Here is a 230,686-nt window from a genome sequence, read left to right as displayed (position 1 = left end):
CCTTTTAAGTTTGCTTCTGTAGGAGCAACACCACCTGTTGGCATAATACTTGTCCATGGTTGTGGACCTTTAATACCTTTTACAAATTGTGGCCCGTAAATATCACCAGGGAATAGTTTTACTATTTCGCAACCTAACTCTTCAGCTCTTGCTATTTCGGTTAATGTTCCACAACCTGGAGACCATAATACTTTTTTACGGTTACAAGCTATAGCAATATCTTCTCTTAAAACAGGTGTTACTATAAAGTTTGCGCCTAAAGACATGTATAAAGTTGCCTGTCCTGCATCGGTAACAGAACCTACACCCATAATCATACCTGGTAATTCTTTAATAGCGTATTTTGTTAATTCGCCAAAAACTTCGTGAGCAAAATCACCACGTGCCGTAAACTCCATTAAGCGAGCGCCACCATCGTAACATGCTTTTAATACTTTTTTACTTAACTCGATATCACTATGAAAAAATAAAGGAATCATCCCTGTATCTTTCATGGCTTGAGCTACTTCTAATCTTGAAAATTGTGCCATTTTATTGTTTTTAAATTTTAATTCCAGTTTAATATTTTTTTGAAATCATACGCCTCTGGATTGGGTAGATATTTTTTTGCTTTTTCATAATCTTTCTCTTGAATAAAGAATAGATTATTTATAAATAATTGTGCCATATCGGAATTGATATCAACTAACCTTGGAGGAATTTTTCCATTTTCATCTTCAAAATCTTTTAAAAATAACGGGGTTACATCTCCTCTTGAATTTGCACTTACTATACAACCTGAAATTCCTTGATCGTATAATTTTTTAACACCTATTCCTAGCAAAGTACATAAAGTTAAATCGAATGCAATTGGGTTACAACATCTTAATTCGTAACCAAGTTCAACGGGTCTTGTTTTAATATCAAGCCCTAATTCCTTCAATTTTACTTGTAATAAGTAGTTAAAAATGTGCGACTTACTTACGTTTCCTAATTCTGGATGTCCGTGAGCATCATAGGTAAAGTTGATACCAGAATTTATTATTTCATCTTCTTCCATAAAATGAAAAACGCCTTCACTTACCAATGCTACACCATACTCAACACCTTTAATTTTACATTTTACGATAGAAGAAATAATCATATTGATAATCTTCTCGAATGTAATGGTAGTTTTGTTGAACATTTCCGGAATAATCATCATTTGAAAATGACACGCTGAAGCAATGCCAAAAGCTAAATGTCCAGCTGAACGCCCCATAGCTGCCAATACAAACCAGTTTTCACTTGTACGAGCATCTTCATAAACTGTATTACCAATACGAACACCTTCATCTTTTGCCGTATGAAACCCGAATGTTGGATTTCTATCTGGCAACGGTAAATCATTATCTATGGTTTTTGGAACGTGAATGTGAGATACATCTAAGCTTTGAGACTGAAGGTATTTTGTTAATCTATTGGCTGTTGATGCGGTATCATCACCTCCAATAGTTACAAGTAATTTAACATTGTTTTTTTTGAAAAAAACGGCTTTAAAATCGCTATCTTTTGGTTTGAATCTACTCATAATCAGCGTAGAACCACCACGACTAAAAATACGATCGGCATGATGAAAATCGAAAATTTTTACTTCAGGATTATCTGAAAGCAAGCCTTTATAGCCATGATGAACACCTATAACCTTAAAGCCATCTTTCATAAACGTTTTAGCAACTGTACTAATAACAGTATTTATACCTGGAGCAGGACCACCACCACAAATTATGGCTATCGATTTTTTCATGAATTAAAGATGATTTAAAGGTTAAAAAAACCTGCAAGGTTTTAAATCTTGCAGGTTCTAAAAATTTATTATCTAGCAACTCTACCAGAAGCATCACCACCCATAAGTTTGGTTACTTCATCAACAGTTACTAAGTTAGCATCACCTTTAATGGTGTGTTTTAAACACGATGCCGCTACAGCAAAATCTAATGCATTTTGGTCGTTATCTGGGTAAGTTAATAATCCGTAGATTAATCCACCCATAAAAGAATCGCCACCACCCACGCGGTCAACGATATCGGTAATTTGGTATTGACGTGTTTGTAACATTTGTTTTCCATCGTATAAAACACCGGCCCAAGTATTGTGAGATGCCGAAATAGAACCTCTTAAAGTTGTAATAACTTTTTTAGCTCTTGGGAATTTTTTCATCATTTGTTGACAAACAGATAAGAATGCTTCAGCTTTCACATCGTGACCATGTGTTTGAACTGCTGCTCCTGCTGGCTTAATACCAAAGTGCATTTCAGCATCTTCTTCATTTCCTAAAACCACATCACAATACGATGTTAGTTCAGTCATGATTTCTTCTCTTTTTGCAGCGTCGCAATATTTCCAAAGCTTCGCACGGTAGTTTAAATCGGTTGAAATAGTAACGCCTAATTTGCTAGCAGCTTTTACAGCCTCTAAACATACATCGGCAGAACTTTGAGAAATAGCAGGTGTAATACCCGTCCAGTGAAACCACTCAACGCCTTTAAAAACTTCTTCCCAGTTAATCATACCAGATTGGATAGTAGACATTGAAGAATATGCTCTATCGTAAACTACTTTACTACCTCTAGAAACTGCACCAGTTTCTAAGAAATAAATACCAAGGCGTTCACCACCCCATACAATTTTATCTACACCAACACCTCTTTTGCGCATTTCCATCATAGCACATTCACCAATATCATTTTTAGGTAAACGTGTTACAAAATCTACAGAAATACCATAATTTGCTAATGATACTGCTACGTTAGACTCTCCACCACCATAAACAACATCAAAGTTGTCTGCTTGAGAAAATCTTAAAAATCCTTGAGGTGCTAAACGAAGCATAATCTCACCAAATGTTACTACTCTACTCATTTTGTTACAATTTATTGATTTAGTTAAATTTAATTCTGCTTAAACGTTTAAGCAATGGTTTATTAGTAAATATAAGAAAACATTAAATAGAATTCTAGATTTAAATTATAAAACTAAAATGTTATATTTGCTTAAACGTTTAAGCAAATATATAAAAAAATGACAAACAAAAAAAAAACTACTATAAAAGACATTGCTAGCGTTTTAAATATTTCTCCTGCTGCTGTTTCTAAAGCTTTACATGATGATTCAAGAATAAGTACTAAGACTAAAGATGCTGTAAAAAAGGTAGCTAAAGAGTTAAATTACCAACCAAACCACTTGGCAAGTGCGCTTAGAAAAGGTAAAAGTAACTTGGTTGGTGTTATTGTTCCTAGAACGAACAGTAACTTCTTTTCATCTGTTATTCAAAATATTGAAGAAGTTTTAAATAAGGAAGGTTACAACATCATCATCACCCAATCAAACGAATCGTATAAAAAAGAATGTAATAACATTGATACGCTTTTGTTTACGCAAGTTGACGGTATTATTGCTTCTATGGCTAATGAAACTATAAAGCTAGATTATTTTGAAAAGATAAAATCGAAAGGCATTCCTTTAATTTTGTTTGATAGAGGTGAAAACGATTTGAATGTTGACTATATTGGCATTAATGATTATGATAGTAGCCACATGATTGTTGAACATTTAATTGAACAAGGTTGCAAACGCATAGCGCATATAGGTGGTTACAAACATACGCGCATTTTTAATAACCGTATTAGAGGGTATGTTGATGCCATAAAAAAGCACAACTTGCCTTTAGATAACGAATTGCTTTTAGAAAGTAGCCTAACTACCGAAGATGGTAGAGAAAAAATGATACAATTATTAGCTTTAAAAAATAAACCTGATGCTGTTTATATAGCGGGCGATTATGCTGCACTTGGTGCTTTACAAGTTTTAAACGAACAAAATATTCAAATACCTAAAGATATTGCTTTGGTTGGTTTTGGAAACGAATCGTTTACCGCCATGGTAACGCCAACCTTAACTAGTATAGAGCAACATAGTGCTGAAATTGGTAAGCAAGCTGCTTTAACGTTTTTAGAACGCGTAAAAGAACCTTTTGTAAAGCAAATACTAAATAAAGTTATTCTTGATGCTGAATTAATAATTAGAGATTCTTCAAATAAAAAGTAATTATGATTATTTAATAAAATCTTCACGAATAGGACTAAAAACATCAATTAAAATACCACTTTTTTTACAAATTGTTCCGTGCATTACATTTGGTGGTATATAAAGTGCATCGCCTTCCTTTACTAATTTTATTTCATCACCAACAGTAAATTCAAATTCACCACCTGCAACATATGTAACTTGTGAGTGATAATGATTATGCATTGCACCTACACCACCAGCTTCAAAGTGAACATTTACAAGCATAATATTATCATCATAAGCCATAATTTTTCGTTTTATACCTCCGCCTAAATCTTCCCATTCAATATCATCACTTAATAAAAACACATTGCTTGCTCCAAAACTTTTCATAATACCTGTTTGTTTAAATTACACTTATTAATTTTAGCAAATTTATTGTTTTAATTATGAAAAATAAAAAAACAAAATTGAGAAATCTAAAACAACTACTCTAATTAAATATATATTAGATAAAATTTATAAAAAAAAATATTTAATATTTGGTTTGCAACAAAAAGTTAGGACAAAAAAATAAGATTGTTTCTTATAAAACAAATATCTTGAAACATAAAGAAAAGTATTTACAGTACTGAATTTAAATAGTAAACAATTTCTTAAACAAAAAAAATCAGCTAATATGATTCTTTAGAGAACAAACGGTTGCAAAAACATTTAAATAAAAAGAATTAGAACTTGAAATATTTTAAAAATACGTTCATATTATCTCTAAAAACGGTTTAAGGTTTATCAATTCATAGCTAGTTATCGACATATATGTTCAATAGAAAATTTGCAAAGTATTAAAAGTAATCCGAAGTAGTTATTACAGATGGTTTGTTCGAAAACCTTCAAAGCGAATATTGGAACTTAGCTACTTTACAAATTTAATAAAAAAGGACTTTGAGACCTGTTAAAAGCATTATGGTATTACTAGAATTTCAGAACAACTAAAGCGCAACAACAACTGGGATAGCAAACATAAAAATAAGTTTAAAATCACTACGAATTCCAATCATAGTTATCTAATCTATATAAACCTATTGAATAGTAATACAGTAAACCAAAATGTTGACTTTATTAAAATCTCACCTATTACTATTTTAACTAATAATGCAGTTTAAATAGTTTTTACAAAAAATATTTATCCATAATTAATTTATTGTGTTTTTTAATAATACAATAACAAATATCAACATTTTATTTTCAAAAAGCTATATGACAAAAGTCATAGATGTACTTCTATTTATGTTTGAAATTTGCTGTATAATTTAAAAACAACAAAAAATGAATATAAGTATAAGAAGAAGCATATTAGGTTTAGCTGCTTTTTTTATAGTAACACTAAATGTAATACAAGCGCAAGAATTTAATTTAATAAATGGAGAATCAAAACTAACTGTTTTAGGAACATCTAGTTTACATGATTGGCATGTAACTGCAGAAAAACAAAGCGGGAAAATTAGCTTTAAAAATATTGAAACTGGTCAAATAGAAAAATGTTCAATAGAAATAGTTGCCGAAAGTTTAAAGAGTGGAAAATCTGCAATGGATAAAAACACATACAAAGCTTTAAACACTAGTAGTTACAAAAACATTTCATTTCAATTAGCTGAAATTAAAAGCACAACCAGTAAAGGTAATGGTGTTTATGCCATAAGTTCAACAGGCGATTTAACCATATCTGGAACAAAAAAACGCGTGTCTTTAGATTTTACAATTACAATATCAGATTCTAAAGTAAAACTGGTAGGAGAGAAAAAAATTAAAATGACCGATTTTAAAATTGAACCTCCAAAAGCACTACTTGGTACTATAACAACAGGTGATGATATCACAATTAAATTTTCAATAATTTTTAAATAAACAACCAATTTATAACCCTTAATTAAAACAAATAATCATGAAATCAAATTTAAAAAATGCCATATTATTAGGAATTCTATTGATAGGATTCAATGTAATTAATGCTCAAAGCAGAGATTTAGACAATTACAGAAAACCAGACCAACGCGGTGTAAACGTTTTTGAAACACCAAAAGACACAGTTTCAACTTTTGATGAAGTAAAAGTGCGTATTGGTGGTGCATCAACCATTCAATATCAAGCCCTAGACCATGAAAACTCTGGTGTAGTGCCATTAAAAGAAATTGGTGCTAACTTTAACTTAGCAACTGCCAATTTAGATTTAGATGTTGTACTATATGATGGTGTTAGAATGCATTTACGTACCTATTTATCATCTCGTCACCACCCAGAACCATACGTAAAAGGTGGTTATATCCAAATTGATAAATTAGATTTTATTAGTGAAGGTTTTGCTGAAAATTTAATGAAACATGTAACTATTAAAATAGGACACATGGAAAACAACTATGGTGATGCACACTTTAGAAGAAGTGATAATGCTGAAACTATTTACAACCCATTTGTTGGCAACTTAATTATGGATGCTTTTACAACTGAAGTTGGAGCAGAATTATATTACCAATGTGATAGTGGTTTTTTAGGAATGGTAGGTATAGCAAATGGTAAATTAAACCAATCTATCAATAAATCAGGTGAATATACTGGTGGCGCATCATTCTTAGCTAAATTAGGTTATGACAAACAACTTAATGATGATTTTAGATTCAGATTAACTGGTTCTCTTTACAATACAGGTTATGTGCCAAGTTCATATTTATACAGTGCAGATAGAACTGGTTCTAGATACTATGGTGTAATGATTCCTGCTACTGCTACTGCAGATGATTTTAGATCTGGACGTTACAACCCTAATTTAAAAAATAGCATAACAGCTATCATGTTCAATCCATTTTTAAAATACCAAGGCTTAGAATTTTTTGGAACAATTGAAAATGCAAAAGGTAATGCAACTGGTGCTACTGAAAGAACTGCTAAACAATTTGCTGGTGAACTTGTTTACAGATTTGGAAACAATGAAAACTTTTATATTGGGGCTCGTTACAATAAAGTAGATTCTGAAGAAGCAAGTGGTGAAAACATCGAAATTACAAGAACACAACTTGGTGCAGGTTGGTTTATGACAAAAAATATTTTAATGAAATTAGAATATGTAAACCAAAAATATGATGGCTATTCTGCAACTAGTGCATTAGATGGTGGTAAATTTAATGGCTTAATGGCAGAAGCAGCAATAAGTTTCTAACCAAAAAAGTAGATTAATAGTATTTAACAAGTCTCAAAAAATATTAAATTTACATATCTTTTGAGGCTTGTTTATTTTATATAGAATATTTTAAAGTGTTGATTATGAAAAAGTTACTTTTTTTAGTTTCAATTTTTATAGCTTTTGCTTTTACAAATAGAGATTCTAATATTAAAAGCACTTCAGTTATTTTAACGTCAGAAAGTTCATTGTTGGTTCGAGGTACTACTAATGTAAACACCTTTTCTTGTGCATTCAACATTAATAAATTTAAAAACCCCATTCAAGTAACTTATAAAATTGAAGATGCGAAGATGGTGTTCAATAAAACAGCTTTAATTTTAGATAATAATTGTTTTGATTGTGGCGGAAAAGCCATAAATAACGATTTTCAAAGTATTTTAAAATCAGATAAATATCCACAAATAACATTGCTATTAAAAGAAATAAATAATTTTGAAGCTAGCAATGTACAAGCATTAATTGACATACAAATTGCAGGTGTTACAAATACTTATAAAGTACCTATTAAGTTTAAAAAAAACAAAAGCATGTTAATTACTGGCGATTTAAGTTTAAGCTTAACAGAATTTAACATACAACCACCAAAAAAGTTTTTGGGTCTTGTTACAGTAAATGATAAAATTGATATTTATTTTCAATTAGCAGTAAAAGAAAATTAGCTGTTTATTTTTCTTTCTTTTGAAGTTTCGAAGTATTATCGAGTTTATTTACAACAATTTTAGGGTTACCATATAAGTAAATGCTACTATTTCCTGAAGCTTCAATAGTAACACTATCAGTGACTTCTAAATAAGCATCGCTTGAAAGTTCATTTAAAGTAGTACACACTTTAGTAGTAAAGTTTTTACCGTTAAACATAGAAAAATTATCGGTTCTTAAAGCTAAGTCGTTTGTTTCGCCTTCAATGTTTGCTGTTGCACGCAAATATAAATCTACGGTTGTTATTGGTGCATAAATTAAGCCATCTATTTTGCAATTATCACTCAAGTTTAATTTAGCATCTTCGCAAGTTAGGTTAAGTTTTACTTTTGATTTTTCCTTGCCTTGAAACTCAAATTGATTTGTTTTTATAGTTAAACCAGCTTTTGATGCGCCTTGGGTTATTAGGATAGCATTTGGTAATTCCATTGTGGCGAGTGATAGTATTTCACCTTTATCGGTAGTTTTAATGTTGTTTAGACTTTCATCATAATTTACGGTAATATTTAACCGTTTTTTTGAAGTTATTCTAGCAACTTTATCAAATGTTAAAACACCATTTATTACATCAAACTTAATTACATCATGTAGGTTTTCATCTGTTTCAATGGTAACCGATGGGGTTTGATTGTAAATTATTTCAACCTCAAAATCTTCATCAACAATTATGGTGTGAAACGGATCAATTTCAGTTTGTATAATGGTTACGTTTTTGTTGCCTTTTATTTTTTCAAGCGTTTGCGCTTCAGAATAAAAGCAAAATATTAAGGATGCTAAAAAAGTAATGATTTGTTTGTGCATGGCAGCAAAATATTGTGTTATAAACAAATATAAACAAAAAACCATCTTAAACTTACGTTGTAGATGGTTTTAAAATGGTTGGTTTAAGGTGTTTTATTGTTTTTTTACACTACCTGAAGAAGATTCGTTTTTATTTATAGTTTCTGGGTTTCCTTTGTACTTAATGTCGCCACCACTTGAAGCACTAGCTGTTAATTCTTTTACGGTATTTATGGTTATATCTGCACCACTTGTTGCTTTAACATGACTAGATTCTGCTACCAATTCTGCTGCTTTAATGTCGCTACCACTTGTTGCTTCGGCAGTTAGTTTGTTAGTTTTTCCAGATAGTTTTAAATCGCTTCCACTTGTAGATTTGCAATTTATGCTGCTTGTGTTTACCGCTAATGTCATATCGCTTCCACTTGTGGTTTCTAACTCTAAATGGTTTGCGGTAATGGTGTTTGTAGAATAAACGTCGCTTCCGCTTGTAGCTTTTATGGCATCAACACTTTTAAAGCTTACCATTACTTTTTTCGATTTGCTTTTACCTATACTTTGTTTTGTGTGAATTTTTAAAACGCCATCTACAACTTCGGTTACAATAAGTTCTTGTAAATTATCGTCGGCTTCAACGCTTATGCTTTCGGTGTTACTTTGTGTAAGGTAAACATCTAAACCTTCGGTTGCTTTTATGGCTGTAAATGGTTTAGTTATGGTTCTGTTTTCAATGGTTACATTACCACTTCCTTTTACTCCAGAATTTATATTCATATCGAAGTTACAGGAAAACAAGCTTAAACTTATTAGGGTTGCTACAATAATTTTTGCTAATGTTGTCATAATTGTTCGTTTTTTGATTGATGATTTATAATTCAAATATCTAATTTTTATGTTTTGATTAGTAACTTAAATACCTGAACCGTTGTTTTTTAATGCTGAATTGTTAATTTTCAGATTTTACGTTTACGCCGTTCTTATTTATGTTTAGTTTCACATCTTCAGATTCGGCTTTAATACCGTTATTGTCAATTTTTATGGTATTATTATCACTTTTAATTTCAATGCCATTTTCGTCTATAATTACGTTTGGTGAATCAATATTTATTTCAAATTCATCATCTTCACAGTCATCACACTTTACGCCATCTTCAGTAATATTTAAATATTTGTTTACGTGGTTTGAATGTAACTCATGCCCTAAATAATGGGTTGTATTATCACCTAATTTAACTACACTACCTTCTGGAAGCTGTAGGGTAACTTCAATTTCTTGATCACTAAATTTATTTTTAGCAAGTGTTGATAGATAAGGGTTTAAAATCAATTCGTTATTTTCAAAAGTATAGCCGTAAAGTATGTTTTTGGCTCGCGCTATGGCTTTTTCGTAGTTTCTACCATCGGCACTTTTTTCAATACTTATGGTTGCAATAGTATCGGTAGTTGGTTTAATGATAATTCTAATATCCGAACTATAAATGATTTTTTCACCTTTATCATTATTTGCTATTTTAAATGAATGATTTCTGTAGTATCGGTTATTAAATAAATCGTCATCACCCATTTTAATTTTCAAAGTATCGGAAGCTGTAAAGGGTATTTCTTGTTTCTCAATTACACGCTCAGTATAGGCATGCTCGCTAGCTTCATTTATACCAATTACAATCAAACCAATTATTGAAAACAACCACAGACCTAAAAGTGTGAATTTTGCTATATTACCTATAGATTTTAAGTTGGTGATTAAAATTTTTAAACCCAAATAAAATAGAAAGAAAAACGGAATAGCTACAGCAAAAAAGAACAATAAAGACGCAACCCAAATAGGCGTATTGCCTGCATTTACAATATTTGCCATGTCAACACCTGGAATATGAACAATATCGGTAACGCCTAATGAAAATAAGCAGATAATTAAACCAATTAAAGCTGATGCGCCAACAAAAATTAATATGATTCCAATAAATTTTGCAAACACTTTAAAGAAAAACATAATAACGTCTGCAATGGTATCAAAAAAGGTTTTTGAACTCGATTTTATAGAGTTACTTTGCTTTTTTAAATCTACTTTTTTAGCGGCTTCTGTTACGTTTTTTGCAACATCTGAAACGGTTTCAGATACAGTGTCAAACCCATCTTTTATTTTTTTTTCAATGTTACTAATATTAACAGGTTCGCCCGTCATCATTATTTTTTCGGCAGTTGTTTTTGCTTCAGGTACTAAAACCCAAAACAAAATATAAATAAATATAAATGTACCACCAGAACCAACGGTAAGCAATACCCAAAGTAAGCGAACCCAAACGGCATCAATACCTAAATAATGCCCTAAACCAGATGCTACACCACCAATGTACGAGTTGTCGGTATCTCTAAATAGTTTTTTTGAAACTGTCGATTTTCGTTCGTAAGCACTTTGTGGCTCGTCTTCAAATATTTCATCATCAACCAAATAGTCTTCTGGTTGTCCCATGATGGATATAACTTCGTCTACTTCTTTAATTCTAATTACTTGTCGGTCGTTTTGCACACGCTCATTAAAAAGTTCGGCAATACGCGCTTCAATATCTGCAATAATTTCAGTACGACCTTGAGAGTCTGTAAATGAACGTTTTATAGCCTCAAGATAACGTTGCAGTTTTAAATAAGCATCTTCATCAATGTGAAAGAAGGTTCCTGCTAAATTTATGTTGACTGTTTTATTCATTTTAATGTTGTTTTTTTGTGTTGGTTACTAAGTTCACAGCGTTTTGCAATTCGCTCCACGTGGTGTTCAATTCGTTTAAAAATAATTTTCCGGTTTCAGTTAATCCATAATATTTTCTTGGTGGTCCAGAAGTACTTTCTTCCCATCTGTAATTTAAAAGTCCGGCATTTTTTAATCTAGTAAGTAGTGGGTAAATGGTTCCTTCAACTACTAGCAGTTTTGCGTCTTTTAAGGTGTCTAAAATTTCTGCTACGTATGCATCGTCGTCCTTTAATACCGATAATATGCAGAATTCTAAAACCCCTTTACGCATCTGTGCTTTTGTGTTCTCTATCTTCATGTTCTAAAGCGATTTAATTTTGTGAAACTGTTCATTTTTTGATTGATTTTTGATGATTTTTATTGATGAAATTTTAATTTTTTTTTTGCGTTACCCTATCGGGTCGGGTTTTTCGTTACAAGTCCTCGCTCGTACCTCGCTGTGGGCTTTCCACTGCAATCCCTAACGCGGGCGTATTTGCTATTTACTTTAAAAAATTAATAGTAAAAGGGTATTTGTAATGTTCACCATCTCTAGCCTTTAAACTGGCATTAACAATTAATACAAGTTCAATTATAAAAGCAATAACAGCCAACACACCCAAAGCACCACCTATATATAAAAGTGCCGATGGTTTTCCTATGTTAATATGAAAATCACTAAACCCGTTAAAATCTATAAAGTCGAAATCACTAAATATGTTAAAAATAAAAAAAGGGATAGAAATAGTTCCAATAATAATAGCATAAAGCAACATGCTTATTTGAAAGTTAATAGCCTGTTTTCCGTGTTCGTCTACAAACACACTTTTCTCTTTATTAGCAACCCACAATACAATAGGTCCAATAAAATTTCCAAACGGAATTAAAAACCTACTAAAGGTTGATAAATGAATAAATGTTGCGATGTTTTTTTGATGATTGTCTAGCATGATTTTAAAACATATAATAGTTTCTTATGCAAATATATGTCTTAAAACAGGTATTATGTAACGCATAGTACCATAATTTAACATAAAATTAACATTTTAAAATGAAGAATATTTTCATAACTTAGTAAAAAAATAAATTATTATAAATGAATATAACTCCCAGAAAACTAAATACTTTCACCATTTTTAAACTGCCTTCAGCGTATTTGTGTGGTGTTCGTACCCAATATATTGATACTAATAAATGTGTTGTTACGGTAAAACATAGGTGGATAAATCAAAACCCTTTTAATTCCATGTTTTGGGCAGTTCAAGGTATGGCGGCAGAGTTTACTACAGGCGCTTTAATGATGTTAAAAATTAAAGAATCGGGTAAAAAAATATCCATGTTAGTTACATCAAACACAGCAACATTTACAAAAAAAGCAACAGGCAGAATTGCATTTACGTGTAATGATGGAAAATTAATAGACGAAGCATTAAAAAAAGCCATTGAAACGGGCGAAGGGCAAATTGTTAAAATGACTTCTATTGGAGTAAATGAAGAAGGAGTAGAAGTTTCAACCTTTGTTTTTGAGTGGAGTATAAAAGCTAAGAGTTAAGTTGTTTGTCGTAAAGTCGTATAGTTTATTTACAACTTAACAACAAAAAATGTAACAAATTATTAAACAATGCTACAAATAAGCAAAACAACAAAAAACAATAAAAAATGACAGCGCACGAAATAGACTATAGAATTTATGGTGAAGAAATGCAATACGTAGAAATTGAACTAGACCCACAAGAAGGCGTTGTTGCCGAAGCGGGTAGTTTTATGATGATGGACGATGGCATTAAAATGGAAACTATTTTTGGCGATGGTTCGCAAAACGATTCTGGATTTTTAGGAAAAATTTTAGGCGCAGGAAAACGTATTCTTACAGGTGAAAGTTTGTTTATGACGGCGTTTTATAATAACCTAACTGGTAAACGAAATGTTAGTTTTGCATCACCTTATCCCGGAAAAATAATCCCTATAGACTTAACCGAATTTAGAGGTAAATTCATTTGCCAAAAAGATGCGTTTTTATGCGCTGCGAAGGGTGTAAGTGTTGGTATTGAGTTTTCAAAAAAATTAGGTCGTGGACTTTTTGGTGGTGAAGGTTTTATTATGCAAAAACTAGAAGGCGATGGTATGGCATTTGTGCATGCTGGTGGTACCATGGCTAAAAAAGTATTACAGCGTGGTGAAACGTTGCGTGTAGATACTGGTTGTATTGTTGGTTTCACTCAAGATATTGATTACGATATTGAATTTGTAGGCGGTATTAAAAATACCATTTTTGGTGGTGAAGGTTTGTTTTTTGCCAAACTTCAAGGTCCAGGAACGGTTTATATACAATCATTACCATTTAGCAGGTTGGCTGGTCGTGTGTTAGCTTCTGCACCTCAAGGTGGCGGAAAAGATAAAGGTGAAGGTAGTTTGTTGGGCGGTTTAGGTAATCTTTTAGATGGTGATAATAGGTTTTAAAAAATCTTAGAAATAGAAATAAAAAAAGCTTGGAGTTTATCCAAGCTTTTTCATTTAATATTTTACAAATTTTATACTTTCCAAGTTATTATTGGTTTTCATATTAACTTTAAGAATATAAACACCATCGGTTAAAAGTGATAAGTTTATTTTGGTAGATGTTGGCGATGTTATACTTAAAACTTCTTGACCAATCGTGTTGAATATTTTAAAACTTTCAACAGAGTTTAATAAATTTTCAGCATGTAATTCAAGTGTTTTTGTGTTTGAATTGTATGTTGATACTATGTTTTTATTATCAAAAAGTGTTGTTCCTAATAAATTACTTTCTTTAAATACTATTGAAAATTGATTGCTTTTTGTTGCTGAATTTAAAACTAGTTGCGCTTCAGTTGTTCTTAAATTATAATAGGTGCTTTGGATGTTATCAACTAAATATATATTTAAATATTCCGGAATATTTTCCATATTGCTCAATGAAAATTTATACAAACCAGCATCGGATATTTTAATTTCAAGCGGTAAAATGTCATCAATATTAATTTGTGGTAAGGCTTGAATTACTAATTTTTCGTCATTTAATAACCAATAAACATCATTCTTGAAATCTTCATTTGTTTTTGCATCATAACCTATATCGTAATTATAGGACGCATTACTATCCCAACCAAGTCCAATGGTTTTAATATAGTTGTTAGGATCTGTAAATGAAAACCAAATTTTAGGTCTTTCATCTGTTAAGGTGCTTGTTTGCTTGCTTTTATTACTTCCTTTATAAAAAACAGTTTCATTTAATGATTCTCTAGCAAAATAACGTTGACTATTTTGAAATAGCAAAGAACCAGAATTTAGAATAGTTGTAAAAAAACCTTGTCCAATATTAATATATCGGGTAGGGAGTGATTTTCCGGTTACTCCTAAACCGCTTGTAAGTCCTGAAGCATCTGCAATGGCGGGTAAAGACATTAACAGGTTGTAAGTAGCATAACCACCTTCATAATTTGATAAGTAATGGCTATTATTGCTAGGGAAAGATTCCCAGAAATATAAAGTGCCACTTGTAGTAAGTAAATTATCAAGAATAAACCTGTTGGCATCTAAAGCTGAAGGGTATGGATTACCAACTAAAATTTCTGTAAATGCGGTTACTGGTATTGAATAGTTACCATTATTTGGTGTTCCTCTAAATATAAATTCTTGCTCTGAAGTTACAGCACCAGAACCTTTCATAGAATAACCAATACCAGGTAATAAATTTGAACTAGTCGAAATTTTTGTCCAAGCATTATAATTTCCAATTGGTCCGTTAAAAGTATAAAGCCATCTGTTGCTTAGTGTAATAGGCGTTGTTGATGTGTTTCCGTTAAGACCGCTAGTAAAATTAATGCTGCTGCCATTTGCGTCTTCTAAATAGCCAATTCTCCAAAAGCCACTTCTATTTACTGGTGCGCTCCAATAGTTATAATTAAATAAATTAGAAGTGCCTTGTTGCCTAATTTTTAAGTTTCCTGTACCTGTATTTAAAGAAACACCTGTGTGGTTTTGTATAAGTTGTGCTTCGCCTAACAAATCTATAGTGCCATTGTTAACTACTTTATTTTCAGTTTCAAGTACAAAGCCATTGGTAATATTTAATGTAGCACCTGCTTCAACTTCAACTTCTCTAACGCGGGCATTATAAATTAATGTACTAGTTGTTCCTGCTTTTACTGTAAATTTTAAGCAAGCGTTTGTTGTGTTTGGTGCATTTCCAGTTCCAGCACCATTAAAGAAATTGGAACCATCCCAAACAATTTCGTCTACATAGCGAAGTGTAAAATAGCGGTTGTTTTGAAGCAAAACACCGGTGGCGGTAGCTGTATTGCCAACAATTGTTAAATTGTAAATATCACTTGGCGAAGAAAAATCGTAATTATTATCAACTACCAATTGTAATGGTGAACAACTTGGTTTTCCAGTTAAATTCATACTACTTATATCAAAAGATACAGTAACAGTTCCAAGATTCCCTTGCCTGCTAACACGCCATTTTGAGTTTAATTGTTGGGTGTAATTTGTTGTGTTTGTGCTAAAATTATATGTAGGATTTTGTGATTCTTCACCCCAAAATAAAAACCTATTGCTGCCAGTTGTACTAGGGGTGTTTATTCTTACTATACCAGTTCCTTGAGAATCAAAATGGCTTGTGCCATCACTTGCTTGTCCAATACCTGCTACATGGTGGTCAAAGTTTCCATTTCCAATATCGTCTTGTACGTATATATCATTGCTAGATAGCGATTGATTGTATTTTGAAGAAAGATAGTTGTTTACAATAATTCTTTCAGCAGTATTCAATGTTTTTCTGTATACAATAATTTCAGACATGTAACCGCCAAAGCCTCTATTGTCGCCAATATGGGTTGCTCCTATAGTAAATGGAGAATTATAATCTGGAATTACAGCCGATGATTCACTTCCTGTAGTAACTAATGTTTCGCCGTTGTAAACACTTACTCTCGATGCTGTTGGTAGAGAGCCATTATACAGGGTGCTTATTATGTAATCTGTATTTGTATTGTAAGAAGTAGGTGAAGTAGAAAATCGGTTATTATTGTTATCAATATCAACATAGAAGTAATCAGAACTAAAAAAAAATAGCATGTAAGACTGATTAACTCCAACATTATTTCTTTTTGAAATTATGGCTCTAGCGCTTCCAGAGTTTGTGGGTCTAATAACACTAAAAATTGATAATCCGTTAGTATTATCTAAGTTAGGAGCATCAGAACCACTTAAAAAATCATTTTGCCCTGCAGTTTGACTAAAATCAAATTGTATAGCAGGATACCCATTAATTAAAGAACTAGTAAATAGAGGTTGTTGGTTTATATTTGATTGATAGGTATTATTTAAATTTCCTGAAGAATCATTCCAAAAACTTATAGGCTGTCCGTTTACTGTAGAGGAAGTGCCACTATTTGCTTTTAACCATAATACATTATCTGTTGAGTTACCTACTCCACCAGGACCAGTTTGTGCATTGGTATTGTTAAGAAAAATAAAAATAAGAAATATTGAAAATGTTTTAGAGATATTCATAGTGTGAGAGACAATGAAAGTTGAGAGATAATTTTAGTAAACAATTCGTGTAGTTAGACCAGAATTTTATAATATGGTCACATTACATAAAATTTAACTAATGAAAATTTTGAATAGATTCATAATAATTGAAGATTGAGAGATTAGCATTAAATATTTACAATGTAAAAATACATAAATTATATTAAGCTGAAAAAATATCGATTAACAAGTGTTACTAAAATGTATAAACCTGTTACTAAAACAAATAAAAATTTGTAATAAAGCATTAAAAAATTAATTTTTTAATGCTTGTTAAATAAAAAAGGGTTTAATTACCAAAACGTTAATTTTATTTAAAATTCAAGAATGCTTGATAATTTTTATTAAATTTATAAACTAAAAAAGAGTAAAGCCTATTAGAAAAATCTACATTTATAACCTAAACCCTAGTAAATTATGGCAAGAGCAATGCTTGATTATACAAAAACTGTACTTAATAAAGTTAGTTTTGATGTTACATTGTTTTGCAAAGAAGTGCAAAAGGCAGTACAAAGGCTACTACCACATGAGTTGGAAGATCTCAAACAATTTATCCTTTCTCTTGTACAGCAAAACCCAGAATTAAATCAAAGTTTGATTTATTTAAAATCTTAAAAATATAGGCGACCTTTTGGTCGCTTTTTTTATAGCCAATAAGTCTGTTTTTTTAATGCTATAATAAAAACAGCATAGTTTTTAATTTATAAAACTTATTTAGAAATTAACGGACTAATAATTTTTACATCCTGAAATGCAATTGCACCGCGTACTACACCAGATATTACATCTTGCAATGCTTCAATAATTTGCATTTTCAATTCACTTTTATGGTAAATTAAACTTACTTCTCTGGCTGGAGATGGTTCATTAAAAAAGTGAAGATTTGCTTTTTCTTTATCATTAATATCTAAAGTATGTAAATAGGGTAAAAGCGTCATGCCTAAACCTTCATTTGATAATTTTATTAAGGTTTCAATACTACCACTTTCTATCTGAAATTTATCATCTATATTGTCTTTAAAAGCTTTACAAATATTGAGAACACCATCTCTAAAACAATGGCCATCTTCAAGAAGTAGCATGTCATTTATATCCAAATCTTCAACGGCAATTTTTTTGTTGGAATGTAGGCGGTGTCCATTAGGGATATAGCTTACAAAAGGTTCAAAATATAAAACACGTTCTTTAATATTTTCGTCTTCTAAGGGTGTTGCAGCAATTGCGGCATCTAAATGACCATCTTTTAAGCGTTCAATAATTTCGTCTGTAGTTAATTCTTCTATTTTAAGTTTAATTTTGGGGTATTTTTTAATGAAATTCTTCAAAAACATGGGCAATAATGTGGGCATAACAGTAGGTATAATACCTAGTTTAAATTCGCCACCAATAAAGCCTTTTTGTTGATCTACAATATCTTGTATTCTATACGATTCGTTTACAATATTTCTAGCTTGGGTTACTATTTTTTTACCAACATCGGTTAATTCTATGGGCTTTTTACTTCTATCAAAAATTTGAATATCTAATTCCTCTTCCAATTTTTGTATTTGCATACTTAATGTAGGTTGTGTAACAAAGCATTTTTCGGCAGCTTTAGTAAAGTTTTGGTTTTCGGCAACTGCCAAAACATAGTATAATTGTGTAATTGTCATGCATATCAATTTAGACTATAAAAGTATAAAAACTATCAATAAAACTTATTAAAATAGCGGCTAATTATAGGTTAAATTTGTAGTATAATTAAAACAAAGTAAATTTATGACATTTAATAGTATAGGATTAGATATTAAAAAAACAAAAGAGTTGGCAACCGATTTAAATAATTTATTAGCTAATTTTCAAATATATTACCAAAATTTAAGAGGAATTCATTGGAATATTAAAGGAAAACGCTTTTTTGACTTACATGTGAAGTTTGAAGAATTATATACCGATGCTAATACAAAAGTAGATTTAATTGCAGAACGTGTGTTAACACTGGGTGAAACACCGCATCATACCTTTAAAGATTACATTGAAAATGCTCAAGTACCTATTGGAAAAAATATATCGCAAGATGAAAAGGCGGTAACCTTAATTGTAGATTCTTTATCAGAATTGTTAAAAATAGAACGCGCAATTCTTAATAAATCGGGCGAAGCTAATGATGAAGGTACAAATTCAATGATGAGTGATTTTATTACAGAGCAAGAAAAAACAGTTTGGATGATGAAAGCTTGGTTAAGCGAAACGGTTTAACTATCTGAATTGATTAATAGCAGTAAAGACCTTCGTTTTTTGAAGGTCTTTTTTTATAATAAACCTCTTGCTTTTATTTCCAAGTATTTATTAATTGTATTAATTGTTAAATGCTCTGGTGCCGTTAAAATACTTTGAATACCGTGTTTTTGAAGTTCGTTTACTATTAACTTCTTCTCGTAAATAAATTTTTCTGCAATAGTTTTTTCAAAAATATCATAAGTGTTTATGGCTGTTGTTTTGGTAAGTTTTTGTAGTTCGGTGTTTTCAAAAAATATAACAACTAGCAAATGATTCTTTGCAATAGCTTTTAAATAGGGTAGTTGTCTGTACAAGGCATCCAACGTTTCAAAATTAGTGTACAATAGTAATAAACTACGCTGGTTTAAATTTCGTTTTACATCTATGTACAATCTTGAAAAATCCGATTCTACAAAATCTGTATTCAAATTATACAGTGTTTCAAGAATGGTATTCATTTGCGATGGTCTGCGTTCTGCAACCACACGATTTTCAACTTTTCTAGAGAAAGAAAAAATACCCGCTTTGTCTTGCTTTTTTAAAGCAACGTTGCTAATTACTAATGATGCGTTAATGGCATAATCCAACAAACTTAAACCTTCAAACGGCATTTTCATAACGCGCCCTTTATCTATTACGCTATAAACGGGTTGCGAGCGTTCATCTTGGTATTGGTTTACCATCAGTCGGTTGCTTTTGGCAGTTGCTTTCCAGTTAATGTTTCGCAAATCATCACCTTGAACATAATCTTTAATTTGCTCAAATTCCATAGTATGACCAATACGACGAATCTTCTTTAAACCGTATTCAAAAATCTTGTTTGAAAACGCTAACAGCATGTACTTTTTTAATTGTAAAAATGATGGATAGTTTGGCACCATGGCATCTTTTCCAAATTGAAAGCGTCTGGAAATTAAGTTGATTGGGCTGGTAGCGTAAAGGTTCAAATTGCCAAAATAATATTCGCCACGTTCTAATGGACGTAGGGTATATGTTATTTTTTTACTATCTAATTTTTCTAACTTGGTGTCAATTTCAAAATCACGTTTTTGGTATTGAAACGGTAACTCATCAATTAGTTTAATTGTACTTGTAAAATTGTAGTTGTTTTGTAATGAAATTTCAATAGGATTATCATCGCCATTACTCAATTTTTCAGGTAAAATGCGTGTTGCGGTAATGCCTTTTTGTTTGAAAAGTAGAATAAAATCAACAACTATCAAACTCAAAAAAACAAAAAACAACATTTGAGCAATTACAAATAAACCTGAAAATAAATAAGATAGAATGAATAGAAATACAAGGAAACCAACGCCTATAAAAAAGCGTGCGTTCAAATAGATATTTTTAAAAAAACGTTTCATATTTTTTTTTGCCACAAATGGTTTTTATAAATATTTGTGTATTTGTGGTGCTATTTTTTTATCTAGGTATTTCTATAGTTTCTAATATTTGTTCTATCACTTTTTCAACGGTAAAACCTTCCATTTCACGCTCTGGCGTTAATACCAAACGGTGTTTTAAAACCGCTTTAGTACAACGTTTAATATCTTCAGGCGTTACAAAATCTCTACCTTGAATAGCGGCGTTAGATTTGGCGGCGTTTAATATCGCAATTGATGCTCTTGGTGATGCACCCAAATATAAATTGGCGTTGGTTCTAGTATTAGCAATTATAGACGCGATATACGTAATTAAATGATTTTCAACAACTATTTGCTTTATTAAGCCTTGGTAATATGCAATTTGTTGCGCGTTTAAAACAGGTATTACCGCATTAAAATCTAAACTATCTTGACGCTGATGATTATCCATTAATATTTGAATTTCATTTTCAAGCGTTGGATAATCAACATCAATTTTAAACAGAAAACGGTCTAATTGTGCTTCTGGTAGTCTATAAGTACCTTCTTGTTCAATAGGGTTTTGAGTAGCAAATACTAAAAATGGCGCATCCATAATGTATTTGGTGCCATCCATTGTAATTTGGCGTTCTGCCATAACTTCAAACAAAGCAGCTTGCGTTTTTGCAGGTGCACGGTTTATTTCATCAATTAAAATAATATTTGAAAAAATGGGTCCTTTTTTATATTCAAACTCGTTGGTTTTTATGTTAAAAACAGACGTTCCTAAAATATCACTTGGCATTAAATCGGGTGTAAACTGAATTCTGCTAAAATTTACCGCCAATGATTTTGCTAATAATTTCGCCGTTATGGTTTTTGCAACCCCTGGAACACCTTCAATTAACGCGTGCCCGTTTGAAAGTAGCGAAATAATAAGCAGTTCAATCATTTCATTTTGACCTACTATTATTTTTCCTATTTCTTTTTTGATGGCTTCAACGTGGTCTTGAAGTGGTTTTAAATCGAGTCTGCTTTCAAAATTTATATCTTGATTTTCAATTGGTTGTTCGTCCATTATATATTGTTTTTCGTGAATGTTTCTATGAGTTTGTTAAGTTGAATTAAGTCGGTTTCGGTATGTGTGTTTTTCGATTTTAAAAACACAATATAATCTATTAAGGCTTTGGTATCTTCTTTTTTATTAGATGATTTTATAGCTAATTTAGAAATGAAGTTTTCACTTAATTCATTTGTGTTTAGGTAATATTTTGAGCGTATTTGTTCTAAAAAATATTGAATTTTATTGTTTATGATGTTTGTAAAATCGCCATGTTGATAATACAAATCGCCAATAGTTTTTGTAAAATCTAGGGTGGCATTTTTTAAAGGTTCAACTACAGGAATAATACGTTGTGTGCGTTTTCCTTTAAAAATTACAAATAAAATTAATGAAACTAATGTAATGTAAAATGCCCATTTTAAGGCTTTACTTTGAAGCACAAACCGCAAAGGGCTTGTAATTACTTTTCTACCACTTTTATAATAGTTGTCCCAAATAATTTCATGCTTTGGTAAAAATGATAAAACGGTTGCCGCATATACATCATTACCATTTAGCATGTGGTAATTACTAAATGCAAATGGGTTTGTATGCATATAAAACGCACCGTTTTTGTTTCCGAAAGGCACTTTTATAAAGTTTATATTAGTATCAGGAAAGGTGTCTTTAGTTATAGTTTCGGTTTTTTCAACTTTTGTTGTACCCAAGGCAACCGCATTAAGTGTATCTATACTTATAAAAAAACTGTTTTCAATAACGTCTTTAAAAGTGCGTTGGTTAGGTTTTAAACCTGGACTTATAAAACCGTTTAAAGATGGCTTTTTGAAAAAGTTGTTGTAATCACTTCCAATACGAATGTTTAGCGTATCACTCAAATTGCCATACATGTAATTGGTACTTATAAATACAGAGTTGCCATTTTCAACATATTTAAGTAGTGTTTCAGTGTCTTGTTTATCAAACGAAATACCGTTGTTTATAAAAATGCTAACTGTTTTTTTATTGGTATCAAAATCTTTTAAACTCTCAAAAACTGTTTTTGTTGAAACTGAAATAGGTTTGTTTGAAATGGTTTTTAATTCATTAAAAAGTACATAACTACCCAAAGGAATTTTATCGGTAGCTGTGTAAGAATCGCGCCAGTTTAAGGCTTTTGGTTTTGAAACTTCGGCAATCATCATCAACACAATAATCGCTCCAATGGCATATAATGCTATTCTAGATCGTTTATCCATGCTGTAATGTGTTTAGTTTTTCGAAATCGGACTTATTTTTTTCAAAAACAATTTCATCTATAGGAAATTCACCATACCAAACATAATCGTATATATAGGAAATACGCTTGAAAGCAGATTTGGTATTTTCGTCTTTAATTTCATTAATGTAATCGCTATTGGTTTTGTCGTAATGCCATTCAATACTATTTTTATTGGTAAGCAGTTTTAACGATTTTAAGTATAAATAGCGGGTTGCCAAACGGTAATTGTTTTCCTTTAAAGCATCGGTAATTAAAGTGTCGAAATTAATGTCTTTTATGTTTTCTTCAACATATTTAAAGGTGTCAATATCTTTTGTTTCGGTTTTAAATACCGAATTTATAGGCGATTGCATTAAAAACTTGATTACTAAATATAGTGAAGCAACTGCCAAAAAGCCATATACTATGTATTCTAAAGTTTCATAATTAATAAAATCGATATCAATACCAAAAACGTCGTTTAACCAGCCAAAAAAGGTTTGTAAAATGCGTTGCAGTAGGTTAATACCACCTGTATCGTTTATGTTATAGTTAAAATCATCACCGGCATAACGTTTTTTTATAGCTTCTTTAAAGTAGGTAACTTTTATGTTTGAAGAATCTTTTTGAATAGTATCTTGTGCAAAGCCATAGGTATTGCTAAAAAACAACCCAAACGTAAACAGTGCTATTTGAAACTTATTTTTATTCATTAACACCAATTTGTTCAATTTTGTTTCTTAAAAATACATTGTTTTTTTGCTCGTAAATGTTGTAATACAAAACACCATAAGCTATTTGAGATAAAGCTTGCGAAAATAAAAATGACAATAAAAACATAGCAAACCCCAAAGTAAAAATAACATTAGCAAATACACTTGTTGCTAAATCTACATTGCTTTCAAGTGAAAAATAAACATATATGCTAATTATAAAACCAGGTATTGAAATGATAAGCATTGTTAGCATCAAATTTAATATGCCTATTACAAAGCCAAATAAAATTAATTTCCAAAAGCTTAAAAAGGTAAATTGCCATCCTTCGGAAAGCGCTAGACCAAGACTTTTATTATCGGTAAAAATAGACATGAATGATAAACCAAAAAAAGCAGTTACCAAAAAGCTTAGTCCGTATTGTATTAGTATGCCCAGCAAAGGGATAAAAGCAAAAATGATTGAGACAATTAAATAACCAATATAAATACCGATACCTAAAAATATAAATAGAATAATAGTGCCTATATTATTTTTTATTTTTTGCCAAACGTTTTTGGGTGCTACATTGCCTTCACTATTTACATATTCTGCCATGTATGAACTTGAAAAGCTATAATTTATTAGGGCAGAAATAAACAATATTAGTACTAAAACAACAGCACCAACTATTAAGTAAATGGTATGGTCGCCATCGTTGTTCATACCAAATCTAAAATCTCTACTAGCTAAACCCATAAAGCCAGTTACTAATAAATATGATGCTACAACAAGTAAAATGATGCTTATCACATTATAGCGTAAATACAAACTGATATATTTTTTAAAGTTGTATTTTAAAAATAGGAAATAGGTGTTTATGGTTTCGCCAAAATCGTTTCTGTTGCGAAGTTCTATATAGGGTTTATTCATTTTTTTAAATCAGATTGGTAAGCGTTGTTCAATTTTATGGGGTAAATAACGTAATAAAATAGTATTAAAAATAGCGAGCAAGCAATAATGCCATACGATAAAAACCAAGGCATTTGTTCGCCATAGCGTGTTATAAAACCTTCAATAAAACCTGCTATAATAAAAAACGGAATGGTGCTAACAACTATTTTTAAACCATCTTTTGCACCTTTAGTAAATGCTACACGCCTTGAATAGGTTTTAGGAAATAAAAAGCTATTACCCATAACCAAACCTGCACAACCAGCTATTACAATTACCGAAATTTCAATAGTGCCATGCAGCCAAATAGTTGAAGTTTTTTCTAAAATACCGTAGTTGTAAAAAAAGGTGATAAATGCACCTAACATAATGCCATTACTAAAAAGTATATACACCGTACCAACACTAAAAAGTACGCCAAATGCAAATGCAATAATAGCAACACGTATATTATTTATGGTAATACCTAAAAACGACCCTATATTACTACCACTTTTGTAAACTGCCATAGGTTCGCCTTTTTCAATATTTTCAATAGTCATATTTACGTAAGCATCACCTAAAATTAAACGCACAAACGAATCGTCGTTTAAAGTAGAAACTACACCAATACTAACAGCAACCATAAATATTAAAAAGGTGTATAGTAAGGTTTTTTGATAGCTTCGGAAAAATAACGGAAATTCATATTTCCAAAAGGATACTATTTTGTTTTTCGATTCTCTTTTGGTAATGTAAATTTTTTGATGCGCTTCTGAAGCCAACGAATTTAAATACAATAAGGTCTTACTTTCTGGGTAATACGTTTGTGCATAAGCAAGGTCGTTGGTTAAATGAATGTAGTAAGAAGCTAAGTCGTCCGGATTTATTTTAGCATTATTATGTAATGCATTTTCAAAAACCAGCCATTTTTCCTTATTTTGCTTCACGAAAGATGCCTCGCGCATAAATTTATTTTAATTAAAAACGAATATACATTTCCATGAGCAATTTAGCAATTAACACAGCACAAAATGTTAATTTGGATTACAAATTAATTGGTTTAGGCGAAAGGTTTGTTGCATTCTTAATTGATGCGCTTATTTTACTAACCTACATGACCATTATGGAAAGCCTAGTAGGTTTGTCTGAAATATTTGGTACAGATGATTGGACTAAACGTGGGGTTTTGGGTTTAATAACCTTGCCAGCACTTTTTTATTCGGTTTTGTGTCATATTATTTTTGGCGGACAAACCATTGGTAAAATGATACTTAAAATTAAAGTGGTGCGTTTAGATGGCGCACCAACACAATGGTACAATTTACTAGTTAGATGGATGTTACGCATTATAGATATTTGGTTGTTTTTTGCATCTATAGGCGTGTTAAGTATTTTATTATCAGATAAAAAACAACGTGTTGGTGATGCAGCAGCAGGAACTGTGGTAATTAGTGTAAAAAAGAAACATAAAATAACAAGTACTATTTTAGAAGATTTGGAAGCAGATTACCAACCAGTTTTTAATAACGTTACGTTGTTAACTGATAAAGATGTGCGTATTATAAAAGAAGCTTTTATCATTTCAAAAAAGAATAACGACTATAAAACCCTTACCCTTTTAAGAACCAAAGTGGCTAGCGTGCTAAATGTAGAATCTAGTTTGTATGATGTTGATTTTTTAAACACCGTTTTAAAGGATTATAATTATTATACTCAGAATATGTGAGTTAAATAGCTGGAAAGTTGAAAGTAATAAAGTTGAAAAGTTATTTTGCCTAATGCCTAATGCCTAATGCCTAAAAAATGTTTTTTCAAATTGTAGAAATACTAGGAACCTTTGCTTTTGCCATTTCTGGTGTGTTAGTAGCATTAGAAAAACGCATGGATCCTTTTGGAGTGCTTATTATTGCTTTTGTAACTTCGGTAGGAGGCGGAACACTTCGCGATGTGCTTATTGGGCAAACGCCAGTAACTTGGATGGAGAATATGATTTATGTTTACGCAATTTTAGCAGCTACTATTTTTTCAATCATATTTAGAAAACGACTTAATTATTTAAGAATATCCTTGTTTTTGTTTGATACCATAGGAATAGGTTTATATACTGTTGTTGGTATAGAGAAAGGTTTGTTTATGCATTTACACCCTATTATATGCATTGCATTAGGTACTATAACAGCGTGTTTTGGTGGCGTAATAAGAGATATACTTTGTAACGAAATTCCGGTTATTTTTAGAAAAGAAGTTTATGCAACAGCATGTATTTTGGGAGGAGCAACCTATTTTTTACTTCGCAAATTACCTATAGATAATAATATTGTGTTTGTAATATCTGGTTTGGTGGTTATTACGGTTCGTTTAATAGCTGTTGTTTTTAAAATTACACTACCTAGTTTGTATAAAGATGATGTAGCAAAGTAATAAAAAGGATGAAAGTTACTTTTGCTTAAAGCCTTTACTCAATAATTTCAACATCCCTAATATATACATTTTGTACAGGCCAGTCTGAACTATCGGTTTCAACAGCAGCAATTTTATCAACAACATCCATACCTTTTGTAACTTTTCCAAAAATGGTATAATAACCATCCAAAAAGTGTGCGCCACCTTGTTGTTGTACTATAAAAAACTCGTAAGGCGATGCTAGTTTGTGTGGGTTATCAATATCGCTACTAGGCATTGATATAACTCCTCTGTCATGCTTAAAACCACGCTTGGTATCAGGTGGTAATAAATATTTGCCTATATAACCACGTTTTTTAGCTGTTTTTTTATCGTCACCACTTCCTCCTTGTATGATAAAGTTATTAATGACTCTGTAAAACTGAGTGCCGTTATAATATTTTTGTTTGGTTAAAAATATAAAGTTAGAGCGGTGAAACTTAGTTTCATTAAACAATAAAATATCAATGTTTCCAAAATCGGTAGTAATACGTACTTTATTCTCCTTGTGTTTTTTGTCATATTGTAAAAAGAATTCCATAGCGTTTTTAGAGTTTAGCTTTGGGTACGCTCTTTTTTCAACATCGGTAGTGTCTTCATCACCTGTTACAACTTCATTTTTTTCAACCGTTGTTATTTCTTTTTTAGGAATTGTTTTCTTTTTACTTTGCTTATCTTCACAATTGAAAAACAAAATAAAACCACATAAAACTAAGATAACGCGCATACAGAATGAATTTTGATGATTTTTTAATTTTAACTTCAAAAATAAAAAATATACCGCTACCAGCCCAAGCATCGCAATTTAAAATGGTGCCTCCATTTCGGCAAGAGTTATTAAAACAGCAAGCCGAAGCCATTAAAACAGCTAAAAGCGCAGGTGTAGTAGCCTTATTTTACCCAAATAACAACCAGGAAACACACTTGGTTTTAATTTTACGGAAAACGTATAAAGGTGTACATTCAGCACAAATAGGGTTTCCAGGTGGCAAGTTAGAACCTCAAGATACCTCTATTGAAGCCGCAGCAATACGAGAAACGTTTGAAGAAGTTGGTGTGCCGTCAAAAAACATTAAAGTACTTCGTGCTTTAAGTGAAGTTTATATACCACCAAGTAATTTTTATGTGTATCCGTTTATTGCCATTTCAAAAGAAACACCACAGTTTATAAAGCAAGATGATGAGGTTGAAGCCATTATTGAAGTAGCTTTAACCCACTTTTTAGATGATGCTAGTATTATAACTCAATACGTAAAAACATCGTATAGTATTGAGGTTGAGGTGCCTGCATTTAAACTTAACAACCATGTGGTTTGGGGTGCAACAGCTATGATGCTTAGCGAGATAAAAGACTTGTTAAAACAACTTATGTAGTTTATAGATTTACTACATTTGTAATAACTAACCAATTTGACGTGTGATTTATGGGATTGTTTAAAAAAAATCCATTTGGCCATATACTTATTGTTAAAAAGTGGCTTATTAGAATTCTAGGAACGCTAACGCATAGGCGCTTTCGTGGGTTTAATGAACTACAAATTGAAGGCTCAGAAATTATTAAAAACCTACCAGATAAAAACGTACTTTTTATTTCAAACCATCAAACGTATTTTGCCGATGTAGTGGCAATGTTTCATGTGTTTAACGCTAGTTTAAGTGGGCGTACAGATTCTATAAAAAACGTTGGTTATTTATGGAATCCAAAACTTAATATTTATTATGTAGCCGCAAAAGAAACCATGAAAGCGGGCTTGCTGCCAAAAATATTAGCCTATGTAGGGTCTATAAGTATTGAGCGCACGTGGCGCGCAGAAGGGCAAGATGTAAACCGCCAAGTAAAAATGAGTGATATTTCAAACATAGGAAAGGCACTTGATGATGGTTGGGTAATTACCTTTCCACAAGGTACAACAACACCTTTCAAACCTATTAGAAAAGGAACCGCACATATTATTAAACGCTACAAACCTGTTGTAGTACCTATTGTTATAGATGGTTTTCGTAGGTCGTTCGATAAAAAAGGCTTGCGTATTAAAAAGAAAAACATACTTCAAACCATGGAAATAAAAGAACCATTGGTTATAGATTATGATAATGAAAGTACCGATGATATTGTAAAACGCATCGAGTATGCTATCGAGCAGCATCCATCATTTTTAAAAGTAATTCCACAAAAAGAAATTGAGGAACAAGAAGCACTTAATAAACTGCGCGAGTGGTAAATTTATTCCTGTGAGTTCGTTAAATTATGATACTTTTTTTTGCGACATTTTAAATCTATACAATCAAAATCAGCAATTAAGCAATAGTTTACTACCTCGCTACAACTTCTTGAAAAAAGACTTATTTTTATTCAAAAGCCTATTAAAACAAGCATGTTTGTCCTACAATTAGTAGGTAATTATGGTTTGTTTTTTTAGAACTACCACCTTAAATATTTGAATAACACGCAACGTTTATACATAGTATATGATTCAGAAAGGACATGAAGCAGAACGCTTATCAGTACGCGATAATTATAGAAACTGGAAAAAATGGGGACCATATTTAGCTGAAAGACAATGGGGAACTGTAAGAGAAGATTATAGCGAATATGGCGAATCATGGGAGTTTATAGACCATGAAAAAGCACGTAGTAATGCCTACCGTTGGGGCGAAGAGGGTATTGGTGGGTTTTGCGACTCGCGCGAAATACTATGTTTAGCACCAGCCTTTTGGAATGGTAAAGACCCTATTTTAAAAGAACGTTTATTTGGGCTTACCAATAACCAAGGCAACCATGGTGAAGATGTGAAAGAACTCTATTTTCACCAAGTATCAACTCCAACGCACTCATATTGCAAGTACTTATATAAATATCCACAAAACGAATTTCCGTATTCCGATTTAGTTAATAGCAACCGCAGAAGCAGATACGAATCTGAATACGAACTGTTAGATACCGAAGCCTTTAAAGACAATGCGTATTTTGATTGTTTTATTGAATACGCTAAAGCTGACATAGACGATATTTTAATGAAGATTACCATAGTGAATAGAGGCGCTAAAGAAGCTAGTATTCACGTTTTGCCTCACCTTTGGTTTCGTAATTTCTGGAAACACAACAAAAAGCATACACGCCCTAGCATGAAAGCAATTTCAAATGATTGTGTGCAAGCAAGAAGCACCCGAAACGGACGCTATTATTTGTACCATGAAAATGGTAAACAACTTTTTTGTGAAAATGAAACCAATAACAAACGTATTTATAACATTCCAAATGATGTTGATTATGTTAAAGATGGTATTAACGACCATGTAATACACAATAAACCAACCATTAACCCAGAGTTAAACGGTACAAAGTTTGCCGTTTGGCATAAGCTAACACTTAAAGCGGGTGAAGAAAAAACCGTGAAAATGCGTTTAAGTAAAAGCAAACTTAAAGATGCATGGACAGATTTTGATACTGTTTTTAACGAAAGAATTACAGAGTGTGAAGCATTTTACAACGAAACTATAAAAAAACAGATACCCGAAAACCAACAGCATATTGTTAAAAGTGCTTTTTCGGGTTTGTTATGGACCAAGCAGTTTTACTATTACGATGTGTTTAAATGGTTGTTTGGCGGTCCTGGTGAAGCAAAACCCAACCGTACCAATATGCGCAATTACAGTTGGCAACACCTTACCAACAGGCACGTAATTTCTATGCCCGATAAATGGGAATATCCATGGTATGCCGCATGGGATTTAGCATTTCATATGGCGTCGTTTGTAGAAATAGACCCAAACTTTGCTAAAAACCAATTGCTACTGGTATTAAAAGAAAATTACATGCACCCTAACGGGCAAATACCTGCGTATGAATGGAATTTTAGCGATGTAAACCCACCTGTACACTCTTGGGCTGTATGGCATGTGTATGAAAAAGACAAGCAATTAAAAGGCAAACCAGATACGGTATTTTTAGAAAAAGCCTTCCAAAAACTACTAATAAATTTCACATGGTGGGTTAACCAAAAAGACAAAAATGGTACCGATTTATTTGAAGGTGGCTTTTTAGGTTTAGATAATATAGGCGTGTTCGATAGAAACCACATGCCACCTGGTATTGCCAGAATGCAACAGGCAGATGCTACTAGCTGGATGGCTATGTTTTCATTAAACATGCTGCGTATGGCACTAGAACTTGCCAAAGCAGATAATATGTATGAAGAAGTAGCTGCAAAGTTTTTTAGGCACTTTTTAAACATAGCTTGGGCTATGCACCACATAGGTAAAAAAGATATTTCGTTGTGGGATGATGAAGATAACTTCTACTATGATGTAGTTGAAATGGCAAACGGCGCTACCAACTTATTACGTGTACGCTCATTAGTAGGTGTAATTCCTATGTTTGCTGTAGAAATTATGCATAAAGATTTGTTTGAAGAATTAAAAGACTTCCGTTTACGGGCAAATGAAATTATACGCACACGTCCAGACTTAGCATCGTTAATTACCAATTTAGATGAAGCCAATAAAGATGGCAATTATTTGTTCTCTATTATGCGTGGGTTTAGGTTGGAGCATTTATTAAAGCGTTTGTTAGATGAAGATGAATTCTTATCTGATTATGGCATACGTTCACTATCCAAATACCATGAAAAACATCCGTTTGTATTTGAACATCATGGGCATCATCAAATTCAGTACGAACCTGGTGAAAGTCGTTCAAGTATGTTTGGCGGTAATTCCAACTGGCGTGGGCCTATTTGGATGCCAATTAATTACATGATTATCCAATCGTTACGAAAGTATTACACGTTTTATGGCGACAGCTATGTTTATGAATTTCCAACAGGTTCAGGTAATAAACTTAATTTAAAACAAATAGCAAATGCTCTTACCAAACGCTTAATAAAGTTGTTTGAAGCCAATAGTGATGGCAAGTTTCAATACCATGCAGATGCTCCAGATAATCAGTATGCAGTAAATGAACACTTTAAAAATCTGCATCTATTTTACGAGTTTTTTGATGGTGACACAGGAGAAGGTTTAGGCGCATCGCACCAAACAGGCTGGACAGCATTAATAGCTAACCTTATTTTAGAAATGGATGGTGATTAATTGAGAAATAATAATTAATAGTTATAGTACTAGAAGACTTAGGATTTGTGTAAATTTAAAGCAGACTTGTTAACTTAAACGTTTGGTTATTAAATTAGTTACTTTAAAAACGCCTATTGAAATGAATAAATTAATACTTCTTACTGCAATAGTATTTACTTTTACAATCTCATGTTCAAATTCAAATAGAACAAAAAACACGAACAATGCAAGCAATCAAACTGTAGTTAAAATGGATAGCACAAAACCTAACACTAATTTGATTACTCAAAAAATCACACCTTATTTGTGGGTAGAGAAAGATGCCAAAGCAGTTGCAGATTATTACTTATCTATTTTTAAAGATGGTAAGTTGAAAGATTTCCGCAAATTTGATACTGATGAAAGTGGAAATAATGCAGGTATAGAAACCGCAGTAATTGAAATAGCAGGAATGGAGTTTAGTATTTTAGCCGCTGGCCCATTATTCAAATTTAATGAAGCAGTTTCTTTTGTTATTAACACCAAAGACCAAGCAGAAACTGATTATTATTGGGAAGCACTAACTGCCAATGGCGGCGAAGAAGGTTCCTGTGGATGGTGTAAAGATAAATATGGCTTGTCTTGGCAAGTTGTACCTATTGAATATTACGAGTTAATTCATAGTAATAATCCAAAGGTTAGAGAAAAGGCCATGAAAAACACATTGAAACAGAAAAAATTGATACTTTCTGAACTTAAATAAGTAGCCCTTTGGTTATGTAATAATATAAAATTGCTTTGTTGCAATCAAATAACCTAATACAAATATGATTACAACAAAAGTATTAGCATAGTAATCTTTAAAATTGAAGTTCTAAATAATATGTTCTTCGGTTGTATTTGCTTTATATCTAACTATTTAATTTTTTACTATAAATTATTTATACATTTGGTAATTGTAGTTTTAACACTTAATAGTTGTATGCGTTATGGGGCATCGTTTGCATCACACCAATATTGATATTGCTAAAACAGTAGTTCTGGTTCTAGCATTTTTTATTAATGAAACCTTGTGTTCACAAAATATTCCGTCGTTTTCAGGCGCAGAGGGTTTTGGAGCTGTTACTGTAGGTGGTAGAGGCGGTGACGTTTACCATGTAACAAACCTTAACGATTCAGGACCAGGAAGTTTTAGAGCAGGATGTCAAGCTTCTGGTGCGCGTACAATAGTTTTTGATGTGTCGGGTATTATTAATTTAACAAGTGAGGTTCAAATTATTAATCCATACATTACAATAGCAGGGCAAACAGCTCCAGGTGATGGTGTAATAATAGCAGGAGCAACCGTAAACATGACGGGTAGGGTAAACGATATATTAATTAGATATATGCGTTTTCGTAGAAGTTATGATAAATCGGGTCCAGCACCTATACCAAATCAACCAAGTGCAGGACAATGTTTGGTAGGTATGAGTGTGTCTAAAAATATTATGATAGACCATGTGTCTTCAAGTTGGGGAACCGATGAAAATATGTCTATGTATCGTTGCCAATTAGATGGAGGCAAACTTATTCCTACCAAAAATATAACAGTACAATGGAGTATTATTTCAGAAGCTCTTAACCCAGAAAATCATGGGTTTGCCAATACATGGGGCGGACAAGGCGCTAACCATCACCATAACCTTATGGCTTGTAATGTAGGTAGAAACCCGAGTATTTCTTTTTCGCATTTTATGGATTTTCGTAATAACGTCATCTTTAATTGGCGCGATAGAAGTATGGATGGTGCAGGTAAAGAGGCACACATGAATGTTATTAATAATTACTATAAACCCGGTCCAGCAACTGGCTATAACTATAATTGGTCTTTGCCAGCTCCAGAATTGAAAGTTCGTATTGTATTGCCAGAAGTACGCACATGGGATACTGCACTAGCTTTAGGTTTAAATAATAAGTCGCGGTATTCAGGACCCGGAGTTATTGGTTGGTGGTATATAGATGGTAACGTTATGGAAGGGCATCCAACAATAACCAATAATAATTGGGAAGGTACATCTTTAGTTGATGGTAAGTATTATAAAGGTGTACAATGGAGCTCCATTGTTGAACCATATCCTGGTATTGGTCCAGCTATAGGTGAAGCACATCCTGAATGGCAAGGGCAATATATGTCCGATCATTTAGAGTGGGTTAAAGTTAACCAACCACATACGCGTGTATCGTTTCCTGAAGACCCACTAGACCCTTATGATGGTTCTGGCGGAACAACATTTGTAATACCAGATTTACCAATTATTGCTACACAAACAGCTTCAGATTCGTATACATCTGTACTTGCAGGTGCAGGTGCAACACTACCAATTCGAGATGCTGTAGATGTTAGAATAGTTAATGTAACAGCTACAGGTAATGCTACAGCGGGGTCTAGAAGTAATGGTATTATAAATCACCCCGATGAAGTTGGTGGTTATCCCGTAATAGCACAGATACAACGACCTTTAAACTGGGACACAGATTTAGATGGTATGCCCGATGCTTGGGAGCTTGAAAGAAACCTAAACCCTAATGATGCTACCGATAGAAACCATGATTATGATAATGATGGTTACACCAATTTAGAGGAATACTTAAATGATATTGGAGCTTTTAAAGCGGTACAAGATATTGTTTGGGATGGTGATGTTGATAGCCGCTATGCAAAGATACAAAATTGGGATTTAGCATTTCAACCTTCTAGGTTTGATACTGCTATTATTAATAATGCTACGGTATTGGTTGATGCTATCGATCAACATGCGGGTACTTTAAAGTTAAATAATTGTGCAACTTTAAACATAATAACAGGTTGGTTAAAAGTAGCTAATACTCTAGAAACCGATGCCTGTTCGCAAACGAATGTAGATACTAACGGTACTTTAAATGTTGATGTGGTAACCAACAACGGTACGTTTGTTTTAAATGGTGATGCGGTACTTACGGTGGGTAATACCTTTGTAAACTATGGTACTTTAGATGTATCAGATTGGAACGGGTCTGGAATTAATAATTTTGTTAATTATGGAACTGTAATTGGCGATATAAACAAAACACTAAGCAGTAACAGTTTTGATAAGCAAAATGGAAACAATGGCATTTTGTATCCAATACCAGTGCAAGATGTTTTAAATATTTCATTAGATAAAAACACACAAGGCAAAGTGAATGTTACTGTTTTTGATTTAACAGGAAAAGCAGTTAAAGCATTTGAGGTTTTAAATAATAATTTTAATATCAATGTATCAAACTTAACACAAGGAATGTATTTAGTGAAAATAGTAACTAATAATGTAAGTTTGGTTAAACGAATTATTAAAAATTAACCATTAGCAATCAACCGTATTACTCACTTTTTACAAGCTTCCCGCTTTTATTGTAGTAGTTTTTACCTGTTGTTACTCCTAATACTTTAAACTCCTCAATATAGAGTTCACCTGTTTCGTAATACGTGGCATATTTACCGCTGTCAATGTTTTTATATTTTACCTTGCCATTGGGGTGGTATAGAATGAAATCTTTAGAGAAACCAGTTTTGTACATCGTACCTTCAGAGCGCAAAGTACCATCAGGGTAGTAAGTTTTCCAAATGCCTGTAGGTAAAGCATCTTTAAAACTACCTTCTTCTTTAAGTTGCCCATTTTCGTAATACCATTTCCAATCGCCATCATTATAGCCGCGGTATTTTTGTCCAACAACCTCGGGTTTCCCGTTAGGGTAGTTTTTTGTGTAAGGTACTTTGCCTTCGTTTGTGGCATAAGCACGGTAATTCGATTTTGGGTCGTAAAATTTAATATCATCAAAGGCATTGGGGTAAACCATAGTATTTTCATAATTGCCATTAAAATCATAACATTCCCATTCGCCAATGGCTTTACCTCTTAAGAAAACGCCTTTTTTTAGTAGCTTACCATTTGTATAGTAGTATTCCCATACACCATGCATTAAACCATCAATTATTTCGCCTTTTTCTTTTAAAACACCATTTTTATCAAAATAGCTAAAGCTTCCAAAGGGTTTATCTTTCATGTAAGTACCCATTTGGTCTTTGGTGCCATCTTCACGGTACCACGTCCATGTTTCGTATTTTAAGTTGTTTATAAACGTACCTGTAGCGCTGGTTTTTCCGTTAGGGTGAAAGTATTCAACCGTTTTCATGTTAGGGGCTTTACGGTTGTAGCTCTCTTTTAACGATATGCTACCATCTTCACGATAGTACACCCAATCGCCTGTTTTTTGGTCTTTTTTGTATTTGCCTTCTGCTTTTAGTTGCCCGTTTGCGTAAAATTCGGGTTGTTGTGCTAATGCTATGTAGTTGCAAAGTAATAAAACTATTATTAAGTAGTTGCGCTGTAAAATACCCATAATATATGTTGTTGAGTTAAGTAACAAAAATAGAAATTAGCCAAGTGTTGTGCCATACGATACTTGTCGTATTTTTGGAAATTTTGGAGTTTTTGGAGATTCTGTATTTTTAACATTAGGTAACCTTATCCACGCTTTATCTACGCCTTTGCTACGGAGTATCTACGGAGTATCTATGATTTTGTTCGGGTTTTGTTCGGCTACGGTTTGGGTGTATTTTTTTTAGATGGGGTTTTACCCGAACAATGCTAGCGGTAAATTAATATAATGCTAAAAGGATGTATATGTTTGTAAGTAAATATTTATTATATTCGTAGAGTTCAATAATTAGAATAATTACTCAAATTGTAGATAAAATAACACAAATCAAAATCAGAAAAAAATGAAAAAATTAAGTTTAATTTTAATAGCATTAATAATAGGTGCGATTGCCATCAATTGTGATAGTGACCCTTGTGATGAAGGGTATACTCAAATTGATAATGGAGTATGTGTACCCGACTATGTTGTAGGAATAGAAAAGAGCGTTGAATTAGGAAATGTTTTTTACCATCCAAAATATGGTGCAATAACCTATAAAGATGGTAATTGGTATAATAATGAAAACTTAATTCTTAAAAATATAAATAATTAGATATTATGAAGCATTTTTTTATTGTGCTTGTAGTCCTTTCGTTTTCTTTAGCCAATGCTCAATTTTATGAAGGAACAATTTATTTAAAAGATTCAACTGAAATAAAAGGTTTAATAAAAGCCAAAACATTTGGTGGGTTAAAATACAAAGAAAGCGAAAGTTCAGATATAAAAGAATTTGAAGACAATCAATTAAGCGGTTATGATATTAAAGAAGACGGAACAATTGATAAGTACAGATTTAAAGATGTACAGGGTGTTTCCCGAAAAATGAAAATAGTGAGGTTAGGTAAAATTAACCTATATAGCATTTTTGTTTCAAATTCAAGCACTGCAATGGGAATGGGATTGCCTACTTCGTCAGGTAACGTTTATTTTCTAGAAAAAAATAATATTACAATAAGAACAGGGGTAAAATTTAAAAATGGAAAATTACACTTAATTGAAGATTGCCCTATGTTAATAGACAAAATTGAAAAGAAAGAATTTAATAAAAGAGAGATTATCAAAATTATTGAATATTACAATAAAAGCTGTATTTGAAAAAGTGTTATTTATAACAATGTCTATAAGTATTTTTTTGTTCTAGACTGCTAGCCTTAATCCTGTGGATGATTCTATAACGAAACTACAGTCAAACAGTTGTAAAATACAAGAAGACAGTGAAACATTAAAAATTAGCAATACAGATAACAGATAAATAAAATATTTAAACATGAAAAAAATATTGCTTTTAATTTTATTAATTAAATCTAATGTTTAGTGCGTATTTGGTCACTCTGATTTTCCTTCGAAAATCCTCACACACAAAACCGCACTATTATTAGATGTAACCGTTGTAAAACATTTGACCAAATAAACAAAATGAAGAAATACAAATTAAACATTCTCACTTTTTTACTTTTAATTCCAAGTTTTGCAATTGGACAAATACCAAAAGGACATTTTTTAGATGCTGACAAAACAGCTGAAAGAGGATATAAAGTAAAACCATTCAAACAAGAAAAAGAAGGAATTTATCATTATGCAGTATTAACAGAATTACCATTTGAAAACAACTGCGAATCTGGACTCTCAGAAAAAGAGCAAATTGCTTGTTCTGAAAAGAATTTAAGAAACCTTATTTACCCTAAACTTACTTCAAAACTTAATTTCAAAGGAAATGTATATGTTTATTTAACTATAACAGAAGATGCACAAATTACTGATCTTACTGTAAATTCATATCCAAATTCAGAATCAACAAATGATTTAATTGAGGAAGCTATTAAAACGGTGGAATTTAAACCAGGTAAATTTGAAAACGAAATTGTAAAATCAAGACTTTGGACTTCTTTTACATTTCCTTCATCATCAAAAGAACTTTTTTCGGAATCTTTTGAAAAGATGGAACAAGATGAAAATCCTGAATATAAAAACTATGAAAATTTGATTTTTGATGCATGTAACTACATTTTTTCAAACCCTATATATCCCAATGGAACTGAATTTATAGCTGCAAACAAAATTATTGGATTTTGGAAAAATAGAGATACTGGGCTAAACATACCAATAGGTAGTGATTTCTACAAAGTATTAACTAACCAAAATCAACAACAGTATTTATACATGATTGCTATGATGAATTATTCACTTGATCAAAAAATAAATTATAATAGAATTTTAGAATGCAAACCAAAAGAAGGGCAAAAATATAGTGAACAAGAAGATGTTAAAGAAGTTCAACTTGGCGGAGCTAAAATTTTATTAGAATTTATAGGTAACGAAAAGAACAACGTTCCAATGTCTTCTAAAACAGAAAAATATTATAAAGCTTACGAAAAGAACAAATTAGACAAAGAATTATTTGAATAAGAAACGAGGTACAACAATGGTTATAAGTAATTGATGTAATATCTTACTTTAAATAAATCCTCGGAGGTTTTTTATTCGGTACGTATTTGCTAAATTAGGTGCTTAAAACACGCAACAAGCCATTTACATTATAGATTTGCTACCTTAAAAAAAAGCAAGAACTATGGAGAATTATTTGCCTTGGATTACACTAATATCTTACGTAGTAATTCTTTTGTTAATTGACTTTTTCGTCTTGCACAAAAAGAACCGTATTACTTCAGTTAAGAGAGCTATTTTTGAAACTATTTTCTTTGTAGCAAATGCATTAATATTTGCCTCTTTTATTTATTGGTTTTATAACAATAGTCTTGTTGATAATATAAACAACCTTAAACCAATACAAGCAGTAGTAAAATACTTAACAGGGTATATTATTGAATTATCTTTAAGTGTTGATAATCTATTTGTTATTGCAATAATCTTTACATCATTTAAAATACCAATACAATACCAACACAAATTGCTTTTTCTAGGTATTCTTGGAGCAATAATATTTCGTGCTATTTTAATTAGTGTTGGAATAATTTTGATTAAAAAAATTCATGGAATGAACATTGTTTTTGGTTTATTTTTATTGTTTACTGCTCTGAAAATGCTAAAAAAAGAAGCTGAACATAAAGAAGTTGAAGAACCGAAAGGTATAGCTAAAATATTTCGATTTAGTAAGGAATTAGACGGTGGGAAATATATAACAAAAGTTAATGGAAAAAGAGTGTTTACGGCACTTTTTGGAGCTTTAATAACAATAGAATTTACCGATTTACTTTTTGCTTTAGATAGTATTCCTGCAATTTTTGCGGTTACAACAGACCCATTTATTGTTTATAGCTCTAATATATTCGCAATAATGGGTTTAAGGTCGCTTTATTTTTTTCTTGCTAATATGTTAGATAAATTTATTTATTTAAAATATAGCGTATTTTCAATTTTAGTCTTTGTTTCACTAAAATTAATAACAGCAAATTGGATTGATATTCCTGAATGGTTTTCGTTACTTTTTATTGGAATTTCTTTAGCAATAGGAATTTACATATCAACATTTAAAATAAATAAGGAATAAAAGTAGTTGCCGCCACTGTGACGTTAATGATTAGCAGATTGCTTTACTGCGTTCGCAATGACTTAACTAACGTCATTACGAGGAAGGAACGACCGAAGTAAACTCATGATTGGAGTTGTGATTAAAAAGATTGCTTCGTTCCTCGCAATGACGTAAACGATAAACATACCGTCATTGCGAACGCAGTTAAGCAATCTCATGAAGGGAGTTCCAATTATACAGATTGCTTCGTACCTCGCAAAGGCGTAAAAGACAAAACTATTATATGAATAAATCATATGTATATTTTATGACCAATAAGAATAACACTGTTATTTATATAGGCGTAACTGCTAATTTATTAAAAAGAGTATATCAGCATAAAACAAAAGCCTACAAAGGTTTTACAGCTAAATATAATTGTGATAAGTTGGTTTACTTTGAAGATTTTTCAGATATTAACCAAGCAATTACTAGAGAAAAACAGCTAAAAGCAGGCAATAGAAAAAACAAAGAAGATTTAATAATAAATACTAATCCAGAATGGAATGATTTGTCTGACGGTTGGTTGTTTTATTTTGATTAACGTCATTACGAGGAAGGAACGACCGAAGTAAACTTATGAAAGTATTTGTCATTGCGAGGCACAAAGCAATCTCATGATAAGAACTATCAATTAAAAGATTGCTTCGTGCCTCGCAAAGACGTGCTTATTAAACAGATAACTTTACTGCGTTCTCAATGACTTAACTAACGTCATTACTAGGAAGGAACGACCGAAGTAAACTCATGATAGGAGTTTCGATTAAACAGATTGCTTCGTTCCTCGCAATGACTTTAATGATGAACAGATTGCTTCACTGCGTTCTCAATGAAGTTATTATTAATCGGTTTTTATAATTTTTAAGGTTACTGGTTCGGTTAAATTAATTTTTAAGAAATACATTCCAGTAGGTTTATCAGTTATATCTAATTTAAAGTTTCTTCCGTATAGCTCATGCTTCTGGGTTGAAACTAATGCGCCATTAATGTTATATAATTCGCTAGTAACTGTATTAATAGCAACTGGTAAATTTACATTAAAAATACCTTTTGATGGGTTTGGATACAAATTTATAGCCTTTGTTTCTCTTTGAGATACGTTTAGCGGTTGCCCAGCATTAACCAATTGAATATTAGGTGATGGAGGTGTATCCATGTCGCCGCCAAAATAAAACCCAAGGTTAGGTGGTTGGTTGTAAGAATTGTTTTGCCATGCAACAGCTGTTCTGTAGTTAGGGTCGTGCATTAATGTGTACATTCTTTGCGTTGTACTATAAGGTGAAACAAATACAATTAATCCTGTATTGTCCGAACGTCTGAAGATAACTTCTTCTCGCCAATCGCCTAATATATCAGCCATCAAGCAAGGGTTTGATTTAGTACTATTATTAGATGAAATAGGTGCAATATTATACAATGTGGCAACCCTGTCGGTTCCAGAGCCATTCCATTTGGTAATTACGGTTCTGTCAACTATTTCACGTTGTACATCACCGTCCCACCAAATACCAAAATTATATGAATCGCCGTTACCTGCCGTTTGTGGTATTGAGGTAGATATAAGCTGACCTGTACAACTGCGAAGACCAGACCCATCAGAACCCCATATTTCCATGCCTTTATAATTTTTATCTACATCGGCAGCCATACATCTTCCAATGTCACCACTCGACCAATTTGCCCATTGTATGACACCAGTTTCAGCATTTCTTAAAGATATGCCAGGTATTGTTGTGCCATTAGCATGCTCTTGACAGCTAAAATACTCCAAACCAGTAATATCAGGATTTATATCTGCCAAATGAGCAGCATCGCCATGGCCAAACGTGGTAGAGTAAAGGCCATTACCGTATTCATCAACCGCCATACCACCATAGGTTATTTCGTCTCTGCCGTCGCCATCTACATCACCAACCGCTAGGTTATGGTTTCCTTGCCCATGATAAGCAGTTGCTACACCATTAGGGCTACTATCCCAAGCCCAATCTTTTGTTAAAGTACCATTACTAAAATGCCATGCTTCAAGTTTTGTGCGTTCATAAATACCTCGCCCAATTACTATACTTGGGTTTACACCATCCAGATAGGCAACTGCCCACATGCATTTGGTAGCCCTGTGCCCAAGTTGAGAAAGGTTTTGCCCTGGTAAGCCCCAATGTGCTATTGGGTCTAAAGCAATGTAATAATCCCATGCCATTTCTGCGCCAGTTTCACCATTAAATATTGATATATAATCGGGACCTTGGGTTCTAAACCAAAAAGGGCCATTTTGTGCTGCAGAAGAACGGTAATTGGTTTGTCCGTCGCCATCTCTGTCGCCAATATTATTACCAACACCGTCAATCATACCATCTGAAGTTCTGGTAGCAACTTCTGCTTTTCCATCATTATCAAAATCGTAAACCAAAAAGTTTACCTCTACGGCGTGTAGTAAATTAGGGCCTAAATCTATAGCCCACATAAAGGTACCATCAAGTTCATAAGCTTCAAGGTAATGGTTGTGGGGTGATGTTGGCGATTCGTCATTTGATAGTCTTTTTATAACAATTTCGTATTCACCGTCACCATCCAAATCGCCTATCGAGGCATCATTTAAATTATGGGTAGTATAACCACCGTTTACTGCTCTTACTGGTATTGTAAAGTACTCTAGCTCTTTAAGACTTTTAGCAGGTGATAGTGGTTGCTCGGTGCCATCAATTATTGCGGCTACTCGGTAGGTGTAATTAGTATTGGTAGCATCAACATAATTTGAAACATTAAGATTAGAAGCAATTAATGTTGTGCCACGATATAGATTATAAGTGGCATTCTGTTTGTATTCTATCCCAGTTATTCGCCAGCTTATTAGTACAGAATTATTACCTGTTCGCATGGCAATTAATCCCCTGTCAAGGTTTTCCATGTAACGTTGCCCAAAAAGTGAGCAACTCCAAAGAGCTATGAAACTAATTAAAGATAGGTTTGTACGTACCTTATTTTTAAATAATTTTTTAACTTCAAAAAGAGTGGCAAACAATATGTTTTTTATGGTTGTCTTCATTTTTATAGGTGGTTTAGTTGGTTGTTTTTAAGCTTATATTTGCAGGTTCAAATGCTGCATTTAGTCAATCTAAACAAATATATTTTTAATATCTATGATAACTATCCTGCTCTTACATGTTTAAAAACGGGCTTGTGTGTAATAATTTGGTAAACTAGGTGAGAGTTTTAGGAACATTAGATAGGGTATAAGTTAAAGCATGCGTTTTAAATGAGATAAAGGTTGAAGTTGTGTTTAAAACAATATAAAAACTAATGAAATTCCCTTTTTTATCAGTAAAAAAATATACGCATATAAGTATTTTCTATATCTTCATGGTTTAGTAGTTTAATACTTACAACCATGTTTTTTAAATCTAAATCGATGTCTGAATTGAATTATTATTGGATGTAAAGGAACAATCTTATAATTAGGAATTACAATTAAGTAGATTAGTCATTTTGTTAGCAAAGAAGTAAATCAATTGTCAATTACCAATTGTTCATTATATTAGCCTAAATAACCTTTTGCAATCAAATACATAAGGCTAGGTGAAAACCAAAAACCAAAATCTAAACATATTATTTACCAATATTAAAAAACTGAAATTACCTTGAATATTTGGAAGTGTATTTTACTTTGTCTTATCCTTTTTACGTCTTGCAAAAAAAAGGAATTAGCCTTAAAACCAGTATCATATGCTGAATTTGAGCAATTTGTAAACGAAACAGGATATGTTACCGATGCTGATGCATATGGATGGTCTATAGTACAAGTTGACGTGTATAATTATAAAAAAGTAGATAATGCAAATTGGAAAAAACCTGATGGCATTAATGGCGTTTCTTCAAAAAAACTTCCAGTTACTCAAGTAAGTTATAATGACGCAAAAGCTTACTGCAAATGGGCTAAAAAAAGACTTCCTACTTATAACGAATATTGGGAAGTTGTAAAGCATGATAACCGCATTATTGTTTCGGAAAACAAATTTCCCATTTCTGAAATTGATAAAGTAAATATTGTGGGTAATGTATGGGATATTACAGAAACTAAAGTGAATAACTTGGTAAGACTTGCTGGTGGCTCGCTTTTTTGCTCTGAAAAAACGTGTCATGGCACCATAGAAGATAGAGAATTATTTGTTGATAAAGAAACTGGAAATATACATATTGGGTTTTCGGTTATTGAATTGTAAGTAAAGCGTAATATAACAACCACTAATTAATGCAGAATGAGAAAACTAATTGCTGCAATAAATACAACACTTGATGGTGTATGCGACCATACCGCAGGACTACCCGATGCCGAATTACACCAGCATTATGCCGAATTAATACGTAATGCAGATGTAATACTGTATGGCAGAATAACTTATAACCTTATGGGGTTTTGGGAAACACTATTAAAAAAACCTTCGGGCGAAAAAGTAATGGATAATTTTGCCATAGCTATGAACAACATTCCTAAAATAGTGTTTTCGCATACACTTGAAAACCTAACTTGGAATACTGCTAAACTTGCAAACAAACCTCTTGAGGAAACAGTTTTAGAACTTAAACAACAATCAGGTAAAAACATTTTGGTAGGCAGTAGAAGTTTAATAATACAATTAATGAAACTTAATTTAATTGATGAATACCAACTGTGTGTGCATCCTGTTGTTGCAGGAGGTGGTTTGCCTTTGTTTGAAAACCTAACCAACAGAACCATTCTCAAATTAATAAAAACCAAAACCTTTAGAGGTGGTGCGGTAACGCTTTATTATAAACCTTGTAAGTAATTAAAAAACCAAAACACGCACATGGAACAGAATCTTAATAACCAAATATATAGTTCTAGGTTGCTAAAAGCACCATTGGCAAAAGTTTATAAAGCTTTTGAAACTCCAGAACATTTAACTAAATGGTGGGGGCCAGAAGGTTTTACAAACACCTTTCATGAGTTTGATTTGCGTCCTAATGGTACATGGAAACTTACCATGCATGGACCCGATAAAGGACATTATGAAAACGAAGCTGTGTTTACCATAGTAGAACCCATGCGGTTAATTGCATGGCGCAGGGTAAGTAAACCACTGTTTAATATGGAAGTAACTTTTGAAAGCATCAGTGCTTTAGAAACCAAAATAGCTTTTAGAATGCTGTTTGATACAGCCGAAGAATGCAATAAAATTAAAGCGTTTGCAATTCCTAAAAACGAAGAAAATTTTGATAGACTTGAAAAAGAGCTTAGTAATGTATTGGTGTAAAGTGCATATATAACTTCAATGCGTTACTCATTTCAATTAATAGTCTTATTTTATTAATAGCTAAGTCATTTAACATCTTTTTAATACGTTGGTAACTTGTATTTAAAGGTAATGTTACAACTTTGTTGTTTTATAATACCCTATGCTGATAATTGTACATGATGTATCTATACTAGCAGTAAAGCCTTTAACTACTTGGTTTTTAAGTAGGTTTATTTTCTCCCTAAAAATTAAAACAAACAAAAACAGTGTAATAGCATGAAGAAACGAGCTGTTGATATTGTTGTGATTTCCGATGTGCATTTAGGTACCTATGGTTGTCGCGCCAAAGAGCTTCATAAATACTTAAAATCTATAAAGCCAGAACGCGTTATTTTAAATGGTGATATTATAGATGTTTGGCAATTTAGTAAACGGTACTGGCCAAAGTCGCACATGAAAATAATAAAACTCATTACCACATGGATTACAAATGGCGTACAAGTAAATTACATAACCGGCAACCATGATGAGATGCTGCGAAAGTTTGTAGGCTTTAAAATGGGTACTTTTAGTATTTCAAACAAAGAGCTGCTAACCATAGATGGTAAAAAAACATGGATATTTCATGGCGATGTGTTTGATGTAACTATGCAACATTCTAAATCTATAGCCAAACTAGGCGCGGTGGGTTACGATTCGTTAATACTACTTAATAGTGCCATTAACTTTTTGGCATCAAAGTTTGGAAAAGGGCCAATATCAATGTCTAAAAAAATAAAGAATAGTGTAAAGTCTGCCGTAAAGTTTATCAATAACTTCGAAAAAATAGCATCTGATATAGCTATTGAAAACGATTACGATTATGTAATATGTGGGCACATCCATCAACCTGAAATAAAACGCATAGAAACCGAAGCGGGTGCAGTAACCTATATGAATTCGGGTGATTGGGTTGAAAACTTAACAGCCTTAGAGTATGTAGAAGGTAACTGGCAATTGTTTAATTTTAAAGAACACTTTTTAGTTGAAGAAGATACAGATGTAGATACCAATGATGAAGATGTTTTAGAAACAAAAGCACTTTTTCAAATGATGATGAAGGAGTTTCAAACCGATGTAAAACAACCCAAAGCAACCCTATAATAGTATGAAAGTACTTTACGCTATACAAGGCACGGGTAACGGGCATTTAAGTCGTGCACGCGATATTATACCCATACTTCAAAAAAAAGATATAGAGTTAGATATTTTGGTAAGTGGCACAGAGGCCGATATAAACATACCATATCCCATAACCTACCAACTAAAAGGGTTAAGTTTTGTGTTTGGTAAAAAGGGTGGTGTTGATTTTTGGAAAACGTATTTTAAAGCAAAGTCTATGCGACTTCATAAAGAGATAAACACGCTGCCTATTGAAAAATATGATTTAGTAATTAATGACTTTGAACCTGTTTCAGCTTGGGCATGTAAACTAAAAAAGAAACCCTGCGTAAGCTTAAGTCATCAAGCAGCTGTATTAGCTTCAAATGCACCAAAACCTAAAAAAAAGGATGCTTTAGGAAAACTCATTCTTAAAAAATACGCACCAACTACCAAGCAATATGGGTTTCATTTTAAAGCATATCAAGATAATGTGTTTACACCTGTAATACGGCATGATATTCGAACAGTAGTTTGTGAAATAGGTACACATTATACCGTGTATCTACCATCGTATGATGATGAAAAGATTATAAAAATACTATCAAAAATACCAGAAGTATCATGGCAAGTGTTTTCTAAACATACTAAAAAAAGTAGTGTTATTGGAAACATAAGCCTTCATTCGATAACCAACGAAGCCTTTGTAAAAAGTATGGCAACTAGCAAGGGTATTTTGTGTGGTGGTGGTTTTGAAACACCAGCAGAAGCCTTATTTATGGGTAAAAAGCTGATGGTTATACCTATGAAAGGGCAGTATGAACAGCAATGTAATGCGGCAGCTTTAAAAGAAATGGGCGTTCCTGTAATAAAAGCATTGAAAAAGAAATATATAAAAGATATTATAAATTGGATAGCAGATGATACTATTGTAACAGTTGATTATCCAGATAGTACAGAACAAATTATAGATAAGTTATTACAGGAACATCTATAATGCAAAACCATGATATGGATTTTACCAATCCCCAACAAAACATCAATTTAACATCTCAAGATTTCGGAACAGACTTTGTATTTGGTGTATCAACGGCAGCTTATCAAATAGAAGGTGCTCATGCCATACATGATAAAGGAGCTTCAATATGGGATTATTTCACGTCAAAAAAAGGCAACATACTAAACAATCAACACGGGCAAATAGCTTGCGATTTTTATAATAAGTTTGAAGAAGATATTCTGCTTATGAAATCGATGAACATAAAACATTTTAGGTTTTCCTTAGCATGGTCGCGCATTATGCCAAACGGCACCGGAACGGTAAGTGCTGATGGCATTTATTTTTACAATCGCGTTATAAACTGCTGTTTAAAATGTGGTATTACGCCTTGGGTAACCCTATATCATTGGGATTTGCCACAAGCCCTACAGGAAAAAGGTGGTTGGGTAAATAGAGCTATAATGCATTGGTTTGAAGACTATGCCAAGGTATGTGCTACTCATTTTGGCGACCGAGTAAAGCATTGGATGGTTTTAAATGAACCTATGGTGTTTACGGGCGCGGGTTACTTTTTAGGTGTGCATGCGCCAGGAAATAAAGGTTTAAAAAACTTTTTACCCGCAGTACACCATGCCGTAATGTGTCAAGCCATAGGTGGCAAAGTATTACGTGCCTTAGTGCAAAATGCTACAATAGGCACAACGTTTTCCTGTTCACAGGTTACACCTTTTAGAAATACACCTAAAGATGTGTTGGCAACAAAAAAAGCCGATGCCTTATTAAACAGATTATTTTTAGAGCCATCATTAGGTTTAGGATATCCTACCAAATACGTGCCTGTTTTAAAGCGTATTGAAGCATATGTAAAATCAGACGACCTTGAAAATGCAGTGTTTGATTTCGATTTTATTGGTGTTCAGAATTATACGCGCGAAGTAATAACACATAGCTATTTTGTACCATATTTAAAGGCGAAAATAGTAAAAGCCTCCAAGCGAAACGTTAAAACAACGCTTATGGATTGGGAAGTATATCCACCAAGTATTTATAATATGATACATAAGTTTAATCAATATAAAGGTGTTAAAAAAGTAATTATTACTGAAAATGGTGCTGCTTTTACTGATGAACTTATAAATGGTGAAGTTAATGATACAGAACGACTAGAGTACATACAATCGTGTTTAGAACAAGTACATAAAGCCAAAAGTGATGGGCTAAATGTAGAAGGCTATTTTGCATGGACATTTACTGATAATTTTGAGTGGGCAGAAGGATATCATCCAAGGTTTGGATTGGTATATACTAATTTTTATACACAACAGCGTATTGTAAAAGCATCAGGGAAATGGTATAAACAGTTTTTAGGGTATAATACCATTGTTTAAACCAGTTGAATTAAAATGAATTTATAAGGTTTGTTGTAAGTATTTAAATAGTAAAAGGCTACCAATTGTATTAGTAGCCTTTTATTTGTAAATAGTAATTCTTTTTATTATTTAATTTCTTTTACTACAATTTTACCAATTAAGTTAACATCAGTTCCTTGAGTTTTTTCAAGCTCTAGATTAACGTCTGTTGATGGTTTGAATAAAAAGTTTGTAGTAGACATGTTATATGATATATCTGAACCACCTTGTCCAAAATAGATTTCTGTACCTAGGTATGCACTATTTGTGGCATCTTTCATTTTATATGTATGGCCACCAGTTGCATTGTAGATATAAAAAGCAACTGTAACTTCGTACATTTTATTAGCATGTAGTGTGATTGAAGAACCGTTCATAACAACACCATTAACATAAGTTGAAGCTGGGAACATTGATGTTAGTGTTTGTGCGCCTAAAGTACTAGAGTTTCCAAGATAAGCATAAGCATATTCTGGAGCCGTTGAACTACCGCCAGTAGCACTAATTACTCCACCGGAAATATCAATACCTGTACCCGCTGTATATGTACCTGCAGGACCTTGAGGACCCATTGGACCAGTTGCACCATCTAAACCGTCATTGCCAGCAGGACCTTGAGGACCCATTGGACCTGTTGCACCGTCTAAACCATCAGCACCGTCTAAACCATCAGCACCATCTAAACCAGCAGGACCTTGAGGACCCATTGGACCAGTTGCACCATCTAAACCGTCATTGCCAGCAGGACCTTGAGGGCCCATTGGACCTGTTGCACCATCTAAACCGTCATTACCAGCAGGACCTTGCGGACCCATTGGACCTGTTGCACCGTCTAAACCATCAGCACCATCTAAACCTGCAGGACCTTGCGGACCCATTGGGCCTGTTGCACCGTCTAAACCATCAGCACCATCTAAACCTGCAGGACCTTGCGGACCCATTGGGCCTGTTGCACCATCTAAACCGTCATTACCAGCAGGACCTTGCGGACCCATTGGACCTGTAGCACCATCTAAACCGTCAGCACCATCTAAACCTGCTAGACCTTGAGGACCCATTGGGCCTGTTGCACCGTCTAAACCGTCATTACCAGCAGGACCTTGCGGACCCATTGGACCAGTTGCACCATCTAAACCGTCAACACCTGCTGGACCTTGAGGGCCAGGTGTAGAGCTGCCAGATGTTTTTGCATACAATGCATAAGGAACACTTAGCATTTGGCTTGTTCCTGTAATTGTATAACTACTTCCTCCTGTTGGATCTGTTTCTATTTTAAGAAAAAAGTTATCCGATCCCCAATCAATAGTTGAGAAGTCACCAGAAACTGGAGTTCCTGTTCCTATTTCTAAAGTAACTAATCCGTTTGTATTGGTACTGGTGTTTTGTGTTTCCACGTAAACAGCAGTTCCAGACGCCGACGTTTGTAATATGCTTATTTGCATACCAACGGCTTGGTTTGCTACAAGATTATTGTTAGTGTCTCTAATAATTGCTTGATAACTTATCTTACTTGGGGTTTGAGCAATACTTACAGCTGTAATTAATAAAGCTGCTATTAGGGTGTATAGTTTTTTCATATTCTTAATTTTTAATGATTTTAAATGATTTTAATTCTTTACTACTTTGGTTTACTTTAAGGATGTAAGTACCTGTTTCTAGATGTTGCATACTTATTTGTGTAGTTTCTGCAAGTTCTTGTCCTTTTGAAATAGTTTTACCTTGTATATCATACATTACATAAGTAAGACCTTTTAAGTTAGCGTCTTTTAGTTTAAGAATGATGTAGTCGGTAGTTGGATTTGGATAGGTGGCTAACTTTAAAGTTAATCCTGTAAATTCAGGATTACTTAAAGAAAATAATTCAATACTTTGTTGAATACCTTGTGTTAAAGTTCCATTGCTACCTGAGTTGGTTGTGTAAACTAATTGCCCAACCGAATAGCTTGATGTACCGCCACTACCTGTGGCTTCTCCTCCCGATGTAGAAAGGCTTTCTTGTGAAAAAATTGAGTGCGTAGCACAGAGTAATAATGCTACAAATGTGGTCTTTACCATATAGATTTGTTTTGTAGGATTTTTTTAATTTACTATGGAGAGAAGCTTGAAAAAGAAAGAAATTCCTCATTAATAATTCAAATATATACATTTTAACTGATAAAAAATACATTTAATCTGTTTTTTTTGTAAAATTATTTTCACTATTTTGTAAGTATTTGAAAAACAGTATTTTGAAGATTATTCTTTTATTTTTATTTTTTTGTAAGCTAATTCATTATTTATTTAAAATAATTAAAATCATACAGTAGTTCTGTTTTCTATATCATTAATAGTTAATTGTGAGTTTTGGTCGAGATATTTAGTAGCGATGTTTTCTATAAGTGTTTTTTAAAAGAAGATTAAGAATCTTTTTATTTAATCAGTCATCAAAACGTTAATAACTACTAACAATTCCTTTTTAAAACCAACGCTTAAATTCCTATTTTGCACCACCAAAATAATAAAGAAATTAAGTGAAAGTCTGTATTGCCGAAAAACCAAGTGTAGCCCGAGAAATAGCCCAAGTATTAGGTGCTAATACTAAACATGATGGGTATTTTGAAGGTAATGGCTATGCAGTAACTTATACCTTTGGGCATTTATGTACTTTAAAAGAACCTAACGATTATAAACCATATTGGAAAAGCTGGGATTTAAACAATTTACCCATGTTGCCTGAAAAGTTTGAAACCAAAGTGGTAGCAAATTCTGGTATACAAAAGCAGTTTAAAATAGTGAAAAGTTTATTTGATAAAGCTGAGGTGGTTATAAACTGTGGTGATGCTGGTCAGGAAGGTGAACTTATTCAACGTTGGGTGATGAATGAGGCAAACTATAAAGGCGAAGTAAAACGCTTATGGATTTCATCATTAACTACCGAAGCCATTAAAGAAGGTTTTGAGAATTTAAAACCAGCCACAAACTACGATAATTTATATTACGCAGGGTTTTCAAGAGCCATTGGCGATTGGTTGTTAGGTATGAACGCTACCCGATTATACACAGTAAAACATGGTGGTTACAAACAGGTTTTGTCTATTGGTAGGGTGCAAACACCTACATTAGCAATGGTGGTAAACCGTTTTAAAGAGATTGAAAACTTTAAACCGCAACCGTATTGGGAATTGCAAACCATGTATCGAGAAACACTTTTTAGCTATGAAGAAGGCCGTTTTTTAAATAAGGAAGATGGTGAGTTTTTAGCAAATAAAGTAAAAGAAAGTGATTTTGAAATTGTATCTATTGAGAAGAAAAAGGGCAATGAATATGCACCTAAACTATTCGATTTAACGGGTTTACAGGTATATTGCAATACCAAATTTGGCTTTTCAGCTGAAGAAACACTTAAAATAGCACAAACGCTTTATGAGCAAAAAGTAGTAACCTACCCCAGAGTAGATACCACGTTTTTACCAAATGATATTTACCCAAAAGTAAATGGCATACTTCAAAAACTAACAAATTATGGCGCTTTAACACAGCCACTTTTAGGTAAGAAAATTAAAAAATCGCCTAAAGTATTTAATGATAAAAAAGTAACCGATCACCATGCTATTATACCAACTGGTGTTCAAATAAATTTACAATACAACCAGCAACAGGTGTATGATATTATTGTAAAACGTTTTATTGCAGTGTTTTATGATGATTGTTCAGTGTCAAATACCACCGTTATTGGAAACGCTGCCAATGTAGCATTTAAAACTACAGGCAAAGAAATATTAAAAAAAGGTTGGCGTGTGGTTTTTGAAAGCTCAAACTCCAAAGAAAAAGAACCAGATATATTACCAACCTTTATAAAAGGTGAAAAAGGTCCACACGAACCGTCGTTTTTAGAAAAAGAAACCAAGCCACCTAATCAGTTTACAGAGGCTACTTTATTACGTGCTATGGAAACCGCAGGCAAACAGGTTGATGATGAGGAGTTACGCGATTTAATGAAAGAAAATGGCATTGGACGACCATCAACCCGAGCTAATATTATTGAAACCCTTTTTAAGCGTAAATACATTGTTCGTAATAAAAAACAGGTGTTACCAACACAAACAGGTATTCAATTAATTGATACGATTCAGAATGAATTATTAAAATCTGCAGAACTTACAGGTACTTGGGAAAAGCAATTAAAAGATATTGAAAAAGGGACATTTAGTGCTGCTGAGTTTATAAATAATATGAAGCAAATGGTTGATGCTTTGGTGTATGAAGTACGTAGTGAAACCACACGTGCCAACATATCGCACGCAATCAATGTGAAAAAGCGTGAAGCCAAAGCTGAAAAACTAAAAGCCGCAGGTATTTTGGCTGAAGTTTGCCCAAAATGTAAAAAAGCAACACTTATAAAAGGGAAATCGGCGTATGGTTGTGGTAATTATAAAGTAGGTTGCCATTTTGTATTACCTTTTGTTTTTGCTGATAAAAAAATATCGGAAAACCAGTATATGCGATTGCTTCAAAAAGGTAGTACGGTAAATTTAAAAGACTTTAAAACAGAAACAGGAACGGTTGAAGGTTTGTTGCGTTTTGATGCAGATTTTAAGCTGGTTTTAGAGCCAAAGCAGGTTGTTGCTAAAACCACAATTGATGAATTAACATGCCCTAAATGTAAAAAAGGTGCCGTTATAAAAGGAAATACTGCATATGGGTGTAGTAACTATAAACTTGGTTGTGATTTTAAAGTAACGTTTGAGTTAGTTCGAGAAAAAATAAACGAGCAAAAGCCAACTAAAGAATTGGTTTATAGTATATTAACTAAAGTGTTTAAATGATGCATAAGCATTATATAATCTATAAGCCTTACGGGTATTTAAGTCAGTTTGCAAGTAATGCTTCAAAACAACAATCAAAAAAATTTTTGGGTGATTTACATGAGTTTCCTGAAGGGATTATGGCTATTGGTCGTTTGGATGAAAAATCGGAAGGGTTGTTGTTGCTTACTACCGATGGTAAAATGAGTGATTTTATAAATAGCCAAAAAGTTGAAAAAGAATATTATGCTCAAGTAAATGGTGATATAACTGAAGAAGCTATTGAGCAACTAAAAACAGGAGTTGAAATTGGTTTTGAAGGTAAAAAATATCAAACCAAATCTTGTGAGGTGTTTAAACTGCAAGAAGCACCTAATTTGCCAATACGTTCAAAAAAAATACGTGATGATAGACATGGACCAACATCGTGGATATCAATCACTTTAAATGAAGGTAAATTTAGGCAGGTACGAAAAATGACATCGGCAGTTGGGTTTCCTACCTTGCGTTTGGTTCGGGTTCGGGTAGGAAGAATTTTTTTAAATACTATGGAAGTTGGTGATGTTATTGAGGTTTTTCGGTTAGAATGTTAGAGGGTTATAAAAATGAGGTTTGAAAAAAAACAGTTGAAGTAACTTTGGTTTTTTTGTTAATTGTTAATTGTTTTGCGTTAGGGATAGCAACGAAAAGCCCACAGCGAGGTACGAGCGAGGACTTGTAGTGTATAGCCCGACCCTTTTCGGGTAACGCCCAAATAAATTATATTTCTAACTTTTTTAATTCGTTGTAATTACGGTTTAGGCGTTTTAGTAGTAACCCGTAGGTTAACCAATAGATTAATAGCAAAATACCTATGGCTGCGGCTAGTAATAATATGGTTACTATAATAATGCCTGCGTAAATTTGAAATACACCGCCGTTTAATGATGCCGATTGTAGTTGTGCTGTAATGTTGGGGTCGTGTTTAAGCCCGTATGTTGCGCCTAAAAAAGTGCCTAAAACTAGAAATGCTAAATTGAAAACGACATATTGTTTTACGGTTTGTCTTGTTTTTAATATGTTTTCTATTAAGGTTTTAGAATTATCGGTTGCCGATATGTTTTTGTGGTTTTTGTAAAATTGATAAAAGAAATAGATTAACACAATGTAGCTAACTATGGTTAGTGGTATTAAAATGTGGTCTATATCTAGGTCGTTCATTTTATTGGATATGGGTGTGCCTTTTAGTAATACGGAAATAACCAACCAAAACGCAAATTCTAGTAGGCTGATGATGAATATCCATTTTACAATGTTTGATGATTTGGCATGAATCATCGAATAAATTTCTTTATATGTTAACTGTGGATACTTGGAGGTATCTTGTTTTTTCCAGTCTTTTTTTAATAGTTCTAACTCATCCATAGTTTTTAGGGGTTTAAAATGGTTTTAAGTTTTGTTTTAATTCGGTTCATTTTCACTCTGGCATTCACTTCACTTATACCTATGGTTTCGCTTATTTCGCTATAGTCTTTATCTTCTAAATATAAAAACACAAGGGCTTTTTCAATATCGTTTAATTGGTGTACTGCTTTGTAAAGTATTTTAAGTTGTTGTTCTTCGGTATCATCGTAGGCTTCAGCTTTCATCATAAATGCTACGCCTTCAAAATCTTGAGTTACAATGCTACGTTTCGATTTTCTATAAAGTGTTATGGCGGTATTTAAGCCTACACGATACATCCAAGTACTAAATTTTGCATCACCCCTAAATTTTGGGTACGCTTTCCATAGTTGAATGGTTATTTCTTGAAACAAATCGTTATGTGCATCATAATTATTAGTGTACAAACGGCACACTTTATGGATGATGTTTTGATGCGTTTCTAGCAATTCAACAAAACTATGTTCTAGTTCTTTATTCAATTTTTTGGTTTGGTTACTGTATAAGTAGCTAGTTGTTTTAAAATGTTACAACTTGGTAAAAATAATAATTTATAAATAGTATAAAATATTTGATACGCTATATCTTTGTATGATATTTTTTTGTATTTTATGAATATTCCTCAAACAAGTTTGCCTAGAATTGTAATAATTGGAGGCGGTTTTGCTGGTATAAATTTAGTAAAAAAACTAGGTAATAAACCAGTACAAGTTGTGCTGATAGACAAGCGTAACTACCACACATTTCAACCCTTATTGTATCAAGTATCATCGGCAGGTTTAGAGCCCGATTCTATAGCGTATCCGCTTCGTAAAATTTTAAAGCGTTATGATAATACGTATTTTAGAATGACGAAAGTGCGTGCTATTGATGCCGATGCTAAGGAAATTCAAACAGATATAGGTGTAATTAGTTTTGATTATTTGGTGATTGCTACTGGTACTAAAACTAATTATTTTGGCAATACACAAATAGAAGCTAATAGTATGCCTATGAAAAAAGTACCTCAAGCTTTAAACATTAGAAGTTTGATTTTGCAAAATTTTGAACAAGCTGCTATTACTAATGATAAAGTATTGCGCAAGGCATTGTTAAATTTTGTGATAGTAGGAGGTGGACCAACGGGTGTGGAACTTGCAGGTGCTATAGCAGAACTTAAAAACAATATTCTACCAAAAGATTATCGAGATTTAACACCTTCGGATATGCAAATTTATTTGTTAGAAGGTAGTCCACGCGTGTTACCAACAATGAGTGAACACGCCTCAAAAAAAGCAGCAAGATTTCTTACTAAGTTGGGAGTGCTTATTCATTTTAATACGTTTGTTAAAGATTATGATGGCAAAAAAGTTAAGACCAATTTAAGTCTTGAATTAGAGTCTGAAACCTTAATTTGGGCTGCCGGTGTAACAGGCGATTTGGTTAACGGACTAAAAGCAGAAGCACTAGTTGAAAGAGCGAACAGATATAAAGTAAATGCATATAATCAAGTGGAAGGTTACTCTAATATTTTTGCGTTAGGAGACATTGCTTTAATGGCTACTGAAGACTATCCAAAAGGGCATCCGCAAGTAGCGCAACCAGCCATACAACAGGCGCAACTTTTGGGTAAAAATATCATCAATTTAATCAACAATAAACCACTAAAAAAATTCAAATATATTGACAAAGGATCGATGGCAACTGTGGGAAGAAATAAGGCAGTTGTAGATTTAAAACATTACAAATTTGCTGGCTTTTTTGCGTGGTTTGTTTGGATGTTTGTACACCTTATGGCATTGGTTGGTTTTCGAAATAGAGTAGTGGTTTTCTTTAATTGGTGTTATAATTATATTAATTTTGATAAAGCTGCACGCCTTATTATACGTCCGTTTCATAAGTTAAACCATTAGTTTGTTTTGATTGTATTAATTAATTGATTATTAATTTAATAATTGGTATTAATAGATTTTATCTATAGTGAGTTTTTGAGCTTCAAAACAAGAAAAATAATGAAATTTTATTTGAAAAAGGCGCTTAAACAGTTCTTGAATAATTAAAGCTTGTGAAAACTTTTTTAAGCCAGTATTTTTCGAAATTATAAAATATATTCGTTTAAAAAAACTATATTTTCTAGGCAAGCAATTAACTTTTTTAAAGGAATAAAAGTTTAAGTAATTTCAAATTAATTGCAAAAAAGCTTAGCTAAAGTATGGGGTAAAAAAACGTTTATTTTGATTCAAAAAAAAGCAAGATAAAACATGCCTTTTTTTGTTTTTCACGAACCAGAAAGCGGTTGTTTTTTTTGGTTGTTTTTTAATATTAATTGATGTAAAAAGGGTAATAATTTTTCATCAAAAAACGGTTTTAATATGCTTTTTTTAGTCCGTATTTTTATTTGTTTTTTTTTTTTTTTTTTTTGTGAATTTTTCAATTCATCACCAAATTTTTACAGTTCGGTAATCAATAATTTTTAGCCAAAAAAGAATGCTACACTTTTGCTGAGTAAACAAACAATAACCAAAATCATGCAAAAATTAATTACACTTTTCATTGCTTTTTTAGGACTGAATTTAGTAGCGCAAACAACCATTAACGGAACGGTAGTGGACGAAAAAGGCATGCCAATTCAAGGTGCTAATATTTATTTAGATGGTACTTATGATGGTGGTACAACAAATGAAACTGGAGCATTTTTATTTAAAACAACCAACACAGGAAACCAAACTTTAGTGGTGTCTTACTTGTCTTTTGAAACATTTACTAAGATAGCCGATGTTGCAAATATGAAGAATTTAAAGATTGTTTTGCGAGAAGATGTTAGTTCTTTAGATGCCGTAGTGCTATCAGCAGGAACATTTCAAGCAGGAGATAATAGTAAGGTGAATGTTTTAAAACCTTTAGATGTTGTTACTACAGCAAGTGCTTTGGGCGATTTTGTTGGTGCGCTACAAACCCTGCCAGGAACAACTACGGTTGCGGAAGATGGTAGGTTGTTTGTGCGTGGTGGAGATGCTAATGAAACACAAATTTTTATTGATGGTATTCGTGTGTTTACACCGTACACACCAACAACCAATAATACCCCAACACGAGGAAGGTATTCACCATTTTTGTTTGATGGTATTACGTTTTCAACAGGTGGTTATTCGGCTGAATTTGGGCAAGCACTTTCAAGTGTGTTGTTATTAAATACGATTGATGAACCCGACCAAAATAAAACTGATATTGGCATTATGAGTGTTGGTGCGGCACTTGGAAAAACTAAAAAATGGAAAGAAAGTTCTATAAGTGCGAATGTGTCTTACATTAATTTAGCACCCTATAACGAGGTGTTTTCAAATAGAAATAATTGGATAAAACCTTTTGAAACCTTTTCAGGTGAAACGGTATTCCGAAAAAAAACAAATTCAGGGTTGTTCAAATTATATGCTGCTTTTGATACAACTAATTTTGAATTGACACAAGAAGATATTAACTATGTAGATGGTGTTCATTTTAAATTAAACAATAAAAACGGGTATGTAAACGGGTCGTATGAAAGTGAATTGAATGCTACATGGACACTTTTTGGAGGCGCTAGCTATACGTATGCAACTAATAATATGGCTATTATTGATAGCGATATTAAAGGTGCGGAAAACTCATTGCATGCTAAATTGAAGTTTAGAAATAGAATAAGCAACAGGTTTAAGCTTTATTTTGGTGCGGAATACTTCATTACTAATTTTAAAGAAAACTATAATGATGCGGTTGTAACCAATGCTAATTACGGTTTTGATAATAATATTGCGGCAGCATTTTCAGAAGCCGATATATTTATGTCAAAAAAGCTAGCTTTTAAAACTGGTTTACGTGCCGAATATAGTGCATTGTTTAAAGATTTCACACTAGCACCAAGGTTGTCTATGGCTTATAAAACATCGGGTAAAAGTCAGGTGTCTTTAGCTTATGGTAACTTTTATCAAAACCCATCAAGTGATGTTTTAAAATTTAATCAAAATTTAAAAGCCCAAAACACATCGCATTATATTTTTAATTATCAGTATAATGCAGACAGGAAATTATTTAGGCTAGAAGGCTATTATAAAGATTATAATAATTTGGTTAAGTATAATTCCGATGTTGCCAACTTTAATAGTGATTATAACAACAGCGGTTCAGGATTTGCTAAAGGTGTTGATGTATTCTGGCGAGATAGTAAAAGCATTAAAAATGTAGAATATTGGGTGAGTTATTCGTTGTTGGATACCGAACGCGATTATAAAAACTATCCAACCAAAGCGCAGCCTAGTTTTGCAAATAGACACAATATATCGGTAGTTGGGAAATATTGGATTGACGATTGGCGTAGTCAAGTTGGTTTTAGTTACGGTTTCGCATCAGGAAGAACGTACACAAACCCTAATAAATCTGGTTTTTTAAATGAAAAAACAAAGTCATACAATAACTTAAGTTTGAATTGGGCGTATTTAATTAGTCCGCAAAAAATACTATACGCATCTGTAAACAATGTTTTGGGGCATAAAAATATTAACGGCTATCAATACGCAAATACGCCTGATTTAAATGGTAATTTTAACAGACGTGCATTACAACCTGCAACAGATCAATTCTTTTTTGTAGGTTTCTTTTGGACGATAAGCGATGATAAGAAAAGCAATCAGTTGAATAATTTGTAAAGTGGCTTTAGTTAAAAACTAAAAGAAAAGCTTAATTTATAGCGAATGGTGCACTCAATTTAAACGTGGGAATAGTAACCTTAAAGTTTTTAGTAGTAGTGAAATTAACCATGTTATAATGCCCTTGCATTGCACCAAAAGGCGATGTAAGCAAGCAACCAGAAGAATATGTATATGATTCACCGGGTTTTAAAACAGGTTTTTTGCCTATAACACCTTCACCTGAAACAATTTCAATGTTGTTTAAAGCATCTAAAATTTCCCAATGGCGAGCGTTAAGTTGTACAGAATCTTTGCTTTGATTTTCAATAGTTACCGTATATCCAAAGGCGTATTGTATTTTATAATTTTTATAAAATGAGCCTTCATAGGTGGTTTCTACCGAAATTTTAATGCCTCTTGTAACTTGTTGAACCATGTGGTTTATTGAAATAAAAATTCAATTATGCTGCTAAAATACTAAATATTAAAGCGATTCGATGAATTTTAACGTCTTTGGTTAAAATATTAGTTAAAATGTGCAATTAATTCGAGATATTAACCGAGCTACCTTCGCCAATACCAATAATTTTATCGTAACGTGCGCCTAAATCTCTGTAATAAACAATTACTTTGTAGTTGTTTTCAGTTTGATAAAAATTTCCACTTATAGCACCTTCATCCAAACTACCATCTTTGTTAACTACAACATATTTATAGTTGTAAAAACCTTGTTTTAAAAGCATTGTGTTTGTAAAAACATTGTAAGTTTCATCATATTGAAGTTTGGTGCTTTCATCAATCACGTAGTTATTGAAATTTCCGTAAACATGAATGTCCTTATTTTTAAATGTTTCCTTCGGAATTAACGAAAAGTGAATCCAAACATAATCGGCTTCAATGCTTGGGTTTTCAGCATCTAAAGCAGTAATTACATAATTGCCATTTATATCGGGGTTGTAAGTGTAAGGTTTGCTTGCGCGTTCAACATTAGTAAATAAATAGTTGTGGTAAAGCTCTTGTAAATCTATCGCTCTAATACCTGTATTGGCTGCCCGAACATCTTTGTTTTCAAAAAACAAATATTCATTTCCGCCCCAAAAACTGGTTTCGGTATCATATTTATATATAAGTTGGTTGCCTAAGGTATATTGTGGTTTTAGGTTTTTAATAGCTGTTTTTAAATTGTTGTTTTGCACAATAACTGCTTTAACGTTTTGTGTTGGGTTGTTTAATTGTATGTTATTGGAAGTAATAATGATTTCAACACGCTGTTTTTCTTCAATAAATTTAACATCGCGAGATCGTTTTATATTCACGCCAACAGCAGTAGCATCTTCATAAATCATAAATTTTCTTGAAAAAACCAATTCGTCATTGCTGTTAAAAATACTAAGCATGTAGTTTCCTGATACTTTCAACCCTCTGGTTTGTTGGTTAGGAATGGTAAGTTGGTAGTGTGAATAAATTTGATAGGAGTTGAATGAGTTTTCATAAGTTCTAATACGTTGGTTGTCAAAACCATCCATGTATTCCGATTTCATTAAAACTGAAGGCGTCCAATCGTAATTATAATGTGTTATTTTATAATAATAATCGGCTTCATTACCGTTTAAAGCATCAAATTCTAAAATAACATATTCGCCAAGTTTTAAAATAGGTAATTGTGTTTCGGGTGTATTGCCTTTAAAATTAACGGTTTTAATATAGTTTGGAGGATTTACTTCGGAAATCTGGGAAAGGCAAAACAAAGGAAAAAGAAGAATAGGAATAAAAAATTTGCGATTTATTACTTGCATTTTTAATAGTTGTTTTTTGGTAAATATAGGCAAATTTAGTGCCGAAAAAATATATGCTATTTGCTAAAAAAAAACTAAGTATTATTATGTAAACTGTATTATTAATTTGTATTTTTGCCCCGATTTTTAGACAAATAATTTCAATATATAAAATATGTCAAACGACATTCGCATTAAAAAAGGTCTAGACATTAAACTTAAAGGTGAAGCTGAAAAAACCTTAGAAAAGGCAATTTTAAGCAACTTTTATACTTTAAGGCCTGATGATTTCCACGGCGTTATACCTAAATTAATTTCTAAAGTTGGATCGAAAGTAAAGGCAGGAGAACCTGTTTTTTACGATAAATCTAATGAAAACGTAAAGTTTGTTTCGCCAGTTTCTGGTGAAATAATTGAAATTGTACGAGGTGAAAAACGTAAAATTCTATCAATTAAATTACAAGCAGATAAAGAAGATGCTTATCATGATTATGGTAAGTTTAATCTGGATACCGCTAAACCAAATGAGATAAAAGCTCATTTGTTAGCTTCTGGTTGTTGGCCTTTTGTAAAACAACGACCGTATGATGTTATTGCAAACCCAGATAAAATGCCAAAAGCTATTTTTATTTCAGGTTATGCTAGCGCACCATTAGCAGCCGATTTAGATTTTACACTAAAAGGCAAAGAGGCTGAATTACAAGCGGCAATAACTGCATTAGGCAAGCTTACAGAAGGTAAAGTGCATGTTTCGGTTGGTAGTAAGTCAAATTCACCATTAGCAACATTAACTGGTGTAACTTTACACAAGGTATCTGGTCCGCATCCGTCGGGTAATGTAGGCACGCTAATTAATAAAGTAGATCCTGTAAATAAAGGCGAAGTTGTTTGGACGGTTGCTGCACAAGATTTAGTAATAATAGGCGAATTGCTTTTAACAGGTAAATTTAATGCAGAACGTATTGTAGCGTTGGCAGGTTCTTCAGTAGAAAGTCCAAGATATTTTGTTACTAAAATAGGTAGTGAAGTTGCTACCATGATATACGATAAAGGTATTGCGCAAAGAGCACATGTTCGTGTTATTTCTGGAAATATATTAAGTGGTAAACAAATAAAACCAGATGGAAATTTAGATTATTATAGCAATGTAATAACAGTAATACCAGAAGGTGATGATTATGAGTTATTTGGGTGGAATAAACCTGTATTTAATAAAATATCTACATCTAGAGCATTAACATTTTCATGGTTAAACCCTAATAAAAAATACGATTTAGATACCAATACAAATGGTGAGCACCGTGCGTTTGTGGTAACTGGTGGTTATGAAGAGGTATTTCCTTTAGATATTTATCCAATGCAAATTTTAAAAGCTTGTATGTATAAAGATTTAGATGAAATGGAGGCTTTAGGAATGTACGAAGTTGCACCTGAAGATTTCGCATTAACCGAATTTGTATGCGTATCAAAACAACCGCATCAAGAGATTATTAGAAAAGGATTAGATGTAATGCTTAAAGAAATAGGATAATGAGTTTAAAAAATAGATTGCATGTCTTAAAAAGAAAGTATAGAGGCTCTAAAATGGCGCCTGCGTTTAACGCAATTCATACTTTTTTATACTTGCCAAATGAGACCACACATAATGGTACTCATATTAAAGCTGCCGATGACTTGAAACGTACCATGAACACCGTTATTATGGCAATGGTACCGTGTTTAATTTTCGGAATGTTTAATGCAGGATATCAACATAACTTAGCGGTTGGTGATATTCAAGCAGTAACTTCAGGTTTCTTTAGTTCAGAATTTTGGACTTTAGATAATTTCTTTATTGGCTTCTGGAAAATAATTCCATTGGTTATTGTTTCTTACGGTGTAGGTTTAGGGATAGAGTTTTTATTCGCTATCATAAAAAAACACGAGGTTGAAGAAGGATATCTTGTAACAGGTATGTTAGTGCCATTAATTGTGCCAGTTGATATTCCACTATGGATGTTGGCAGTAGCTGTAGCTTTTGGTGTTGTAATAGGAAAAGAAGTTTTTGGTGGTACAGGAATGAATATTCTAAATCCGGCACTTACAATCAGAGCATTTTTATTCTTTGCATATCCAACATGGATGTCTGGAGATAAAGTTTGGGTTGAAGGTGCTGTACAAAGAACCAAAGATATAGCTGCAGGTGCAAATCTAGATGCTATTTCTGGCGAAACCATTTTAGGAACATTAGCACAAGGAAAACACGTTGCCTATTCAACATGGGATATGTTCTTAGGATTTATTCCTGGATCGGTTGGTGAAACCTCTACACTTTTAATCATATTAGGAGGCTTATTTTTAATATTCACCAAAATAGGAAGCTGGAGAATTATGTTGTCTTCTGCATTAGGAGCAATAGCAATGGGGTTAATATTTAACCAAATAGTTGATGCAGGTGTTATTACAGAAACTAGCAAATTTTACGGTTTAATGAGCACACCGTTTTGGGAACACCTAATTATTGGTGGTTTTGCTTTCGGTACTGTATTTATGGCTACCGATCCTGTAACCGCATCACAAACAAACAAAGGAAAATGGATTTACGGGTTTTTTGTAGGATTCATTTCTATTTTAATACGTGTATTTAATCCAGCATACCCAGAAGGTGTTATGTTAGCAATTTTATTAATGAATGTGTTTGCACCAACTATAGACCATTATGTGGTTCAAGGAAATGTGAAACAACGAATGAAACGTTTAAAAGCTAAAACTGCATAACCATGGAAAGTAGAACAGATAAAAATTCATATACAATACTATTTGCAGTTGCAATGGTGATAATTGTAGGAGCTTTATTAGCATTTACAGCGTCTTCATTAAAACCAAAAATTTCAGAAAACCAACGTATAGAAAAACAACAAAATATTCTATATGCTATGGGTGTAAATAATAATGATGAAAGTAGTGCGTCCTTCGTATCTACACAGGAAGCTGCAAGTTTATTTTCAAAATACATCAAAAAACAAATAGTTATTGATGGAGCAAACGTAACAGAAGATGATGAAGCTTATTTAATAGATGTTAAAAAAGAACAAGCTAAAGCAAAATCTGGAGGCGTTAGAAAATTACCTTTATTTATAGGTGAAAAAGACGGAAAAACATTTTATGTAGCACCAATTTACGGTAAAGGACTTTGGGATGCTATTTGGGGTTATGTATCTTTAGATGAAAATATGGTTATTCAAGGTGCTTATTTTGATCATAAAGGTGAAACACCTGGTTTAGGTGCAAACATAAAAGAACGTTTCTTTATGGACGATTTTATTGGCGAACATTTATTAGATGCTACAGGAAACTTTAAAGGTATAACCGTAGCTAAAGGAAATGCTGATCCAGTAAATGAAGATAAAACAGATAATGAGGTTGATGCCATTGCTGGTGCTACCATTACAGGAAATGGTGTTTCAGCAATGATTAAAGACGATTTGAAACTTTATAAACCTTATTTTGATAATTTAAAAAACAATTAATATTATGGGAATTTTATCAAAAAAAGACGCTAAGTTAATCTTAGACCCATTAGCAGATAACAACCCAATTACTATTCAAGTATTAGGTATTTGTTCTGCTTTGGCTATTACTGCACAATTAAAAGCGGCAATAGTAATGGCTGTTTCTGTAACAGCAGTAGTTGCCATAGGAAACTTAATTGTTTCATTAATGCGAAATATTATCCCTTCTAAAATTAGAATTATTGCGCAACTTGTTATTGTTGCAGCTTTAGTTATTATAGTAGACCAAGTGCTTAAAGCATATTCATATGAATTAAGTAAAACACTTTCAGTATTTGTGGGATTAATTATTACTAACTGTATCATCATGGGGCGTTTTGAAGCCTTTGCACTTGCAAATGGACCTTGGCGTTCATTTTTAGATGGTATTGGTAACGGTGCAGGTTATGGCTTAATACTTATTATAGTAGGTTTCTTTAGAGAATTATTAGGTTCAGGAAGCTTATTAGGTTTTAAAGTTTTAGGAGATCCAATTGAAAAAACAGGATTGTACGCTTTGGGTTATGAAAATAACGGATTTATGTTATTATCTCCTATGGCATTAATTGTTGTAGGTATTATAATCTGGGTACAACGTTCAAGAAACAAAGCATTAATAGAAGATTAATCAGTACACAGTTTACAGTTGCAGTAAACAGTAATTACTGTAAACTGAAACTGAAACTGAAAACTTAAAAGAATATGGAACATTTAGAATTGTTTTTAAAATCGATTTTTATAGATAACATGGTATTTGCTACATTCCTTGGGATGTGTTCTTACCTAGCCGTATCTAAAAAAGTAAACACCGCAGTGGGTTTAGGTGCTGCAGTAATATTTGTAATGTTTATTACGGTACCTTTAAACTGGTTACTAGATCATTATTTATTGCAACCTGGTGCTTTAGCATGGTTAGGTGCTGAATATGCAGAATACGATTTAAGTTTCTTATCATTCATCATGTTTATTGCAACTATTGCAACCATGGTACAATTGGTAGAAATAGTAGTTGAAAAATTTTCACCTTCATTATATAACTCACTAGGTATATTTTTACCACTTATTGCAGTAAACTGTGCTATTTTAGGAGGTTCGTTATTTATGCAATCACGTGAAATTCCAACTTTAGGATTAGCTACCGTTTATGGTGTGGGTTCTGGTATTGGTTGGTTTTTAGCAATTTTAGCTATTGCTGCCATTCGTGAAAAAATTAGATATTCAAATGTACCACCAGCCTTAAGAGGTTTAGGTATAACATTTATTATAACAGGTTTAATGGCTATTGGGTTTATGAGTTTTGGAGGTATGTTAACAGGTGGTGATGATGCTGGAAAAAAAGAAACTAAAACAGCCACTGTTGATAAAACAGACAAAGAAGATAAAGTGTTAGCTAACAACATAAAAGACAATAAGTAACATGATTTTAGCCGTAGGAACATTAGGAACAGTAATTGCAACCGTAACAGCCTTTTTAATAATTACATTGTTATTAGTTGCATTATTATTAGTTGTAAAGCAAAAATTATCACCATCAGGTCCTGTAAAGATTACCATTAATGGTGAAAAAGTAATTGAAGTTGCTTCAGGTGGTAGCTTACTATCAACTTTAGGTAACCAAAAAATATTCTTACCATCTGCTTGTGGTGGTGGTGGAACATGTATTCAATGTGAATGTCATGTGAATTCTGGTGGTGGTGAAGCATTACCAACTGAAACACCTCATTTCACTCGTAAAGAGTTACAACATGGTGCGCGTTTAGCATGTCAAGTTAAAGTAAAACAAGACATGAATATCACTATTCCAGAAGAAGTTTTTGGTATTAAAAAGTGGGAAGCTGTTGTTGTTAGAAATTATAACGTTGCATCATTTATTAAAGAGTTCGTAGTTGAAATCCCTGAAGATATGGGTTACAAAGCAGGAGGTTATATTCAAATAGAAATTCCGCCGTGTGAAGTAAAATATTCAGATATGGATATTACAGCGCATCCTGAAGAACATGAAACTCCAGACAAATTTAAAGCTGAATGGGATAAGTTTGGTTTATGGAGTTTAACCATGAAAAATGCTGAAACTGTTGAGCGTGCCTATTCTATGGCATCTTACCCAGCTGAAGGGCGTGAAATTATGCTAAACGTACGTATAGCAACACCACCTTGGGATAGAAATAAAAATGGTTGGATGGATGTAAATCCAGGTGTAGCATCATCATATATTTTCAATCAGAAAAAAGGAGATAAAGTAACTATATCAGGTCCTTATGGTGAGTTCTTTATTAACGAATCAGATTCTGAAATGCTTTATGTTGGTGGTGGAGCAGGTATGGCGCCAATGCGTTCGCACTTATACCACTTATTCAAAACCTTAAAAACCGGAAGAAAAGTAACGTATTGGTATGGAGGTCGTTCTAAACGTGAGTTGTTCTATTTAGATCATTTTAAACAATTAGAAGATAGTTTCCCTAACTTTAAATTCTATTTAGCATTATCAGAACCTTTACCAGAAGATAATTGGAAAGTAAAAGCTGATATCGATTCACCTGGTGATGGGTTTGTAGGTTTCATTCACAATTGTGTAATTGATAATTATTTAAGCAAACACGAATCGCCTGAAGATATAGAATTATATTTCTGTGGACCACCATTAATGAATAAAGCTGTTCAAAAAATGGGTGAAGATTTTGGAATTCCAGACGAGAACATTCGTTTTGATGACTTTGGAGGATAAGCCTAAAGTTAAATATAAAAAAAACCGGTACGAAAGTATCGGTTTTTTTTATGCTATTAATTCTTTTGTTTGATGTGTTGCCTTTTCGTTTTTATACTCAAATAATTTTGTGTAATCCATAATATTTGGAATGTTATCAAGATTACATAAATAGGTTATAACAGCAGTGAGTCCTTCAAATAATAGATCTTTATCTGTAGATTTTTTAGGTTTTTTATTTTTATGATGAAGTGGAAGTTTATAACCACAAGCTTTTAAAAAGGTAGCTTCAATTTCTAGTAGTTCTAATGGTGTATAGCCATTAAACTTTCTGCCAAATGCTTGGTGAAGGTTTCCAATATAATTTAATTTTAAAGCACCATGTTCATCAGATAGATGTTTCCAACTATCAGTATTGTCTAAAATATTTCCAACAGCACATTGTTTGCAGCATTCAGGATGTAATTCATTATTATAAAAGGCTCTGTATAGCTTTTTAATAGCATAATCTAGTCTTTGAGAAGTTTTCATCATTCAATAAATTTATTTCTAAGTTATTAAAAACTAGTTGCTTTTCCAATAAAAATTAGAACACTATACCAATAACAAATTGAAACATAAGTATTAATAAACCGGCAGAAATTAAGTTTATAATAATGCCAACACGAGCCATTTGACTTACTTTTATGTAACCACTTGCAAATACAATGGCGTTAGGTGGTGTTGCCATTGGTAACATAAAGGCACAACTGCTAGCGATGGTAACAGGTATTAAAAGGTGTAAAACAGGCACATTTAAACCTATAGCTATACCAGCAACTACTGGTGCCAAAACAGCCGTTAGTGCTACATTACTCATTAATTCGGTCATAAATAGCATTAATACAATTAGAAGTGATGCTGTAACAAAAACACTTATGTTACTTTTTGATATTTGTTCGGCAATTAAATTTACAATACCACTTTCAGACATGCCGTTTGCCAATGCTAAACCGCCTCCAAACAAAATTAATATTCCCCAAGCTAGTTTTTGAGTATCATTCCATTCTAATATAAAATCGCCTTTTTTTAAATTAAATGGAATAACGAATAATGCCAAGGCTCCAAAAATACTAATCATAGTATCTGATAATTCTAAATTAGGTATAAGAGAATTTATTAAACTTCTAAAAATCCAAAGAAATACAACAACACTAAATATTATTAAAACCTGTTTTTCCTTTGGAGACATCTTTCCTAGTTTTTTTAGTTCAGAATCTATTACATCTTTTGAGGCATTAAATTTAATACCAGAGTTAGGAAAAAACCATTTCACCATAATAAAATAAATGGTAGCAATTAGTATGATTGAAAAAGGTAACCCTACTAACATCCATTTAAAAAATGACACTTCAATATGGTATTCTTTTTCTAACAAGCCAATTAAAATTGAATTAGGCGGTGTGCCAATTACGGTTGCAATACCACCAGCATTAGCGGCAAAGGCAATACCAAGCATAACGCTAATGGCAAAATTTTGATCGCTTTTTGTGTAGCCATCAGCATCGTCAATAAGTAATTGTATAACCGACATAGCAATAGGAAGCATAAAAACGGTACAAGCTGTATTACTTATCCACATACTCATAAAACCAGTAGCAATCATAAAACCAAGTACAACTTTATTAGGAGTAGTACCTGTTTTTTTTATAATACTTAAAGCAATACGTTTGTGTAAATTCACTTTTTCTAGAGCTAGTGCTAAAACAAAGCCACCAAAAAATAGGAATACAATAGAACTTCCATAATTAGCACCAACAGCATCAATAGGCATAACTTTAAAAAGCGGAAATAATATTAAAGGAAGTAAAGCCGTAACCGATATAGAAACAGCTTCTGTAATCCACCAAAAAACCATCCATAATGCTGTAGCAATAACGGTATCCGCTTTGTTTGAAATAATATCGAAAGGTAATAGTTGAACAATAATGAATAAAAGTGGTCCTAAAAGAAGACCTATTATTTTTGAGGTTGGTTGTTTACTCATTTAAGTTTAAAATTGGTTTAGAATTTTTAAAGTTAAACAAATCTTACCTTCATTTAAGTATTCAACAATTAATTTATGCTTTAAATTTAGCTATTATTGTATTTTTGCAGCATGAGTAAAGCACTTACAGAACAAGAACTTCATAATTTAGCAATGAACCATGTTGGTAAAGATTTGGAACAACGTGGTTTTGAGTTTATTGCGATAAATAGTAAATTAAAAAAGCATCCTCAGTTTGTTTGTATGGATAAAAACAAACAGTACTATTTTGTAATTGTTAGAGCTGTTATTTTACCCGATAACCCTAATAATTATGACGTTATTTGGATGGAAACATTTAAAAAGCATGCCAGAGAAAATAATGCTAAAGTGCTTTATGCAGGTGTTGGTATTGGTAATATTGCTGGTGAAAAAGAGCCAATTTATTTAAATCAAGATTACTTGATGGAATATAATGGTATACAAGTTTTAGAAACTAATTTGAATTAATATGAAGCAAATTGCGTTATTTTTAACTTTTCTGGCATTTGTTTCTTGCAATAAAGAACAAGAAAACACCAAACTTACAGGTTTTGTTTTTGGTACTAGTTATTCTATAATTTACAATTCAGAAATTAATTATCAAGCACAATTTGATAGTTTGTTTTATGTTATAAATAAATCGATGTCAACTTATCAACCAAATTCAGATATATCTAAATTAAATAGAAATGAAGATAGTTTGGTAGATGCACATTTTATAAAAGTTTTTGAAGCTTCAAAAGAAATTTATAGCCTAACAGAAGGTGTTTTTGATCCTACAATTGGAGCCGTTGTAAATGCATGGGATTTTGGTCCAGAAGGAAAAATAATCAATTTAGATAGATTAAAAATTGATAGTTTAATGCTGTCGGTTGGTTTAGATAAAGTTAAACGCATCGATAATAAAATTATAAAACCTAAAGGCACTTTTTTAGATTTTAACGCTATAGCAAAAGGTTATGGTGTTGATGTTATTGGTGAGTTTTTAGAAAGTAAAAACATTAAAAACTATTTGGTTGAAATAGGTGGTGAAATACGAGCTAGAGGTCAAAATCTAGAAAAAAAATCACCTTGGAAAGTAGGTATAGAAATGCCTCATTTTGATGAAGAACAGTCAATTTTAGAAGCTATTGAAATACGTGATGAAGCTATGGCTACATCGGGCACTTATAGAAAGTTTAAAGTTGATAGTTTAGGTAATAGGTATGCACACATTATTGATACCAAAACGGGTTATCCTAGTAAAACCAATTTGCTAAGTATATCTGTAATTGCAGAAAATTGTATGATTGCCGATGCCTATGCAACTACTTTTAAAGCCATGGGTATTGAAAACGTAAAAACCTATTTAAAATCGCATCCAGAACTTAAAGTTTTTTTAATTTTTGAAAATGATAAAAAGGAATTAGAAACTATGAATTTAAACGGTTTCCCTGAAAAAGAATAGCGTTTTTTTTATATGGTTAGTGTGACTATTCAATAAACACAGTGTCATAAAGATGCTATTAATCAATAAAAAAGTTGGAGAGATTTATATATCAATTTAGCTTTTTTTGTTTATTATATTTTATAAACCACAGGAATAAGTTCTCCTTTAGCTAAACAGAATTTTTTTATAGCTTCCTCAGAAAGTGTCGCGGTATAATCAACAGCATCAACTTTAAAACCAATACTTCTTAATTTATCAAAATAATCACGTCCGTAAACACGAACATGGTCGTATTGTCCAAATACTTTAGCGCGTTCTTTTTTATTGGTTATAGTATTGTCTTCAAAGGTTGTTGCTCTATTTAAATCTTGCGGAATTTGAAAAATACCCATGCCGCCAACTTTCATTACTCTGTACAATTCTTGCATGGCTTTAGTGTCGTTTGGAATGTGCTCTAAAACATGATTGCAAAGAATTATGTCATAGGTATTATCTTTAAACGGAAGGTTGCAAATATCAGCTTTAACATCTGCAATAGGCGACAGCAAATCGGTTGTTGTATAATCTAAATTTTTTAAATTTTTGAAACGTTTTAAAAAGCATTGTTCAGGAGCAAAATGCAATACTTTTAAATTTTCAGAAAAGAACTTTGTTTCATTTTTTAAATATAACCAAAGCAATCTGTGACGTTCTAAACTTAAAGTTGAAGGCGAAAGTACATTGTTACGTTGTTTGCCATAGCCATAGGGTAAAAAACTTTTAAAGTTCTTGCCATCAATTGGATCGGTAAAATTTGTTCCTTTTAAAAAGAAAGCTAAAATAGGGCGAATAGCATAACTTAACCTAATAAGTAGCGGTCTAGGTACAAGGTTTAAAATTAATTTGAATAGTTTTTTCAATTGATTTAAACTTCTGCTTTTATAGGTGTACTTATTAAACTAGCTATACTATCCCAAAGGGAAAGTCTGTAACGTAACGCTTCTTTGGCAATGGCTAGAGTTTCTTCCCATTTGGTAGTATCGGTTCCGCAAAGTGCTTCAATCATTTTTAATGATAAAGGACCATGTTCATCACCATCTAATTCAATATGTCTTTTCAAATAGTAAGTTAATTTGCTATAAGAATTATCACTTGTTTTCGATTGGTTTATTATTTGAAAAAACATATCTGGAATCACATCTTCTCGTCCAAAAGTGAATGCTGAAGCTATAGCATGTGCTTTGTTAGTGTTTATAACATTAAAAGTAAATTGAATAAATTTTAATGTTTCAGGATGCAGGTTAACTTTTAAAGCGGCTTCATGTATAGAAAAGCCTGTTTGAATATAATTTATAAAATGTTGAATTTGGGTTGTGTCTGCATTTATTTGCTTCATGGCATCTAAATACATTTCAAAGTGGCTTTTTGGTTCGCCTAACTCATTAACATCACTTTCTTCACCTAAAACAATTTCATTTATAAAGCGTGCTGTTGATGGGTTTGCAACAGGCGTCCAAGGTAGAGAAGTAGTTGTTAAATGATTTTGAAGTGCTTTTAAAAGCGACATAAAATCCCATACAGCAAATACATGTTGCTTCATAAAGATTTTGATATCGTCAATAGATTGTAAAGCGCTATATAACTTATGGTTGTTGAGTTTGGTTCTTAAAGGTTCAAGTTCCTTTTCAATAAGCGTGATAGTATTCATTGAGATTATAGAACTAGTGATTTTTGTCTAAATTCATCTTCTTCATTTGAAGTAATTCCTAGTGCTTCATAAATATAGGCAAAGGTTGAAAGTAATTCTGGTTTACCATTTACAATGGCTACATCGTGCTCAAAATGTGCCGATGGTTTATTGTCTAAAGTTGTAATAGTCCATCCATCATTATGTTGTTTTATCCGATGTGTGCCCATATTTATCATGGGTTCAATGGCAACTACCATACCTTCAACAAATTTTTTGCCTCTACCACGTTTTCCGTAATTTGGCATTTCTGGGTCTTCGTGCATTTTTTTGCCTAAACCATGACCAACTAATTCACGTACTACACCATAACCATGGTCTTCGCAATATTTTTGAATAGCAAAACCAACATCACCAACGCGGTTATTTAGCTTAAATTCACGAATACCAACATATAATGATTCTTTGGTTACTTGAAGTAGTTTTTCAGTTTCGGGTGCAATGTTACCAACAGGAAAGGTGTATGCATGATCGCCATAAAAACCATTTTTTAAAGCGCCACAATCTATTGAAATTATATCGCCTTCTACCAAAGGTGTGCTATTTGGGATGCCATGTACTACTTGCGTATTAGGACTCATGCATAGGGTGTTAGGAAAACCATACAACCCTAAAAACCCAGGAATAGCACTGTGGTCTCGTATACAAGTCTCAGCAATTTTATCTAATTCTAAAGTTGTTACGCCTGGTTTTATAGCTTTTGCTACTTCGCCTAATGTTTTTGAGACTATTAAGGCGCTTTCGCGCATTAATTCAATCTCTTCTTTTGTTTTTACTACAATCATACTTAAAAAATATTGGCAAAGATACTTAAAATGTAAGTATTAGCTTTTTGTTATGAGGAATGATTTTTTTTTGGAACGTGTTATTTGAAGAAATTAAAAATACTTTTCTTTTTTTCTGGAATAGGAGGATTGGTATTGGTAAGTAGTTGATAAATTTCTCCCCAACCTAAAAAACCGCCAACATTTCTATCATCAATAAATAAATCGGCATGTATTTTTCTGCTTATTTCGTTATTGAAAGTTTCTTCTGGAAAGCTTTTGTTTACAGCATAAAAATGAATGCCGTTTTCTTCACAAAAACGAACAGCATCGTCTAATTTTGAACCATTTCTGTAAGTCCATAATATTAAACGATGCCCTTTTTCTTGAAGTTTTTTTAGCGTTTCAAAAGCAAACATCATTGGTTTACCTATTTGTGGATAGGCATCTTCAACAATAGTACCATCAAAATCAACAGCAATTATTAAGTGTTCGGTAAATTTCATTTAAATTATATAGACTTGAGTTTACTGCAAAAGTACAATAATTTATTTTCTGAATACTTAAATCTATACTAAAGCGTGTCGGGTCATGGCAGCAGGTTGTTCAACACCAATTAACTTTAAAATTGTTGGTGCAACATCACCTAAAACGCCATCTTTAATGGATTTTAATTCGTTGTCAATTAAAATTACAGGTACAGGGTTTGTAGTATGAGCTGTATTTGGTGTTCCATCTGGGTTTATCATGGTTTCACAGTTTCCGTGGTCGGCAATAAGTATGGTTGTGTAGCCATTTTCTAGTGCAGTAGTTACTACATCTTTAACGCAAACATCAACCGCTTCACAGGCTTTTATAGCAGCTTCCATTACGCCTGTATGCCCAACCATATCACCATTAGCAAAATTTAAGCATACAAAATCTACGTCGCCTTTTTGCAATTCAGGAATCAAAGCATCACGTAGTTCAAAAGCGCTCATTTCAGGTTGTAAATCGTAAGTAGCTACTTTTGGAGAGTTACGTAAAATACGGGTTTCTCCTTTAAAAGGTTCTTCACGACCACCAGAGAAAAAGAAAGTAACATGTGGATATTTTTCAGTTTCCGCAATACGAATTTGCGTTTTGTTATTGTTTTCTAAAACTTCACCTAAGGTTTCGGTTAAATTATCTTTATTGAAAATAACATTAACGTTTTTGTAGGTGTCATCATAATTTGTAAGTGTTACATAATGCAAATTCAATTTGTGCATGTTTTGCTCATGAAAATCGGTTTGCGATAAAGCTTCTGTTAACTCACGCCCTCTATCGGTTCTAAAATTGAAGAAAATAATAACATCATCTTCCTTTATTTTTGCTACTGGAATTCCTGCATTATCAACCATAATAATTGGTTTGATAAACTCATCTGTAACATCATTTTCATAATTATTTTGAACTGTTTTTGTAACATTTGTAGATTTTTCACCCACACTATTTACCAAAGCATCATAAGCCAACTTAACGCGTTCCCAACGTTTATCTCTATCCATAGCATAATAACGCCCGGTTACTGTTGCTAGTTTTGTGTTTGTGTTTTCAATATGCTCTTCTAAAGAAGTTAAAAAACCAAAACCAGATTTTGGATCTACATCGCGCCCATCGGTAAATGCATGAACGTAGGTGTTTTTTAGGCCAAAATCGTTGGCAGCATCAATTAATCCGAATAAATGATTGATGTGCGAGTGCACACCACCATCACTTAATAAGCCTAAGAAATGAACATCTTTGTTATTTGTTTTAGCATAATTAAAAGCATCAACCAAAACTTTCTCGGTATTTAGGGTTTTGTTTTCAACTGCCAAATTTACCTTAACTAAATCTTGGTATACAATTCTACCAGCACCTAAATTCATATGTCCAACTTCACTATTACCCATTTGTCCTTCTGGTAAACCTACGTGTAAACCATCAGTTCTTAAAGTGGCATAAGGATATTTTTTATACAAAGAATCTATAAAAGGTGTATTAGCATTGTCGATGGCAGAAACTTTTGGGTCAGGAGAATTTCCCCAACCATCAAGAATCATTAAGATAACTTTTTTGTTCATTTTTTTTAACATTTTTAACAGAAATCAAATATACTGAAGTTTGGATTAATACGATTGAAAATCTGTTTGAAAAACCGTTGAATGTATTGATTTTTATAAGAAGTTTAAAAAACAGTGAATCCGTTAAAAATTTGTGAATTAAACGTTAATAATGTGTTATAAATTATTTTTTGTGTAACAATTTGAAATTTTTGTCGTCTCTTTAGTATATCAAAAAACGAATTATTAATCAAATCAAAAATCTTTCATCATGAAAAAAACAATCATTTTTTCCGCAATCGCGTTATGTTTCTCTATGGGAACTATTAATGCAAAAACAGCCAACTTTAACGTTAAAAACCACAACGTAGTAAAAGTATTTAAAGTAAATTCATTTTGTGTTTCTATTGCTAAGGGCGATATTGAAACTGTAATAAAACTAATCTCTTTAGGTGAAGATGTAAATCAAAAATCTGAAGGAATGACGCCAGCAATGTATGCAGCTAAATACAACAGAACAGAAATTTTAGAACTTCTAATTGCAAGAGGTGCCGATTTAAAAGCAAAATCTGACAAAAAGATGACAGCCGCAGATTATGCTAAACTACACGGTGCTACAGATGCCCATGCAATTATTGAAGAAACATTAACAAAAAAGTAATTAGAAATATCTATAATTATTTTGAGCTAGTCACTCTTAAAAACCCTGAATTTCAGGGTTTTTTTATGTAAATATTTTAGGTGTATTTATAAGGCTTTATACATAATATAATGCAAACCTATATCTTTAATATTAAAAGGGTTTCCTATTTTGTTGTAACCATTTTTTTTATAAAAATTAGAAGCTTTTTCTCTGGCATTGCACCAAATAATTTTAATGTTTTTGTCTTTTAATAAACGTTCACCGTAAGTTAAAACCATAGCACCTATGCCTAAACCTTGATAATCATCTAAAACGGCCATACCTCTAAGCTGGTATTGTGAAGTTTCAGGTATTAAGTTTTGATTGTTTTTAAAAAAAGAACATACACCAATAAGCTTGTTTTCTTTAAATATGCCTAAATGAAATGTTGTTTCAAAATCGTCACCATCAAATACACAAGATTCTATTGGTTTTTCTTTTCTTAAAACAGGATGTCTAACTGTATAAGCTTCAGATGGTAAAATATATTTTATATGATAATTCAAAATGTTAGTCATATTTAATGATGCGTTTCAAACATAGTCAAATTTATTTTTTGATTAAAGAAACCTATTAAAATTATTTATCTTCACAAAAAAAAGTGATTATGTCTTTTACATTTAAAATAATTGAAAAAGAAGCCATAACTAGCGTTGTTTCTTTGGTAGAAAAACTTAACGATTTTAAAATTAGTTTAGAAGTTTTAAATAAGCGATTTGCAGAAATGATTACCCAAAACTATGAATGTGCAGGTATTTATGATGGTGAAAAATTAATAGGTGTTTGTGGATTATGGTTTTGTACTAGGCATTATTCGGGTAGAAGTATGGAAGCAGACCATGTTTTTATAGATGAAACATACCGAGGTAAGGGTTTGGGTAAGCAATTTTTTGAATGGATTTATAACTATGCTCAAGAAAAAAAGTGTGATGCGGTTGAGCTAAATACTTATGTTTCAAACCATGAGTCGCATAAATTTTACTACAACGAAGGTTTTAAAATTTTAGGTTTTCATTTTTTAAAAAAGTTATAGTTTTTATTGTAGTATAATAAACCGTTTTTATATATTTGCCATGGAATTGCGGGAGTAGCTCAGTTGGTAGAGCGTCAGCCTTCCAAGCTGAATGTCGCCGGTTCGAACCCGGTCTCCCGCTCAAAAAAGCTTCATAGAAATATGAAGCTTTTTTATTTTAAAAAGTTTAGTTCTGTGCCTGTTTCAACTTCATAAGGCGCTTTGTTATATTCGAAAATGCGTGCGGTTAATGTGCCTTTTAGAATTATGGAGTTTTCATTTACCTGCAGCCAACTACCTTCGCGCAAACCTATTACAGGAGGTGTGTTGTAATGATGGAATTCGTTTATTCTAGTTTCACGTGTTTCACCCATATGTGTACTATTTGTATCAGGGTCTAAGTAATGTGGATTGATATTAAATGGCACAAAAGCAAGCGCATTAAAACTTGGCGGATATACTATAGGCATATCATTTGTGGTTTTTATGGTAAGTCCACAAATATTACTTCCTGCGCTAGTTCCCAAGTACGGTGTGCCGTTTTTTACTGCGGTTTGGAGTGCTTCAATAAGGTTGTTTTTATATAATTGATAGGTTAAAACAAAGGTATTGCCGCCACCTGTAAATATGGCTTCAGCATTTTGTATGGCTTCAATTGGGTTTTCAAATTCGTGTATTCCTTTTACATTTTTATTAATTTTCGCAAAAGCTTCAGCTACTTTTGTGGTGTATTCAGTATGCGATATACCACTTGGTCTGGCATACGGAATAAATAAAATGGTATTAGCGTTTTTAAAAAAAATAGCTATTTCATCTAAAATATAATCTAAATATCCACTGCCATGTAATGTAGATGTGCTAGCAATTATAATGTTTTTCATATGTGTTTTTATTAGGTAAAATTAACCAATTACAGGTTTTAACAAAAGTTTAAAATAGTTTTTCATTTTATTTAAGAGTTTGTGTGCGTTATTTATAGAAATTAAACGAAGCCAATTTGAAGCATTTATTACTTTATATTTTATTACTGTTTTCGGTTGGTTCTATGTTAGGGCAAAATATAGAACGTGTTGAAATTAAAGGTGTTATTGTGTCGGAAGTTGGTGATGTTGAGAATGTGGCAATTTACAACACATCATCAAATAAAGGTATTGTTACAAATCAACAAGGCGAATTCAACATAGAAGTAGCCTTAAACGATGTTATTGAAATTACAGCATTGCAATTTAAAACGGTTTCGGTAACGGTTACCAGCAATATAATAAAATCTAAGCTTTTAAAAATATACTTATCCGAACAAATAAACCAATTAGATGCCGTTTTATTAACATCGGGCTTATCTGGAGTCTTAGCTTTAGATGTAAAAAATGCTAAAGAACGACCAGAAATTACTATAGATTTAGGAAATATAGGCGCTATGGAGTTTTTTGAAGAACGTGCTTTTGATAATCAGGTTATTACAGATGCTTTAAACGCTACAGTTAATAAAGGTATGCTATATAATGGTGTGAATTTGGGTGCAATAACTAAATTGTTATTTAAGCCAAAAAAGAAAAATCAAACAAATAATGAAATTATAGATACCAGAAAAAATATTAAATTAATAGATGTTTTTACCAGTAAACACTTAAGTGAAACCTATAATATTCCTTTAGAAGCTGTTGAAGCTTTTGTGGTTTTTGTTGAAGATAATGGGTTAAATCCAGAGCTTTTAAAAGAAGAAAATGAATTTTTGTTAATAGAATTTTTAGTGAAACAAAGCGAGTTATTTTTAAAAACAAAGTATGTTAAAAATTAAATATCTTGTTTTAATAATTGTGCTGCTTGGTGTTGAAATAGCCTTTTCACAATCCATAGAAATTTCAGGAAAAATAGAGAGCAAGGTGGGTGTAGAAAATATACATGTTATCAATAAAACGGCTCAGGTTTTTACAATTACAAACCAAAAAGGTGAGTTTAAAATCTCGGTAAGTTTGAATGATTCATTAACGTTTTCATCAATACAGCACCAAATTAAAACAGTTGTTATAGATAAAAACATGATGTTTTTTAGAACAATTAAAGTAACTTTAGAAGAACAAATTAATGAACTAGATGAAGTTTTAGTTGGTAAAGTGCTTACAGGAAATTTACTTTCAGATATAAAAAACACAAAAGGCGATCCACCAATAAATTTTTACGATGTAGGTATTCCTGGTTACACAGGAAAACCTGCAACCCAAACAGAAAGACGCTTAGATGAGGCCTCAAATTTTAGTCCAAAAGCAGGCGGTTCTTTAGGTGGGGCAGGTGGCTCAATATCTGCGGTAGCTTTAATAAATGCAATTTCAGGAAGAACAAAAATGCTAAAAGCCAGAGTTGCATTGGAAGAACGAGAAGTTTTAATACAAAGTATAATAGGCAGGTTGTCAAAAGATTTTTTTGCTTCCAATCCTTTGGAAGAAGACCTTAAAATGGACTTTTTTTACTTCTGTGCTGATGATGAAAACTTTATTAAATACTGTAAAAACGAAACCGATTTTAAAATATTAATTTTTTTAAGGCATAAGTATAAACAGTACATAGAAAATCGAGAAACAACAAAAAATTAATTGTTTTTTGGAATACTTTTTGAAAAGATTACTTTAGCACTAAATATACAAAAATGAAGTTTTTACAAAATATCATACTGGTTTGTTCGTTGTCTTTTTTCTCATTCACAGCATTACACGATTATTATGTAAGTGTAACACAAATTGACTATTCCAAAGAAAAACAATCTGTACAAATAACCTCAAGAATATTTCTTTCTGATATTGAAAGTGTGTTACGCCAACGATATGATAGGTCCATTTCTTTTGGTGAAGCACTAGAGCCAAAAAACATAGACACTTATATTCAACAATATTTAAGAGAAAAATTAACCATAAAAATTAATGGTGAAAAAGTTAATTTTGTTTTTATAGGAAAAGAATATGATTATGACATTATGAAATGTTATCTTGAAATACCAAAAGTAAAAAGCATAAAATCGTTCGAAATTAGCAATAAAGTTTTGTTTGATATTATTCAAGAACAGCAAAATATCATCAAAACAAACATAAACTCACAACAAAAAAGTGCTATTTTAATACCTGAAAATAGTAGTTTCTTCTCAAAATATAACTAAAAAAAAGTTAATTCATTTTATTATTCGCAATATTCTTTCGTTTTTTGTAAAATTGAATGAACAATTTTTACAAAAAACTGAAATTCTTCTATTATAACATAAAATCAAACAATGATAAAACTAAAGTATTATTTCTTATCAGTCCTTTTTATTTCCGTAGCAACTTTTGCACAAGAAAACACAAACCAAGAGCGTAAACCAGGACATACAAACACTAATAAATTTAGACAAATGTATGACTTACTGGCTACACCAAATATGTTTCGAACAGCGTCTGGAACTCCAGGACCAGCTTATTACCAGCAGCAAGCAGATTATAAAATGGATATTGTTTTAGACGATAAAAATATTAAGCTATCTGGTTTTGAAACAATTACTTATACTAATAATTCTCCAGATAATTTAACCTATTTATGGGTTCAATTAGACCAAAATAAACGTGCAAAAAATTCAAAAAGCCCGCTAATAGAAGAAAGCAATATTTCACAAGTTGCAACTCCAGAAAAATTTGTAAAAGACTATATGCAAGACCCTTTTGATGGTGGTTTTAATATTCAAGAAGTAAAAGATGCTAGTGGCAACCCGCTTAAATACACCATAAACAGTACCATGATGCGTGTAGAGATGCCTAAAGTATTAAAGTCTAAAGAAAATTTTTCATTCTCTATAAAATGGTGGTATAACATAAACGACCATATTACAGATAGAGCACGTTCTGGCTATGAGTTTTTTCCAAAAGATGGTAATAGAGCGTATGTTATAGCACAGTTTTTTCCAAGAATGGCGGTGTATAATGATGTTGAAGGTTGGCAAAACTCTCAATTTTGGGGACGTGATGAATTTGCATTACCTTTTGGTAACTATGAAGTAAATATTACTGTGCCAGCAGATCATATTTTAGATGGTACAGGTGAATTAGTAAATAGAAAAGATGTATTTACTAAAACCATGCTAGAGCGTTTTGAACAAGCTAAACAATCCTATAATAAACCTGTTTTAATTGTAACACAAGCTGAAGCTGAAGTTGCTGAAAAGGGATTTTTAGATAAAACCAAAACATGGAAACTAAAAGCCGAAAACGTTCGCGATTTTGCCTTCACTACTTCAAGAAAATACATTTGGGATATGATGGCTGTAAAAATTGGCGGTAAAGATGTTATGGCAGTTTCATTATACCCAAAAGAAGGAAATCCACTATGGGAAGAATGGTCTACCAGAGTTGTTGCAAGTACTTTAGAGTCGTATTCTAAGATGACTTTCGATTATCCTTATCACAAAGCCATTTCAGTTCATGCTCACAATCAAGGAATGGAATACCCAATGATTTGCTGGAATTATGGTCGTCCAAACGAAGATGGAACATATAGCGATCGTACAAAATACGGTATGATGGGTGTAATTGTTCACGAAGTTGGTCATAACTTTTTTCCAATGATTGTGAATAGTGATGAACGCCAATGGACCTGGATGGATGAAGGCTTAAACACGTTTGTACAATATGTAGCCGAACAAGAGTTTGGTGCAAAATACCCAAATGCTTTATCACCACAAGATAAAACATTTCCGTCCGATCGTGGTCCAGCGCGTATGATTGTACCATATATGGGAGGAAATCAAGATTTTATTGCACCTATTATGAGTAAAGGTCTTAACGTATATCAATTTGGAAATAATGCTTATGGGAAACCAGCTACAGCCTTAAATATTCTTAGAGAAACTGTTATGGGGCATGAGCTGTTCGATTACGCTTTTAAAGAATATTCACACCGCTGGATGTTTAAACACCCAACACCAGAAGATTTTTTTAGAACAATGGAAGATGCATCAGCAATAGATTTAGATTGGTATTGGAGAGGTTGGTTTTACACCACCGATTGGGTTGATATAGGTATAAAAGAAGTGAAAAAATACTATGTATCATCAAAACCAAATCAATACATTAAAGATTATCTAGCAAAAAATAACAGAAGTTTAAAAGATTTAAGACCATTAGTATTTATGGTTGAAGAAGGTAGTGATGAATTTAAAGAAGATCTTAAAAATGGTACACTTTTAGAAAAATCGAAGCCATTAAAAGATTATTTAATGGATAACTTTACCGAAGCAGAGCGTAAAAACATTAAAGAACCTAAATATTTTTACAACATTACATTTAATAAACCAGGCGGACTTGTAATGCCAATCATTGTAAAATACACGTACGCTGATGGAACTACAAAAACAGAAACCTATCCAGCCGAAATTTGGCGATTAAATGATAATGAAGTTACAAAAGCCATAGCTACAGATAAAGAAATTACAAGAATTGATGTAGATCCAGAATTAGAAACGGCAGATATTGATACATCAAATAATACTTGGCCAAAAACAGAAGCCAAAAACGATTTTGAAAAGTTTAAAGAAAAATCAAAAAAATAAAAATAAAAAAGCCAACATAACGTTGGCTTTTTTATTTTTTTTAACGCAACATTTTTAAAAGTATTCCAACAACTTACTATATTTGCAGTGTGATACTACAAACTACATTTTTATTTATCTCTGGTGCCGAAATAGCTTTTATACTATTCATCGTCATTATGGTTTTTGGTGCCGATAAATTGCCTGAAATAGCCCGAGGTTTAGGCAAAGGTATGCGTGTACTTAAAGATGCAACCAATGATATTAAGCACGAAATAACCAAAACCGCCGAGAAAAATGGTATCGACACTAGCATTGTTTCCGATGTAAAAAAAGAACTTGACAGCGTAAAAGATGATTTGGGCGATTTTACAGGCTCTATAAAACGAAACATGTAAATCATTTGGGCGTTACCACAAGTGTAGGCCTTTTACGTTACAATCTTTTTGCCTCATTGCGAAGAAAATCTAAAATTTTCTGTGGCAATCTCTTAATTTAAAGCAACTGCACCTTTTTATGGCAAAAAGGATTTTTACTTCAAATGCGAAACATTCACGATTTCATTAATTCAAAATATAATATAATGCATGAGTAATCCCTAACGCACCCATCAGCAAATAAAAAGCAATTCCAAAAATAAAGTTGTTAGCTATAGTTTCCTGCTAATAGTTAACCCATCTCTAATAGGTAATAAAACCGTTTCAATTCTTGGGTCTTCTTTTAAAAGTGTGTTGTAATCTAAAACCGCTTTGGTTGAAACATCTTTAGGGTCTAAAGGTTCTACCACTTTCCCGTGCCATAATACGTTGTCAGATAAAATAATACCACCAGGATTTAGTTTGTCAATAATTAAATGGAAATAATTAACGTAGTTAGGCTTATCAGCATCAATAAAAATTAAATCGAAAGTTTTATCCAGCTTCGGGATAATATCTAAAGCATCGCCCAAATGCTGGAAAATTTGATGCCCATATGCAGATTTATCAAAATATTTCCGTTGAAAATCTTCCAATTCTTCATTAATATCAATGGTGTGTATTTCACCATCTTTTTGTAAACCTTCAGCTAAACACAAGGTAGCGTAACCAGTAAATGTGCCTAATTCTAATATGGTTTTAGGTTGTTTTAATTTAGAAATCATACTCAAAACACGCCCTTGATACGAACCGCTAAGCATAATAGGCTGCAGTATTTTTTGATAAGTTTCTCGGGTAAGTTGTTGCAACAATTCTGGTTCTGCTTCAGAATGTGCCACTACATAATCGTCTAATTCTTCGGGTAAAAAATGCATAGAAAGTTTTAACTTTAATTTGATAGTTTGTTGTATAGTGTCAGGTCGAGCGCAGTCGATACCTATTTTTAATTTAAAATTCTATTAATCAACTTTTGCTTCGCTGTTTCATCATCACCACAAAGCCATTGTATTACATTATCTTGCCACATGGCATCGCGTTCGATTTCAGAAATGATACGTTGTTCAATTGCCAAATCTAGTATTTTTCCGGGGTAAGACGATTGTTTAGCACTTTCCATTTCGCCTAATGGATATGGATCGTCTAAACCCATTAAAACTTGTTTATAGCCTTGATTTTTAATAAGCAATTGTAAACTTCCAGTATCATGTACCAAGGTGTCAAAAAATATATTTTTATGCCCAACGGCTTTTCTAGGGTGGTGTTTACCTTCAAATAAATCGGGTCTGCCATCAAACCCTTGTATGCGTCTGCCTAAATTTATTTGTGCCAACTGTCCGCCATGTGCAAAACAAGTGCGCATATTTGGGTACTTTTCTTGATAGCCATTTAAAGTTAAAAAATGGTAAGCATCGGCACACTGTGCCAACATCCAAATAAGGTGAAAACGCCATGATGTATTTTCTAACTTTATAAATTTTTCACCATCATAGGGGTGAATTTCAACAGCCAAATTATATTTATTTGCAAGCTCAAAAATAGGCTCATTTTCAACATCAAAAACACAACGCCATGTACCAATTGAATCCATGTAATGGGTTGGTAAACAAAGTAATTGCAAGCCCAAAGTTTCTACGCAGCGTTCAATTTCCCAACAAGCACTGCGCACAAAACCAGGATGCACTACAAAACCACAGGTAAATTTACTCGGGTTGTCATGTTGCATGCGAGCATTAAAATCATTTTGAAACCGTAAAGCTTGCTTCATTTCCTCAACACGCAGCCCATTACCATAAAGTTGCGATAGGTTTAAAACAACTGCATGGTCTATATTGTAACGCGCCATCCATTCCAGTTTTTCATGAAGGAAAAAACTAGAGTCCGTTACCGGTCTGCTCCAATCTTTTTGAAGCATGAATTTACGGTCTTTATCAACCCAAAAAATACCTTTTTCACGCATAAAATCAGGTATTTCTTCAGGATAAGGCAGTAAGTGTGAATGACCATTAATACGAAGTTTACGTGTCATACAAACAGGTTTAAACCTTTTTTGGTGGTTCCATAACGTAGGTGCATTTTGTACACGTTCGTTTTTCTTCATCACCATAAAATTTATCGAAAATTTTAGGCATATCGGTTTCAATATTCCCTAATTTAAACTTCTTTCTATACAGTAAATTATTGCATTTTTCGCAGTACCATTCCAAAGCATCTTTCATCTTTTTTGAGCGCGGATACTCAATAACCAAACCAACGGTATTGGCAACACGTTGTGGCGAATGTGGTACTTTTGCAGGCAATAAATAAATATCACCTTCTTTTATTTGAATGTCTTTTGGCGTTTTGCCATTCATTATTTTTAATATCATATCACCTTCAACCTGATAGAAAAACTCGGGCGTTTCGTTATAATGGTAATCCTTTCTGTTGTTGGGTCCGCCAACTACCATCACAATAAATTCACCATCTTCCCAAACCACTTTGTTGCCAACAGGCGGTTTTAAAAGATGCCGATTTTCTTCAATCCAAGCTTTAAAATTTAAAGGAGAAACTAATTTGCTCATACATGTAATTTTTAGGGCGTGCCCCTATCGGGTCGGGCTTTTATTCATGCTTTATTATTTTAAACTAATGAATTCATGAACATAAATGTTTCGCTATATCTTTTTTGCTTTTAATGGCAAAAAAGGATGTCGCTACAATCCCTCACGCAGAATTAGTATAAAGTTACAAACTTTTTGTTCGACCACCATCAACAGGAACGTTAATTCCGTTTACATAACTAGCGGCTTCACTAGCCAAAAATGTAATAACGTTGGCAGTTTCTTCTGGCTTAGCAAAACGTTTTGCAGGACTGTAATTTTTCATTATTTCAGTCATTTCTTCAATAGTTGTGCCCTCGTGGTTGGCTTTAATCTTAATAATTTCAGCCAAACGTTCGGTATCGGTAAAACCAGGCAGCACATTGTTTACGGTAATGCCAAAAGCACCCAATTCCACCGATAAGGTTTTACTCCAGTTGCCAACGGCGCCTCTAATGGTGTTACTTACACCAAGCCCGGGAATAGGTTCTTTTACAGATGTAGAAATCACGTTAATAATTCTGCCAAAACCAGCTTCTTTCATAAACGGAATGGTTGCTTGTGCCAATACGTGGTTGCACTTTAAGTGCATGGTAAACGCTTGGTCAAATTCATCTAAACTAGCGTTTACAATATCGCCACTTCTGGGGCCGCCTGTATTGTTTACAAGAATATGGAATCCATGGTTTTCATCTATAAACTTGATTATTTTTTCCCGTAAATCTTTTGGGTTTGTAAAATCGGCTACAATAAAATGGTGGTTTTCACTGTTTGGTAATTCAGCTAAAACCTGCTTTAATTTATCTCGGTTTCGGGCAACCAAAGTAACGTTCACACCTTCGTTAGCCAAGGCTATGGCGGTTGCTTTTCCAATGCCTTGTGTGCTTCCGCACACCAAGGCGTTTTTGTTTTTTAGGTTTAAGTTCATAATATGTTAATTAATCTTATGTCCATCCTCTATTAAAAGTGTTTACTCTTATTCTATCCTCTTTTAAAATGTTGGAATATATAAAACCAGGAATTAGCAAAAGACCACCAGCTCCTAAGCTTGTATATAAACCACCATATTTAAGAATGAAAATAGGGAGGTAATATATTAAAATTGGAGTGCCAATTAAAAATACTATTCCTGCATTAATAAATGCAAGTTTAGATTCTTTTGCAAAAATATCATTTACCTTAAAACTATTTTTAATACCACAATTATCACAAATTAAAGTTTTTATCTTTCCTTCGTACATGGCAAATTCAACCCTAGTTTTATGATTAGAACTGAAGCTTATTTCATGTTTACATTTTGAACATTTAGCAAATAGTTTCATAGCTTTATTTCAACCCAGCAATTCTATCATCTTCAAGAATAGCTTCAGTTTCTTTTTTTACTTTTTCTAGGATGATTTTTAAATCGTCTTTTAAATTTAAAGTACCATCGTTAAGCATGTTTAAAATGGCTTTGTCTTGAGCCCTGCCTCGCAACATGGCTTCTTGGTATCCAATGTCTTCATTAAAAGTTACTAAGGAATATTTTGATGAATAATCATTTGGAAATTGTTTCTCCAAAGCCATTTCCAAATTACGTTTTTCCCTAAAAATAGCGTTGTTTACATGGCCTTTCATTTCATGAAAATTATCAATAGCTAAATCAGCAATGGCATTGGTATCTTTTTTTCGTGATGCTTCGTAGGTTTTAAAAACGGTTTCCCAATCGCCTTTATAAGTATCTAAAACCTTATCAAATTCCACGACATCTTCAAAAGACGCATTCATACCTTGCCCATAAAACGGTACAATGGCATGGGCAGCATCACCCATTAAAAGCGTGTTTCCTTTATAATGCCAAGGCGAACATTTTACAGTGCCAAGTGGCGATGTTGGGTTTTTGAAAAAATCGTCTATCACATTTGGCATCAATTCCAAAGCATCTTTAAAATATTTACTAAAGAATTCAATAACACGTTCTTTGGTAGTAAGGTTGTTGAAGTTGTATGCACCATCATCATAACTTAAAAAAAGCGTGACCGTGAAACTGCCATCTAAATTTGGGAGTGCAATAAGCATAAATGAATCTCTTCCCCAAATATGTAATGCATTTTTGTAGGTTTTGTAATCGCCATTTTCGGTAGGTAAAATGCTTAATTCTTTATAACCATGCGTTAAATAATCTTGCGAAAAACTGAATAAGAATTTTTTTCCTAAATAATAGCTTTGGCGCATGATGGAACCAGCGCCATCGGTAGCTATAATAACATCGGCATCTTCTATAAATTCGTTTTTGGTTTCATAATCATGAAAAAGCGCTGTGGTTTTTTCAAAGTTGACCGACTTACATTTTTTATTGAAATAAATAGAAACGTTTTGGTGTTTTTCGGCTTCATATAAAAGTAAAGCGTTTAATGCTCCGCGTGAAATGGAGTTGATATGTTCATGTTTACGACCACTGTAAGGTGCAAAAACGGTATTGCCCTCTATATCGTGAAGCATTCTACCATTCATAGGAATGCATAAAGCTTTTACTTTATCTTCAATGCCAACCAATTTCATGGCTTTGTTGCCTCTATCTGAAAATGCTAAATTTATGGAACGACCAGAATCTAAATTTACTTGACGTAAATCGGGACGTTTTTCGTAAACAGATACATTGTAACCACGTTGCCCCATACGTAGGGCTAGGAGTGAACCGCAAAGTCCCGCGCCAATAATGAGTATGTTTTGTTGTTTATTCATTTAAAATGCTTTTCAACCGTTCTACTAAATAATACACATCTTGAAACGAATTGTATAAGGGCACAGGGGCACAACGAATAACATTGGGTTCGCGCCAATCGGAAATAACGCCTGCATCGGTTAGTTTGTTGTGCAATGATTTATCGGCGTTTTTTACCGCTATTGAAAGTTGGCAACCGCGCTCTTCAAGATTGCTAGGGGTGATGATTTTGATGGTGTCTTCACCTAAATCTTTCAAAAGAAACTCTAAATAGCCCGTTAGTTTTTTTGATTTTTCAATCAATGTATCCATGCCAACTTCATTAAAAATGGCCAAAGACGCTTTTATGGCCGCCATGGATAAAATGGGCGGGTTGCTTAATTGCCAACCTTCGGCTCCTGCAAGCTGGTCGAATTCATCACGCATTTTAAAACGTGTTTCTTTATTATGGCTCCACCAACCTGTAAATCGGTTGAGTTTTTTGTTGTAGGCATGACGCTCATGTACAAAGCAACCTGCAATGCTACCTGGGCCAGCGTTTAAGTATTTGTAGGTGCACCATGCAGCAAAATCGGCACCCGAATTGTGTAAATTTAAAGCAACATTTCCGGCACCATGGGCACAATCAAACCCCACCATGCATCCACGATTGTGTGCTAATTGTGTGATGCGTTTTAAATCGAAATACCGCCCTGTATAATAGTTTACGGCACCAATCATAACCAATGCTATTTCGTTTCCTTGGGTTTCTAAAATAGCTTCTATATCGTTGTAATTGGCTAATTCTTCACCTTTTCGGGGTCTCCAAAGAATCAAGCCTTCTTTGTCATCAAAACCATGATGGCGTAATTGCGATTCTACAGCATATTTATCTGAAGGAAACGCATCGGCTTCCATTAAAATTTTATAGCGTGTTTTGGTTGGTTGGTAAAAAGATACCATTAAAAAATGTAGATTGGCCGTTAAGGTATTCATCACAACCACTTCAATAGGTTTTGCGCCCACCACTTTTGCCATCTGTTCTCCTAAAGATTCATGGTAGTTCAACCACGGGTTTTTTGCATCAAAATGCCCTTCAACACCTAAAGTTGCCCAATCTTCCAGTTCTTGATTTACATAGGCCTTGGTTTGTTTTGGTTGAAGCCCGAGTGAATTTCCAGTCATATAAATACAATCGTAACCATCTTTGTCTTTAGGTATGTGAAATTGATTTCGGTAGGATGATAAAGTGTCTTTTTTATCTTGCTCTAAAGCAAAATCGAGACCTAATTTATAGTTGAGCAAGGCGATTGTTTTTTCGGTTTCCAACAAAAATAAGAATTCTAAACTTAGAAATGAAGTTACGAATAAGACTTAATTTTTAGCTCTGAATTTTGTATATTTAGTAAAATAATTTAGACATGGGCAAGATAAAAGAATATACAAACGGAGAAACAACTGTAGTTTGGTAAGTTGAAAAGTGTATTCATTCGGCTATTTGTGCTAAAGGTTTGCCACAAGTGTTTCAACCTAGGGAACGGCCTTGGATAAAAATAGATGCCGCAAAAACAGATGCTATTATAGAAACTGTAAAGAAATGTCCATCGGGTGTTTTAAGCTTTTATATGAATAATGAAAAAGACAAAACAGCTGAAGTGCTGGAAACCAAGGTTGAGGTATTACAAAATGATCCGTTGTTAGTTTACGGCACTTTACACGTAACCCATAAAGATGGCAGAAAAGAAATTAAAAATAAAACAACGACATTTTGTAGATGTGGTACATCAAACAATAAACCTTATTGTGACGGTACACATACCAAAGAACAATTTATGGGGTAAAAAAAAGCGCTTCAACTAGTAGTGGAAGCGCTTTAGATATATAGAGACGCATAACGCGGAATATTCATTGTTTATATTATATACGTTTTTAGTAATTATTTTGGATGTTGATGTTAAAAAAAAAATCTGAAATTAATTCAAATCAACCTTTATATTGGTAAAATAAAGTTTCCAGTTTTCTTTAGGTTTTTTGTGTTCTAAAGCTAATTTTATACCATTAAAATCTTGATACTTTTCCCAAGTAGTCATCATGGTTGGTTCTGCACTATTACCTCTTCTAAAAACCCATTCTTTAACTATAAAGTTGTCGTCAAAATAAAAATCATAAGCATCACCAGGGGTATAACCACCTTCATTAGGGTATGTTAAGGTAATTTTATAAAGCAGTGTTTTGGTAATGGGTGAATTTTGTTTTATGGGTTCAGAAATTGTAGTTTCTTTATCCCAAACCAATTGATATGGTGCTAAAAGCCAAAATTTATCATTAATAAAACCTTTATCAGCTTTTATAGTTGTGCTATCTACCAATTTTCTATTAAATGAAATTGTATCTTTTTCTGAAATTAAGGTTACATTACCATTTTTAGGCGTCCACATCCATGAACGCTCAAAATGCGTAGAATCTTTATCAACATTAAAAGTAAAAATAATTTGAGAAACGTTTTTCCAATTTTCAAAGCCATTAGCATTTGCAATTTTTTCGGCTATTGAAAGTTGATTTTCCATAACCTTGCTTGCTTCTTTTTGTTTGCAAGAAACACCAACTATTAAAACGATTAGTATGGTTATTGCTTTTTTCATGAGTTGTTATTTTTAGTAAAGATAAAAACAACTTACCTAAATTGATTAAAGTTTAGTGTTTGTCTTTTAATAAATGAGGAAATTTTGCCTTAAACCTGTTTAATCGTGGTATTGAAACATTTTGAATATAACTGTTGTTTGGGTGAAGACGTTCGTAGTTTTGATGATATGCTTCAGCTATCCAAAACTTTTGAAACGGATATATTTCAGCAGCAATTGTAGTATTTAATTTTTTAGCCAATGCATCTTTCTTTTTTATAATGATTTGTTTCTGTTCATCATTTTGGTAAAAAATAATAGAACGGTATTGCGAACCAATATCATTTCCTTGCCCATTTATTTGGGTTGGATTTTGCGAACCAAAATAAACATCAACCAACGTTTCAAAACTCACAATGTTTGGGTTGTAAATAACTTCAACAGCTTCGGCATGTCCTGTTTTACCAGTGTTACTAGCTTCATAGGTTGGATTTTTTGTATGTCCACCAGAATAGCCGCTAATTACTTCATCTACACCATTAACGCTTTCAAAAATAGCTTCAACACACCAAAAGCAGCCACTAGCAAAATAAGCACGGGCTTTTCCATTTTTTATAGGAACTTCAACGGGTTGTGCATTGGTAACAGTTTCTTGGTTTTTGTTTGACTGTGCATTGTTTTGGCAACTAAGTAAAACTGAAAAAATTAAAGCTAGTGTAATAGATTTCATAGAATTTGTGTTTTTCTTTTTACTATAGACGTTTAAAATAGTAAAACCTTAATTTTTTTTGAAAATTTTTATAAAAAAAAAGCCTTCACAATTGTGAAGGCTTTTTAGTTTATGTTTTTGGCTTTTAGTTAAATTTAGCAAATAACTTTTCCATTTTTTCTTTTTGTTCTTCAGCTAATTGCGCATCCACTAAAATACGGCCACTGTGCTCATCAGTAATTACTTTTTTGCGAGCCGCAATTTCTACTTGAATTTGTGGTGGAATTGTAAAGAAAGAACCTCCAGAAGCACCTCTTTCAATTGGCACAACTGCTAAACCGTTTTTTACGTTTTTACGAATTCTGTTGTAAGCAGCAACTAAACGCTCTTCAATTTGCTCTTGATAATCTTGAGATTTTTGAATTAAAGCTTGCTCTTCTTTTTCAGTTTCAGCTAAAATAGCATCTAATTCACCTTTTTTGTGTTTTAAATGATTTTCACGCTCTTTTAAACGCTCTTTAGTTTCAGAAATAACTTCTTTTTTCTGTTCTATTTGCGCTTTAAATTCTTTAATATGTTTTTCGGCTAATTCAATTTCTAATTCTTGAAATTCAACTTCCTTAGTTAACGAATTAAATTCTCTGTTATTTCTAACATTTTTTTGTTGTTCGCTGTATTTTTTCATTAAAGATTTAGATTCTTCAATTTGATTCTTTTTAGAAATGATATCGTTATTGATAACCTCTAAATTTGAAACTAATTTTTCTAATCTTATATTTAAACCAGCAACTTCATCTTCTAAATCGCGAACTTCTAACGGAAGTTCTCCACGTACGTTTCTAATTTCGTCTATACGAGAATCTATAAGTTGTAAATCGTATAACGCTCTTAAACGCTCTTCAACAGTTAATTCTTTACTTTTAGCCATACTTTAAAAATACTTAACAGGATTGGTATTTGTCTTTGATAAAATGATTGCAAAATTAGTAATTTTTTTTGTAAGATAAGCTACTAAAAGATTTTTTGTGAATTGCTCACTTTCATAATGTCCAATATCTGCTAAAAGAATGCTGTTTTCGGCAGTAAAAAAGTCGTGATATTTTAAATCGGAAGTTATAAAAGCATCAGCACCAGTGCTTTTGGCGGCTTCAATAGCAAAACTGCCCGAACCACCTAGTACCGCAATTTTTTTAATTTTTTTATTTAAAAATGATGAATGCCTGATGCATTTTGTATTCATTTTGGTTTTTAAATAGCCTAAAAAGTCTAATTCAGTCATAGATTCTTCTAGTTCGCCAACCATTCCTATGCCAATATTCTGATTTTTATTCTCTAAAGTTATTATTTCATAAGCCACTTCCTCATACGAATGATTTTTAAAAAGTGTTTTAATAACTTGTTGTTCTAAATGCTTTGGAAAGGTGATTGTTATTTTTGTTTCAGCTTCAGTATGTGTTTTACCTTTTTCACCTACGGTTGGATTGCTGTTTTCATTGCCGTTATAGGTTCCAAAGCCTTCTACATTAAAGCTACAATTTGAGTAATTTCCAATACTTCCTGCTCCAGCATCAAATAAAGCAGTTCTTAGTTTTTCGGCTTCATCTTTTGGAACGTATGTGGTTAGTTTTTTTATAGTTTCGCTTTGTGGAATTAAAATATGTTTGTTTTTTAATTGTAATTGATTGCAAATCATATCATTTACACCTTGTAAAGCATTATCTAAAGCTGTGTGAATGCTATAAATAGCAATATCATGTTTTATGGCTTTCATAACTACGCGTTCTACATAGTTTTTGCCAGTTAACTTTTTTAAACCTTTAAAAATAATAGGGTGAAAGCTTACAATTAGGTTGCAGTTTTGTTGTATGGCTTCATCTATAACGGTTTCTAAAGTATCTAAAGTTACCAGAATTCCTGTTATTTGTGCTTGTTTATTGCCAACTAAAAGTCCAACATTATCAAAATCTTCAGCGTAGGCTAAAGGTGCAAGTTCTTCTAAATGGTTAATAACGTCTTGAACAATCATTGTATTTATTTGTTTGTATCAAAGATAAAATATTATACTTTCGTTACGATGAATTTAATTAGAAACATAGCATTTCCTTTTGTACCTGTATATTATGCAGTAAGCAGTTTGCGAAATACCTTGTATGATTTGGGAATAAAAAAATCTACTTCTTACAATTTTCCAATAATTTGTGTTGGAAATTTAAGTGTTGGTGGAACAGGAAAAACACCAATGATTGAGTATTTAATTAATTTATTGAAGGATGATTATAAGGTTGCAACTTTAAGTAGAGGTTATAAACGAAAAACAAAAGGGTTTCAATTGGCCGATGCGTTTTCTAGTGCTGAAAGTTTGGGAGATGAACCCTTCCAATTTTATAATAAGTTTAAAAAAGATGTTTTTGTATCTGTTGATGCTAATAGAACAAATGGTATTGAGCAGTTATTACTACTTGAAAATTCGCCAGAAGTTATTTTGTTAGATGATGCTTTTCAGCATAGAAAAGTAAAAGCAGGTTTAAATATTTTGCTTACTACATATGCTAATCCGTACGTTTCAGATTATGTGTTGCCCACAGGTAATTTACGAGAACCTAGAAGTGGCGCAAAACGTGCTAATATTATTGTTGTTACCAAATGTCCTGAAACGATAAGTGTTATTGAAAAACAATCGTTTTTAGAGAAAATTTCACCAACTAAAAATCAGCATGTTTTTTTTAGTTCTATAAGTTATTCAGAAGATGTTGTTTCAGAAGAAAATAAAAAAAGTATTAATGCTTTAACCAATTTCACATTAGTTACGGGTATTGCAAACGCAAAACCTCTAGTGAATTTTTTAAAGAATAAAAATTTACAATTTGAGCATTTAAACTTTAAAGATCATCATGAGTTTTCAGAACAAGATATTTCAGTTTTAGAAACAAAGGAATTTATTGTAACTACCGAAAAGGATTTTATGCGCTTAAAACAATACAATACTTTAAAAGCTAAATTGTTTTATTTAACAATAACAGTAACAATAGATGATAGCGTTATGTTTGATAGACTAATTAAAACGTTTGTAACAAGTTAACTAGTTGTGGATGTTCCGTTTTTTAAAGCTAATGCATTATAGAGTTTTTTCTCAAACTCTTCTTGTTTAAATGGTTTTGGAATAATATCTGTAAAACCAGCTTCTTCAAATTCGTGCATTTTATCTTCAATAGTTACGGCAGTAAGGGCGAAAATGATTTGCTCTTTATCAAACGATCTCACAATTTTTGTAGCTTCAATACCGCTAATTCCAGGCATGTGAATATCCATTAAAACAATGTCGTAATTGTTAGCTTTAATCATATCAACAGCATCTTCACCATTGTCCACAATATCACATTTTAAAGTCATTTTTGTTAAAATCTTTTTGGTAATCATTTGGTTGATTTTGTTATCTTCAACCACCAAAATTTTAACGTTTTTTAAATCTAAATCTTCGGTATTACCGCTAAAATAAGTTGTTTTAATTTCTTTTGCTTCTTCAATTGAAGTGTATTCTAAAGGAATTTCAAAATAGAAAGTTGTTCCTTTTTCAAGTTCACTTTTCACATAAATTTTTCCTTTTAAAATATCAATTAATCCTTTTACAATTGATAATCCTAAACCTGTACCGCCATATTTTCGATTAATTTGAATAGAGCCTTGAGAAAAACTTTCGAACATGTTGTCTTGTTTTTCTTGGCTAATACCAATACCGTTATCTTCAATTTCAAAACGTAGTGTATAAATTTTATTTACCGCTTCAATTTGGTAAACTCGTATCCAGATGTCTCCATCTTTTGTGAATTTGATAGAATTTCCTACTAAATTTATTAATATTTGAGATATTTTTAATTGATCGGCTATAAAGTTTTCTGGTAAATGTTTATCATATTCAAAATGAAGCTTCACATTATTATCTAAAGCAGAGTTATTTAAAGCTAAAACAATGTTGTTTATTTTCTTTTTTAAGTTAAAAGGTTCGGGTTCTATATCAACTTTATTGGCTTCAATTTTATTAATTTGAAGAATGTCATTTATAAAAGTTAATAGGTAATCGCCCGAAAATTTCAATGATTTTAAATGCTGAATTTGCTCTGGTTTTGGGTTTTCTTCTAGCAACATATTACTTAAACCAGTTACAGCATACAACGGCGTTCTTAATTCGTGTGTAACGGTAGAAAGGAAGTTTGCTTTAGTTTTTGAGGCTAATTCTGCTTTTTCTTTGGCTATAATAAGTTCTCCATTTTTTTTATGAAGCATATTATTTGTTTTAAGCCTAATGTTGTTGTTTTTGTAAAGTGATAAGGTTAATAAAGATAAAATAGTAATTAAGGCAACACTTAAAATGGAAATTAATGTGCTTAAACTATTGTCGTCTTCAGCTTTTTCAAGTTTTTGAAACATTTCGCTATTTTTCTCTAATGCATCGTTTAATTGGTATTGCATTTCTTCATCTTTAGATGAGTTGGCACGTTTTAAACTTGTTAAAGAATCTGAAAGTTGTACATAAGCATTTAAATATGATCTAGAAGATTTATAATCGCCCATAGTATTATAAACGTCACTTATGGTTAGATAACCTTGGTTTAAAATGTTTACAAATTTATTGTTTTTGGCAATTTTGATACCTTCAATAGCGTAGTTTAATGCTTTTTCATTATTGTTTAGTTTAGCGTGTACTAAACTTTGAGAAATTAAGGCATCACTTTCTGTTCTTAGTAAATCTTCTTTTTTTGCAATTGCTAAAGATTGTTCAATAATATCTCTAGCCTTAATGTAGTTTTTTAGATTTATATACGTTTTTGCTTCACATAAAATAACAGTTGCTAAATCGGCATTTAAAGATTCTTCTTCAAATTTTGTAGTTGCAGATTTATAATAATCTAAAGCTTGCGTATAATCTTTTTTGGCAGCATAAACATCGCCTAGTATTTTATATGATTTTCCTAAGTTAGCATTATCGTTTATAAGACGTTGTACTTCAATAGCTTTAGTAAGCGATTTTATAGCTTTGTCATTTTCATCTATTGTAAGTTGAAGTCTGCCTTTTATAGCATAAATAATACCAGTACTTTTTTTATTATCAGACTGTTTCGCTAAATTAAGAGCTTCATCAAGATTTTTTTGAGCCTTATAATAATTAAAATTCTCTAACTCGGTTTGTGCTTGAGAAATGTGATAGTTTATGCTATTTTGAAGCAATTCAGGATCATCGCCAATTGTTTTTTGGGCTGAAACCGTTAGGCTTAAAAGCATTATAACTATATATATGTAGTTTTTAATTTGGGACATTTAAAATAACATTATGGGCAAATATAATTATTTTATCGATAAAACACACTTTTTCTTCGATAAATTACATATTAAGTCAATAATTCTTTTAGAATAGCCTGTTTCGTTATCATACCAGCCTATTATTTTTACCATATTTCCTATTACAGAAGTCATACCAGAATCGAAAATACATGAATGTGTATTACCAACAATATCAATAGAAACAATAGGATCTTCAGTATATTCTATAATGCCTTTGTATTGATTTTCGGCAGCTTCTTTAAAAGCATTGTTTATGGTTTCAATAGAAACGTTCTTTTTTACATTAAACGTAATATCGGTTAACGAGCCATTAATAACTGGTACACGAATACCACAACCGCCAATAACATCGGATAATTCTGGAAAAATTTTTGTTAATGCTTTGGCAGCTCCAGTAGTAGTAGGCACTATGGATTGACTTGCTGCACGCGACCTACGTAAATCTCTGTGCGGTTGGTCGTGTAAACTTTGGTCTGTGGTGTAAGAATGAACCGTTGTAATATAGGCTTGATTAATGCCACAAAGTTTATTTATAACATCAATCATTGGTGCAGCATTGTTTGTAGTACACGATGCGTTGGAAATGATGGTTTCGGTGCCATCAATACTCACGTCGTTTACGCCCAAAACAATGGTTTTTATATCATCATCAAGTGGTGGAACACTTAATATAACACAATTAGCACCATTATCAATATGATTTTGTAAATCTTGTTTGGTTTTAAATTTTCCAGTAGCTTCAATAACAAAATCAACATTAAAAGGCATCCAATTAATGTCTTTTGGGTGTTTGTTATTTAAAAGTGCCACTTTTTTATCATTAACAATAATGTTGGCATTATCGTAGGAAACGGTTCCGTTAAAACCTCCATGAACACTATCATATTTAAGTAAATGGCTTAGTGTTTTTGCATCGGCTAAATCGTTAATAGCAACAATTTGAATGTCTTTATAATCTTGAAGAAGTCTAAAAACACGTCTGCCAATTCTACCAAAACCATTGATAGCTATATTCATCATACCTAATTAATGTGTTTTTGAGCTTTATATGAAGAACGAACTAAAGCACTACTTTCTACATGTCTAAATCCAAGCTCTAAACCTATAGTTTCATATTCCTTAAATTGGTCTGGTGTAATGAATTGCTTAACAGGCAAGTGTTTTTTGCTTGGTTGAAGGTATTGACCAATGGTAACTACATCAACATCATTCGCCTTTAGGTCGTGAAGTGTTTGAATAACTTCGTCTCGAGTTTCACCTAAACCAAGCATAATGCCCGATTTTGTTCGACGTTGACCTTGTTGCTTTAAATATTTTAAAACACCCATACTGCGGTCGTATTGTGCCTGTATACGTACCTCGCGGGTTAAACGTCTAACAGTTTCAATGTTATGCGATACAACTTCTGGTGCTACATCAACAATTCTATCGATATGTTGTTCAATACCTTGAAAATCTGGAATTAAAGTTTCTAAAGTAGTTTCTGGGTTCATTCTGCGTACTGCTTTTACGGTTTCAGCCCACATAATGCTTCCCATATCTTTTAAATCGTCTCTATCAACACTTGTTAAAACAGCGTGTTTGATATTCATTATTTTTATGGAACGCGCTACTTTTTCTGGTTCATCCCAATCTACGCTTTCTGGTCTGCCAGTTTTTACACCACAAAAACCGCAAGAACGTGTACAAACATTTCCTAAAATCATAAACGTTGCTGTACCTTCGCCCCAACATTCACCCATATTTGGGCAACTTCCAGAAGTACAAATGGTGTTAAGTTTGTATTTATCAACTAAACCTCTTAATTCGGTATATTTTTTTCCTGTTGGAAGTTTTACACGAAGCCATTTAGGTTTTCCAACACGTTCTTCGGGTAAAATATTTGAAACAGTTTCTAAATCCATGTCTTTAAAATAAAGCACAAAGATACGAAGTATTCTTTTAAAATTAAGTTATAAAGTTGCTAGATACCAGATGCTAAATCCTAATAAAAACAAGATACCTAACCAACTAAAAACATGCATTTTCATTGAAGGTTGCCATTCTTTTGGTGTGTGTTTACTTGATATTAGGATGTAGTTAATTATGGCATAAAATGGTGCTGTGATGAAGGATAAAATGGTTGCGACCTTAATAAGTAAGCCCATTTCTGAGGCAAAAAATAAAAATATAAAAATGGTTCCTACGGTTAATAAAGTAATCCAAAAGGAATAATTAAGCTTTGATGCGTTTTTAAAAAGCAAGGTAGTGGTTTTTGACATGGCTCTTGGTGAAGCATCTAGCGTTGTTAACGTAGTACTAAACATGGTTGTAAAGGCAGCTATACCAATAATTAGGTATGCCCAATTCCCTAAATTTTTGGTGTACATACTTATTAACTGACTTGAAAATACACTTGCCGAACTACTAAAAGCCTCGTTACTATGAAACATAACCAAAGCGCCTAAAAGCAGAAACCCAATACCAATTACAATGGTACTTAAGTAGCCAATATTAAAATCAAATAAAGCCGATTGTGGTGTGTATTGTTTGGTAGTTTCATTTTTTTCAATAGCCCAAAGCGATTGCCAAACGGAAACATCTAAAGGCGCAGGCATCCAACCCATAAAGGCTATTAAAAAAGCAATTTCAAGACTGTTACTTGGTAGTATTTGTTTAAAGGAAAGTGGTTGTGTGTTATTTGATAATGCCATACTTACGGCTACTATGGTGCTAATAGTTAGTGTAATGACTATAATTTTCATCAACCTGTCTAATAGTTTATATTTTCCTAAAACCAATAATAGTAAACAAATAATAAGGATAATAATGGTGTATATTTCGGTACTAGTAATAACTTTATTTCCAATAGTAAAACTACCTAAATCGCCAAAAAGGGTATAAGCTAAACCTGCAGTTACAATAGTTACACCAGTTTGAATGGTAAACATGGTAGCTAAATTTAAAGCATAGTAGGTTGCTAAAACACCTTTGCCTAATTTTTTGTAACCATCTAATAAACTTTCGCCAGTTGCAGTTGCATAACGCGGACCGAATTGAAAAAATGGATATTTAAACACGTTTACTAAAAGTAATGCCCAAACCAAGCCTAAACCAAAATCGGCGCCAGCACGTGTAGATTGTACTAAATGCGATACGCCAATGGCTGCACCCGCAAACAAAATACCTGGACCTAGGTTTTTTAGTTTAGTAATCATTTTACTGTTCCTGAATAATTTCTGCCAATAATTTTTTTGCCCGAAGCAACTTTACTTTTACGTTATTTATAGGTTCTTTAAGCTGAATGGAGATTTCTTTATAACTCAATTCTTGAAAGTAACGCAAATTGATTATTTCTTGATAATGCGGTTTTAACTTTTTTATATCGCGAAGTAATTTTGCTAAATGTTGCTCGGTAATAAGTTCATCTTCAGGTGAAGGCGATTCATCTAAAATTTGATATACCGATTTGTCATCATTTGAAATAACTTGCGAAATAGAGTTTTTTTCCTTCCGAAGTAAATCAATATGAATGTTTTTTGAAATGGTTATTAACCACGTTTTAAACTTGAAATTTTCATCAAAAGTTTCAATTCTATCAAAAGCTTTAGAAAATGTTTGGATAGTTATATCTTCTGCATCATTTTCGTTTTGAATGCGTTTTAGTTGAAAACCATACACATCATCCCAATAGGTGTCTAACAAAAAATTAAACGCTTTTTGGTCGTTTTCCTTGGCACGTTTAATAGCTTCTTTTATTTCCAATGATTGGGTTTTGAAATAAGATTATTTATAAAGATAGTTAATTGTGTAATAATTAGAAAAATTTCTAAAAACGGAAGTATTAAAACAAGGTCTTTTTCTCCTAATTTTTTTGCTGAAGCGCCAAAAATTGTGTAGTAAAGTATAATTCTTGTAGCAAACAAGGCTACAACAATTTGCCATTTAAATGTTGTAACAAGCAAGGTAGTAGCAAAAAGCCAAAACAGTAACTGCGAGCAATAAAGTAAAACCAATAAAATTTTATGCTTTAATTTATAATATTTCGCTGTTGAAATGTGGCGTCTTTTTTGTTTAATCCAGTTATTGAAAGTTGTTTTTGGTAGCGATTGTGTAAAACTATTTTCTGTTACGCAAATGGCTGTGTTGTTTTTGGTAGCAATTTGGTTTATAAACAAATCATCATCGCCCGAACGTATTTTTATATGATTTATAAATCCATTAGCTTTAAAAAATTCTTCTTTAGTATAAGCCAAATTTCTGCCAACACCCATATATGGTATGCCTGCTTTTGCAAATGAAAAATATTGAACCGCTGTAACTAAGGTTTCAAAGCGAATAAGCTTATTTAAAAACGATTTTTTAATTTTTGAATAGCCACCGTAGCCTAAAACAATGCTGTTTTCATTATTAAAACAAGAACTCATTTCTTGTATCCAATATTTTGAAAGGGGTTTACAATCTGCATCTGTAAACAAAAGATGATTGTATTTTGATGCTTTAATACCAAGGGTTAAAGCGTATTTTTTATTGCCCCAAAAGGCTTCAATATTTTTAACATCTACAATTTTTATGTTATTGTGTTCTGCTGCAAAGGCTTCTATAACATCAAGTGTATCATCGGTAGATGCATCATTAATTAAAACAACTTCAAAATTAGGGTATTTTTGAGCTAATACGGATGGTAAGAAGTTTTTAAGGTTTTCAGCTTCATTTTTTGCACAAATAATAACTGAAATATCAATGTTTTTTTGAGATTTTTTTTCTGGTTTTAAAAATGCAAATTTTCCAAAGAAAGCTATAAAAAACACAACTTGAATACCTACTGCAGTAATAAAACTGTAGAACACAAAATCAAGTAAACTCATAAAAAATTAAGAGTGTTGAGGTTCGTTACAATTTGAAAATTGGTCTGGAGTTTTTCCGCAAAAACCACAATTTTCCCCTGTTTTATTAAGCATTGGGTTTTGACTTGCACAAGTGCCAGAAAATTTTCCGTCTTTTTTGGCCCAAAGTTTTATTGCAATTCCTGCAATTCCTAATCCTAATAAAGCAAATGTTATTAAAAGAAGTTTCATGTGATAAATTAAATTTTGTGCAAATATAAGCTATTTACCCCAAAATATATAAAAGTTTGTTTGTATGTGTTTAAATATTAAAACAATAAAAAGCCTCGTTTATCTTGATAAACGAGGCTTTTTATTTAGGTGTTTTGTTATTAATTTATTGTAAATTTATTTCGGCTACCATATTGTTTAAAGATGCTCTGGTATTTCCGCCCTTAGGTTCTATTGTAATATTTAAAGCTAAGGCGTTTTCAGTATATGGTATTACTCTTAACTGTCTGTCAGCTTCAGTTAAAATACCTAAACTTACCATTTTGCCTTGTAATTCTGCCCAAATTTGGTAGCATTGTTCTTCTGGTAATTCTGGTAAAGAAACTACATCAATCATAGATGTTTTTTCTTTTGGGTTTATGTAAGCAACTGTTTTTAAATTTTTTGCACGGTTATTACCTTGCATTATGTACTTATAAGTATTTGGGTCGTTAAGTTCTAAAAATTGATCCATAACTTTATCTAACTTTTTATTGTTAGCTTCAATATCACTACGTAAATCGAAAATTTCATCAACCACAACTTGGTTTTCTTCGCTTAATTTTTGGTTTTGATAGTATAAATAGGAAGCACTAGCAAACATAAAGGCAGCAACACTAGCAGCGATACTAAATTTGTACCAAGATTTGTTATTTTTTGTAGTATTTAATTGTACAACTGGTGCTTCATCAAGTTCATCTAAAATAGAATTTAAGATGTTCTTTGGGGCTTCAACAGCATTACTTTTAGCAACTATTTCTAAATTGTATTGTAAAGTGTTGTAATAATTCTGTACTTCTGGATATTTTGAAATATAAGATTCAACCATCTCTGTTTCGGCAGCAGTGGTATCACCCAATAGATATTTTTCTAGTAGGCCAGAATTTAAAAAAGTAGTTATTTTCGCATTCATGACATTTTTAATTAAGGATTATAAATTTTTTTCAATTCACGCAATCCAATCTTTAATCTCGATTTTATAGTACCCAGTGGAATATCGAGTTCTTCACTGGCTTCTTGTTGTGTCATGCCCTCAAAAAAGAGTGCATTTATTACTATTTGATATTTCTCGTCCAAATTACCAAGGTGCTTTTGCATGTCCATCACATCCTGATTTAATTCGTCCGCAGATATTTTATATACGGTAGATTTTTCAATTTGGACTTCTTTACCATCTTTATTTTTTTGCGACCTAACTTTGTCAATAGCAGTATTATAGGCAATTCTATAAAGCCATGTAAATAATTTTGCTTTACTAGCATCGTATTTTTTAGCGTAGCGCCAAATTTTTATAAAGCTTTCTTGAAGTACATCTTGAGCCGTATCATCATCTGCTATAATTTTTTTTATAACACCGTAAAGGGCATCTGCATAGTTATCATACAGCAAAGTAATGGCTTTTTTATCGCCACGTTCCAGTAAGGTAACGATTTCTTTTTCTATAGATGAAATCAAGATGAATAGGTTTTAAATTGAAAACAAACTGTTTAATAATTCCAAAGTTAGAAATTTCTTTGGTATTATAAGATGTTTACTTCGGCTTCTATTGAAATTTCGAATAAACGTTCAATAGTACTTTGTATTAGTTTTGAAAGTTTTAAAATGTCTGAACCTTTGGCATTTCCATAGTTTACGAGTACTAAAGCTTGATTTTTATGAACACCATAATCGCCAAAACGTTTGCCTTTAAAGCCTGCTTTTTCAATAAGCCAACCTGCTGGTATTTTTACTTCGGTGTCCGAAACTGGGTAACTTGGCATATCTTCAAAATTTTGAAGTAGCTTGTTGTAATGTTCTTTTGAAACTAATGGATTTTTAAAGAAACTACCGCTATTGCCAATAACTTTTGGGTTTGGTAGTTTGCTTTCGCGAATATAAATTACTGCTTTTGAAATATCTTGAATGGTAGGGTTTTCAATTTGCATTTCTTGCAATTGAGAAGCAATTGTACCATAATTAATATGCAGTTGATGATTGCGTTTGGTAAGTTTGAATGTAACACTAGTAATTATGAATTGCCCTTTAGCTTCTTGTTTAAAAACCGAATTTCTATAATCAAAATGACATTCTTGTTTGTTGAAGGTTTTTTTGGCAGTGGTTTCGATAGACATGGCTTCACATGACTCAAAAATATCTTTCAGCTCAACACCATAAGCACCAATATTTTGGATAGGTGCAGTACCAACATTACCTGGAATTAATGATAAGTTTTCAATACCTCCAAAATTGTTATTAATACACCACATTACAAACTCGTGCCAAACTTCGCCTGCTTGGGCTTTAACATAAACATGGTCATTATCTTCACTAACAATCTCTATCCCTTTTAGGTTAATGTGGATAACCAAACCATCAAAATCTTTGGTGAGTAACATGTTGCTGCCACCACCTAAAATTAGTTTGTTAGGGTGGTTTTTTAATGCTAGCACCTTTTTTAATTCATCAATTGTAGAAACGCTAACAAAATGTTTTGCTTTAGCTTCAATACCAAAGGTGTTAAAAGGTTTAAGAGATATGTTTTGTTGAATAGTCACTATTGTTTTTGTTTTTGGAACGTGTTTTTTGCGTTAGGGATTGAAGTGGAAATCCTTTTTTGAGGCACGAAAAAAAGATTGCAACGTAAAGCCCGACCCTTGTGGTAACGCCCAAATAATATTTTTATTTTTGTTAATTGTTTAGTCTTTATAAACTTTTAAAGCTTCTTTTAAAATATGTACCGCTTTAATTAAGCTTTCTTTGTTAAGTACGTATGCAATACGCACTTGGTTTAAGCCCAAACCAGGTGTTGAATAAAACCCACCAGCAGGTGCAACCATAACAGTTTCACCATTTATATTGAATTTTTCCAAAAGCCATTGCGCAAAATCGTCGGAATTCTTTATTGGAAGCTCAACAATGCAATAAAAAGCGCCTTTTGGTTTTGCTACTTTTACACCATCAATTTTTTGTAATTCGGTAATAAGTGTGTTGCGTCTTTCTACATATTCTTCAATTACATCATCAAAATAACTTTGAGGTGTATCTAAAGCTGCTTCACTGGCAATTTGTGCGTATGTTGGCGGACTTAAGCGTGCTTGTGCAAACTTCAGTACGGTTTTTAAAACAGTTTTATTTTTTGAAACCAAACAGCCTACACGTGCGCCACACATACTGTATCGTTTTGATACAGAATCTATTACAACGGCGTGTTCGTCTAAACCATCAACTTGCATAATGGAGTAGTGGGTGTTGCCATCGTAAACAAACTCACGGTAAACTTCATCGGCAACTAAAAATAAATCGTGCTTAATACACAAGGCAGCCAATTTTTCTATTTCTTCTTTTGAATACAAATAACCTGTTGGATTGCCTGGGTTGCAAATTAGAATAGCCTTGGTTTTTGGTGTAATTAATTTTTCGAAGGTTTCTATGGATGGTAGTGCAAAATTATCATCAATAGTACAAACAGCAGGTACTACATTTACGCCAGACGATGTTGAAAATGCAATATAATTAGCATAAAAAGGTTCTGAAATAATAACTTCATCTCCCGGATCCATAATGCTACTAAATAAAAATAGTAAGCCTTCACTAGCACCTGTTGTTACAACAATATCGTTGTGAGATACTTTTATATCGTACTTGTTGTAGTAAGCTGCTAGTTTTTTTCTGTAGGCATCAGAACCTTCAGAACGCGAGTAAGAAAGAATTTCAACATCATTTTCTCTTACGGCTTTTAAGGCAACTTCGGGTGTTTTAATATCGGGTTGTCCAATATTTAAATAGTATATAGATTTTCCATCCTTAACTGCTTGTTCTGCATAAGGAACTAATTTTCTAATAGGAGATTCAGGCATTAAAAGCCCTTTTCTTGATATAGTTGGCATTTACTAAAAAAATTATAAGGCGCAAAGTTGAGAAAATTATCTTAAAGTTTATTTAAAATATAAACTAAATTAAGCATAGTATTGTAAAGATTTGTAAATTATAGACATGTAAACCCTAGTTGCTTACCATAATTTTAGCACTTATAATTTCTAATAAATAAAAATCAAATAAATGTAAATACATGAAAAGGTTTGTGTTTTTTGTAATAGTATTTTTTTTCTTGAATAATCCTGTGTTTTCTCAGGGAAAATTTACTGTTCAAAACAAGCATAAATCAGATAAAGTTAGGTTTGAACTTATTAATAATCTTATTATAATACCTGTTGAAATTAATGGTGTAACATTGTCTTTTTTATTAGATACAGGCGTTAGTAAGCCCATTATATTTAATTTTTTAAATGTTTCTGATACTTTGAAAATTAAAAATACCGAATCTATTTTTTTAAGAGGTTTGGGTGAAGGCGAGCAGGTTGAAGCTTTAAAATCAAGTAATAATATTCTTAAAATTGGTGATGCCATAAAGTTAAACCAAGAGCTTTATGCTATTTATGATGCTAATTTGAATTTAGCTCCAAAATTGGGGTTTCCTGTTCATGGTATTATAGGTAATGATATTTTTAAAGATTTAATAGTTGAAATTAATTACTCAAATAAGTATTTAAAGTTGACAGAGCCAGAAGTATATCGCTATAAGAAGTGTAAAAAATGTGAAACTTTTAATTTAGAATTTCATAACAGTAAACCTTACATTAATACAGAAGTAACTATTAAAAACAAAGAAATACCAGTAAAACTACTTATAGATTCTGGCGGCAGTGATGTGCTGTGGCTTTTTGAAAACGATTCATTAGGAATTAAATCTAGTGACATGTTTTTTAATGATTTTTTAGGTCATGGGTTAAGCGGAAGTATTTATGGAAAACGTACAACAATTGATGCACTTCATTTAAAAAGTTTTGTTTTAAAAAACGCCAATGTTGCATATCCAGATAGTACATCTGTGTTATTTGCTAGAATGGTTAAAGACCGTAATGGTAGTTTAGCAGGAAATGTTTTAAAACGATTTAATTTAATTTTCGATTATCAAAAAGCTAAAGTAACTCTAAATAAGAACTCATTTTTTAAAGAAAAATTTAGTTACAATAAAAGCGGAATTGAGCTAGCCCATGATGGTGTTAGGCTTATTAAAGAATTAGATATTAAAGCTTCAAACGGATCTAATTTGGAAAGAAATGATGATGTAGCAAATAATACTAAAGTAGTGCTTGAAACAACCTATAAATTTTCTTTAAAACCTGCATATATTATTGTAGAGTTAAGAGAAAATTCGCCTGCAGAAAAAGTAGGATTACAAAAAGGCGATATTATAGTAAGTATTAACAGTAAAGCATCTTATCAATTTACTTTACAGCAATTAATACAAGAATTTCATGAGGATAGTGGTAAACGCATTCGATTAATAGTAGATAGAAATGGAAATGAATTAACTTTTAATTTTAAATTAGAAAATCCATTAACAAAAAAGCCCTAAGTTACCTTAGAGCTTTAGTTATTAAATTGTTTGCATTTTATTGTTGAACAATACTTTTGTCTGTTTTTTCTAATACACTAGCACTTTTTGAGTCGATAACATCACCTTTTATTTTTAAGGCTACAGTTGGGGTGTCTGCGTTAGATATAACAGTAATTGTTTTTCTAATTGGCATCACTCTATTCGTATCGTATTTCACCTCAATCTCACCTGTTTTTCCTGGTAAAATTGGTCCTTCAGGTTTTTTAGGAATTGTACATCCGCAGCTTGAAGTAACATTGGAAATTACAAGAGGTGCAGTTCCTGTATTTGTAAATTCAAAAACACGTACACCGTTAGCACCTTTTTCAATAGTTCCGTAATCAATAGTGTCCGATTTAAACTCAATTTTTGCAACTTTCTCTTGTGCATTAACTGCAAAACTTGCTACTGTAATAAATAAAATTGTAAATATTTTTTTCATGGTTTTATTATTTTAATTTTCTATTCTTTTTTGTTGGTATTTCTATTAATAATAACCCTAAACTCAAACTTTCATAGGGTCAAACATACTCATTTTTTCTACAAACAGCAAAAATAATGGACGAAATGCATGTTTAGTGTCTTTTTTATGGTATAAATGTACATATTACTTTTCTATTATAATTCTTAAATTTTGTTAAAATAACTCATACAACCTTTTGTCAATCTGCTATAATGCCTTTCACAGAAAAAGAAATATAAGTACTTTTGCAAATCATTATTCAAAAACTATTCCAAAGTATGCAAATGCCTTCAAAATATGATGCAAGTCAGGTAGAAACTAAGTGGTACAACTACTGGATGAAACATAATTACTTTCATTCAACACCAGACCACAGAGAACCTTATACTATAGTAATTCCGCCACCAAACGTTACAGGCGTGTTGCACATGGGGCATATGTTGAACAATACCATTCAAGATGTATTAATTCGTCGTGCACGTTTACAAGGAAAAAATGCGTGTTGGGTACCAGGTACAGACCATGCTTCTATTGCTACCGAAGCAAAAGTTGTGGCAAAACTAAAGGAACAAGGTATTGATAAAAATAATTTGTCTCGTGAAGAATTTTTAAAACACGCATGGGATTGGACGCACGAATATGGTGGCGTTATTTTAGAACAACTTAAAAAATTAGGCTGTTCTTGCGATTGGGACAGAACCAAATTCACCATGGATGACGATATGAGTGAAGCGGTTATTAAGGTATTTGTCGATTTGTATAACAAAGGATTAATATACCGAGGTTATCGTATGGTAAATTGGGATCCAGAAGCGAAAACCACATTGTCTGATGAAGAAGTTATTTATGAAGAAAAACAAGGCAATCTTTACTATTTAAATTATAAAATTGAAGGAAGCAACGATACTTTAACCATCGCTACCACACGTCCTGAAACCATTTTTGGTGATACTGCTATTTGTATTAACCCAAATGATGAGCGCTTTACACATCTAAAAGGTAAAAAAGCCATCGTGCCTATTTGCAATCGTGTGATTCCTATTATTGAAGATGATTATGTAGATATGGAATTTGGTACAGGATGCTTAAAAGTAACGCCTGCACATGATGAAAACGATAAAGTTTTAGGCGATAAACACAAACTTGAAGTAATTGATATCTTTAATGAAGATGCCAGTTTAAACAGCTTTGGCTTACATTATCAAGGAAAAGACCGATTTGTAGTTCGTAAAGAAATTACACAAGAACTGGAAGAAAAAGGTTTTTTAGTAAAAACTGAAACACATATCAATAAAGTAGGAACTTCTGAAAGAACCAAAGCTGTTATTGAACCACGATTATCAGACCAATGGTTTTTGAAAATGGAAGAGCTTGTAAAACCAGCAATTGAAGCGGTTTTAGGTGAAGCTTCTGAAATTAAATTATTCCCTAAAAAGTTTGAAAACACCTATCGCCATTGGATGGAAAACATTCGCGATTGGAATATTTCACGCCAATTATTATGGGGACAACAAATTCCAGCGTACTATTACGGTGATGGAAAAGAAGATTTTGTAGTTGCAGAAACCATTGAAAAGGCACTGAAATTAGCACAAGAAAAGACTAAAACCCAACACCTAACAGCTAAAGACCTAAGACAAGATACCGACGCGTTAGATACGTGGTTTAGTTCATGGTTATGGCCAATGAGCGTGTTTGATGGCATCAGAAATCCAGAAAATGACGATATTAAATACTACTACCCAACCAACGATTTAGTTACTGGTCCAGATATTCTGTTCTTTTGGGTAGCACGTATGATTATTGCTGGCTACGAATATAAAGGTGAAAAACCATTCCAAAACGTGTATTTAACTGGTTTGGTTCGCGATAAGCAACGCCGAAAAATGAGTAAATCCTTAGGGAATTCACCTGATGCACTAAAATTAATTGAAGAATATAGTGCAGATGGCGTTCGTGTTGGCTTGCTTTTAAGTAGCGCCGCAGGAAACGATTTAATGTTTGATGAAGCACTTTGTCAACAAGGAAAAGGCTTTGGAAATAAAATTTGGAACGCCTACCGTTTGGTTGATGGTTGGGAGATTAACGATACCATTCCGCAACCAAATTCTAGTAAAACGGCTATTGCTTGGTACGAATCCAAATTCCAAAAAGCATTACTAGAAATTGAAGATCATTTTAGTAAATACCGTTTAAGCGACGCATTAATGGCAATTTATAAACTTATTTACGACGATTTTTGTGGTTGGTTGCTAGAAATGGTTAAACCAGCATACCAACAACCCATTGATGCTGTTACTTATAAATCGGTTATAGCAATTTTTGAAGATAACTTAAAAATTGTACATCCATTTATGCCATTTTTAACCGAAGATATTTGGCATTATATAGCAGAAAGAACGCCTGAAGAAGCATTAATTGTTGCCAAATGGCCAGAAGCAAAACCAGTAAATGAAGCTTTAATTACTGAGTTTGAATTTGCTTCGGAAGTTATTTCTGGTATTAGAAATATTAGAAAAGAAAAGAATATTGCTTTTAAAGATGCTATTGGTTTTTCAGTAATTAATAATGAAAAAGCAGGTACATCGTTTGATGGTATTATTTCTAAATTAGGAAACTTGGAAGCTGTAAATTATGTAAATGAAGCAGTTGAAGGTGCACTTACATTCAGAGTAAAATCTAACGAATATTTTATTCCTATGGAAGGCAGTATTGATGTAGAAGCTGAAATTAAAAAACTAACCGAAGAATTAAATTACACCGAAGGCTTTTTAAAATCGGTACAAAAGAAACTATCAAACGAGCGTTTTGTTACCGGTGCGCCAGAACAAGTGATTGCCAACGAGCGTAATAAAGAAGCCGATGCATTGGCTAAAATTGAAACCTTGAAGGCTAGTTTGGCTAGTTTAGAATAAGATTTTTAAGTTGGTTCGTTTAACGATTTCGGCTATGAGTAGTTGCGTTGTTTAGCGGTGAATTTAGCAAGTACACACCAAACTGAAAATACAGATGATTTTGCAAAACAAACAAAACTAACTATTGCGCCAAACGGTTGTTACTATTAGTATTAATTATCTACTAGTAGTTCCTTCGGTTTTTTGAGTTCATACTTTTTCATTTCTTTTCTTGTCAATTTTTTTGTTACTTGATAGTTGTCTTTGAATACGTATTGAACCATAATTGGATAGTTCAATTTGTTATTAACGCATATCAAATTTCCATTTACAAAATTGTAAAGGTTGAAAAGCCAATAATTGTGATTTTTGTGGTTTTGTAAAGTCATTGTTATAATTTCAAAATTTCCATCACCATTTAAATCTCTTTCTGTTGTATTTTCTCCGATTTTATCGTCAAATGAAACTTTTGTGAAACTTTTATTTTCATTTTGAAAAAAGTAAATAACTCTAACATTCAATGAAGCAAGGCCTAAACCCATATAATAACAAACAATTTTAAAGTCTTTTTTGCCATCTCCATTATAGTCTGCGACATAGAATGCGTCTGTTCCTTGAGTCGGAATTTCTTCAAAGTATTTTCTACTTTTTGATTTTGTATTTACTTCAATATTAGTTTTTCTTAAGTCTTCAGTATTGCCATTTATTATGACTTCCAAATCTGATTTATCATTGAAAAATGACTTTACAATTTTTGAATACTTCAAAAAGCTGTTTTCTTCTGTCATTTTAAATTCCAAACTTGAGGTTTTTGGTTTCTTATATTTTTCAAATGGATACTGTCCAAAAACGAAAATTGGAAACAAAAGAAATGTGTATTTTAAGAAGTTGGTCATCTAAATGTAGTTGGTAATAACATGATTTGAAATCGTTTTAATTATCTAATCCTAAACAAGATAGTGGTATTTTTGTACAAATCAAGTTATTTTTTTCTAAAAACTCTAGCAATCGTTTTGCCCAATTCATCTAGTTTTTCTAATGGTTCTAAAAGCGATGGGTTATTAAAGTCAACACTATTATTATTGACTTGGTTTTCCATAATAGGGCAAACTAAAATAAAGCTATTGGAAGCTAAGTAGCGGTTTAAATAAATTGAAATATTCTTTATGTTTTTTTGGTACGAAGGTTCGTCTTTTCTAGTAAGTATAAATATTAAATTATCATCTATTTTAATGTTACTCGATAAGGTTTTGGCGTTATTCCAACTATTAAAGGTTATAAAATCGGCATCAATTGGGTGTTCTTCATGTACATTTTGAATTACTTTTATGGTTTGTTCGGTACCATAAAAAATAAGTTTAGCACCTGTATTGTATGCAATATTCCAAACTTTTAAAAGCCAAAATGGAAAGCCTATTTCGTTTTCTACATTGTTAGGCATAATAATAATGTGTCTTTTTATGGTGGCAATAGGTTGTAACGATTTGTAAATAAAGCTAGTAGCGTTACATTTAGATAAAACACCTTCGGTTAAACTACCTAAAAACGATTCGGAAATATGTTTTTTTACATGCAACCCTAAAATTAAATCGGTTGCTTTTTGTTCTTTGGCTACGTTTAAAATACCGTTCATAATATTTAAATCATAGCGTAGTAATTTATTCAAATGCATATCGGTAGCCGAGGCAATATGTATGGCTTTGTCTAGTATTTTAATAGCACGTGTTTCGGCATCAACATCGGTAGAATCGTTTCTTAAAACATGCAATGCTAATAGCGAATTTTTGTGTTCAGTAGATTTAAAAATAGTACTTAAACTTATCAGTTCTTCAACGGTTTCAATATTATTAATAGCAACAACTATTTTTTCTTCATTACCTGTATTTTCTTTGTCTTTTGCAGTAAATTGTAATAATGATAGGTTTCGCGCACCTTTTTGTACCACAAATGTTGAAATGGTACAGGTTATTAAAATCATGATGATTGTGCCATTTAAAATACTTTCACCTAAAAGCCTAATAGGTTCGCCAGTTTCAGTTTCACCAATAATAATGTTATAGCCTACAGAAACGGTTGCTAAAGTAACAGCTGCATGGGCAATACTTAACCCAAAAATTAGGTGGCGTTCATCAGTAGAAAATTTAAAAGTTTTTTGAGTACTCCAAGCTGCAATAAACTTAGCTAGTGTAACTGCAATAGACATAACTATGGCTACCAAAATGGTTTCCATATCGGTAAAAAAGGCTCTAAAATCGAGCAACATACCAACACCTATAAGGAAAAACGGAATAAAAATGGCGTTTCCAACAAACTCAATACGATTCATTAATGGCGATGTAGCTGGAATTAATCTATTAAGCGCAAAACCTGATAGTAGTGCACCAATAATAGCTTCAATACCTGCTACTTCGGCTAAAAACGCACCCAAAAATAGCATTACTAAAACAAAAATATACTGCGAAATGTGGTCTTGGTAACGTTTTAAAAACCAGCGACCTATAATTGGGAATACATGTAATACAATAAACCCAAAAATAATAACAGATATGAATAGTTTAATCCAAAACACAGTGTTAGTTGTACCTTTTGTCATACCTACAATAATTGCAAGTACCAAAAGAGCCAACGTATCGGTAATCATAGTGCCGCCAACTACAATGTTTACAGCTCTGTTTTTTGCGACACCAAACCGTCCTAAAATAGGGTAGGCAATAAGTGTGTGCGATGCAAACATACTGGCGAGAAGAACCGATGTAATAACTGAAAATTTTAAAATATAAATGCCAACCAAAACACCAAAAATCATTGGAATTGAAAAGGTGTAAAGTCCAAACAACAAGCTTTTAAACTTGTTTTTCTTGAACTCGTTCATATCAATTTCTAAACCAGCGAGAAACATAATGTACAGCAAACCTGCCGTTCCCGATAAAATAATGCTACTATCGCGTAGTAGTAAATTAAAACCGTTTGGACCAATTAATGCGCCAGCAAGAATAAGTCCTAAAATATGAGGAATTCTTAACTTATTAAGAAGAATAGGAGCTAAAAGGATAATGATTAAAATAACAAGAAATTTTAATACCGGATTGGTAAATGGCAACGAGGTATCTAAAATGTTTAGCAATAACATAACCCTTATATTTTCTTAGCCAAATATAAGAAATGGATTGTTCTGTTTATTAAAATTAATTGCAAGTAAATTTTATTGAAAAAAACTTAAAAATGAACCCTAAAACTAACATTGGGTGTAATGCCTAAGGATTGATTTTCAACTTTAGCAATTTGATTATTACTATCTAAATTGTAATAGGTATTGATTACATTTTTTTTGTTTGAAATATTCCAAACGGAAGCACCAACGGTAGCTTTTGATGTATTTGAAATGTTAAATTGATAGGTTGCAGAACAATCGGCACGTAAGTAATCTTTCAAATTGGTGCTATTTGGGTTTGAATATGTTATTTCATTATCATTTGGGTCGTCATTTGTGTTAGGTAAGGTGGTTGGTTTTCCTGAATGCCAATTTAAGCCCAAAGCAAATTTAAAGTTGTTAATTGTATATGTGCTACCAAAAGTTACAGCATGCCTAATATCGGCGTTGTTAGGAAACGGTTTGCCATCATTCAAGGTGTTAAATGTATAATTGTTAGTGTTGTATGAATAGGAAATCCAGGTACTTACTGATTCATAAAATTGCTTGTTTAACAATACATCAATCCCTTTAATTTCATAACTACCTATGGCTTTTACAAACTGGTATTGGTTTTGAAATCCTTGACTTCGCGTTGTAATACCGTCTACTTTTTTAATGTATGTTTCGGCACTTATAAGTAATTTGTTTTTGTTATAATGAATACCAATTGAAGCTTGTTTGCTTTTTAAAACAGGAATGTCGTTGTTGTTCGATAAAATCCATCGGCGTTTTTCAATACCTAAAAAATCATTTTGTAAATCGATAATTTGTGTTGAAGTTTGACTTTTAAATTCGCCCAAAATTTCGAGTCGGAAATTATTTAAAAATCGCTGACTAAAACTCAATCGTGGTTCAATAAAAAGCATATTGAATTTTGGTATATGATTTAATCTTGCACCTAATTTTAAATTGGTTTTAGCTGTATTTGAAAGTAAATTTGCTTCGGTATATACAGCGTGACTTCTTATAACTTCTTTAATGTAACTTCTAAAAACAGGATTGTTAACATCTTCTAAATTGCTAATGCCAACTTCAGAAAATTGATAACCACTATTAATTTTAAGGTGATGATTGTGAGTGTAATTAATATCTAATTTGGCTGAACCATCATACACTTCGTTTTCTTGAATTAAACGAAGGTTGTTAGTTATATCATAGTTAGTTGCATCCAAATCGTAGTTTGAAAGCGCTATTTGCGATGTTGTTGAAAGTACTTCATTCCAATTTTTAGTATAGGTAATGCCTGTAGCCAGATTTTTTTGAGATAATTTGCTATTAAAAGCATCGTTTCTGTCATTTATAGTTGATTGTTCATCATAATCTAAACGATTATTTACATTTAAAAAATGAATTCGAATTTTGTCTGTTTTAGAAACATCATATAAAAACTTCAATGTTACATCGTAAAAATAAAATTGTTCGTTTTGTGAAATGGAATTTCTGTTGGCGTTCGTTAAATCGGAATCTTGAAAAATGCGTTTAAAATATTGGTCGTAGGTAGGTGTTAAAATTAAATCGGTTACAGAACGTCTGCTAGACAATTGTAATTCTGTTTTACGTGATAATGGTATTTTTGCAAACCCATCTGCATTTATCAAATTAAAACCTAAGCCAGCTTTAAATTCATTATCAATATTGTTTGGTAATTGCATGTCTATAATACTTGAAATACCATCGCCATATTTTGCACTTGTACCATTTTTATAAACATTAACACGTTTGGTAGTGTAGGGGTTAAATGCTGAAATTAAACCAAAAAAATGACCAGATTGATACATTTTTATACCATCCCAAAGTAGTAAGTTTTGGTCGTGTGTGCCACCACGAACGTTAATATTTGATACCGTTTCATCGGTACTTAAAATACCCGGAAGTGATTGAATGGTTTGTAAAACATCGGGTTCTATTAAACCTGGTAGAATACCAAATGCTTCGGGTTTTATAGTAAGTGAACCATCGTTTAGTTTGGTAATACCAGTAGTTAGGTAATTGCTAACTACAATTTCTTCAAGTCGTTGTGTTTGAAATGTGGTAGTTTCAGTAGTGTTTTCAATACGTTTTTTTATTACAATAAACCTATTATCTAGCAATTCAAAATCTAACTGTGTTTCAGTTTTAAGAAGTTTTAATGCTTCATCTAGAAATAAATCATCGTTGGGTAAAGAAGCGGTTTTGTTTTTAATAGTTTCGTCTACATAAGAAAAACGAACGTTATATTTTTCCTCAAGTACTTTTAAAATAGTAATAAGCGGTTGCTTTTCTTTTTGAATAGTTTGCGCTTTTAAGATGGCAACATTCAAAAAAAAGAGTAAACAACTAATAGAAAGATATCCGTTTCTACTCACGTTTTAAGATGATAGTGCTGTTTGATTTACTATACGTTACTTGTAAAGGTAAGGTAATTGCTTTTAAGGCAATATCTAAATTATTGTGAGCAAAACTACCTGTGAATAACTGATTTGAATCAATATTTAAAAGCGTAATATCTACATGGTATTGTCTTTCAAATTCGGCTATAACGGCTTTATAAGGTACACTTTTAAATGTACTTTCGTTATTTAACCACGAAGGTGTTGAGCGGTTTTCTTTTTCTTTAGCAATTGTTTTCCCATCAATAATTAAAAAACTGTCGCCAGGTTTTAATTTTGTTTCTTGAGAATTGTAATTAACCCCAACCAAACCTTCGTAGCAAATAACTTCAAAATAATTATCGCGTTGTTTTACATTAAACTGCGTTCCGTAAACGGTTACAGTTCCAGATGTTGTAATAACATTAAAAGTTGAACCTTTGGCAACTTTAAAAAAAGCTTCACCATTAAGTTGAACATCACGTTGTTTTTTCCAAGAATTTTTATTGAATACTAAACTCGATTTTGCATTTAATGAAACGTTTGAAGCATCGGGTAATTCAACGGTTGTTTTTTGAGCAAATTCTGTAGTAATTGTTGTGTTTAAAGTTGTTGTGTAATAATATAAACTAAAACAAATAGCTAGAATAGCTGCAACACGCATAAAGGGTTTAAACCAATGTGTTTGCGGTTGTTTTTTTGTTTTTATGGTTTGTAAAACAGTTTCTAATTCATTTGAAGTATCATAATCTTCAGCCTTAAAAGCTTGCAAACTGTTGTTTAACTTTACCAAATCATCATAGTCTTCAAGGTTTTTAAACGCTTCAAGTTCTAAATCATTTAGATTGTTATTTAACCATTTTGATATTAATGCTTCTCTGTTCATCATTTCTGTATTCAATTATATAACAGTTAACTTTATTTTTTTCCTACCCTAACTCTAAAAAAGTTTTAAAGTTTAAATGTTTGAAAGTAAAAAGTTTAGATTTCTAACCATCAAATTTTACAACTCCTTAATCTCTTTTCTCAACTTCTCCAAAGCACCATAAATACGTTTTTCAACCGCTTTGGTTGAAATTTCTAAAATATCAGCAATTTCCTTAAAACGTTTACCTTCCACACGGTTCATCATAAACGCTTCACGTTGCGCATCGGTTAAATTCGCAAGTGCTTGTTGTAGCTTAGCCATATATTCGGTTTCCTGCATTAAAAATTCAGGATTTTCATTAGTGTAGGTTTTTGGTTTGGTTTGTTGGTGTTTTAAAACCACTTTTTGATGCGCAGCTTCATTCAACATTAAATTATTGGCGGTAGTAAAAACAAAACTCTTAGCTTTATCAGGACTTACTTTTGCACAATTTTCCCATAATTTCACAAAAGCCTCTTGTACTTTATCTTTAGGGTTTAGTAAATCACCATACTTATAATATAAAAAGTTGTGTAAATCTTTGGCATATTTATTAAATATGGACGAAAATAAGCGTTCTTCACAGATGTTTTCGTTAAGTTGTTTCTCCATTGTTTTGGGTAGTTGGTTGGACTAAATTAAGGTTTTTAAAACTTTGAAACTTTTAAATTTTAAAACTTTTTTCAAAAACTAGGTAGGAATTTTTAAAGTTATCTTGTTTTATAATAAAAATGCTATGTCAAACCCAAAAAATCAAACACCATGAAAACTAAATTACAAACATTATTACTACTGTCTTTTTTTGCCCTATTGCTATTTACATCTTGTCAAGATGAAGTTATTGAAATTACGCAACCTACCGAAAGTGAAGCACTTGTGGCAACGTCTGAGCTAACAAGTATGATGAGTGCTACATCTGTAATGGATGGTTCTGCAGATAATATTATTGATAAAGCAAGTTGTTTGTCGGTTCAACTTCCTGTAACAGTTAAAGTAAACGGACAAGAAATTATTATTGCTTCTAAAGAAGATTATAAAACCATTGAAGCCATTTTTAATGAGTTTGAAGATGATGATGATGTTTTAAACATTGTATTTCCAATAACCGTTATTTTATCCGATCATACCGAAGTTACCGTGCAAAACAAAGAAGCTTTAGCAGTATTAGTAAAAGAATGCAAAGGCGAAGATGAAGACGATGATGATATTGAATGTATTGATTTTCAATATCCAATATCATTTTCAGTGTTTAATGCACAATTTCAAATTGTAAATGTTGTTAAAATTGAAAGTGATAGCCAATTGCACAAATTCATCAAACGTGTAAAAAATGCCGAAGTTATAGCAAGTATAAACTTTCCGTTAAATCTTGTTTTAGCAGATGGAACAGTAATAACAGTAAATAGCAATGCAGAATTAGCTGCTACCATAAAACAAGCTAAAGATTCTTGTGATGAAGATGATGATAACGATTACCACGATGACGATTTTACAAAAGAACGTCTAGATACGCTTTTAAAAATATGTCCTTGGGTAGTAAACGAATTTCAACGAAATACCATTAGTTTAAGCAATGCGTATCGAGAATATGTTATCACGTTTAAAGATGATAATATCGTTAAAGTTCGCACCAGAAATGGCGATATGCTAACAGGTACATGGTCATCACGCATAACAAAAAATGGTGCATTAATAAAATTAGAATTTGATACTCTAGTAGATTTTACTTTAGAATGGTTTGTTTACGAAATTGAATACGGAAAAATTAAGCTATTCACATCTAATGGCAATAAACTTATACTAAAGAAAAACTGCGATGTGGTTATAGATATTACCAAAGACCGTATTGAAAACTATTTACAAGAATGTTTCTGGAGAATTGAGCGTTTAAGTGTTGATGGTATAAATAACGAAAAAGATTATATAGGAACACCATTAAAATTCTTTGCAAACAATGTTGTAAAACTAAGAGTTAATGGCGAATATGTTTCAGGAACTTACGAAATAGGCGTAAGAAACATAGGCTTCATTTTACAAATAACCCTAGATGGTCGTCCAAATTTAAAACTAGAATGGTTAATAACCTTTTTAGAACCAGGTTTAATAAAACTAGAAAACGCAAACAATAAAATGGTGTTACAAAGACATTGTTTAGATGTAGATGACGATTTAAAATACATTGACGCTGTAATAATTAATGGCGATTGGAAAGTAGCAAAATATGATGATGGTTTGGTACACGTTCAAGACCCAACAATAAACTTTGCAGGTTATACCGTTAATTTTTTAATAACTGGAAGAATAAAAGTAACCGATCCAAACAATGGCGTAACAGCAGGCTCATGGTTAGCCTACAGAAACGACGGTTTGTTTTTAGGCTTACATTTTGCAAACCAAGCACCGTTTAACGAATTATCGTACAGATGGCGAATAAAATCAATAACCCCTAATAGAATTGAATTAAAAGATTTAAGTTCTACAGGAACTGTAGAAAGAATATTAGTCCTTGAAAAGAAAAGTTAAGTAAGCTTTTAATAAACAAAAGGAAACATTCGTTTTTGGTTGGTTAGGTTAAATTATTAAATAACGTTTCCTTTATAAAGGTTGTCAAATACAAATTTTGGCAACCTTTTTTTTATGGCGCTACCACAAGGGTCGGGATAGGAGTTTATCTAGAGCGCAGTCGAAAGGCTACAAGTCCTCGCTCGTACCTCGCTGTGGGCTTTCCACTACTATCCCTAGCGCAAACCACAACAAACCACAAAGTAAATTAACATCAAAAAGAAGCATCATTTTTATAAAAATCAAGGGTAATAATACGCTTCAAATCATTAACTTTGCACTTTTAAAATTTCAATAAAAATTATGTTCAATAATTTAAGCGATAAATTAGATAAAGCCTTACACGTACTAAAAGGGCACGGAAGTATCACCGAAGTAAACGTAGCCGAAACCTTAAAAGAAGTACGTCGCGCGTTACTAGATGCCGATGTTAACTTTAAAATAGCCAAAGATTTTACAACCACAGTAAAAGAAAAGGCACTTGGTCAAAACGTATTAACTACGTTACAACCAGGGCAATTAATGGTTAAAATCGTAAAAGACGAGCTTACCGAACTAATGGGTGGCGATGCAGAAGGCATTAACCTTTCAGGTAACCCAAGCGTTATTTTAATGTCTGGCTTACAAGGTTCTGGTAAAACAACCTTTTCTGGTAAATTGGCCAATTATCTAAAAACAAAAAAATCAAAAAAGCCATTATTAGTAGCTTGTGATGTTTATAGACCAGCGGCAATAGATCAACTTCATGTAGTTGGTAGTCAAATAGGTGTTGAGGTTTTTAGCGATAGAGGAAATTCAGATCCTGTTGCTATTTCAAAAGCAGGTATTGCACACGCTAAAGCAAATGGATATAATGTAGTAATTATAGATACCGCAGGTCGTTTAGCTGTTGATGAGGCAATGATGACCGAAATATCGAACATCCATAAAGCCATTCAACCACAAGAAACCTTGTTTGTTGTAGATTCTATGACAGGGCAAGATGCCGTAAATACAGCAAAAGCCTTCAACGATGTGTTGAATTTTGATGGGGTTATCCTTACAAAATTAGATGGTGATACACGAGGTGGAGCAGCTATTTCTATCAAATCGGTAGTCAATAAACCTATTAAGTTTATTGGTACGGGCGAGAAAATGGAAGCCATCGATGTGTTCTATCCATCACGTATGGCAGACCGTATTTTAGGAATGGGTGATGTTGTTTCGTTAGTTGAACGTGCACAAGAACAGTTTGATGAAGAGGAAGCACGTAAACTTCAAAAGAAAATTGCCAAAAACCAATTTGGGTTTGATGATTTCTTAAAACAAATTCAGCAAATTAAAAAAATGGGAAACATGAAAGACCTTATGGGTATGATTCCTGGTGCTGGAAAAATGTTGAAAGATGTTGATATTGATGATGATGCTTTTAAAGGTATAGAAGCTATCATTCATTCCATGACTCCTAAAGAACGAAGCAATCCAAACATTATAAACGCAAGTAGAAAAACTAGAATAGGTAAAGGTTCTGGTACATCTGTACAGCAAGTAAATCAGCTTTTAAAACAATTCGACCAAATGAGCAAAATGATGAAGATGATGCAAGGTGGTGGCGGTAAAAAGATGATGCAGATGATGAAAGGAATGAGATAGTTTTCAGTCGCAGTCACAGTTTTCAGTAGTAAAGATTATTGTTTATGGATTTCAAAAAACTTCTAGCTTATCAAAAATCATTTGAATTAGCGATGTTTATTTTTGAAATTTCAAAAAGTTTTCCAAAGGAAGAAACATATTCTTTAACTGATCAAATACGAAGAAGTTCTCGTTCTGTATCTGCGAATATTTCTGAAGCCTATAGAAAAAGACGTTATCCAAAACATTTTATTAGTAAGTTAACGGATGCTGATGGTGAAAACTCTGAAACGAATACTTGGTTGGATTTTGCTTTAGCCTGTAACTATATTTCAAATGAAGATTATTCTAAATGTTCAGATGAAGGTAAGGAGATAGGAAAATTAATAAATTACATGATTAATAATCCAGAGAAATTTGGAGTTAATATAGAAAACTAAAATGGCATATGTAAGTCGGTAGAGTGATAATCTGCGACTGCGACTGCGACTGAAAACTTATAAAGATGATAATTTTAGACGGTAAAAAAGTAAGCAACGATATAAAGGAAGAAATAGCAGAACACGTAAGTGCGCTAGTTTCAAAAGGAGAAAAAGTACCACATTTGGCTGCTATTTTGGTTGGAACCGATGGTGCAAGTATGACCTATGTAAACGCAAAAGTAAAAGCTTGCGAAAAGATAGGTTTCAATTCTACCTTAATAGATTTACCCGATTATACTTCAGAAGAAGAATTATTAGCAAAAATTAACGAACTAAACACGAATGATGATATTGATGGGTTTATAGTTCAGTTGCCATTGCCAAAACATATTGATGAACAAAAAGTGCTAATGGCTGTTCACCCAGATAAAGATGTTGATGGTTTTCATCCAACAAACGTTGGTAAAATGGCTTTAGATTTGCCAACATTTTTACCTGCAACACCATACGGAATTTTGGAATTGTTAGAACGCTACCAAGTAGAAACTTCTGGTAAAAACGTGGTAGTAATGGGAAGAAGCCATATTGTTGGTCGCCCAATGAGTATTTTAATGAGCCAAAAACGTAAAGCTGGTGATGCTACGGTTACGGTTGTTCATAGTCGTTCAAAAAACTTAGCCGAAATAACAAAAGCTGCAGATATTATTGTTGCTGCCATTGGTATTTCAGAGTTTTTAACTGGCGATATGGTTAAGGAAGATGTGGTAATTGTTGATGTTGGCATTACGCGTGTACCAGATGCTACCAAAGCAAATGGTTACAGATTGGCAGGCGATGTTCATTTTGAAAGTGTAAGCAAAAAAGCAAGTTATATTACGCCGGTTCCTGGTGGTGTTGGCCCTATGACGATAGCTATGTTGCTTAAAAACACATTATTAGCTAGAGAGCGACGTAAAAACTAGTAAGCCTATTTTCTTCGGTTTGATTTTTTTATTTTAGGAACAAATTCTTTGGTTGAAGAACTAATTAGCTTTTCTAGTTCTGTAAATTCTTGTTTAGTAAGTTCTCGGTATTCGCCAATAGGCATATCGAGTTTAATATTCATAATGCGAATACGTTTCAATGTTAATACTTCATAATTTAAGTATTCGCACATACGGCGTATTTGTCGGTTTAACCCTTGTGTTAAAATAATTTTGAATTCATAAGTACCCGTTTTTTCAACCTCACATTTTTTAGTGGTTTTCTTTAATTCTTCTAACGGAATACCACCTCGCATGCGTTCTAAAAAGGTTTGAGAAATAGGCTTATCAACTGTAACAATATATTCTTTTTCGTGATTATTACTGGCGCGAAGAATTTTGTTTACAATATCGCCATCATCAGTTAAAAGAATTAAACCTTCACTGGGTTTATCCAATCTTCCAATAGGAAAAATACGTTTGGGGTAATTAATAAAATCGATGATATTGTCTTTTTCAACGCTAGTATCGGTAGTGCAAACAATACCAACAGGTTTGTTAAACGCCAAATAAACAAAAGATGTTTTAGTGTTGGTTATGTCTTTTCCATCAACTTGAACGGAATCGTTAGGTGAAATTTTGGTGCCCATTTCTGGTATAACGCCGTTAATGGTTACCCTGCCAGCTTCAATAAGTTTATCGGCTTCTCTGCGCGAGCAATAGCCAACTTCACTTAAAAATTTATTGATGCGTTTTAATTCTACTTCCATTTAAATAAAAAATCAAAAACCATTTACAATCCATCAAGGATTATATTAATTATAATGGTTTAGTTGCTAAAAGCCCATTATGGGTTTCAAGGTTCAAAAGTACAACAAATCTAATCGTTTAAAAACTGTAAAATATGATTGTAAACTACGTCATTTTTTAAACCATGACCAAAGCCTACAGTTTTGATTAGTTTTGAATTTTTATAATGTTTTGAAATGTGTAGTGCATCTTTATATGAAATAATGCGGTCTTTTTTGTCGTGAATAATAAGTCCTTCGGCTGTAATGTGCTTTATGAAATTTTCAACAGTATAAAATTCAGGATAATACCCAAAATATTTTAGATAGTATTCATTTATGGCTTTAATAACTCTTTTGTTGTAACCCATTATTTTAACATAGTTATCAATAACTTCATCAAAATTTGAAGGCGCGCCAAGTAGAATTAATTTATCTGGAGAAAGTTTATGGTTATTAATAGCTAAGGCAGAAGCTGTACCGCCAATAGAATGCCCAATAACTATAGAAGGTTTAAACTGTTTGATAACCATGTTTATGCATTCTGAATACAATACAGCATTAAAAATTTTGCTTCCGGAATTGCCATGTGCTGGTGCATCTAAGGCTATGATATTATAATCTTCAATTTTTAAAATTTCGATTAAATCTTTCCATCTAAAAGCATTACTTTCCCAACCGTGAACCAGTAAAATAGTACTTTTTGTTCCGCTCCAGCTATATGTTTTTATAGCAACATCTTCATAAATAATGGTTTCTTGAGATGCAGTTTTTAGATAGTTGGTTTCTTCAATGTTTAATTTGCCTTTTCGTGGTGTTGAAAATATTTTAACAGCTTGTTTTGCAGCGTAGTTAGGTAAAGGGTAACTAATGAAGTTTATTAGGTTTCCAATAGTTTTTGTTAATGTTTGGTTCATTTATGCTTCTCTGTTTACTAAATCCATTGAAAAGGCAGGTGTGCAAATGGCAATATATTCGCAAACTTCGGTAAACGGATTTGAATATTGAACACGTGTGTTTCGGTTAATTTTTATAGATTGACCAGCTTCTAAAACAACGATTTCATTTTCAATAATAAATTGTTTTTTACCTTTTATAATGAAAGTGTATTCATCAAACTCAGGTGTTTGAAACGGTTCGCTCCAACCTGCTGGTGCTTTCATGTGGGCAATACTAATATCAGCATTATTGTTAGTTGGAATACCAAAATGTTCTTTTATTACTTTACCATCATCAGTTGGAACTACAAATGGATTGGTTTGTAAAATGTATTTTTTCTCTTTCATAATTTTTAATTAACCTTTTTTATTGTTAATTATTTTAGCGGCTTTTTTTTAATCATTCCACCTTTCAAATCTTTAACAATACCCATGATGATGAAGGCATTTCTATCAATTTTATCAATTTCAGTTTGTAGTTTGGCAAGTTCTAAACGGGTTACTATGGTGTAAATAATGTCTTTATCATAGCTATCGCCACTTTTTCCGTAACCACCTTTGCCAGCATAAATAGTACAAGCACGATGTAGTTTTTCGGTAAGCATTATCCGTAAATTTTCGTGCTTTGTAGAAATTATGGTTACGCCAACGTATTCTTCAACACCATCAACTACAAAATCGACTGTTTTTGCAGCTGCTAAATAGGTTAAAATGGCATAAAGTGCAATTTCAATAGAAAGAATATATGCGCCAACTGAAAATATTAAAATGTTGATTAATAATAGAATATCGCCTATTGTTAGTGATAATTTTCTGCTTAAATAGATGGCTAAAACCTCGGTGCCATCAATAACGCTGCCACCTCGCATGGACATGCCAATTCCTAATCCTAAAAAAAATCCACCAAAAACAGAAATTAGTAATTTGTCTTCGGTAACTGTAGGATACTCTACAAAATGTACCACAAAAGCCAAAAGCGCAATAGCGGCAATACTGCGAACAGCAAATTTAAAATTGATGGTTTTTGAAGCTAAAATTAAAAATGGTAAGTTAACAAGAATCAGAAAATAACTTAAATCTAAATTGGTTACGTTTTGAAGTAACAGTGAAATACCAGTAGCGCCACCATCAATAAAACGATTTGGTAATAAAAAACCTTTTAAACCAAAACCAGCTGAAAATACACCAATAATTATGAAGATGTATTCCTTTATAGCATGTGAAACTTCAACTTGAAATCTTCTAACTAAAGGCACTAACTGTTTTTTGCTAACAGGTTTATTTTGTGCTTTTGCTTGAAGACGTTTCCGCGCAATATCAACTAATATTTTTGATAAAAATGGATTCATTAATTGTTACAATTTGAAAAATAAAATAGGGGTTACTTTTTCAATACTTTAGTTAAAATCCCAAAAACACTTCTAATAAATGTAGCACTTGTAAGCACCTTTACAACAGGGTTCATAGCAGTACTTTTTCTGCCAGAAGTTGTTGAAGTTGTTTTTTTAGCTTCCGCTTTTTTAAGTGCTTCTTGTTCTTTTTTGGCTTTTTCTTTAGCTTCTTCGGCTTCAGCTTGTTCTATTTTTTTATTCAGAAGTTCATAAGCACTTTCTCTATCGATGGTTTCGTTGTATTTTTTAACCAGTTTTGATTTAGATAGTAAATCGTTTAATTCTACTTCTGTTAAAATATCCATTCTGCTCATTGGTGCACGCATCATGGTTGCGGCTAGTGGTGTTGGACGACCTTTTTCATCAAGTGCAGATACCAATGCTTCACCTGTTCCTAAAGATGTTAATACTTCAGTTGTGTCATAAAACTCAGAATCTGGGTAATTTTGTGCTGTTAGTTTAATAGCTTTTCTATCGTTTGCTGTAAAAGCACGTAAGGCATGTTGAATTTTTAAACCTAATTGACTTAAAACTGCTTCAGGCACATCGGTTGGATTTTGAGTTACAAAATACAAACCAACACCTTTACTGCGTATTAATTTTACAATGCTTTCAATTTGGTTTAATAACGCTTTTGAAGCTTCATTAAAAATTAAATGTGCTTCATCAATAAAAATTACAAGTTCTGGTCGTTCACTATCACCTTGTTCTGGGAATGTTGAATAAATTTCAGCTAACAAACTTAGCATAAAGGTTGAAAATAGTTTTGGTCTATCTTGAATATCGGTAAGTCTGATGATGTTTATATAACCTTTACCTTCGTTGTTTACGCGTAATAAATCATCTACATCAAAGGATGTTTCGCCAAAAAATAAATCGGCACCTTGTTGTTCTAATTCTACTACTTTTCGTAAAATAGAACCTGTTGATGCTGTTGAAATGCGCCCGTAAGCATCATCAAACTCAGCTTTTCCTTCTTGGGTTGCGTATTGTAATATTTTTTTGAAATCTTTTAAATCAAGAATTGGCAATTTATTATCATCACAATATTGAAAAATTACCGCTACAACACCCGATTGTGCTTCTGATAAATCTAAAATTCGAGATAATAATACAGGACCAAATTCACTTATTGTGGCTCTTAAGCGTACACCGTTTTGTTCAGATAGTGTTAAAACTTCAACAGGAAATCCTTTGCTTTCCCATGGAATACCAATTTTAGCATGGCGTTCATCAATTTTTGGGTGTCCAGCACTTGGTTGTGCCAATCCGCTTAAATCACCTTTTATGTCCATAAGTAATACAGGAATGCCTTTATCGCTTAAATTTTCGGCTAAAACTTGAAGAGATTTTGTTTTACCAGTACCAGTAGCACCAGCTATCAAACCATGTCTATTTAAGGTTTTTAATGGAATTTTAACTAAAGCATCTGTTATAGTTTCACCATCTAACATGGCAGCACCAACAGGTATATAATCGCCTTTACAAATATTGCCTTCGGTTATATGTTTAAAAAAAGTGTCCTTCGTATTCATGTATTGATTTTATTGTTTTTAAATGGTCACATGCTGTTCGCTATTAATCATTCCATTGAATGGTGAAATTTTGAAGATGCTTGTTTCATTTACTGTATTTTTTTATAAAAATAGGTATTTATATATCAAATTAAAAAAACATGCCTTATAAAACTTCCAACAAATAACAAGCAAACTCCTATCTTTGCAAACGATTATGAATAAAGACATACAAAATTTAGTAAATAAAGGAGTGTTGTTGCCTTTAATGGAAGAGTTTTACACCATACAAGGTGAAGGTTACCACAAAGGAACAGCAGCATATTTTGTGCGTATTGGTGGTTGTGATGTTGGTTGCCATTGGTGCGATGTAAAAGAAAGTTGGAATGCTAAGTTGCATCCACCAACCGAAATTTCAAAAATTGTTGAAAATGCTAAAAAATATAGTAATACCATAGTAATTACAGGTGGCGAACCATTAACTTGGAATATGTTGCCTTTAACAAGCCAGTTAAAAGCAGAAGGTTTACAAATACATATAGAAACTTCCGGTGCTTATAAGTTAACAGGTATTTGGGATTGGATATGTTTATCACCAAAAAAAATGAAACTACCTACTAAGGAAGTTTATGAAAAAGCCAATGAATTAAAAGTAATTGTTTATAATAACGACGATTTTCGCTTTGCAGAAGAACAAGCAGCCAAAGTAAACAAAGACTGTATTTTATATTTACAACCCGAGTGGAGCAAACGCGATAAAGTCATTCCAGAAATTGTAGCGTATGTAATGGCAAATCCAAAATGGAAAGTATCGCTACAAACACATAAGTATTTAAATATACCCTAGTTTTAATTCCATTCAAAATTATCTGTAAAACAAAAAAAGTTCCATTAGTACTTTAACTAATGGAACTTTTATATTTTCGCCTAAAGCCTAAAGCCTAAAGCCTAAAGCCTAAAGCCTAAAGCCTAAAGCCTTATTTCCCAACAGGAATAGCAACTCGAACAGTTCCCCAAGCTAAAAACATGGTATTATTATCAAAAGCAATAGAGAACGCTTCAACAGTATCACCTTTACTAGTTGGCGCTTTAATTCTTAAAACATCACTACTTTCTTTATATGAATATGCACCCCAAACATCCAAATCACTACTAAGTATTACGGTCCATTCTGTATCATTCGGAATGGTAAATAATGAATACGTTCCAGCCTTAACTTTTTTACCACCAAAGGTCATATCTTCAAAAAACTTAATTTCGGTAGCTTCATTAGCACCTGTTCTCCAAATTTTACCGTTTGGCGCAAGTTCACTTAGTGTACGTTCTTTAAGTTGTGGTCTACTATAAATAACCTTAATCATAGGTGTAGCATTTCTGTCTGTTCTATGGTAAGCTATATCCAACGGACTTTTATCTAAGTTAGAAAATTTTTGAGCCTGTGTATTAACCGTAAAAAGCATTAAAAAAGCAAAAGCAATGGTTGTTAAAAATGTTGTTTTTTTCATTATTTAAGTTTTAAAGTTTAGTAAAGTTTTAAAGGTAAGTCTAAAAAATCTTAAAGTTTTTGTAAAAGTAGTAATTAACTGTTAAAATTTTAATTTTTTGGGCGTTACCACAAGGGTCGGGCTTTACGTTACAAGTCCTCGCTCGTACCTCGCTGTGGGCTTTTCACTGCAATCCCTAACGCAAACTTTTACAAAAACTAAGAAACCAAGGTTTTACTTTGTATATGCGCCAGATGAATATGTTAATTCATAACTGTGTGTGTAAATTTCAAATAAAATGTTTACCCAAACCGTAAGAGAGTTAGAAAAAGACGGACTTATTTCCCGAAAAGTTTACCCTGTAGTTCCGCCAAGAGTTGAATACAGGTTAAGTAATAGAGGAAAATCATTCGAACAAATTTTAAGAAATTTGGATGCGTGGGGTTTAGAAGATTCTAAAAAACAATAGAATTATATTATTTTTTTGCGCTTTGCAATTCGTCCTCTAGGTTCATTGCCTTCATGAAGTACAATGTCAGAATGTAAAAATTGTGCAGCATCAGCAGAATCTTTTACTTTGGTTGCACTGCGTTTTATCATTTCTGTTTCAAACTTGGTTAGTATTGTATGCCTTAACCCATCTTCTTTCCATGTTGAAAAAGAATTACAACTTTTTGTTAACATTCTAGCTAAAGTTAATGCATCTAGCAATGCTTGGTTTGCACCTTGTCCTTTAAACGGACTCATAGGATGTGCAGCATCACCAATAAGTGTTATTGCACCTGCATTTTCTAATAATTCTGGCTTTAGTAATTCGCGGTCGTATACAGGATAGCCAGAAATTTGAGTTTCTAGTGTTGCTTCTATAATTTGTGGAATAGGCGCATGCCAAGGTGTTCTTTTATAGGCTTCATCTTTTAATGCTTTAGCACCTTTTAAACTTAATGCTTTAGCATCTTGTTCAGGCATTGGGAAGCTTAATTGCCACATTATAGAGTTGGTTGTAAAAGGCATCATGTAAATACGTTCATTACCGTTAGCAGTTTGAAATACTGTTGCAGAATCAAGTAAATCGCTATCAACACTTTTAATATTTTTTAAAGGGCAAATACCCAAAATAACGATACAATCTAAGTATCGTAAAGGCGTTTTGTACTCGCCAATTAGTTGTTTCCGTACTGTACTTCGAATGCCATCAGCACCAACTACCAAATCTGCTTTAGTGTTTTTTATTGTTCCATTAACATCAAAACGAAGTTCGATAGTTTTATCTTCATTTTGTTTAAAATCTATAAGTTGATGATTCCATTGTACTGTATTGTCAGTAATAAGTTGTTCAAGCAATGTTAGACGTAACGATTGTCGAGCAATATGTATATTTGTACGCTTGGGTGTTGTTTTTGTTTCTTTCTGCATCCATTTTCGCATGCCCCATTCTCCAATAATGGTTCCATCAGTTGTATGAACAACATGTCGATTAGAAACTATGCCTTCTTCTAAATTTAAAATTCCAAATCCTTCAATAGCTTTACTGGCTTGTTGCAACGTAAGTCCGTAACCTTGAGAGCGTACATCAAAACCATTGTCACGTTCATAAAGTGTAAATGGAATACCGCGGTGTAAACACGCAACAGCTAGAGCAATACCACCAATACCGCCGCCAATAATAGCAACATGCGGATAATGTTCTGTGTTGGGAATTGTAGGTGTTGTAGTAGGAACCAACCCAAAACCAGAACAGTTTGAGCAAACAACTAGATGTCCTTTTGGGCGAACAGGTACTTTTCCTTCAAGTTTAGAATTTTCAAAATTTTCTAATGCTTTTTGGTAGTTTAGCTTTACTTTTTTGCGTAGTCGTTGCCTTTTTTTACCTCGTCCGTGGCATTCATTGCAAATAGTCCAGCTAGTTTTTTTGTTTTTCACCTTTTTATTTATTCACTATAAATTAACTAGAGCATTTATTTTAGTACATGCCTTTTTTGTGAATGGAACGTATTATGTAAAAAGCACTAGTTTTTTAAAATAAATATACGTATTTGTATGAACGTAACAGAATGCTAATTTTCACAACAAATAATTGATGCTCTTAAATTCTACTTTGTTAATTCAAAATATTACTCATGAAAAATACTAGTTTTTCCTTGTTTTTTTCTGTAAAGTTTTATCATATAGATAACAAATCCTACTACAATTAAGCTTAAAAAGAAGTAAGTAGCTATTACGTAACCAATTCTGTATTTTGGTGGTTTACCTAAGTATTGGCTAATATCTTGCTTGGTGTTTATTTTAATTGAATTAAATAATTCTGCTTTAACATCGTCGTTAAAACTTTTATCACTAGCATAGAAAAACGTATATAAATTTTTGTTTAATAAGTAAAATTCAGCCTCGTAAGTTGGTGTTCCTATATCGTTAACAAACTTTAAATTATAGCCTGTAAAACCTTCTTTTTCAACAATTGATTTTGTTTTTACATAATAAGGTACTCTATAACGCATTCTAGCAACAACACGATTGTATTCATCTAGTAAACTAGCATAATCGTATGGTAATTTTGATAGGCTTTCCTTTTGGTCTTCATTTTCAAAAAGCACTTTTTGAACGATAAAGTTGTATGTATTGGTTTTAAATCTGATTTGGTGAATTTGAACACCGTCAACAAGTGTGTCCGATTCAACGAAATTTTTAGGAACATTCAAACTAACCAAATCGTCTAATTTGTGTGAGAACATCTCATTATTTTGAGAGTTTATGTTGCTAGTAATTAAAACGAAAAGTAATATATAAAGTTTTTTCATAATGGTATGATTTTTTAAATCTTTGATATAAAGTTAAGAAACTTATAACAAGTCTAAAGTATAAATTTTTTTAACTCTATTAACAAAATGTTAATCACATTTAATAAAATTTATTGTTATGGTTGGTTATTTAAAAAAAAACAAAATCTCAATAACTAGTTATTGGGATTTTGTTAATTAGATGTTGTTTTTTAATAAAAAAATTATTTTCTAATAATACGCACATTCATTTCCTCAACTTTTTTATCAGAAAGTAAAGAAGGCGCACCAAATAATAAATCGTCGCTAGTACCAGTTTTTGGGAATGCCATTACTTCGCGTATGGATGCTTTTTTCTCTAAAATCATCATCAAACGGTCTACACCCCAAGCAATTCCACCGTGTGGTGGCGCACCGTAATGGAATGCTTTATACATGGTACCTACACTTTTTAACATTTCTTCTTTATTGTAGCCCATATTTCTGTAAGTGGCTTCTAAAATTTCAGGTTTGTGAGCACGTACCGAACCACCTCCAATTTCGTAGCCGTTCAATATCAAATCGTATTGTTGGGCAATGATGCTACCAATTTCAGCGTCATTTCCTTGCATATGTTTATCAATATCATAAACCGCTGGCATAGAAAATGGATTGTGGGTAAACGTCCATCTACCTTCATCTGTACGTTCAAACATTGGGAAGTCTATTACCCAAGCAGGACGTAACTCTTTAGGGTTTATTAATCGTAACATGCTACCTAATTCTTGCCTAACGGCATCTAAGGCTTTATTTGCGGTAGCATAATCGGCAGCTGAGAAAAATACGATATCACCAATTTGTGCATTGGTTGCTTTTATAATTCCTGCGGCAATATCTTCACCTAAAAACTTAATAATAGGCGATTGTAAATCGTTTTCATTAACAATAATGTAAGCTAAACCACCCAAACCGTGTTGTTGTGCAATGGCAGTTAGTTTTTCAATTTGCCCTTTTGATAAACGCTTATCACCTTGTTCTTCAGCAGAAACTTTAATACATTTTACAATACCGCCTTCTTCAATTGGTTTGCTAAATACTTGGAAGGTAGTATCTTTTACAATGTGAGTAATATCTTGAAGTTTTAAGCCAAAACGTAAATCGGGTCTATCACAACCGTAAAAATCCATGGCATCTTGATAGGTAATTACTTCAAACGGACGTAAAATCCATTTATTACCATAAATTTTTGTAACCACTTCATTAAACATTTTGGTGTTTAAATCGATTATTTGTTGCATACTTGCATACGCCATTTCTAAATCTAACTGGGTAAATTCAGGTTGGCGATCGCCACGAGAATCTTCATCTCTAAAACAACGTGCTATTTGGAAATATTTTTCATAACCGCTTACCATTAACATTTGCTTGAATTGTTGAGGTGCTTGCGGTAAGGTGTAAAATGCACCTGATTGTTTTCTTGAAGGTACAATAAACTCACGTGCGCCTTCATCGGTTCCTGCGCTTAAAATAGGCGTTTCAATTTCAAGGAAATTTTGCTCGTCTAAAATATCGCGTAGTAGCTTGATTACTTTATGGCGGTTTACAATAACACGACGCACATCGTCATTTCTGTGGTCTAAATATTTATATTGAAAACGGGTGTTTTCGTTGGTTTTTGTAGCACGTTTTATTTCAAAAGGTAGCGTTCTAGATAGGTTTAAAATTTCCAGTTCGGTTGCTTCTAATTCAATTTTACCTGTTCGTAACGCCGTGTTATAATCATCTTCTTTACGCTGTACTATAGTTCCAGTAACGGTTATAACCGATTCGGGTTTAAGTTTTACTAATTCATCTAAATTAGGGAACGATTCTCTACTTAAACGCACTTGGAAAATTTCGGTGCTTGAATCGCGTAAATCGATAAAAATCAATTCGCCATGGTCGCGAACGCTTGAAACCCAACCAGCAAAAGTGACTGTTTCTGTAATATTAGCTTCAGAAACACCCGAAATTAAATGGGTTCTGTACTCTTCTTTTACAATGATAGGAATTTGTGGTAAAACTTCTTCCTGTGTTTTAGAAGTTTGTTGTTGAGGTGTTTGTTGTTTAGTTGTTTCAGAAGCATTTTTAACTTTTAACTCTGAACTTTGCAACTGACTCAAAATACCTTCGCGAATCACTTTTCCTGAAGCTCCTTTTCCAATAATCGCAATAATTTTTCCAACTAAAATACCTGCTTTTCCTTGGTTTCCTGCTTTAATGTCGTTTGCTATCGCTTCATTTTCTGAAATAACTTTAGCGATGGCTTCTTGTATCTTTTCTTCTGAAATGGTGTTTTCTTCGAAATATTTATTGTAATCAAAACTTCTATCTTTTAAATAAGAAGTAATGGCGTTTTGAACCAATACGGATGTTATTTTTTCATCTTTAAAAAGCTGAAAAATTTCAATTAAATGCTCAATACGATGAATATCGCCATAGGCATCGGCACCAATATTATTTACTAATGTTTTGGCAACAAAAGATGGATCTTGAAGCGCATTGTTAATAGTTACAAAAGTTTCCGAACGCAACGAATCGGCAGTAAAAAATTTGGCATCTTGCGGTAAAACGCCACCATTTATCAAAATAGATTCTACCGCAAACGGAAGTGTTTGGATATCTACATTAATAGTTTCAACAGCTTCTTTAATGTTTACAAATGGTAAATCGGGTTCCGAAATAAAACGGTAATCGGCCTCAAATTCCTTTTTACGCATGGTTTTGGTTTGCTTTAAATCGGCATCCCATAAAACAGTGGTTTGGTCGGGTCTAAATTCTTTATGTTCTAAGAAATAGTTAAGTTGTTTTTCAACTTCTTCTTTTAGAGCATCCACCATAAATTTAAACGAGTTTAAGTTCTTAATCTCGGTACGTGGGTTTAAAGTGTAACTGTGTTTTTTACGAAGTGATACCGAAACATCCGATTTAAACTCACCTTTTTCAAGATTTGCCTCCGATATTTTTAAATTTTGAACAATACGTTGAATGTATTGTGCGTAAATAGAAGCATCTTCAATATGGCGAATGCAAGGTTCGGTTACAATTTCAATTAATGGTACACCAGCTTTGTTAAAATCGACCAACGAAACGGTTTTTTCGTGCATCAATTTAGCGGCATCTTCTTCAATATGCACTTGGGTTAAATTTACGGTAAACTGACTTCCATCGTTACGGAAACAAGACACTTGTCCATCAGGAATCACAGGGTTGTGAAACTGCGTAATTTGAATATTTTTCGGGTTATCGGGGTATTCGTAATGCTTTCTGTCCCAAGAAATCACTTCATTTTCAAACGATGATTTTACCGCTTTCCCAAAATAAATAGCCTTAGTAATCGCTTCTTTATTAATGGCAGGTAAAACGCCCATTTGCCCAGTACAAACCGAACAAATGTTTTGGTTTGGGGTTTCAATTTCTTGGTTTGGGCAAGAACAAAATAATTTGGTTTTGGTATTTAGTCGAACGTGTGTTTCCAGTCCGATTACTAACTCTAAATCGTGTGCTTTAAGTGCTGCGTCTAATTGCTCTAATTCCATTATATCGTATCTTTTAAGAAGTTAGCAAACTTCAAAACAAGTTCGTCGTTATTTTTTGCGGCTGTTATTTGTAAGCCTGTTTCGGTGCCTTGTGGCGCGGTAAGCGTAGGCAGTTGCCCTAAGCTGAACCCAACCGTATAGGCATCACTTAAATACATAGCGTGTGGGTCTTTTAAACTATCGCCAATTTTAGGTGGTGTACTAGGTGTAACCGGCGATAGAATGATGTCAACTTCTTTAAAATCGTTTTCAAAATTTTCTGAAATCGCATCGCGAAGCGCTAAACCTTTTAAATAGATTTCATCTGAAAACCCTTGAGATAATACTTGGTTTCCACCAACAATACGTCTTTTGGTTTCTTCTGAAAAATTCTCGGAACGCGTTACAGCGTATGATTCTTTTAGGTTTTTATCTTCAATGCGGTTTCCGTAGTTACTACCGTCTAAACGCGAAAGGTTAGAAGCAGTTTCAGCCATGGCCAAGGTATAATAGGTTGAAACTAATATATCCGATTTAAAGAAATCCAATTCTTTTACTTCAATGCCTTTGGCTTTTATTTTTTCAATAGTTGCTAAAAAATCAGCTTTAATTTTTGGGTCGATTGCATCACTTTCAACGAAATTTTTAAAATATCCGATGGTTTTAATACCATTTGAATTTGAGATACTTTCTTCTTTAATTTCAGCGGAAGCGTATGTAGTTTGATCTTTTGCGTCTTTACCACCCATTACATTCAGCACAATACGAATATCTTCAATGGATTTAGCGATAGGTCCAACACAATCGGTAGAAGATGCGTAGGCCATCAATCCGTAGCGGGAAATACGTCCGTAAGTTGGTTTTAAACCATATACATGGTTGTAACCAGCCGGTTGTCGCACAGAACCACCTGTATCGCCACCAATAGAAAAAACGGTGTAATCTTTGGCCACATTGACTGCCGAACCACCACTGGAACCACCACCTACTAAATCGGGGTTGATGGCATTTTTAACAGCACCAAAAATGGTATTTTCAGAAGAAGAACCATGACCAAAACTATCGCAGTTTTCCTTTACTAATGGAATAGCCCCAGCATCCAATAATTTTTGAATGGCCGTGGCGGTGTAGGCCGATTTGTAATTTTTCAACAATTCTGAACTTGCAGTTGTATAGGTGCCTTGAACCATGTAAACATCTTTTATTCCGAAGGGAATGCCTTCCAGTAACCCGATGGTTTCGCCTTTTGCAATTTTAGCATCTACTTTGGCGGCTAAATCTAACGCCAAGGTATCTAATAAAGCGTTTACGGTGTTATTGGTATTGGCTTTTAATAAGTTCAGCTTTTCTTGTACCAAGTTTGTACAAGTAATTTCTTTGTTCACCAGTTGTTGGTGTATTTTGTGTATCTGAGATTCCATAATTATTCTTCTATAACTTTAGAAACCACTAAATAGCCTTTTTTCTCTTTCGGAAAATTTTCAATAATGATTTTCTTTTCCAATGCAGAACTTTCAATCACCACATCGTCTCTTAAATCGTTTAAAGACACGCTATTATTATGATTAACATTAAAAGAGTTATTATTTGTTGGTTGTGCATTTTTAATCACTTCAAATAATTTGTTCACCGCCTCACTGGGTTGTGCTCCTTTAATACTCGACAATACGTCGACTGTCATAATTTTACTCATTTTCTGTATTTTTAAATTAAAAAAAGCCCTCCGTATTTGGAAGGCTTCATATATTTTTAAACAACAACCTTCCTGTCCTAAAAATTAGGATTATTGAAATTATTATTGTTGTTATTGTTGTTATTGTTGTTCATAATGTTTTACGTGTTCAAATATATACAGAATAACAATACTAAACACTATTTTTATAATATTCCTTTTCTGTATTATTAAATTGATAAGAAACATGAAGTTAATTTGAAAAACTTTCAAATTATAATTGATTATAGTTTAAAATGAGTGGATTGTTAGTATAGTAATATTTAAATCAATCCTTTTTCAATAGCAACTCTTACTAGTCCAGCCACATTTTTAACACCTAATTTTTGAATAAGATTACTACGGTGTGCTTCTACTGTTTTTGAGGTTACAAAAAGTTTTTCTGCAATTTCTTCGGTAGTATATTCTTTTACAATTAATTCTAACACTTCTTTTTCACGTCTGGTTAATGTTGGAATGAAAAATGAACTGTTGGTTGGCTTTCCTAATGAATCGTTAAGAAGCAAACGTTGCAACTTTTCCGGTAAAAATAATTGGTTGTTTTTTACGGCTTTTATAGCGTTGATTAACTCTGTTTTATTAGTGTTTTTTAGTAAATATCCAGAGGCACCATTTTTAATAATTTGTTTGATAAATGAAATGTCTTCGTAATTGGACAGGGCAATAATTTTTAACTCCTTATACGTGTCTTTAAGTTGTTTACATAAATGGATGCCGTTACCATCGGGTAGGTTTATATCTAATAACAAAACTTGTGGTATGATGTCTCGTAAACCATCAATTGTGTCGTTAACACAGTGGTATGTGCTAATTATTTGAATGCCTTCCACTTGTTTAAGCATGGTTTTTAAACCTTCAACCACCATCATATGGTCGTCTGTTATAGCAACGGTTATCATGTTTTTTGAATATTTTTTAAATCGATATTTATAGTAAAAGTTGTTCCGCTTGGGTTGTGTTCTTCCTCAAGTGTGGCGTTTAAAAAAGCAATACGCGAAGCAATGTTTTTTAATCCAATACCAGCGTTTTTTTGAGAACTTTCAAATCCCTTTCCGTTATCTTCAACAGTTATAAAAAGGTTGTCATCGTACGAATTTATTTGAACGACAGCTTCAGAAGCATCGGCGTGTTTTATGATGTTGTTAACCAGTTCTTGTACAATTCTATAAATAACGGTTTCAATATTTTTTGATAGTTTGATATCATTTCCAAAGTGTTGAAAATTTATTTTTATAGGATGAAAACCCTCAAGTTTGTTGCAATAATTTTTTAGGGAAGTTATAAGTCCAAAATCATTGATGGTGGTTGGTGAAAGGTTGTGCGATATGTTTCGAACTTGGTCACAGGAATAATCAATCATATCAATCGCTTTGTTGAAAAGGGTTTTAGTTTCTATGGAAAGCGATTTTGAATCGATACTGGACAATTGAAATTTTATGGATGATAAATCGCCATTAATGCCATCATGCAAATCTTGTGCAAGCCTCACGCGTTCTTTTTCTTCGCCTTCTATTAAAGCCTGTAGTTTTTCGATATCGCGTTGTTGTTCTAGTTTCGAGATTTCAATGTTTTTAACTTTTTGGAGCTGAGCGTAAAATGCCCAAATGCTTATTAAAATTATCAATAAAATAATTCCGCTTATCGAGACCAGCACTAACTTGTTTTTATTTTTTGTGAGCTCCAATTGGTTATGCTCTAAAGCTATTTTTTTTTCTGCGATTTCTTTGTCCTTTTTCTCAGATTGGTATTGTTTTTCTAATAAATTGATTTCTTTTAAGTGGTTTTCGTTTAGCAACGAGTCTTTTAATTGGGCATTTTGTTTTAAATGAAAATATGCAGAACTGGTTTTGTTTAAAGCTTCGTAAACTTGTGCTAATTGTAAATGAGCCTTAGCCTGTATTTCAATTTTTTGGTCTCTTTCTGCGGTTTTTAGTGCTTCGTTTAAATACGTAATAGCGTTTTTATGGTCTTTGTTTAAAGCATACGAGCTACCAAGTTCTAAAATCAAATCGTTTTTATAATATTTGTCATTTATGTCGTTAATAAAAGGTAATGCCTTTTTGTAATAATAAATGGCTTTATTATAATTTTTGGTTTCAAAATAATAGGTTCCAAAGTTGCGTTGGGCAAAATAGTTTAAACGAGTGTTATTAATAGTTTTTGTAATACTATCGGCTTTTATAAAATAGTTATAGGCTTGCTCAAACCTATTAAATTTCATGTTTGCCAAACCCAAATCGCCCATAGCATAAGCTATTCGCTCCTTATCATTTTTAGGAATAATCTTTAGTGCTTTGTTTAAATATTCAAGTTCCTTTTCCTTGTTTTTTAAAGAGTTGTAAAAAGCTGCGAGATTTTCGTAAGACATGCCTAAGCGGGAACTATCCTTAACAGTTTCAAATATTTTAATACCTTTAATGTAATTATCAATAACATTATTAAAAGCACCTTTGTATTGATAAGCATTTCCTAAATTAATATACAGGCCACCAGTACCTCTTTGGTAATTTGCATCCAAACTATATGGTAACGCTTTGTTGTAATAATAAATAGCCGAATCGTAATTAGCCATATCGCTATGTACAATACCGCTATATTGTAAAGACTTGATTACTCCAATTTTATAGTTGTTTTCTTTGCTTTTTTTGTAAGCTTTTTTGTAAAGTTTTAAAGCTTCTTTTGGATTTGCAGATTCCTGTTCATAGGCTTTGTTAAGAATTGAATTTATAAGCGTGCTGTCGTTTTGACCAAATATTATTTGGAAACAAGACACTAAGCCTATGAACAGGAATCGTTTCATTCTAATTTTAATAGTAATTTAAATGTAATTAATTTATTTACTTCTTTATTATTTTTTTTGAAATGCTGCCGCCACGTGTTTTAATTTGAAGTAAGTACATCCCTGTTGGTAATTTAGAAACATTGAGTTGTTCCATATTTGTTGAAGCTTCTAGAATTACCTGACCACTCATGTCAACCAATTGCATGTGTTCAATGGTGTTATTTTGAATTGATAGATGCAAAATATTTTCAACGGGGTTTGGATAAATTTTAAAGTCTTTAAATGCCGTTTCCTCGTTTGAAAGCGTGGTGCTAAATTCTGGTTTTCCATATAAACTCCACGTACCATTGCTGCTTTTTACTCGAATATGCAAAATATGGTCGCCAGCTGATAAATTAATGGGAACAGGAATGTTTAACGTTTCATCAACCGTAGCGCTTTCAGTTAAAGCTATGGCAGTTGCGTTTCCAACGCCTGGGTCGGTATCAATAAAAAATTCAGCGGCAACAATAGTATTGTTACTTATTTGGGTCGACTTATAAAGCACTTGTCTTCCGTATAGGCTCCATTGGTTAAAATTGTTTTTAACTCGAATGTGTAAGATATGAATACCAGTGCTTACGGAATTCAAAGGGATAGTAAACGTATTGTTTAAACTTGTGCCGTTGGAAATGCTTAAAGGTTCTGCATTGCCAACCCCAGGATCTGTGTCAAAAAAGTATTCAGCTTCGGTGATGGTATTGTTTAAAGCCGATGAAAAGTTAGCAAGATAAAACGTTTGGCGCGCATACAAACTCCATTTGTTTGCATTGTTTTTTGTTCGCATGTGTAAAATATGAATGCCAGAGGTTAAACTGTTTACTGGTATTGTTAAGGTTTCGTTTAAATTAGCAATGTCAGTTACATCTACATTTACAGCATTGCCAGTTCCTGGGTCGGTATCAAAAAAGTACTCTATTTCTGTTATGGATTTTTGTCCTAACCCCAACAAGGTGTTAAAACAAAAAAACCATAAAATGTATTTTGTTTTCATAGTTTATTAATTTTCAACGTTAGCATTCGCTTTAAAAACTACTTCAAGATTTCCTCCAGCTTCAACAACGGCATTATTAATGTTGATGCTTGTTGGGTATGGTAAATCAAATGGATAGCCTTTCATTTGAAATAAAAATCCTTGGCCATAAATTCCTAAATCAGAATTATCTGATCCTGCTCCTATAGCTGGAGAACCTGCTTTAAGTTTGTAGTTTTTTGTGTAGGTAAATAAAGGATTTTCTGGTGAGCCAATATCTCTGAATTGAGGATTGACATTGTTTAGGTTATTGATCCCATTCAATGTGGTTAAAGTTTGACCACCATAAGCAAATGTTAAGCAATTTTGAAAATTTAAAGGAATATTATTAAAATTGTTAATGGTACTTATAATAGTTGAAATTGCATCTCTACTTGTTAATAAAAACATATTATTATTAAGTATAGGATTATTACAGTTATTAAAAGCAATTTTCTCTGTTCCAGTATTATCAAAAACCATAAGATTGTTGTTAAAAGTGTCAGATGAGATAAGTCCGGAAACAGTACCGTTAATTTGAGTATTTGAACTAGAATTTCGTATAAAAATATTATGAGTTATTATGTTATTCCCATGATTAATATTAAAGATATTCAGGTAGTTCGCTGTTCCTATAGAGTTGAATAAATTACCTTGAATTATATAGTTGAAAGGACGACTAAGACTTATTGATCCAATTTTATTATTTTGAATTAATACATTTGAAATAGCTCCAAAATTATTATCATTAATACCATTAATTATCTCTAACCCACTTATGCTAGAATTTGATGCAGACTTGCTAAGATTATCTGTAAACAACATCATAGCGCTAATTTTTGCACTTTCACCGTTTGCAAGTTCAGGTCCATGACCAATACCTCTTAAGTGTATTTCTTTATTTATAGTAATGTTTGGATAAGCATTGGGCGATGGGTGAATATAAATAAAATCACCTTCCGATGCGGCATCAATAGCGGCTTGCACACTTGTAAATTGTGCCGTAGTTCCTGGTCGATTATCAACCGTCCATGTGGTTTGAGCAAATAAAGTTGCACCAAGTAATAAAAAAGTAAAGTTTAAAATAATTGTTTTCATGATTAATAGCATTTAAAAGTTATAATGCTAAATTACTTTTCGAGAATAGGTTTTTTTTAAGGGAATAACATAGAAATTAAAACTTAGGGAAAACCCTAATAAATTTACTTTTTAAGCGTTTTATAGATGAAATATTCCATTTATTAAATCATTAAAAACCCAAAAATTTAACTTTTAAGGCACTTTCTGTTTTTGTGTATTTTTAAAATGAAAAAAAATACAATAAATCAAATTTAAGACCCTTTTTAGGCGATTTAAGACACTTTTAAGTAATTAACAAATGTTGATAATTATGTGAATGAGTCGACGAAAAGCTTTTTAAAAGGTTGATAATTTTGTATATTTGTTTGTATTCAGAAGTCCCGAAATACAACGGGATTTTTTATGAATTATAAATTGAATTAAACAATATTAAATTATAATATGAGCGAACCTAAAGAAGAATTTAACAAGCACAATTATTCAGCAGATAGTATTCAGGCCTTAGAAGGTATGGAACATGTGCGCATGCGTCCTTCAATGTATATTGGCGATGTAGGCGTGAGAGGATTACATCATTTAGTTTATGAAGTTGTAGATAACTCTATTGATGAAGCACTAGCTGGGCATTGTAATAATATTACAGTTACCATAAATGAAGATAATTCCATTACTACTGAAGATGATGGTCGTGGTATTCCAGTAGATTTACACAAAAAAGAAGGCGTTTCTGCCCTTGAAGTTGTAATGACAAAAATTGGTGCAGGTGGTAAGTTTGATAAAGATTCATATAAAGTTTCTGGTGGTTTACACGGTGTTGGTGTAAGTTGTGTTAATGCACTTTCAGAGCATTTAAGAGCAACAGTATATCGTGATGGTAAAATTTGGGAACAAGAATACGAACGCGGTAAATCATTATACCCTGTTAAACAAATAGGAGAAACTGATAAGCGTGGTACAACGGTAACATTTAAACCAGATGGTACTATTTTTACTCAAACCCTTGAATATAGCTATGATACCTTGGCAAGTAGAATGCGCGAATTAGCTTATTTAAATAAAGGAATTACCATCCATTTAGTTGATAAAAGAACAAAAAAAGATGATGGTACGTTTGAAGGAGAAACATTTCATTCTGATGAAGGCTTAAAAGAATTTATAAAATTCTTAGATGGTAACCGCGAACCTTTAATGAAAGACGTTATTGCATTTGAAGGTGAAAAAAATGGTGTACCTGTTGAAGTTGCTATGGTTTACAACACATCATACGCTGAAAACTTACATTCGTATGTAAACAATATTAACACACATGAAGGTGGAACACATTTATCAGGTTTTCGTCGTGGTTTAACCATGACTTTAAAAAAGTATGCTGATGATTCAGGATTACTTAAAAATTTAAAATTTGAAATTGCTGGTGATGATTTCCGTGAAGGTTTAACAGCCATTATATCTGTAAAAGTAGCAGAACCACAATTTGAAGGACAAACAAAAACGAAATTAGGTAACCGGGAAGTATCTGCATCGGTAAGTCAAGCAGTTTCTGAAATGTTAACCGATTACTTAGAAGAACATCCAGACGATGCTAAAACAATAGTTCAAAAAGTAATTTTAGCAGCACAAGCACGTCATGCAGCTCAAAAAGCGCGCGACATGGTACAGCGTAAAAACGTAATGAGTCTTGGTGGTTTGCCAGGTAAATTAAGTGATTGTTCAGAGCAAGACCCAACAAAATGTGAAGTGTTTCTTGTTGAGGGAGATTCGGCAGGTGGAACAGCTAAACAAGGGCGCGACAGGAATTTTCAAGCTATTTTGCCATTAAGAGGTAAAATTTTGAACGTTGAAAAAGCGATGACTCACAAAGTTTTTGAAAACGAAGAGATTAAAAACATCTTCACAGCCTTAGGTGTTACCATTGGAACAGAAGAAGACAGTAAAGCATTAAACCTTTCAAAATTACGTTATCATAAAGTAGTAATTATGTGTGATGCCGATATTGATGGTAGCCACATTGCTACGTTAATATTAACGTTCTTCTTCAGGTATATGAAAGAATTAATTGAAAACGGACATATTTATATAGCAACACCTCCTTTATATTTAGTTAAAAAAGGTAATAAGAAAGCCTATGCATGGACAGATAAAGAACGTGATGCACTTGCCGAAGAGTTTGGTGGTAGTGTAAACATCCAACGATATAAAGGTCTTGGAGAGATGAATGCAGAACAACTTTGGGACACAACCATGAACCCAGAATTCAGAACAATGCGTCTAGTACAAATAGATAATGGTACAGAAGCAGATAGAATTTTCTCAATGCTAATGGGTGATGAAGTACCACCACGTAGAGATTTTATTGAAAAGAATGCTGTTTATGCTAAAATTGATGCATAGCTAATTAGCTCATTTAATAAAAAAATAGCCTTAACATTGTTTGTTAGGGCTATTTTTTTTCTTTTAACACCGATTAAATGCAAAAAATTACGATAAAATGTTGTTTATTGTAGTTTTTTATATATATTTGTCTAATCCAAATTTAAAAAAATGAAAAAGATATCCCTACTTATGTTACTTTTTATGGTAACACAAATATCTAAAGCACAAGATATTGATGCGCTTTTTGCGGCTGGTAAAGAAAATGCACAACGTTTTACTAATGATTATTTAGCACCAGGAACAAATGGTTTAATGTATAGTATGAATGCCAACTGGTTTAATACAGCCGATGCAAAACCTTTAGGCGGATTTGAAATATCCGTAATAGCAAATGCAGCAAGTATTAAAGATGAGAATAAAATGTTCTTAATGGATATGGCTCAATATAATAGTGCTGATTATGATTTTACAGTAGCTTTTGAAGATAATGAAACATTACAAACAAAATTAGTTGCAACCGTTTTAGGAGAAAATGATCCAGATGTAAAACTTATAGTTAGATCGAAAACCACACCAAATTTTAATTCTCAAACAATTACGTTGCCGTCAGGTATTGGTGAAGCAACAGCAAACTTATTGCCAACAGCCTTTATCCAAGGTGCATTAGGATTAAGCAAAGGAATTGAATTAAAAGCACGTTTTGTACCTAAAGTAGATACTGAAGATGTGTCGATAAATATGTATGGTGCTGGTTTGCAAGTAGAATTTACAAAATGGTTACCAGCAGATAAAATATTACCAGTTGCTGTTTCAGGTTTGGTAGCATATACACATCTAGGAGGATCTTACGATATTACTGAATCTTCAGGTATTAACGGTAGTAATCAACGAATTGAAAATGAAATAAACACTTGGTTATACCAATTAATTGCCTCAACAAAATTGCCAGTTATTAATTTTTACGGTGGTATTGGCTATATTAAAGGTAAATCAGAATCAGATGTGTTAGGAACATATGTTGTTACAAGCGGACCATTAATTTCAAGAACAGAAACAGATCCTTTTTCGGTATCAAGTGAAGTATCAGGAGTTAGAGGAACTTTAGGAACAAAGTTAAAATTAGGTTTTTTCAGATTGAATGCTGAATACCATTTAGCCGAGTTTGATGCCTTTTCAGTTGGTATTAATTTCGGATTTAGATAAGATATTTCAAATAAAAATTTTCATATATAATAATTGTTTTAGTTTTAGTTAGTTTAGTTGAAAAAGAGCATGATTTAATCTTGCTCTTTTTTTATTTAGTGTATTTAAATTCGTAATTTAGCGTGCTTAAAAGCTATAAATTAACCTTTTGCGAAGTGCAATTGTAAATTTTGCATTTTTTAAAAGGAAAAAATATCACAATTACATTTATACAACTAAAAAATTATTAAAAACTAAAAAATGAAAGTAACAGTAGTAGGTGCAGGAGCAGTAGGCGCAAGTTGTGCAGAGTATATTGCCATTAAAAATTTCGCTTCAGAAGTTGTTTTATTAGACATTAAAGAAGGCTATGCAGAAGGTAAAGCTATGGATTTAATGCAAACAGCATCATTAAACGGGTTTGATACTAAAATAACTGGTATCACAAACGATTATAGCCAAACAGCTAATAGTGATGTGTGTGTTATAACATCTGGTATTCCTCGTAAACCAGGAATGACTCGCGAAGAATTAATTGGTATTAATGCAGGAATTGTAAAAACAGTTTCTTCAAGTTTAATTGAGTTTTCACCAAAAACGATAATTATCGTGGTAAGTAACCCAATGGATACAATGACCTATTTAGTACATAAATCAACTAGTATTCCTAAAAACAGAATTATTGGAATGGGTGGAGCTTTAGATTCTGCTCGTTTTAAATACAGATTAGCTGAAGCTTTAGGCGGACCAATAAGCGATGTAGATGGTATGGTAATTGGCGGACATAGTGATACAGGTATGATTCCTTTAACACGTTTAGCTACTAGAAATGGTGTGCCGGTTTCAGAATTTTTAAGTGAAGAACGATTAAATCAAGTAAAAGAAGATACTAAAGTTGGAGGTGCTACACTTACCAAATTATTAGGTACGTCTGCATGGTATGCACCAGGAGCAGCAGTATCTGCAATGGTTCAAGCTATTGCTTGCGATACTAAAAAAGTTTTCCCTTGTTCTGCATTGTTAGAAGGTGAATATGGCTTTAAAGATATCTGCCTTGGTGTACCAGTAATTTTAGGAAAAAATGGTATTGAAGAGATTGTAAATATCACTTTAAATGATGCTGAAAAAGCAACTATGGTAGAAAGTGCAGCTGGTGTAAAAGCAGTTAACGATTTACTATAGTTTACAAGGCTATAAAGTTAAAAACTTTTAAAGTTATAAATAATTAAAGTGCCTAAAGTTGTATGCAAACTACAATGTTAGGCACTTTTTAACTTTTAACTTTTAACTTTCAACTTTTAAATGATATATTTGGTGCATGAAGGCAAAATGGTACGTAAGTACATTCATTTTTATTTTTACCCTACTAGGTGTTATTAATTACAATCAAATTCCGGAAGCAAATCAGGAAATTGTATTGCAGTTTACGCATTTAAAAGTTTCTGAAAATGAATCTGATAATGCTATTGCCATTATAAAAAAGCAGTTGCAAACCATTGGTGCAGAAAATATTAAAGTTGAAGCACAGATAAGTGGTGGTTTAAAAATTACCTATTACAGTGAAACGGATGCTGTTAGTGTAAAAAAGATACTTTCAGAAACAAACGCATTAGCTTTAGAAAATTCTACATCGGACGAAAACCCTTTGCAGTTACCTTCAAATAAAAAAGAATCTACCTATAATCTTGATGTTTTTGAAATTCATAAACCCGATGCAGAATCAGGTTTTTGTGGTAAATGTGCTTTAGAAATTAAATCGGATTTTAATCGCTTTTTTATTTCTAATATATTTATTCCAAATAGTGGTATAGTTATAAATACATCAGAGCTTATTGAAAAAGAAGCTTTCAAGTTTTATAGCACTGTTGCAATTGCGATAGATAATACGTCTTATAAAATACCAGAGGTTAGGGCAGGACCTAATTCTTAATAAGGAAACTTTCCTAAAAACTGTTTAGCTTTAATCAATCATTTTAAAGCTAAAAACACTCACATTTAATCATAAAAAAATAATTGTCAAATCGTTGGTAAATTCTATATTTGCTCGTTTTAAAAAAATTTGACTAAAATAATTTCATAATGCAAAACAAAGGACTAGTAAAGTTATTTGCAGTTTTGTTTGGTTTGGTAAGTATTTACCAATTATCATTCACATTCAAAGCAAATCAAATAGAAAAAGCTGCTGAAGAAGTAGCTATTAAAAAAATTCCAACCACCGATCCAGATTATCGTGCTAAAAGAAGTGCTGAAGAAGCAAATTATCTTGCAGCAGTAGCAACAGATACGGTATTTAATATTGGTATAGCAAAATTCACATATAACGAAGTGAAAGAAAAAGCTATGAATTTAGGTTTGGACTTAAAAGGTGGTATCAACGTTATTCTTCAAGTATCTGTAAAAGACATTTTAAGTGGGTTGGCTAATAAAACTAAAAACCCTGTTTTTAATAAAGCCTTAAATGATGCTGAAATTCTTCAAAAAAATAGCCAAAATACTTATTTAGAAGATTTTTTCATCGCATTTGATAAAATTAAAGGTAACACAAAGTTAGCATCTCCAGATATTTTCTACACTAAAGCTTTAGATGGTGAAATTGAAGGAAATATGTCTGATGATGAAGTTAAAAAAATCATTAGAACAAAAATTGATGAATCAATTGTTTCTGCGTTTGAAGTATTACGCAAGCGTATTGATGAGTTTGGTGTAACCTCGCCAAATATTCAACGTTTAGGAACTTCTGGTAGAATTTTAGTAGAATTACCAGGTGTTAAAGATGTTGAGCGTGCTACAAGTTTATTACAAAGTACAGCACAATTAGAATTTTGGGATGCTTATAAAGGTGAGCAATTCTTCAATTTTATGGCACAAGCTAATGATGCTTTAAAAGACACTAAAGAAACTACGGAAGTTAAAAAAGATTCGACTACAGTTGAAACTAAAGAAACGACAGATTCAACTATTGACGACCTTTTAGGTGAAGCAGCAACCGATTCTACTACTGTAAAAACTGTTGAACCACTTCTTGGTTTAGTTCGTGGTTATGGTTATCAAGGTGGACCAGTTATTGCGCAATTCGAAATTAAAGATAAAGCAAAAGTACTTGGTTACTTAAACTCACCTAAAGTAAGAGCATTACTTCCTGCTGAGATGCGTTATACGAAATTCGCATTTGGTAAACCAGAAAAAGATAGTGAAATAGTAGATTTATACGCTTTAGTAGGAAACAGAGATAATATTCCTCAATTAAGTGGTGCAGTTGTAACCGATGCTCGTAACGATTTCGGTCAAACAAACAAGCCAACAGTATCAATGCAAATGAATGCAAAAGGTGCTAAAATTTGGGAAGAAATGACTGGAAAAGCGTATGCGCAAGGAAGTCAAATAGCTATTGTTTTAGATAACGTTGTGTATTCTGCGCCAGGTGTAACTACAGGTGCAATTTCTGGTGGAAATTCTGAAATTTCAGGAAACTTTACATTAAATGAGGCAGTCGATTTAGCAAACGTATTACGTGCAGGTAAATTACCAGCATCGGCAGATATTATTCAAAGTGAAGTAGTTGGGCCATCATTAGGTCAAGAAGCTATTGATAGTGGTACAATGTCTTTCATGATAGCATTGGCTTTAGTATTAGTTTGGATGGTAGTTTATTACGGAAAAGCAGGTGGTTTTTCAGATATTGCTATGATACTAAATATCTTATTAATCTTCGGTATTTTATCGGGCTTAGGTGCTGTACTAACATTACCTGGTATTGCGGGTATCGTATTAACAATTGGTATGTCGGTTGATGCGAACGTAATTATTTTCGAGCGTATTCGTGAAGAAATTGCGAAAGGTAAAGGTCAAAAAGAAGCCATTCAAGACGGTTTTAGTAATGCATTATCCTCAATTTTAGATGCCAACATTACAACGGGTTTAACCGCTTTAATATTATTTATTTTTGGTACAGGACCTATTAAAGGATTTGCTACTACCTTATTAATTGGTATTGGTACATCGTTATTTACAGCTATTTTTATAACTAGATTGTTAGTAGATTGGTATGTAAACAAAGGTGGTAAATTAGAATTCTCAACACCACTTACTAAAAATTTATTTAGAAATCTAAATATCGAGTTTTTAAAGAAACGTAAAATTGCATACATCGTATCGGGTGCATTTATATTAGTAAGTTTAGGGTCTTTATTTACAAACAGTTTAGATCAAGGTGTTGATTTTGTTGGAGGTAGAACATACCAAGTACGTTTTCCACAAGATGTAAATGCTTCTGAAATAACAAAAACTTTAGTTGGTGCTTTTGGTAGTGCAGATGCTAAAACCTTTGGTGATGCTAACCAATTAAAAATTACAACAAAATATAAAGTAAACGAATCTGGTACAGAAATAGATGAAGCTATTAGAGAAAAACTTTACACAACATTACAACCACACTTAACAGGGGTTTCTTATGAAGATTTTATTAATGAATCTGAAGCGAAATCTGTTGGTTTAATGAAGTATTACAAAGTTAGTCCAACCATTGCCGATGATATTAAACAAGCTTCATTCTGGTCTATTTTAGGCTCGTTAATTGTGGTGTTCTTGTATATCTTATTCCGTTTCAAAAAATGGCAATATTCATTAGGTGCTGTTTTGGCAGTTTTTCACGACGTACTTATCGTATTAGGTGTATTCTCATTAACGTACAAGTTTATGCCATTTAGTATGGAAATAGATCAAGCATTTATAGCTGCCATACTAACAGTAATTGGTTATTCATTAAACGATACCGTAATTGTATTCGATAGGGTTAGAGAATACATAAACGAGCATACCAATTGGAAGTTTGATAAAATTGTAGATGTGTCTTTAAGCAGTACATTAGGTAGAACCTTAAATACATCATCAACCACATTAGTAGTATTATTAGCTATCTTTATTTTTGGTGGTGAATCTATTAGAGGTTTTATGTTTGCATTAATAGTAGGTATTGTAGTTGGTACATATTCATCATTATTTATTGCTACGCCTTTAATGTACGATACAATCAATAAAGAAGAAGAAAAGAAAAAGAAATTAGAAAACTAAACTAACTCAATCTAATTTCTTAAAAGCCTATCAATTTATTTTGGTAGGCTTTTTTATTTGATAAATTGAAAAGATTATTAATTTGCTTTATTATAGCATCATCAAATACTTGTTAACTACCTTTTTATTATTACTAAGGAGTTGTAACTTTGAAATTATAAAAAAAGAAGGAATGAAACTAGTAATATCACCAGCAAAGTCGCTCGATTTTGAAACAAAGCTACCAACAACCCAACATACAGAACCTCAATTTTTAAATCAATCCGAGCGTTTAAATAAGCTACTTAAAAAGAAATCGGCTAAAAGCTTATCAAAACTTATGAGTATTTCCGATGCGTTAGGGCAGTTAAATTATGAGCGCAATCAAACATGGGAATTACCATTTACGCCAAGTAATGCACGACCAGCAATGTATGCTTTTAGTGGTGAAGTTTATAGAGGATTAGATGCTTACTCAATTTCTGAAACTAAAATAGAAAGTGCTCAAAATACCATCCGTATTATTTCTGGCTTATACGGTTTACTAAAACCCTTAGATTTAATACAACCTTACCGTTTAGAGATGGGAACAAAATTTCCTGTTGGGAAAAACAAAAACCTTTATGAATTTTGGCAAAAAACCATTGCTAAAGCGTTGAATGATGAATTGGAAGACGGTGAATTCTTGTTAAATCTTGCAAGTAACGAATACTTTAAAGCTATTGATATGAAAGCTTTAAAAGCACCAGTAATTACAGCAAATTTTAAAGATTTTAAAAACGGCGAATATAAAATGATAATGACCTTTGCTAAACAGGCCAGAGGTTTAATGGCACGTTACGTTGTAGATACAAATGCTAAAACCATTGACGATATAAAAGCTTTCAATTATGAAGGTTATCATTTTAGCGAACCCATGTCAACCGAAACAGAATTGACTTTTATAAGGTAATTTATGCCATACTATTTAATATTAATTCTTCAAGGCTATTGTGTTTACCATGCATACAAAAACGGAAATGCTTATTATTGGTATTTTCTAATAATGTTTTTACCCCTTGTAGGCTGTATAATTTACTTAATAACTCAAGTTTATAATAAGCGCGATGCCGTAAAAATTCAAGAAGAAATAGTTTCGGTTATCAATCCAACAAAAAAAATTAAAGATTTAGAAAAACGCCTTCAATTTTCTGAAACCTATCAAAACAGAGTTAATTTAGCCGATGCATTGCTAAATATTAAGGATTATAAAACAGCCATTCCATATTATTTAGAGGCGCTACAAGATACTTCTCAAAATGATTTTTATGTTACTAAAAAATTAATAGCAGCATATTTTGGTTCGCAAGATTATGAAAAAGTAGTTTTTTATGCTGAAAAAATTCAAAATCAAGTCGAGTTTAAAAAATCGAGAGCACAATTTTTATACGGATTAGCTTTAGAAAAGTTAGGTAAATTTGAAGAAGCGGAATTAAATTTAAGAAAAATAGATGTTCGTTATTCATTTTATAACGAACGATTAGCACTTGCAAAGTTTTTAATTAACCAAAGCAAAACAGCTGATGCAAAAGAAATTTTGGAAGAAATAAAGGTAGAATCTCAAAATATGACAAGTGTAAATAAACGGTTGTATCGCGCCACAATTCAAGAAGTTGAAAAACTTTTGGCAGAACTAAAATAGTAAGCGTTATTTTACTATTGCTTTTTTATCAATACTTAGTTTATTTTCAATTGTTGGTTTCTTTTTTATTCTTGGTCGTCTAGCGCCAAAAGTACCTCGGTTTATTTTGCCTCGTTTTGTTTTTTTATCACCTTTTCCCATTGTTTGTATTTGTTTTGTTGAAACATAAAGTACAAAATATTGAATTTTTATACAAATGAATAGTGCTTTATGTTTTACGCAAAAAAAATATCCTCTAAATTTTAGAGGATATTTATAATAGTAAGTAATATGTTTTGCGTAATGTAATTTATACAGCACCAAGGGTATAAAGTTGTTCCATGGTTGGTGTTTTGCTACCGCCAGCAGGTTCAAGAGTAATACCAAACGCTTCACTTTCGTTAGCGTTTTTAATTTCGAAAATTTTGTTACTATCGGTTTTAAAATCATCTATTGTACCTAAACTGGTAGGTGTTAACGGACTTAATTTTAACGACCAAACTTGGTACACTTTACCTTCAGGTGGTTCAGGTAAACCTTGTGCATCTAAAAAGATACGTTGCGAATTTTTATCCCAATATACTTTAGCATACGTACTTGCAAAATTTCCTTGTCCTGCAAGTTGTATTTTGGTAATGTTATCATCACGCAACACCGTTATTAATGTATTTGCTTCTTCTAAACTATTTTTAGAATTAGCAATTTGTGTTTCTAAAAGCGATTGTTGCGTTTTAGCAATTTGAATATTTTCTTGTAATTTGTTGTTTTGCGTTACCGTGTAAAATAATCCAACTGCTAAAATTACCGAAGCTGCCCAACCTGTATAGGTTATCCAGTTGTATGTTGGTTTTGCTATAGAAATAACTTTTGTGTCATCAGCATCAAAACCTAATTGATCTTTTATTTTTTGGAAGGTATTCGCGTTTTTATATCGCGAAGTAGCAGCAGTTAATTTAATAATAGCTGCTTCTATATCTAAAACTTCTTGCAGAATTTCAGGATACTGTTGCATAAGCGCATATACTTCCTGATTTTCTTTTTCAGAAAGCGAACCCGCTACGTATAGCTCTAAAATTCCAGATTCTATGTATGCTTTAATATCCATTTTATTTTAATACCATGTTTCTTAATTCTTGAATGCAATTTCTGTTTCTTGTTTTAATTGTGCCAATTGGCATATCAAGAGCTTCTGATGCTTCAAGTTGTGTGTAACCTTTAAAGTATAACAGTTCAATAACTTCTATACATTTTTTAGCTAGTTTATTTACAAACTTTGCAATGCCAATAGCATCGGTTTGCGTATCTAAACTTTCATTGGTTTCAAGTATATCTACGAAAAAATCGGCATCAAGGTTTTGTTTCGATTTTTTAAAGGCTTTTGAACGTGTTTTATCAATCGCTGCGTTTCTTGCTATGTTTATTATCCATGTAAAAAAGCGTCCTTTTTCAGATGAATAAGAACTTGCATTGTTCCAGGCCTTTATAAAAACATCTTGCATAACTTCTTCAGCAATATCAGCATCACGCACAATGTTATAAATAACACCTTGCATACTATCACTATACATATTGTAAAGTGCTTCAAAAGCTTTTTCGTCTTTCTGTTTAAATTTTTCTATAAGAATTTCTAATTGCATTAAGATGTTTTAGGTTTTTCGAAAGTAGTAAATAAAAATATAAAAGCTACTTTTAAAGTAGCTTTTATATTTTTTTATAAGTGTTTATTGTTTATTCAATAATACCAGCGCAACTTACACGCCCACCAGCATCACCAGTAGGTTGGGTTTTAAAATCATCAACACCTGTATGTACTATTATGCCTTTGCCTATAATGTTTTTATTGGCATCATCACAATCTATACACCATTCGTTGGTTGACATTGATATGTTACCATTTCCATTTTCATCTGCAACAAAGTTTCCAATATCACCTTTGTGGTAACCAGTTTCTACACCCCATTTTCCGTGTGGTTGGTTTGTTGGGTTCCAATGGCCGCCCGTAGATTTTCCATCAGGTGAAGAACAATCAGACGATTCGTGTATGTGTATAGCATGTTCACCAGGTTCTAAACCTGTCATAGTTGCCAACATGCTTACTACGCCATTTTCTTCAGTAAAAACAACCGTACCAGTTACATTGCTATTGCTTTTTGGTGTTAAGGTTATTGTTAATTTTTTAGGTTGAACAACGTTTGTTTTAATAGGTTTTGTTTCAATAGTTTCGGTACTTTTTTTAGCATCTTTACAAGAAATAATGCTTACTGATAAGGCTAAAAATAGGATGCTTAATTTTTTCATTTTCTATATTTTTTTCAAATAAAATTGATGCACTAATATACAAATTGCAAATGGGATACATGATATATATCATATTTTTAACAGATGCATAGCTTTAATTTTGGATGTATAAATGTTAGGTATGCATAATTCATTAATCAATAAATATAATATTGCTGGTCCACGATATACCAGTTATCCAACGGTTCCGTATTGGGATGATGCATCATTTTCATTAAAATTATGGAAAGCATCATTAAAAAAATCGTTTGATGAAAGTAATTCAAAAGAAGGTATTAGTTTATATATTCACTTACCTTTTTGCGAAAGTTTGTGTACGTTTTGTGGTTGTAATAAGCGTATTACGAAACAACATAATGTAGAATCACCTTATATAAATGCCGTTTTAAAAGAATGGTATTTATATTTAGAATTGCTTAATGAAAAACCTATAATTAAGGAATTGCATTTAGGTGGTGGAACACCTACATTTTTTAGTCCGGAAAACTTAACAACACTTATTAAAGGTATTTTAAGAACTTCAAAACTTACTGAAAATTACGAGTTTAGCTTTGAAGGTCATCCAAACAATACCACCAAAGCGCACTTACAAGCATTATACGATGTTGGTTTTAGGCGTGTAAGTTATGGTGTGCAAGATTATAACGAAACGGTACAAAAAGCCATACATAGAATACAACCTTTTGAAAACGTAAAACAAGCTACTATAATGGCTAGGGAAGTAGGTTACACCTCTGTAGGTCACGACATTATTTTCGGGTTGCCATTTCAAACCATAGCGCATGTAGAACAAACTATTTTAAAAACGAAAGAATTATTACCCGATAGATTGGCATTTTATAGTTACGCCCATGTGCCGTGGATAAAAGGAAACGGACAACGTGGGTTTTGTGATGCCGATTTACCTTCAGCCGAATTAAAACGACAACAATACGAACTAGGAAAACGTTTACTTGCAGAAGTTGGTTACCACGAAATAGGAATGGATCATTTCGCTTTACAAACAGATTCGTTATATCAATCTATGCAAATGGGTAAATTACATAGAAATTTTATGGGTTATACCGCATCTAAAACTCAAGCTATGATTGGTTTAGGTGTATCATCTATCAGTGATAGTTGGTATGGTTTTTCTCAAAATGTAAAAGGTATTGAAGAATATTACAACTTATTAAAAGATAATATTATACCAGTTTTTAGAGGCCATATTTTAAATGAAGAAGATTTAATTATAAGAAAGCATATTCTTAATTTAATGTGCCAATTTAAAACATCATGGACTTCAAATTCATTGTATTTTAATGAATTGCCAGATGTTTTGGTAAAATTAAAAGAAATGGAAGCAGATGGTTTACTACATATAGCTTCAAATGAAATTAATGTAACTAAAAAAGGACAGCCATTTGTTAGAAACATTTGTATGGCGTTCGATTTATTATTACAACGCAAACAACCCAATACCCAATTATTTTCAATGACTGTTTAACCTAAAAAAAATAAAATGAAACGAGCATGTTCAAAATTTTATCATTTAAGGAAATGATTAATAGCGAACAGCATGTGACCTAAAAATAAATAAATATAAACACATGAAAAAAATTATAGTTCCCATAGATTTTTCAGAGCAATCTGAATTTGCGCTACAAGCCGCAGCTAAATTTGCAAAAAAATTTAAGGCTGAAATTTTAGCGTTACACATGTTAGAGATGAGCGATGTAATGCTAACAGCTTCTGATGGTTATGTAAATGAACAGGCTGTGTTTTTTGTTAAATTAGCTGAACAAAAGTTTGAAAGATTTCTTGAAAAGGACTACTTAAAAGCGTTAAAAGTTACACCTATAATCAAACATTTTAAAGTGTTTAGTGAAGTAAATGATGTTGCCGAAAAACATGATGCCGATTTAATAATTATGGGTTCTCAAGGCACAAGTGGTGTTGTAGATTTTTTTGTAGGTTCAAACACAGAGCGCGTTGTTAGAACTGCTAATGTTCCTGTTTTGGTAATAAAAAATGAGTTAAAAAATATAAACTTTGAATCGGCAGTTTTTGCTTGCGATTTTGCTGAAGAATCTATTAATACATATTTGGAAGCAGAAAAATTGATGCAAAAATTACAATGCAAACTGCACTTGGTTCATGTAAATAGACCTAATGATTGGTTTAGAAGCTCGATTGAAATTGAAAAACTTGTTGTTAATTTTTTCACTAAAGCAAAACGAAATTTAGATGGTATGGAATCTGTTCATTACGTGTCTGATTATACTGTTGAAGAAGGTATTTTGAATTTTTCAAATAAATTGGGTGCCGATTTAATTGTTATTCCAACACATGGTAGAACAGGCTTATCGCACTTTTTTGAAGGTAGTATAGGCGAAGATATTGCAAACCACGCAACACTACCTGTAATAACGTTTAAAATTAATTAACTCTAATTATTTACATTTGAAATCGCTAGAATATTGAACAAATTAGCTTTTGTATTAAAAAAACTATTTTCTAAATCAATAGCTTTCAGTTTTGCATCAATTAATTTAGATTCTCTAGAATTTACCAAAAACAATGAGCTTTCACCTAAAAAGAATTTACGTTCTTCTGCGATAAGCATTTGGGTATAATCACTAACAATTATGGTGGTATATTTATTTTGTAATGTATAAGAATCTAATTCTTGTGTTATGGCATCTATTTTGTTTTTTAAGCTAACTTTTGTGGCTTGAATTTCAAATTGTGTATCCTGCATTTTTAATTGAGCTAATTTTAAATCGGCACGTTCCTTTCTTAAAAAAAGTGGTATGCTAACATTTAAACCGCTTTTGTATGCAGAAGTACTAAAAGACCTAATCACTTCTGGGGTTTGTGATAAAAAATTATACTGTAAGTCTATTTTAGGAAGTAGGTTATTAAGTGATAAGCGTTTTTCAATTGTTAAACTTTGTAGCTTATAATCAAGTGATTGTATTTTTGGATGGCTATCTAAATTTAAATCTTCAATAGCTAGTTTTGAAGTGTTAAGTATAGCATCAACAGTTTCAAAAGTATTAACATCTGGTATAATGGAGTCTTTAATTTCAATAGGTGTATCATCATTTAACCATAAAAAATTTGATAGTTCTAAAGACGATTTTATAAATTTAATTCGCGATTTTTCAAAATTTAGTCTTCTATCATTTAAAGCTATTCGAGCTTCTAGAGTATCAATAGCTGGCATTTCACCTAATTGAAAACTCTTTTTTATACCGTTAAAGCGTATTTCGGCATTTGTTAAAAACGCTTCATATACACGTTTTTCATTATAGGTTTTTAACCAATTGAAATAGGTAATTGTGGCATTGTAAAGTATATTGTTTACAAGTATTTGTTTGTCTGCATTGGCTTGGTTAACATATATTTTTGCTTGTTTAAGCATTGCCATACGTTTGTTTGTTAGTAAGCCTTGTGCTAAAGATACGGATATGCCAGCACTGTATAAACCATCTTCAGGAACAGAAGCTTCAGGGTTTAAGTAATTACCTGTGTTTTCTTCAAAATTACCTTTAAGTTCTATACCATACCAAGTTGGTATTTTAAATGTTGCATTTAGTTTATTGTAGTACTCGGTGTTTTTAAATGTTTTTAGAGTGTGATCAATTTCTAATTTAGGGTCAAAAGCACCTCGAGCCTTCATAAGTTTTGCTTCACTTTCACTAATTACCAAATTAGCTTGCTTAACTATGGGATGAAACGTTTTTACATAGCCTAAATATTCTGAAAGACTTATAACAGATAAACTATCTTGAGCTGCAATTATTTGGCTAAAGCAGATAGTAATAACTAGTGTGATTATTTTCATTTTTTAGAATCTTTTAAATCAGACTTAGTCGTATTTTTTGGTTGGTAATAGTTAGGAGGGAAGCTGTTAACGTTTCGCCATAGCTCAAACCAAATTGGTACATCTTCTAGTAGTGCAATTGTTTTTGCACCCGAGCCAACTCTTATTGCCTCAGGCCATTTATGGTCGTTTTCATCAGGTGCTAAAAGAATTCTGTATTTACCATTATCACTTATAAATCGTTCTATAGCTATTACCTTAGCGCCATAAGTACCGTAAGATACATTAGGCCAACCACTAAAAACAATAGCAGGCCAACCATCAAACTGTACTCTTACTTTTTCGTGTAAATGTAGTAAAGGTAAATCTATTGGGTTTATAAAGGTTTCAACAGCTAAATCATAATTTGCAGGCATAATACCTACAAGTTCTTCGCCTTCTTTAAAAGTAACACCAATACCACCACGTAATGCTTTATTTATATAGCCACTTTGTGGTGCTGTAACGTATAAAAGATTGTTACGCACTTTGTAATTTGTGTAATCATTTTCTAATTTGCTTACTTGGGCTTCAGTATCAAATTGACTTGATTGCGCTGTAAACATATCGCTTTGTGCTTTTGATATTTTATCGGCATACTCTGCATTAATTCTTGATAATTCAATTTGAGTATTTATTAATTCGTTTTGGCTAGCAAGATATTTGTTTTCTTGTGAAATAAGTTTTGCTTGCGTTTCTTGTAATTTTAAACGTTTTTCTTCAACATCTTTAGTGGCTTTAAGACCTTCATTTTGAAGTGTTTGAATTCGGTTAAATTGTGTTTCTGCAATACGTATATTTGTTTTTGAAGCTTCAAAATCTATACTGTCGCTTTTTACTTTTAAACGGGCTTGCATAAGTTTGTTTTTAGCTTGCGATAGTTTTAATTGTTGTTCATTTTTTATTGCGCTAATTTGTCTGTTTATAGCATCTACTTTTTCCTGGTAAGCGCTTACAGATGATGATTTTGCTTGTATTTGCTGGTTGGTGCGTTCTACCAATTTATCATCAAAATATTCGCTTTTTATTTCAGATATTCTTATAATGGTATCACCTTCATTTACAAAATCGCCTTCTTGTACAAACCACTCTTCAATACGTCCTGGTATTTGAGATTGTATATATTGTGGACGCTGATTGGGTTTTAATGTCGTTACAATGCCGTTTCCTGTTATATTTTGAGTCCATGGCAAAAAAAGCACAATAAGTCCTAATATTGCTGCTACCAATAAAAACCTATTAAATTGCTTGTAATAGTTTTTATTAAAAATGTCTTTTCCAGATTTAAAACTGGATAAAGGCACTTTTTTATTTAGTTGATTATGAGATATATTAAGCATAATTTTTTCTAATTTTTAATTCTTCCATTTTCAAGTTGAATACTATTGGTGCATTTGGTTTTCCAACTATCGCTACCGCTTACTACAATTAGTGCCCAAGGTCTATCTTTATGGGTTAAATAGTTAATAATTGCATTCGTTTCTGTAGGGTTAAACCTGTCTAGAGCATCTTCAAGTATAAGTAGTTTTGGTTTTTTTAAGATAGCTCTGGCTAAAACTATTTTTTTTGATACCGTATGAGACATTTGTTTACCATCTGGATATAAAATTGTTTTTAATCCTTTTGGCTGTTCTTTTAAAAAGTTTGTTAAGCCAACTTTTTCTAAAACATCAAAAATTTCTGCATCTGTAATGCTGGCATCATCAAAGGTTAAGTTTTCTTTTATTGTGCCTTCAAAAGGTGTTTCTTCAGTTAATGAAAGTCCAAGTTGCGCTCTATAATAATTTAGGTTAAGACTATTTATTGAGAAGTTGTTTACATGAATATGGCCAGATGTAGGTTCATTAATACCCGAAATTAATCTTAAAAGGGTTGATTTTCCTGAACCACTTTCTCCTAAAATAAGTAATCTGGTTTTGCTATTTATGTTTAGCGAAATGTTATTTATTATAGGTTCTTCTCTATTAGGTACGGTGTATGATACTTGGTTTAATTCTATATTAATATTGCCGTTAATTGTTGGTTTTTCGCCATCTTGTTCTTCTAAATCTTTATCAACAATTTGCCCTATTTTTTCTATTGAAGTTAATACATCATAAAACGACTCTAAGCCTAAAATTAGTTTTTCAACCGAAGCAATAACAAGAATGATAATGATTTCTGCTGCTACAAATTGACCAATATTCATTTCTTGATTGAGTACTAATGCACCACCAATTAATAGTAAACTTGCAGTTACTATTACTTTAAAACTAATCATTTGTATAAACTGAATCATTAGTATTTTAAAATGATTTTCTCTGGAAGTTAAATATTCGCTTACCAAATTATCATTTTTAGTGAGAGCTAAATTTGTGTTACCAGACACTTTAAAACTTACTAAGGTTCTGGCTATTTCTTGTATCCAATGTGCTACTTTGTATTTGTTTTTAGACTCAATTAAACTTGTTTCTAAACCGCGTTTTGCAGTAAACCTAAAAACTACCAATATTAATGCAAGTAGTAGAATACCAAAAACTATAAAAAATGGATGATAAAACGATAATAAAAGTAAAGCAAAAAGTATTTGTAATATAGCCGCAGGAATATCAATAAGTATTTTTGATAATCCTTTTTGAATAATTAAAGTATCGAAAAACCTATTAGCTAATTCTGGGGGATAATAGTTACGTAATTTTGCCATTTTTATTTTTGGAAATCTGTAGCTTAGTTCAAAAGATGAACGTGTAAAAATACGTTGTTGTATAGTTTCTATTATTCGAAGTTGCATTAGCTGTAAAGCACCAGCAAAAGCAACGCCAAGTGTTACTAATATTACTAAAATTACCCAAGATGTAGAAATTTGTGCTCCTTGAATTAAGTTAATAATTGCTTGAATGCCTAACGGTAACGAAAGTGAAACAATACCCGAAAAAATGGCATAATAAAAAATTTGGAATATATCTTTTTTTTCAAGGTGTAATAACCCCATAAATCGTTGCCAAGGCGTCATGTTTGGTGTAGTCATATATTAGAGATTTAAAGTATTAAGGGTTAAATTTGTAAAAAACATAGTTGGTGTAGTGTTAGCTTTACAGTCTGTTATGGTAGTAAAATGGTCTTTTAAAAAATGTTGATGCAAACTACCTTCAACTATAGTGCTAGCCAAACAAGATGCAAAATTATATTCTGGCCTAATAGCTTTAATTATATCTCTTAAACGTAGCACAACACGTTTATATACAACAAAATACCCGTCTTTATTTTCCAAATCTACTTCCTTTGTTAAAAATGATTTTGAGTTTTCGTTAATTATAATATTACAAAGTATTACCTCGTTTATGTGTGTGTATTTTGAATCTTCTTTGGTTGTTCTTGTAAGAATTTCAATAGCTTTTTGAAGTTTTTCTTTATTATCAGAAATACTATGCGTTTCAAAAACTAATTGATATTCAATCCAAGCCCAATACCAAGATGATAGATATAGAAGAAGTTTATGCTTACTTTCAAAATATCTATATATAGAACTTTCATTAGAACCAATTTCTGCTCCTAATTTCTTAAAAGTAAAAGCATCAAAGCCTATTTTATCTATTAAAATGATGCTTTGTTCTATAATGCGTTTTCCTAGTGTTGAAGACTCAGGGTCTTTTACATAAATTTTTTCTGGAACAGCAATTTTTAAATTTGAAAGTAAATTATCCATAATTAATATTATTATACACAAATATAATAGTAATACTATTAAAAATGAATGTAAAGCATTTAATTTTTGTAAAAATTTAACATATTTACAAATTTGTAAGAATAATTAAAAACGCTTAAAAGTATTGTGGTTACTGTATTAATGGCAATCCATACCACTAGAAACCACATCTAGAACTGGTGCAGGAGAAATGTAAGGAATACCAAGCCCCAAACCACGAAGAATAAATAAAACACCAATAACTATCACAAAAACAGGAATAGCTTTCTGTATTTTTTGTCTAATAGTACCTTTTAAAAAATTTGATAAATAAATAGCGGTTGTCATTAAAGGTATGGTCCCTAAACCAAAAACAGCCATGTATAAGCTACCATTTAGTGCGCTTCCGCCAACAATTGCTGCAAATAATGCCATGTATACTAAACCGCAAGGTAAAAACCCATTTAAAAACCCAATAGTTAAAAATGTTTCGGGTGTTTTTTTCTTTAATGCAGTTCCTAGAGCAGATTTCACTTTAGAAATTAATTTAAAAATAGGTTTAGAAAAGTTGTATTTACTAAATGTTTTATATGGAATAAGCACAACAAAAATCATTAAAACACCTATTATAATAGATAATTGTTGCTGAAAACCAAAAAGATACAAGCTTTTACCAATAAGTCCAAAAACCAAACCAATACTAGCGTAGGCAAGTAACCTTCCAAAATGGTAAATTGTAATTTGTAGTAATTTTTTGTAAGCATTTGTTCTATCAACAGGTAGCATAAAAGCAATAGGTCCACACATACCAACGCAGTGAAAACTACCCAAAATGCCTAATACAAATGCCGAAACAAGCATGCTTAATAATTTATAGATTCGTTAAACAAATAAGATTTTCCATTATATTGCCAATCAATTTTTATGTTCCAACGACCATCTACCAAACGGATGTCAGGTATGAGCAAATTTGATTTAGATAATGAAATAGCAGTATCAAAATCTAAGTGTTTGTTAGATGGTCTATAAAGGAACACATTTCCAGTAATTTTTTTAGGATCAAAACTTTCAGGAAAATGAATAAGAATGCCTTCTTTAGTAATTTTATAAGTAATATTTTCTTCTAAAACTTTGGCATTATTAAGTTTATCAATGTTGTTTTGGTATGCCAATTCGTCTTTGTAATAATCTTCAGTAACCAAATCATGGTCGTATTTATCACTTACATTCATAGTGATAATAAAATACATTATAAAGGAAATAAATCCAATAAAAGCCAATACAATTCCTGTTCCCCAATTTATTTTCATAGTATTTATTTTTTTGTTTACCCTAAATAAGTTTCAGGATAATGTTTTTTGTTTTTTTTATGGCATTTCCCTATCGGGTCGGGCTTTACGTTTCAAGTCCTCGCTCGTACCTCGCTGTGGGCTTTTCACTTCAATCCCTAATGCATCAACTGTTTCAACTTATTTATAGCTTCTTGGTCCTAAAAAATTAGCCGTAGTAGTTTCAATAAGTTTATCACCTTCATAAACACCAATCTTTATTTTATTTCTATCACCAGTTAAAGCCGAATTATTAATTTCAACAAACAAAGTACCTTTTGCAATGCCTTGGCTTGGTACCAAAAAACGATTGTGAGTAGCTACCAGCTTTAAATTTCCTTTGTGCGATAATAATTTAAAATGCACATTGGCAATGTTTTTTGTTGTTTTGTTTACTAATTTATAAGTAAAAACGTTACTAATAATGTTATTGTCTTTATGCTCGTAAAGCTGCCCAGGTAACCTTAAAACAGTTGCTTCAACATCATTTCTTAAAAATAACATACCTGTTAATAATCCAATTAATATGGTTAAAACAGCTATGTAACCTTTCATTCTAGCAGTTAATTTAAAAGAGGCTTTGTTTTCAATATTATCTTCACTAGCATAACGTATTAAGCCTTTAGGTAAATTTACACTTTCCATAATATGGTCGCATTCATCAATGCAAGCAGTACAATTTACGCATTCTAATTGTGTGCCATTTCTAATGTCTATACCTGTAGGACAAACATTTACACATTGCAAGCAATCAATACAATCGCCATAGCCTAAGGCTGTTCTATCTTCATTTTTTCTAAATTTCTTTCTGCCATTTTCAGCTTCACCACGTTTATGGTCGTAGGCAACAACAATCGATTTTGTATCTAATAAAACGCCTTGTAACCTTCCGTAAGGACAAGCAATAACACACACTTGTTCTCTAAACCATGCAAAAACAAAATAAAATACTGCTGTAAAAATAAGTAGAGAAAATAGCGTGCTTAAATGGCTTGTTGGCCCATCAATTATATATTGAATTAAATTATCACTACCTATTAAATAAGCTAAAAACACATTGGCTATAACAAATGATATGAAAAGAAAAACAATTAATTTTAATCCTTTTTTTCTTATTTTTTCGGCATTCCACGGTTGTTTAGATAATCTAATTTGTTTGCCTCTATCACCTTCAATCCAGTATTCAATTCTACGGAAAACCATTTCCATAAAAATGGTTTGCGGACAAATCCACCCACAAAATATACGACCAAAAGCAACCGTAAAAAGGGTTATAAACACAACACCAATTATCATTGAAATAACAAACAAATGAAAATCTTGAGGCCAAAAAGGAAAACCAAATATATTAAACCTACGTTCTAATACATTGAACATTAAAAACTGGTTACCATTTATTTTTATAAAAGGCGATGCCAGTAAAAATGCCAATAACCCATAGCTTACCCATTTTCTGTAATTATAGAATTTGCCACTTGGTTTTTTAGGAAACACCCAAGCGCGTTTACCTTCTTTGGTTATGGTGCCAATTGTGTCTCGAAATATTTCGTTTTCTGGAGTTTCCAAAATGGAGTGTTTTTTTAACCTAACGGCGTTAAAATTTAGCGTCGTTAGGTTTCATTTGTCTATTTTAATTAGTCACTACTTGTATTGAATCGGTGGTTGTTGCAGCTGGAGTTTCAGAGGTTTCATCAGTTTGTAAATCACCTTGTGGTTCTTTAGGATTTGCAGGTGTAGTACCTTGTAAGCTTAAAACATAACTAGCAACTTGTGCTATTTGAGCAGGTTTTAATTGCGTTTTCCAAGCTATCATACCTTTTCCTGAGCGTCCGCCTTCAGATATGGTTTTAAAAACATGACTAATATCGCCACCTAAAATCCAGTATTTATCGGTTAAATTTGGTCCAATACCACCACCACCATCTGCCATGTGGCAAGCTACACAAGTTGACTCAAAAATGGCTTTGCCTGCATTTAAATCTGTTGCATCGGTAAGTAAGGTAACGGTATTAAAATCAACTAAATCTTTAGCTGTTTTTTTGTAAGCCTCGACTGATGCTTTTGCTTCAGCTAATTCGGTTTCTAATTCATCAAATTGATTTTCACCATTAAAAATATGGAATCTTATTAAGTAAACGGCTCCAAAAATAATAGAAATATAAAAACCATATAACCACCAAGGAGGTAGGTTGTTGTCAAGCTCTTTTATACCATCATAGTTATGATCTAAAATAATTTCAGCTTCTTCTTCAATTGGTTTACTTCCAGCAAGTTTTTTGTAAGCATTTTTAAGCCATGTAAATTGGTACGTTTTACTTTTTTCGGCTAAAAAACGAGCTTTTGCTTCTTCATCTAATTTATGTAGCATTACATTTTCTAAAGCTCCAATAATAGCTTCGGTTGCAATTAGAATTAATAAGACTAATAATAAAAATAATAATACAGCTGGATATTCTATAAATGCTGGTTTTTCACCAGAATCTACAACGTATTCTGTAAGTGCGAAAATGATGAAGAATACAACTGGAACTCGTATCCAAGATGGGATTAAATGTCTCATAATATTTGGTCGTTTTGGTTGTCTAATGGAATGTTACTAACGTTTTTTATGTACTCTTTTTTAGCAGTAAATACCCACCAAAATAGGATGACAAAAAAGCTAAAGAAGATAAGCAGAGAAATTATTGGGTAGATTTCTATGCCTGAAATACTATCCATATGACCTTTTATATATTTTAACATAATTACTTTTTTTGATGGTTATTGTTGTGCTGTTTCTACATGAATATCTGTACCTAAGCGTTGTAAATACGCAATAAGAGCTACAATTTCACGATTTTTCATTTCAATAAATTCGTCACCATTTTCGGCTGCATATTTTTTGTCTGCTTCATAGTTTTTTGCAAAGTCTGGATCGGAGTATAGATTTTTTTCAATCTCGGTGCCTTGTGCCAACATATTTGCTTGCGCATTTGCTATTTCTGCTTCAGAATATGGTACACCTAATGTTACCATTGCTTTCATTTTAGCTTCGGTTTGCGATTTATCTAATTCACTACCACTACCTGTTATTAGCCAAGGATATCGGGGCATGATAGAACCTGATGAGGTACTTTGTGGGTCGTACATGTGGTTAAAATGCCAGTTATCAGAATATTTTTTGCCAACACGGTGTAAATCGGGTCCAGTACGTTTGCTTCCCCAAAGGAATGGATGATCGTAAACATATTCACCAGCTTTTGAATATTCACCATAGCGTTCTACTTCACTTCTAAACGGGCGAATCATTTGTGAATGACACCCAACGCAGCCTTCACGAATGTAAATATCACGTCCTTCCAATTCTAAAGGCGTATAAGGTTTTACACTTGCTATGGTTGGTATGTTTGATTTTACCATAATAGTTGGTACAATTTGAATAATACCACCAATTAAAATGGCTACGGTTGCTAAAATGGTTAATTGTACTGGTTTACGTTCTAACCATGTGTGGAAGCCTTCGCCTGCAACACGTTTTTTTGATACGCGTTCTAAAGCTGCAGCTTCAGCAAGTTCATCTCCAACTTTGCTACCTTGTTTTATGGTTATAATAATGTTGTAAACCATAATAAGCATACCTGTTAAAAATAATGTTCCACCTATAGCACGCATCCAATACATAGGCATAATTTCGGTAACAGTTTCTAAAAAGTTACCGTAAGTTAAAGTACCATCTGGATTAAATTGTTTCCACATACTAGCTTGCGTAAAGCCTGCTACATACATTGGTAAAGCATACATAATGATACCTAATGTACCTATCCAGAAATGTAAGTTTGCAAGTGCTAAAGAGTATAATTTGGTTTTAAATAATTTTGGTACAAGAAAATAAATCATACCAAAGGTTAAGAAACCGTTCCATGCTAATGCACCAACGTGTACGTGAGCAATAATCCAATCGGTAAAGTGAGCAATGGCATTTACGTTTTTAAGTGATAGTGTTGGACCTTCAAAAGTTGCCATACCATAACCCGTAATGGCTACTACCATAAATTTTAAAACAGGATCTACACGCACTTTATCCCAAGCACCACGAAGTGTTAAAAGTCCGTTTATCATACCACCCCAAGATGGCATCAATAACATAACTGAAAAAGCTACACCTAAATTTTGTGCCCATTCTGGTAAAGCGGTATATAATAAGTGATGAGGTCCTGCCCAGATATATATAAAAATTAACGACCAAAAGTGAACTATTGAAAGTCTGTATGAATACACAGGTCGGTTTGCTGCCTTAGGTACAAAATAGTACATAAGCCCTAAAAACGGTGTGGTTAAAAAGAATGCAACCGCATTATGCCCATACCACCATTGTACCAACGCATCTTGAACACCTGCGTAAACCGAGTAACTTTTTAAACCGTTAACAGGAAGTTCTAAACTATTAAATATATGAAGTACAGCAACGGTAACGAATGTAGCTATGTAAAACCAAATAGCAACATATAAATGACGTTGTCTTCTTTTTAAAATGGTTCCAATTAAATTCCAACCAAAAACCACCCAAACTAAGGCTATGGCAATATCTATAGGCCATTCAAGTTCTGCGTATTCTTTTGATGTAGTGTAACCCAAAGGTAATGTAATGGCTGCAGCTACAATAATAAGTTGCCAACCCCAAAAGTTTATTTTACTTAAAACATCGCTAAACATTCTAGCTTTTAATAAACGTTGTGTAGAGTAGTAAACCCCTGCAAAAATTGCATTACCTACAAAAGCAAAAATAACAGCATTTGTGTGTAAAGGGCGTAATCTACCAAAGCTAAGCCATGAAATACCATCGGTTAAATTTGGGAATAAAAACATAAAGGCTAGCAGTAAGCCTACTAGCATACCTACAACGCCCCAAAGCATGGTGGCATAGAGAAAGTTTTTAACGATTTTGTTATCGTAATGAAATTGTTGCATTTCCATAATAGTTCCTATTATTCTTTTTTGGTTAGTATTGATTTATTGGATTTTTCTTTTATTAGTTCGTCATCAAACAGCATACGAACGGAAGGGGTATAACTATCATCATACTGTCCGTTTTTTACGGCTAGTATAAATGCGATAAAAAAAACGATAGCAACGATAATGCTAATAGTTAACAAAATATATATAACGCTCATACCTATTTGAAGTTATGGTTCAAAGTTACTTTCATGCTTTTTTTTAAAATATGACTTTTGTCATGTTTCTTTTTATTCTTTTTCTGGCTATAAATCCACTAGTAATTATTTGTGTATTTAAAGCTTATTTATTTTAATTTTCTTCCAACAACATTTGTTGCAACGGTTGTAAACGCAACAATTGTAATAGAACTTAAAGGCATTAAAATTGCTGCGATAACGGGTTCTAACCTGCCAGTAACAGCAAAATAAAGTCCGATACTATTATATAAGAACGATAGTAAAAAACTCCATTTTATAATTTTTACAGCATGTTTTGAAGCTGTTATATAATGATACAATTGGTTGAATTTTGAAGCATCTAAAATAGCATCGCAAGCAGGTGAAAATACATTTACGTTTTCAGAAATAGCAATACCAACATTACTTTGTGCTAGTGCACCAGCATCATTTAAACCGTCTCCAATCATCAAAATATTAGCACCTTCGGTTTGATGGTATTTTATATATTCAAGTTTATCTTCTGGTTTTTGATTAAAAATAAGTTTGGTTTTTGTTGGCAGTAATTTGGTTAGATTTTCTTTTTCGCCTTCATTATCACCCGAAAGAATTACCAAATCGTAGTCTTTTTTTAAACTGTTAAACAATTTTGAAAGTCCTTTGCGGTAAGCGTTGTAAAAGGTGAATTTTCCTTTATAGGCGTTGTTGGTACTAACATGTACACTGGTGTTTAATGTAGTAGTTTCTGAAGCATAACCTACAAAAGAACCCGAACCAATTTTAATGCTATTTTGTTTAAAATTGGCTTCAATTCCTTTTCCTAGATGTTCTTCATAAGCATCTAACGGAACAATATCGTGTGTTTTTAAAAGGTTATATAATGAACGACTTAGTGGATGGTTTGAACCTCTTAGTGTGTTTTTTAACAACGCTTCTTCTTCATTAGAAAGCTGAATACCTTCATACTGAACATATGTTTCTTTGTTGGATGTTATTGTGCCTGTTTTATCAAAAATAATGGTGTTTATTTTTGAAAGTTGCTCAATAACACTTGCATTTTTTAGGTAGAATTTTTTCTTCCCTAGAATACGAAGTATATTTCCAAAAGTAAAAGGTGCAGCCAACGCCAAAGCACATGGGCAAGCAATAATAAGTACAGAAGTAAATACGTTTAAAGCTTTACTGGAATCTGTAATTAACCAGTAAAGTGTTGATGAAAAAGCAATTAATAATACATAAGCTGTAAATCGTTTGCTTATACGATTTGTAATGTTTGTGAATGCTAATTCTTTATCTTTTTTAAACGCATCATTACTCCAAAGTTGGGTTAGGTAACTTTGCTCGACCGATTTTAGTACGTCAACTTCAATAATACCATTAAGTTGTTTTCCTCCTGCAAAAAGTTTATCGCCCGATTGTTTTGTAATGGGTTCAGATTCGCCGGTAACAAAACTATAGTCAATAAGCGCTTGTCCTTTAATTAAAATACAGTCAACAGGAATAAGTTCTTGATTTCTAATTAGTAGTCTATCACCTTTTTCAATATCGTAAACTTGAATGGATTCTTCGGTTCCTTCATTGGTGATTTTGGTAATTCCTATCGGGAAATACGATTTATAGTCGCGTTCAAACGATAAAAAGTAATAGGTTTTTTGCTGAAAAAATTTACCAAGTAGTAAAAAGAAAATAAGTCCAGTTAAGCTATCAAAAAAACCAGAACCTATATTGAAAACAATTTCTACAGTGCTTCTAATAAAAAGCGCAGCAATGCCCAAAGCTATTGGCACATCTATATTTAAAATTTTAGAACGAAGTCCTTTATATGCCGAAATAAAATAATCATTTCCAGAGTAAAAAACTACAGGTAGGGAAAAGGCAAACATAAGCCACCTAAAAAGGTGTTTGTACTGCTCTAACCAAAATTCATGCCTTTCAAAATACTCTGGAAACGATAAAAACATTACGTTTCCAAAGGCAAAACCAGCAATACCTAGTTTGTAAATAAGCGATCTGTTTATGTGTTTTTTGCCAACACTATAATCATCTAAACTTATAAAAGGTTCATAACCAATATTACTTAATAAGATTACTAAATTTTTTAGGCTTAGTTGTTCTGTGTTAAAAGATACTCGAACTGTTTTTTTTCCAAAATTTACAGTTGAAACATTTACGGCAGAATTTAGTTTATTTAAATTTTCTAAAATCCAAATACACGAACTACAATGAATATGCGGAATGTATAGCGTTACAATTTGTGTGTTATTATTGTTAAATTCTAACAATTGCTCAACTATTTTAGCGTTTTCTAAAAAATTGTATTTACCATCAATTTCTTTAGGTGTTGTGCCAGGAGCTGATTGTAAATCGTAATAGCAGGTTAAATCGTTTTCAGAAAAAATTTGATAAACAGTTTTACAGCCTTGGCAACAAAACGCCTTATCATCATATAAAATATTTGAAGTTGTAGCATCTAAACCACAATGAAAACATGTGCTTTTGCTCATAATTATTTGCTCATTTATACCTGATGCAAATGTTTAAAATTGTGTCTCTTTAAAATATGATATATGTCATATATTACTTAATTTTACGCGACTTCAAAAGTTTAAGTATGATATTAAAAAGCAAACCAACAGCCATTTTTATTTCCTTTTTTAAACCTAATCGGAAGGTTGCTTTAGTTTTATGTAATAACCTTCAAAAGTTTTTTGTGTAATGCTTCAAAATGAAAAAGATATTTTTAATGTACTTTTTGAAGCTGTATCAGAAGGTGTTATTGTAGTAGATAGTAATCAGAAAATTGCTTTAACAAATGCTTCGGCCGAACGTATGTTTGGATATGAAAAACAAGAATTGGTTAAAAGAGAATTAAGTATTTTAATCCCACAAAAATACCATGCTACACACGGCGCACATGTTGAAGGCTTTATGAAACAAAAAGAAAGCAGGCAAATGGGGCGTGGTCGCGATTTATTTGGAGCACACAAAAACGGTTCAGTTTTTCCGGTAGAGGCAGGTTTAAATCCACTAGAAATTAACGGCAAACAGTTTATAATGGCTTTGGTAATTGATATTTCAATACGTAAGCAACAAGAGCTTGAATTGCAAGAACTAAATGTACAGCTAGAACAAAAAGTAGAAGCCCGTACTAAGGAATTAAGAAACTCTGTTGAAGCTTTAAAAGCTGTGAATTTAGAACGCGATATTGAAATAAAAAAACGTATTGAAGCACAAAATAAAACCAAAAACGCGCTTAAAAAAGAAAAAGAACTTAACGAATTAAAAACAAAATTCTTATCGCTAGTATCGCATGAGTTTAAAACACCTTTAAGCGGTATTTTAACATCTGCAATGCTATTAGGAAAATACAAATTATCTGAACAGCAAGAGAAACGCGATAAGCATGTGAAAACAATTTCAGATAAAGTTCACTACCTAAATAATATTTTAAACGACTTCTTATCAATTGAAAAACTGGAAACAGGTAAAATAAATTACAAATTTAGCACCTTCAAAATAAGTAAAGTAGTAAACGAAGTTGTTTACAATGCCAATATGCTTTTAAAAGAAGGACAAATTATTAATTACCCAGAAAATATTGATGATTACTCGATGTTTCAAGATGAAAAAATTGTAGAACTAGCATTGTCTAACCTAGTTCATAATGCTATAAAGTATTCATCGGAAAACACCTTAGTAGATATAAAAATAAAACAAGACGATAAAAATACCACGTTCAAAATTAAAGATAATGGTATAGGTATTCCATTAAATGACCAAAAAAGTGTGTTTAACCGTTACTTTAGAGCTGAAAATGCACTACTTACACAAGGTACAGGTATTGGTTTAAACATAGTTAAAAGCCATCTTGAAAATTTAGGTGGTACCATACATTTTGAAAGTGAAGAAAATAAAGGAAGCTTATTTACATTCATAATTCCAAATAAAGCAAAGCAATGAAAAAAATATTATTGATTGAAGACGATATTATTTTAAGAGAAAACACATCAGAATTGTTAGAACTATCTGATTATAATGTAATTACAGCACCTAACGGAAAAGCTGGGTTAGAACTTGCAAAAAGCAGTTTACCAGATATTATTGTTTGCGATATTATGATGCCAGAACTTGATGGTTATGGTGTTTTGGAAGGCTTATCTAAAAGTGAAGAAACCAAACACATTCCATTTATATTTTTATCAGCAAAAACCGAACGTAAAGACGTTAGAAAAGGAATGGATTTGGGTGCTGATGATTATATAACCAAACCATTTGAAGAAGACGAACTAATAAGTGCTATTGAAAGTCGTTTAGCAAAAGCAGCTATTTTAAAAGATAGAGCAGAAGTGCAAGAAAATGAAAAAGATACTACTATTGCTAATGATGATGAACTTAGAACCCTTAACGATTTAAAAAACTTTTTTGATGATAATGGTAAAGAAATAACCCAAGATGCTGGAAGTATTGTATATGAAGAAGGGCAACATTCCAATAACATCTATTTAATATCCAAAGGCTTGGTAAAATGCCATAAACTAGATGAAAATGGTAAAGACCTAACCACTGCCTTATTTAAAGAAGATGATTTGTTTGGTTACACATCATTCACACAAAACATACCTTATCAAGAAACAGCAACGGCCATACAGGATACAAAATTAGTAGCACTTTCTAAAAACCAGCTAACCGAAGTATTAAACAGCAACCATACAGTTACCTTAGAACTGATACAATTATTAACCGACGATTTAATGGGTGTAAAAGACCAATTATTGCAAATGGCTTACAGTTCGGTAAAAAAACGTACAGCTTCTACAATACTAAAATTTGCAGAAAAACTTAACCGTAACACAGAAGATGCAATAAGAATTTCACGTAGCGATTTAGCAAGTGTAGCAGGTATAGCTTTAGAAAGTTTAATAAGAACCTTATCTAGTTTTAAAGATGCAGGGTTGATTGAAATTGAAGGTAGAAATATTCGAATATTAGATTTAAATAAATTGCAACAAATTAGCTAGCTAGTAGCAAATTACCTGAAATTATGATATTGGTCATATTTGGTTAAACCTCATGCATTTACTTTTGTTTATTGAAAGTAATTAGCATGAAAAACATTTTAATACCCACAGATTTTTCTGAAAACGCATGGAATGCTATAGACTATGCATTGCAATTTTTTAGCAAAACGCCATGCAACATTTATTTATTACATGTTAATAAACCAGATGTTATGTCTAGTTCAGAAAATTTGTTCACTTCAAATAAAAACAATTCTAGTAATATACTTGTTAAACCATCAAAACAGCGATTACAAGAACTATTAAATCGTGTTAAAAAGAATTTTCCGGATAATACAAATCACAAGTTTTTTACAATTTCAGACACAAATTATATTATCGATTCTATTAGAAAGCAGGTGTTGGAAAGAAAAATACATCTTATAGTAATGGGAACAAAGGGAAATTCAGGATTAAAAAATTTTTGTATAGGAAGCAATGCAGGAAATGTAATTACAAAAGTAAAATGCACAACGATGGTTGTTCCAGAAAATGCCAGATTCATAGCAACTAAAGAAATAGCATTCCCAACCGATTTTTCAATTTTTTATCAAGCAGAAACATTACAACCTTTGGTTGATGTTGTAGAAATGTTTAATGCAACAGTACGAGTTTTGCACGTTAATAAAAGTGGTTCTGAACTTAATGAAGACCAACAACGAAACAAAGAATATCTAGACGATTACTTTGCCAATTACAAACATAGTTATGAGTTTTTAACCAATAAATTTTTTGAAGATGCCGTACAAAAATTTGTAGATAGTAAAGAAATTAATTTAATAACTATGTTAGCTAAAAACCTAAACTACTTTCAAAAAATTTTATTTCACCCAACAATAAAAGGCATTAGTTATTACAAAGATATTCCCTTTTTAGTGTTGCATTAAATGGTTGAAATTTAGTTTTAAAGTATTATAAAACAATTTGTTATTATGGGTAAATGTGATCAATGTATAATAAAACAATTTAATTCATTAAAATCTTTAACAAAAGAAGAATTAGTGCGTATTTCTAGTTGTAAAACCACAATAACAATTAAGAAAGGTGACGTTATTTTTGATGAAGGTGAAATTGTAAACGGCGTTTATTGTGTGCGCGATGGGATTTGTAAATTATCTAAATTAAGTTCAAACGGTAAAGACCAAATAGTGAAAATTGTGGTAAAAGGCGATTTGCTTGGGCAACGTTCTATAGTTTCAGACGAGGTTTCTAATTTGCAAGCCACAGCTTTAAGCGATATGGAAGTTTGCTATATTCCTAAAAGTGAAATTATAAACGATTTACAAAAAAACCCAAAATTCTCTTTTGATGTTTTAAAAGAAATGGCAAAAGATTTAAGAGAAGCAGATAACATTATTGTAAATATGGCCCAAAAATCGGTAAGACAGCGTTTAGCAGAAACGCTTATTTATATACATAAAAGTTTTGGTACAAACCCAGATGGAACATTAAGCGTGTTATTATCTCGTGAAGATTTAGCTAATATTGTAGGAACAGCCATAGAATCTGCCATAAGGGTAATTTCTCAATTTAAAAAAGAAGGCTTAATTACAACAATAGGCAAGCGAATAAAAATTGATGATCTTGCAGGTTTAAGTCGTGTTGAATAAGTAGTATTTAATTTCTTTTTATCGTTATAGATAAATCTAATTGCATTGGCATGTAAGTTGTTTGAAAATATAGTATTTTTATACAGCTATGACAAAAAGTAATACACTTAAAAAAGGCTTTGTATTTAAAAAGTATGAAGCCCCAAACCAATCGCCATTTGATAAACTTTTTGAAATTTTCAAAGAGCTTATCACACATACTTCGGGCGATTTTGATGAAGCTATCGATTGGCTTCGTCAGTTAGATAAAGAATACAAACTAACCACTTCAGAATATACCATTGATGATTTTATTGAAGATCTTAAAAAGAAAGGTTATTTAAGAGAAGAAATTGACAATGATGGTAATGGAAGTTTAGCCATTACAGCAAAAACTGAAAGAGCAATTAGGCAACAAGCTCTCGATCAAATTTTTGGAAAAATTAAGCGCAGTGGTCAAGGAAATCATAAAAGCAAAAGCCCAGGCATAGGCGATGAGCATACAGGCGATTTTAGAAACTATCAATTTGGTGATGCTTTGGATAAAGTATCAGTAACAGAAAGCTTAAAAAATGCTCAAATAAATCATGGTATTTCAGATTTTACATTATCTGAAGATGATTTGGTAGTTGAAGAAACCCTTCACAAATCACAAATGAGTACTGTGTTAATGATTGATATTAGCCATAGCATGATTCTATATGGTGAAGATAGAATTACGCCAGCCAAAAAAGTAGCGATGGCTTTAGCAGAATTAATCACTACTAGATATCCAAAAGATACTTTAGATATTTTGGTTTTTGGTAACGATGCATGGCAAATAGAAATTAAAGATTTACCTTATTTAAAGGTTGGTCCATATCATACCAACACAGTCGCTGGTTTAGAATTAGCAATGGATTTACTCCGAAGAAAACGAAACACCAACAAGCAAATTTTTATGATAACCGATGGTAAACCCAGTTGTATGCGTTTGCCTAATGGCGAATATTATAAAAACAGTAATGGTTTAGATAAGCACATAATCAATAAATGTTATATGATGGCACAACAAGCACGCCGTTTACATATTCCTATAACAACGTTTATGATTGCTCAAGATAATTATTTAATGAAATTTGTTAGAGAGTTTACCAATGCCAATCAAGGAAAAGCATTTTATACCGGATTGAAAGGTTTAGGCGAAATGATTTTTGAAGATTATGAAACCAATAGAAAAAAAAGAATTAGAGGATAAAAAAGATTCAAGAAAAGCAGAAAAATGAAAATAGAAAATATTAAAACACTTAACGATTTAAAAAAAGCAGGTTATCAAAGTAAATCCATTAAAGATGAGCTTCGTGATAATTTAATTCAGAAAATAAAAAATAAAGAAACCACTTTTAAAGGTGTTCATGGGTATGAAAATACTGTAATTCCTGAGTTGGAACGTGCAATTTTGTCACGTCACAACATTAATTTATTAGGATTGCGCGGACAAGCTAAAACACGTTTAGCACGCTTAATGTTGAATTTATTAGACGAGTATATACCTGTAGTTGAAGGTTCTGAAATTAATGACGATCCATTCAATCCAATATCCAGGTATGCCAAAGAACTAATTAAAGAAAAAGGTGATGCAACCCCAATTACTTGGTTGCATAGAAGCGAGCGTTTTGCTGAAAAGCTGGCAACACCAGATGTTACTGTGGCAGATATTATTGGTGATGTAGATCCAATTAAAGCAGCAAATTTAAAATTAAGTTATGCTGATGATAGAGTTATACATTACGGTATGATTCCTAGAGCCAACCGTTGCATTTTTGTTATAAATGAATTACCAGATTTACAAGCCAGAATTCAAGTAGCATTGTTTAATATTTTACAAGAAGGAGATGTTCAAATTAGAGGTTTTAAACTTCGGTTACCTTTAGATATTCAGTTTTTATTCACAGCAAATCCAGAAGATTATACCAATAGAGGCAGTATTGTTACACCATTGAAAGATAGAATTGGGTCACAAATTTTAACGCATTATCCAACAGATATAGAAACCGCAAGACTAATAACAGAACAAGAAGCAAGAGTGGTTGAAGCCCAAATAGATTCTGTAAAAGTGCCAGATTTGGCTAAAGATTTATTAGAACAAATTGTATTTGAAGCGCGTGAAAGTGAATTTATTGATGCAAAAAGTGGTGTGAGTGCCAGATTGAGTATAACTGCCTTTGAAAACTTGCTAAGTACTGCAGAAAGACGCGCTTTAAAATCGGGTGATGATAAAACTATGGTTAGGCTAAGTGATTTTGTTGGTATCATTCCTGCTATTACTGGTAAAGTAGAGTTGGTTTATGAAGGTGAGCAAGAAGGTGCTTCAGTGGTGGCGTATAATTTGATTGGAGAAGCTGTAAAAAGTTTATTTGAAGCGTTTTTCCCTAAAATTGAAAAGCTTAAAAAACAAGAAGATGAAAGTCCTTATGATGATATTGTGTCTTGGTTTTTTAACCTAAAAGATGGTTTTGAACTTTTGGATGATGTTAGAGACAAGGAGTATGAAAATATGCTTGACGCTATTTCGCCTTTAGATGATTTGTTAGGAAAATACCAACCAAACATAAGTAAATCAGATTCTTATTTTGTAAAAGAGTTTGTACTTTGGGCTTTGGTAGAATTCAAACTTTTAAGTAAATACCGATTTGCTGAAGGCACTCAATTTAAAGATCCATATGGAAGTTTTATAAGTGGAATTTAATTACCAGTTATCTTGATTTGATATTATTAGCGCATAATTGAATAATTTCAAAAATGCGCTTTTTTCTTGTTTCTTCTCGTTTTGCTTGGTTTAGCCAGTATAGATAGCTTTTTCTGTATGAAGGGGCAAAGTTTTGGTAGTTTTGAAAAGCTATAGCATTTTTATCAAATTCAATTTGTAAATCTTCAGGAATACTGCCATTTTCAACAGCATCTAAAGCTGTCCAACTACCATTTTGTTTCCCTATTTCTATTTTTTTAAGTCCACTTTTATGCATCAAATTTTCAGAAATTAAAACTTCAATATATTTTTTGTTTAATGCACTCCAAACGCTTTTTTCATTTCTAGGTGTAAAGTATTGTCGCCTTTTACCATCTCCTAAACTTTTAACGGTTGAATCTATCCAGCCATAACATAAAGCTACTTTTACGGCTTCTTCCCAGCGCATGCTTTTATTTTCATGCTCAACTTTGTAAAATATTAAGTAAACACCTTTTGCTGAAGCGTAATTTTCTTGTAACCACGCTCGCCATTCGGTATCTGTTTTAAAATAAAGTTCGGGTATTTTCAATGGACTTATAGTTTTTCCGCTTTAACATAAAAATCTGGGTCAATTTCAAAAGTCGTGTTATTTGAGTTCAATGGTAATGTTTTCCAATCTGCTTTGGGAAACAGCCATTGTTGTTTTTCGTTAATTGTAACTTGAATAGGCATATCAAATTTCTCAATAATATTTGTCCAACGGTATTTTAACGCTTTTTTTTCAATTTTATATTCTAATGTTGGAATTTTTGTGGTTCTTAGGTATTGATTGAAAAATTCGGTTAAATCTATGTTGGTTTCTTTTGATATGTAATCTTCAATTTGTTTAGTTGTTACTGTTTGATGGTAAAATGTTGTGTTTAAACCGCGTAAAATGTGTCGCCATTTTTCATCATCTTCAATAAGTTGTCTTAAGGTATGAAGTATATTGGCGCCTTTGTAGTACATATCTCCAGAACCTTCATTGTTAACATTGTAAATGCCTATTATGGGTTTGTCGTTTTTAATGCTTTTTCTTGTTCCTATAACATAATCTGCTGATGCTTGTTTACCATAATAGTAATCTAAAAATAAATTCTCTGAGTAAGCAGTAAAACTTTCATGTATCCACATGTCTGCAATATCTTTGTAGGTAATATTGTTTGCAAACCATTCATGTCCAGACTCGTGAATAATGATAAAATCAAACTTTAAACCCCAACCCGTACCCGATAAATCTTGCCCCAAATAGCCTTTCATGTATTTATTGCCATAGGTAACCGAGCTTTGGTGTTCCATACCTAAATAAGGCACTTCAACCAATTTAAAACCATCAACATAAAACGGATATTGCCCAAACCAATGTTCAAAAGCTTTCATCATTTTTGGTGCGTCTTTAAAATGCTCTTTGGCTTTTTCTAGATTATCTTTTAAAACATAATAATCCATATCTAAATTACCCGCCATACCATCATAAACTTCGTGGAAATGCTCGTAATCTCCAATATTTATGTTTACCCCGTAATTGTTTATAGGGTTTTTTACTATCCAATGAAAGGTTTTTGTATCACCAATTTGTTCAACTAATTGCAATTTACCATTTGAAATATCCATCAAATTATCTGGTACATTAACACTTATTTTCATACCATTAACTTCATCATACATGTGGTCTTTACATGGCCACCAAACACTAGCTCCTAAGCCTTGACAAGACGATGCTATAAAATGATTACCGTTTTTGTCTTTTTTCCAAGAAATGCCACCATCCCAAGGTGCATTAACAGCTTCCTTTGGATTACCTTCATAATAAACTTCTATACTATTGGAATCGTTTACGTTTTGAGGTTTTGTTAGGGTTATAAAATGGGCATTACCATTATGCTTTATTTCTAAATCTAACCCGTCTTGAGTGACTTTAGTAATTTTTAAAGGTGGTTGCAAATCAATTTGCATAACAGAGTTTGATTCTAATACTTTATATTGAATGGTGTTTTTTCCAGAAATATATTTTTCATCAGGATTTACTTTAATATCTAGATGATAATAGGTTAAATCCCACCAAGCACGCTCTGGAGTAATACTTCCTCTTAAAGTATCTTGTTTGGTGAATTTATTTTTTTCTGAAAGTAGTTGTGCTTGAATAGTAATAATTGAAAAAAGAAAAAGAACTGTAGTTATGTAAAAACGATTTGTCATAGATGCTTTTAATTATGAGTTTTTGCTATTAAAAATTTACTTTTTATAATTGAATTTTACTCTTTCAATACTACCATTTTCTTGATGAATATCTACGTAAATATTCATTTCTTTTGTGCTTATTTTTTCAAAAATCATACCTTCAAAAACTGCTTTGTTTTGTGTTATTTTTATTAAAGGAAAGTCTATTGTTTCATCTTTAGTTTCCCAACCTTTTAAATCGTTATTAAAATGTTTAAGTTGAAGTATTAAAGTGTTATTAATTTCACGAATTATTTCAATTTCATAAAAAGCTACTTTGTTATTTACTATTAATTTGAAAGTAGCCATCATAGAATCACCAGAAGGATTACTCCAATTTTCTTCGGTTTTTCCATCAAAGGCTTCTCCTTTCCAGTTACCAGAAATCCAACTTATGTTTTCTAGTTTAGGTTGAAGAATTTGCTCATTTTGAGCAAATATTGAAGCTGAAATAAAGAGCATGATAATACAAAGCCATTTTTTCATTGTAATTTATTTTTTTACTAAAATACTTAAATTAAAAAGCGTTTCAAAAAATATATTCTGAAACGCTTTTAAAATTGAGTTAGTCACTATAATTTTTAGCTTAAAAGCAATATTTATTTTCTTTAATTATTTTACTAGCTATAATATTTCGAAGTTCTATAATGTTAGGCATGTTTACGTATTTGATGTAGCGTTTTAAACCCATAAGCATCATACGTTGTTCATCGCCTGTTGAGAATGAAATGATGGAGTGTTTACCTGCTGTTTCAATAACATCAATAGCATGAAACAAGTTTAATTTTGCCATGGCTATTTGTTCTTTAGCATTCGCTTCGCCTTCTTTTTTGGCTATTTTTTCGGCACGTAAAATGGCTGATTCAGCTATGTATATTTGAATTAAAATATCAGATGCAGCAAGCATGAGTTGTTGTTCTTCTTCTATTTTTTCACCATATTTCTGTAGAGCAGCTCCAGCAACCATTAAAAATAATTTTTTAAGATTGGCAATGATGCTTTTTTCTTCTGAAAATAATTCTGAAAAATCTTGTACGTCGAAATTTGGAATGCCTGTTAATTCATTAGCAACCGCAGTAGCTGGTCCTAATAGATCTACATGACCTTTCATTGCTTTTTTAATAAGCATACCAATACTTAGCATACGGTTAATTTCGTTTGTGCCTTCATAAATTCTGGCAATACGTGCATCTCTCCAAGCAGATTCTATTGGTGTATCTTCAGAGAATCCCATACCACCAAAAATTTGAATGCCTTCATCTGTACATCGTTGGGTGTATTCTGAAACAGCTACTTTTAATATTGAACATTCAATAGCATATTCTTCAACACCTTTAAGTTCAGCTTCTTGGTGTGAATCTTTTCCGTTGTTTTGACGAAGTATAATGCGGTCTTCAATATTTTTTGCTGCACGGTAACTTGCAGTTTCACCTACCCAACAGTTAGTTGCCATTTCTGCTATTTTTTGACGAATAGCACCAAAACTTGAAATAGGAGTGTTAAATTGAATACGCTCGTTAGCATATTTAACCGATTCTGAAATTACACGACGTTGTGCATCCAAACATGCTGCTGCTAATTTAATTCTTCCAACATTTAAGGCGTTCATGGCAATTTTAAAACCATTTCCTCTGGTTGAAAGCATATTTTCAAAAGGAACTACGGTGTCATTAAAAAATACTTGTCTGGTTGAAGAAGCACGAATACCTAGTTTGTGTTCTTCTTCACCCATTGTAATACCATTAGGGTTGTTTTTATCGTATTCAACAATAAAACCTGTAATATTTTTATCGTCTTCAATACGAGCAAATACAATCATTAAACTACAAAAACCTGCGTTTGAAATCCACATTTTTTGTCCGGTAATCTTATATGATTTTCCATCTTCAGACAAAACGGCTTTGGTTTTTCCAGAGTTGGCATCACTACCCGCACTAGGTTCTGTTAAACAATAAGAACCAAACCATTCGCCAGTAGCTAATTTTGGTACGTATTTTTGTTTTTGTTCTTCAGTACCATATAGTGTAATTGGCATAGTGCCAATACCTGTATGTGCCCCAAAAGCAGTACTAAATGAACCTGTCGCACCCGAAATATAGTCGCAAACCAACATGGTATCTACAAAACCCATTCCCATACCACCGTATTCTGTTGGTACTGAGATGCTTAAAAATCCCATTTCGCCTGCTTTTCGCATGCAAGATTCTGTTAAAGCATAATCTTTTGCTTCAAAGCGTGGTTTATTTGGCCAAATTTCTCTGTCTACAAATTCTGTAACAGCTTCTTTCATCATGCGTTGTTCTTCAGAAAAATCTTCAGGTGTGAAAATGTCTTCACAATTTGTTTCTTTTACTAAAAATTGACCACCTCTTAAAATATCTTTTTCAGTTGATTCCATTCTTATTTTAGTTATTCTATTAATTTAAAAATTCAAAAATTCCACAAGCACCTTGACCAGTACCAACACACATAGTTACTGCACCATATTTACCTTTCATGTTACGCTGACGCATTTCATCAAATAATTGCACCGATAGTTTTGCACCTGTACAGCCTAGTGGATGCCCTAAAGCAATAGCGCCACCATTTACGTTAACGATATCTGGATTTAGATTTAGTTCTCTAATTACAGCTAATGATTGTGATGCAAATGCTTCATTTAACTCGATTAATTCTAAATCTTGTTGTTTTAAGCCAGCTAATTGTAGTGCTTTTGGAATGGCTTTTACAGGACCAATGCCCATAATGCGTGGTTCAACACCTGCTGCTGCATAATTTACCAATCGCGCAATGGGCTCTAAGTTTAATTCTTTTACCATAGCTTCACTCATAACCATCACAAATGCGGCGCCATCGCTCATTTGCGATGAGTTTCCAGCGGTTACACTGCCACCAGCGGCAAATACCGGACGCAATTTTGCTAAAGCTTCTATGCTTGTTCCTGCACGTGGTCCTTCATCGGTTGTTACCGTATATTTTTTAGTAGCTTTTTTGCCGTTTTCATCTATAAATACTTGTTCAACATCAATAGGAACAATTTGATTTTTAAAACGGTTTTCAGCTAGGGCTTTTAATGCTTTCATGTGTGAATTAAAAGCGAATTCATCTTGGTCTTCGCGAGATACTTTAAATTGATTAGCAACCGCTTCGGCAGTGTTTCCCATACCCCAATAATAGTCTTCATGACCCGCTTTAACGGTGTCGTAATTCAATTCAGGTTTAAAACCCGTCATAGGCACCGAACTCATGCTTTCTGAACCACCAGCAATAATACAATCGGCCATACCTGATTGGATTTTAGCAGCTGCAATAGCAATGGTTTCAATACCTGAAGAACAAAAGCGGTTTACGGTAACCCCAGGAACATCTACACTATTTAAACCAATTAATGAAATAAATCGTGCCATATTTAAACCTTGAGCACCTTCTGGCATGGCATTACCCACTATTACATCGTCAATGCGTTTTACATCTAGGTTAGGTAATTCCTTCATCATATGTTGGATGGTTTCCGCACCCAATTCATCGGCACGTTTAAAACGAAAGACACCTTTTGGTGCTTTACCAACAGCAGTTCTGTATGCTTTTACTATATATGCTTGTTTCATTTTTCTATGCTTTAGGCTTTAAGCGTTATGCTTTAAGCTTATATATTTATAAATAATTTTAGCCTATTGCTCATAGCATAAGGCTTATAGCATCGCAACTAGTTGCGAAGTGGTTTCCCAGTTTTTAACATGTGTTGGATGCGTTCCAAGGTTTTACGTTCTGTACATAAACTCAAAAAGGCTTCGCGCTCTAAATCCAACAGATATTGTTCGCTAACTAAGGTTGGTTCAGATAGATCGCCACCAGCCATTACATAGGCCAATTTGTTTGCTATTTTATGGTCGTGTTCACTGATGAAGTTTGAAGCTTCCATAGAATCGGTTCCTACTAAAAACATACCCAAAGCTTGCTTACCAAGCACTTTTACATCGGTACGTTTTACAGGTTGTGTATATCCAGCTTCCGCCATTAATTTAGCATAGGCTTTTGCGGTAGCAATTTGTCTGTCTTTGTTTACAACAACAATGTCTTTTCCTTTTTGAAGTAGACCCAAATCGAAGGCTTCATAAGAAGAGGTTGCTACTTTTGCCATACCAATAGTTAGGAAGTATTCTTGAAGTGTGTTCAATTCAACATCACCTTTTTTAAACGAATCGGAAGCACGTAAAGCCATTTCCTTAGAACCGCCTCCACCAGGGATAACGCCCACACCAAATTCTACCAAACCAATATAAGTTTCGGCTGCGGCTACTACTTTATCGGCATGCATGGATAGTTCGCAACCACCACCAAGAGTCATGCCATGAGGTGCAGAAACGGTTGGGATAGCCGAATAACGCATACGCATCATAGTATCTTGGAAATATTTGATGGCGGCATTCAATTCATCATACTCTTGTTCCACAGCCATCATGAAAATCATACCAATATTAGCGCCTACAGAGAAATTTGCTGCTTGGTTACCAATTACCAAACCAGCGAAATCTTTTTCAGCAATATCAATAGCTTTATTTAATCCTGCTAAAACATCGCCACCAATGGTGTTCATTTTAGATTGGAATTCGCAGTTTATAATACCATCGCCCAAATCTTCAATAACAACGCCAGTGTTTTTGAATACTTCTTTAGATTTTCTAATATTATCTAAAATGATGAAGGCATCTTGACCAGGAATTTTTTCTTGTGATTTCTTAGGGATATCATAAAAATAAGTGGCGCCATTTTTTACGGTGTAAAAAGATGTGTTTCCTGAAGCGATCATCTCACGCACCCAAGCCGCAGGTTCTAAACCTTCTGCTTTCATGATTTCGATGCCTTTTTCTACACCAACAGCATCCCAAATTAGAAAAGGACCGTGTTCCCATCCAAATCCCGCTTTCATTGCATCATCTATTTTATATAAATCATCGGTAATTTCAGGTATTCTATTAGAAACATAGGCAAACATGGAAGCAAAGTTTTTTCTGTAGAAATCGCCTGCTTTATCTTTCCCTGAAACTAATATTTTAAATCTGTCGATGACTTTATCAACCGTTTTTGTTAGTTCTAAAGTAGCAAAACTTGCTTTTTTTGAAGGCTTGTATTCTAAAGTATTCAAGTCTAATGCTAAAATATCCTTACCTTCTTTTTTGTAAAAACCTTGCCCGGTTTTGCTTCCAAGCCATTTGTTTTCCATCATTTTATTGATGAAATCGGGCAGTTTGAAAAGCTCGTGAGCTTCATCGTTAGGGCAATTTTCATAAATACCGTTGGCAACATGTACCAAAGTATCTAACCCAACCACATCTACCGTTCTAAAGGTTGCCGATTTTGGTCGTCCAATCACCGGACCAGTTAATTTATCAATTTCTTCAACCGTTAAGCCTAAAGATTTTACTTGATGGAATAAACTTTGAATACCAAAAATACCAATGCGGTTTCCAATGAAGGCAGGTGTATCTTTAGCAACAACCGAGGTTTTTCCTAAGAATTGTTCACCATAACCATTTAAAAAGTCTAAAACTTCTTGTGATGTTTTAGGACCAGGAATAATTTCGAATAATTTTAAGTAACGTGCCGGATTGAAAAAGTGGGTGCCGCAGAAATGTTTTTGAAAATCTTCCGAACGGCCTTCACTCATAAAATGAATAGGAATACCCGATGTGTTTGAAGTGATTAAAGTACCAGGAGTTCGGTGTTTTTCTAGTTTTTCAAAAACACTTTTTTTAATGTCGAGGCGTTCAACCACAACCTCCATAATCCAATCTACATCTTTAACTTTAGAAATATCATCTTCTAAATTACCTGTAGTGATGCGTTTAGCAAAATCTGGATGATAAATAGGCGAGGGCTTCGATTTTAATGAGGCCGCTAAAGCATCATTCACTAAACGATTTCTAACCAATTTGTTTTCTAGGGTTAAACCTTTCGCTTTTTCTGCATCGTTTAATTCTCTTGGAACAATGTCAAGCAATAACACGTCTACGCCAATATTTGCGAAATGACATGCAATACCGCTTCCCATAATTCCTGAACCAATAATGGCTATTTTTTTAATTCTACGTTTACTCATTTTATTACTTGTCGTTTTGATCGTATATTTTTTTGTTTGAAATTAGTTCGTTTATTACATCGGCTACTTCATAAAAGTGGTTTAATTTTTCTTCTGAAATATTTTTCTTAATAGCTTCGTTGAAAATTAAAACACGTTCTTTTGAATCTTCTCTTTTTTCAAGTCCAAAATCGGTAAGGTGAATGATAACACCTCTACCATCTTCAGGGTTTGGTCTACGTTCTATCAAACCTTTTGCTTCCATTGTTTTTAAAATTCTTGATAAACTGGTTGCTTCCATACCCATTTTAGGCCCTAATGAGGTTGAAGCAGTTCCTTTATCGCGGTCTATACTTAATAGTGTAAAACCTGTAGCCATGGTGCTTTCAAACTTCGAGGCTTCTTCATTATACATTTTTTGAACAGCAAGCCATGTGGTTCTTAATATGTAATCTATAGTTCTATCTTTCATCTGTTTTATTTAGTAATTTATTTTGAACAGACGGTATTTAAAAAAAAATCCTATAGTTTTGTTTTTAGAAAATGTATTTGTCTTTATCATTTCATGTTTTTTGGAAGGTAAAGTCAAATATATAAAAATTTATTATGCATGCATAATAAATTATGAAAATTTTATAAAGATTTTGGTTTTGGATTACTAAAAATTCACGATTATGGTCTGTAAATTTTTTCTATCAGGTTAGCGTATTTTTCTTTTATAACTTTACGTTTAAGCTTCATAGTAGGTGTTAAGTGACCTGCTTCAATAGACCAAATGTCTGGTGTTATTTCGAATTTTTTTATTTGTTCCCAACTACCAAAGTGGCTGTTAGCTTTATCTATTTCATCTTGTATGCGTTCTAGTAATTGCGGATTTGAAATCAAATCACCAGTACCTTTAAAGCTAACTTTATGAATTTTAGCCCAATCTTTAACAAATTCTAAGTTTAATTGTATTAAAGCTGCTGGCATTTTTTCGCCTTCACCTATAACCATTATTTGTTCTATAAAGCGCGATTGTTTAAAATGATTTTCGATAAGTGCTGGAGCAACATATTTACCTCCCGAGGTTTTAAACATTTCCTTTTTACGATCTGTTATTTTTAAAAAACCATCGGCATCAAATTCACCAATATCACCAGTGTGAAAATAATCTCCGGTCATTACTTCAGCAGTTTTTTCTGTATCCTTATAATATCCTAGCATTACGTTTGGACCTTTTACTAAAATTTCACCGTCTTCAGCAATTTTAACTTCAACATTATTAATTATTTTCCCAACGGTACTAACTCTAAAACCACCGTTTCTCATGTCGTTAACCGAAATTACGGGCGATGTTTCTGTAAGTCCGTAGCCTTCCATAATAGGCAAACCTGCTGCTGCAAATACGCGCGTTAAACGAGTTTGAAGCGCAGCACTACCAGAAACCATAAGTTCTAATTTACCTCCTAAGCCTTCTTGCCATTTGCTAAAAATTAATTTTCGGGCAATTTTTAGCTGAAGTTCGTACCACCAACCGTTTTTACCATAAGGTTCAAATTTTAAGCCTAAATTAAGTGCCCAAAAAAATAATGCTTTTTTAATGCCTGTTAAATTGGTTCCTTTTGCAACAATTTTATCGTATACCTTTTCATATAAACGCGGTACAGCCGTCATAACTGTTGGGCAAACTTCTTTTAAGTTGTCGCTCATTTTGTCAATAGATTCGGCAAAATAAACTTCAACACCACAATACATATATAGGTACAAAATCATGCGTTCAAAAACATGACATACAGGAAGAAAACTTAATGCTTTAGATTTTCCATAATCAAAAGGTACACGTTTTTCACTATCTAAAACGTTTGAAACTAAATTGTTATGTGACAACATAACGCCTTTTGGTTTGCCAGTAGTTCCTGATGTATATATTAAGGTAGCTAAATCTGAAGGTTTTACAGCTTCTTTTCTAGTATCTACTTCGTTTTGGTTACTTATATCTTCGCCCAGTTTTAAAACATCTGTCCAATGATTTTCGTTTAAAACAGCATCAAAGGTATATATGTTTTTAAGTTTGGTATTGTTTTTAATTGAATTTAGTTTTTCAAGAACTTCTATATCAGAAACAAAGCAATAAATAGATTCGGAATGATTAATAATATACTCATAATCTTCCGAAGCAATAGTAGGGTAAATAGGTACGTTTTGAGCCCCTGTTTGTAAAATTCCTATATCTAAAATATTCCATTCCGTTCTATTACTTGAAGAAATAACAGCAATTTTATCATTAGGTTTTATTCCCAAACGTATTAAACCACGGCTAATTGCATTGGCTTGCTCTACAAAATCTTTGGTAGAAATTGATTTCCAAACGCCATCATATTTGGTTGTGAATGCTTTTTGTAAATTATACGTTTCTAACTGATATTGAGGGAAATCAAAAATCCTAGTAATCATGTTCTTTAGTTTGTTGGGAATTAGTGGTAATGCAAAGTAGTAAATAAAAAACGATTTTCAAATACGTCTTAAAAAATAGGAAAATCATATTTTCATTCTAAAATAAATAATCATTTCCAATTTAGTGCTTTCAATATGTTAGTTTGGTCGTTTCTAATTAATTATACTTTCCAATTAAATTTTAAAATAAAGTTAATGAAAGGGGTTAGTTTTATTATAAAAAGCAATTTTAAGTTAAAATCGCAACAAATCTATTAGTGAAAATAGTTTTTGGTTATTGTATTTTTGTTTTAAGTGTTAAAATAATGAATTATTTATTATTACAATTATGTTTCTCAAACGTTTTCTAAGAAAAATTTAAAAAAAAATAGTTGATTGTAAATGTAAACTGATAAATATCAGTTTTTAACAAATTATTGAGATTTATCTTTGAAGTATCAAACAAAATACGATTTTCAAAAACATAAATACAATAAAAATGGAAGTAAAACAATTTAACTACGGAATTTGGACTGAAGAGGTCAATGTTAGAGATTTTGTAATCAAAAACATTACACCTTACTACGGTACATACAATTTTTTAGTAGGGCCAAGTACGAAAACTAAAAAATTATGGGACGTTTGTAAACAAGCTACTAAAGAAGAACGTCAAAATAATGGTGTACGCTCATTAGATACGGAAACAATTTCAACAGTAAACGCTTTTAATGCTGGTTACATTGATAAAGAAAATGAAGTAATTGTAGGTTTACAAACCGATGTACTTTTAAAACGCGCCATGAAACCTTTTGGTGGTTTTAAAGTGGTTCAAACAGCTTTATCAGAACACGGTGTAAAACCAAATGATGCTTTAACAGAATTATTTTCAAACTATGTTAAAACACATAATGATGGTGTTTTTGATGCTTATACATCTGAAATTAGAAAATACCGCTCTTTAGGATTTTTAACAGGCTTGCCAGATAATTATGCTAGAGGTAGAATTATTGGCGATTATCGTCGTATAGCTTTATATGGTATTAATTTTTTAATTGAGGCTAAAAAAGCCGATTTAGAAAACATTACTGGTCCAATGACCGATGCTGTTATTCGTTTAAGAGAAGAAGTTTCTGAACAAATAAAAGCATTACATCAAATGATAGAGTTAGGTGCTAAATATAATTTAGACTTAACACGTCCTGCACAAAATGCACAAGAAGCTGTACAATGGACGTATATGGCATATTTAGCTGCTGTAAAAGAGCAAGATGGTGCAGCCATGTCTTTAGGTAATGTATCAACATTCTTAGATATTTATATTGAAAACGATTTACAAGAAGGCTTAATTACCGAAGAAGAAGCTCAAGAATATATCGACCAATTTGTAATGAAACTACGTATGGTTCGCCACTTAAGAATGGCAGCTTATGATGAGATTTTTGCTGGCGATCCAACTTGGGTAACCGAAGCTATTGGCGGTATGTTTGAAGATGGTAGAACTAAAGTTACCAAAACATCATTCCGTTTCTTAAATACACTTTACAATTTAGGACCATCACCAGAACCAAATATTACCATTCTTTGGAGTGAAGATTTACCACAAAATTTTAAAGATTATTGTGCAAAAGTATCAATTGATACATCATCAATTCAGTTTGAAAACGATACGTTAATGAGAGAAACCAGAGGTTCTGATGATTACGGTATCGCATGTTGTGTGTCTTATCAAGAATTAGGAAAATCTATTCAGTTTTTTGGAGCAAGAACCAATTTAGCTAAAACATTATTATTAGCTATTAATGGTGGGCGTTGTGAAGAAACTGGTGTTCAAATGGTTGATGGTATTGCTGAATATACCGATGAGTATTTAGATTTTGATAAAGTAATGGCAAACTTTAAAATTGCCATGAAACAAGTTGCAAGAGTTTATAATGATTCTATGAATATTATTCACTACATGCATGATAAATACTATTACGAAAAAGCACAAATGGCATTAATTGATACCAATCCAAGTATTAATATTGCTTATGGTATAGCAGGTTTATCAATTGTAGCCGATTCTCTTTCTGCAATTAAATATGCAAAAGTAAAACCTATTAGAAATGAAGAAGGTTTAACAGTAGATTTTAAAATTGAGGGCGAATTTCCTTGCTACGGAAACGATGATGATAGAGTAGATACGCTAGCAGCAAATGCTGTAGCCGATTTTAATAATGAATTAAAACAATTGGCAGTTTATAAAAACGCAGAACCAACCATGTCTGTTTTAACCATAACCTCAAACGTATCTTATGGTAAAAAAACAGGCGCAACACCAGATGGTAGAGCTAAAGGTGTACCATTTGCACCTGGAGCAAACCCAATGCATGGGCGCGATTCACATGGAGCTATTGCATCATTAAACTCTGTGGCTAAAATAAATTATGAAGATTCTAAAGATGGTATTTCAAATACATTCTCAATAGTGCCAAAATCTTTAGGAGCTGATGCAGATGAAAGAATAGATAATTTAGTAGCTATTCTAGATGGGTATTTTTCTAAAAATGCGCAACATTTAAATGTAAACGTTTTAAACAAGGAAACGTTAATTGATGCCATGGAACATCCAGAAGAATATCCACAATTAACCATACGTGTTTCTGGTTATGCTGTTAATTTTGTTAGACTTACCAAAGAGCAGCAAATGGAAGTTATAACACGTTCTTTCCACGAATCCATTTAGTTATTGTTAGTATTTTGATAACATCTAAAAAGGCGGAGCAATCTACCTTTTTAGATGTTTAATTTAAAAAAACGAGATTATTAAAACAGAAGAAAACATATTAAGAGTGCACTCAGTTGAATCTTTTGGAACACATGATGGACCAGGAATTCGGATGGTAGTGTTTCTGCAAGGGTGTAAGTTAAAGTGCTTGTATTGCCATAATCCAGATTCAATAGATATGGCAGGAGGTAAAGAATATCACATAGAAGAATTAGTGCAAATGGCTATAAAAGAAAAGCCATATTTTGGAAAAAATGGTGGTGTAACCGTTTCTGGCGGCGAACCTTTATTACAAGCAAAAGAATTAATTCCTTTTTTTAAAAGATTGAAAGAAGAAGGTATAAATACCAATGTTGATACTAATGGCAGAGTATTAAACCACTTTACACAAGAATTGTTAGACGATTATGCCGATTTAGTGATGCTAGATATTAAACACATGACTGAAGATGGCTATCAATACCTAACAGGAATGCCTAACAAAGAAACCACTTTCAACTTTGCTAAATACAGAGAAGCTTCAGGAAAAAAAATGTGGCTACGCTATGTGCTAATACCAGGAATTACAAACAAACCAGAATTACTACACGCCTTAGGAAACTATTTTAAAGATTATAAAACAATCGAAAAAATTGAAATTCAACCTTATCACAAATTAGGAGTCCATAAATGGGAAGCTTTAGGTTGGGAATATCAGTTAAAGGAAGCGCGAGAAAATACTGAAGAAGAGTTGCAAGCTACTGTTAATATTTTAAAAGACTATTTCAAAAAAGTAAAAATAAATTAATTAGTGTTGAGGTAGACAATGCTTAAAATTACAAAAAGATGAAAACACAAAAATTAAAAAATCGTTGGTTAATAGCTGCATCGGCAGTTGGAATCCATATATCAATTGGTTCAGTTTATGCATATTCAGTAATGACCAATCCAGTTAAAGATATTTTTGATGTTGATGGTAGCGTTATAAAATGGGCATTTAAAATAGCCATTTTACTTTTGGGTCTATCAGCAGCATTTTTAGGGCGTTGGGTTGAAAAAGTAGGACCAAAAATTAGTGGTACTACAGCTGGAATTTTTTATGGCGTTGGAATTTTAGGTTCTGGTTTAGCTGTTCAATTAGAATCGTTAACACTATTCTATTTATGCTATGGTGTTATTGGTGGTATTGGGTTAGGACTTGGTTACATTACACCTGTAAGTACTTTAGTAAAATGGTTTCCAGACAGGCGTGGTTTAGCCACAGGAATGGCAATTATGGGTTTTGGTTTTGCAGCTTTAATTTTTGGACCTGTTATGCAATCACTGTTTGATTCGGTAGGTGTTTCAAATGCATTTTATATTTTAGGTGTTATATATATGATTTTAATTTTATCATCAGCTAGATATATAGAAAGACCACCTGAAGGCTATTTACCAGCAGGTTTTAAACCAGGTGAAGGTAAAGTAATTAAAAAAGATATGGCAAATATTGATGCCAATGAAGCATTACAAACACCACGATTTTATTACATCTGGGTTATGATGTTTATAAACATTGCTTGTGGTATAGCCATTATTTCCGCAGCTAGCCCAATGATGCAAGAAAAATTAAACTACACACCCATGGAGGCAGCTGCTATTGTAGGTTTAATAGGTGTTTTTAATGGTTTAGGAAGAATTATATGGTCTAGTTTATCAGATTATTTAGGTAGAGCGAATACCTATATCATATTTTTTGCCTTTCAAATTTTAGCGTTCTATTTCTTGCCTAAAATATCAATGGAACTTACTTTTTTAGTTGTTTTATTTACTGTTATTACAATGTATGGCGGCGGCTTTTCAACATTGCCTGCTTTTTTGGGCGATTTATTTGGCACCAAACAATTAGGTGCAATACATGGTATGGTATTGGCAGCATGGGGTTTAGCAGGTGTAGTAGGACCAACTATTTATGATTTAGTAATGGAAAAAACAGGTTCTTTGGATAGTACTTTGGTAGTATTTGCAGGTATGTTTTTAATAGCGCTAGTTGTTTCAGTTTTGATGAAAATAACCGTAATGAAAGCACATAAAAAAATGGATGCCGTTAATGCAAAAGTATCAATGGTTTCATAATTGAGTTTTGTTCATATCCTAAAAAAATCCCGATCTCATTAATTTGAAATCGGGATTTTTGCTTTACAAATATTTTATTTTTCTAACCAAAGTCTAGCATTCACAAAAGCTTCTAACCAAGGCGATACGTCGTCTTTACGACCTTGCGGATAATTAGCCCAATTCCATTGAAAGGTAGAGCGTTCTATATGCGGCATGGTTACTAGATGGCGACCTGTTTTATCACATAGCATAGCGGTATTAAAGTCGGAACCATTTGGGTTATGTGGGTATTCTGCGTAAGCGTATTTAGCAACAATTTGGTATTTGTCCTCCGAATATGGTAGTTTGAATTTGCCTTCACCATGTGAAATCCAAACCCCTAAAGTCGATCCCGCTAAAGTTGAAAGCATCACAGAATTGTTCTCTTGAATTTTTACTGAAGTAAAGTTGCTTTCGTGTTTATGCGAATCGTTATGAACCATTTTACCATGTACCTCGTGTTCCGGATTGATGAGGTCTAATTCCATCCACAATTGGCAACCATTACAAATGCCAACAGATAGTGTGTCTTCTCTTTTGAAGAAATCCTGAATCACTTTATTGGCTTTTTCGTTATATTTAATAGCACCTGCCCAACCTTTTGCAGAACCAAGTACATCCGAATTACTAAAACCTCCAACAGCGCCTAAAAACTGAATGTCTTCCAAAGTTTCACGACCCGAAATTAAATCGGTCATGTGTACATCTTTTACATCAAAACCAGCTAAGAACATAGCGTTTGCCATTTCACGCTCGGAGTTACTTCCTTTTTCACGAAGAATAGCGGCTTTAGGTCTCGACTGCGCTCGACCAGACAGATTTTTGTCACTTCGAGCGGAGTCGAGAAGTCCTGTGAAATGACTTGGGAATGTATATTCTAAAGGTTGATTTTTATAGTTGTTGAAACGCGCTTCAGCCAAATTATTAGCAGTTTGTTTTTGGTCTAATAAGTAAGATGTTTTATACCAAACATCGCGTAAGCGAGATACGGTTAACGTGAAAACATCTGTGCCGTTAATGATGCTTAACACATCACTATTGGTAACGGTTCCAATGTTGAAAAATTCAATGTTTGCTTCTGAAAGAACTTTTTCAATTGAAGCATCTTTAGCTTGAATAACGATTCCCGCATTTTCAGAAAATAAGAGTTTTATGGAATCGTTTTCTGCCAATGCAGAAAGATCTAATTCAGCTCCTAAATTATTATCTGCAAAACAAAGTTCTAACAGAGTGGTAATCAATCCACCAGAAGCCACATCATGTCCAGCAACTATTTGTTTATCTTTTATTAATTTTTGAATCGTGTTGAAAACAGTTTTCACATACCCTGCACTTTTTACTGTTGGAGCATCGTTTCCAATTTTATTTAATATTTGAGCGAAAGAACTGCCTCCTAATTTAAAATTATCTTGAGATATGTTGATGTAGTAAATACTTCCTGCATTTTTTTGAAAAACAGGTTCAATTACATTGCTAATATCATTACAATTTCCTGCTGCTGAAATAATTACCGTTCCAGGAGATAACACATCGCCATCAGGATATTTTTGCTTCATAGAAAGCGAATCTTTTCCTGTTGGAACATTGATGCCTAAATCGATTGCAAATTCCGAAACCGCTTCAACCGCTTCATATAAACGGGCATCTTCACCTTCATTTTTACAAGGCCACATCCAGTTTGCCGAAAGTGAAACCGATTTCAATTCGTCTTTTAATGGTGCCCAAATAATGTTTGTTAATGCTTCGGTAATGGCATTTCTGCTTCCCGCCACCGGATTGATCAATCCTGAAATAGGCGAGTGCCCAATAGACGTTGCAATACCTTCTTTTCCTTTATAGTCTAAAGCCATCACACCTACATTATTTAGTGGTAATTGTAATGGGCCAGCGCATTGTTGTTTGGCTACTTTTCCACCAACGCAACGGTCTACTTTATTAGTTAACCAGTCTTTACAAGCTACAGCTTCCAGTTGTAAAACTTGTTCTAAATAGTCATGGAATTTATCGGAATTATAGTTTAAGTCTTCATAATTTCTTTTAATGGTTGTATCAGTCATGATGGTTTTTGGCGAACTTCCAAACATGTCTTCCATAGCTAAATCCATCGGTTTATGTCCGTTGGTTTTAGATTGAAAAGTAAAACGGTCATCACCCGTAACATCCCCAACAGTGTACATAGGAGAGCGTTCGCGTTCTGCAATACGTTGAAGGATATCGATATGCTCCTTGTCGATCACCAAACCCATACGTTCTTGCGATTCGTTCCCAATAATTTCTTTATCAGAAAGGGTAGGGTCACCAACAGGAAGTGCATCTAAATCTATGTTTCCACCCGTATCTTCAACTAATTCCGATAAACAATTTAAATGGCCTCCAGCACCATGATCGTGAATAGAAACAATATAGTTTTTGTCGCTTTCAACCATACCACGAATGGCATTGGCTGCACGTTTTTGCATTTCTGGGTTGGAGCGTTGTACAGCATTCAACTCAATACCTGAAGCAAATTCACCGGTATCGGCACTAGAAACTGCTGCACCACCCATACCAATACGGTAGTTTTCGCCACCAAGAATAACTATTTTATCGCCAGTTTGTGGTTTGTCTTTTAAAGCTTGGTCTTTTTTGCCATAACCAATACCACCCGCTTGCATAATGACTTTATCGAAACCAAGTTTTCTAGCATCTTCTTCATGTTCAAAGGTTAAAACTGAACCGCAAATAAGAGGTTGCCCGAATTTGTTTCCAAAGTCCGATGCACCATTTGAAGCTTTAATTAAAATGTCCATTGGGGTTTGGTACAACCATTTGCGTTCTGGAAACGTTTTTTCCCAAGGCCGGTTTTCTTCTAATCGAGAATACGAGGTCATATACACAGCGGTTCCTGCTAATGGAAGTGAGCCTTTTCCACCTGCAAGTCTATCGCGAATTTCACCTCCCGAACCGGTTGCAGCACCATTAAAAGGCTCTACGGTTGTTGGGAAATTATGGGTTTCAGCTTTTAATGAAATAACCGATTCAAACTCTTTGGTTTCGTAGAAATCGGGTTTGTCGGCGGTTTTTGGAGCAAACTGCTCCACTTTTGGACCTTCAACAAAAGCCACATTATCTTTATATGCTGAAACAATACTGTTTGGATGTGTTTCAGAAGTTTTTCTAATTAATTTGAAAAGTGAGGTTGGTTTTTCAACACCATCTATCACAAACGTGCCATTGAAAATTTTATGGCGACAGTGTTCTGAATTCACTTGTGAAAATCCAAACACTTCAGAATCGGTTAACGGACGACCAATTTTTTTGGCAATACCTTCTAAATATGCAACTTCTTCATCACTTAATGATAAGCCTTCTTTTTGGTTATAAGCGGCGATATCTTCAATATTAAGTATCGGTTCTGGTTTGATATTGATGGTGAATGATTCTTGGTTTAATCCTTTGAATTTTTCTGAAATCATCGGGTCGAAACCTTTAAAATCTGCAGAAACCGCTTGAAATTCTTCAATACGGATGATATCTGAAATGCCCATATTTTGAGTAATTTCAACCGCATTGGTACTCCAAGGTGTTATCATGGCAGCACGCGGACCAACAAAAAAAGCATCGAGTGATGCTTGTTCTATTTTAGGCTGGTTGCCAAATAACCACGTTAATTTAGCGATGGTTTCAGTTGATAATTCTTTTGTTGTTTGAACAGCAAATACTTTGCTGGTTACGTTTCCAAAGAAATGAATCATTATATATTGATTTGTGTGTGTTTAAAGAAAGTGCAAATTTACTTTTTTTCGGCGTAATTCCATGTAATTAATACCATGAAAATGTTTAGTTATTCACTATGTTTTGAACATAAAAAAAGCGACTTGTAAAAGTCGCTCAGAATTTAGTTTTTAACTAGCTTTTTGGTAATACTGCCGGTTTCTGATTGGAGTTTTACCAGATAAATACCAGATTTAAGTGTGCTTATGTTAATTTCTTTTGCGTTATTGTTTAGTTTTTGTTTTAAAACAGAAGCGCCTAAGATGTTGTAAATTTCAATATTTAAATTAGCAGAATAGTTACTTGTAACAATATTAAGTAAATTTTCTTTTGTTGGATTTGGGTACATTGAAAAATCTATAATAGCAATGTTTTTAGTTGATAATGAACTCCATCTATTTTGTGCTGATGTGCCTCCCCAAATTAGAGTTGCCAAATAAGGGTTGTCTATAAAAGGGTTTCTATTACCTTGACCATAAGTGTTTGAGGCGTTGCCATGATATGTGTTTCTGTTATCTTCTATAGTGGAAACTTGGTCTTCCGCATTCCATTGTAATAATAAATTAATCATATTCGAGTCCACAGAGTTGGTTGTACCTACTGCTGTGTATGAAGGTTTGCATTGTGTTCCGTATCTTAAATACATATACATGATAATTCGTGCAACATCGCCTTTCCATTCATCACCTGGATACCAATTTCCTGACACATTTCCTGAATTACCACTACCTGCGGCAAATAGTAAATTACCTCGGTTGTTATTCATTCTTACATCAGAAGGTCTAAGATTATGAGCATCGGCATACGGCGGTACATTTGAACCACTATCATCTAAGCTTGGTACAGCCAAAGAATTAGGGAATGTGTGTTCTCTATTCCAATCTGTACCTTGTGTGCCACCATTTAATGTTTTGCTTCTACTACGGTCTGTAATGTAATTTCCATCATTATCATTATAGCCATAAATTAATAAAACGTTGTTACTATTTGCTGGGTCTTCATCTGTGATTTTATCGGCTTCCCAAACATTAGAATAGGTTATATAGTTTGTGTGTTTTGAAGCTGTAGTTACTGCTAAATCGTTAAATAAGTTTGTGCCAGTTTTATTAAAATCTACGCCATTATAATAACTTTGAAGGTTTGCAGGAGGTGTAAGTTGTGCAAATGTGTAATAGGTAGTAAGTAAAAATAAAAAGTAAAAATGCTTCATATAAATTAGATTTTGCGTTCTAAAAGTGCCATGTAAAAACCATCAAACTCTGATTTGTGTGCTAACACTTTGTTGTCTTTTACAAAGGTAAAGTTTTTTCCAGCTTCCGATGTTAAGAATTTATCAACTTGCTGTTGGTTTTCAGAAGGTAAAACAGAGCAGGTTGCATATACTAATTGCCCACCAACTTTTACCATTCTAGAATATTGTCGTAAAATTTCCTGTTGGGTAACTTTAATTTTTTCGATAAAATCGGGTTGTAATTTCCATTTAGCATCTGGATTTCTGCGTAACACACCCAAACCAGAACATGGTGCATCAATTAAAACACGATCTGCTTTATCATATAATTTTTTAATGACTTTTGTAGAATCGATGGCACGTGGTTCAATATTATGTGCGCCATTACGTTTGGCACGACGTTTTAATTCATGAAGTTTGTTTTCATAAATATCCATAGCTATAATCTGTCCTTTATTTTCCATTAAAGACGCAATATGCAGTGTTTTTCCGCCTGCACCAGCACAAGTATCTACAACACGCATACCTGGTTGTACATTTAAAAATTCGGCAACTAATTGTGACGACGCATCTTGTACTTCAAAAAAGCCATTTTTAAAAGCTTCGGTGGTAAACACGTTGGCGCGTTCTTTAAGTTTTAACGCATTTGGGTAGTCTTTTAAAAAATCGGATTCAATATCTAAATCAAATAATTCGGCTTGTAATTTTTCTTTAGTTGTTTTAAGGGTGTTGACTCTTAAAATAACATCGGCTTGTTCGTTTAAGGCAGCAATTTCTTTAGACCAAACGGTAGTTCCTAGTTCTTTTTCGCCTAATTCATCTAACCAATCTGGAATGGATTCTTTAAATTTTCTAATTTTAGAAAGCTCATCAAAACGTCCTTTTATTTTTCGGGTTGGGGTGTTTTCAAAATAGGTCCAATCGGGTAACTTTATACCTCTTAGGGTAGCCCAAACTGCAAACATGCGCCATAAATTATCGCGGGTAAAAGGTTCTTTAACTTCAGCAATTTCAGCATATAAACGTTTCCAACGCACAATATCATACGTTGTTTCGGCAACAAAAGCGCGGTCGCGTGCGCCCCAACGTTTGTCTCGTTTTAAAAGTTGTTGTATTACTTTATCGGCATAATGACCTTCATTAAAAATTAAGGTTAATCCGTCTATAACCGAGAAGCATAAATTTCTGTGTAATCGCATGGGTTTTAAATAAGTCTGCAAAGTTACATTAAATGCTACGAATACACGAATGTTTTTATTATTTGAATGATTAGGCATATCTTTCATTAAAATTAATGTGTATGAATCGTGTTTTTTCGCTTTTATTGGTTTTGTTGATTATGTTTTCTTGTGGAAAAAGAGAAACTTTTAAAACTAGAAATTTTTCAAAGGTTGAAATTGAAACACTTATTGAAGATTCTTTGTTAAATATTAGAGCATTGGAAATAAATGAAGGACGTGTTGTTGCAGCTGCTTCAAATGGAAAAATTTATAGAAGTATTTTGAGTTATATGAGCAATTTTGAAGAAGGTAATTATTGGACTTTTACGGAAGATTCTTTAAAAAATAGTAATTTTAGGTCTGTCGCTTTTGAAGGTGATAAAACGTTTACATTATCAATTGGTTCACCTGCTAAATTATTTTGCGATGGTAATTTAGTATATTTTGAAAACCATCCTAAAGTTTTTTATGATGCAATAAAGTTTTGGAACAACCAAGAAGGTATAGCCATTGGCGATCCAATTGATGATTGCATGAGTATTATTATAACTCGTGATGGTGGTAGCACTTGGAAAAAATTACCCTGTAGCATATTACCCAAAACTATACAAGGCGAAGCTGCATTTGCCGCTAGTAACACTAATATTACCATTGTAGGGAATAACACTTGGGTGGCAACTGGCGGAAAGGCTAGTAGGGTTTTATATTCTCCAGATAAGGGAAATACATGGCTAGTTTTTGAGACTCCAATAATACAAGGTTTAGAAACAACAGGTATTTACTCTATAGATTTTTATGATGAATTAAATGGTTTTGCTATAGGTGGTAATTATACCAAACCAAATGATAATAAGGCTAATAAAATTAAAACAGTTGATGGTGGAAAAACCTGGAAATTAGTAGGCGAAAACCAAAACCCGAGTTACAGAAGTTGTGTGCAATTTATACCAAACAGGAAAGGTAAAGAATTGGTTGCGATTGGTTTTAAAGGAATAGATTACAGCAATGATTCTGGTGAAACTTGGAAGCATTTAAATGATGAAGGATTTTATACTATTAGGTTTTTAAATGATAGTATTGCCTATGCAGCAGGCGCAGGAAGAATTTCCAAGCTTACTTTTAGAGAATAAAAAACGAGGAATGTTTAGTTCCTCGTTTCAATTAGTCACCTTAGTATTTAATTTTTCCTTTTCTTATATTCTTCAAACATTTTTCGTTTAAATTCTTCTTCAATTTTGTGTAGAAGAATTACTTTTTTTGCCGAAATAATATTGGTTAATTTATCTACAAAATCGTTTTCAATAGCTTGTCTTTTGTATTCGTTTGCACGAATTTCTTTTAAAAGTTGTTTAGCTTCATCTTCAGAAAGTGCTTCAATATTAGTTTTTTTTCTAACATTATAAGCTTCTTCTCTTAATCTTGATTTTTCTTCTTCAAAATCATTATATATTGGCCAAAATTTTTGCGCTTCTTTTTCGCTTAAATTCAGTTTTTCAGTTATATAGGCAATCTTCAGTGTTTTAATTTTATCTCTGTTAGATTGCGCGATTGTAATGAGTGAAAAACTCAATACAAATAGTACAGTAATAAGTAATCTCCTTTTCATTTTGCTTTATTTTGTAATAATATCTTCAATTTCTAAATTGTCAAACACAAAATTTTCTAGTGTTTCAGAGTTGTATCCATCAGTAATTAATTGAACGTCTTGTAAATCTTCTTTGGTAAAAAGTGAAGCAAATTCGTTAGCTTCAACATCTTCATCAATTATATAATTTTCAATACTTGCTGTTTCAATAGTATCAATGGTTATATTTTTTGTGTTATTAAAAAATACATTAATCATTAAAATTAAACTAGCTGCAACAGCAGTTGCATATGCTGCTTTTCGCCATGTAATAAGCTTAACTACTTTAACTTCTTTTGTTTGATTAATGGTGTTAATTATGTTGTCTTCTAATGTGTTAAAGTAGTTATCTGGTGTTGTGTAGCCAGATTTTGGGCTAAGTTCTTTTAGTTTCAAATCACTTAGAATGGAATCTTCAAGTGATTCAAAATAATCTTTAGGAACTTTAAATCCTGTTTTTTTAATATTTTGTAATTTATTTGTACTCATCTTAGTAATAAGACTTAAATTTTTGTAAAAGGTTTAATTTTCAGTTAAATAGGCTTCAATTTTTTTTGCTGCTATATGGTAAGATGCTTTTAATGCACCTTCACTTGTTTCTAAAATAGTTGACATTTCAGAATATTTTAACTCCTGAAAATATTTCATATTAAAAACCAATTGCTGTTTTTCTGGTAATGTAGCAATGGCTTTTTGTAATTTAAGTTGAATATCATCACCTTCAAAATACACATCAGAGCTTAAATTTTTTATAGCTAAAAGTTGTACTTCTTCGCTTGTTGTTTGTAATTTTTTTGCATTTTGATTTATAAATGTGATAGATTCATTAGTTGCTATTCGGTACATCCAAGAAAATAATTTACTATCCCCATTAAAGTTATGGATATTTTTGTAAACTTTTATGAATGTGTTTTGAAGCACATCATCTGTATCGTCATGCGATTTTACAATATTTCTTATATGCCAATACAAACGCTCTTTGTAAAGCGTTATTAAAGCTCTAAAAGCTTGTTCTTTGTGGGTTTCAGATTTTAGTTGTTCTAATAATTGTACTTCGTCAATCACAAAAATACTTTAGTAGTTAGACTATTAAATATACTAAAAGTTTAAAGGATGCATTTTATATTTTTATCAAAATTCATAACTAATTGATTAATAATTGATTAAATGCTAAATTATCGATTAAGTGTAAATAAATACGATAAAATACATTTTTTTCTTGTGCACTATTGTTTTTTGTATTAAGTTTGCTGTAGAAACCTACTTATGTTGTTAGTCGTCCCCAAGTCTAACTGAACAAAAAAAAGGATAGAAGCTCCAAATCTCTATCCTTTTTTATTTTTTAATAGTTTTGGTTTTTTATTCAAAACTTTGCATTTCTACAAGTTTTTGGTAAACGCCTTTTTTAGAAATTAGTTCGGCATGTTTTCCTTTTTCAACAATTTCACCTTTGTTAAGTACCACAATTTCATCAGCATTTTGAATAGTTGAAAGTCTGTGAGCAATAACTATTGAGGTTCTGTTTTTCATCATGTTTTCTAAAGCAACTTGTACCAAGCGTTCACTTTCGGTATCAAGCGCAGAGGTAGCTTCATCTAAAACCATAATAGGAGGACTTTTTAAAACGGCGCGAGCAATACTTAAACGTTGTTTTTGTCCGCCAGAAAGTTTGTTTCCAGCATCACCAATATTAGTTTCAATACCGTTTGGTAGGTCTTTTACAAATTCCCAAGCATTGGCAACTTTTAATGCTTCAATAATTGCTTCATCGGTAGCATTTTCGTTTCCAAGTTTCAAGTTATTTTTTATGCTATCGTTAAATAGAATAGCATCTTGTGTAACAATGCCTAATTGTTGGCGTAATGATTTGGTTGACAGGTCTTTAATGTTTATCCCATCAATTAATATACTGCCTTCATTTACATCATAAAAACGAGTAATTAAATTAGCAATGGTTGATTTTCCACTTCCAGATTGCCCAACCAATGCTACTGTTTTTCCTTTAGGAATGGTTAACGAGAAATTTTTTAGAACGTTTTCTTTTTCATACCTGAATGAAATGTTATTAAATACTATTTCTGAATCGAATCCCGTTTTGGTAATGGCGTTTTCTTTGTCTTTTAAAGGATTTGGTGTATCAAGAATTTCTTGAATACGTTCTGCAGCTGCATCACCTTGTTTTATGTTATAAAGACCTCTTGAAATTGCTTTTGCTGGTACCATTATATTATAGGCTAAACCCATATATGCAATAAACGAACTACCATCAAGCGAATTATCAACCAATACTAACTGACCACCATACCACAATAAAATAGATATAACCATGATGCCTAAAAATTCGCTGGTAGGTGATGCTAAGTTTTGCCTGTTAAATAATTTATTTGAAAAATGATATGAGCGAGTTGATGATTCTTCAAATTTGTTTATAAATTTTTCTTCAGCATTAAAACCTTTTATAATGCGAAGTCCTGTTAAGGTTTCTTCTAAAATTGACAAAATAATACCTTGTTCTGATTGAACACGATTAGATTTACGTTTTAAACTTCTACCAATTCGCGAAATAATTAAACCAGATAATGGAATAAATATGAATACAAACATGGTTAGCTTTAAACTGATTAAAACCATCATAATTATAGTGAAAATGATGGTTAATGGTTCTCTTGCTATAAGTTCTAAAACGGGTAGCATTGAATATTGTAACGTATTAATATCGCCAGTAACACGCGACATGATATCGCCTTTTTTTTGTTCAGAGAAATATGAAAGTGGTAATTCTACAGTTTTTTGGTACACTTTGTTTCTTAAGTCTCTAACAACACCATTTCTTAAAAAAACCATGAAGTAATTTGCTAAATAACCAAAGATATTTTTTAATAAAAATAAAGCTATTATAAGACTAACTACCAGAAGAAGTGCTTTTTGAGGGTCGTTTTCGGCATATGCATTTACTTGATATGCTAAATAATCTTTATAAAAGTCTTTTAATGAAGAAATACCTTCATAAACTGGTTTTATAATTTGTTTTTTTTGATTTTTTTCAAATAAAATATCAAGCATGGGTATTAGCGCAATAAAGGATAAAGCTCCAAATAAGGCATATAATACGTTTGATATAATGTGTCCTACAGCATGTTTTTTATAAGGCTTTGCATACTTTAGGATGTTTAAAAACTGATTCATTAAATACGATTTGTCTGTTTATAAAACATGCTTTTATGAAACCATAAAAGCATGTAAATTTTTAACAAAGATACGGGTTATTATATTAACTTCATATCTTTTAAAATGGCTTCGGCTTTTGTGTCTAGTATGCTTTCTGTTTTACTAAAATCGGTAACAGAATTTAATTTTGTATTTACACTTACGTAGAATTTTATTTTTGGCTCTGTACCACTTGGTCTTAAAGCAACTTGACTACCATCTTCTAAATAATAAATAATTACGTTCGATTTTGGAATATTGATAGAAGATGTTTCGCCTGTAATAATATTTTTAGAGGTTGATAACTCATAATCTTCAATTTTTAAAACCTTGCAACCATTTACAACTTTTAAAGGATTTTCGCGTGCATCAACCATCATTTGTGTAATTTCTTGAGCGCCTTCAATACCTTTTTTAGTTAGTGATACTAATTTTTCTTTATAACAACCGTGTTCTACATAAAGGTTTAAAAGTTCGTTGTAAAAAGAACTGCCATTTGCTTTTGTAACTGCAGCAATTTCACAAGCTAATAAGGTAGAAGTAACAGCATCTTTATCGCGTACAAAATCGCCTACCATAAAGCCAAAACTTTCTTCGCCACCACCAATAAAATCAAGTTCTGGGAAATCTTTAATAAGTTTTGCAATCCATTTAAAACCTGTTAATACAATTTTACTTTCTACATTATAAGCTTCAGCAAGTTTGTTTAGCATAGGTGTTGAAACGATGGTTGAGGCAATAAATTGATTACCATTTATTTTGCCTTCAGCTTTCCATTGTTTTAATAGGAAATCTGTCATCATTAACATGGTTTGGTTTCCGTTAAGTAACTGCAATTGGTTTTCAGAATTTCTAACGGCAACACCTAAACGGTCGCAATCTGGATCGGTACCTATTACAATATCAGCATTCACTTTTTCAGCTAGTTCTAATGCCATTTTTAAAGCGGCAGGTTCTTCTGGGTTTGGCGATGCTACTGTTGGGAAATTTCCGTTAGGTACTTCTTGCTCTTTAACAATATGAACATTTTTGAAACCAGCACGTGTCAATGTTTCAGGAACTGCAGTTATAGACGTTCCGTGAAGCGATGTGAATACAATAGTTAAATCATTTTTAGCTTCTATTGAAGTGTTAAAGTTTGCATTTTTAACCGATTCGTTAATAAAAGCATCATCAACTTCTTTTCCTATATATTTAATTAATGAATTATTGGCTTCAAATTTAATATCGGAATATTGTAAGCTATCAATTACTTTAATTATTTCACCATCTTGAGGTGGTACTAATTGCCCGCCATCTTGCCAATATACTTTGTAGCCATTATATTCTGGTGGATTGTGAGAAGCTGTTAAAACGATACCACAATGGCAATTTAGATGTTTTACGGCGAATGATAATTCTGGTGTTGGACGCAAATCTTCAAACAAATAAACTTCAATGCCATTTGCTGAAAACACATCGGCAACTACTTTTGCAAGCGATTTGCTATTATTTCTGCAATCATAAGCTATAACAGCTTTTGGTGTTTCATTTGGAAACGATTTGTGTAGATAATTACTTAAACCTTGCGTACTTTTCCCTAGCGTATATTTATTGATACGGTTGGTGCCAACACCCATAACGCCTCGCATACCACCAGTACCAAACTCCAAGTCTTTATAAAAACTTTCTTGAATGTCTTTTGGGTTGTTTGCAATACTGTTTTTAATTAAAGATTGAGTTTCTTCATCAAAAGTAGGGGTTAGCCAAGAGTTAATGCGCTCTAAAATTTTTGGTTCAATGTGTATCATAATGTCTTAAATAATAAACTTCAAAAGTAAACAAATGCAAAAAAATAGGTTTTAAATGAATGTTATTTTGAAGGTGGTGAAACTGTTTTTAAAGTTATTAATTTAAATTCAATTCTTCTTTAACTAAATAGCGTTTTTTATCTTGTTTTGTGCGTAAAATAATTTCACCCAAAAAACCAGCAACAAAAAATTGTGTACCAATAATCATGGTAGAAAGCGATATGTAGAATTGTGGACGCTCGGTTATAAGCCTTCCGGTTTTATTTAAAAATAATTTATCGATGCCTAAATAAAGTGCAAAACCAAAACCGATTGCAAACATAATGAATCCTAAGGCACCAAATAAATGCATTGGGCGTTTGCCAAAACGCGATAAAAACCAAATGGTAATTAAATCTAGAAAGCCATTAATAAAACGGTTCATGCCAAATTTAGTAACACCATATTTTCTGGCTTGATGCTGAACAATTTTCTCGGTTATTTTTATAAACCCAGCATTTTTAGCCAATACAGGAATGTAACGGTGCATTTCACCATTTACATCAATGTTTTTAACAACGTCTAGTTTGTAAGCTTTTAAACCACAATTAAAATCGTGAAGTTTTACACCCGATGTTTTTCTTGCTGCCCAATTAAATAATTTTGAGGGTAAATTTTTTGCAATTACCGAGTCGTAACGTTTCTTTTTCCAGCCCGAAACTAAATCGAAACCGTCTGTAGTAATCATGTTATAAAGATCCGGAATTTCGTCTGGATTGTCTTGTAAATCGGCATCCATAGTAATAACAACATCGCCCACAGCTTTTTCAAAACCAGCATGAAGCGCTTGCGATTTACCAAAGTTTTTTAAAAACCGAATACCTTTTACATTTTGGTTTTGTGTAGAAAGATTATTGATTGTTTTCCACGAATCATCAGTACTGCCATCATCAATAAAAATGATTTCGTATGAAAAATGATTGGACTGCATCACTTTTACAATCCAATCGTGTAATTCGTTTATAGAATCTTGTTCGTTAAGTAGTGGAATAACTACTGATATGTTCATTTAAAAGCTTTCAAATAGTTGATGCTTCAAAAATACAGAAATTATTCGGTGTCGGGTTTACTTTTTTTCATAGCTGCGGCAACTATTAAGCCAATAACGCTAAAAAACACTAAATAAGCAGCTAAACCTTTTAAAATGCCACCTATACTAAATTGATTTTGAGATTCAATTTTTTCAACAGCTTCAGCAATAGCTTCATTTGGTGCATTAAAGCTTTTCATCATTTGCACTGTTTTTTCAACGGTTTTTTCTTTTAAAATTCCAGCAGCCTCGGTATCTATAAAATTGAAAATTAAGTATGACACTACTGTACTTATTATCAATCCGATTAAAACAGTTATAAAATAAGCAGAAAAAGATTCTTTAAAACTTGCAAAACCATTTTGAGCCTGCTTTATTTTTGCTACCGAAACAATTCCAAAAGCAACAATAGCAATTAAAATAAAAATACCGTACCATGTATATGTTAATAATTCAATGTTAATTGCATACGAAATAACAGTTAGTAACGCTAATAAAATACCAAGGTATAAGCCATAATTAGTTGCGATTGATTTTAAAGATTTTTCCATAATTATATATTTTTGTGTTAGTTAATGTAGTTAGTATTCAAATATAATAAAACGTTACATTTTTGTTGTAAATAAAAAATATAAAAAAGTATTGCGAAATTGTAAAAAATGCTTATTTTTGCACTTCCAAAATTGAAAAGAATTAAAGCTTTAAACGATGAAACACTTTTAGTGTTGCATCTGTCAGAATAAAAAAAATAAATATCATTCAGATGAAAAAAGATATACATCCAGAAAATTATAGAATAGTAGCATTCAAAGATATGTCTAACGAAGATGTGTTTTTAACAAAATCTACTGCATTAACCACAGAAACTTTAGAAGTTGATGGTGTTGAATACCCGCTTGTAAAAATGGAGATTTCAAGATCTTCTCACCCTTTTTACACAGGTAAATCTAAATTGGTTGATACTGCTGGACGTATTGATAAATTTAAAAACAAATACGCTAAGTTTACTAAATAAGCTTAAAAAACTATATAAAAAGCCTTCTATATTTAATATGGAAGGCTTTTTTATTATGTCTAATTCATCTATTTTTGTTTAAACTTAAGTTTATTGTTAAGAGTATGAACAACTTTTAACTTTTAACCTTTAACTTTTAACTTCCAAATGAACTATATTCTTTTTGATGGTCCGTCTCGAAATAACTTATTACCATTTACATTCACACGACCTGTTGCCGATATACGAATAGGTATTCTTACCATTCGTGAAAAATGGGAACTATTTTTAGATGCAACAACAACTACAGTAACTGAAGATTATTTATCTGATAAATATCCAATGGTAGAAATGGAAGAAAATATAATGATAAACGCATCATACCTTCCAAATTTAGAATTGGTTGAAATGATTAAAAGTTTAAAAGATAATCAGGCTATTTTTAAAGATGAGGATGTGATTGCATTTTTTTCAAAAGAGACTCAAGATGAAGTTGATTTTGAAACATATGAAGCTATCGAATTTAATGATGATGTTCTTAAAATTGAAAATACTTGGGACATTTTTTCAAAAAACGGCGAAGCCATTCAAGAAGATTTTAATTTAATTACAAACGGAAGAGTGTCTAAACCAATTCCATCTAGCAATAATGTTATAGCTGCTGAAAATATTTTTATTGAAGAAGGTGCTAAATTAGAATTTGTAACACTTAACGCAAGTTCTGGTCCTATTTACATTGGAAAGAATACTGAAATAATGGAAGGTTCGCTAATTCGAGGTCCTTTAGCGTTATGTGAAGGTGCGGGTATTAAATTAGGAGCTAAAATTTATGGACCAACCACTGTTGGACCGCATAGTAAAGTGGGTGGCGAAGTTAATAATTCGGTTATTTTTGGGTATTCAAATAAAGGACATGATGGGTTTTTAGGAAATTCCGTATTAGGCGAATGGTGTAATTTAGGTGCAGATACAAACAATTCTAACCTTAAAAATAATTATGCTGAAGTCCGTTTATGGGATTACCAAACCGAAAGTTTTGCAAGAACAGGTTTGCAGTTTTGCGGACTTATGATGGGCGACCATAGTAAATGTGGTATTAACACCATGTTTAATACTGGTACAGTTGTAGGCGTAAGTGCTAATATTTTTGGAAGCGGTTTCCCAAGAAATTTTGTGCCAAGTTTTAGTTGGGGTGGTAATGGAGGTTTTACAACTTACTTAACTAAAAAAGCTTTTGAAGTTGCCGAAGTTGTAATGTCTAGACGTAATATTGAGTTTTCAGACCAAGATAAAGCCATTTTAGAACACGTTTTTGAAGAAACAAAAAAGTATAGACGCGAATAGGTAATATAAACTGTTTAAATTCAAATTGTTATATTTGTTTGTAACCATTTGAAATATGCAAAAAATTTTGGTTTGTGTTTTTACGCTATTCAGCATTTTAGGGTTTTCTCAAACCGATGATTTTGCTGTTAAAAATCTTGAAATTAACACCGAATATCCACATTTTGGTTTGATGTTAATTTCAAATTCAAAAATTATTTTCACATCGTATTTATTGGATAAAAAAGATAGATTAAAACGCTATCAAGGCAATCCAATACTTACTATTTTTGAAGGTGAACTTTCTGAAAATGGTACAATTCAAAACATAAAAAATATTGAAATAGACCCTGAGCAGAAGATAAACTATATAACAAGTGCCACCATGTCATCTAACGGGAAACAGCTATTTATTACTACTACCATTGATAATAGTAATATTGAAGAAGATAACTTTTTAATAAAAGTAGGCGAGTTTAAAACTGGAATTGGTTGGACAAATTTTAAAACCTTAGCGTTTTGTAATCCAAAATATTCTTATGCACATCCAGCTTTAAGTAACGACGGAAAAACCCTGTATTTTACCTCGAACATAAGAGGCGGAAAGGAAACAACAAAAGGCGGTTCGGATATTTTTAAAGTAGATGTTTTAGGAAATAATTCATACAGCGAACCTAAAAACTTGGGTAGCAAAGTGAATTCGTATAGTAAAGAAATGTTTCCGTTTATTGCAGACGATAATACCTTATATTTTGCTTCAAACAGACCAAATGGTTTTGGCGGTTTTGATATTTACAAAAGCCTAATGAATGTAGATGGAAGCTTTGATAAAGCTGAAAAACTTCCAGAACTTATTAATAGTAATCAAGATGATTTTTGTTTGGTTATAAATTCAACCACCAAAACAGGCTATTTTTCATCAAAAAGAGATGGCGGTAAAGGTGATGATGATGTGTACTATTTTGTTTCAACACAAAAGTAATTAAATTTAAAATCTATTAAATATTTGCTATATTGAGGGAAAATTCAATGTTATAAAGAAAATATGCTTAAATCTATTTATCTTAATAAGATAAAATTTACTGTAGTTTTTGTAACAGTGCTTTTCATCGATGTTTGTATAAAAATATACCTTAATAATAACAATTATAGATTTTTTTCAAAACCCTTGATTTTAATTTCATTAATAGCTTACTACTATATTAATATGAAACATAAAAGGAAGAAAGTAGAACGAAACGTTGTATTCGCATTGTTTTTTTTTCTTTTAGGAGATTTTATGATTTTAAATTATTTAAATAAGGTTTTTTTGGTATTAAGTATGCTTTTTTTTGCAGTAGGTAAATTGTTTTTTTGTTTAAAATTTAAAAGTAAAGAAGATTTTGAATTTTCTAGGTTGTTTCCTTTTTCTATAATAGTTTATTTGGGTATTACTTTTGTAATTTCATTAATTTATAAAAACCTGAAAGCATTTCTTATACCTGGTTTGATTACGTTGTTTATTTCTTTATTAATGTTGAATTTAGCCTATTTAAGAAAAGCTCAATTTTCAAAATTCAGTTATTTTTATGTGCTTTTTGGTTGTTTATTGTTCGTTTTAGTAGAAAGTATAAACGCTGTAAATACGTTTAACAAAATTTTACCTTTTCCTTCTTTTTTTAATACTATTTTTTATGGAATATCTATGTATTTAATCATTTTAGGAATCACGGAAGAAGATGATGATGTTTTAAAATCTTATGGAGAGTTAAATTAGAATTTAGCTATTTTTTTTACTTTTTTTAATTCCAACAAGTTTATAGGGTTAATACCTAAACCGCTTACATTTTTTCGTGTAAAACGCACAACTTCATCATAAAACATTACAACTACGGGTGTTTTTTGCATCACTAAACTATCCATTTTTGTATAAAGTTGTTCTCGTTTTTTTGTGTCGGTTATAGTATATGCTTCTTCATACCAAGCATCAAATTGTGCGTCTTTAAAATGTGTGTAATTTGGTCCGTTTGGCGCAAAATTTTTGCTGTAATAAAGTGATAAATAATTTTCAGCATCCGGATAATCGGCAACCCAACTGGCTCTAAAAATGTTTAGTTTACCATTTGCTTTAGCATCTTTTAATGTGGCTGCAGGAATAACATCAATATTAACAATCAATCCAATTTTTTGAAGTTCCCGTTGTATGTACTCGCAAAAACTTAAATAATTGCTTGTGGTTGTTATAGCAATTTCAGGATTTTGAATTTTGGTTTCCTTTTTAAATTGCGCAATTAGTTGCTTAGCTTTTTCAGGTTGATAATCAAAACCAATACTTTCGTTATAACCCGGTAATCCTTTTGGTATAAAACCGCCGTTTGCAGGAATACCAACACCATTACGTAAATAAATCATCATTTTTTTACGGTCAAAACCATAGTTTACAGCTTTTCTAATAAGTTCAGATTGTATTTCAGGAACTTCAGAATCCATATAAAATGCCAAATATTCTGTGTTTAAATAAGGACCACGAATCATGTTTACATCGTTCTTATACAAATTTCGTAATTGCCCGTTAGCTGTTAAAATTTCATCTTTATACGACGCATCTAAGCCTGAAACAAAATCGATGTTGCCTTGTGCAAATTGTAAAAATTCACTTTGTTTATCGGGTAAAAACGTAATTGCAACAGCTTCTAAATATGGTAGTTTTTTACCATTTTCATCAGTTTCAAAATAGTTGATATTTTTTCTAAAAACCAACTTTATGTTTTCTTCCCAACGCTTAAATTTAAATGGACCAGTACCTATTGGGTGCGATCTAAAATCGCTTCCATAATGTTCTACAATTTCTTTTGGAACAACCGAGCAATATTTCATAGTTAATAAACCCAAAAATGCAGGAAAAGGTTGTTTTAATTTTATTTCAAATAATGTATCATTTAAAGCTTTAAACCCTTCAACTTTTTCTAAAACCCAACTTCCGGGTGATGCAACTTGCTTATCTAAAAGTCTGTTTAAGCTATATTCAAAATCTTTAGCAACTACTGTTCTTGTTGAATCTTTTCCAAATAAAGCGTCTTTATGGAAATACACATCGTTGCGTAATAAAAACGAGTAGGTTAGTGCGTCTTCAGAAATACTCCAACTTTTAGCTATGCATGGTTTAACGTTTAATTGGTCGTCCATTTGTGCTAACCCATTAAATAACTGGTTTGTAGCCCATATATCGGCAATATCTTTAGAAAATGCAGGATCTAACGAACCAATATTTTTATGCTCGTTATATTTAAAAACAAGTAAATCGTTTAATTTTTTAGTGTTTTTATTGCAGGACACTATCAAACTAAATATGATAGTTAAAATTAAAAAGTTTAAAACTTTAATATGTTTATATGCCACATTTATATTTTTAATGCATTCAAAAATAAAGTTTTTATTATCTATTTCTAATTTTTTTAATCTTTAATAATTTATTGTGACTTTTAAAATAGTCTTGTGTCAAAAAAATTAATAAGATTATTTTGCTATTATAAACAATTTAGTCTCTCAAATTTATCAGAAAGGATTACCTATTTGTTTTGTTCAGAGCGTTTCTATTTAGAAACGCTCTTTTTTTATTAACTTTGCAGCGTTTTAAATAATGAAATGAATTCTCAAAAAAAAGTTGCATTTTATACATTAGGTTGTAAGCTTAATTTTTCTGAAACTTCTACAATAGCCAGAAGTTTTTCAGATGAAGGTTTTGATCGTGTAGATTTTTCTGAAGTCGCAGATATTTATGTAATTAATACCTGTTCAGTAACCGAAAATGCAGACAAACGTTTTAAAAGTATAGTAAAACAGGCACAAAAAGTAAACCCAAAGGCATTTGTAGCAGCTGTAGGTTGTTATGCGCAATTAAAACCGCAAGAATTGGCAGATGTTGATGGTGTAGATTTAGTTTTAGGTGCTACAGAGAAATTTAAGATTACCGATTATTTAAACGATCTTTCAAAAAACGATTTTGGTGAAGTACATTCATGCGAAATTGAAGAAGCCGATTTTTACGTTGGAAGCTATTCTATTGGCGATAGAACGCGCGCTTTTTTAAAAGTACAAGATGGTTGCGATTACAAATGTACATATTGCACCATTCCGTTAGCTCGTGGTATTTCACGAAGCGATACTATGGAAAATGTACTCCAAAATGCCAAAGAAATTTCAGCTCAAAATATTAAAGAAATTGTTTTAACAGGTGTTAATATTGGCGATTATGGTAAAGGTGAATTTGGTAACAAAAAACACGAACACACGTTTTTAGATTTGGTAACCGAATTAGATAAAGTTGAAGGCATCGAGCGTTTGCGAATTTCATCTATCGAACCTAATTTATTAAAAAATGAAACCATCGATTTGGTTTCAAAATCAAGAGCTTTTGTGCCTCATTTTCACATTCCTTTACAAAGTGGAAGTAATGAGATTCTAAAAAAAATGAAACGTCGCTATATGCGAGAGTTGTATGTAGATCGTGTTTCAAAAATAAAAGAAGTAATGCCGCAAGCTTGTATAGGTGTTGATGTTATTGTTGGTTTTCCTGGTGAAACAGACGACCATTTTTTAGAAACCTATAACTTTTTAAATACACTGGATATTTCTTATTTACACGTATTTACATATTCTGAGCGCGATAATACCGAAGCTGCCGAAATGGAAGGTGTTGTGTCAATGAATGTTAGAAACAAACGCAGTAAAATGCTTCGTGGTTTATCGGTTAAATTGCGTCGGGCTTTTTATGAAAGTCAGTTAGGAACTACCAGAACCGTATTGTTTGAAAGCGAAAATAAAGAAGGCTACATAAACGGGTTTACAGAAAATTATGTAAAAGTTAAAGCACCTTGGAATCCAGCATTAGTAAATACATTACATGAAGTTGTACTAACTAAAATTGATGAAGATGGATTGGTTAGGTTTGACTTTGCAGAAGTACTTTCCAATTAAAATTGTAAATTACTTACAAATTACCCGAATTATATTCCGTTTATCGGTAAATGTAGCACAAATTAAATTCAGCTTAATATTTTTATTGCAACTTTTTAGTTGTCCCAAATATGAAAAGAATAATTTCAGCTTTAGTATTAGTTGCTTTAGTATTAGTTGGTTGCTCTTCTGATGCAGATGATGATACCATTAATGGTGTTTGGGTTTTAACCGAATGGAATATTGCCAATGGTTTTGATATTAATAATGATGGTATTATTAGCACGAATATTTTAAACGAAATAGATTGTGTAAACAATGAAACTTTGGTTTTTGATACGAATGGTGTTGTTACTTCAAATAATACGTTTAACCCAAGTATAAATATTGCTTTGGTAAACGGTACTTCAAACAACTATTTATTTAATGTTGAATGCGACCAAGAAGGCATTATAAGTTTTGCATCAAATTTTACAGTAAACGGCAATATGGTTTTAATTAATGATGGTGTAGCAACTGTAAACGGTAATACATTATCTCGTGTTTTTACAAATGCTATTAAAATTTATAATGAAAATTTCACTCAAGTAATAGCTACAAAAGATTTAACGTTAGTTTACACTAAACAATAATTTTTGAATAAAAAAAATCTGAAGCTATAAACTTCAGATTCTATATTATTGCTAATTGTTAATTAAGAAATTAAATTCTAACTCCAACAGGAAGCATACGCTTGTATTTTCTATTACTCCTTACAAACTTAGCAATTTCAGGACTTGTAGGTACAACACTTAAATTGCGTTCTTGAATTTGTTCAAAAACAGCAGCTAAAAATCCTTTAGAAAATCCTTCGTCATTAATTTCATCTGGAATAATAAGTTTAGTTAAAAAAATCTTTCGTTCCTGTAGTGAATATTCAATTTTAGCTAAGTGGTTGTCAATTTTTAGTTCAAATTGGCGTAAAAAATCATTGTCTATTAATTCTGCAGCATCAATCATAGTACGTTTTTTTATTTCTTCTTATGGAATCTTAAATAGTGAGTGCTATTTATATAACTTTGTTATACAAAATTAGGGAAAATAATCGTTAATAAAAAGTAAATTAGTGGTTAATCCCTTATAAAATAAACTATTAGAACTATAGTTTTTCATTTTTAAGTTGTTTTGAATGCATAAAGATATAATACATGTTTATTTAATGCCAGGTATGGCGGCAAGCCCTAAAATTTTTGAATATATAAAATTACCCGACACTCAATTTGAAATTCATTATCTAGAGTGGTTTTTGCCTTTAAAAAATGAAACAATTAGCAGGTATGCATTGCGAATGACATCTAAAATTAAGCATGATGCTATTGTTTTGTTAGGCGTATCTTTTGGAGGTGTTTTGGTACAAGAAATGTGCAAATACATAACGGTTAAAAAACTAATTATCGTTTCTAGCGTTAAAAAAACAAGTGAGTTACCTAAAAAAATGCTATTTGCAAAAACAACCATGGCATACAAGTTGTTGCCAACACAATTAGTAGGTAACATAGAGCTTTTTGCTAAATATGCTTTTGGAAGCAACATAACAAAGCGGTTAGAGTTGTACAAAAAATATTTGTCGGTAAACGATAGTCGTTATTTAAGTTGGGCTATTAAGCAGATGGTTTGTTGGCAACAAGAAAATTATTTACCAGAAATAATTCATATACATGGAGATAAAGATGCGGTATTTCCTATAAAAAATATTTCAAACTGTATTACCATTGAAGGAGGAACACACATTATGATTATTAACAAGTATAAGTGGTTTAACGAAAATTTACCAAGGATAATTTTAGAAAACTAAACAAATCATTTATCTTTAAATAAAACTTTTTAAAAATGAAGACTATACAGAAACTATTGGCGTTTGTGGGATTATTAAGTTTATGTGCCATATTTGTTTACGCCATACAGGAAGCACCAACAGACAAGAATTTTGAAAAAAAATTAATAAACGATTACAATGTTTACGCACTTCAAATACCAAATAATTTAGATTTTGCAGGTGAAGCAATGCCGCTTAAAAGTCCTGATATTTATGAACGAATGGACAAGGAATTATTGGTAAATACCTACTGGCAATCTAACGGTTTACTTATGTTTAAACGCGCTAAAAAATACTTTCCAATTATAGAGCCTATTTTAGCTAAAAACGGCATTCCAGACGATTTTAAGTACTTAGCAGTTATAGAAAGTGGTTTAACAAATGCAGTATCGCCAGCTGGCGCACGTGGTGTTTGGCAAATTATGCCAGCTACAGGGCGAGAAAACGGGTTGGAAGTGAATGATAATGTTGATGAACGGTATCATTTAGAAAAATCTACCGAAGTAGCTTGTAAATATTTACTAAAATCGAAAGAAGAATTAGGTTCATGGACCTTGGCAGCGGCAGCATACAATGCAGGTAACGGAGGAATTTCTAGATACTTAAGAGAGCAAAATGTTAAAAATTATTATGATTTATTATTAGGAGAAGAAACAGGTCGTTACATTTTTAGAATAGTAGCTTTAAAAGAAATTTTATTAAACCCAGCAAAATATGGTTTTAATTTTAGAGAAAAAGATTTGTACACCAACATACCAACACATAAAGTTACTGTAAATACAGAAATACCCGATTTTACAAAATTTGCCGAAGAACACGGTATCAATTACAAAATATTAAAAATTCATAATCCGTGGTTAAGAGAACCTAAACTAGACAATAAAACTAGAAAAAGCTATACTATTGAAATTCCAGAAAAAGGGTATTACAAATAATTCATTCAAATTTTAGTAATAATGAAGAAGTTATACCTCATACTAAGCGTCTTTTTTTTGATGATTATTTTAGCTAGCTGTAATTCAAAAGCAAAAGCTAATCCTGAAGTAGAAATTTTAAAAACAACAGAAGAGAAAACAGATACCTTAACCAAACACCTAAAGCCTTTCAAAGCTGAATTACCAACAATAGGCTTATTAATGTATAATGGTGTATTACAAACAGAAATAACGGCAACATCCGATGTGTTTTCAAAACCAACTGAAACTGGGGTAAAACTTTTTAATGTAGTAACCATTGGCGAAACAAATAATTCAATAACCACAGAAGAAGGCTTAAAATTTGTGCCTGATTATACTTTTGAAAATTGCCCAAAACTAGAGGCACTTTTTGTGCCAAGTGCTTATGATATGTATGCGCAAGTACACAATAAAGCAATTATAAATTTTATAATAAAGAAGAATGCCGAAACTAAATATGTGGTAAGCAATTGTGGTGGCGCACAATTAATTGGAGCATCAGGAATTGCTGATGGTAAAAAAATAGTAACGTGGATTGGTGGTGGCGAACAACTTCAAAAAGATTATCCAAATCTTATTGTACAGAATGACTCTTTAATAAGTTATACAGAAGATGGAAAGTTTAGTTCATCAAACGGAAATTTAGCCAGTTATATTTCAGCATTAAATTTAGTTGAAAAAATGACAAATAAAAATCATAGAAGATTTGTAGAATCTTATTTGTATTTAGATAGACTTCAAAATTGGAAACCATAAAATGAAAATTTATAAATCTAAAATTTCTTATGGGTTATTGGTGTTTATTTTTTTTATAATGTTTTTGCCGATGCTATTCGCTCAAGGAAAATTTGTATTTAATACATTAGGAGTTGTTATAAATGTAGTGGTTTTTTCTTTTATAATTCATCTATTTCATAACACAGAATATGTTATTGATAAAGAAATTTTAAAAATAAAATGTGGATTTTTTTATAAAAAACAAATCGAAATAAATAAGATTAAGAAAATCACAAAAACAAATACCTTGATGTCTTCTCCTGCTGCTTCATTTGACAGAATAGAAATTTATTATAATAAATTTGAATCAGTGGTTGTTTCACCAAAAGATAAACAAGCATTCACAGAAAGACTCATTGAATTAAACCCAAATATTGATAATAGAATTGAGAGTGTATAAATAATAAATTAACCTCTACGTTTTTGCGCTCTAATAGAACCTCCAGCACCAAAATGTTGTTGAGGTCCCATAGCACGTTTCATGTTTTCCTTCATCATTTTTATTTGGTCTGTTAGCATGCCTTGTTTATCTAGTTTTTGAGCTTCGGCAAGTAATTTTTCAGCTTCTAATTTTCTTCTTTTAGAAAATGCAATACCAGATAAGTTTAATTTAGCCATTGCCATATCATGATCCATAGATAAGCCTAATTCAACAGCTTTTTTAAAGAATTTTTCAGCTTCATTCATGTTGGTTTGAGAAACCATTAAGCCATGTAAATAATTATAATACCCTTGTTGTTTAGTAACTAAAGCAGCTTCAGGATTTTTAATTTTATCTAACCATTTTTTAGCACCTTCAAAATCTTGTTTGCGTAATTTTAAAAATGCCAATAAAATAAATTCATTTTTAAAATATAAGAATACAAATATTAAAGATAGTAATATAAACATGATACCATTACCAATGTTTCCTTCAGTAAATTGATAAATAGCAAACGCTATAATACCAGCAGCTATGATAAGTTTTATAATTTTATTGTACATTTTGTATTGTTTGAAATGTTGAATAGGTATTTTTAATACCTATTTATTTAAATTAGTATGCAAAGAAACTAAATTTTTATCAAAATTAACTCATAGATAATTAACAAAAAAGGAAGTATTTTAGCTAAATATATATGGCTTTGAATCACGTTTTAAGGGCGAAAAAAAAATATCAAAATATTTTCAAATAACATTTGCCAAAGTAATAAAGGCTTTGTATATTTGCCCTCGGTTTTTAAGAAGCCTAAAATCATAAATAAAATTTACAATTCAGTTTTAAAGATATAAGATAATGAGTAAAAGAACATTTCAGCCATCAAAAAGAAAAAGAAGAAACAAACACGGTTTTAGAGAAAGAATGGCTTCTGCTAATGGAAGAAAAGTACTTGCTCGTAGAAGAGCTAAGGGTAGAAAGAAATTGTCTGTATCATCTGAATCTAGACATAAAAAATAATGATTAACAATTGTTGATATTTAAAGGTGTTACTTAAGTGTAATGCCTTTTTTTATATCTAATAATGACTATTTTTGTAACTTATTAAAAATCCAATATTTAAACAGTAAAAATGCCAAAAAATCCAAAACTTAAATCCATTCTAATTATTGGCTCTGGACCTATTGTTATAGGTCAAGCATGCGAATTTGATTATTCGGGAACACAAGCTTTACGATCATTAAGAGAAGATGGAATTGAAACAATCCTTATCAATTCTAATCCTGCAACCATCATGACCGATCCATCTATGGCAGATCATGTTTACTTATTGCCTCTTAATACTAAGTCAATCATTAAAATTTTAAAAGAACATCCACAAATTGATGCAGTTTTACCAACTATGGGTGGACAAACAGCGTTAAATTTATGTATTGAAGCCGATGAAAAAGGAATTTGGAAAGACTTTAATGTTGAAATTATTGGTGTAGATATTGATGCTATCAACATAACCGAAGATAGAGAGAAGTTTAGAATGCTTATGCTTAAAATAGGTATTCCTATGGCGCCTCAAGCAACTGCAACTTCTTATTTAAAAGGTAAAGAAATTGCTCAAGAATTTGGCTTTCCTTTAATCATTAGAGCATCATTTACTTTAGGTGGTGAAGGTGCTTCATTTGTTTATAAAGAAGAAGATTATGACGAGTTATTAACCCGAGGATTGGAAGTTTCACCAATTCACGAAGTTATGATTGATAAAGCTTTAATAGGCTGGAAAGAATATGAATTAGAGTTGCTACGTGATGCTAATGATAATGTGGTTATTATCTGTTCTATAGAAAATATGGATCCAATTGGAATTCATACAGGTGACTCTATTACTGTAGCACCAGCAATGACTTTAAGCGATAAAACGTACCAAAAAATGCGTGATATGGCAATCCATATGATGCGAAGTATTGGGGATTTTGCCGGAGGTTGTAACGTGCAGTTTGCTGTTTCACCAGATGAAAAAGAGGAAATAATAGCTATTGAAATTAATCCACGTGTATCACGATCATCAGCATTGGCAAGTAAAGCAACAGGTTATCCTATTGCTAAAATTGCAGCTAAATTAGCTTTGGGGTATCATTTAGATGAATTGCAAAATCAAATTACAAAGTCTACTTCGGCATTATTTGAACCGACTTTGGATTATGTTATCGTAAAAATACCACGTTGGAATTTCGATAAATTTGAAGGTTCAGATAGAACCTTAGGGCTTCAAATGAAATCGGTTGGTGAAGTTATGGGTATTGGACGTTCGTTTCAAGAAGCACTTCATAAAGCAACACAATCACTTGAAATTAAACGTAATGGATTAGGTGCCGATGGAAAAGAAAACAAGAACTACGAACAAATTATAGAAAAACTTACCTATGCTTCTTGGGATCGTGTATTCATAATTTACGATGCCATTGCCATGGGAATTCCGTTAAGCAGAATTCACGAAATCACAAAAATTGACATGTGGTTTTTGAAGCAATATGAAGAATTATATTTACTTCAAAAGGAAATTTCTACATTCAAAATTGACACATTAGAAAAAGAATTATTACTCGAGGCAAAACAAAAAGGCTATGGTGATAGACAAATAGCGCACATGCTTGGTTGTTTAGAAAGTCAAGTTTATAATAAACGTGAAGAATTTGGTATAAACCGAGTATATAAATTAGTTGATACTTGTGCTGCAGAGTTTAAAGCCATGACACCATATTATTATTCAACGTTTGAAAGTGATATGGAAACTGCCGACGGAAAACGTTATGCAGATAATGAAAGTATTGTAACCGATAAAAAGAAAATAATAGTTTTAGGTTCGGGTCCAAACCGAATTGGGCAAGGTATTGAGTTCGATTATTGTTGTGTACACGGGGTTTTAGCTGCAGCTGAATGCGGTTATGAAACCATCATGATTAACTGTAATCCTGAAACGGTTTCAACCGATTTTGATACTGCCGATAAACTATATTTCGAACCAGTATTCTGGGAACATATTTACGACATTATTAAGCACGAAAAACCAGAAGGTGTTATTGTGCAGTTAGGCGGGCAAACAGCTTTAAAACTTGCTGAAAAGCTAACCAAATATGGTGTTAAAATTATTGGAACTAGTTTTGAATCGTTAGATTTAGCTGAAGATAGAGGGCATTTTTCAAACTTATTAAAAGAAAATAACATCCCTTATCCTCAATTTGATATCGCTACAACTGCCGATGAAGCTTCTGCAATTGCTGATGTGTTAGATTTTCCAATATTGGTGCGTCCATCATACGTACTTGGTGGTCAAGGAATGAAAATTGTAATTAACAAAGAAGAACTTGAAAAGCATGTAGTTGATTTATTAAGTCAAATGCCAGGGAATCAACTTCTTTTAGACCATTATTTAGAAGGTGCTATTGAAGCTGAAGCAGATGCAATTTGTGACGGCGAAGATGTATATATTATAGGTATTATGGAACACATAGAGCCATGTGGAATCCATTCTGGTGATAGTAATTCTATGTTACCACCTTTCAACTTAGGCGAATTCGTTATGCAACAAATTAAAGACCACACTAAAAAAATTGCTTTAGCACTTAATACGGTTGGTTTAATAAATATTCAGTTTGCTATAAAAGATGACATTGTTTACATTATTGAAGCAAACCCAAGAGCATCTCGTACCGTACCATTTATTGCAAAAGCATATGGTGAACCGTATGTAAATTATGCAACTAAAGTGATGTTAGGAGAAAAGAAAGTAAAAGACTTTGACTTTAATCCACAGTTAAAAGGCTTTGCAATTAAGCAGCCAGTTTTCTCTTTCAACAAGTTTCATAATGTGAATAAGAAATTAGGTCCAGAAATGAAAAGTACAGGAGAAAGTATTTTGTTTATAGATAGTTTAAAAGATGATGAGTTTTACGAATTATATTCAAGACGAAAAATGTACTTAAACAAATAGAATAAAAAAGCCGCTTTTAAGCGGCTTTTTTATTATTTAATATATAAGATTGTTTTAAATTTTTATAGAAGTCATTGTAAGTGAACCACCAATAGGTTTGTCATTAAATATAGAAACTGCATCATTTTTTTCTTTTAAAGCCAATGTGTAGATAAGAGGTAAAAAATGCTCAGGTGTTGGAATTGCCAAATCAAATGCTTGTCCTTGGTTTTTAAAATTGATTAGGCTTTTATGATTATCATCTAAAATATAATGCTTCATGGTTTCATTAGCTTCAATAGCCCAATCAAAAGCATATTGGGTATTTAGCTTATTCCAAGCAACAAGTTTTAGATTATGAACCATATTACCACTACCAATAATAAGTACGCCTTTTTGCCTTAGTTTAGCTAATTCTTTGGCTAGTTCATAATGGTGTTGTGGTGGTTTCGTATAATCAATGCTTATTTGTACAACAGGTATATCGGCATTGGGATATAAATGTTTAATAACGCTCCAAGCACCGTGATCCAATCCCCATTTGTCATCCAACTCTACTTCTGTTTTAGTAATGATGCTTTTGGTTTCTTTGGCTAATTCTGGGCTTCCGGGTGCTGGATATTGCACATCGAACAAGGCTTTGGGAAACCCTCCAAAATCATGAATGGTTGGTGGATTTTGCATAGCGGTTACAAAAGTACCTTTGGTTTCCCAATGTGCTGAAATACAAAGAATGGCGTTGGGTTTTACAAGATCTTTGCCTAATTGCCTAAATGATGCGACAAATTCGTTTTCTTCAATAGCATTCATGGGGCTACCATGACCTAAAAACAATACAGGCATTTTCTTGGTATTGCTTAAGGTTGAGGTTATTTTGTTTAAATCTTTTAAAGTCATACTCAAACGTATTACAGGTAATAATACTAACTATTTTAGAAAATTTACTTGAAAAGCCTAATTATAAAACGTCATGTATAGAGCTTTCTATTGAAGTTGTAGGCCTTCCTATTAAGGTAGATAATTTACGATTATTATCAAATAAATCATCTTTAGAAGCAGATATATCCCAACTTGCTAAACCTTTAGCCAGTATTTCAGGTAGACCAACCTGTGATAAAATGTTAGAATAGGTGTCTTCAGATAAATTGTTATAAGGAATATCTTTTCCTGTTTGTTTTGATATTTCTTTAGCTAAATCTGTTAAAGTATAGCTGTTGTCACCTGCTAGCTCAAATGTTTGTCCTTTATTTTGGTCATTTGTAATTACGACGGCTAGGGCTTCGGCATAATCCAATCGTGCTGCCGAAGAAATTTTACCGTTTCCCGCACTACCTATAAAAGCATCGTTTTTAATGGCACTAGGTATGGATGCGGTATAGTTTTCTGTATACCATCCATTTCGTAAAATGGTATAATCAATACTTGAAGCTTTTAATTCTTGTTCTGTTGCTAAATGTTCTCCAGCTAAACTTAATGAAGACGTGTCTGCTTTAAGAAGGCTTGTGTAAACAATCCAGTTAACATTTGATTTTTTGGCAGCCTCTATTACATTTTTATGCTGACGGGCTCTTTGGCCTATTTCATTAGCAGAAATAAACACCAAACGATCAATACCTTGCAATCCTTTTTCTAAGCTTTTTGGGTTATCATAATCAAACTCGCGAGTTTCAATTTCTAAGTCTTTAGCTTTTTCAGTTGAACGTACCAAAGCAACAAGATGATTATTATATTCTCTTTTTTTAAGTTCGTTTACTACTAATGTGCCTAATTGACCAGTAGCACCAGTTATTCCTATTTTCATAATATTTGTTTGTTAAAGTTTCTATTGTATATTTGATAATTAAAAGTTTTTAACTTACTTTTAGTTAGTCAAAGGTAGTGATTAAGTATCTTTAAAACAAGAAGTTACAAATATGTGACTAGCTGATGTATATGTTAGTTTTATTGAAAATCAATGTATTATGAAAAAAGAAATTGAAAATAAATATACAGAACCCGCACATTGCCCGGTTAGAAATGTTCTAGATCGTATAGGTGATAAATGGTCTATGTTGGTACTGTTGCTTTTAGAAGAAAAAGGCTTATTGCGATTTAATGAAATAGATAAACAGATTGAAAGCATTTCTCAAAAAATGCTTTCGGTTACTTTAAAAGGTTTGGAGGCCGATGGTTTGGTGAAACGAACCATATATCCGCAGGTGCCACCAAAAGTAGAGTATGAATTAACAGAACTAGGTCAAAGCTTAATACCACATTTAAATACTTTGGTGGAATGGGCTAAGGATAATATGAAAACTATTGAAACTTCCAGATTACAATATGAGAGTTAAAGGTTATTCGTTTAAATAGTCTTTAAGCTCCTCTTTAAGTTTTTTGTAAGCTCTTATTTTTCCTTCCAATATAGTTTCTTTAGATTTAGATTCAGAAATTAAAGCAGGTTCATCATAATTATCAGATATTATCTCAATTGTAATTTTGTCTCCTAGTTTTAAGGGGGTATCAATCCATTTAAGACGTTGTTGAAGTGTTGATTTTAAACCGGATATGTTTAGATTTAGACCTTTTTTTGGTTCTAAAGTTCTATTGAAAGAGTCGAGAATACAGGTTACAACATAATGCTCATCTTTAATACCTGCGTGTGTTAGTGGTTTATTGTTAAGACTGACTTTAAATCCGTAGTTTTTGTTCATTATTTGTAGGTTTATGTAGCTAATTTAAACAAAAAATCCCGATAAGTTATTATCGGGATTTTGATTTTATAAGAACTCTGCTAAAGCAGAAGTTTTATTAGTCTTCTACTAAAACCCAATCGCCTTTAGCCAATAAAGGTTCGGCTTGTTTGTATTTAAGGGTTTTGTTTTCGCCAGTAATAACCTGTTTTATGGTTACTTGGTCGTTACGTCCAATTTTTGGCTTATCGCGAACAATAGTTTCTGTTATTTGTGGCTGATTTTGTGTGTTACTTGCAGCTCTATTTTGTGCTGAACGTTCATCTAAATTAGGAATTTCGTCTTTTTGAACATTCAATTTTTCTTGTTTACGCTCTCTAGCTTCTTGAATAGTGCTTTGTGTTTCTTGAGGTAATTCCCCTTTAAATAAGAATGAAATAACATCTTTATTAACTTCATCAATCATAGATTTGAACAACTCAAATGCTTCAAATTTATAGATAAGTAATGGGTCTTTTTGCTCGTGAACAGCTAACTGTACAGATTGTTTTAACTCATCCATTTTACGTAAATGCGTTTTCCATGCATCATCAATAATGGCTAATGTGATGTTTTTTTCGAAATCTGTAATTAATTGTTTACCATTTGTTTCGTATGCTTTTTCAAGATCGGTAACCACGTTTAAGGTTTTAATACCGTCAGTAAAAGGTACTACAATGCGTTTAAATTTATCTCGCTGTGTTTCATATACGTTTTTAATAACAGGAAATGCAATATCAGCATTACGCGCCATTTTTTCTTTATAATGATCGAAAGCCGCTTTATAAACTTTTCCAGTAATTTCTTGAGCCGATAATTTGCCAAATTCTGTTTCAGTAATTGGCGAACTCATTGAAAAATATCTTATCAATTCAAATTCGAAATTTTTAAAATCGCTAGCTGTTTTATTAGTTTCTACAATACCTTCTGATGTATCAAAAAGCATATTAGCTAAATCAACACGCAAACGTTCTCCAAAAAGTGCATGGTGGCGACGTTTATAAACAACCTCACGTTGCGCATTCATAACATCATCATACTCTAATAAACGCTTACGAACACCAAAGTTGTTTTCTTCTACTTTTTTCTGTGCACGCTCAATAGATTTTGAAATCATAGAATGTTGAATTACTTCACCTTCTTTTAAGCCCATTCTATCCATCATTTTAGCAATACGTTCACTACCAAATAAACGCATTAAGTTATCTTCTAAAGAGACATAAAATTGAGAACTTCCTGGATCTCCTTGACGACCAGCACGACCACGTAACTGTCTATCAACACGTCGTGAATCGTGACGTTCTGTACCAACAATAGCTAAACCACCAGCTTTTTTTACTGCTTCGGTTAGTTTAATATCAGTACCACGACCAGCCATATTGGTTGCAATAGTTACTTGACCAGGTTGACCAGCTTCTGCAACAATATCAGCTTCTTTTTTATGAAGCTTTGCATTTAATACGTTGTGTGGAATTTTGCGAATGGTAAGCATTTTACCTAGTAATTCACTTATTTCTACAGATGTAGTACCAATTAAAACTGGACGACCAGCTAATGAAAGTTTGGTAACTTCATCAATAACGGCGTTGTATTTCTCGCGTTTTGTTTTATAAACTAAATCTTCTTGGTCATTACGAGCAATTGGACGGTTGGTTGGTATTTCAACTACATCTAATTTGTAAATTTCCCAAAACTCACCAGCTTCAGTAACCGCAGTACCTGTCATACCAGACAGTTTGCGGTACATTCTAAAGTAATTTTGAAGCGTTACGGTAGCAAAGGTTTGGGTAGCATCTTCAATTTTTACATTTTCTTTCGCTTCAATGGCTTGGTGTAAACCATCAGAATAACGACGACCATCCATAATACGTCCTGTTTGCTCATCAACAATCATTACTTTATTGTCTATAACAACGTACTGAACATCTTTTTCAAACAACGCGTATGCTTTTAGTAATTGATTAAGTGTGTGAATACGCTCAGATTTCACACCGAAATCTTTATATAGTTCTTCTTTTAACTTTGCTTCTTCAGCTAAAGGTAAATTTTGATTTTCAATTTTAGCAATCTCTAATCCAATTTCAGGTAAGATAAAAAAGTCTGGGTTGTCTTTACCAGAAATGTATTCAACACCTTTATCAGTTAATTCAATTTGATTGTTTTTTTCTTCAATTACATAGTATAATTCGGCATCAACCTTTGGCATTTCACGGTTGTTGTCTTGCATGTAAAAGTTTTCGGTTTTTTGAAGTAGTTGTTTAACACCTTCTTCACTTAAAAACTTAATAAGTGCTTTATTTTTTGGCATACCACGATATACACGTAGTAATTGAAAACCACCTTCTTTGGTATCGCCAGCAGTAATTATTTTTTTTGCTTCTGCTAAAACACCGGTTAAATACTTGCGTTGTACAGCAACAATATCATCAACTTTTGGTTTTAATTCATTAAACTCATGACGTTCACCTTGCGGAATTGGACCAGAAATAATTAATGGTGTACGCGCATCATCAACCAAAACAGAATCCACCTCATCTACAATAGCGTAGTGGTGCGGACGTTGTACTAAATCGTTTGGTGAGTGTGCCATATTATCACGTAAATAATCGAAACCAAATTCATTATTTGTTCCGTAAGTAATATCGGCATTATACGCTTTTTTACGGCCTTCACTATTAGGTTGATGGTAATCTATACAATCAACCGTTAAGCCATGAAATTGAAAAATTGGCGCCATCCACGCGCTATCACGTTTTGCTAAGTAGTCGTTTACTGTTACTAAATGCACGCCTTTGCCAGCAAGGGCATTTAAGTACATAGGTAATGTAGCTACCAATGTTTTACCTTCACCTGTTTGCATTTCGGCAATTTTACCTTGGTGCATAGCAATACCGCCAATAAGTTGTACATCGTAATGTACCATATCCCAAGTAATGGCTTTTCCAGCAGCATCCCAAGAGTTTGCCCAAATAGCTTTATCGTTATCTAAAGTTATATAATCTTTAGCACTCGATAATTCTCTGTCATAAGCGCTTGCGGTAACAGTAAGCGATGTGTTATTAGCAAAACGCTTTGCTGTTTCTTTAACTACAGCAAAAGCTTCAGGTAAAATATCGTTTAAAACGGTTTCGGTTTTTTGGTAAGCATCGTCTTTAAGTTTATCAATATCTTGATAAATATCTTCACGTTTATCTATGTCTTCAGTATTTTCGGCTTCTTCAAGTAATTTTGCTATTTCGTCATTTATTGGCTTAATTGCATCGGCAATGGTTGCTTTAAATTGTATTGTTTTTGCCCTCAATTCATCGTGCGATAAGCCTTCCAAACTGGCTTCAAAAGCTCTAATTTTAGTAACAATTGGGGTAATGGCTTTTACATCTTGTTTTGATTTGTCGCCAACAAATACTTTAAGTACAGAATTTAAAAAACTCATGTGTTTATTTATATTATATGTTAACTAGGTATTGCCTAGTGGTAAAATAGTTTGTTTTGTTGCTTTGTAAAAAGCAATCAAAGATACATTTTGTTATATGTTTTATAAAGGTTTAGGACAAAAAAAAAGCCTCAAACCGAGACTTTTTAACTTTTCTTTATGCTTTATTAATATTCATCCTCATTCCAAAGGTAATCTTCATCTGTTGGATAATCAGACCAAATTTCTTCTATAGAGTCGTAAGCATCACCTTCGTCTTCTATAGACTGTAAATTTTCAACAACTTCTAAAGGTGCACCAGTTCTAATAGCGTAATCTATCAACTCGTCCTTTGTTGCTGGCCAAGGCGCATCACTTAAATATGATGCTAATTCTAAAGTCCAATACATTTTATGTGCGTTTTAATTTTGTGCAAAAATAATTTTTTAGTTTAAACACACAAGGAAAAAATGAATTATTTAATTATTATTTTTAAGAACGTATTCATTTGTATTCTAAACAGTTGAAATTAAGTGTTTAATTTGGGCGTTTATTTTATCCTTAAACAGTTTTAGATTTGTTTAGGGTTTTTTATCTTTTACCTAATGTTAACACTGCATTTCCATTAAAAGATTACTGCTTTTCAGGAATCCATTTAACCTCGTTTGCTTTCAAGTCGTAAGTCAACTTTCGTGCCAACACAAAAAGATAGTCAGAAAGGCGGTTTAGGTACATAATAGTGCGTTCGTCAATGGTTTCAATGTCATTTAAAGCAACAGTTAAGCGTTCGGCTCTGCGACACACACAACGTGCTATATGACAGAATGACACTGTTTGATGCCCACCAGGAAGCACAAAATGCGTCATAGGAGGTAAGGCTTCGTTCATAGTGTCTATTTCTTTTTCTAGACGTTCAATATCTTCCGAAGTAATTTTAGGAATATTTAAGCGTTCTTTTCCATTCTTTAAAATAGCTTTATCTTCAGGTGTAGCTAAAATGGCACCTACTGTAAAAAGTCTATCTTGAATATGAATGAGAATAATTTTGTAATGTTTATCTATATTTTGGTCTCGAATTAAACCTAAATGCGAATTTAATTCATCAATAGTACCATAACTTTCTATTCTAATATGGTGTTTAGGCACGCGTGTACCGCCAAATAAAGCTGTGGTACCTTTATCGCCTGTTTTGGTATAAATTTTCATCTGATTTTGTTATTGTTTTAGAGGTCAGATGTAATTACTAACGTCTATTTAATTTATGTTTTTGTGTTTGTGAATCTTCGATTTCGCTAAAAATGATATTTGTTTAACGACATAAATCTTCTATGCTCATTTTATGTTACGAAGTTAAAAAGTTAAAAGGTAAAAGATTGAAAAGTTTTAAAGAATTTACAACTCTTTTTCATTTTCAATATCTTTTTTTCGCTGGTAGTAATTGTTACGGTAGCTTTTTCTGTTTTTGCTTCTGTTATTTAGTTTTTCTCGGTTTCGGTTGTTGTTCCAAATAACTACAGCGAATAATACTAAAATGATGACTAAATAAGTTAACATACTTTGTGTTTTGATGTAAGATAAAAAGTAAAAATAAGAATTTTAAAAATTTTAGTCACCAATTAGGTAAAACAACTAAACTCT

At 32.3% G+C, this 230,686-nt stretch carries 208 protein-coding genes, 1 tRNA gene and 2 pseudogenes (2 of these 211 running past the window's edge); 88 read left to right on the top strand and 123 right to left on the bottom strand.

What is annotated here, in order from left to right; translation table 11 throughout:
* The 3 genes from ACFQ1R_RS06735 to ACFQ1R_RS06725 form a co-directional block, all read right to left on the bottom strand.
* Positions 1 to 530, bottom strand: the 5' portion of a protein-coding gene (locus ACFQ1R_RS06735; protein ID WP_379925372.1) for a bifunctional 4-hydroxy-2-oxoglutarate aldolase/2-dehydro-3-deoxy-phosphogluconate aldolase. 139 nt of this gene lie to the left of the window's left edge; the window shows 530 of its 669 coding nt (coding positions 1–530); it begins with the start codon at positions 528 to 530; the stop codon falls past the left edge of the window.
* A gap of 17 nt (positions 531 to 547) precedes the next feature.
* Positions 548 to 1,765 (bottom strand): 6-phosphofructokinase, encoded by a 1,218-nt coding sequence (locus tag ACFQ1R_RS06730; RefSeq protein ID WP_379925370.1) that lies wholly within the window; start codon positions 1,763 to 1,765, stop codon positions 548 to 550.
* Between the two features lie 68 nt (positions 1,766 to 1,833).
* The gene (locus ACFQ1R_RS06725; RefSeq protein ID WP_379925369.1) at positions 1,834 to 2,880 is read right to left on the bottom strand and encodes a PfkB family carbohydrate kinase; all 1,047 of its coding nucleotides are present in this window, start codon (positions 2,878 to 2,880) and stop codon (positions 1,834 to 1,836) included.
* 159 nt (positions 2,881 to 3,039) lie between these two features.
* Here ACFQ1R_RS06725 and ACFQ1R_RS06720 point away from each other — a divergent pair, with 159 nt between their 5' ends.
* A complete protein-coding gene (locus ACFQ1R_RS06720; protein WP_379925368.1) occupies positions 3,040 to 4,065 on the top strand; it encodes a LacI family DNA-binding transcriptional regulator in 1,026 nt (341 codons plus the stop codon).
* 6 nt (positions 4,066 to 4,071) lie between these two features.
* Here the strand turns inward: ACFQ1R_RS06720 and ACFQ1R_RS06715 are convergent, their stop codons facing one another.
* A complete protein-coding gene (locus tag ACFQ1R_RS06715; RefSeq protein ID WP_379925367.1) occupies positions 4,072 to 4,419 on the bottom strand; it encodes a cupin domain-containing protein in 348 nt (115 codons plus the stop codon).
* Positions 4,420 to 5,352: 933 nt separating this feature from the next.
* Between ACFQ1R_RS06715 and ACFQ1R_RS06710 the strand changes: the two genes are divergently transcribed.
* The 3 genes from ACFQ1R_RS06710 to ACFQ1R_RS06700 all read left to right on the top strand — a co-directional run bounded on the left by ACFQ1R_RS06710 (position 5,353) and on the right by ACFQ1R_RS06700 (position 7,920).
* Positions 5,353 to 5,931 carry a YceI family protein gene (locus tag ACFQ1R_RS06710; protein ID WP_379925366.1) on the top strand — a complete coding sequence of 193 codons (579 nt, stop codon included), beginning with the start codon at positions 5,353 to 5,355 and terminating at the stop codon, positions 5,929 to 5,931.
* A 37-nt stretch (positions 5,932 to 5,968) separates the two neighbouring features.
* Entirely contained in the window at positions 5,969 to 7,237 is a 1,269-nt protein-coding gene (locus ACFQ1R_RS06705; protein ID WP_379925365.1) for a hypothetical protein, read from the top strand.
* A 104-nt stretch (positions 7,238 to 7,341) separates the two neighbouring features.
* The gene (locus ACFQ1R_RS06700) at positions 7,342 to 7,920 is read left to right on the top strand and encodes a YceI family protein (RefSeq protein WP_379925364.1); all 579 of its coding nucleotides are present in this window, start codon (positions 7,342 to 7,344) and stop codon (positions 7,918 to 7,920) included.
* Positions 7,921 to 7,924: 4 nt separating this feature from the next.
* Here ACFQ1R_RS06700 and ACFQ1R_RS06695 read toward each other — a convergent pair whose 3' ends face one another.
* From ACFQ1R_RS06695 to ACFQ1R_RS06675, 5 genes are all read right to left on the bottom strand, one after another.
* Entirely contained in the window at positions 7,925 to 8,761 is an 837-nt protein-coding gene (locus tag ACFQ1R_RS06695) for a GIN domain-containing protein (RefSeq protein ID WP_379925363.1), read from the bottom strand.
* A gap of 93 nt (positions 8,762 to 8,854) precedes the next feature.
* Positions 8,855 to 9,583, bottom strand: a complete 729-nt coding sequence (locus tag ACFQ1R_RS06690) for a head GIN domain-containing protein (RefSeq protein WP_379925362.1) — start codon at positions 9,581 to 9,583, stop codon at positions 8,855 to 8,857.
* Between the two features lie 103 nt (positions 9,584 to 9,686).
* Positions 9,687 to 11,447: a PspC domain-containing protein gene (locus ACFQ1R_RS06685; protein ID WP_379925361.1), complete on the bottom strand. Its 1,761-nt coding sequence runs from the start codon at positions 11,445 to 11,447 to the stop codon at positions 9,687 to 9,689.
* A gap of 1 nt (position 11,448) precedes the next feature.
* Positions 11,449 to 11,787, bottom strand: a complete 339-nt coding sequence (locus ACFQ1R_RS06680) for a PadR family transcriptional regulator (RefSeq protein ID WP_379925360.1) — start codon at positions 11,785 to 11,787, stop codon at positions 11,449 to 11,451.
* Positions 11,788 to 11,971: 184 nt separating this feature from the next.
* Positions 11,972 to 12,418 (bottom strand): DUF4870 domain-containing protein, encoded by a 447-nt coding sequence (locus ACFQ1R_RS06675; RefSeq protein WP_379925359.1) that lies wholly within the window; start codon positions 12,416 to 12,418, stop codon positions 11,972 to 11,974.
* 146 nt (positions 12,419 to 12,564) lie between these two features.
* Here ACFQ1R_RS06675 and ACFQ1R_RS06670 point away from each other — a divergent pair, with 146 nt between their 5' ends.
* Both ACFQ1R_RS06670 and ACFQ1R_RS06665 read left to right on the top strand, forming a co-directional pair.
* The gene (locus ACFQ1R_RS06670) at positions 12,565 to 13,020 is read left to right on the top strand and encodes a DUF4442 domain-containing protein (RefSeq protein WP_379925358.1); all 456 of its coding nucleotides are present in this window, start codon (positions 12,565 to 12,567) and stop codon (positions 13,018 to 13,020) included.
* Between the two features lie 107 nt (positions 13,021 to 13,127).
* Positions 13,128 to 13,928: a TIGR00266 family protein gene (locus tag ACFQ1R_RS06665; RefSeq protein WP_379925357.1), complete on the top strand. Its 801-nt coding sequence runs from the start codon at positions 13,128 to 13,130 to the stop codon at positions 13,926 to 13,928.
* A 54-nt stretch (positions 13,929 to 13,982) separates the two neighbouring features.
* Here ACFQ1R_RS06665 and ACFQ1R_RS06660 read toward each other — a convergent pair whose 3' ends face one another.
* Positions 13,983 to 17,009 carry a T9SS type A sorting domain-containing protein gene (locus ACFQ1R_RS06660; protein WP_379925356.1) on the bottom strand — a complete coding sequence of 1,009 codons (3,027 nt, stop codon included), beginning with the start codon at positions 17,007 to 17,009 and terminating at the stop codon, positions 13,983 to 13,985.
* Positions 17,010 to 17,447: 438 nt separating this feature from the next.
* Here ACFQ1R_RS06660 and ACFQ1R_RS06655 point away from each other — a divergent pair, with 438 nt between their 5' ends.
* On the top strand, positions 17,448 to 17,645 hold the full coding sequence (locus ACFQ1R_RS06655) for a hypothetical protein (RefSeq protein WP_379925355.1): 198 nt from the start codon (positions 17,448 to 17,450) through the stop codon (positions 17,643 to 17,645).
* Between the two features lie 95 nt (positions 17,646 to 17,740).
* Here the strand turns inward: ACFQ1R_RS06655 and ACFQ1R_RS06650 are convergent, their stop codons facing one another.
* Positions 17,741 to 18,682 carry a hydrogen peroxide-inducible genes activator gene (locus ACFQ1R_RS06650; RefSeq protein WP_379925354.1) on the bottom strand — a complete coding sequence of 314 codons (942 nt, stop codon included), beginning with the start codon at positions 18,680 to 18,682 and terminating at the stop codon, positions 17,741 to 17,743.
* Positions 18,683 to 18,788: 106 nt separating this feature from the next.
* On the opposite strand from ACFQ1R_RS06650, the gene ACFQ1R_RS06645 reads away from it, so the two are divergent.
* The gene (locus tag ACFQ1R_RS06645) at positions 18,789 to 19,268 is read left to right on the top strand and encodes a Dps family protein (protein WP_379925353.1); all 480 of its coding nucleotides are present in this window, start codon (positions 18,789 to 18,791) and stop codon (positions 19,266 to 19,268) included.
* 53 nt (positions 19,269 to 19,321) lie between these two features.
* Here the strand turns inward: ACFQ1R_RS06645 and ACFQ1R_RS06640 are convergent, their stop codons facing one another.
* From ACFQ1R_RS06640 to ACFQ1R_RS06615, 6 genes are read right to left on the bottom strand one after another with little or no spacing between them, the layout of a single operon-like run.
* Entirely contained in the window at positions 19,322 to 20,653 is a 1,332-nt protein-coding gene (locus ACFQ1R_RS06640) for a DUF58 domain-containing protein (RefSeq protein ID WP_379925352.1), read from the bottom strand.
* Between the two features lie 58 nt (positions 20,654 to 20,711).
* Complete coding sequence (locus ACFQ1R_RS06635) at positions 20,712 to 21,710, bottom strand: AAA family ATPase (protein ID WP_379925351.1); 999 nt, start codon at positions 21,708 to 21,710, stop codon at positions 20,712 to 20,714.
* Positions 21,710 to 22,930 carry a DUF4350 domain-containing protein gene (locus tag ACFQ1R_RS06630; RefSeq protein WP_379925350.1) on the bottom strand — a complete coding sequence of 407 codons (1,221 nt, stop codon included), beginning with the start codon at positions 22,928 to 22,930 and terminating at the stop codon, positions 21,710 to 21,712. Before ACFQ1R_RS06630 ends, ACFQ1R_RS06635 begins: the two co-directional genes overlap by 1 nt.
* Positions 22,923 to 23,645, bottom strand: coding sequence for a hypothetical protein (locus ACFQ1R_RS06625; RefSeq protein ID WP_379925349.1), 723 nt, complete (start codon positions 23,643 to 23,645; stop codon positions 22,923 to 22,925). Before ACFQ1R_RS06625 ends, ACFQ1R_RS06630 begins: the two co-directional genes overlap by 8 nt.
* Entirely contained in the window at positions 23,638 to 24,558 is a 921-nt protein-coding gene (locus tag ACFQ1R_RS06620) for a hypothetical protein (protein WP_379925348.1), read from the bottom strand. The genes ACFQ1R_RS06625 and ACFQ1R_RS06620 overlap by 8 nt, the downstream gene beginning before the upstream one ends.
* Positions 24,555 to 25,526 carry a stage II sporulation protein M gene (locus tag ACFQ1R_RS06615; RefSeq protein WP_379925347.1) on the bottom strand — a complete coding sequence of 324 codons (972 nt, stop codon included), beginning with the start codon at positions 25,524 to 25,526 and terminating at the stop codon, positions 24,555 to 24,557. The genes ACFQ1R_RS06620 and ACFQ1R_RS06615 overlap by 4 nt, the downstream gene beginning before the upstream one ends.
* Positions 25,527 to 25,561: 35 nt before the next feature.
* Between ACFQ1R_RS06615 and ACFQ1R_RS06610 the strand changes: the two genes are divergently transcribed.
* Together ACFQ1R_RS06610 and ACFQ1R_RS06605 are read left to right on the top strand one after the other, a co-directional pair.
* Positions 25,562 to 26,287, top strand: a complete 726-nt coding sequence (locus ACFQ1R_RS06610; RefSeq protein WP_379925346.1) for an RDD family protein — start codon at positions 25,562 to 25,564, stop codon at positions 26,285 to 26,287.
* 77 nt (positions 26,288 to 26,364) lie between these two features.
* Positions 26,365 to 26,982 (top strand): trimeric intracellular cation channel family protein, encoded by a 618-nt coding sequence (locus tag ACFQ1R_RS06605; RefSeq protein ID WP_379925345.1) that lies wholly within the window; start codon positions 26,365 to 26,367, stop codon positions 26,980 to 26,982.
* A 34-nt stretch (positions 26,983 to 27,016) separates the two neighbouring features.
* On the opposite strand, the gene ACFQ1R_RS06600 is transcribed toward ACFQ1R_RS06605, so the two are convergent.
* A complete protein-coding gene (locus ACFQ1R_RS06600) occupies positions 27,017 to 27,730 on the bottom strand; it encodes a peptidylprolyl isomerase (protein WP_379925344.1) in 714 nt (237 codons plus the stop codon).
* A gap of 5 nt (positions 27,731 to 27,735) precedes the next feature.
* On the opposite strand from ACFQ1R_RS06600, the gene ACFQ1R_RS06595 reads away from it, so the two are divergent.
* The 5 genes from ACFQ1R_RS06595 (at position 27,736) to ACFQ1R_RS06575 (ending at position 35,417) form a co-directional block, all read left to right on the top strand.
* Entirely contained in the window at positions 27,736 to 28,377 is a 642-nt protein-coding gene (locus ACFQ1R_RS06595; RefSeq protein ID WP_379925343.1) for an NUDIX hydrolase, read from the top strand.
* Between the two features lie 50 nt (positions 28,378 to 28,427).
* The gene (locus ACFQ1R_RS06590; RefSeq protein WP_379925342.1) at positions 28,428 to 29,225 is read left to right on the top strand and encodes a lysophospholipid acyltransferase family protein; all 798 of its coding nucleotides are present in this window, start codon (positions 28,428 to 28,430) and stop codon (positions 29,223 to 29,225) included.
* A gap of 247 nt (positions 29,226 to 29,472) precedes the next feature.
* Complete coding sequence (locus tag ACFQ1R_RS06585; RefSeq protein ID WP_379925341.1) at positions 29,473 to 32,094, top strand: MGH1-like glycoside hydrolase domain-containing protein; 2,622 nt, start codon at positions 29,473 to 29,475, stop codon at positions 32,092 to 32,094.
* A gap of 121 nt (positions 32,095 to 32,215) precedes the next feature.
* Complete coding sequence (locus tag ACFQ1R_RS06580) at positions 32,216 to 32,818, top strand: VOC family protein (RefSeq protein WP_379925340.1); 603 nt, start codon at positions 32,216 to 32,218, stop codon at positions 32,816 to 32,818.
* Positions 32,819 to 33,044: 226 nt separating this feature from the next.
* Complete coding sequence (locus ACFQ1R_RS06575) at positions 33,045 to 35,417, top strand: T9SS type A sorting domain-containing protein (protein WP_379925339.1); 2,373 nt, start codon at positions 33,045 to 33,047, stop codon at positions 35,415 to 35,417.
* 19 nt (positions 35,418 to 35,436) lie between these two features.
* On the opposite strand, the gene ACFQ1R_RS06570 is transcribed toward ACFQ1R_RS06575, so the two are convergent.
* Positions 35,437 to 36,456, bottom strand: coding sequence for a toxin-antitoxin system YwqK family antitoxin (locus ACFQ1R_RS06570; RefSeq protein WP_379925338.1), 1,020 nt, complete (start codon positions 36,454 to 36,456; stop codon positions 35,437 to 35,439).
* A 382-nt stretch (positions 36,457 to 36,838) separates the two neighbouring features.
* On the opposite strand from ACFQ1R_RS06570, the gene ACFQ1R_RS06565 reads away from it, so the two are divergent.
* From ACFQ1R_RS06565 to ACFQ1R_RS06545, 5 genes are all read left to right on the top strand, one after another.
* Positions 36,839 to 37,090 carry a hypothetical protein gene (locus ACFQ1R_RS06565; RefSeq protein ID WP_379925337.1) on the top strand — a complete coding sequence of 84 codons (252 nt, stop codon included), beginning with the start codon at positions 36,839 to 36,841 and terminating at the stop codon, positions 37,088 to 37,090.
* Positions 37,091 to 37,095: 5 nt separating this feature from the next.
* Positions 37,096 to 37,632 (top strand): hypothetical protein, encoded by a 537-nt coding sequence (locus ACFQ1R_RS06560; protein ID WP_379925336.1) that lies wholly within the window; start codon positions 37,096 to 37,098, stop codon positions 37,630 to 37,632.
* 321 nt (positions 37,633 to 37,953) lie between these two features.
* Positions 37,954 to 38,943: a hypothetical protein gene (locus ACFQ1R_RS06555; RefSeq protein ID WP_379925335.1), complete on the top strand. Its 990-nt coding sequence runs from the start codon at positions 37,954 to 37,956 to the stop codon at positions 38,941 to 38,943.
* Positions 38,944 to 39,106: 163 nt separating this feature from the next.
* Positions 39,107 to 40,045: a TerC/Alx family metal homeostasis membrane protein gene (locus ACFQ1R_RS06550; RefSeq protein WP_379925334.1), complete on the top strand. Its 939-nt coding sequence runs from the start codon at positions 39,107 to 39,109 to the stop codon at positions 40,043 to 40,045.
* A 265-nt stretch (positions 40,046 to 40,310) separates the two neighbouring features.
* Positions 40,311 to 40,610 (top strand): GIY-YIG nuclease family protein, encoded by a 300-nt coding sequence (locus ACFQ1R_RS06545; RefSeq protein ID WP_379925333.1) that lies wholly within the window; start codon positions 40,311 to 40,313, stop codon positions 40,608 to 40,610.
* Positions 40,611 to 40,907: 297 nt separating this feature from the next.
* Here the strand turns inward: ACFQ1R_RS06545 and ACFQ1R_RS06540 are convergent, their stop codons facing one another.
* A complete protein-coding gene (locus ACFQ1R_RS06540) occupies positions 40,908 to 43,109 on the bottom strand; it encodes a rhamnogalacturonan lyase family protein (protein ID WP_379925332.1) in 2,202 nt (733 codons plus the stop codon).
* 592 nt (positions 43,110 to 43,701) lie between these two features.
* On the opposite strand from ACFQ1R_RS06540, the gene ACFQ1R_RS06535 reads away from it, so the two are divergent.
* The 6 genes from ACFQ1R_RS06535 (at position 43,702) to ACFQ1R_RS06510 (ending at position 48,846) form a co-directional block, all read left to right on the top strand.
* Positions 43,702 to 44,283 (top strand): SUMF1/EgtB/PvdO family nonheme iron enzyme, encoded by a 582-nt coding sequence (locus tag ACFQ1R_RS06535; protein ID WP_379925331.1) that lies wholly within the window; start codon positions 43,702 to 43,704, stop codon positions 44,281 to 44,283.
* Positions 44,284 to 44,319: 36 nt separating this feature from the next.
* A complete protein-coding gene (locus ACFQ1R_RS06530) occupies positions 44,320 to 44,868 on the top strand; it encodes a dihydrofolate reductase family protein (RefSeq protein ID WP_379925330.1) in 549 nt (182 codons plus the stop codon).
* A gap of 21 nt (positions 44,869 to 44,889) precedes the next feature.
* A complete protein-coding gene (locus tag ACFQ1R_RS06525; protein WP_379925329.1) occupies positions 44,890 to 45,336 on the top strand; it encodes an SRPBCC family protein in 447 nt (148 codons plus the stop codon).
* A gap of 258 nt (positions 45,337 to 45,594) precedes the next feature.
* Positions 45,595 to 46,461: a UDP-2,3-diacylglucosamine diphosphatase gene (locus ACFQ1R_RS06520; RefSeq protein ID WP_379925328.1), complete on the top strand. Its 867-nt coding sequence runs from the start codon at positions 45,595 to 45,597 to the stop codon at positions 46,459 to 46,461.
* A gap of 4 nt (positions 46,462 to 46,465) precedes the next feature.
* Positions 46,466 to 47,455 carry a glycosyltransferase family protein gene (locus ACFQ1R_RS06515; RefSeq protein ID WP_379925327.1) on the top strand — a complete coding sequence of 330 codons (990 nt, stop codon included), beginning with the start codon at positions 46,466 to 46,468 and terminating at the stop codon, positions 47,453 to 47,455.
* Positions 47,455 to 48,846, top strand: coding sequence for a GH1 family beta-glucosidase (locus ACFQ1R_RS06510; RefSeq protein ID WP_379925326.1), 1,392 nt, complete (start codon positions 47,455 to 47,457; stop codon positions 48,844 to 48,846). The genes ACFQ1R_RS06515 and ACFQ1R_RS06510 overlap by 1 nt, the downstream gene beginning before the upstream one ends.
* A gap of 107 nt (positions 48,847 to 48,953) precedes the next feature.
* Here ACFQ1R_RS06510 and ACFQ1R_RS06505 read toward each other — a convergent pair whose 3' ends face one another.
* Together ACFQ1R_RS06505 and ACFQ1R_RS06500 are read right to left on the bottom strand one after the other, a co-directional pair.
* Positions 48,954 to 50,444, bottom strand: coding sequence for a hypothetical protein (locus ACFQ1R_RS06505; RefSeq protein WP_379925325.1), 1,491 nt, complete (start codon positions 50,442 to 50,444; stop codon positions 48,954 to 48,956).
* A 4-nt stretch (positions 50,445 to 50,448) separates the two neighbouring features.
* Complete coding sequence (locus ACFQ1R_RS06500) at positions 50,449 to 50,922, bottom strand: T9SS type A sorting domain-containing protein (protein ID WP_379925324.1); 474 nt, start codon at positions 50,920 to 50,922, stop codon at positions 50,449 to 50,451.
* 455 nt (positions 50,923 to 51,377) lie between these two features.
* On the opposite strand from ACFQ1R_RS06500, the gene ACFQ1R_RS06495 reads away from it, so the two are divergent.
* Complete coding sequence (locus ACFQ1R_RS06495) at positions 51,378 to 53,672, top strand: type IA DNA topoisomerase (protein WP_379925322.1); 2,295 nt, start codon at positions 51,378 to 51,380, stop codon at positions 53,670 to 53,672.
* Positions 53,672 to 54,244 carry a pseudouridine synthase gene (locus tag ACFQ1R_RS06490; protein WP_379926318.1) on the top strand — a complete coding sequence of 191 codons (573 nt, stop codon included), beginning with the start codon at positions 53,672 to 53,674 and terminating at the stop codon, positions 54,242 to 54,244. The genes ACFQ1R_RS06495 and ACFQ1R_RS06490 overlap by 1 nt, the downstream gene beginning before the upstream one ends.
* Before the next feature lie 166 nt (positions 54,245 to 54,410).
* Here ACFQ1R_RS06490 and ACFQ1R_RS06485 read toward each other — a convergent pair whose 3' ends face one another.
* Together ACFQ1R_RS06485 and ACFQ1R_RS06480 are read right to left on the bottom strand one after the other, a co-directional pair.
* A complete protein-coding gene (locus tag ACFQ1R_RS06485; RefSeq protein ID WP_379925321.1) occupies positions 54,411 to 55,055 on the bottom strand; it encodes a hypothetical protein in 645 nt (214 codons plus the stop codon).
* Positions 55,056 to 55,060: 5 nt separating this feature from the next.
* Positions 55,061 to 55,555, bottom strand: a complete 495-nt coding sequence (locus tag ACFQ1R_RS06480; protein ID WP_379925320.1) for an RNA polymerase sigma factor — start codon at positions 55,553 to 55,555, stop codon at positions 55,061 to 55,063.
* A 129-nt stretch (positions 55,556 to 55,684) separates the two neighbouring features.
* On the opposite strand from ACFQ1R_RS06480, the gene ACFQ1R_RS06475 reads away from it, so the two are divergent.
* The gene (locus tag ACFQ1R_RS06475; protein ID WP_379925319.1) at positions 55,685 to 56,965 is read left to right on the top strand and encodes an NAD(P)/FAD-dependent oxidoreductase; all 1,281 of its coding nucleotides are present in this window, start codon (positions 55,685 to 55,687) and stop codon (positions 56,963 to 56,965) included.
* Between the two features lie 615 nt (positions 56,966 to 57,580).
* Positions 57,581 to 59,734, top strand: a complete 2,154-nt coding sequence (locus ACFQ1R_RS06470; protein ID WP_379925318.1) for a TonB-dependent receptor — start codon at positions 57,581 to 57,583, stop codon at positions 59,732 to 59,734.
* Between the two features lie 31 nt (positions 59,735 to 59,765).
* Here the strand turns inward: ACFQ1R_RS06470 and apaG are convergent, their stop codons facing one another.
* Together apaG and ACFQ1R_RS06460 are read right to left on the bottom strand one after the other, a co-directional pair.
* Complete coding sequence (gene apaG / locus ACFQ1R_RS06465) at positions 59,766 to 60,152, bottom strand: Co2+/Mg2+ efflux protein ApaG (RefSeq protein WP_379925317.1); 387 nt, start codon at positions 60,150 to 60,152, stop codon at positions 59,766 to 59,768.
* A gap of 106 nt (positions 60,153 to 60,258) precedes the next feature.
* The gene (locus tag ACFQ1R_RS06460) at positions 60,259 to 61,512 is read right to left on the bottom strand and encodes a type IX secretion system plug protein (RefSeq protein WP_379925316.1); all 1,254 of its coding nucleotides are present in this window, start codon (positions 61,510 to 61,512) and stop codon (positions 60,259 to 60,261) included.
* A gap of 154 nt (positions 61,513 to 61,666) precedes the next feature.
* Here ACFQ1R_RS06460 and ACFQ1R_RS06455 point away from each other — a divergent pair, with 154 nt between their 5' ends.
* From ACFQ1R_RS06455 to nqrF, 6 genes are all read left to right on the top strand, one after another.
* Positions 61,667 to 63,022: a Na(+)-translocating NADH-quinone reductase subunit A gene (locus ACFQ1R_RS06455; RefSeq protein ID WP_379925314.1), complete on the top strand. Its 1,356-nt coding sequence runs from the start codon at positions 61,667 to 61,669 to the stop codon at positions 63,020 to 63,022.
* Positions 63,022 to 64,248, top strand: a complete 1,227-nt coding sequence (locus ACFQ1R_RS06450) for an NADH:ubiquinone reductase (Na(+)-transporting) subunit B (RefSeq protein ID WP_379925312.1) — start codon at positions 63,022 to 63,024, stop codon at positions 64,246 to 64,248. Before ACFQ1R_RS06455 ends, ACFQ1R_RS06450 begins: the two co-directional genes overlap by 1 nt.
* 2 nt (positions 64,249 to 64,250) lie before the next feature.
* Positions 64,251 to 65,000, top strand: a complete 750-nt coding sequence (locus ACFQ1R_RS06445; protein WP_379925311.1) for a Na(+)-translocating NADH-quinone reductase subunit C — start codon at positions 64,251 to 64,253, stop codon at positions 64,998 to 65,000.
* Positions 65,001 to 65,004: 4 nt separating this feature from the next.
* Positions 65,005 to 65,649 carry an NADH:ubiquinone reductase (Na(+)-transporting) subunit D gene (locus tag ACFQ1R_RS06440; protein WP_379925310.1) on the top strand — a complete coding sequence of 215 codons (645 nt, stop codon included), beginning with the start codon at positions 65,005 to 65,007 and terminating at the stop codon, positions 65,647 to 65,649.
* Positions 65,650 to 65,723: 74 nt separating this feature from the next.
* Positions 65,724 to 66,437 carry an NADH:ubiquinone reductase (Na(+)-transporting) subunit E gene (nqrE, locus tag ACFQ1R_RS06435; protein ID WP_379925309.1) on the top strand — a complete coding sequence of 238 codons (714 nt, stop codon included), beginning with the start codon at positions 65,724 to 65,726 and terminating at the stop codon, positions 66,435 to 66,437.
* Position 66,438: 1 nt separating this feature from the next.
* Entirely contained in the window at positions 66,439 to 67,746 is a 1,308-nt protein-coding gene (nqrF, locus tag ACFQ1R_RS06430) for an NADH:ubiquinone reductase (Na(+)-transporting) subunit F (protein WP_379925308.1), read from the top strand.
* 48 nt (positions 67,747 to 67,794) lie between these two features.
* Here the strand turns inward: nqrF and ACFQ1R_RS06425 are convergent, their stop codons facing one another.
* The gene (locus ACFQ1R_RS06425; protein WP_379926317.1) at positions 67,795 to 68,256 is read right to left on the bottom strand and encodes a Na(+)-translocating NADH-quinone reductase subunit F; all 462 of its coding nucleotides are present in this window, start codon (positions 68,254 to 68,256) and stop codon (positions 67,795 to 67,797) included.
* Between the two features lie 55 nt (positions 68,257 to 68,311).
* Positions 68,312 to 69,751: an SLC13 family permease gene (locus ACFQ1R_RS06420; protein WP_379925307.1), complete on the bottom strand. Its 1,440-nt coding sequence runs from the start codon at positions 69,749 to 69,751 to the stop codon at positions 68,312 to 68,314.
* 111 nt (positions 69,752 to 69,862) lie between these two features.
* On the opposite strand from ACFQ1R_RS06420, the gene ACFQ1R_RS06415 reads away from it, so the two are divergent.
* Together ACFQ1R_RS06415 and ACFQ1R_RS06410 are read left to right on the top strand one after the other, a co-directional pair.
* The gene (locus ACFQ1R_RS06415; RefSeq protein ID WP_379925306.1) at positions 69,863 to 70,240 is read left to right on the top strand and encodes a Na(+)-translocating NADH-quinone reductase subunit F; all 378 of its coding nucleotides are present in this window, start codon (positions 69,863 to 69,865) and stop codon (positions 70,238 to 70,240) included.
* A 1-nt stretch (position 70,241) separates the two neighbouring features.
* Positions 70,242 to 71,219 (top strand): FAD:protein FMN transferase, encoded by a 978-nt coding sequence (locus tag ACFQ1R_RS06410; RefSeq protein ID WP_379925305.1) that lies wholly within the window; start codon positions 70,242 to 70,244, stop codon positions 71,217 to 71,219.
* A 113-nt stretch (positions 71,220 to 71,332) separates the two neighbouring features.
* Here the strand turns inward: ACFQ1R_RS06410 and ACFQ1R_RS06405 are convergent, their stop codons facing one another.
* The 5 genes from ACFQ1R_RS06405 to gpmI all read right to left on the bottom strand — a co-directional run bounded on the left by ACFQ1R_RS06405 (position 71,333) and on the right by gpmI (position 75,778).
* Entirely contained in the window at positions 71,333 to 72,100 is a 768-nt protein-coding gene (locus ACFQ1R_RS06405; protein ID WP_379925303.1) for a class I SAM-dependent methyltransferase, read from the bottom strand.
* A gap of 5 nt (positions 72,101 to 72,105) precedes the next feature.
* Complete coding sequence (locus ACFQ1R_RS06400) at positions 72,106 to 72,888, bottom strand: DUF3050 domain-containing protein (RefSeq protein ID WP_379925301.1); 783 nt, start codon at positions 72,886 to 72,888, stop codon at positions 72,106 to 72,108.
* Between the two features lie 5 nt (positions 72,889 to 72,893).
* A complete protein-coding gene (gene map, locus ACFQ1R_RS06395) occupies positions 72,894 to 73,712 on the bottom strand; it encodes a type I methionyl aminopeptidase (protein ID WP_379925299.1) in 819 nt (272 codons plus the stop codon).
* A gap of 80 nt (positions 73,713 to 73,792) precedes the next feature.
* The gene (locus ACFQ1R_RS06390) at positions 73,793 to 74,197 is read right to left on the bottom strand and encodes a BT0820 family HAD-type phosphatase (protein ID WP_379925297.1); all 405 of its coding nucleotides are present in this window, start codon (positions 74,195 to 74,197) and stop codon (positions 73,793 to 73,795) included.
* A gap of 63 nt (positions 74,198 to 74,260) precedes the next feature.
* A complete protein-coding gene (gene gpmI / locus ACFQ1R_RS06385) occupies positions 74,261 to 75,778 on the bottom strand; it encodes a 2,3-bisphosphoglycerate-independent phosphoglycerate mutase (RefSeq protein WP_379925296.1) in 1,518 nt (505 codons plus the stop codon).
* A 250-nt stretch (positions 75,779 to 76,028) separates the two neighbouring features.
* Between gpmI and ACFQ1R_RS06380 the strand changes: the two genes are divergently transcribed.
* Positions 76,029 to 76,418: an ankyrin repeat domain-containing protein gene (locus tag ACFQ1R_RS06380; RefSeq protein WP_379925294.1), complete on the top strand. Its 390-nt coding sequence runs from the start codon at positions 76,029 to 76,031 to the stop codon at positions 76,416 to 76,418.
* An 86-nt stretch (positions 76,419 to 76,504) separates the two neighbouring features.
* Here the strand turns inward: ACFQ1R_RS06380 and ACFQ1R_RS06375 are convergent, their stop codons facing one another.
* Positions 76,505 to 76,957, bottom strand: a complete 453-nt coding sequence (locus ACFQ1R_RS06375) for a GNAT family N-acetyltransferase (RefSeq protein ID WP_379925293.1) — start codon at positions 76,955 to 76,957, stop codon at positions 76,505 to 76,507.
* A gap of 89 nt (positions 76,958 to 77,046) precedes the next feature.
* Between ACFQ1R_RS06375 and ACFQ1R_RS06370 the strand changes: the two genes are divergently transcribed.
* A complete protein-coding gene (locus ACFQ1R_RS06370; protein ID WP_379925292.1) occupies positions 77,047 to 77,472 on the top strand; it encodes a GNAT family N-acetyltransferase in 426 nt (141 codons plus the stop codon).
* 48 nt (positions 77,473 to 77,520) lie between these two features.
* Positions 77,521 to 77,593 (top strand) — tRNA-Gly (locus tag ACFQ1R_RS06365).
* A 31-nt stretch (positions 77,594 to 77,624) separates the two neighbouring features.
* Here the strand turns inward: ACFQ1R_RS06365 and pepE are convergent.
* On the bottom strand, positions 77,625 to 78,332 hold the full coding sequence (gene pepE, locus ACFQ1R_RS06360; protein WP_379925291.1) for a dipeptidase PepE: 708 nt from the start codon (positions 78,330 to 78,332) through the stop codon (positions 77,625 to 77,627).
* Positions 78,333 to 78,448: 116 nt separating this feature from the next.
* Between pepE and ACFQ1R_RS06355 the strand changes: the two genes are divergently transcribed.
* The 5 genes from ACFQ1R_RS06355 (at position 78,449) to ACFQ1R_RS06335 (ending at position 83,394) form a co-directional block, all read left to right on the top strand.
* Positions 78,449 to 79,249, top strand: coding sequence for a carboxypeptidase-like regulatory domain-containing protein (locus tag ACFQ1R_RS06355; RefSeq protein ID WP_379925290.1), 801 nt, complete (start codon positions 78,449 to 78,451; stop codon positions 79,247 to 79,249).
* The gene (locus tag ACFQ1R_RS06350; RefSeq protein WP_379925289.1) at positions 79,236 to 80,042 is read left to right on the top strand and encodes a hypothetical protein; all 807 of its coding nucleotides are present in this window, start codon (positions 79,236 to 79,238) and stop codon (positions 80,040 to 80,042) included. The genes ACFQ1R_RS06355 and ACFQ1R_RS06350 overlap by 14 nt, the downstream gene beginning before the upstream one ends.
* A gap of 53 nt (positions 80,043 to 80,095) precedes the next feature.
* Positions 80,096 to 80,599: a DUF6702 family protein gene (locus ACFQ1R_RS06345; RefSeq protein ID WP_379925288.1), complete on the top strand. Its 504-nt coding sequence runs from the start codon at positions 80,096 to 80,098 to the stop codon at positions 80,597 to 80,599.
* Positions 80,600 to 80,710: 111 nt separating this feature from the next.
* A complete protein-coding gene (locus tag ACFQ1R_RS06340) occupies positions 80,711 to 83,017 on the top strand; it encodes a M1 family metallopeptidase (protein ID WP_379925287.1) in 2,307 nt (768 codons plus the stop codon).
* Between the two features lie 89 nt (positions 83,018 to 83,106).
* The gene (locus ACFQ1R_RS06335) at positions 83,107 to 83,394 is read left to right on the top strand and encodes a Sec-independent protein translocase subunit TatA/TatB (RefSeq protein WP_379925286.1); all 288 of its coding nucleotides are present in this window, start codon (positions 83,107 to 83,109) and stop codon (positions 83,392 to 83,394) included.
* Between the two features lie 251 nt (positions 83,395 to 83,645).
* Here ACFQ1R_RS06335 and ACFQ1R_RS06330 read toward each other — a convergent pair whose 3' ends face one another.
* The 7 genes from ACFQ1R_RS06330 to kynU form a co-directional block, all read right to left on the bottom strand.
* On the bottom strand, positions 83,646 to 84,287 hold the full coding sequence (locus ACFQ1R_RS06330) for an O-methyltransferase (RefSeq protein ID WP_379925285.1): 642 nt from the start codon (positions 84,285 to 84,287) through the stop codon (positions 83,646 to 83,648).
* Between the two features lie 68 nt (positions 84,288 to 84,355).
* Complete coding sequence (locus tag ACFQ1R_RS06325) at positions 84,356 to 85,438, bottom strand: amidohydrolase family protein (RefSeq protein ID WP_379925284.1); 1,083 nt, start codon at positions 85,436 to 85,438, stop codon at positions 84,356 to 84,358.
* A 10-nt stretch (positions 85,439 to 85,448) separates the two neighbouring features.
* The gene (locus ACFQ1R_RS06320) at positions 85,449 to 85,973 is read right to left on the bottom strand and encodes a 3-hydroxyanthranilate 3,4-dioxygenase (protein WP_379925283.1); all 525 of its coding nucleotides are present in this window, start codon (positions 85,971 to 85,973) and stop codon (positions 85,449 to 85,451) included.
* A gap of 163 nt (positions 85,974 to 86,136) precedes the next feature.
* Positions 86,137 to 86,919, bottom strand: a complete 783-nt coding sequence (locus tag ACFQ1R_RS06315; RefSeq protein ID WP_379925282.1) for an SDR family oxidoreductase — start codon at positions 86,917 to 86,919, stop codon at positions 86,137 to 86,139.
* 16 nt (positions 86,920 to 86,935) lie between these two features.
* The gene (locus ACFQ1R_RS06310) at positions 86,936 to 87,313 is read right to left on the bottom strand and encodes a hypothetical protein (RefSeq protein ID WP_379925281.1); all 378 of its coding nucleotides are present in this window, start codon (positions 87,311 to 87,313) and stop codon (positions 86,936 to 86,938) included.
* Between the two features lie 4 nt (positions 87,314 to 87,317).
* The gene (locus ACFQ1R_RS06305; protein WP_379925280.1) at positions 87,318 to 88,715 is read right to left on the bottom strand and encodes an FAD-dependent oxidoreductase; all 1,398 of its coding nucleotides are present in this window, start codon (positions 88,713 to 88,715) and stop codon (positions 87,318 to 87,320) included.
* Complete coding sequence (gene kynU, locus ACFQ1R_RS06300; RefSeq protein WP_379925279.1) at positions 88,708 to 89,979, bottom strand: kynureninase; 1,272 nt, start codon at positions 89,977 to 89,979, stop codon at positions 88,708 to 88,710. The genes ACFQ1R_RS06305 and kynU overlap by 8 nt, the downstream gene beginning before the upstream one ends.
* Positions 89,980 to 90,158: 179 nt before the next feature.
* Between kynU and ACFQ1R_RS06295 the strand changes: the two genes are divergently transcribed.
* The gene (locus tag ACFQ1R_RS06295; RefSeq protein ID WP_379926316.1) at positions 90,159 to 90,515 is read left to right on the top strand and encodes a CDGSH iron-sulfur domain-containing protein; all 357 of its coding nucleotides are present in this window, start codon (positions 90,159 to 90,161) and stop codon (positions 90,513 to 90,515) included.
* 132 nt (positions 90,516 to 90,647) lie between these two features.
* Here the strand turns inward: ACFQ1R_RS06295 and ACFQ1R_RS06290 are convergent, their stop codons facing one another.
* From ACFQ1R_RS06290 to ACFQ1R_RS06275, 4 genes are all read right to left on the bottom strand, one after another.
* Positions 90,648 to 91,316 (bottom strand): hypothetical protein, encoded by a 669-nt coding sequence (locus ACFQ1R_RS06290; RefSeq protein ID WP_379925278.1) that lies wholly within the window; start codon positions 91,314 to 91,316, stop codon positions 90,648 to 90,650.
* Positions 91,317 to 91,368: 52 nt separating this feature from the next.
* Positions 91,369 to 92,025, bottom strand: coding sequence for a peptide-methionine (S)-S-oxide reductase MsrA (gene msrA / locus ACFQ1R_RS06285; RefSeq protein ID WP_379925277.1), 657 nt, complete (start codon positions 92,023 to 92,025; stop codon positions 91,369 to 91,371).
* Positions 92,026 to 92,149: 124 nt separating this feature from the next.
* Positions 92,150 to 92,932 carry a zinc ribbon domain-containing protein gene (locus tag ACFQ1R_RS06280; RefSeq protein WP_379925276.1) on the bottom strand — a complete coding sequence of 261 codons (783 nt, stop codon included), beginning with the start codon at positions 92,930 to 92,932 and terminating at the stop codon, positions 92,150 to 92,152.
* Positions 92,933 to 92,935: 3 nt separating this feature from the next.
* On the bottom strand, positions 92,936 to 94,030 hold the full coding sequence (locus tag ACFQ1R_RS06275) for a Nif3-like dinuclear metal center hexameric protein (RefSeq protein WP_379925275.1): 1,095 nt from the start codon (positions 94,028 to 94,030) through the stop codon (positions 92,936 to 92,938).
* A gap of 48 nt (positions 94,031 to 94,078) precedes the next feature.
* Between ACFQ1R_RS06275 and lpxK the strand changes: the two genes are divergently transcribed.
* Complete coding sequence (gene lpxK, locus ACFQ1R_RS06270; RefSeq protein ID WP_379925274.1) at positions 94,079 to 95,083, top strand: tetraacyldisaccharide 4'-kinase; 1,005 nt, start codon at positions 94,079 to 94,081, stop codon at positions 95,081 to 95,083.
* Here lpxK and ACFQ1R_RS06265 read toward each other — a convergent pair.
* From ACFQ1R_RS06265 to ACFQ1R_RS06215, 11 genes and pseudogenes are all read right to left on the bottom strand, one after another.
* Positions 95,080 to 97,317: an ATP-binding protein gene (locus ACFQ1R_RS06265; protein ID WP_379925273.1), complete on the bottom strand. Its 2,238-nt coding sequence runs from the start codon at positions 97,315 to 97,317 to the stop codon at positions 95,080 to 95,082. The genes lpxK and ACFQ1R_RS06265 overlap by 4 nt on opposite strands.
* Before the next feature lie 27 nt (positions 97,318 to 97,344).
* Positions 97,345 to 98,361, bottom strand: coding sequence for a type I glyceraldehyde-3-phosphate dehydrogenase (gap, locus tag ACFQ1R_RS06260; RefSeq protein WP_379925272.1), 1,017 nt, complete (start codon positions 98,359 to 98,361; stop codon positions 97,345 to 97,347).
* A gap of 2 nt (positions 98,362 to 98,363) precedes the next feature.
* Positions 98,364 to 99,245, bottom strand: coding sequence for a lipoyl synthase (lipA, locus tag ACFQ1R_RS06255; RefSeq protein WP_379925271.1), 882 nt, complete (start codon positions 99,243 to 99,245; stop codon positions 98,364 to 98,366).
* A 48-nt stretch (positions 99,246 to 99,293) separates the two neighbouring features.
* Positions 99,294 to 100,538, bottom strand: coding sequence for an NRAMP family divalent metal transporter (locus ACFQ1R_RS06250; RefSeq protein WP_379925270.1), 1,245 nt, complete (start codon positions 100,536 to 100,538; stop codon positions 99,294 to 99,296).
* A 1-nt stretch (position 100,539) separates the two neighbouring features.
* Positions 100,540 to 101,085, bottom strand: coding sequence for an RNA polymerase sigma factor (locus tag ACFQ1R_RS06245; protein ID WP_379925269.1), 546 nt, complete (start codon positions 101,083 to 101,085; stop codon positions 100,540 to 100,542).
* On the bottom strand, positions 101,076 to 102,188 hold the full coding sequence (locus ACFQ1R_RS06240) for a glycosyltransferase (protein WP_379925268.1): 1,113 nt from the start codon (positions 102,186 to 102,188) through the stop codon (positions 101,076 to 101,078). Before ACFQ1R_RS06240 ends, ACFQ1R_RS06245 begins: the two co-directional genes overlap by 10 nt.
* Positions 102,189 to 102,194: 6 nt before the next feature.
* The gene (locus ACFQ1R_RS06235) at positions 102,195 to 102,398 is read right to left on the bottom strand and encodes a membrane or secreted protein (protein WP_379925267.1); all 204 of its coding nucleotides are present in this window, start codon (positions 102,396 to 102,398) and stop codon (positions 102,195 to 102,197) included.
* A 145-nt stretch (positions 102,399 to 102,543) separates the two neighbouring features.
* A complete protein-coding gene (locus tag ACFQ1R_RS06230) occupies positions 102,544 to 103,329 on the bottom strand; it encodes an anti-sigma factor domain-containing protein (protein WP_379925266.1) in 786 nt (261 codons plus the stop codon).
* 11 nt (positions 103,330 to 103,340) lie between these two features.
* Positions 103,341 to 103,871 (bottom strand): RNA polymerase sigma factor, encoded by a 531-nt coding sequence (locus ACFQ1R_RS06225; RefSeq protein WP_379925265.1) that lies wholly within the window; start codon positions 103,869 to 103,871, stop codon positions 103,341 to 103,343.
* 65 nt (positions 103,872 to 103,936) lie between these two features.
* Positions 103,937 to 104,956: pseudogene (murB, locus tag ACFQ1R_RS06220) on the bottom strand (UDP-N-acetylmuramate dehydrogenase); the annotation flags it as partial.
* Positions 104,957 to 105,091: 135 nt separating this feature from the next.
* The gene (locus ACFQ1R_RS06215; RefSeq protein WP_379925264.1) at positions 105,092 to 106,282 is read right to left on the bottom strand and encodes a pyridoxal phosphate-dependent aminotransferase; all 1,191 of its coding nucleotides are present in this window, start codon (positions 106,280 to 106,282) and stop codon (positions 105,092 to 105,094) included.
* A 182-nt stretch (positions 106,283 to 106,464) separates the two neighbouring features.
* Between ACFQ1R_RS06215 and ACFQ1R_RS06210 the strand changes: the two genes are divergently transcribed.
* Complete coding sequence (locus ACFQ1R_RS06210; protein ID WP_379925263.1) at positions 106,465 to 107,814, top strand: aspartyl protease family protein; 1,350 nt, start codon at positions 106,465 to 106,467, stop codon at positions 107,812 to 107,814.
* A gap of 37 nt (positions 107,815 to 107,851) precedes the next feature.
* On the opposite strand, the gene ACFQ1R_RS06205 is transcribed toward ACFQ1R_RS06210, so the two are convergent.
* On the bottom strand, positions 107,852 to 108,277 hold the full coding sequence (locus ACFQ1R_RS06205; RefSeq protein ID WP_379925261.1) for a DUF1573 domain-containing protein: 426 nt from the start codon (positions 108,275 to 108,277) through the stop codon (positions 107,852 to 107,854).
* 299 nt (positions 108,278 to 108,576) lie between these two features.
* On the opposite strand from ACFQ1R_RS06205, the gene ACFQ1R_RS06200 reads away from it, so the two are divergent.
* A complete protein-coding gene (locus ACFQ1R_RS06200) occupies positions 108,577 to 111,213 on the top strand; it encodes a valine--tRNA ligase (RefSeq protein WP_379925260.1) in 2,637 nt (878 codons plus the stop codon).
* 152 nt (positions 111,214 to 111,365) lie between these two features.
* On the opposite strand, the gene ACFQ1R_RS06195 is transcribed toward ACFQ1R_RS06200, so the two are convergent.
* From ACFQ1R_RS06195 to ACFQ1R_RS06175, 5 genes are all read right to left on the bottom strand, one after another.
* Positions 111,366 to 112,088 (bottom strand): hypothetical protein, encoded by a 723-nt coding sequence (locus ACFQ1R_RS06195; RefSeq protein WP_379925259.1) that lies wholly within the window; start codon positions 112,086 to 112,088, stop codon positions 111,366 to 111,368.
* An 86-nt stretch (positions 112,089 to 112,174) separates the two neighbouring features.
* Entirely contained in the window at positions 112,175 to 114,322 is a 2,148-nt protein-coding gene (locus tag ACFQ1R_RS06190; RefSeq protein ID WP_379925258.1) for a cation:proton antiporter domain-containing protein, read from the bottom strand.
* 86 nt (positions 114,323 to 114,408) lie between these two features.
* Positions 114,409 to 116,730, bottom strand: coding sequence for a TonB-dependent receptor plug domain-containing protein (locus tag ACFQ1R_RS06185; RefSeq protein ID WP_379925257.1), 2,322 nt, complete (start codon positions 116,728 to 116,730; stop codon positions 114,409 to 114,411).
* On the bottom strand, positions 116,723 to 117,622 hold the full coding sequence (locus ACFQ1R_RS06180; protein ID WP_379925256.1) for a FecR family protein: 900 nt from the start codon (positions 117,620 to 117,622) through the stop codon (positions 116,723 to 116,725). The genes ACFQ1R_RS06185 and ACFQ1R_RS06180 overlap by 8 nt, the downstream gene beginning before the upstream one ends.
* Positions 117,623 to 117,736: 114 nt before the next feature.
* Positions 117,737 to 118,252: an RNA polymerase sigma factor gene (locus tag ACFQ1R_RS06175; protein WP_379925255.1), complete on the bottom strand. Its 516-nt coding sequence runs from the start codon at positions 118,250 to 118,252 to the stop codon at positions 117,737 to 117,739.
* 150 nt (positions 118,253 to 118,402) lie between these two features.
* On the opposite strand from ACFQ1R_RS06175, the gene ACFQ1R_RS06170 reads away from it, so the two are divergent.
* The 4 genes from ACFQ1R_RS06170 (at position 118,403) to ACFQ1R_RS06155 (ending at position 123,197) form a co-directional block, all read left to right on the top strand.
* Positions 118,403 to 120,163 carry a hypothetical protein gene (locus ACFQ1R_RS06170; protein WP_379925254.1) on the top strand — a complete coding sequence of 587 codons (1,761 nt, stop codon included), beginning with the start codon at positions 118,403 to 118,405 and terminating at the stop codon, positions 120,161 to 120,163.
* A 342-nt stretch (positions 120,164 to 120,505) separates the two neighbouring features.
* Positions 120,506 to 121,834 carry a signal recognition particle protein gene (gene ffh, locus ACFQ1R_RS06165; RefSeq protein ID WP_379925253.1) on the top strand — a complete coding sequence of 443 codons (1,329 nt, stop codon included), beginning with the start codon at positions 120,506 to 120,508 and terminating at the stop codon, positions 121,832 to 121,834.
* A gap of 44 nt (positions 121,835 to 121,878) precedes the next feature.
* Positions 121,879 to 122,253, top strand: coding sequence for a four helix bundle protein (locus ACFQ1R_RS06160; RefSeq protein ID WP_379925252.1), 375 nt, complete (start codon positions 121,879 to 121,881; stop codon positions 122,251 to 122,253).
* 65 nt (positions 122,254 to 122,318) lie between these two features.
* Positions 122,319 to 123,197 carry a bifunctional 5,10-methylenetetrahydrofolate dehydrogenase/5,10-methenyltetrahydrofolate cyclohydrolase gene (locus ACFQ1R_RS06155; protein WP_379925251.1) on the top strand — a complete coding sequence of 293 codons (879 nt, stop codon included), beginning with the start codon at positions 122,319 to 122,321 and terminating at the stop codon, positions 123,195 to 123,197.
* Positions 123,198 to 123,202: 5 nt separating this feature from the next.
* On the opposite strand, the gene rluF is transcribed toward ACFQ1R_RS06155, so the two are convergent.
* From rluF to ACFQ1R_RS06130, 5 genes are all read right to left on the bottom strand, one after another.
* Complete coding sequence (rluF, locus tag ACFQ1R_RS06150; RefSeq protein WP_379925250.1) at positions 123,203 to 123,967, bottom strand: 23S rRNA pseudouridine(2604) synthase RluF; 765 nt, start codon at positions 123,965 to 123,967, stop codon at positions 123,203 to 123,205.
* A 110-nt stretch (positions 123,968 to 124,077) separates the two neighbouring features.
* A complete protein-coding gene (locus ACFQ1R_RS06145; RefSeq protein WP_379925249.1) occupies positions 124,078 to 124,902 on the bottom strand; it encodes an alpha/beta hydrolase in 825 nt (274 codons plus the stop codon).
* The gene (locus ACFQ1R_RS06140) at positions 124,903 to 125,271 is read right to left on the bottom strand and encodes a cupin domain-containing protein (RefSeq protein ID WP_379925248.1); all 369 of its coding nucleotides are present in this window, start codon (positions 125,269 to 125,271) and stop codon (positions 124,903 to 124,905) included. It lies immediately after the preceding gene.
* Positions 125,272 to 125,300: 29 nt separating this feature from the next.
* Positions 125,301 to 126,272, bottom strand: coding sequence for a YitT family protein (locus ACFQ1R_RS06135; RefSeq protein WP_379925247.1), 972 nt, complete (start codon positions 126,270 to 126,272; stop codon positions 125,301 to 125,303).
* A gap of 32 nt (positions 126,273 to 126,304) precedes the next feature.
* On the bottom strand, positions 126,305 to 127,849 hold the full coding sequence (locus ACFQ1R_RS06130) for a helicase HerA-like domain-containing protein (RefSeq protein WP_379925246.1): 1,545 nt from the start codon (positions 127,847 to 127,849) through the stop codon (positions 126,305 to 126,307).
* Between the two features lie 196 nt (positions 127,850 to 128,045).
* Between ACFQ1R_RS06130 and ACFQ1R_RS06125 the strand changes: the two genes are divergently transcribed.
* On the top strand, positions 128,046 to 128,675 hold the full coding sequence (locus ACFQ1R_RS06125) for a 7-carboxy-7-deazaguanine synthase QueE (RefSeq protein ID WP_379925245.1): 630 nt from the start codon (positions 128,046 to 128,048) through the stop codon (positions 128,673 to 128,675).
* 130 nt (positions 128,676 to 128,805) lie between these two features.
* Here the strand turns inward: ACFQ1R_RS06125 and ACFQ1R_RS06120 are convergent, their stop codons facing one another.
* Positions 128,806 to 129,333, bottom strand: coding sequence for a DUF2911 domain-containing protein (locus ACFQ1R_RS06120; RefSeq protein WP_379925244.1), 528 nt, complete (start codon positions 129,331 to 129,333; stop codon positions 128,806 to 128,808).
* 265 nt (positions 129,334 to 129,598) lie between these two features.
* On the opposite strand from ACFQ1R_RS06120, the pseudogene ACFQ1R_RS06115 reads away from it, so the two are divergent.
* A pseudogene (locus ACFQ1R_RS06115) lies at positions 129,599 to 129,781 on the top strand (winged helix-turn-helix transcriptional regulator); the annotation flags it as partial.
* A gap of 2 nt (positions 129,782 to 129,783) precedes the next feature.
* Here the strand turns inward: ACFQ1R_RS06115 and ACFQ1R_RS06110 are convergent.
* From ACFQ1R_RS06110 to ACFQ1R_RS06070, 9 genes are all read right to left on the bottom strand, one after another.
* Positions 129,784 to 131,235 carry an FAD-dependent oxidoreductase gene (locus ACFQ1R_RS06110; RefSeq protein WP_379925243.1) on the bottom strand — a complete coding sequence of 484 codons (1,452 nt, stop codon included), beginning with the start codon at positions 131,233 to 131,235 and terminating at the stop codon, positions 129,784 to 129,786.
* A gap of 191 nt (positions 131,236 to 131,426) precedes the next feature.
* Complete coding sequence (locus ACFQ1R_RS06105; protein WP_379925242.1) at positions 131,427 to 132,110, bottom strand: hypothetical protein; 684 nt, start codon at positions 132,108 to 132,110, stop codon at positions 131,427 to 131,429.
* 203 nt (positions 132,111 to 132,313) lie between these two features.
* Positions 132,314 to 135,646 carry a bifunctional amidotransferase subunit GatB/aspartate--tRNA ligase AspS gene (gatB/aspS, locus tag ACFQ1R_RS06100; protein WP_379925241.1) on the bottom strand — a complete coding sequence of 1,111 codons (3,333 nt, stop codon included), beginning with the start codon at positions 135,644 to 135,646 and terminating at the stop codon, positions 132,314 to 132,316.
* Positions 135,646 to 137,046: an amidase family protein gene (locus ACFQ1R_RS06095; RefSeq protein WP_379925240.1), complete on the bottom strand. Its 1,401-nt coding sequence runs from the start codon at positions 137,044 to 137,046 to the stop codon at positions 135,646 to 135,648. The genes gatB/aspS and ACFQ1R_RS06095 overlap by 1 nt, the downstream gene beginning before the upstream one ends.
* A 2-nt stretch (positions 137,047 to 137,048) precedes the next feature.
* A complete protein-coding gene (locus ACFQ1R_RS06090; RefSeq protein ID WP_379925239.1) occupies positions 137,049 to 137,318 on the bottom strand; it encodes a hypothetical protein in 270 nt (89 codons plus the stop codon).
* A 302-nt stretch (positions 137,319 to 137,620) separates the two neighbouring features.
* On the bottom strand, positions 137,621 to 138,256 hold the full coding sequence (locus tag ACFQ1R_RS06085; protein WP_379925238.1) for a response regulator transcription factor: 636 nt from the start codon (positions 138,254 to 138,256) through the stop codon (positions 137,621 to 137,623).
* On the bottom strand, positions 138,253 to 140,157 hold the full coding sequence (locus tag ACFQ1R_RS06080; protein WP_379925237.1) for a tetratricopeptide repeat-containing sensor histidine kinase: 1,905 nt from the start codon (positions 140,155 to 140,157) through the stop codon (positions 138,253 to 138,255). Before ACFQ1R_RS06080 ends, ACFQ1R_RS06085 begins: the two co-directional genes overlap by 4 nt.
* Before the next feature lie 37 nt (positions 140,158 to 140,194).
* A complete protein-coding gene (locus tag ACFQ1R_RS06075; protein ID WP_379925236.1) occupies positions 140,195 to 141,172 on the bottom strand; it encodes a T9SS type A sorting domain-containing protein in 978 nt (325 codons plus the stop codon).
* Positions 141,173 to 141,178: 6 nt separating this feature from the next.
* Positions 141,179 to 142,288 (bottom strand): hypothetical protein, encoded by a 1,110-nt coding sequence (locus ACFQ1R_RS06070; protein WP_379925235.1) that lies wholly within the window; start codon positions 142,286 to 142,288, stop codon positions 141,179 to 141,181.
* A gap of 423 nt (positions 142,289 to 142,711) precedes the next feature.
* Here ACFQ1R_RS06070 and gyrB point away from each other — a divergent pair, with 423 nt between their 5' ends.
* The 7 genes from gyrB to ACFQ1R_RS06035 all read left to right on the top strand — a co-directional run bounded on the left by gyrB (position 142,712) and on the right by ACFQ1R_RS06035 (position 152,555).
* Positions 142,712 to 144,661: a DNA topoisomerase (ATP-hydrolyzing) subunit B gene (gyrB, locus tag ACFQ1R_RS06065; protein WP_379925234.1), complete on the top strand. Its 1,950-nt coding sequence runs from the start codon at positions 142,712 to 142,714 to the stop codon at positions 144,659 to 144,661.
* A 150-nt stretch (positions 144,662 to 144,811) separates the two neighbouring features.
* Entirely contained in the window at positions 144,812 to 145,846 is a 1,035-nt protein-coding gene (locus ACFQ1R_RS06060) for a DUF6588 family protein (protein WP_379925233.1), read from the top strand.
* Positions 145,847 to 146,086: 240 nt separating this feature from the next.
* On the top strand, positions 146,087 to 147,007 hold the full coding sequence (gene mdh / locus ACFQ1R_RS06055; RefSeq protein WP_379925232.1) for a malate dehydrogenase: 921 nt from the start codon (positions 146,087 to 146,089) through the stop codon (positions 147,005 to 147,007).
* A gap of 136 nt (positions 147,008 to 147,143) precedes the next feature.
* On the top strand, positions 147,144 to 147,755 hold the full coding sequence (locus tag ACFQ1R_RS06050) for a hypothetical protein (RefSeq protein WP_379925231.1): 612 nt from the start codon (positions 147,144 to 147,146) through the stop codon (positions 147,753 to 147,755).
* A 149-nt stretch (positions 147,756 to 147,904) separates the two neighbouring features.
* Positions 147,905 to 150,895, top strand: coding sequence for a protein translocase subunit SecDF (gene secDF / locus ACFQ1R_RS06045; RefSeq protein ID WP_379925230.1), 2,991 nt, complete (start codon positions 147,905 to 147,907; stop codon positions 150,893 to 150,895).
* 172 nt (positions 150,896 to 151,067) lie between these two features.
* Positions 151,068 to 151,826, top strand: coding sequence for a peroxide stress protein YaaA (gene yaaA, locus ACFQ1R_RS06040; RefSeq protein ID WP_379925229.1), 759 nt, complete (start codon positions 151,068 to 151,070; stop codon positions 151,824 to 151,826).
* 3 nt (positions 151,827 to 151,829) lie between these two features.
* On the top strand, positions 151,830 to 152,555 hold the full coding sequence (locus ACFQ1R_RS06035; RefSeq protein WP_379925228.1) for a hypothetical protein: 726 nt from the start codon (positions 151,830 to 151,832) through the stop codon (positions 152,553 to 152,555).
* Positions 152,556 to 152,561: 6 nt separating this feature from the next.
* Here ACFQ1R_RS06035 and ACFQ1R_RS06030 read toward each other — a convergent pair whose 3' ends face one another.
* The 4 genes from ACFQ1R_RS06030 to ACFQ1R_RS06015 form a co-directional block, all read right to left on the bottom strand.
* Positions 152,562 to 152,696, bottom strand: a complete 135-nt coding sequence (locus tag ACFQ1R_RS06030) for a 30S ribosomal protein THX (RefSeq protein WP_379925227.1) — start codon at positions 152,694 to 152,696, stop codon at positions 152,562 to 152,564.
* 148 nt (positions 152,697 to 152,844) lie between these two features.
* Complete coding sequence (locus tag ACFQ1R_RS06025) at positions 152,845 to 153,639, bottom strand: anti-sigma factor (RefSeq protein ID WP_379925226.1); 795 nt, start codon at positions 153,637 to 153,639, stop codon at positions 152,845 to 152,847.
* 1 nt (position 153,640) lies between these two features.
* Complete coding sequence (locus tag ACFQ1R_RS06020) at positions 153,641 to 154,171, bottom strand: RNA polymerase sigma factor (protein WP_379925225.1); 531 nt, start codon at positions 154,169 to 154,171, stop codon at positions 153,641 to 153,643.
* 91 nt (positions 154,172 to 154,262) lie between these two features.
* Positions 154,263 to 154,832, bottom strand: coding sequence for a superoxide dismutase family protein (locus ACFQ1R_RS06015; RefSeq protein WP_379925224.1), 570 nt, complete (start codon positions 154,830 to 154,832; stop codon positions 154,263 to 154,265).
* 121 nt (positions 154,833 to 154,953) lie between these two features.
* Here ACFQ1R_RS06015 and hemN point away from each other — a divergent pair, with 121 nt between their 5' ends.
* Both hemN and ACFQ1R_RS06005 read left to right on the top strand, forming a co-directional pair.
* On the top strand, positions 154,954 to 156,318 hold the full coding sequence (gene hemN / locus ACFQ1R_RS06010) for an oxygen-independent coproporphyrinogen III oxidase (RefSeq protein ID WP_379925223.1): 1,365 nt from the start codon (positions 154,954 to 154,956) through the stop codon (positions 156,316 to 156,318).
* A gap of 103 nt (positions 156,319 to 156,421) precedes the next feature.
* Positions 156,422 to 157,258, top strand: a complete 837-nt coding sequence (locus tag ACFQ1R_RS06005) for a universal stress protein (protein ID WP_379925222.1) — start codon at positions 156,422 to 156,424, stop codon at positions 157,256 to 157,258.
* A gap of 2 nt (positions 157,259 to 157,260) precedes the next feature.
* Here ACFQ1R_RS06005 and ACFQ1R_RS06000 read toward each other — a convergent pair whose 3' ends face one another.
* The 12 genes from ACFQ1R_RS06000 to ACFQ1R_RS05945 form a co-directional block, all read right to left on the bottom strand.
* Positions 157,261 to 158,661, bottom strand: a complete 1,401-nt coding sequence (locus ACFQ1R_RS06000) for a TolC family protein (protein WP_379925221.1) — start codon at positions 158,659 to 158,661, stop codon at positions 157,261 to 157,263.
* A complete protein-coding gene (locus ACFQ1R_RS05995; RefSeq protein ID WP_379925220.1) occupies positions 158,658 to 160,019 on the bottom strand; it encodes an HlyD family secretion protein in 1,362 nt (453 codons plus the stop codon). The genes ACFQ1R_RS06000 and ACFQ1R_RS05995 overlap by 4 nt, the downstream gene beginning before the upstream one ends.
* A gap of 8 nt (positions 160,020 to 160,027) precedes the next feature.
* Entirely contained in the window at positions 160,028 to 161,686 is a 1,659-nt protein-coding gene (locus tag ACFQ1R_RS05990) for a peptidase domain-containing ABC transporter (protein ID WP_379925219.1), read from the bottom strand.
* Positions 161,687 to 161,689: 3 nt separating this feature from the next.
* Positions 161,690 to 162,364, bottom strand: coding sequence for a TetR/AcrR family transcriptional regulator (locus tag ACFQ1R_RS05985; RefSeq protein WP_379925218.1), 675 nt, complete (start codon positions 162,362 to 162,364; stop codon positions 161,690 to 161,692).
* A gap of 138 nt (positions 162,365 to 162,502) precedes the next feature.
* Positions 162,503 to 163,204: a sulfite exporter TauE/SafE family protein gene (locus ACFQ1R_RS05980; protein WP_379925217.1), complete on the bottom strand. Its 702-nt coding sequence runs from the start codon at positions 163,202 to 163,204 to the stop codon at positions 162,503 to 162,505.
* A gap of 2 nt (positions 163,205 to 163,206) precedes the next feature.
* A complete protein-coding gene (locus ACFQ1R_RS05975) occupies positions 163,207 to 163,653 on the bottom strand; it encodes a FixH family protein (protein ID WP_379925216.1) in 447 nt (148 codons plus the stop codon).
* A 159-nt stretch (positions 163,654 to 163,812) separates the two neighbouring features.
* Positions 163,813 to 165,237 (bottom strand): cytochrome c oxidase accessory protein CcoG, encoded by a 1,425-nt coding sequence (gene ccoG / locus ACFQ1R_RS05970; protein WP_379925215.1) that lies wholly within the window; start codon positions 165,235 to 165,237, stop codon positions 163,813 to 163,815.
* A 64-nt stretch (positions 165,238 to 165,301) separates the two neighbouring features.
* Entirely contained in the window at positions 165,302 to 166,231 is a 930-nt protein-coding gene (locus ACFQ1R_RS05965; RefSeq protein ID WP_379925213.1) for a cbb3-type cytochrome c oxidase N-terminal domain-containing protein, read from the bottom strand.
* Entirely contained in the window at positions 166,228 to 166,413 is a 186-nt protein-coding gene (locus ACFQ1R_RS05960) for a CcoQ/FixQ family Cbb3-type cytochrome c oxidase assembly chaperone (RefSeq protein ID WP_379925212.1), read from the bottom strand. Before ACFQ1R_RS05960 ends, ACFQ1R_RS05965 begins: the two co-directional genes overlap by 4 nt.
* Positions 166,414 to 166,431: 18 nt before the next feature.
* Entirely contained in the window at positions 166,432 to 168,624 is a 2,193-nt protein-coding gene (gene ccoN, locus ACFQ1R_RS05955; protein WP_379925211.1) for a cytochrome-c oxidase, cbb3-type subunit I, read from the bottom strand.
* An 11-nt stretch (positions 168,625 to 168,635) separates the two neighbouring features.
* On the bottom strand, positions 168,636 to 168,821 hold the full coding sequence (gene ccoS, locus ACFQ1R_RS05950) for a cbb3-type cytochrome oxidase assembly protein CcoS (protein ID WP_379925210.1): 186 nt from the start codon (positions 168,819 to 168,821) through the stop codon (positions 168,636 to 168,638).
* A gap of 128 nt (positions 168,822 to 168,949) precedes the next feature.
* Positions 168,950 to 171,325, bottom strand: a complete 2,376-nt coding sequence (locus ACFQ1R_RS05945) for a heavy metal translocating P-type ATPase (protein ID WP_379925209.1) — start codon at positions 171,323 to 171,325, stop codon at positions 168,950 to 168,952.
* A gap of 211 nt (positions 171,326 to 171,536) precedes the next feature.
* Between ACFQ1R_RS05945 and ACFQ1R_RS05940 the strand changes: the two genes are divergently transcribed.
* The 6 genes from ACFQ1R_RS05940 (at position 171,537) to ACFQ1R_RS05915 (ending at position 178,195) form a co-directional block, all read left to right on the top strand.
* Positions 171,537 to 172,781, top strand: a complete 1,245-nt coding sequence (locus tag ACFQ1R_RS05940; RefSeq protein WP_379925208.1) for a PAS domain-containing sensor histidine kinase — start codon at positions 171,537 to 171,539, stop codon at positions 172,779 to 172,781.
* Positions 172,778 to 173,839 (top strand): response regulator, encoded by a 1,062-nt coding sequence (locus ACFQ1R_RS05935; protein ID WP_379925207.1) that lies wholly within the window; start codon positions 172,778 to 172,780, stop codon positions 173,837 to 173,839. Before ACFQ1R_RS05940 ends, ACFQ1R_RS05935 begins: the two co-directional genes overlap by 4 nt.
* Positions 173,840 to 173,925: 86 nt before the next feature.
* On the top strand, positions 173,926 to 174,765 hold the full coding sequence (locus ACFQ1R_RS05930; protein WP_379925206.1) for a universal stress protein: 840 nt from the start codon (positions 173,926 to 173,928) through the stop codon (positions 174,763 to 174,765).
* Positions 174,766 to 174,810: 45 nt separating this feature from the next.
* Positions 174,811 to 175,488, top strand: a complete 678-nt coding sequence (locus ACFQ1R_RS05925; RefSeq protein WP_379925204.1) for a Crp/Fnr family transcriptional regulator — start codon at positions 174,811 to 174,813, stop codon at positions 175,486 to 175,488.
* 88 nt (positions 175,489 to 175,576) lie between these two features.
* A complete protein-coding gene (locus ACFQ1R_RS05920; RefSeq protein WP_379925203.1) occupies positions 175,577 to 176,704 on the top strand; it encodes a vWA domain-containing protein in 1,128 nt (375 codons plus the stop codon).
* Between the two features lie 24 nt (positions 176,705 to 176,728).
* Entirely contained in the window at positions 176,729 to 178,195 is a 1,467-nt protein-coding gene (locus ACFQ1R_RS05915) for a magnesium chelatase (protein WP_379925202.1), read from the top strand.
* Positions 178,196 to 178,202: 7 nt separating this feature from the next.
* On the opposite strand, the gene ACFQ1R_RS05910 is transcribed toward ACFQ1R_RS05915, so the two are convergent.
* From ACFQ1R_RS05910 to ACFQ1R_RS05875, 8 genes are all read right to left on the bottom strand, one after another.
* The gene (locus ACFQ1R_RS05910) at positions 178,203 to 178,766 is read right to left on the bottom strand and encodes a YdeI/OmpD-associated family protein (protein ID WP_379925201.1); all 564 of its coding nucleotides are present in this window, start codon (positions 178,764 to 178,766) and stop codon (positions 178,203 to 178,205) included.
* Positions 178,767 to 178,771: 5 nt separating this feature from the next.
* On the bottom strand, positions 178,772 to 180,415 hold the full coding sequence (locus ACFQ1R_RS05905) for a M1 family metallopeptidase (protein ID WP_379925200.1): 1,644 nt from the start codon (positions 180,413 to 180,415) through the stop codon (positions 178,772 to 178,774).
* A 36-nt stretch (positions 180,416 to 180,451) separates the two neighbouring features.
* Positions 180,452 to 180,922, bottom strand: coding sequence for a DUF6265 family protein (locus tag ACFQ1R_RS05900; RefSeq protein WP_379925199.1), 471 nt, complete (start codon positions 180,920 to 180,922; stop codon positions 180,452 to 180,454).
* A gap of 100 nt (positions 180,923 to 181,022) precedes the next feature.
* Positions 181,023 to 182,834, bottom strand: a complete 1,812-nt coding sequence (locus ACFQ1R_RS05895) for an acyl-CoA dehydrogenase family protein (RefSeq protein ID WP_379925198.1) — start codon at positions 182,832 to 182,834, stop codon at positions 181,023 to 181,025.
* A gap of 19 nt (positions 182,835 to 182,853) precedes the next feature.
* Positions 182,854 to 184,044 carry an acetyl-CoA C-acyltransferase gene (locus tag ACFQ1R_RS05890; protein WP_379925197.1) on the bottom strand — a complete coding sequence of 397 codons (1,191 nt, stop codon included), beginning with the start codon at positions 184,042 to 184,044 and terminating at the stop codon, positions 182,854 to 182,856.
* 98 nt (positions 184,045 to 184,142) lie between these two features.
* Positions 184,143 to 186,536: a 3-hydroxyacyl-CoA dehydrogenase/enoyl-CoA hydratase family protein gene (locus ACFQ1R_RS05885; protein WP_379925196.1), complete on the bottom strand. Its 2,394-nt coding sequence runs from the start codon at positions 186,534 to 186,536 to the stop codon at positions 184,143 to 184,145.
* A gap of 4 nt (positions 186,537 to 186,540) precedes the next feature.
* Positions 186,541 to 186,987: a MarR family winged helix-turn-helix transcriptional regulator gene (locus ACFQ1R_RS05880; protein ID WP_379925195.1), complete on the bottom strand. Its 447-nt coding sequence runs from the start codon at positions 186,985 to 186,987 to the stop codon at positions 186,541 to 186,543.
* Between the two features lie 200 nt (positions 186,988 to 187,187).
* A complete protein-coding gene (locus ACFQ1R_RS05875) occupies positions 187,188 to 188,951 on the bottom strand; it encodes an AMP-dependent synthetase/ligase (RefSeq protein ID WP_379925194.1) in 1,764 nt (587 codons plus the stop codon).
* Positions 188,952 to 189,429: 478 nt separating this feature from the next.
* Between ACFQ1R_RS05875 and pflB the strand changes: the two genes are divergently transcribed.
* From pflB to ACFQ1R_RS05860, 3 genes are all read left to right on the top strand, one after another.
* Positions 189,430 to 191,655 (top strand): formate C-acetyltransferase, encoded by a 2,226-nt coding sequence (gene pflB / locus ACFQ1R_RS05870; protein WP_379925193.1) that lies wholly within the window; start codon positions 189,430 to 189,432, stop codon positions 191,653 to 191,655.
* 106 nt (positions 191,656 to 191,761) lie between these two features.
* Positions 191,762 to 192,484 (top strand): pyruvate formate-lyase-activating protein, encoded by a 723-nt coding sequence (pflA, locus tag ACFQ1R_RS05865; protein WP_379925192.1) that lies wholly within the window; start codon positions 191,762 to 191,764, stop codon positions 192,482 to 192,484.
* Positions 192,485 to 192,522: 38 nt separating this feature from the next.
* Positions 192,523 to 193,791: an L-lactate MFS transporter gene (locus ACFQ1R_RS05860; RefSeq protein ID WP_379925191.1), complete on the top strand. Its 1,269-nt coding sequence runs from the start codon at positions 192,523 to 192,525 to the stop codon at positions 193,789 to 193,791.
* 74 nt (positions 193,792 to 193,865) lie between these two features.
* Here the strand turns inward: ACFQ1R_RS05860 and purL are convergent, their stop codons facing one another.
* The 3 genes from purL to ACFQ1R_RS05845 all read right to left on the bottom strand — a co-directional run bounded on the left by purL (position 193,866) and on the right by ACFQ1R_RS05845 (position 199,995).
* A complete protein-coding gene (gene purL / locus ACFQ1R_RS05855; protein WP_379925190.1) occupies positions 193,866 to 197,546 on the bottom strand; it encodes a phosphoribosylformylglycinamidine synthase in 3,681 nt (1,226 codons plus the stop codon).
* Positions 197,547 to 197,689: 143 nt separating this feature from the next.
* A complete protein-coding gene (locus tag ACFQ1R_RS05850) occupies positions 197,690 to 198,775 on the bottom strand; it encodes an endonuclease (RefSeq protein ID WP_379925189.1) in 1,086 nt (361 codons plus the stop codon).
* Positions 198,776 to 198,780: 5 nt separating this feature from the next.
* Positions 198,781 to 199,995 (bottom strand): RsmB/NOP family class I SAM-dependent RNA methyltransferase, encoded by a 1,215-nt coding sequence (locus tag ACFQ1R_RS05845; RefSeq protein ID WP_379926315.1) that lies wholly within the window; start codon positions 199,993 to 199,995, stop codon positions 198,781 to 198,783.
* A 101-nt stretch (positions 199,996 to 200,096) separates the two neighbouring features.
* Here ACFQ1R_RS05845 and ACFQ1R_RS05840 point away from each other — a divergent pair, with 101 nt between their 5' ends.
* The gene (locus ACFQ1R_RS05840; protein WP_379925188.1) at positions 200,097 to 201,146 is read left to right on the top strand and encodes a WD40/YVTN/BNR-like repeat-containing protein; all 1,050 of its coding nucleotides are present in this window, start codon (positions 200,097 to 200,099) and stop codon (positions 201,144 to 201,146) included.
* Between the two features lie 47 nt (positions 201,147 to 201,193).
* Here the strand turns inward: ACFQ1R_RS05840 and ACFQ1R_RS05835 are convergent, their stop codons facing one another.
* From ACFQ1R_RS05835 to ACFQ1R_RS05805, 7 genes are all read right to left on the bottom strand, one after another.
* Positions 201,194 to 201,622, bottom strand: a complete 429-nt coding sequence (locus ACFQ1R_RS05835; protein ID WP_379925187.1) for a hypothetical protein — start codon at positions 201,620 to 201,622, stop codon at positions 201,194 to 201,196.
* A 6-nt stretch (positions 201,623 to 201,628) separates the two neighbouring features.
* Entirely contained in the window at positions 201,629 to 202,129 is a 501-nt protein-coding gene (locus tag ACFQ1R_RS05830; protein ID WP_379925186.1) for a hypothetical protein, read from the bottom strand.
* A 33-nt stretch (positions 202,130 to 202,162) separates the two neighbouring features.
* Positions 202,163 to 202,705 carry an RNA polymerase sigma factor gene (locus ACFQ1R_RS05825; protein WP_379925185.1) on the bottom strand — a complete coding sequence of 181 codons (543 nt, stop codon included), beginning with the start codon at positions 202,703 to 202,705 and terminating at the stop codon, positions 202,163 to 202,165.
* 294 nt (positions 202,706 to 202,999) lie between these two features.
* Positions 203,000 to 204,826, bottom strand: coding sequence for an ABC transporter ATP-binding protein (locus ACFQ1R_RS05820; RefSeq protein ID WP_379925184.1), 1,827 nt, complete (start codon positions 204,824 to 204,826; stop codon positions 203,000 to 203,002).
* A gap of 80 nt (positions 204,827 to 204,906) precedes the next feature.
* Positions 204,907 to 206,637 (bottom strand): phospho-sugar mutase, encoded by a 1,731-nt coding sequence (locus ACFQ1R_RS05815; RefSeq protein WP_379925183.1) that lies wholly within the window; start codon positions 206,635 to 206,637, stop codon positions 204,907 to 204,909.
* A 97-nt stretch (positions 206,638 to 206,734) separates the two neighbouring features.
* On the bottom strand, positions 206,735 to 207,685 hold the full coding sequence (locus tag ACFQ1R_RS05810) for a glycosyltransferase family 2 protein (protein WP_379925182.1): 951 nt from the start codon (positions 207,683 to 207,685) through the stop codon (positions 206,735 to 206,737).
* A gap of 41 nt (positions 207,686 to 207,726) precedes the next feature.
* A complete protein-coding gene (locus ACFQ1R_RS05805) occupies positions 207,727 to 208,257 on the bottom strand; it encodes a DUF4199 domain-containing protein (protein WP_379925181.1) in 531 nt (176 codons plus the stop codon).
* Between the two features lie 212 nt (positions 208,258 to 208,469).
* On the opposite strand from ACFQ1R_RS05805, the gene ACFQ1R_RS05800 reads away from it, so the two are divergent.
* From ACFQ1R_RS05800 to ACFQ1R_RS05785, 4 genes are all read left to right on the top strand, one after another.
* The gene (locus ACFQ1R_RS05800) at positions 208,470 to 208,721 is read left to right on the top strand and encodes a type B 50S ribosomal protein L31 (protein WP_379925180.1); all 252 of its coding nucleotides are present in this window, start codon (positions 208,470 to 208,472) and stop codon (positions 208,719 to 208,721) included.
* Positions 208,722 to 208,868: 147 nt separating this feature from the next.
* Entirely contained in the window at positions 208,869 to 210,044 is a 1,176-nt protein-coding gene (locus ACFQ1R_RS05795) for a GlmU family protein (RefSeq protein WP_379925178.1), read from the top strand.
* Between the two features lie 55 nt (positions 210,045 to 210,099).
* Entirely contained in the window at positions 210,100 to 211,005 is a 906-nt protein-coding gene (locus tag ACFQ1R_RS05790) for a TolB family protein (RefSeq protein ID WP_379925177.1), read from the top strand.
* Between the two features lie 63 nt (positions 211,006 to 211,068).
* Positions 211,069 to 211,779, top strand: a complete 711-nt coding sequence (locus ACFQ1R_RS05785) for a lysoplasmalogenase family protein (protein ID WP_379925176.1) — start codon at positions 211,069 to 211,071, stop codon at positions 211,777 to 211,779.
* Here ACFQ1R_RS05785 and ACFQ1R_RS05780 read toward each other — a convergent pair.
* On the bottom strand, positions 211,776 to 213,401 hold the full coding sequence (locus ACFQ1R_RS05780) for an ABC transporter substrate-binding protein (protein ID WP_379925175.1): 1,626 nt from the start codon (positions 213,399 to 213,401) through the stop codon (positions 211,776 to 211,778). The two genes, ACFQ1R_RS05785 and ACFQ1R_RS05780, sit on opposite strands and share 4 nt — an antisense overlap.
* Before the next feature lie 246 nt (positions 213,402 to 213,647).
* Here ACFQ1R_RS05780 and mtaB point away from each other — a divergent pair, with 246 nt between their 5' ends.
* Positions 213,648 to 214,979 carry a tRNA (N(6)-L-threonylcarbamoyladenosine(37)-C(2))-methylthiotransferase MtaB gene (mtaB, locus tag ACFQ1R_RS05775; RefSeq protein ID WP_379925174.1) on the top strand — a complete coding sequence of 444 codons (1,332 nt, stop codon included), beginning with the start codon at positions 213,648 to 213,650 and terminating at the stop codon, positions 214,977 to 214,979.
* A gap of 110 nt (positions 214,980 to 215,089) precedes the next feature.
* Positions 215,090 to 215,590 (top strand): hypothetical protein, encoded by a 501-nt coding sequence (locus ACFQ1R_RS05770; protein ID WP_379925173.1) that lies wholly within the window; start codon positions 215,090 to 215,092, stop codon positions 215,588 to 215,590.
* Between the two features lie 70 nt (positions 215,591 to 215,660).
* Here the strand turns inward: ACFQ1R_RS05770 and ACFQ1R_RS05765 are convergent, their stop codons facing one another.
* Entirely contained in the window at positions 215,661 to 215,957 is a 297-nt protein-coding gene (locus ACFQ1R_RS05765) for an N-acetyltransferase (protein WP_379925172.1), read from the bottom strand.
* A gap of 169 nt (positions 215,958 to 216,126) precedes the next feature.
* Between ACFQ1R_RS05765 and ACFQ1R_RS05760 the strand changes: the two genes are divergently transcribed.
* From ACFQ1R_RS05760 to ACFQ1R_RS05745, 4 genes are read left to right on the top strand one after another with little or no spacing between them, the layout of a single operon-like run.
* Positions 216,127 to 216,792 carry an alpha/beta hydrolase gene (locus ACFQ1R_RS05760; protein ID WP_379925171.1) on the top strand — a complete coding sequence of 222 codons (666 nt, stop codon included), beginning with the start codon at positions 216,127 to 216,129 and terminating at the stop codon, positions 216,790 to 216,792.
* A gap of 35 nt (positions 216,793 to 216,827) precedes the next feature.
* Entirely contained in the window at positions 216,828 to 217,748 is a 921-nt protein-coding gene (locus ACFQ1R_RS05755; protein ID WP_379925170.1) for a lytic transglycosylase domain-containing protein, read from the top strand.
* Between the two features lie 21 nt (positions 217,749 to 217,769).
* Positions 217,770 to 218,525: a DJ-1/PfpI family protein gene (locus ACFQ1R_RS05750; protein WP_379925169.1), complete on the top strand. Its 756-nt coding sequence runs from the start codon at positions 217,770 to 217,772 to the stop codon at positions 218,523 to 218,525.
* Between the two features lies 1 nt (position 218,526).
* Positions 218,527 to 218,946: a PH domain-containing protein gene (locus ACFQ1R_RS05745; protein WP_379925168.1), complete on the top strand. Its 420-nt coding sequence runs from the start codon at positions 218,527 to 218,529 to the stop codon at positions 218,944 to 218,946.
* Between the two features lie 8 nt (positions 218,947 to 218,954).
* Here ACFQ1R_RS05745 and ACFQ1R_RS05740 read toward each other — a convergent pair whose 3' ends face one another.
* Positions 218,955 to 219,530 (bottom strand): DUF2892 domain-containing protein, encoded by a 576-nt coding sequence (locus ACFQ1R_RS05740; RefSeq protein ID WP_379925167.1) that lies wholly within the window; start codon positions 219,528 to 219,530, stop codon positions 218,955 to 218,957.
* A 292-nt stretch (positions 219,531 to 219,822) separates the two neighbouring features.
* Here ACFQ1R_RS05740 and rpmH point away from each other — a divergent pair, with 292 nt between their 5' ends.
* Positions 219,823 to 219,984, top strand: a complete 162-nt coding sequence (gene rpmH, locus ACFQ1R_RS05735; RefSeq protein ID WP_038527912.1) for a 50S ribosomal protein L34 — start codon at positions 219,823 to 219,825, stop codon at positions 219,982 to 219,984.
* A gap of 112 nt (positions 219,985 to 220,096) precedes the next feature.
* On the top strand, positions 220,097 to 222,949 hold the full coding sequence (gene carB, locus ACFQ1R_RS05730; RefSeq protein ID WP_379925166.1) for a carbamoyl-phosphate synthase large subunit: 2,853 nt from the start codon (positions 220,097 to 220,099) through the stop codon (positions 222,947 to 222,949).
* A gap of 54 nt (positions 222,950 to 223,003) precedes the next feature.
* Here carB and ygiD read toward each other — a convergent pair whose 3' ends face one another.
* The gene (ygiD, locus tag ACFQ1R_RS05725; RefSeq protein ID WP_379925165.1) at positions 223,004 to 223,825 is read right to left on the bottom strand and encodes a 4,5-DOPA-extradiol-dioxygenase; all 822 of its coding nucleotides are present in this window, start codon (positions 223,823 to 223,825) and stop codon (positions 223,004 to 223,006) included.
* A gap of 61 nt (positions 223,826 to 223,886) precedes the next feature.
* Positions 223,887 to 224,729, bottom strand: a complete 843-nt coding sequence (locus ACFQ1R_RS05720; RefSeq protein WP_379925164.1) for an SDR family oxidoreductase — start codon at positions 224,727 to 224,729, stop codon at positions 223,887 to 223,889.
* A gap of 160 nt (positions 224,730 to 224,889) precedes the next feature.
* On the opposite strand from ACFQ1R_RS05720, the gene ACFQ1R_RS05715 reads away from it, so the two are divergent.
* The gene (locus ACFQ1R_RS05715; protein ID WP_379925163.1) at positions 224,890 to 225,258 is read left to right on the top strand and encodes a winged helix-turn-helix transcriptional regulator; all 369 of its coding nucleotides are present in this window, start codon (positions 224,890 to 224,892) and stop codon (positions 225,256 to 225,258) included.
* Between the two features lie 3 nt (positions 225,259 to 225,261).
* On the opposite strand, the gene ACFQ1R_RS05710 is transcribed toward ACFQ1R_RS05715, so the two are convergent.
* The 6 genes from ACFQ1R_RS05710 to ACFQ1R_RS05685 form a co-directional block, all read right to left on the bottom strand.
* On the bottom strand, positions 225,262 to 225,618 hold the full coding sequence (locus tag ACFQ1R_RS05710) for a hypothetical protein (protein WP_379925162.1): 357 nt from the start codon (positions 225,616 to 225,618) through the stop codon (positions 225,262 to 225,264).
* 97 nt (positions 225,619 to 225,715) lie between these two features.
* A complete protein-coding gene (secA, locus tag ACFQ1R_RS05705; protein WP_379925160.1) occupies positions 225,716 to 229,069 on the bottom strand; it encodes a preprotein translocase subunit SecA in 3,354 nt (1,117 codons plus the stop codon).
* A 167-nt stretch (positions 229,070 to 229,236) separates the two neighbouring features.
* A complete protein-coding gene (locus ACFQ1R_RS05700; protein ID WP_027136925.1) occupies positions 229,237 to 229,458 on the bottom strand; it encodes a DUF2795 domain-containing protein in 222 nt (73 codons plus the stop codon).
* A gap of 223 nt (positions 229,459 to 229,681) precedes the next feature.
* The gene (locus ACFQ1R_RS05695) at positions 229,682 to 230,254 is read right to left on the bottom strand and encodes a cob(I)yrinic acid a,c-diamide adenosyltransferase (RefSeq protein WP_379925159.1); all 573 of its coding nucleotides are present in this window, start codon (positions 230,252 to 230,254) and stop codon (positions 229,682 to 229,684) included.
* 186 nt (positions 230,255 to 230,440) lie between these two features.
* Complete coding sequence (locus ACFQ1R_RS05690) at positions 230,441 to 230,602, bottom strand: hypothetical protein (RefSeq protein ID WP_379925158.1); 162 nt, start codon at positions 230,600 to 230,602, stop codon at positions 230,441 to 230,443.
* 75 nt (positions 230,603 to 230,677) lie between these two features.
* Positions 230,678 to 230,686 carry the 3' end of an O-methyltransferase gene (locus ACFQ1R_RS05685; RefSeq protein ID WP_379925157.1) on the bottom strand. Its footprint extends 762 nt past the window's final position, so 9 of the gene's 771 nt are visible here — the last part of the coding sequence; its start codon lies off the right edge, out of view; the stop codon is at positions 230,678 to 230,680.

Origin of the sequence: Mariniflexile jejuense (genome assembly GCF_042675665.1) — a bacterium.
In the GTDB taxonomy this organism is placed as follows: Bacteria; Bacteroidota; Bacteroidia; order Flavobacteriales; family Flavobacteriaceae; genus Mariniflexile; species Mariniflexile jejuense.
The sequence above is the reverse complement of the archived record's forward strand: the minus strand, read 5'-3'. Positions and strand labels throughout refer to the sequence as shown.

What these genes read in the sequence shown, in the direction of transcription:
- ACFQ1R_RS06730 (WP_379925370.1), bottom strand. Translation starts at nt 1,765, where the DNA reads ATGAAAAAATCGATAGCCATAATTTGTGGTGGTGGTCCTGCTCCAGGT.
- ACFQ1R_RS06725 (WP_379925369.1), bottom strand. Translation starts at nt 2,880, where the DNA reads ATGAGTAGAGTAGTAACATTTGGTGAGATTATGCTTCGTTTAGCACCT.
- ACFQ1R_RS06720 (WP_379925368.1), top strand. Translation starts at nt 3,040, where the DNA reads ATGACAAACAAAAAAAAAACTACTATAAAAGACATTGCTAGCGTTTTA.
- ACFQ1R_RS06715 (WP_379925367.1), bottom strand. Translation starts at nt 4,419, where the DNA reads ATGAAAAGTTTTGGAGCAAGCAATGTGTTTTTATTAAGTGATGATATT.
- ACFQ1R_RS06710 (WP_379925366.1), top strand. Translation starts at nt 5,353, where the DNA reads ATGAATATAAGTATAAGAAGAAGCATATTAGGTTTAGCTGCTTTTTTT.
- ACFQ1R_RS06705 (WP_379925365.1), top strand. Translation starts at nt 5,969, where the DNA reads ATGAAATCAAATTTAAAAAATGCCATATTATTAGGAATTCTATTGATA.
- ACFQ1R_RS06700 (WP_379925364.1), top strand. Translation starts at nt 7,342, where the DNA reads ATGAAAAAGTTACTTTTTTTAGTTTCAATTTTTATAGCTTTTGCTTTT.
- ACFQ1R_RS06695 (WP_379925363.1), bottom strand. Translation starts at nt 8,761, where the DNA reads ATGCACAAACAAATCATTACTTTTTTAGCATCCTTAATATTTTGCTTT.
- ACFQ1R_RS06690 (WP_379925362.1), bottom strand. Translation starts at nt 9,583, where the DNA reads ATGACAACATTAGCAAAAATTATTGTAGCAACCCTAATAAGTTTAAGC.
- ACFQ1R_RS06685 (WP_379925361.1), bottom strand. Translation starts at nt 11,447, where the DNA reads ATGAATAAAACAGTCAACATAAATTTAGCAGGAACCTTCTTTCACATT.
- ACFQ1R_RS06680 (WP_379925360.1), bottom strand. Translation starts at nt 11,787, where the DNA reads ATGAAGATAGAGAACACAAAAGCACAGATGCGTAAAGGGGTTTTAGAA.
- ACFQ1R_RS06675 (WP_379925359.1), bottom strand. Translation starts at nt 12,418, where the DNA reads ATGCTAGACAATCATCAAAAAAACATCGCAACATTTATTCATTTATCA.
- ACFQ1R_RS06670 (WP_379925358.1), top strand. Translation starts at nt 12,565, where the DNA reads ATGAATATAACTCCCAGAAAACTAAATACTTTCACCATTTTTAAACTG.
- ACFQ1R_RS06665 (WP_379925357.1), top strand. Translation starts at nt 13,128, where the DNA reads ATGACAGCGCACGAAATAGACTATAGAATTTATGGTGAAGAAATGCAA.
- ACFQ1R_RS06660 (WP_379925356.1), bottom strand. Translation starts at nt 17,009, where the DNA reads ATGAATATCTCTAAAACATTTTCAATATTTCTTATTTTTATTTTTCTT.
- ACFQ1R_RS06655 (WP_379925355.1), top strand. Translation starts at nt 17,448, where the DNA reads ATGGCAAGAGCAATGCTTGATTATACAAAAACTGTACTTAATAAAGTT.
- ACFQ1R_RS06650 (WP_379925354.1), bottom strand. Translation starts at nt 18,682, where the DNA reads ATGACAATTACACAATTATACTATGTTTTGGCAGTTGCCGAAAACCAA.
- ACFQ1R_RS06645 (WP_379925353.1), top strand. Translation starts at nt 18,789, where the DNA reads ATGACATTTAATAGTATAGGATTAGATATTAAAAAAACAAAAGAGTTG.
- ACFQ1R_RS06640 (WP_379925352.1), bottom strand. Translation starts at nt 20,653, where the DNA reads ATGAAACGTTTTTTTAAAAATATCTATTTGAACGCACGCTTTTTTATA.
- ACFQ1R_RS06635 (WP_379925351.1), bottom strand. Translation starts at nt 21,710, where the DNA reads ATGGACGAACAACCAATTGAAAATCAAGATATAAATTTTGAAAGCAGA.
- ACFQ1R_RS06630 (WP_379925350.1), bottom strand. Translation starts at nt 22,930, where the DNA reads ATGGATAAACGATCTAGAATAGCATTATATGCCATTGGAGCGATTATT.
- ACFQ1R_RS06625 (WP_379925349.1), bottom strand. Translation starts at nt 23,645, where the DNA reads ATGAATAAAAATAAGTTTCAAATAGCACTGTTTACGTTTGGGTTGTTT.
- ACFQ1R_RS06620 (WP_379925348.1), bottom strand. Translation starts at nt 24,558, where the DNA reads ATGAATAAACCCTATATAGAACTTCGCAACAGAAACGATTTTGGCGAA.
- ACFQ1R_RS06615 (WP_379925347.1), bottom strand. Translation starts at nt 25,526, where the DNA reads ATGCGCGAGGCATCTTTCGTGAAGCAAAATAAGGAAAAATGGCTGGTT.
- ACFQ1R_RS06610 (WP_379925346.1), top strand. Translation starts at nt 25,562, where the DNA reads ATGAGCAATTTAGCAATTAACACAGCACAAAATGTTAATTTGGATTAC.
- ACFQ1R_RS06605 (WP_379925345.1), top strand. Translation starts at nt 26,365, where the DNA reads ATGTTTTTTCAAATTGTAGAAATACTAGGAACCTTTGCTTTTGCCATT.
- ACFQ1R_RS06600 (WP_379925344.1), bottom strand. Translation starts at nt 27,730, where the DNA reads ATGCGCGTTATCTTAGTTTTATGTGGTTTTATTTTGTTTTTCAATTGT.
- ACFQ1R_RS06595 (WP_379925343.1), top strand. Translation starts at nt 27,736, where the DNA reads ATGAATTTTGATGATTTTTTAATTTTAACTTCAAAAATAAAAAATATA.
- ACFQ1R_RS06590 (WP_379925342.1), top strand. Translation starts at nt 28,428, where the DNA reads ATGGGATTGTTTAAAAAAAATCCATTTGGCCATATACTTATTGTTAAA.
- ACFQ1R_RS06585 (WP_379925341.1), top strand. Translation starts at nt 29,473, where the DNA reads ATGATTCAGAAAGGACATGAAGCAGAACGCTTATCAGTACGCGATAAT.
- ACFQ1R_RS06580 (WP_379925340.1), top strand. Translation starts at nt 32,216, where the DNA reads ATGAATAAATTAATACTTCTTACTGCAATAGTATTTACTTTTACAATC.
- ACFQ1R_RS06575 (WP_379925339.1), top strand. Translation starts at nt 33,045, where the DNA reads ATGGGGCATCGTTTGCATCACACCAATATTGATATTGCTAAAACAGTA.
- ACFQ1R_RS06570 (WP_379925338.1), bottom strand. Translation starts at nt 36,456, where the DNA reads ATGGGTATTTTACAGCGCAACTACTTAATAATAGTTTTATTACTTTGC.
- ACFQ1R_RS06565 (WP_379925337.1), top strand. Translation starts at nt 36,839, where the DNA reads ATGAAAAAATTAAGTTTAATTTTAATAGCATTAATAATAGGTGCGATT.
- ACFQ1R_RS06560 (WP_379925336.1), top strand. Translation starts at nt 37,096, where the DNA reads ATGAAGCATTTTTTTATTGTGCTTGTAGTCCTTTCGTTTTCTTTAGCC.
- ACFQ1R_RS06555 (WP_379925335.1), top strand. Translation starts at nt 37,954, where the DNA reads ATGAAGAAATACAAATTAAACATTCTCACTTTTTTACTTTTAATTCCA.
- ACFQ1R_RS06550 (WP_379925334.1), top strand. Translation starts at nt 39,107, where the DNA reads ATGGAGAATTATTTGCCTTGGATTACACTAATATCTTACGTAGTAATT.
- ACFQ1R_RS06545 (WP_379925333.1), top strand. Translation starts at nt 40,311, where the DNA reads ATGAATAAATCATATGTATATTTTATGACCAATAAGAATAACACTGTT.
- ACFQ1R_RS06540 (WP_379925332.1), bottom strand. Translation starts at nt 43,109, where the DNA reads ATGAAGACAACCATAAAAAACATATTGTTTGCCACTCTTTTTGAAGTT.
- ACFQ1R_RS06530 (WP_379925330.1), top strand. Translation starts at nt 44,320, where the DNA reads ATGAGAAAACTAATTGCTGCAATAAATACAACACTTGATGGTGTATGC.
- ACFQ1R_RS06525 (WP_379925329.1), top strand. Translation starts at nt 44,890, where the DNA reads ATGGAACAGAATCTTAATAACCAAATATATAGTTCTAGGTTGCTAAAA.
- ACFQ1R_RS06520 (WP_379925328.1), top strand. Translation starts at nt 45,595, where the DNA reads ATGAAGAAACGAGCTGTTGATATTGTTGTGATTTCCGATGTGCATTTA.
- ACFQ1R_RS06515 (WP_379925327.1), top strand. Translation starts at nt 46,466, where the DNA reads ATGAAAGTACTTTACGCTATACAAGGCACGGGTAACGGGCATTTAAGT.
- ACFQ1R_RS06510 (WP_379925326.1), top strand. Translation starts at nt 47,455, where the DNA reads ATGCAAAACCATGATATGGATTTTACCAATCCCCAACAAAACATCAAT.
- ACFQ1R_RS06505 (WP_379925325.1), bottom strand. Translation starts at nt 50,444, where the DNA reads ATGAAAAAACTATACACCCTAATAGCAGCTTTATTAATTACAGCTGTA.
- ACFQ1R_RS06500 (WP_379925324.1), bottom strand. Translation starts at nt 50,922, where the DNA reads ATGGTAAAGACCACATTTGTAGCATTATTACTCTGTGCTACGCACTCA.
- ACFQ1R_RS06490 (WP_379926318.1), top strand. Translation starts at nt 53,672, where the DNA reads ATGCATAAGCATTATATAATCTATAAGCCTTACGGGTATTTAAGTCAG.
- ACFQ1R_RS06485 (WP_379925321.1), bottom strand. Translation starts at nt 55,055, where the DNA reads ATGGATGAGTTAGAACTATTAAAAAAAGACTGGAAAAAACAAGATACC.
- ACFQ1R_RS06475 (WP_379925319.1), top strand. Translation starts at nt 55,685, where the DNA reads ATGAATATTCCTCAAACAAGTTTGCCTAGAATTGTAATAATTGGAGGC.
- ACFQ1R_RS06470 (WP_379925318.1), top strand. Translation starts at nt 57,581, where the DNA reads ATGCAAAAATTAATTACACTTTTCATTGCTTTTTTAGGACTGAATTTA.
- apaG (WP_379925317.1), bottom strand. Translation starts at nt 60,152, where the DNA reads ATGGTTCAACAAGTTACAAGAGGCATTAAAATTTCGGTAGAAACCACC.
- ACFQ1R_RS06460 (WP_379925316.1), bottom strand. Translation starts at nt 61,512, where the DNA reads ATGCAAGTAATAAATCGCAAATTTTTTATTCCTATTCTTCTTTTTCCT.
- ACFQ1R_RS06455 (WP_379925314.1), top strand. Translation starts at nt 61,667, where the DNA reads ATGTCAAACGACATTCGCATTAAAAAAGGTCTAGACATTAAACTTAAA.
- ACFQ1R_RS06450 (WP_379925312.1), top strand. Translation starts at nt 63,022, where the DNA reads ATGAGTTTAAAAAATAGATTGCATGTCTTAAAAAGAAAGTATAGAGGC.
- ACFQ1R_RS06445 (WP_379925311.1), top strand. Translation starts at nt 64,251, where the DNA reads ATGGAAAGTAGAACAGATAAAAATTCATATACAATACTATTTGCAGTT.
- ACFQ1R_RS06440 (WP_379925310.1), top strand. Translation starts at nt 65,005, where the DNA reads ATGGGAATTTTATCAAAAAAAGACGCTAAGTTAATCTTAGACCCATTA.
- nqrE (WP_379925309.1), top strand. Translation starts at nt 65,724, where the DNA reads ATGGAACATTTAGAATTGTTTTTAAAATCGATTTTTATAGATAACATG.
- nqrF (WP_379925308.1), top strand. Translation starts at nt 66,439, where the DNA reads ATGATTTTAGCCGTAGGAACATTAGGAACAGTAATTGCAACCGTAACA.
- ACFQ1R_RS06425 (WP_379926317.1), bottom strand. Translation starts at nt 68,256, where the DNA reads ATGAAAACTTCTCAAAGACTAGATTATGCTATTAAAAAGCTATACAGA.
- ACFQ1R_RS06420 (WP_379925307.1), bottom strand. Translation starts at nt 69,751, where the DNA reads ATGAGTAAACAACCAACCTCAAAAATAATAGGTCTTCTTTTAGGACCA.
- ACFQ1R_RS06415 (WP_379925306.1), top strand. Translation starts at nt 69,863, where the DNA reads ATGAGTAAAGCACTTACAGAACAAGAACTTCATAATTTAGCAATGAAC.
- ACFQ1R_RS06410 (WP_379925305.1), top strand. Translation starts at nt 70,242, where the DNA reads ATGAAGCAAATTGCGTTATTTTTAACTTTTCTGGCATTTGTTTCTTGC.
- ACFQ1R_RS06400 (WP_379925301.1), bottom strand. Translation starts at nt 72,888, where the DNA reads ATGAATACTATCACGCTTATTGAAAAGGAACTTGAACCTTTAAGAACC.
- map (WP_379925299.1), bottom strand. Translation starts at nt 73,712, where the DNA reads ATGATTGTAGTAAAAACAAAAGAAGAGATTGAATTAATGCGCGAAAGC.
- ACFQ1R_RS06390 (WP_379925297.1), bottom strand. Translation starts at nt 74,197, where the DNA reads ATGAAATTTACCGAACACTTAATAATTGCTGTTGATTTTGATGGTACT.
- gpmI (WP_379925296.1), bottom strand. Translation starts at nt 75,778, where the DNA reads ATGAACAAAAAAGTTATCTTAATGATTCTTGATGGTTGGGGAAATTCT.
- ACFQ1R_RS06380 (WP_379925294.1), top strand. Translation starts at nt 76,029, where the DNA reads ATGAAAAAAACAATCATTTTTTCCGCAATCGCGTTATGTTTCTCTATG.
- ACFQ1R_RS06375 (WP_379925293.1), bottom strand. Translation starts at nt 76,957, where the DNA reads ATGACTAACATTTTGAATTATCATATAAAATATATTTTACCATCTGAA.
- ACFQ1R_RS06370 (WP_379925292.1), top strand. Translation starts at nt 77,047, where the DNA reads ATGTCTTTTACATTTAAAATAATTGAAAAAGAAGCCATAACTAGCGTT.
- pepE (WP_379925291.1), bottom strand. Translation starts at nt 78,332, where the DNA reads ATGAAAAACATTATAATTGCTAGCACATCTACATTACATGGCAGTGGA.
- ACFQ1R_RS06350 (WP_379925289.1), top strand. Translation starts at nt 79,236, where the DNA reads ATGTTAAAAATTAAATATCTTGTTTTAATAATTGTGCTGCTTGGTGTT.
- ACFQ1R_RS06345 (WP_379925288.1), top strand. Translation starts at nt 80,096, where the DNA reads ATGAAGTTTTTACAAAATATCATACTGGTTTGTTCGTTGTCTTTTTTC.
- ACFQ1R_RS06340 (WP_379925287.1), top strand. Translation starts at nt 80,711, where the DNA reads ATGATAAAACTAAAGTATTATTTCTTATCAGTCCTTTTTATTTCCGTA.
- ACFQ1R_RS06330 (WP_379925285.1), bottom strand. Translation starts at nt 84,287, where the DNA reads ATGCATTTTTTACCCGAAGAATTAGACGATTATGTAGTGGCACATTCT.
- ACFQ1R_RS06325 (WP_379925284.1), bottom strand. Translation starts at nt 85,438, where the DNA reads ATGACACGTAAACTTCGTATTAATGGTCATTCACACTTACTGCCTTAT.
- ACFQ1R_RS06320 (WP_379925283.1), bottom strand. Translation starts at nt 85,973, where the DNA reads ATGAGCAAATTAGTTTCTCCTTTAAATTTTAAAGCTTGGATTGAAGAA.
- ACFQ1R_RS06315 (WP_379925282.1), bottom strand. Translation starts at nt 86,919, where the DNA reads ATGAACTTAAACCTAAAAAACAAAAACGCCTTGGTGTGCGGAAGCACA.
- ACFQ1R_RS06310 (WP_379925281.1), bottom strand. Translation starts at nt 87,313, where the DNA reads ATGAAACTATTTGCTAAATGTTCAAAATGTAAACATGAAATAAGCTTC.
- ACFQ1R_RS06305 (WP_379925280.1), bottom strand. Translation starts at nt 88,715, where the DNA reads ATGAATAAACAACAAAACATACTCATTATTGGCGCGGGACTTTGCGGT.
- ACFQ1R_RS06290 (WP_379925278.1), bottom strand. Translation starts at nt 91,316, where the DNA reads ATGAAAAAAGCAATAACCATACTAATCGTTTTAATAGTTGGTGTTTCT.
- msrA (WP_379925277.1), bottom strand. Translation starts at nt 92,025, where the DNA reads ATGAAATCTATTACACTAGCTTTAATTTTTTCAGTTTTACTTAGTTGC.
- ACFQ1R_RS06280 (WP_379925276.1), bottom strand. Translation starts at nt 92,932, where the DNA reads ATGGCTAAAAGTAAAGAATTAACTGTTGAAGAGCGTTTAAGAGCGTTA.
- ACFQ1R_RS06275 (WP_379925275.1), bottom strand. Translation starts at nt 94,030, where the DNA reads ATGATTGTTCAAGACGTTATTAACCATTTAGAAGAACTTGCACCTTTA.
- lpxK (WP_379925274.1), top strand. Translation starts at nt 94,079, where the DNA reads ATGAATTTAATTAGAAACATAGCATTTCCTTTTGTACCTGTATATTAT.
- ACFQ1R_RS06265 (WP_379925273.1), bottom strand. Translation starts at nt 97,317, where the DNA reads ATGTCCCAAATTAAAAACTACATATATATAGTTATAATGCTTTTAAGC.
- gap (WP_379925272.1), bottom strand. Translation starts at nt 98,361, where the DNA reads ATGATGAATATAGCTATCAATGGTTTTGGTAGAATTGGCAGACGTGTT.
- lipA (WP_379925271.1), bottom strand. Translation starts at nt 99,245, where the DNA reads ATGGATTTAGAAACTGTTTCAAATATTTTACCCGAAGAACGTGTTGGA.
- ACFQ1R_RS06250 (WP_379925270.1), bottom strand. Translation starts at nt 100,538, where the DNA reads ATGATTACTAAACTAAAAAACCTAGGTCCAGGTATTTTGTTTGCGGGT.
- ACFQ1R_RS06240 (WP_379925268.1), bottom strand. Translation starts at nt 102,188, where the DNA reads ATGAGTTTACTTGATTTTGTGTTCTACAGTTTTATTACTGCAGTAGGT.
- ACFQ1R_RS06235 (WP_379925267.1), bottom strand. Translation starts at nt 102,398, where the DNA reads ATGAAACTTCTTTTAATAACATTTGCTTTATTAGGATTAGGAATTGCA.
- ACFQ1R_RS06230 (WP_379925266.1), bottom strand. Translation starts at nt 103,329, where the DNA reads ATGAATGCGAAAATAACTACTTTTTTAAATTCTGGCCTACTAGAAAAA.
- ACFQ1R_RS06215 (WP_379925264.1), bottom strand. Translation starts at nt 106,282, where the DNA reads ATGCCAACTATATCAAGAAAAGGGCTTTTAATGCCTGAATCTCCTATT.
- ACFQ1R_RS06210 (WP_379925263.1), top strand. Translation starts at nt 106,465, where the DNA reads ATGAAAAGGTTTGTGTTTTTTGTAATAGTATTTTTTTTCTTGAATAAT.
- ACFQ1R_RS06205 (WP_379925261.1), bottom strand. Translation starts at nt 108,277, where the DNA reads ATGAAAAAAATATTTACAATTTTATTTATTACAGTAGCAAGTTTTGCA.
- ACFQ1R_RS06200 (WP_379925260.1), top strand. Translation starts at nt 108,577, where the DNA reads ATGCAAATGCCTTCAAAATATGATGCAAGTCAGGTAGAAACTAAGTGG.
- ACFQ1R_RS06195 (WP_379925259.1), bottom strand. Translation starts at nt 112,088, where the DNA reads ATGACCAACTTCTTAAAATACACATTTCTTTTGTTTCCAATTTTCGTT.
- ACFQ1R_RS06190 (WP_379925258.1), bottom strand. Translation starts at nt 114,322, where the DNA reads ATGTTATTGCTAAACATTTTAGATACCTCGTTGCCATTTACCAATCCG.
- ACFQ1R_RS06180 (WP_379925256.1), bottom strand. Translation starts at nt 117,622, where the DNA reads ATGATGAACAGAGAAGCATTAATATCAAAATGGTTAAATAACAATCTA.
- ACFQ1R_RS06175 (WP_379925255.1), bottom strand. Translation starts at nt 118,252, where the DNA reads ATGGAGAAACAACTTAACGAAAACATCTGTGAAGAACGCTTATTTTCG.
- ACFQ1R_RS06170 (WP_379925254.1), top strand. Translation starts at nt 118,403, where the DNA reads ATGAAAACTAAATTACAAACATTATTACTACTGTCTTTTTTTGCCCTA.
- ffh (WP_379925253.1), top strand. Translation starts at nt 120,506, where the DNA reads ATGTTCAATAATTTAAGCGATAAATTAGATAAAGCCTTACACGTACTA.
- ACFQ1R_RS06160 (WP_379925252.1), top strand. Translation starts at nt 121,879, where the DNA reads ATGGATTTCAAAAAACTTCTAGCTTATCAAAAATCATTTGAATTAGCG.
- ACFQ1R_RS06155 (WP_379925251.1), top strand. Translation starts at nt 122,319, where the DNA reads ATGATAATTTTAGACGGTAAAAAAGTAAGCAACGATATAAAGGAAGAA.
- rluF (WP_379925250.1), bottom strand. Translation starts at nt 123,967, where the DNA reads ATGGAAGTAGAATTAAAACGCATCAATAAATTTTTAAGTGAAGTTGGC.
- ACFQ1R_RS06145 (WP_379925249.1), bottom strand. Translation starts at nt 124,902, where the DNA reads ATGAACCAAACATTAACAAAAACTATTGGAAACCTAATAAACTTCATT.
- ACFQ1R_RS06140 (WP_379925248.1), bottom strand. Translation starts at nt 125,271, where the DNA reads ATGAAAGAGAAAAAATACATTTTACAAACCAATCCATTTGTAGTTCCA.
- ACFQ1R_RS06135 (WP_379925247.1), bottom strand. Translation starts at nt 126,272, where the DNA reads ATGAATCCATTTTTATCAAAAATATTAGTTGATATTGCGCGGAAACGT.
- ACFQ1R_RS06130 (WP_379925246.1), bottom strand. Translation starts at nt 127,849, where the DNA reads ATGAATACGAAGGACACTTTTTTTAAACATATAACCGAAGGCAATATT.
- ACFQ1R_RS06125 (WP_379925245.1), top strand. Translation starts at nt 128,046, where the DNA reads ATGAATAAAGACATACAAAATTTAGTAAATAAAGGAGTGTTGTTGCCT.
- ACFQ1R_RS06120 (WP_379925244.1), bottom strand. Translation starts at nt 129,333, where the DNA reads ATGAAAAAAACAACATTTTTAACAACCATTGCTTTTGCTTTTTTAATG.
- ACFQ1R_RS06105 (WP_379925242.1), bottom strand. Translation starts at nt 132,110, where the DNA reads ATGAAAAAACTTTATATATTACTTTTCGTTTTAATTACTAGCAACATA.
- gatB/aspS (WP_379925241.1), bottom strand. Translation starts at nt 135,646, where the DNA reads ATGGAATTAGAGCAATTAGACGCAGCACTTAAAGCACACGATTTAGAG.
- ACFQ1R_RS06095 (WP_379925240.1), bottom strand. Translation starts at nt 137,046, where the DNA reads ATGGAATCTCAGATACACAAAATACACCAACAACTGGTGAACAAAGAA.
- ACFQ1R_RS06090 (WP_379925239.1), bottom strand. Translation starts at nt 137,318, where the DNA reads ATGAGTAAAATTATGACAGTCGACGTATTGTCGAGTATTAAAGGAGCA.
- ACFQ1R_RS06085 (WP_379925238.1), bottom strand. Translation starts at nt 138,256, where the DNA reads ATGATAACCGTTGCTATAACAGACGACCATATGATGGTGGTTGAAGGT.
- ACFQ1R_RS06080 (WP_379925237.1), bottom strand. Translation starts at nt 140,157, where the DNA reads ATGAAACGATTCCTGTTCATAGGCTTAGTGTCTTGTTTCCAAATAATA.
- ACFQ1R_RS06075 (WP_379925236.1), bottom strand. Translation starts at nt 141,172, where the DNA reads ATGAAAACAAAATACATTTTATGGTTTTTTTGTTTTAACACCTTGTTG.
- ACFQ1R_RS06070 (WP_379925235.1), bottom strand. Translation starts at nt 142,288, where the DNA reads ATGAAAACAATTATTTTAAACTTTACTTTTTTATTACTTGGTGCAACT.
- gyrB (WP_379925234.1), top strand. Translation starts at nt 142,712, where the DNA reads ATGAGCGAACCTAAAGAAGAATTTAACAAGCACAATTATTCAGCAGAT.
- ACFQ1R_RS06060 (WP_379925233.1), top strand. Translation starts at nt 144,812, where the DNA reads ATGAAAAAGATATCCCTACTTATGTTACTTTTTATGGTAACACAAATA.
- mdh (WP_379925232.1), top strand. Translation starts at nt 146,087, where the DNA reads ATGAAAGTAACAGTAGTAGGTGCAGGAGCAGTAGGCGCAAGTTGTGCA.
- ACFQ1R_RS06050 (WP_379925231.1), top strand. Translation starts at nt 147,144, where the DNA reads ATGAAGGCAAAATGGTACGTAAGTACATTCATTTTTATTTTTACCCTA.
- secDF (WP_379925230.1), top strand. Translation starts at nt 147,905, where the DNA reads ATGCAAAACAAAGGACTAGTAAAGTTATTTGCAGTTTTGTTTGGTTTG.
- yaaA (WP_379925229.1), top strand. Translation starts at nt 151,068, where the DNA reads ATGAAACTAGTAATATCACCAGCAAAGTCGCTCGATTTTGAAACAAAG.
- ACFQ1R_RS06035 (WP_379925228.1), top strand. Translation starts at nt 151,830, where the DNA reads ATGCCATACTATTTAATATTAATTCTTCAAGGCTATTGTGTTTACCAT.
- ACFQ1R_RS06030 (WP_379925227.1), bottom strand. Translation starts at nt 152,696, where the DNA reads ATGGGAAAAGGTGATAAAAAAACAAAACGAGGCAAAATAAACCGAGGT.
- ACFQ1R_RS06025 (WP_379925226.1), bottom strand. Translation starts at nt 153,639, where the DNA reads ATGGATATTAAAGCATACATAGAATCTGGAATTTTAGAGCTATACGTA.
- ACFQ1R_RS06020 (WP_379925225.1), bottom strand. Translation starts at nt 154,171, where the DNA reads ATGCAATTAGAAATTCTTATAGAAAAATTTAAACAGAAAGACGAAAAA.
- ACFQ1R_RS06015 (WP_379925224.1), bottom strand. Translation starts at nt 154,832, where the DNA reads ATGAAAAAATTAAGCATCCTATTTTTAGCCTTATCAGTAAGCATTATT.
- hemN (WP_379925223.1), top strand. Translation starts at nt 154,954, where the DNA reads ATGCATAATTCATTAATCAATAAATATAATATTGCTGGTCCACGATAT.
- ACFQ1R_RS06005 (WP_379925222.1), top strand. Translation starts at nt 156,422, where the DNA reads ATGAAAAAAATTATAGTTCCCATAGATTTTTCAGAGCAATCTGAATTT.
- ACFQ1R_RS06000 (WP_379925221.1), bottom strand. Translation starts at nt 158,661, where the DNA reads ATGAAAATAATCACACTAGTTATTACTATCTGCTTTAGCCAAATAATT.
- ACFQ1R_RS05995 (WP_379925220.1), bottom strand. Translation starts at nt 160,019, where the DNA reads ATGCTTAATATATCTCATAATCAACTAAATAAAAAAGTGCCTTTATCC.
- ACFQ1R_RS05990 (WP_379925219.1), bottom strand. Translation starts at nt 161,686, where the DNA reads ATGACTACACCAAACATGACGCCTTGGCAACGATTTATGGGGTTATTA.
- ACFQ1R_RS05985 (WP_379925218.1), bottom strand. Translation starts at nt 162,364, where the DNA reads ATGGATAATTTACTTTCAAATTTAAAAATTGCTGTTCCAGAAAAAATT.
- ACFQ1R_RS05980 (WP_379925217.1), bottom strand. Translation starts at nt 163,204, where the DNA reads ATGCTTGTTTCGGCATTTGTATTAGGCATTTTGGGTAGTTTTCACTGC.
- ACFQ1R_RS05975 (WP_379925216.1), bottom strand. Translation starts at nt 163,653, where the DNA reads ATGAAAATAAATTGGGGAACAGGAATTGTATTGGCTTTTATTGGATTT.
- ACFQ1R_RS05965 (WP_379925213.1), bottom strand. Translation starts at nt 166,231, where the DNA reads ATGAGACATTTAATCCCATCTTGGATACGAGTTCCAGTTGTATTCTTC.
- ACFQ1R_RS05960 (WP_379925212.1), bottom strand. Translation starts at nt 166,413, where the DNA reads ATGTTAAAATATATAAAAGGTCATATGGATAGTATTTCAGGCATAGAA.
- ccoN (WP_379925211.1), bottom strand. Translation starts at nt 168,624, where the DNA reads ATGGAAATGCAACAATTTCATTACGATAACAAAATCGTTAAAAACTTT.
- ccoS (WP_379925210.1), bottom strand. Translation starts at nt 168,821, where the DNA reads ATGAGCGTTATATATATTTTGTTAACTATTAGCATTATCGTTGCTATC.
- ACFQ1R_RS05945 (WP_379925209.1), bottom strand. Translation starts at nt 171,325, where the DNA reads ATGAGCAAAAGCACATGTTTTCATTGTGGTTTAGATGCTACAACTTCA.
- ACFQ1R_RS05940 (WP_379925208.1), top strand. Translation starts at nt 171,537, where the DNA reads ATGCTTCAAAATGAAAAAGATATTTTTAATGTACTTTTTGAAGCTGTA.
- ACFQ1R_RS05935 (WP_379925207.1), top strand. Translation starts at nt 172,778, where the DNA reads ATGAAAAAAATATTATTGATTGAAGACGATATTATTTTAAGAGAAAAC.
- ACFQ1R_RS05930 (WP_379925206.1), top strand. Translation starts at nt 173,926, where the DNA reads ATGAAAAACATTTTAATACCCACAGATTTTTCTGAAAACGCATGGAAT.
- ACFQ1R_RS05925 (WP_379925204.1), top strand. Translation starts at nt 174,811, where the DNA reads ATGGGTAAATGTGATCAATGTATAATAAAACAATTTAATTCATTAAAA.
- ACFQ1R_RS05920 (WP_379925203.1), top strand. Translation starts at nt 175,577, where the DNA reads ATGACAAAAAGTAATACACTTAAAAAAGGCTTTGTATTTAAAAAGTAT.
- ACFQ1R_RS05915 (WP_379925202.1), top strand. Translation starts at nt 176,729, where the DNA reads ATGAAAATAGAAAATATTAAAACACTTAACGATTTAAAAAAAGCAGGT.
- ACFQ1R_RS05905 (WP_379925200.1), bottom strand. Translation starts at nt 180,415, where the DNA reads ATGACAAATCGTTTTTACATAACTACAGTTCTTTTTCTTTTTTCAATT.
- ACFQ1R_RS05900 (WP_379925199.1), bottom strand. Translation starts at nt 180,922, where the DNA reads ATGAAAAAATGGCTTTGTATTATCATGCTCTTTATTTCAGCTTCAATA.
- ACFQ1R_RS05895 (WP_379925198.1), bottom strand. Translation starts at nt 182,834, where the DNA reads ATGGAATCAACTGAAAAAGATATTTTAAGAGGTGGTCAATTTTTAGTA.
- ACFQ1R_RS05890 (WP_379925197.1), bottom strand. Translation starts at nt 184,044, where the DNA reads ATGAAACAAGCATATATAGTAAAAGCATACAGAACTGCTGTTGGTAAA.
- ACFQ1R_RS05885 (WP_379925196.1), bottom strand. Translation starts at nt 186,536, where the DNA reads ATGAGTAAACGTAGAATTAAAAAAATAGCCATTATTGGTTCAGGAATT.
- ACFQ1R_RS05880 (WP_379925195.1), bottom strand. Translation starts at nt 186,987, where the DNA reads ATGAAAGATAGAACTATAGATTACATATTAAGAACCACATGGCTTGCT.
- ACFQ1R_RS05875 (WP_379925194.1), bottom strand. Translation starts at nt 188,951, where the DNA reads ATGATTACTAGGATTTTTGATTTCCCTCAATATCAGTTAGAAACGTAT.
- pflB (WP_379925193.1), top strand. Translation starts at nt 189,430, where the DNA reads ATGGAAGTAAAACAATTTAACTACGGAATTTGGACTGAAGAGGTCAAT.
- ACFQ1R_RS05860 (WP_379925191.1), top strand. Translation starts at nt 192,523, where the DNA reads ATGAAAACACAAAAATTAAAAAATCGTTGGTTAATAGCTGCATCGGCA.
- purL (WP_379925190.1), bottom strand. Translation starts at nt 197,546, where the DNA reads ATGATTCATTTCTTTGGAAACGTAACCAGCAAAGTATTTGCTGTTCAA.
- ACFQ1R_RS05850 (WP_379925189.1), bottom strand. Translation starts at nt 198,775, where the DNA reads ATGAAGCATTTTTACTTTTTATTTTTACTTACTACCTATTACACATTT.
- ACFQ1R_RS05845 (WP_379926315.1), bottom strand. Translation starts at nt 199,995, where the DNA reads ATGCGATTACACAGAAATTTATGCTTCTCGGTTATAGACGGATTAACC.
- ACFQ1R_RS05840 (WP_379925188.1), top strand. Translation starts at nt 200,097, where the DNA reads ATGAATCGTGTTTTTTCGCTTTTATTGGTTTTGTTGATTATGTTTTCT.
- ACFQ1R_RS05835 (WP_379925187.1), bottom strand. Translation starts at nt 201,622, where the DNA reads ATGAAAAGGAGATTACTTATTACTGTACTATTTGTATTGAGTTTTTCA.
- ACFQ1R_RS05830 (WP_379925186.1), bottom strand. Translation starts at nt 202,129, where the DNA reads ATGAGTACAAATAAATTACAAAATATTAAAAAAACAGGATTTAAAGTT.
- ACFQ1R_RS05820 (WP_379925184.1), bottom strand. Translation starts at nt 204,826, where the DNA reads ATGAATCAGTTTTTAAACATCCTAAAGTATGCAAAGCCTTATAAAAAA.
- ACFQ1R_RS05815 (WP_379925183.1), bottom strand. Translation starts at nt 206,637, where the DNA reads ATGATACACATTGAACCAAAAATTTTAGAGCGCATTAACTCTTGGCTA.
- ACFQ1R_RS05810 (WP_379925182.1), bottom strand. Translation starts at nt 207,685, where the DNA reads ATGAACATATCAGTAGTTATTCCACTACTTAACGAACAAGATTCTATA.
- ACFQ1R_RS05805 (WP_379925181.1), bottom strand. Translation starts at nt 208,257, where the DNA reads ATGGAAAAATCTTTAAAATCAATCGCAACTAATTATGGCTTATACCTT.
- ACFQ1R_RS05800 (WP_379925180.1), top strand. Translation starts at nt 208,470, where the DNA reads ATGAAAAAAGATATACATCCAGAAAATTATAGAATAGTAGCATTCAAA.
- ACFQ1R_RS05795 (WP_379925178.1), top strand. Translation starts at nt 208,869, where the DNA reads ATGAACTATATTCTTTTTGATGGTCCGTCTCGAAATAACTTATTACCA.
- ACFQ1R_RS05790 (WP_379925177.1), top strand. Translation starts at nt 210,100, where the DNA reads ATGCAAAAAATTTTGGTTTGTGTTTTTACGCTATTCAGCATTTTAGGG.
- ACFQ1R_RS05785 (WP_379925176.1), top strand. Translation starts at nt 211,069, where the DNA reads ATGCTTAAATCTATTTATCTTAATAAGATAAAATTTACTGTAGTTTTT.
- mtaB (WP_379925174.1), top strand. Translation starts at nt 213,648, where the DNA reads ATGAATTCTCAAAAAAAAGTTGCATTTTATACATTAGGTTGTAAGCTT.
- ACFQ1R_RS05770 (WP_379925173.1), top strand. Translation starts at nt 215,090, where the DNA reads ATGAAAAGAATAATTTCAGCTTTAGTATTAGTTGCTTTAGTATTAGTT.
- ACFQ1R_RS05765 (WP_379925172.1), bottom strand. Translation starts at nt 215,957, where the DNA reads ATGATTGATGCTGCAGAATTAATAGACAATGATTTTTTACGCCAATTT.
- ACFQ1R_RS05760 (WP_379925171.1), top strand. Translation starts at nt 216,127, where the DNA reads ATGCATAAAGATATAATACATGTTTATTTAATGCCAGGTATGGCGGCA.
- ACFQ1R_RS05755 (WP_379925170.1), top strand. Translation starts at nt 216,828, where the DNA reads ATGAAGACTATACAGAAACTATTGGCGTTTGTGGGATTATTAAGTTTA.
- ACFQ1R_RS05750 (WP_379925169.1), top strand. Translation starts at nt 217,770, where the DNA reads ATGAAGAAGTTATACCTCATACTAAGCGTCTTTTTTTTGATGATTATT.
- ACFQ1R_RS05745 (WP_379925168.1), top strand. Translation starts at nt 218,527, where the DNA reads ATGAAAATTTATAAATCTAAAATTTCTTATGGGTTATTGGTGTTTATT.
- ACFQ1R_RS05740 (WP_379925167.1), bottom strand. Translation starts at nt 219,530, where the DNA reads ATGTACAATAAAATTATAAAACTTATCATAGCTGCTGGTATTATAGCG.
- rpmH (WP_038527912.1), top strand. Translation starts at nt 219,823, where the DNA reads ATGAGTAAAAGAACATTTCAGCCATCAAAAAGAAAAAGAAGAAACAAA.
- carB (WP_379925166.1), top strand. Translation starts at nt 220,097, where the DNA reads ATGCCAAAAAATCCAAAACTTAAATCCATTCTAATTATTGGCTCTGGA.
- ygiD (WP_379925165.1), bottom strand. Translation starts at nt 223,825, where the DNA reads ATGACTTTAAAAGATTTAAACAAAATAACCTCAACCTTAAGCAATACC.
- ACFQ1R_RS05720 (WP_379925164.1), bottom strand. Translation starts at nt 224,729, where the DNA reads ATGAAAATAGGAATAACTGGTGCTACTGGTCAATTAGGCACATTAGTA.
- ACFQ1R_RS05715 (WP_379925163.1), top strand. Translation starts at nt 224,890, where the DNA reads ATGAAAAAAGAAATTGAAAATAAATATACAGAACCCGCACATTGCCCG.
- ACFQ1R_RS05710 (WP_379925162.1), bottom strand. Translation starts at nt 225,618, where the DNA reads ATGAACAAAAACTACGGATTTAAAGTCAGTCTTAACAATAAACCACTA.
- secA (WP_379925160.1), bottom strand. Translation starts at nt 229,069, where the DNA reads ATGAGTTTTTTAAATTCTGTACTTAAAGTATTTGTTGGCGACAAATCA.
- ACFQ1R_RS05700 (WP_027136925.1), bottom strand. Translation starts at nt 229,458, where the DNA reads ATGTATTGGACTTTAGAATTAGCATCATATTTAAGTGATGCGCCTTGG.
- ACFQ1R_RS05695 (WP_379925159.1), bottom strand. Translation starts at nt 230,254, where the DNA reads ATGAAAATTTATACCAAAACAGGCGATAAAGGTACCACAGCTTTATTT.
- ACFQ1R_RS05690 (WP_379925158.1), bottom strand. Translation starts at nt 230,602, where the DNA reads ATGTTAACTTATTTAGTCATCATTTTAGTATTATTCGCTGTAGTTATT.